Annotated in this window: 213 protein-coding genes, 2 tRNA genes and 3 rRNA genes (2 of these 218 cut by a window edge); 117 read left to right on the top strand and 101 right to left on the bottom strand. The window is 71.0% G+C overall.

Annotation, left to right across the window (positions count from 1 at the left end; genetic code table 11):
* The 9 genes from OHB01_RS04675 to OHB01_RS04635 form a co-directional block, all read right to left on the bottom strand.
* Positions 1–31 carry the 5' end (the start) of a DUF262 domain-containing protein gene (locus tag OHB01_RS04675; RefSeq protein WP_328709183.1) on the bottom strand. It extends 653 nt beyond the left edge of the window, so only the first 31 of its 684 coding nucleotides appear in the window; it begins with the start codon at positions 29–31; the stop codon falls past the left edge of the window.
* 65 nt (positions 32–96) lie between these two features.
* Complete coding sequence (locus tag OHB01_RS04670) at positions 97–648, bottom strand: AAA family ATPase (protein ID WP_405396542.1); 552 nt, start codon at positions 646–648, stop codon at positions 97–99.
* Between the two features lie 98 nt (positions 649–746).
* On the bottom strand, positions 747–1499 hold the full coding sequence (locus OHB01_RS04665; RefSeq protein WP_142652439.1) for a succinate dehydrogenase/fumarate reductase iron-sulfur subunit: 753 nt from the start codon (positions 1497–1499) through the stop codon (positions 747–749).
* On the bottom strand, positions 1499–3385 hold the full coding sequence (locus OHB01_RS04660; RefSeq protein WP_142652438.1) for a fumarate reductase/succinate dehydrogenase flavoprotein subunit: 1887 nt from the start codon (positions 3383–3385) through the stop codon (positions 1499–1501). The genes OHB01_RS04665 and OHB01_RS04660 overlap by 1 nt, the downstream gene beginning before the upstream one ends.
* Positions 3386–3394: 9 nt before the next feature.
* A complete protein-coding gene (locus OHB01_RS04655) occupies positions 3395–4198 on the bottom strand; it encodes a hypothetical protein (RefSeq protein ID WP_328709184.1) in 804 nt (267 codons plus the stop codon).
* Positions 4199–4345: 147 nt separating this feature from the next.
* Positions 4346–4783, bottom strand: coding sequence for a response regulator (locus OHB01_RS04650; protein WP_328854972.1), 438 nt, complete (start codon positions 4781–4783; stop codon positions 4346–4348).
* Positions 4776–6347: a sensor histidine kinase gene (locus OHB01_RS04645; protein WP_205831225.1), complete on the bottom strand. Its 1572-nt coding sequence runs from the start codon at positions 6345–6347 to the stop codon at positions 4776–4778. Before OHB01_RS04645 ends, OHB01_RS04650 begins: the two co-directional genes overlap by 8 nt.
* A complete protein-coding gene (locus OHB01_RS04640; RefSeq protein ID WP_142652435.1) occupies positions 6344–7510 on the bottom strand; it encodes a PP2C family protein-serine/threonine phosphatase in 1167 nt (388 codons plus the stop codon). Before OHB01_RS04640 ends, OHB01_RS04645 begins: the two co-directional genes overlap by 4 nt.
* A 103-nt stretch (positions 7511–7613) precedes the next feature.
* Positions 7614–8540, bottom strand: a complete 927-nt coding sequence (locus OHB01_RS04635; RefSeq protein WP_142652434.1) for a LysR family transcriptional regulator — start codon at positions 8538–8540, stop codon at positions 7614–7616.
* 339 nt (positions 8541–8879) lie between these two features.
* Here OHB01_RS04635 and OHB01_RS04630 point away from each other — a divergent pair, with 339 nt between their 5' ends.
* The 5 genes from OHB01_RS04630 to OHB01_RS04610 all read left to right on the top strand — a co-directional run bounded on the left by OHB01_RS04630 (position 8880) and on the right by OHB01_RS04610 (position 13244).
* Positions 8880–9518 (top strand): succinate dehydrogenase cytochrome b subunit, encoded by a 639-nt coding sequence (locus tag OHB01_RS04630; protein ID WP_240972214.1) that lies wholly within the window; start codon positions 8880–8882, stop codon positions 9516–9518.
* A 53-nt stretch (positions 9519–9571) separates the two neighbouring features.
* Complete coding sequence (locus tag OHB01_RS04625; RefSeq protein WP_142652442.1) at positions 9572–11494, top strand: fumarate reductase/succinate dehydrogenase flavoprotein subunit; 1923 nt, start codon at positions 9572–9574, stop codon at positions 11492–11494.
* Complete coding sequence (locus OHB01_RS04620) at positions 11491–12231, top strand: succinate dehydrogenase/fumarate reductase iron-sulfur subunit (RefSeq protein ID WP_142652433.1); 741 nt, start codon at positions 11491–11493, stop codon at positions 12229–12231. The genes OHB01_RS04625 and OHB01_RS04620 overlap by 4 nt, the downstream gene beginning before the upstream one ends.
* Positions 12232–12344: 113 nt before the next feature.
* The gene (locus OHB01_RS04615) at positions 12345–12764 is read left to right on the top strand and encodes an STAS domain-containing protein (protein ID WP_147942563.1); all 420 of its coding nucleotides are present in this window, start codon (positions 12345–12347) and stop codon (positions 12762–12764) included.
* Positions 12765–12869: 105 nt separating this feature from the next.
* Positions 12870–13244, top strand: a complete 375-nt coding sequence (locus OHB01_RS04610) for an STAS domain-containing protein (protein ID WP_142652431.1) — start codon at positions 12870–12872, stop codon at positions 13242–13244.
* Positions 13245–13286: 42 nt separating this feature from the next.
* Here the strand turns inward: OHB01_RS04610 and OHB01_RS04605 are convergent, their stop codons facing one another.
* Both OHB01_RS04605 and OHB01_RS04600 read right to left on the bottom strand, forming a co-directional pair.
* Positions 13287–13844 carry a Clp protease N-terminal domain-containing protein gene (locus OHB01_RS04605; protein WP_147942562.1) on the bottom strand — a complete coding sequence of 186 codons (558 nt, stop codon included), beginning with the start codon at positions 13842–13844 and terminating at the stop codon, positions 13287–13289.
* Positions 13845–14078: a hypothetical protein gene (locus OHB01_RS04600; protein ID WP_030507490.1), complete on the bottom strand. Its 234-nt coding sequence runs from the start codon at positions 14076–14078 to the stop codon at positions 13845–13847. It lies immediately after the preceding gene.
* A 112-nt stretch (positions 14079–14190) separates the two neighbouring features.
* Between OHB01_RS04600 and OHB01_RS04595 the strand changes: the two genes are divergently transcribed.
* Positions 14191–15885 (top strand): ABC transporter ATP-binding protein, encoded by a 1695-nt coding sequence (locus OHB01_RS04595; protein WP_328854971.1) that lies wholly within the window; start codon positions 14191–14193, stop codon positions 15883–15885.
* A 2-nt stretch (positions 15886–15887) separates the two neighbouring features.
* Positions 15888–17636, top strand: coding sequence for an ABC transporter ATP-binding protein (locus OHB01_RS04590; RefSeq protein ID WP_142652428.1), 1749 nt, complete (start codon positions 15888–15890; stop codon positions 17634–17636).
* A gap of 5 nt (positions 17637–17641) precedes the next feature.
* Here the strand turns inward: OHB01_RS04590 and OHB01_RS04585 are convergent, their stop codons facing one another.
* Complete coding sequence (locus OHB01_RS04585) at positions 17642–19690, bottom strand: DPP IV N-terminal domain-containing protein (protein WP_142652427.1); 2049 nt, start codon at positions 19688–19690, stop codon at positions 17642–17644.
* Positions 19691–19732: 42 nt separating this feature from the next.
* On the opposite strand from OHB01_RS04585, the gene mshB reads away from it, so the two are divergent.
* The 5 genes from mshB (at position 19733) to rraA (ending at position 23194) form a co-directional block, all read left to right on the top strand.
* Entirely contained in the window at positions 19733–20638 is a 906-nt protein-coding gene (gene mshB, locus OHB01_RS04580) for an N-acetyl-1-D-myo-inositol-2-amino-2-deoxy-alpha-D-glucopyranoside deacetylase (protein WP_142652426.1), read from the top strand.
* 22 nt (positions 20639–20660) lie between these two features.
* Positions 20661–21095: a DUF6113 family protein gene (locus tag OHB01_RS04575; RefSeq protein WP_142652425.1), complete on the top strand. Its 435-nt coding sequence runs from the start codon at positions 20661–20663 to the stop codon at positions 21093–21095.
* Positions 21096–21143: 48 nt separating this feature from the next.
* Positions 21144–21578 (top strand): hypothetical protein, encoded by a 435-nt coding sequence (locus tag OHB01_RS04570; protein WP_142652424.1) that lies wholly within the window; start codon positions 21144–21146, stop codon positions 21576–21578.
* Between the two features lie 155 nt (positions 21579–21733).
* A complete protein-coding gene (locus OHB01_RS04565) occupies positions 21734–22681 on the top strand; it encodes an MBL fold metallo-hydrolase (RefSeq protein ID WP_328854970.1) in 948 nt (315 codons plus the stop codon).
* A 30-nt stretch (positions 22682–22711) separates the two neighbouring features.
* Positions 22712–23194 carry a ribonuclease E activity regulator RraA gene (gene rraA / locus OHB01_RS04560; protein ID WP_142652422.1) on the top strand — a complete coding sequence of 161 codons (483 nt, stop codon included), beginning with the start codon at positions 22712–22714 and terminating at the stop codon, positions 23192–23194.
* 714 nt (positions 23195–23908) lie between these two features.
* Here rraA and OHB01_RS04555 read toward each other — a convergent pair.
* The 9 genes from OHB01_RS04555 to OHB01_RS04515 all read right to left on the bottom strand — a co-directional run bounded on the left by OHB01_RS04555 (position 23909) and on the right by OHB01_RS04515 (position 37490).
* Positions 23909–26581 (bottom strand): DUF222 domain-containing protein, encoded by a 2673-nt coding sequence (locus tag OHB01_RS04555; protein WP_328854969.1) that lies wholly within the window; start codon positions 26579–26581, stop codon positions 23909–23911.
* Entirely contained in the window at positions 26560–26952 is a 393-nt protein-coding gene (locus OHB01_RS04550; RefSeq protein ID WP_328854968.1) for a hypothetical protein, read from the bottom strand. Before OHB01_RS04550 ends, OHB01_RS04555 begins: the two co-directional genes overlap by 22 nt.
* Positions 26953–28150: 1198 nt before the next feature.
* Positions 28151–29290, bottom strand: coding sequence for a cysteine--tRNA ligase (locus OHB01_RS04545; protein ID WP_142651743.1), 1140 nt, complete (start codon positions 29288–29290; stop codon positions 28151–28153).
* A 172-nt stretch (positions 29291–29462) separates the two neighbouring features.
* Positions 29463–31328 (bottom strand): sigma factor-like helix-turn-helix DNA-binding protein, encoded by a 1866-nt coding sequence (locus OHB01_RS04540; RefSeq protein ID WP_142651744.1) that lies wholly within the window; start codon positions 31326–31328, stop codon positions 29463–29465.
* Positions 31329–31383: 55 nt separating this feature from the next.
* Positions 31384–33444 carry a UvrD-helicase domain-containing protein gene (locus OHB01_RS04535; RefSeq protein WP_142651745.1) on the bottom strand — a complete coding sequence of 687 codons (2061 nt, stop codon included), beginning with the start codon at positions 33442–33444 and terminating at the stop codon, positions 31384–31386.
* Positions 33445–33447: 3 nt separating this feature from the next.
* Complete coding sequence (locus OHB01_RS04530) at positions 33448–35118, bottom strand: hypothetical protein (RefSeq protein ID WP_328854967.1); 1671 nt, start codon at positions 35116–35118, stop codon at positions 33448–33450.
* Between the two features lie 47 nt (positions 35119–35165).
* The gene (locus OHB01_RS04525) at positions 35166–35942 is read right to left on the bottom strand and encodes a class I SAM-dependent methyltransferase (protein WP_142651747.1); all 777 of its coding nucleotides are present in this window, start codon (positions 35940–35942) and stop codon (positions 35166–35168) included.
* Positions 35943–36078: 136 nt separating this feature from the next.
* Positions 36079–37176, bottom strand: coding sequence for an ABC transporter substrate-binding protein (locus OHB01_RS04520; protein WP_260617526.1), 1098 nt, complete (start codon positions 37174–37176; stop codon positions 36079–36081).
* An 86-nt stretch (positions 37177–37262) separates the two neighbouring features.
* Positions 37263–37490, bottom strand: a complete 228-nt coding sequence (locus tag OHB01_RS04515; protein WP_142651749.1) for a hypothetical protein — start codon at positions 37488–37490, stop codon at positions 37263–37265.
* 97 nt (positions 37491–37587) lie between these two features.
* Between OHB01_RS04515 and fdxA the strand changes: the two genes are divergently transcribed.
* The 7 genes from fdxA to OHB01_RS04480 all read left to right on the top strand — a co-directional run bounded on the left by fdxA (position 37588) and on the right by OHB01_RS04480 (position 43202).
* Positions 37588–37914 carry a ferredoxin gene (gene fdxA, locus OHB01_RS04510; protein ID WP_030507471.1) on the top strand — a complete coding sequence of 109 codons (327 nt, stop codon included), beginning with the start codon at positions 37588–37590 and terminating at the stop codon, positions 37912–37914.
* A 71-nt stretch (positions 37915–37985) separates the two neighbouring features.
* Positions 37986–39065 carry a succinyldiaminopimelate transaminase gene (dapC, locus tag OHB01_RS04505; RefSeq protein WP_142651750.1) on the top strand — a complete coding sequence of 360 codons (1080 nt, stop codon included), beginning with the start codon at positions 37986–37988 and terminating at the stop codon, positions 39063–39065.
* Between the two features lie 11 nt (positions 39066–39076).
* A complete protein-coding gene (locus tag OHB01_RS04500; protein ID WP_147943503.1) occupies positions 39077–39724 on the top strand; it encodes a DUF4178 domain-containing protein in 648 nt (215 codons plus the stop codon).
* 48 nt (positions 39725–39772) lie between these two features.
* Positions 39773–40546 (top strand): hypothetical protein, encoded by a 774-nt coding sequence (locus OHB01_RS04495; RefSeq protein WP_142651752.1) that lies wholly within the window; start codon positions 39773–39775, stop codon positions 40544–40546.
* 24 nt (positions 40547–40570) lie between these two features.
* A complete protein-coding gene (gene dapE / locus OHB01_RS04490; RefSeq protein ID WP_142651753.1) occupies positions 40571–41626 on the top strand; it encodes a succinyl-diaminopimelate desuccinylase in 1056 nt (351 codons plus the stop codon).
* 241 nt (positions 41627–41867) lie between these two features.
* Positions 41868–42614, top strand: coding sequence for a TIGR00730 family Rossman fold protein (locus OHB01_RS04485; protein WP_142651754.1), 747 nt, complete (start codon positions 41868–41870; stop codon positions 42612–42614).
* Between the two features lie 9 nt (positions 42615–42623).
* Positions 42624–43202: a TIGR00730 family Rossman fold protein gene (locus OHB01_RS04480; protein ID WP_328854966.1), complete on the top strand. Its 579-nt coding sequence runs from the start codon at positions 42624–42626 to the stop codon at positions 43200–43202.
* 10 nt (positions 43203–43212) lie between these two features.
* Here OHB01_RS04480 and OHB01_RS04475 read toward each other — a convergent pair whose 3' ends face one another.
* The gene (locus OHB01_RS04475) at positions 43213–43485 is read right to left on the bottom strand and encodes a hypothetical protein (RefSeq protein ID WP_328709193.1); all 273 of its coding nucleotides are present in this window, start codon (positions 43483–43485) and stop codon (positions 43213–43215) included.
* Between the two features lie 43 nt (positions 43486–43528).
* Here OHB01_RS04475 and OHB01_RS04470 point away from each other — a divergent pair, with 43 nt between their 5' ends.
* Together OHB01_RS04470 and OHB01_RS04465 are read left to right on the top strand one after the other, a co-directional pair.
* A complete protein-coding gene (locus tag OHB01_RS04470; RefSeq protein ID WP_142651757.1) occupies positions 43529–43966 on the top strand; it encodes a hypothetical protein in 438 nt (145 codons plus the stop codon).
* Complete coding sequence (locus OHB01_RS04465) at positions 43960–44544, top strand: DNA-3-methyladenine glycosylase I (RefSeq protein WP_142651758.1); 585 nt, start codon at positions 43960–43962, stop codon at positions 44542–44544. Before OHB01_RS04470 ends, OHB01_RS04465 begins: the two co-directional genes overlap by 7 nt.
* A gap of 50 nt (positions 44545–44594) precedes the next feature.
* On the opposite strand, the gene OHB01_RS04460 is transcribed toward OHB01_RS04465, so the two are convergent.
* Positions 44595–45389, bottom strand: coding sequence for an enoyl-CoA hydratase-related protein (locus OHB01_RS04460; RefSeq protein ID WP_147943499.1), 795 nt, complete (start codon positions 45387–45389; stop codon positions 44595–44597).
* A complete protein-coding gene (locus OHB01_RS04455) occupies positions 45376–46149 on the bottom strand; it encodes a PaaX family transcriptional regulator C-terminal domain-containing protein (RefSeq protein ID WP_142651760.1) in 774 nt (257 codons plus the stop codon). The genes OHB01_RS04460 and OHB01_RS04455 overlap by 14 nt, the downstream gene beginning before the upstream one ends.
* A 180-nt stretch (positions 46150–46329) precedes the next feature.
* On the opposite strand from OHB01_RS04455, the gene OHB01_RS04450 reads away from it, so the two are divergent.
* Positions 46330–46497 carry a DUF3117 domain-containing protein gene (locus OHB01_RS04450; RefSeq protein ID WP_076433904.1) on the top strand — a complete coding sequence of 56 codons (168 nt, stop codon included), beginning with the start codon at positions 46330–46332 and terminating at the stop codon, positions 46495–46497.
* A gap of 79 nt (positions 46498–46576) precedes the next feature.
* Positions 46577–48013 carry a leucyl aminopeptidase gene (locus tag OHB01_RS04445; protein ID WP_142651761.1) on the top strand — a complete coding sequence of 479 codons (1437 nt, stop codon included), beginning with the start codon at positions 46577–46579 and terminating at the stop codon, positions 48011–48013.
* Positions 48014–48052: 39 nt separating this feature from the next.
* On the opposite strand, the gene OHB01_RS04440 is transcribed toward OHB01_RS04445, so the two are convergent.
* Positions 48053–48682: an O-methyltransferase gene (locus OHB01_RS04440; RefSeq protein WP_142651762.1), complete on the bottom strand. Its 630-nt coding sequence runs from the start codon at positions 48680–48682 to the stop codon at positions 48053–48055.
* A 185-nt stretch (positions 48683–48867) separates the two neighbouring features.
* On the opposite strand from OHB01_RS04440, the gene sigE reads away from it, so the two are divergent.
* The 4 genes from sigE to OHB01_RS04420 all read left to right on the top strand — a co-directional run bounded on the left by sigE (position 48868) and on the right by OHB01_RS04420 (position 51872).
* Positions 48868–49476, top strand: coding sequence for an RNA polymerase sigma factor SigE (gene sigE / locus OHB01_RS04435; protein WP_142651787.1), 609 nt, complete (start codon positions 48868–48870; stop codon positions 49474–49476).
* Positions 49473–50036, top strand: coding sequence for an anti-sigma factor family protein (locus OHB01_RS04430; protein WP_142651763.1), 564 nt, complete (start codon positions 49473–49475; stop codon positions 50034–50036). The genes sigE and OHB01_RS04430 overlap by 4 nt, the downstream gene beginning before the upstream one ends.
* A gap of 106 nt (positions 50037–50142) precedes the next feature.
* Positions 50143–51432 (top strand): S1C family serine protease, encoded by a 1290-nt coding sequence (locus OHB01_RS04425; protein ID WP_147943498.1) that lies wholly within the window; start codon positions 50143–50145, stop codon positions 51430–51432.
* Between the two features lie 89 nt (positions 51433–51521).
* Positions 51522–51872 carry a sec-independent translocase gene (locus OHB01_RS04420; protein WP_142651765.1) on the top strand — a complete coding sequence of 117 codons (351 nt, stop codon included), beginning with the start codon at positions 51522–51524 and terminating at the stop codon, positions 51870–51872.
* Between the two features lie 21 nt (positions 51873–51893).
* Here the strand turns inward: OHB01_RS04420 and OHB01_RS04415 are convergent, their stop codons facing one another.
* The 3 genes from OHB01_RS04415 to OHB01_RS04405 are packed head-to-tail and all read right to left on the bottom strand — an operon-like array spanning position 51894 to position 54747.
* Positions 51894–53033, bottom strand: coding sequence for an Mrp/NBP35 family ATP-binding protein (locus OHB01_RS04415; protein ID WP_030507453.1), 1140 nt, complete (start codon positions 53031–53033; stop codon positions 51894–51896).
* Positions 53034–53050: 17 nt separating this feature from the next.
* Positions 53051–53545 (bottom strand): DUF1003 domain-containing protein, encoded by a 495-nt coding sequence (locus OHB01_RS04410; RefSeq protein ID WP_142651766.1) that lies wholly within the window; start codon positions 53543–53545, stop codon positions 53051–53053.
* Positions 53542–54747 carry a magnesium transporter MgtE N-terminal domain-containing protein gene (locus OHB01_RS04405; protein WP_142651767.1) on the bottom strand — a complete coding sequence of 402 codons (1206 nt, stop codon included), beginning with the start codon at positions 54745–54747 and terminating at the stop codon, positions 53542–53544. Before OHB01_RS04405 ends, OHB01_RS04410 begins: the two co-directional genes overlap by 4 nt.
* Positions 54748–54832: 85 nt before the next feature.
* On the opposite strand from OHB01_RS04405, the gene OHB01_RS04400 reads away from it, so the two are divergent.
* A complete protein-coding gene (locus OHB01_RS04400; protein ID WP_142651768.1) occupies positions 54833–55777 on the top strand; it encodes an EamA family transporter in 945 nt (314 codons plus the stop codon).
* Here OHB01_RS04400 and OHB01_RS04395 read toward each other — a convergent pair whose 3' ends face one another.
* Positions 55778–56167, bottom strand: a complete 390-nt coding sequence (locus OHB01_RS04395; protein WP_240972136.1) for a hypothetical protein — start codon at positions 56165–56167, stop codon at positions 55778–55780.
* A gap of 49 nt (positions 56168–56216) precedes the next feature.
* Between OHB01_RS04395 and OHB01_RS04390 the strand changes: the two genes are divergently transcribed.
* The 3 genes from OHB01_RS04390 (at position 56217) to OHB01_RS04380 (ending at position 61848) form a co-directional block, all read left to right on the top strand.
* Positions 56217–57155, top strand: a complete 939-nt coding sequence (locus tag OHB01_RS04390) for an HpcH/HpaI aldolase/citrate lyase family protein (RefSeq protein WP_142651769.1) — start codon at positions 56217–56219, stop codon at positions 57153–57155.
* Between the two features lie 28 nt (positions 57156–57183).
* Positions 57184–58281, top strand: coding sequence for a type II CAAX endopeptidase family protein (locus OHB01_RS04385; RefSeq protein ID WP_328854965.1), 1098 nt, complete (start codon positions 57184–57186; stop codon positions 58279–58281).
* 135 nt (positions 58282–58416) lie between these two features.
* On the top strand, positions 58417–61848 hold the full coding sequence (locus tag OHB01_RS04380; RefSeq protein ID WP_328854964.1) for a hypothetical protein: 3432 nt from the start codon (positions 58417–58419) through the stop codon (positions 61846–61848).
* Between the two features lie 14 nt (positions 61849–61862).
* On the opposite strand, the gene OHB01_RS04375 is transcribed toward OHB01_RS04380, so the two are convergent.
* Complete coding sequence (locus tag OHB01_RS04375; protein WP_142651772.1) at positions 61863–62270, bottom strand: NUDIX hydrolase; 408 nt, start codon at positions 62268–62270, stop codon at positions 61863–61865.
* Between the two features lie 72 nt (positions 62271–62342).
* On the opposite strand from OHB01_RS04375, the gene OHB01_RS04370 reads away from it, so the two are divergent.
* From OHB01_RS04370 to OHB01_RS04360, 3 genes are read left to right on the top strand one after another with little or no spacing between them, the layout of a single operon-like run.
* On the top strand, positions 62343–62987 hold the full coding sequence (locus OHB01_RS04370) for a DUF6758 family protein (RefSeq protein WP_147943493.1): 645 nt from the start codon (positions 62343–62345) through the stop codon (positions 62985–62987).
* Between the two features lie 41 nt (positions 62988–63028).
* A complete protein-coding gene (locus tag OHB01_RS04365) occupies positions 63029–63742 on the top strand; it encodes an MBL fold metallo-hydrolase (RefSeq protein ID WP_142651774.1) in 714 nt (237 codons plus the stop codon).
* A gap of 4 nt (positions 63743–63746) precedes the next feature.
* Positions 63747–64727: a PD-(D/E)XK nuclease family protein gene (locus tag OHB01_RS04360; RefSeq protein WP_328854963.1), complete on the top strand. Its 981-nt coding sequence runs from the start codon at positions 63747–63749 to the stop codon at positions 64725–64727.
* Here the strand turns inward: OHB01_RS04360 and OHB01_RS04355 are convergent.
* The 3 genes from OHB01_RS04355 to OHB01_RS04345 form a co-directional block, all read right to left on the bottom strand.
* Positions 64675–65589, bottom strand: coding sequence for an oxygenase MpaB family protein (locus tag OHB01_RS04355; RefSeq protein ID WP_328854962.1), 915 nt, complete (start codon positions 65587–65589; stop codon positions 64675–64677). The genes OHB01_RS04360 and OHB01_RS04355 overlap by 53 nt on opposite strands.
* Positions 65590–65599: 10 nt before the next feature.
* Positions 65600–66484 (bottom strand): alpha/beta hydrolase, encoded by an 885-nt coding sequence (locus OHB01_RS04350; RefSeq protein WP_328854961.1) that lies wholly within the window; start codon positions 66482–66484, stop codon positions 65600–65602.
* A gap of 303 nt (positions 66485–66787) precedes the next feature.
* Positions 66788–68797 (bottom strand): DEAD/DEAH box helicase, encoded by a 2010-nt coding sequence (locus OHB01_RS04345; RefSeq protein WP_328854960.1) that lies wholly within the window; start codon positions 68795–68797, stop codon positions 66788–66790.
* A gap of 434 nt (positions 68798–69231) precedes the next feature.
* Here OHB01_RS04345 and OHB01_RS04340 point away from each other — a divergent pair, with 434 nt between their 5' ends.
* Complete coding sequence (locus OHB01_RS04340) at positions 69232–69891, top strand: ferritin-like fold-containing protein (protein ID WP_142651779.1); 660 nt, start codon at positions 69232–69234, stop codon at positions 69889–69891.
* A gap of 458 nt (positions 69892–70349) precedes the next feature.
* Here the strand turns inward: OHB01_RS04340 and OHB01_RS04335 are convergent, their stop codons facing one another.
* From OHB01_RS04335 to ligD (OHB01_RS04315), 5 genes are all read right to left on the bottom strand, one after another.
* Positions 70350–70580, bottom strand: coding sequence for a DUF3107 domain-containing protein (locus OHB01_RS04335; protein ID WP_142651780.1), 231 nt, complete (start codon positions 70578–70580; stop codon positions 70350–70352).
* A gap of 94 nt (positions 70581–70674) precedes the next feature.
* Positions 70675–71295 carry a TetR/AcrR family transcriptional regulator gene (locus OHB01_RS04330; RefSeq protein WP_328854959.1) on the bottom strand — a complete coding sequence of 207 codons (621 nt, stop codon included), beginning with the start codon at positions 71293–71295 and terminating at the stop codon, positions 70675–70677.
* Between the two features lie 72 nt (positions 71296–71367).
* On the bottom strand, positions 71368–71568 hold the full coding sequence (locus OHB01_RS04325; protein WP_142651781.1) for a hypothetical protein: 201 nt from the start codon (positions 71566–71568) through the stop codon (positions 71368–71370).
* A gap of 66 nt (positions 71569–71634) precedes the next feature.
* Entirely contained in the window at positions 71635–72516 is an 882-nt protein-coding gene (ligD, locus tag OHB01_RS04320) for a non-homologous end-joining DNA ligase (RefSeq protein ID WP_328854958.1), read from the bottom strand.
* Positions 72513–73442, bottom strand: coding sequence for a non-homologous end-joining DNA ligase (gene ligD, locus OHB01_RS04315; RefSeq protein ID WP_328854957.1), 930 nt, complete (start codon positions 73440–73442; stop codon positions 72513–72515). Before ligD (OHB01_RS04315) ends, ligD (OHB01_RS04320) begins: the two co-directional genes overlap by 4 nt.
* A gap of 104 nt (positions 73443–73546) precedes the next feature.
* Here ligD (OHB01_RS04315) and OHB01_RS04310 point away from each other — a divergent pair, with 104 nt between their 5' ends.
* Positions 73547–74437: a Ku protein gene (locus OHB01_RS04310; protein WP_142651784.1), complete on the top strand. Its 891-nt coding sequence runs from the start codon at positions 73547–73549 to the stop codon at positions 74435–74437.
* A 259-nt stretch (positions 74438–74696) separates the two neighbouring features.
* On the opposite strand, the gene OHB01_RS04305 is transcribed toward OHB01_RS04310, so the two are convergent.
* The 7 genes from OHB01_RS04305 to OHB01_RS04275 all read right to left on the bottom strand — a co-directional run bounded on the left by OHB01_RS04305 (position 74697) and on the right by OHB01_RS04275 (position 82802).
* Positions 74697–74993: a hypothetical protein gene (locus tag OHB01_RS04305; RefSeq protein WP_142651785.1), complete on the bottom strand. Its 297-nt coding sequence runs from the start codon at positions 74991–74993 to the stop codon at positions 74697–74699.
* Positions 74994–75671: 678 nt separating this feature from the next.
* Positions 75672–76214: a hypothetical protein gene (locus OHB01_RS04300; RefSeq protein ID WP_142651786.1), complete on the bottom strand. Its 543-nt coding sequence runs from the start codon at positions 76212–76214 to the stop codon at positions 75672–75674.
* An 863-nt stretch (positions 76215–77077) separates the two neighbouring features.
* A complete protein-coding gene (locus tag OHB01_RS04295; RefSeq protein ID WP_168066376.1) occupies positions 77078–77605 on the bottom strand; it encodes a hypothetical protein in 528 nt (175 codons plus the stop codon).
* A gap of 688 nt (positions 77606–78293) precedes the next feature.
* Entirely contained in the window at positions 78294–79619 is a 1326-nt protein-coding gene (locus tag OHB01_RS04290; protein WP_328709300.1) for an ISL3 family transposase, read from the bottom strand.
* A gap of 386 nt (positions 79620–80005) precedes the next feature.
* The gene (locus tag OHB01_RS04285) at positions 80006–80455 is read right to left on the bottom strand and encodes a hypothetical protein (protein WP_328854956.1); all 450 of its coding nucleotides are present in this window, start codon (positions 80453–80455) and stop codon (positions 80006–80008) included.
* 775 nt (positions 80456–81230) lie between these two features.
* Positions 81231–81821 carry a hypothetical protein gene (locus OHB01_RS04280; protein WP_147943489.1) on the bottom strand — a complete coding sequence of 197 codons (591 nt, stop codon included), beginning with the start codon at positions 81819–81821 and terminating at the stop codon, positions 81231–81233.
* A 399-nt stretch (positions 81822–82220) separates the two neighbouring features.
* Entirely contained in the window at positions 82221–82802 is a 582-nt protein-coding gene (locus tag OHB01_RS04275; protein WP_142650725.1) for a hypothetical protein, read from the bottom strand.
* Positions 82803–83193: 391 nt separating this feature from the next.
* Here OHB01_RS04275 and OHB01_RS04270 point away from each other — a divergent pair, with 391 nt between their 5' ends.
* Positions 83194–84108, top strand: a complete 915-nt coding sequence (locus tag OHB01_RS04270; RefSeq protein ID WP_142650724.1) for an alpha/beta fold hydrolase — start codon at positions 83194–83196, stop codon at positions 84106–84108.
* Positions 84109–84221: 113 nt separating this feature from the next.
* Positions 84222–85400: an adenylyltransferase/sulfurtransferase MoeZ gene (moeZ, locus tag OHB01_RS04265; RefSeq protein ID WP_142650723.1), complete on the top strand. Its 1179-nt coding sequence runs from the start codon at positions 84222–84224 to the stop codon at positions 85398–85400.
* Positions 85401–85460: 60 nt separating this feature from the next.
* Here the strand turns inward: moeZ and OHB01_RS04260 are convergent, their stop codons facing one another.
* Positions 85461–85772, bottom strand: a complete 312-nt coding sequence (locus tag OHB01_RS04260; RefSeq protein ID WP_142650722.1) for a winged helix-turn-helix domain-containing protein — start codon at positions 85770–85772, stop codon at positions 85461–85463.
* Entirely contained in the window at positions 85772–86239 is a 468-nt protein-coding gene (locus tag OHB01_RS04255; protein ID WP_142650721.1) for a hypothetical protein, read from the bottom strand. The genes OHB01_RS04260 and OHB01_RS04255 overlap by 1 nt, the downstream gene beginning before the upstream one ends.
* A gap of 151 nt (positions 86240–86390) precedes the next feature.
* Here OHB01_RS04255 and OHB01_RS04250 point away from each other — a divergent pair, with 151 nt between their 5' ends.
* From OHB01_RS04250 to OHB01_RS04210, 9 genes are all read left to right on the top strand, one after another.
* Entirely contained in the window at positions 86391–87110 is a 720-nt protein-coding gene (locus OHB01_RS04250; RefSeq protein ID WP_142650720.1) for a hypothetical protein, read from the top strand.
* Positions 87104–88369 carry a S8 family peptidase gene (locus OHB01_RS04245; RefSeq protein WP_142650719.1) on the top strand — a complete coding sequence of 422 codons (1266 nt, stop codon included), beginning with the start codon at positions 87104–87106 and terminating at the stop codon, positions 88367–88369. The genes OHB01_RS04250 and OHB01_RS04245 overlap by 7 nt, the downstream gene beginning before the upstream one ends.
* Before the next feature lie 9 nt (positions 88370–88378).
* Positions 88379–89284 (top strand): hypothetical protein, encoded by a 906-nt coding sequence (locus OHB01_RS04240; protein WP_240971931.1) that lies wholly within the window; start codon positions 88379–88381, stop codon positions 89282–89284.
* Positions 89278–90441 (top strand): S8 family serine peptidase, encoded by a 1164-nt coding sequence (locus OHB01_RS04235; RefSeq protein WP_168066374.1) that lies wholly within the window; start codon positions 89278–89280, stop codon positions 90439–90441. The genes OHB01_RS04240 and OHB01_RS04235 overlap by 7 nt, the downstream gene beginning before the upstream one ends.
* A 136-nt stretch (positions 90442–90577) precedes the next feature.
* Positions 90578–90946, top strand: coding sequence for a hypothetical protein (locus OHB01_RS04230; RefSeq protein ID WP_142650717.1), 369 nt, complete (start codon positions 90578–90580; stop codon positions 90944–90946).
* A complete protein-coding gene (locus OHB01_RS04225) occupies positions 90943–91260 on the top strand; it encodes an MGMT family protein (protein ID WP_142650716.1) in 318 nt (105 codons plus the stop codon). Before OHB01_RS04230 ends, OHB01_RS04225 begins: the two co-directional genes overlap by 4 nt.
* 246 nt (positions 91261–91506) lie before the next feature.
* The gene (locus tag OHB01_RS04220; protein ID WP_142650715.1) at positions 91507–94404 is read left to right on the top strand and encodes a CDP-glycerol glycerophosphotransferase family protein; all 2898 of its coding nucleotides are present in this window, start codon (positions 91507–91509) and stop codon (positions 94402–94404) included.
* A gap of 149 nt (positions 94405–94553) precedes the next feature.
* Positions 94554–95048: a DUF6010 family protein gene (locus OHB01_RS04215; RefSeq protein ID WP_205830872.1), complete on the top strand. Its 495-nt coding sequence runs from the start codon at positions 94554–94556 to the stop codon at positions 95046–95048.
* Positions 95049–95107: 59 nt separating this feature from the next.
* The gene (locus OHB01_RS04210; protein WP_142650714.1) at positions 95108–95650 is read left to right on the top strand and encodes an RDD family protein; all 543 of its coding nucleotides are present in this window, start codon (positions 95108–95110) and stop codon (positions 95648–95650) included.
* Here the strand turns inward: OHB01_RS04210 and OHB01_RS39830 are convergent.
* Complete coding sequence (locus OHB01_RS39830; RefSeq protein ID WP_405394589.1) at positions 95602–95964, bottom strand: SDR family oxidoreductase; 363 nt, start codon at positions 95962–95964, stop codon at positions 95602–95604. The genes OHB01_RS04210 and OHB01_RS39830 overlap by 49 nt on opposite strands.
* A gap of 105 nt (positions 95965–96069) precedes the next feature.
* Here OHB01_RS39830 and OHB01_RS04200 point away from each other — a divergent pair, with 105 nt between their 5' ends.
* The 3 genes from OHB01_RS04200 to OHB01_RS04190 all read left to right on the top strand — a co-directional run bounded on the left by OHB01_RS04200 (position 96070) and on the right by OHB01_RS04190 (position 103483).
* Positions 96070–96921: a helix-turn-helix transcriptional regulator gene (locus OHB01_RS04200; RefSeq protein ID WP_328854955.1), complete on the top strand. Its 852-nt coding sequence runs from the start codon at positions 96070–96072 to the stop codon at positions 96919–96921.
* A 71-nt stretch (positions 96922–96992) separates the two neighbouring features.
* Positions 96993–100232 carry an ATP-dependent helicase gene (locus OHB01_RS04195; RefSeq protein ID WP_142650713.1) on the top strand — a complete coding sequence of 1080 codons (3240 nt, stop codon included), beginning with the start codon at positions 96993–96995 and terminating at the stop codon, positions 100230–100232.
* Positions 100226–103483, top strand: coding sequence for an ATP-dependent helicase (locus OHB01_RS04190; protein ID WP_142650712.1), 3258 nt, complete (start codon positions 100226–100228; stop codon positions 103481–103483). Before OHB01_RS04195 ends, OHB01_RS04190 begins: the two co-directional genes overlap by 7 nt.
* Here the strand turns inward: OHB01_RS04190 and OHB01_RS04185 are convergent.
* Positions 103458–104183: a Uma2 family endonuclease gene (locus OHB01_RS04185; RefSeq protein ID WP_142650711.1), complete on the bottom strand. Its 726-nt coding sequence runs from the start codon at positions 104181–104183 to the stop codon at positions 103458–103460. The genes OHB01_RS04190 and OHB01_RS04185 overlap by 26 nt on opposite strands.
* A 399-nt stretch (positions 104184–104582) precedes the next feature.
* Between OHB01_RS04185 and OHB01_RS04180 the strand changes: the two genes are divergently transcribed.
* Entirely contained in the window at positions 104583–105350 is a 768-nt protein-coding gene (locus OHB01_RS04180; protein ID WP_328709209.1) for a hypothetical protein, read from the top strand.
* Here the strand turns inward: OHB01_RS04180 and OHB01_RS04175 are convergent, their stop codons facing one another.
* Positions 105351–105986 (bottom strand): TetR/AcrR family transcriptional regulator, encoded by a 636-nt coding sequence (locus OHB01_RS04175; RefSeq protein ID WP_142650709.1) that lies wholly within the window; start codon positions 105984–105986, stop codon positions 105351–105353. It abuts the gene before it with no gap.
* Between the two features lie 54 nt (positions 105987–106040).
* Between OHB01_RS04175 and OHB01_RS04170 the strand changes: the two genes are divergently transcribed.
* From OHB01_RS04170 to OHB01_RS04145, 6 genes are all read left to right on the top strand, one after another.
* Positions 106041–106925: an ABC transporter ATP-binding protein gene (locus OHB01_RS04170; protein WP_328854954.1), complete on the top strand. Its 885-nt coding sequence runs from the start codon at positions 106041–106043 to the stop codon at positions 106923–106925.
* Positions 106912–107673, top strand: a complete 762-nt coding sequence (locus OHB01_RS04165; protein WP_328854953.1) for an ABC transporter permease — start codon at positions 106912–106914, stop codon at positions 107671–107673. The genes OHB01_RS04170 and OHB01_RS04165 overlap by 14 nt, the downstream gene beginning before the upstream one ends.
* A gap of 1136 nt (positions 107674–108809) precedes the next feature.
* Entirely contained in the window at positions 108810–110885 is a 2076-nt protein-coding gene (locus tag OHB01_RS04160) for a hypothetical protein (protein WP_328854952.1), read from the top strand.
* Positions 110886–111031: 146 nt separating this feature from the next.
* Positions 111032–112411: a multicopper oxidase domain-containing protein gene (locus tag OHB01_RS04155; RefSeq protein WP_328709213.1), complete on the top strand. Its 1380-nt coding sequence runs from the start codon at positions 111032–111034 to the stop codon at positions 112409–112411.
* A 97-nt stretch (positions 112412–112508) separates the two neighbouring features.
* Positions 112509–113240: a YcnI family protein gene (locus tag OHB01_RS04150; RefSeq protein ID WP_142650705.1), complete on the top strand. Its 732-nt coding sequence runs from the start codon at positions 112509–112511 to the stop codon at positions 113238–113240.
* Positions 113237–114994 (top strand): copper resistance CopC/CopD family protein, encoded by a 1758-nt coding sequence (locus OHB01_RS04145; RefSeq protein WP_142650704.1) that lies wholly within the window; start codon positions 113237–113239, stop codon positions 114992–114994. The genes OHB01_RS04150 and OHB01_RS04145 overlap by 4 nt, the downstream gene beginning before the upstream one ends.
* A 2-nt stretch (positions 114995–114996) precedes the next feature.
* On the opposite strand, the gene OHB01_RS04140 is transcribed toward OHB01_RS04145, so the two are convergent.
* Genes OHB01_RS04140 through OHB01_RS04125 form a run of 4 tightly spaced genes read right to left on the bottom strand, consistent with a single transcriptional unit; the run spans position 114997 to position 120511 of the window.
* Positions 114997–116091, bottom strand: a complete 1095-nt coding sequence (locus OHB01_RS04140) for a type III PLP-dependent enzyme (protein WP_328709216.1) — start codon at positions 116089–116091, stop codon at positions 114997–114999.
* Positions 116088–117731 (bottom strand): IucA/IucC family protein, encoded by a 1644-nt coding sequence (locus OHB01_RS04135; RefSeq protein ID WP_328854951.1) that lies wholly within the window; start codon positions 117729–117731, stop codon positions 116088–116090. Before OHB01_RS04135 ends, OHB01_RS04140 begins: the two co-directional genes overlap by 4 nt.
* 3 nt (positions 117732–117734) lie before the next feature.
* Complete coding sequence (locus tag OHB01_RS04130) at positions 117735–119345, bottom strand: IucA/IucC family protein (RefSeq protein WP_328854950.1); 1611 nt, start codon at positions 119343–119345, stop codon at positions 117735–117737.
* The gene (locus OHB01_RS04125) at positions 119330–120511 is read right to left on the bottom strand and encodes a siderophore biosynthesis protein (RefSeq protein WP_328854949.1); all 1182 of its coding nucleotides are present in this window, start codon (positions 120509–120511) and stop codon (positions 119330–119332) included. The genes OHB01_RS04130 and OHB01_RS04125 overlap by 16 nt, the downstream gene beginning before the upstream one ends.
* A gap of 128 nt (positions 120512–120639) precedes the next feature.
* Between OHB01_RS04125 and nudC the strand changes: the two genes are divergently transcribed.
* Complete coding sequence (gene nudC, locus OHB01_RS04120) at positions 120640–121539, top strand: NAD(+) diphosphatase (RefSeq protein WP_419197583.1); 900 nt, start codon at positions 120640–120642, stop codon at positions 121537–121539.
* Position 121540: 1 nt separating this feature from the next.
* On the opposite strand, the gene OHB01_RS04115 is transcribed toward nudC, so the two are convergent.
* The gene (locus tag OHB01_RS04115) at positions 121541–121780 is read right to left on the bottom strand and encodes a mycoredoxin (protein ID WP_142620262.1); all 240 of its coding nucleotides are present in this window, start codon (positions 121778–121780) and stop codon (positions 121541–121543) included.
* A 332-nt stretch (positions 121781–122112) separates the two neighbouring features.
* Between OHB01_RS04115 and OHB01_RS04110 the strand changes: the two genes are divergently transcribed.
* Genes OHB01_RS04110 through OHB01_RS04095 form a run of 4 tightly spaced genes read left to right on the top strand, consistent with a single transcriptional unit; the run spans position 122113 to position 124393 of the window.
* Positions 122113–123057, top strand: coding sequence for an NAD(P)-dependent oxidoreductase (locus OHB01_RS04110; protein WP_328854947.1), 945 nt, complete (start codon positions 122113–122115; stop codon positions 123055–123057).
* 47 nt (positions 123058–123104) lie between these two features.
* Positions 123105–123326, top strand: a complete 222-nt coding sequence (locus OHB01_RS04105) for a hypothetical protein (protein WP_142650698.1) — start codon at positions 123105–123107, stop codon at positions 123324–123326.
* Positions 123323–123505, top strand: a complete 183-nt coding sequence (locus tag OHB01_RS04100; RefSeq protein WP_142650697.1) for a hypothetical protein — start codon at positions 123323–123325, stop codon at positions 123503–123505. The genes OHB01_RS04105 and OHB01_RS04100 overlap by 4 nt, the downstream gene beginning before the upstream one ends.
* A 42-nt stretch (positions 123506–123547) precedes the next feature.
* Positions 123548–124393: an RNA polymerase sigma-70 factor gene (locus tag OHB01_RS04095; protein WP_142650696.1), complete on the top strand. Its 846-nt coding sequence runs from the start codon at positions 123548–123550 to the stop codon at positions 124391–124393.
* A 157-nt stretch (positions 124394–124550) separates the two neighbouring features.
* Here OHB01_RS04095 and OHB01_RS04090 read toward each other — a convergent pair whose 3' ends face one another.
* Positions 124551–125549, bottom strand: coding sequence for an alpha/beta hydrolase (locus OHB01_RS04090; RefSeq protein ID WP_261985797.1), 999 nt, complete (start codon positions 125547–125549; stop codon positions 124551–124553).
* Positions 125550–125696: 147 nt separating this feature from the next.
* Between OHB01_RS04090 and OHB01_RS04085 the strand changes: the two genes are divergently transcribed.
* The 6 genes from OHB01_RS04085 (at position 125697) to OHB01_RS04060 (ending at position 130331) form a co-directional block, all read left to right on the top strand.
* The gene (locus OHB01_RS04085; protein ID WP_328854946.1) at positions 125697–127751 is read left to right on the top strand and encodes an ATP-dependent DNA helicase UvrD2; all 2055 of its coding nucleotides are present in this window, start codon (positions 125697–125699) and stop codon (positions 127749–127751) included.
* A 24-nt stretch (positions 127752–127775) separates the two neighbouring features.
* The gene (locus OHB01_RS04080; protein WP_142650694.1) at positions 127776–128672 is read left to right on the top strand and encodes an acyl-CoA thioesterase; all 897 of its coding nucleotides are present in this window, start codon (positions 127776–127778) and stop codon (positions 128670–128672) included.
* Between the two features lie 112 nt (positions 128673–128784).
* The gene (locus tag OHB01_RS04075) at positions 128785–129075 is read left to right on the top strand and encodes a hypothetical protein (protein WP_142650693.1); all 291 of its coding nucleotides are present in this window, start codon (positions 128785–128787) and stop codon (positions 129073–129075) included.
* A gap of 123 nt (positions 129076–129198) precedes the next feature.
* Positions 129199–129462, top strand: a complete 264-nt coding sequence (locus OHB01_RS04070; protein ID WP_079315495.1) for a WhiB family transcriptional regulator — start codon at positions 129199–129201, stop codon at positions 129460–129462.
* A gap of 38 nt (positions 129463–129500) precedes the next feature.
* Positions 129501–129683 (top strand): hypothetical protein, encoded by a 183-nt coding sequence (locus OHB01_RS04065; RefSeq protein WP_142650692.1) that lies wholly within the window; start codon positions 129501–129503, stop codon positions 129681–129683.
* A 255-nt stretch (positions 129684–129938) separates the two neighbouring features.
* A complete protein-coding gene (locus tag OHB01_RS04060; protein ID WP_328854945.1) occupies positions 129939–130331 on the top strand; it encodes a hypothetical protein in 393 nt (130 codons plus the stop codon).
* Positions 130332–130341: 10 nt separating this feature from the next.
* Here the strand turns inward: OHB01_RS04060 and OHB01_RS04055 are convergent, their stop codons facing one another.
* A complete protein-coding gene (locus OHB01_RS04055; protein WP_328854944.1) occupies positions 130342–131685 on the bottom strand; it encodes an AarF/ABC1/UbiB kinase family protein in 1344 nt (447 codons plus the stop codon).
* Positions 131686–131856: 171 nt separating this feature from the next.
* A complete protein-coding gene (locus OHB01_RS04050) occupies positions 131857–132936 on the bottom strand; it encodes a ThiF family adenylyltransferase (protein ID WP_142650689.1) in 1080 nt (359 codons plus the stop codon).
* Between the two features lie 201 nt (positions 132937–133137).
* Between OHB01_RS04050 and OHB01_RS04045 the strand changes: the two genes are divergently transcribed.
* Positions 133138–133653 (top strand): M48 family metallopeptidase, encoded by a 516-nt coding sequence (locus OHB01_RS04045; RefSeq protein ID WP_142650688.1) that lies wholly within the window; start codon positions 133138–133140, stop codon positions 133651–133653.
* On the top strand, positions 133650–134237 hold the full coding sequence (locus OHB01_RS04040; RefSeq protein WP_142650687.1) for a hypothetical protein: 588 nt from the start codon (positions 133650–133652) through the stop codon (positions 134235–134237). The genes OHB01_RS04045 and OHB01_RS04040 overlap by 4 nt, the downstream gene beginning before the upstream one ends.
* Before the next feature lie 3 nt (positions 134238–134240).
* On the opposite strand, the gene OHB01_RS04035 is transcribed toward OHB01_RS04040, so the two are convergent.
* From OHB01_RS04035 to OHB01_RS04020, 4 genes are all read right to left on the bottom strand, one after another.
* Positions 134241–135248, bottom strand: coding sequence for an endonuclease/exonuclease/phosphatase family protein (locus OHB01_RS04035; RefSeq protein WP_142650686.1), 1008 nt, complete (start codon positions 135246–135248; stop codon positions 134241–134243).
* A gap of 48 nt (positions 135249–135296) precedes the next feature.
* Complete coding sequence (locus OHB01_RS04030; protein WP_328854943.1) at positions 135297–135953, bottom strand: hypothetical protein; 657 nt, start codon at positions 135951–135953, stop codon at positions 135297–135299.
* Between the two features lie 199 nt (positions 135954–136152).
* On the bottom strand, positions 136153–136698 hold the full coding sequence (locus tag OHB01_RS04025) for an NUDIX hydrolase (protein WP_147943469.1): 546 nt from the start codon (positions 136696–136698) through the stop codon (positions 136153–136155).
* Between the two features lie 29 nt (positions 136699–136727).
* On the bottom strand, positions 136728–138023 hold the full coding sequence (locus OHB01_RS04020) for a zinc-dependent metalloprotease (RefSeq protein ID WP_260617453.1): 1296 nt from the start codon (positions 138021–138023) through the stop codon (positions 136728–136730).
* A gap of 82 nt (positions 138024–138105) precedes the next feature.
* Here OHB01_RS04020 and OHB01_RS04015 point away from each other — a divergent pair, with 82 nt between their 5' ends.
* The 5 genes from OHB01_RS04015 to OHB01_RS03995 all read left to right on the top strand — a co-directional run bounded on the left by OHB01_RS04015 (position 138106) and on the right by OHB01_RS03995 (position 144027).
* The gene (locus OHB01_RS04015; RefSeq protein WP_260617452.1) at positions 138106–139176 is read left to right on the top strand and encodes an NAD-dependent epimerase/dehydratase family protein; all 1071 of its coding nucleotides are present in this window, start codon (positions 138106–138108) and stop codon (positions 139174–139176) included.
* Between the two features lie 27 nt (positions 139177–139203).
* Positions 139204–139629, top strand: coding sequence for a molybdenum cofactor biosynthesis protein MoaE (locus OHB01_RS04010; protein WP_142650682.1), 426 nt, complete (start codon positions 139204–139206; stop codon positions 139627–139629).
* 43 nt (positions 139630–139672) lie between these two features.
* Positions 139673–140719, top strand: a complete 1047-nt coding sequence (locus OHB01_RS04005; protein WP_142650681.1) for a PDZ domain-containing protein — start codon at positions 139673–139675, stop codon at positions 140717–140719.
* Between the two features lie 204 nt (positions 140720–140923).
* Positions 140924–143866, top strand: coding sequence for a UPF0182 family protein (locus OHB01_RS04000; protein ID WP_315985194.1), 2943 nt, complete (start codon positions 140924–140926; stop codon positions 143864–143866).
* Between the two features lie 84 nt (positions 143867–143950).
* Positions 143951–144027 (top strand) — tRNA-Met (locus OHB01_RS03995).
* Between the two features lie 89 nt (positions 144028–144116).
* On the opposite strand, the gene OHB01_RS03990 is transcribed toward OHB01_RS03995, so the two are convergent.
* From OHB01_RS03990 to OHB01_RS03975, 4 genes are all read right to left on the bottom strand, one after another.
* Positions 144117–145043 carry a S8 family serine peptidase gene (locus OHB01_RS03990; protein ID WP_328855826.1) on the bottom strand — a complete coding sequence of 309 codons (927 nt, stop codon included), beginning with the start codon at positions 145041–145043 and terminating at the stop codon, positions 144117–144119.
* Positions 145024–145347: a hypothetical protein gene (locus OHB01_RS03985; RefSeq protein WP_221889992.1), complete on the bottom strand. Its 324-nt coding sequence runs from the start codon at positions 145345–145347 to the stop codon at positions 145024–145026. The genes OHB01_RS03990 and OHB01_RS03985 overlap by 20 nt, the downstream gene beginning before the upstream one ends.
* 193 nt (positions 145348–145540) lie before the next feature.
* Positions 145541–146254, bottom strand: a complete 714-nt coding sequence (locus OHB01_RS03980) for an ATP-binding protein (RefSeq protein WP_328854942.1) — start codon at positions 146252–146254, stop codon at positions 145541–145543.
* Positions 146255–146412: 158 nt separating this feature from the next.
* Positions 146413–146619, bottom strand: coding sequence for a DUF397 domain-containing protein (locus OHB01_RS03975; protein ID WP_142650677.1), 207 nt, complete (start codon positions 146617–146619; stop codon positions 146413–146415).
* A gap of 303 nt (positions 146620–146922) precedes the next feature.
* Here OHB01_RS03975 and OHB01_RS39825 point away from each other — a divergent pair, with 303 nt between their 5' ends.
* The 14 genes from OHB01_RS39825 to OHB01_RS03905 all read left to right on the top strand — a co-directional run bounded on the left by OHB01_RS39825 (position 146923) and on the right by OHB01_RS03905 (position 164039).
* The gene (locus OHB01_RS39825; RefSeq protein WP_419197565.1) at positions 146923–147540 is read left to right on the top strand and encodes an ATP-binding protein; all 618 of its coding nucleotides are present in this window, start codon (positions 146923–146925) and stop codon (positions 147538–147540) included.
* 65 nt (positions 147541–147605) lie between these two features.
* Positions 147606–147682 (top strand) — tRNA-Met (locus tag OHB01_RS03965).
* Positions 147683–147763: 81 nt separating this feature from the next.
* Positions 147764–149293 carry a PucR family transcriptional regulator gene (locus OHB01_RS03960; protein ID WP_142650675.1) on the top strand — a complete coding sequence of 510 codons (1530 nt, stop codon included), beginning with the start codon at positions 147764–147766 and terminating at the stop codon, positions 149291–149293.
* A gap of 116 nt (positions 149294–149409) precedes the next feature.
* Entirely contained in the window at positions 149410–150663 is a 1254-nt protein-coding gene (locus OHB01_RS03955) for an FAD-dependent oxidoreductase (protein WP_328854940.1), read from the top strand.
* Positions 150664–150764: 101 nt separating this feature from the next.
* The gene (locus OHB01_RS03950) at positions 150765–151832 is read left to right on the top strand and encodes a DUF917 domain-containing protein (protein ID WP_142620277.1); all 1068 of its coding nucleotides are present in this window, start codon (positions 150765–150767) and stop codon (positions 151830–151832) included.
* Entirely contained in the window at positions 151829–153397 is a 1569-nt protein-coding gene (locus tag OHB01_RS03945) for a hydantoinase/oxoprolinase family protein (protein WP_147945316.1), read from the top strand. The genes OHB01_RS03950 and OHB01_RS03945 overlap by 4 nt, the downstream gene beginning before the upstream one ends.
* Positions 153398–153414: 17 nt before the next feature.
* Positions 153415–155049, top strand: coding sequence for an ABC transporter substrate-binding protein (locus tag OHB01_RS03940; RefSeq protein WP_142650672.1), 1635 nt, complete (start codon positions 153415–153417; stop codon positions 155047–155049).
* Positions 155050–155051: 2 nt separating this feature from the next.
* Positions 155052–156068: an ABC transporter permease gene (locus OHB01_RS03935; protein ID WP_142650671.1), complete on the top strand. Its 1017-nt coding sequence runs from the start codon at positions 155052–155054 to the stop codon at positions 156066–156068.
* A complete protein-coding gene (locus tag OHB01_RS03930; RefSeq protein ID WP_142650670.1) occupies positions 156065–156922 on the top strand; it encodes an ABC transporter permease in 858 nt (285 codons plus the stop codon). Before OHB01_RS03935 ends, OHB01_RS03930 begins: the two co-directional genes overlap by 4 nt.
* 73 nt (positions 156923–156995) lie before the next feature.
* Positions 156996–157814 carry an ATP-binding cassette domain-containing protein gene (locus tag OHB01_RS03925; protein ID WP_147945315.1) on the top strand — a complete coding sequence of 273 codons (819 nt, stop codon included), beginning with the start codon at positions 156996–156998 and terminating at the stop codon, positions 157812–157814.
* Positions 157811–158794, top strand: coding sequence for an ABC transporter ATP-binding protein (locus OHB01_RS03920; RefSeq protein WP_142650668.1), 984 nt, complete (start codon positions 157811–157813; stop codon positions 158792–158794). Before OHB01_RS03925 ends, OHB01_RS03920 begins: the two co-directional genes overlap by 4 nt.
* A complete protein-coding gene (locus OHB01_RS03915) occupies positions 158778–160235 on the top strand; it encodes a PucR family transcriptional regulator (protein ID WP_142650667.1) in 1458 nt (485 codons plus the stop codon). Before OHB01_RS03920 ends, OHB01_RS03915 begins: the two co-directional genes overlap by 17 nt.
* A gap of 97 nt (positions 160236–160332) precedes the next feature.
* Entirely contained in the window at positions 160333–162330 is a 1998-nt protein-coding gene (locus OHB01_RS03910) for a hydantoinase/oxoprolinase family protein (protein ID WP_142650666.1), read from the top strand.
* On the top strand, positions 162330–164039 hold the full coding sequence (locus OHB01_RS03905; RefSeq protein WP_147945314.1) for a hydantoinase B/oxoprolinase family protein: 1710 nt from the start codon (positions 162330–162332) through the stop codon (positions 164037–164039). Before OHB01_RS03910 ends, OHB01_RS03905 begins: the two co-directional genes overlap by 1 nt.
* 9 nt (positions 164040–164048) lie before the next feature.
* Here the strand turns inward: OHB01_RS03905 and OHB01_RS03900 are convergent, their stop codons facing one another.
* The gene (locus OHB01_RS03900) at positions 164049–164420 is read right to left on the bottom strand and encodes a DUF742 domain-containing protein (protein WP_244312750.1); all 372 of its coding nucleotides are present in this window, start codon (positions 164418–164420) and stop codon (positions 164049–164051) included.
* Entirely contained in the window at positions 164417–166429 is a 2013-nt protein-coding gene (locus OHB01_RS03895) for a nitrate- and nitrite sensing domain-containing protein (protein WP_328854939.1), read from the bottom strand. The genes OHB01_RS03900 and OHB01_RS03895 overlap by 4 nt, the downstream gene beginning before the upstream one ends.
* Positions 166430–166604: 175 nt before the next feature.
* Between OHB01_RS03895 and OHB01_RS03890 the strand changes: the two genes are divergently transcribed.
* Entirely contained in the window at positions 166605–168200 is a 1596-nt protein-coding gene (locus tag OHB01_RS03890; protein ID WP_328854938.1) for an ABC transporter substrate-binding protein, read from the top strand.
* A 5-nt stretch (positions 168201–168205) separates the two neighbouring features.
* Here OHB01_RS03890 and OHB01_RS03885 read toward each other — a convergent pair whose 3' ends face one another.
* On the bottom strand, positions 168206–168613 hold the full coding sequence (locus OHB01_RS03885) for a hypothetical protein (protein ID WP_328854937.1): 408 nt from the start codon (positions 168611–168613) through the stop codon (positions 168206–168208).
* 920 nt (positions 168614–169533) lie between these two features.
* Here OHB01_RS03885 and OHB01_RS03880 point away from each other — a divergent pair.
* The 5 genes from OHB01_RS03880 to OHB01_RS03860 all read left to right on the top strand — a co-directional run bounded on the left by OHB01_RS03880 (position 169534) and on the right by OHB01_RS03860 (position 177090).
* A 16S ribosomal RNA gene (locus OHB01_RS03880) occupies positions 169534–171054 on the top strand.
* Between the two features lie 453 nt (positions 171055–171507).
* A 23S ribosomal RNA gene (locus OHB01_RS03875) occupies positions 171508–174612 on the top strand.
* Positions 174613–174676: 64 nt separating this feature from the next.
* Positions 174677–174793: ribosomal RNA gene (rrf, locus tag OHB01_RS03870) — 5S ribosomal RNA — on the top strand.
* The 16S, 23S and 5S rRNA genes sit together here, the layout of an rRNA operon.
* Positions 174794–175392: 599 nt before the next feature.
* Entirely contained in the window at positions 175393–176256 is an 864-nt protein-coding gene (locus OHB01_RS03865; RefSeq protein WP_328709233.1) for a phosphotransferase family protein, read from the top strand.
* Positions 176257–176331: 75 nt separating this feature from the next.
* Entirely contained in the window at positions 176332–177090 is a 759-nt protein-coding gene (locus OHB01_RS03860; RefSeq protein WP_328854936.1) for an aminoglycoside phosphotransferase family protein, read from the top strand.
* A gap of 103 nt (positions 177091–177193) precedes the next feature.
* Here the strand turns inward: OHB01_RS03860 and OHB01_RS03855 are convergent, their stop codons facing one another.
* From OHB01_RS03855 to pstS, 5 genes are read right to left on the bottom strand one after another with little or no spacing between them, the layout of a single operon-like run.
* The gene (locus OHB01_RS03855; RefSeq protein ID WP_260617496.1) at positions 177194–177898 is read right to left on the bottom strand and encodes a response regulator transcription factor; all 705 of its coding nucleotides are present in this window, start codon (positions 177896–177898) and stop codon (positions 177194–177196) included.
* Between the two features lie 36 nt (positions 177899–177934).
* Positions 177935–178711 carry a phosphate ABC transporter ATP-binding protein PstB gene (gene pstB, locus OHB01_RS03850; protein WP_142651231.1) on the bottom strand — a complete coding sequence of 259 codons (777 nt, stop codon included), beginning with the start codon at positions 178709–178711 and terminating at the stop codon, positions 177935–177937.
* A 3-nt stretch (positions 178712–178714) separates the two neighbouring features.
* Positions 178715–179602: a phosphate ABC transporter permease PstA gene (pstA, locus tag OHB01_RS03845; protein WP_142651232.1), complete on the bottom strand. Its 888-nt coding sequence runs from the start codon at positions 179600–179602 to the stop codon at positions 178715–178717.
* The gene (pstC, locus tag OHB01_RS03840) at positions 179599–180579 is read right to left on the bottom strand and encodes a phosphate ABC transporter permease subunit PstC (protein ID WP_328709234.1); all 981 of its coding nucleotides are present in this window, start codon (positions 180577–180579) and stop codon (positions 179599–179601) included. Before pstC ends, pstA begins: the two co-directional genes overlap by 4 nt.
* A 3-nt stretch (positions 180580–180582) precedes the next feature.
* On the bottom strand, positions 180583–181695 hold the full coding sequence (pstS, locus tag OHB01_RS03835) for a phosphate ABC transporter substrate-binding protein PstS (RefSeq protein ID WP_221890007.1): 1113 nt from the start codon (positions 181693–181695) through the stop codon (positions 180583–180585).
* A 163-nt stretch (positions 181696–181858) separates the two neighbouring features.
* On the opposite strand from pstS, the gene OHB01_RS03830 reads away from it, so the two are divergent.
* Together OHB01_RS03830 and OHB01_RS03825 are read left to right on the top strand one after the other, a co-directional pair.
* Positions 181859–182317 carry a low molecular weight protein-tyrosine-phosphatase gene (locus OHB01_RS03830; protein ID WP_142651235.1) on the top strand — a complete coding sequence of 153 codons (459 nt, stop codon included), beginning with the start codon at positions 181859–181861 and terminating at the stop codon, positions 182315–182317.
* Complete coding sequence (locus OHB01_RS03825) at positions 182304–183110, top strand: fructosamine kinase family protein (RefSeq protein WP_328854934.1); 807 nt, start codon at positions 182304–182306, stop codon at positions 183108–183110. The genes OHB01_RS03830 and OHB01_RS03825 overlap by 14 nt, the downstream gene beginning before the upstream one ends.
* An 18-nt stretch (positions 183111–183128) precedes the next feature.
* On the opposite strand, the gene OHB01_RS03820 is transcribed toward OHB01_RS03825, so the two are convergent.
* Together OHB01_RS03820 and hisN are read right to left on the bottom strand one after the other, a co-directional pair.
* Entirely contained in the window at positions 183129–183872 is a 744-nt protein-coding gene (locus OHB01_RS03820; protein WP_187280777.1) for an NPCBM/NEW2 domain-containing protein, read from the bottom strand.
* Between the two features lie 268 nt (positions 183873–184140).
* Positions 184141–184926, bottom strand: coding sequence for a histidinol-phosphatase (hisN, locus tag OHB01_RS03815; protein WP_142651238.1), 786 nt, complete (start codon positions 184924–184926; stop codon positions 184141–184143).
* Positions 184927–185007: 81 nt separating this feature from the next.
* Between hisN and OHB01_RS03810 the strand changes: the two genes are divergently transcribed.
* Positions 185008–185451: a DUF4442 domain-containing protein gene (locus tag OHB01_RS03810; protein ID WP_142651239.1), complete on the top strand. Its 444-nt coding sequence runs from the start codon at positions 185008–185010 to the stop codon at positions 185449–185451.
* 4 nt (positions 185452–185455) lie between these two features.
* Here the strand turns inward: OHB01_RS03810 and OHB01_RS03805 are convergent, their stop codons facing one another.
* A complete protein-coding gene (locus OHB01_RS03805; RefSeq protein ID WP_328854933.1) occupies positions 185456–186814 on the bottom strand; it encodes a PLP-dependent aminotransferase family protein in 1359 nt (452 codons plus the stop codon).
* 153 nt (positions 186815–186967) lie between these two features.
* Here OHB01_RS03805 and OHB01_RS03800 point away from each other — a divergent pair, with 153 nt between their 5' ends.
* Positions 186968–187594 carry a LysE family translocator gene (locus tag OHB01_RS03800; protein ID WP_142651240.1) on the top strand — a complete coding sequence of 209 codons (627 nt, stop codon included), beginning with the start codon at positions 186968–186970 and terminating at the stop codon, positions 187592–187594.
* A gap of 6 nt (positions 187595–187600) precedes the next feature.
* Here OHB01_RS03800 and rsgA read toward each other — a convergent pair whose 3' ends face one another.
* Both rsgA and aroA read right to left on the bottom strand, forming a co-directional pair.
* Positions 187601–188632: a ribosome small subunit-dependent GTPase A gene (gene rsgA, locus OHB01_RS03795; protein ID WP_142651241.1), complete on the bottom strand. Its 1032-nt coding sequence runs from the start codon at positions 188630–188632 to the stop codon at positions 187601–187603.
* A complete protein-coding gene (gene aroA / locus OHB01_RS03790) occupies positions 188629–190023 on the bottom strand; it encodes a 3-phosphoshikimate 1-carboxyvinyltransferase (RefSeq protein WP_328854932.1) in 1395 nt (464 codons plus the stop codon). The genes rsgA and aroA overlap by 4 nt, the downstream gene beginning before the upstream one ends.
* A gap of 79 nt (positions 190024–190102) precedes the next feature.
* Here aroA and OHB01_RS03785 point away from each other — a divergent pair, with 79 nt between their 5' ends.
* Together OHB01_RS03785 and OHB01_RS03780 are read left to right on the top strand one after the other, a co-directional pair.
* A complete protein-coding gene (locus OHB01_RS03785; RefSeq protein ID WP_328854931.1) occupies positions 190103–190864 on the top strand; it encodes an SOS response-associated peptidase in 762 nt (253 codons plus the stop codon).
* Between the two features lie 173 nt (positions 190865–191037).
* A complete protein-coding gene (locus OHB01_RS03780; RefSeq protein ID WP_142651244.1) occupies positions 191038–191370 on the top strand; it encodes a TraR/DksA family transcriptional regulator in 333 nt (110 codons plus the stop codon).
* 85 nt (positions 191371–191455) lie between these two features.
* Here the strand turns inward: OHB01_RS03780 and OHB01_RS03775 are convergent, their stop codons facing one another.
* On the bottom strand, positions 191456–192196 hold the full coding sequence (locus OHB01_RS03775) for a class I SAM-dependent methyltransferase (RefSeq protein ID WP_142651245.1): 741 nt from the start codon (positions 192194–192196) through the stop codon (positions 191456–191458).
* A 249-nt stretch (positions 192197–192445) separates the two neighbouring features.
* Between OHB01_RS03775 and OHB01_RS03770 the strand changes: the two genes are divergently transcribed.
* From OHB01_RS03770 to OHB01_RS03735, 8 genes are all read left to right on the top strand, one after another.
* The gene (locus tag OHB01_RS03770; protein ID WP_079316278.1) at positions 192446–193087 is read left to right on the top strand and encodes a sigma-70 family RNA polymerase sigma factor; all 642 of its coding nucleotides are present in this window, start codon (positions 192446–192448) and stop codon (positions 193085–193087) included.
* Positions 193084–193350, top strand: a complete 267-nt coding sequence (rsrA, locus tag OHB01_RS03765) for a mycothiol system anti-sigma-R factor (RefSeq protein WP_142651246.1) — start codon at positions 193084–193086, stop codon at positions 193348–193350. The genes OHB01_RS03770 and rsrA overlap by 4 nt, the downstream gene beginning before the upstream one ends.
* A 169-nt stretch (positions 193351–193519) precedes the next feature.
* Positions 193520–194437, top strand: coding sequence for an NAD-dependent epimerase/dehydratase family protein (locus OHB01_RS03760; protein WP_142651247.1), 918 nt, complete (start codon positions 193520–193522; stop codon positions 194435–194437).
* Between the two features lie 58 nt (positions 194438–194495).
* Positions 194496–195035, top strand: a complete 540-nt coding sequence (locus OHB01_RS03755; protein WP_328854930.1) for a hypothetical protein — start codon at positions 194496–194498, stop codon at positions 195033–195035.
* A 335-nt stretch (positions 195036–195370) separates the two neighbouring features.
* Complete coding sequence (locus tag OHB01_RS03750; protein WP_142651248.1) at positions 195371–196726, top strand: HD-GYP domain-containing protein; 1356 nt, start codon at positions 195371–195373, stop codon at positions 196724–196726.
* A complete protein-coding gene (locus OHB01_RS03745; protein ID WP_260617498.1) occupies positions 196723–198009 on the top strand; it encodes an HD-GYP domain-containing protein in 1287 nt (428 codons plus the stop codon). Before OHB01_RS03750 ends, OHB01_RS03745 begins: the two co-directional genes overlap by 4 nt.
* Before the next feature lie 133 nt (positions 198010–198142).
* A complete protein-coding gene (locus OHB01_RS03740; RefSeq protein WP_142651249.1) occupies positions 198143–199477 on the top strand; it encodes an acetyl-CoA carboxylase biotin carboxylase subunit in 1335 nt (444 codons plus the stop codon).
* Between the two features lie 31 nt (positions 199478–199508).
* Entirely contained in the window at positions 199509–199721 is a 213-nt protein-coding gene (locus OHB01_RS03735; RefSeq protein WP_142651250.1) for a biotin/lipoyl-binding carrier protein, read from the top strand.
* 118 nt (positions 199722–199839) lie between these two features.
* Here OHB01_RS03735 and OHB01_RS03730 read toward each other — a convergent pair whose 3' ends face one another.
* Positions 199840–200217 (bottom strand): thioesterase family protein, encoded by a 378-nt coding sequence (locus OHB01_RS03730; protein WP_147944699.1) that lies wholly within the window; start codon positions 200215–200217, stop codon positions 199840–199842.
* 486 nt (positions 200218–200703) lie between these two features.
* Between OHB01_RS03730 and OHB01_RS03725 the strand changes: the two genes are divergently transcribed.
* The gene (locus OHB01_RS03725; protein ID WP_240972037.1) at positions 200704–202413 is read left to right on the top strand and encodes a serine/threonine-protein kinase; all 1710 of its coding nucleotides are present in this window, start codon (positions 200704–200706) and stop codon (positions 202411–202413) included.
* A 138-nt stretch (positions 202414–202551) separates the two neighbouring features.
* Here OHB01_RS03725 and OHB01_RS03720 read toward each other — a convergent pair whose 3' ends face one another.
* The 5 genes from OHB01_RS03720 to OHB01_RS03700 all read right to left on the bottom strand — a co-directional run bounded on the left by OHB01_RS03720 (position 202552) and on the right by OHB01_RS03700 (position 208025).
* Complete coding sequence (locus OHB01_RS03720) at positions 202552–204198, bottom strand: acetolactate synthase (protein ID WP_328854929.1); 1647 nt, start codon at positions 204196–204198, stop codon at positions 202552–202554.
* 113 nt (positions 204199–204311) lie between these two features.
* Positions 204312–205310: a biotin synthase BioB gene (gene bioB / locus OHB01_RS03715; RefSeq protein WP_142651255.1), complete on the bottom strand. Its 999-nt coding sequence runs from the start codon at positions 205308–205310 to the stop codon at positions 204312–204314.
* A gap of 34 nt (positions 205311–205344) precedes the next feature.
* The gene (bioD, locus tag OHB01_RS03710) at positions 205345–206067 is read right to left on the bottom strand and encodes a dethiobiotin synthase (protein WP_142651256.1); all 723 of its coding nucleotides are present in this window, start codon (positions 206065–206067) and stop codon (positions 205345–205347) included.
* 45 nt (positions 206068–206112) lie between these two features.
* Positions 206113–206841, bottom strand: coding sequence for a GntR family transcriptional regulator (locus OHB01_RS03705; RefSeq protein ID WP_030511441.1), 729 nt, complete (start codon positions 206839–206841; stop codon positions 206113–206115).
* Positions 206838–208025 carry an 8-amino-7-oxononanoate synthase gene (locus OHB01_RS03700; RefSeq protein WP_328854928.1) on the bottom strand — a complete coding sequence of 396 codons (1188 nt, stop codon included), beginning with the start codon at positions 208023–208025 and terminating at the stop codon, positions 206838–206840. The genes OHB01_RS03705 and OHB01_RS03700 overlap by 4 nt, the downstream gene beginning before the upstream one ends.
* 68 nt (positions 208026–208093) lie before the next feature.
* Between OHB01_RS03700 and OHB01_RS03695 the strand changes: the two genes are divergently transcribed.
* Positions 208094–209569 (top strand): sensor histidine kinase, encoded by a 1476-nt coding sequence (locus OHB01_RS03695; protein ID WP_142651258.1) that lies wholly within the window; start codon positions 208094–208096, stop codon positions 209567–209569.
* Between the two features lie 234 nt (positions 209570–209803).
* On the opposite strand, the gene OHB01_RS03690 is transcribed toward OHB01_RS03695, so the two are convergent.
* Together OHB01_RS03690 and OHB01_RS03685 are read right to left on the bottom strand one after the other, a co-directional pair.
* Positions 209804–210058, bottom strand: a complete 255-nt coding sequence (locus OHB01_RS03690) for a WhiB family transcriptional regulator (RefSeq protein WP_030511444.1) — start codon at positions 210056–210058, stop codon at positions 209804–209806.
* A gap of 286 nt (positions 210059–210344) precedes the next feature.
* Positions 210345–211337: a diacylglycerol/lipid kinase family protein gene (locus OHB01_RS03685; protein ID WP_142651259.1), complete on the bottom strand. Its 993-nt coding sequence runs from the start codon at positions 211335–211337 to the stop codon at positions 210345–210347.
* A gap of 99 nt (positions 211338–211436) precedes the next feature.
* Between OHB01_RS03685 and OHB01_RS03680 the strand changes: the two genes are divergently transcribed.
* Positions 211437–211838, top strand: coding sequence for a hypothetical protein (locus OHB01_RS03680; RefSeq protein ID WP_260617499.1), 402 nt, complete (start codon positions 211437–211439; stop codon positions 211836–211838).
* A 98-nt stretch (positions 211839–211936) separates the two neighbouring features.
* On the opposite strand, the gene OHB01_RS03675 is transcribed toward OHB01_RS03680, so the two are convergent.
* The 3 genes from OHB01_RS03675 to sodN all read right to left on the bottom strand — a co-directional run bounded on the left by OHB01_RS03675 (position 211937) and on the right by sodN (position 213776).
* Positions 211937–212737: an RNA polymerase sigma factor SigF gene (locus OHB01_RS03675; RefSeq protein WP_030511447.1), complete on the bottom strand. Its 801-nt coding sequence runs from the start codon at positions 212735–212737 to the stop codon at positions 211937–211939.
* Positions 212737–213162 carry an ATP-binding protein gene (locus OHB01_RS03670; protein ID WP_079316287.1) on the bottom strand — a complete coding sequence of 142 codons (426 nt, stop codon included), beginning with the start codon at positions 213160–213162 and terminating at the stop codon, positions 212737–212739. The genes OHB01_RS03675 and OHB01_RS03670 overlap by 1 nt, the downstream gene beginning before the upstream one ends.
* A gap of 212 nt (positions 213163–213374) precedes the next feature.
* Positions 213375–213776 carry a superoxide dismutase, Ni gene (gene sodN, locus OHB01_RS03665; protein ID WP_142651260.1) on the bottom strand — a complete coding sequence of 134 codons (402 nt, stop codon included), beginning with the start codon at positions 213774–213776 and terminating at the stop codon, positions 213375–213377.
* Positions 213777–213860: 84 nt separating this feature from the next.
* Between sodN and OHB01_RS03660 the strand changes: the two genes are divergently transcribed.
* Positions 213861–214178, top strand: coding sequence for a S24 family peptidase (locus OHB01_RS03660; protein WP_260617500.1), 318 nt, complete (start codon positions 213861–213863; stop codon positions 214176–214178).
* A gap of 30 nt (positions 214179–214208) precedes the next feature.
* Here OHB01_RS03660 and OHB01_RS03655 read toward each other — a convergent pair whose 3' ends face one another.
* The gene (locus OHB01_RS03655) at positions 214209–214736 is read right to left on the bottom strand and encodes a CGNR zinc finger domain-containing protein (RefSeq protein WP_142623090.1); all 528 of its coding nucleotides are present in this window, start codon (positions 214734–214736) and stop codon (positions 214209–214211) included.
* A gap of 295 nt (positions 214737–215031) precedes the next feature.
* Between OHB01_RS03655 and OHB01_RS03650 the strand changes: the two genes are divergently transcribed.
* Complete coding sequence (locus tag OHB01_RS03650) at positions 215032–216195, top strand: NAD(P)-dependent malic enzyme (protein ID WP_205831001.1); 1164 nt, start codon at positions 215032–215034, stop codon at positions 216193–216195.
* A gap of 271 nt (positions 216196–216466) precedes the next feature.
* Positions 216467–217903: a hypothetical protein gene (locus tag OHB01_RS03645; protein ID WP_205831002.1), complete on the top strand. Its 1437-nt coding sequence runs from the start codon at positions 216467–216469 to the stop codon at positions 217901–217903.
* Between the two features lie 40 nt (positions 217904–217943).
* Here OHB01_RS03645 and OHB01_RS03640 read toward each other — a convergent pair whose 3' ends face one another.
* From OHB01_RS03640 to OHB01_RS03625, 4 genes are all read right to left on the bottom strand, one after another.
* Positions 217944–219122 carry a hypothetical protein gene (locus OHB01_RS03640; RefSeq protein ID WP_328854927.1) on the bottom strand — a complete coding sequence of 393 codons (1179 nt, stop codon included), beginning with the start codon at positions 219120–219122 and terminating at the stop codon, positions 217944–217946.
* 184 nt (positions 219123–219306) lie between these two features.
* Entirely contained in the window at positions 219307–219627 is a 321-nt protein-coding gene (locus tag OHB01_RS03635; RefSeq protein ID WP_328709238.1) for a hypothetical protein, read from the bottom strand.
* Positions 219628–219695: 68 nt separating this feature from the next.
* The gene (locus tag OHB01_RS03630) at positions 219696–220877 is read right to left on the bottom strand and encodes a trypsin-like serine peptidase (RefSeq protein ID WP_142651263.1); all 1182 of its coding nucleotides are present in this window, start codon (positions 220875–220877) and stop codon (positions 219696–219698) included.
* Positions 220878–221147: 270 nt separating this feature from the next.
* Positions 221148–222311, bottom strand: coding sequence for a trypsin-like serine peptidase (locus OHB01_RS03625; RefSeq protein ID WP_147944693.1), 1164 nt, complete (start codon positions 222309–222311; stop codon positions 221148–221150).
* Positions 222312–222522: 211 nt separating this feature from the next.
* Between OHB01_RS03625 and OHB01_RS03620 the strand changes: the two genes are divergently transcribed.
* On the top strand, positions 222523–223038 hold the full coding sequence (locus OHB01_RS03620; protein ID WP_147944692.1) for an SSI family serine proteinase inhibitor: 516 nt from the start codon (positions 222523–222525) through the stop codon (positions 223036–223038).
* A gap of 307 nt (positions 223039–223345) precedes the next feature.
* Entirely contained in the window at positions 223346–224308 is a 963-nt protein-coding gene (locus OHB01_RS03615; RefSeq protein WP_328854926.1) for a zinc-binding dehydrogenase, read from the top strand.
* Positions 224309–224372: 64 nt separating this feature from the next.
* Here the strand turns inward: OHB01_RS03615 and OHB01_RS03610 are convergent, their stop codons facing one another.
* The 5 genes from OHB01_RS03610 to OHB01_RS03590 all read right to left on the bottom strand — a co-directional run.
* A complete protein-coding gene (locus OHB01_RS03610) occupies positions 224373–225092 on the bottom strand; it encodes a PadR family transcriptional regulator (protein WP_147944691.1) in 720 nt (239 codons plus the stop codon).
* A gap of 64 nt (positions 225093–225156) precedes the next feature.
* On the bottom strand, positions 225157–225978 hold the full coding sequence (locus OHB01_RS03605; protein WP_328709242.1) for a DUF4097 family beta strand repeat-containing protein: 822 nt from the start codon (positions 225976–225978) through the stop codon (positions 225157–225159).
* Between the two features lie 144 nt (positions 225979–226122).
* On the bottom strand, positions 226123–226296 hold the full coding sequence (locus tag OHB01_RS03600; protein ID WP_167530605.1) for a DUF6104 family protein: 174 nt from the start codon (positions 226294–226296) through the stop codon (positions 226123–226125).
* Positions 226297–226389: 93 nt separating this feature from the next.
* On the bottom strand, positions 226390–230085 hold the full coding sequence (locus OHB01_RS03595) for a multifunctional oxoglutarate decarboxylase/oxoglutarate dehydrogenase thiamine pyrophosphate-binding subunit/dihydrolipoyllysine-residue succinyltransferase subunit (protein WP_142651269.1): 3696 nt from the start codon (positions 230083–230085) through the stop codon (positions 226390–226392).
* Positions 230086–230281: 196 nt separating this feature from the next.
* Positions 230282–230686: the 3' portion of a B3/4 domain-containing protein gene (locus OHB01_RS03590; RefSeq protein WP_142651270.1), read on the bottom strand. The gene runs 237 nt beyond the window's last position; the window shows 405 of its 642 coding nt (coding positions 238–642); its start codon lies off the right edge, out of view; it ends in the stop codon at positions 230282–230284.

The raw sequence follows: 230686 nt of genomic DNA, 5'->3' as shown, positions 1-230686 counted from the left end.
GGATAGCACCGCTCGCGACTTTCTCGATCAACGCCTCCAGTTCCCATCTCTGCGGGACGGATCTGAGCTTCCCGTCACGGTCTGGCACGGCATCCCCTAGATGATTCGTTGAAGCATGGTGAGAAGCTGGCGTAGTTCAGTGGCGATGCCCTCGCCGAGCTTCTCGAAGTCGGACTGCGTCAGCCGGCCGTCTGCCGCAGCGCGTTCCATCAGCTCTCCGGTGCCCGCGTCGGCGAGGTTGACTTCGAGCTCGTACTCGTCCAACCAGGTCAATGTCGTTGTGGCGGAACCCGATGTGACGGTCAATTGCCTGACGACCTGGTCCTGCCACTCGTCGATGTTCTGCACGGTGACGTCGACGCTCCGTGCGTCGTCGGCTGGCCCGCTGGCGCACTCCAGTCCGAGCCGGATGCTGCCGTGAGGCCGACTGCCGTACACCAAGTGGCGGAAGTCAGGTGCCTCGTCGCCCAGCTGATCGAGGTCGAAGGGCGAGCGGGACGTCGTACGGATGCCCGCCTGCAAGAGGAGCGGTGTCCGGACAAGTGCACTCTTTCCGGAATTGTTTCTTCCGAGCACCACGGTGATCGGTCGCAGCTCCACTTTCTGTGGCTTCGCAAAACATCGGTAGTTTTCGACGGTAAAGCTGATCAGCGGTATGAGCCAACGCTAGTCCGCATCTCGATGACCTGTAAGTAAAACGAAAGGCGCCGATCGGAGGGACCGATCGGCGCCTTTCCTGCAGGATCTCAGCGCTGCCGCTTGAAGATCTTCGAGCCCAGCCAGACCAGCGGGTCGTACTTCCGGTCGACCACGCGCTCCTTCATCGGGATCAGCGCGTTGTCGGTGATTTTGATGTGCTCGGGGCAGACCTCGGTGCAGCACTTGGTGATGTTGCAGTAGCCCAGGCCGTGCTCATCCTGCGCCGACTCCTTGCGGTCCGCCACGTCGTACGGGTGCATGTCGAGCTCGGCGATCCGCATGAGGTAGCGCGGACCGGCGAAGTTCGCCTTGTTCTCCTCATGGTCGCGGATCACGTGGCAGACGTTCTGGCACATGAAGCACTCGATGCACTTGCGGAACTCCTGCGAGCGCTCGACGTCGATCTGCTGCATGCGATACTCGCCCGGCTTCACGTCGGCGGGCGGCGTGAACGACGGGATCTCGCGGGCCTTCTGGTAGTTGAACGACACGTCCGTCACCAGGTCCTTGATGACGGGGAACGTCCGCAGTGGCGTGACCGTGATGGTCTCGTTCTCCTCGAAGGTGGACATCCGGGTCATGCATCCCAGGCGCGGCTTGCCGTTGATCTCCATCGAGCACGAGCCGCACTTGCCGGCCTTGCAGTTCCAGCGGACCGCGAGGTCGGGGGCCTGCGTGGCCTGGAGCCGGTGGATGATGTCGAGGACGACCTCGCCCTCGTTCACCTCGACCGTGAAGTCCTCCAGACGGCCCTCGCCGCCCTCACCGCGCCAGATGCGGAACTTCGCCTTGTATCCCATCACGACTCCTTGACCGCGGCGTCGTATTCCGCCAGCTCTTCCTCGGTGAGGTACTTCTCCAGCTCGGAGCGCTCGAACAGGCTGATGAGGTCGCCCCGCATGGACGGCTGGATCTTCTCCTCGACCGTGATGGACGTGCCGTCCGGATTCGCGGAGCAGACCAGCAGCTTGCGCCGCCACTCGGCCGACATGCCGGGGTAGTCGTCGCGGGTGTGACCGCCGCGGCTCTCCTCCCGCAGCAGCGCGGCCTTCGCCACGCACTCGCTGACCAGCAGCATGTTGCGCAGGTCGATCGCGAGGTGCCAGCCGGGGTTGTAGATGCGGCTGCCCGAGGAGGCGGTGTTCTTGGCCCGCTCCTTGAGCTTCTCGATGACCTGGAGGGCCTCGCTGATCTCCTCGGACTTGCGGATGATGCCGACCAGGTCGTTCATCGTGCGCTGCAGTTCGTGGTGGACCTCGTACGGGTTCTCCCCGCCGGTCCGCTCCAGGGGTGCCAGGGCCTCGGCCTTGGCCTCGTCGATCCCGGTCACGGCCGGCCGCCTGGCCAGCCCGTCCACGTACGCCGCGGCTCCCGCGCCGGCGCGGCGGCCGAACACCAGCAGGTCGGACAGCGAGTTGCCGCCGAGCCGGTTGGAGCCGTGCATGCCGCCGGAGACCTCGCCGGCCGCGAACAGGCCGGGAACCGACGCCGCGCCGGTGTCGGCGTCCACCTCGACGCCGCCCATGATGTAGTGGCAGGTCGGGCCGACCTGCATGGGCTCCTTGGTGATGTCGACGTCCGCCAGCTCCTTGAACTGGTGGTGCATCGACGGCAGCCGCCTGATGATCTCGGCGGCGGGCAGGCGGGTGGACACGTCGAGGAACACGCCGCCCTGCGGTGAGCCGCGCCCGGCCTTCACCTCGGCGTTAATCGCCCTGGCCACCTCGTCACGGGGCAGCAGCTCCGGCGGACGCCGGTTGTTGGCCTGGTCGTTGTACCAGCGGTCCGCCTCCTCCTCGGTCGTGGCGTACTTGTCCTTGAACACGTCCGGGATGTAGTCGAACATGAAGCGGCGGCCCTCGGAGTTGCGCAGGACGCCGCCGTCGCCGCGCACCGACTCGGTCACCAGGATGCCGCGCACCGACGGGGGCCAGACCATGCCCGTCGGGTGGAACTGGATGAACTCCATGTTGATGAGCTTCGCGCCGGCGAGCAGGGCCAGCGCGTGACCGTCACCGGTGTACTCCCAGGAGTTCGACGTGACGACGTACGACTTGCCGATGCCGCCGGTGGCCAGCACCACGGCGGGGGCGTCGAAGACGATGAAGTCGCCCGTCTCGCGCCAGTAGCCGAAGGCCCCCGAGATGGCGTCTCCGTCCTTCAGCAGCCGGGTGATCGTGCACTCGGCGAAGACCTTGATGTACGCCTCGGGGTCGCCGTGCAGCTTCTCGTCCTCCTGCTGCAGGGCGACGACGCGCTGCTGGAGGGTGCGGATCAGCTCCAGGCCGGTGCGGTCGCCGACGTGGGCGAGGCGCGGGTATTCGTGGCCGCCGAAGTTGCGCTGGCTGATCTTCCCGTCCTTGGTGCGGTCGAACAGCGCGCCCCAGGCCTCCAGCTCCCAGACGCGGTCCGGGGCCTCCTTGGCGTGCAGCTCCGCCATGCGCCAGTTGTTGAGGAACTTGCCTCCGCGCATGGTGTCGCGGAAGTGCACCATCCAGTTGTCGCTCGGGTTGACGTTGCCCATCGCGGCCGCGGCGCCGCCCTCGGCCATGACCGTGTGGGCCTTGCCGAACAACGACTTGCAGACGATCGCCGTCCGCTTGCCCTGCTGCCGCGCCTCGATCGCCGCGCGGAGGCCCGCTCCACCGGCTCCGATGACGACGACGTCGTATTCGTGACGCTCCACTTGAAATCCTTATGCGAACGGGAAGTTGATGACGCCCTTGGCCACGAGCCGGACGTACAGGTCGGCGATCACGATCGAGGCCATGGACGCCCAGGCGAACTGCTGGTGCCTGGCGTTGAGCTTGGAGATCAGGGTCCACATCTTGTAGCGCAGCGGGTGCTTCGAGAAGTGGTTCAGGCGCCCGGCGGTGATGTGCCGGCACGAGTGGCAGCCGAACGTGTAGCAAAGGACCAGCACGGCGTTCACGACGAGGATGATCGAGCCGAGACCGACGTGTCCCCAGTTGCCGTTCTCGTCGCGGAACGACAGCACCGCGTCGTACGTCAGGATCAGACCGATGACCACGGCCACGTAGAAGAAGTAGCGGTGGACGTTCTGCAGGATCAGCGGCAGGCGCGTCTCGCCGGTGTACTTGCTGTGCGGCTCGGCCACGGCGCAGGCCGGCGGCGACAGCCACCACGAGCGGTAGTACGACTTGCGGTAGTAGTAGCACGTGAACCGGAACCCGCCGGGGAAGGCGAGGATCAGCAGTCCCGGCGGCAGGGTGTACCAGTCGCCGAACGGAGCGAACCCGAACAACCGGGCCCCCTCCGGGCAGGTCGCCGCCGCCAGACAGGGCGACGAGAAGGGGGCGATGTACGATCCGGCCAGCACGCTCAGGTCGAACATCGCCCAGAAGCCATAAATCAAGAACAAGAAGAGTCCGGCGAACGTGAGCGCCGGAGCCAGCCACCATCGGTCGGTGCGAAGAGTGCGCACCCTGATCTGCGCGCGTTGTTTCCTTGTCGCGCTCTCGGCCGTTGTCTGGGTCATCGGAGACCTTCCACCCTCACTGACTCCGCGCACGCCGGAGCGACCGCGCCGTACTGCTCAGGCCGTGCGCGTATTTGGTGGGGCACACATTACGACGAGCACATCATGAAGTGTGAGGAGCGTCACTCCTCCTCCATGTGATCTCGGTCACTTCCCCGGCAGTTTGACCACGGTCACGAAGAATTCATCGATCTGCCGTACTACCCGGGTGAACTGGTCGAAATCCACTGGTTTGGTGATGTACGCGTTTGCGTGCAAGTTGTATCCCCGCAGGATATCCTGCTCGGCCTCCGATGTGGTGAGGATCACAACGGGGATGGTGTGCAACGCGGGGTCCCTCTTGACCTCCTCCAGCACCTCGAAGCCGTTCACGCGAGGCAGGTTGAGGTCGAGCAGCACGAGATCGGGCCGGGGCGCCGAGCCGTACGTCCCCTCGCCGCGCAGGAAGGCCAGCGCCTGCTCGCCGTCGTTGACCACGTGGAGGGTGTTGCCGACCTTGTTGTAGGAGAACGCCTCCTGGCAGAGCAGGACGTCGCCCGGGTCGTCCTCGACCAGGAGAACCTCGATCGGGCGGAATTCAGTCATCGGGATCTCCTATGGCCGGCAGGGTCCAGCGGAACGTGGCTCCGGCGCCTTCGCTCGTGTCCAGCCAGATCCGGCCGCCATGATATTCGACGATTTTTCGGCACAGGGCCAGTCCGATGCCCGTCCCGGGATAGACGTCCCTCGGGTGCAGCCGCTGGAAGATCAGGAAGATGCGGTCGGCGTATTTCGCCTCGACGCCGATCCCGTTGTCCGAGCAGGCGAACTCCCACATGTCGCCGTCCCGCCGTACGCCGATGTGGACGCGGGGAGGCTCCTCGGAGCGGAACTTGAGCGCGTTGCTGACGAGGTTCTGGAAGAGCTGGGTCAGCAGCGTGCGGTTGCCGACGACCGTCGGCAGGTCGTCGTGGGTGACCGTCGCGCCGGTCTCCGAGAGCCGGGCGTCGAGGTTGCGCAGGGCGGCGGCCAGGGCGTCGCCCGTGTCCATCTCCGCGCGTTCGCCGCCGACCCGGCCCACCCGCGAGAAGTCGAGCAGGTCGTTGATCAGCAACTGCATGCGGCGGGCGCCGTCCACGGCGAAGGCGATGTACTGCCGGGCACGGTCGTCGAGCCGGTCGGCGTAACGCTGCTCAAGCATCTGGGTGAAGCTCGCCACCTTGCGCAGCGGCTCCTGGAGGTCGTGGCTGGCCACGTAGGCGAACTGCTCCAGCTCGCGGTTGGAGCGCCTGAGCTCCTCGGCCTGCTCGGCGAGCTGCTGGCGGGCCTCGGCTGCCGACCGCCACTCGGTCATGATCCGGCGGCGCATGCCGTCGACGTGACCCGACAGCTCCCACAGCTCGGCCGGGCGCTCGACCCCGAGCTCGTGGTCGAAGTCGCCCGCCGCCACCGCCCGGACCTGCCGGGTCAGCCGCGCGATCGGGCCCGTGACCGTGCGGCGCACGATCAGCGCGCAGAACACGATCGCCAGCACCATCGCGCCGGCCAGCGCCGCGACCGCTGTATAGATGGTGTTCCAGCCGGAGTAGAGCCGGTCTCTGGCGACGTCGTGCAGCCGCCCGAGCAGGGCCTGCTGCGTGTCGAGCGCGCTCCTGACCGCGGAGAAGCGCTGGAGGTTGTTCCTGGCCAGGTCGGTGAGCGAGCCGGGGCCGCTCTTGAGGGTCCGCGTGACCACGGGCTCGGCGTAGTCGCGCCGCCAGGCGGTCGTGGCGTCGTCGATCGCGCGGATCTGGCGGCGCACGCCGTACCCCTCGGGCAGCCGGGGGGCGAGCCTGGCGATCTCGCCGGTCGCGGCGCGCTCCTCGGCGACCCCCTGGCGGTAGGCGTCGAGATACTGCTGCTCGCCGGTGAGCCCGTATCCGCGGATCGCGCCCTCCTGCGCCTGCACCGCACGGGCGATGCGCAGCGTCTGCAGGGCGGCGGGGTCCACCGCGTCGACGAGGGTCTCCCGGGCCTCGTGCGTCGTGGATAGCGCGAGCAGGATGGCGGCGACCGCGATCATGAATATGGTCAGGACGCCGGCTCCGGCGAGCACGAACCATCGGCCGACCGGCAGGCGCGAGCCCCGGGCGGACGGCGTGAGCGGAGGCAGGGGGGCCGGCGAGCTCACGCGCCGTCACCCCGCGAGCCGTCACCCCGGGACACGAGGACGGCCGCGACGTCGTCGTGCATGGCGCCGTCGAGGCTGGCGATGATGCGGTCGAGGTCGATTCCGTCCGCGGCGCGGATCAGGTTGGCGAGCCCCTCGGTGCCGAGCAGGTCGCGGTTCTCCCCGACCGTGGCCTCGATCAGGCCGTCGGTGTAGAGCAGCAGAGACCACCGGTCGCCCAGGGTGACGTCGATGGACGTCCACTCGATGCCCGGGAAGATCCCGAGCGGCGGGCCCGACGGCGTCTCGGTGACCACGCCGAGCTCGCCGTCGCGCAGCAGCAGCGGCGGCGGGTGTCCGATCACGTGCAGGCGGGCGGTGGTCAGGTCGGGGGCGATGGCCGCGGTGCACATCGTGGTGAAGATCTCCGGCGACTTGCGCTCGTGCCGCAGCAGCGTGTCGAGCGTGCGCAGCACGTCGTTGCCGGTCTGCCCGGCCAGGACCAGCGTGCGCCAGGCGATGCGCAGCGCCGTGCCGAGGGCGGCCTCGTCGGGACCGTGCCCGCACACGTCGCCGATCAGCACGTGCACCGCGCCGTCGGGTGTCTGCACCGTGTCCCAGAAGTCGCCCGCGAGCAGCCCGCCCGCACGCCCGGGAAGATAGCGGGCCTGGTGGTGCAGGAGCGCGGGGTCGAGCAGCGGGACGGGCAGCAGGCCGCGTTCGAGCCGGGAGTTCTCCTTGCTGACGATGCGTTCCTGCAGAAGCTCACGCATGGCGAGGTCGGCGCGCTTGCGCTCGATGGCGTAGCGGATGGCGCGGATCAGCAGCCGGGCGTCCACGTCCTGCTTGACGAGGAAGTCCTGCGCTCCGGCGGCGACCGCCTCGATGCCGACGTGCGCGTCCCCGAGCCCGGTGAGGACGAGCACCGCCGTGTCCGTGGCCATGGCGAGGACCTGCTGCAATGCCTCCAGCCCCGACGCGTCGGGAAGGGAGAGATCGACGAGCACGCACTGCACGTCGTCGGTGAGCCGCGCCCGCCCCTCGGCGAGGGTCCGCGCCCAGGTGATCTTCGGCGGCCTGTCGGCGCTCGCCAGCAGCTCCTCGACGAGAAACGCGTCGCCGGCGTCGTCCTCGATGAGCAGGAGGGTGAGCGGATCGGGCAGATCAGGGGAGAGGGGGGTCACGAACGCCTCTCGTCAGCATCGGCAGCAGCGTCGTGCAGCATCGTTCGCACAAACCTATCGTCTGGAAACCGCTCGGGCAGGGCTCACACGTCAACGTCAGGGCTCAAACGTCAACGAGCGCCTCTATTCCCTGAGGAAGCGTTCCATCACGTGCGGCCTCGCGGAGGAACGACAACAGCGCGGCGCGGAAGGCCTGCGCGGCCCGGGTCGGCTCCACATCCTTGCGGTGCGCGAGGGCGACCGTACGGCGCAGCCCGGGCAGCAGCGGGGTGCCCGTCAGCCTCGGCCGGTTCTCCAGCACCATCGAGGGCACCACCGCGATGCCCAGCCCCGCCTCGACGAACCGCAGCACCGCGTCCATCTCCCCGCCCTCGACCGCGAAGCGCGGCTCGAACCCCGCCTGCCGGCAGGCCGCCAGCGTCGCCTCGCGCACGTCGTAGCCCCGGCGGAACATGACCATGGGCCGTCCGCGCAGGTCCTCGATCCGCATGTACGGCCTGCGCCCCCGGGGCGAGGCGGAGGCCACGACGAGGTTCTCGCTCAGGATCTCCTGGGTCACCAGGGAGGGGTCGCTGCTCTGCAGCGGCAGGATGATCAGCGCCAGGTCGAGCTGGCCGCGGGCGAGGTCGCGGACGAGGTCGCGCGACCCGCCCTCCTCGACTTTCAGCTCCACGCCGGGATAGTCGCGGTGGAAGCGGGCCAGCACGTCGGCCAGCAGCCCGGCGCACAGCGACGGGGTCGCGCCGAGACGCACCCGTCCACGTCGCAGCCCGGCCAGCTCGGCGACCTCGCGCCGCGCGGTCTCGGCGTCGGCGAGCATGCGGCGCGCGAGCGGGAGCAGCGCCTCACCCGCCGCGGTGAGCGTGACGTTGCCCCGGGCCCGGCTGAACAGAGGCGCGCCCAGCTCGGTCTCAAGGCTCTTGATCTGTTTGCTCAGCGACGGCTGGGCGACCCGCATCCGCTCCGCGGCCTGGGTGAAGTGCCGCGTCTCGGCCACGGCCGTGAAGTAGGCCAGTTGCTGGAGCTGCACACCTCAATAGCCTAGGGCTATCGCCGAAGACGACTTCATGCGCCCCCACCTGTGGCCGTCGGGTGTGAATTTCGTCGCACATCCTCGGGACCTTCGCCTCTGGGATGGCGGTGGGGCAGAGCGCATAGCCGGGGGCTATCGAAACCAGACCTCTCATGACTTGGACGTCTAAACAGTGCAAACCTAGCGTGTGGAGCCGTGACTGCCACTGTTGACCACTCTGTGGACTCCGGTTCCGCGGATCGCGGTTCGGCGACCGCGCCGGTCCCAACGCATAGTTCCCCCCGCACACCCGCCCGTCGTGGCCTGCTCGGCACCTCGGCCGGCAGGAAGGCCGTCATGGCCGTCACGGGCGCCGTTCTCGTGCTCTTCCTGATCGCCCACATGCTGGGCAACCTCAAGATCTTCTTGGGCGCCGACTCCTTCAACCACTATGCCGAATGGTTGCGCACCGTGGGCTCGCCCGCGCTGCCGAACCGGACGCTGCTGACGATCACCGAGATCGTGCTCGTGGTCTGCGTCGTGCTGCACATGTGGGCGGCGGTGTCGCTCGCCCGCCGGGCGGCCAAGGCACGGCCCGTGAAGTACGCGGCCAAGCGGAAGTCGCAGGCCAACGGGTATGCCACGCACACCATGCGGTGGGGCGGCGTGATCATCGTGCTGTTCGTGATCTGGCACCTGCTGGACATGACCTTCGGCACGGTGAACCCCGAGGGCGGCGACGCCACGCCGTACGCCCGCATGATCGCCGGCTTCCAGCCCGACCGCTGGTGGGTGGCGGTGTTCTACCTCGTCGCCATGGTGATGGTCGGCTTCCATCTGCGCCACGGCCTGTGGAGCGCGTTCCAGACGCTCGGCCTGACCCGCCGTCCCCGCGTCCGCAGCATGCTGCAGAAGACCGCCGTCGCGGTCTCCGCCGTGCTGGTGATCGGGTTCATCTCGGCGCCCGTCTGCATTCTGATCGGAGTGGTCAAGTGAAGTTCCGTCGCCGCGCGCAGCAGCAGGAGGAGGAGAACGTGAGCCTCCCCGGGATGTATCGGGTGGGGGAGCCCATCCAGGACACCAAGGCGCCGGATGGTCCCATCGAGGACCGCTGGGACAAGCGCCGCTTCCAGGCCAAGCTGGTCAACCCGGTCAACAAGCGCAAGCTGACCGTCATCGTCGTCGGCACCGGCCTGGCCGGCGGCTCCGCCGCGGCCACGCTCGGCGAGCTGGGCTACAAGGTCAAGTCGTTCTGCTACCAGGACTCGCCCCGGCGTGCCCACTCCATCGCCGCGCAGGGCGGCATCAACGCCGCCAAGAACTACCGCGGCGACGGCGACAGCGTCTACCGGCTGTTCTACGACACCGTGAAGGGCGGCGACTACCGCGCCCGCGAGTCCAACGTCTACCGCCTCGCCCAGGTCAGCGTGAACATCATCGACCAGGCCGTGGCGCAGGGCGTGCCGTTCGCCCGCGAGTACGGCGGCCTGCTCGACACCCGGTCGTTCGGCGGCACCCAGGTGTCGCGCACCTTCTACGCCCGCGGCCAGACGGGCCAGCAGCTCCTGCTCGGCGCCTACCAGGCGCTGGAGCGGCAGGTCGCGGCGGGGAACGTCGAGGTCTTCACCCGCCACGAGATGCTGGAGCTCATCGTCAGCGGCGGCCGGGCCCGGGGCATCGTGGTCCGCGACATGGTCACCGGTGAGATCGAGACCCACCTCGCCGACGCGGTCGTGCTCGCCAGCGGCGGCTACGGCAACGTGTTCTACCTGTCCACCAACGCCAAGGGCTGCAACACCACGGCGATCTGGCGGGCGCACAAGAAGGGCGCGTACTTCGGCAACCCCTGCTACACGCAGATTCATCCGACCTGCATCCCGCAGAGCGGCGACCACCAGTCGAAGCTGACGCTGATGTCGGAGTCGCTGCGCAACGACGGCCGCGTCTGGGTGCCCAAGCGCAAGGGCGACAACCGCGCGCCGGGCGACATCCCCGAGGACGAGCGCGACTACTACCTGGAGCGCATCTACCCGGCGTTCGGCAACCTCGTGCCGCGTGACATCGCCAGCCGCGCCGCCAAGAACGTCTGCGACGAGGGCCGCGGCGTCGGCCCCGGCGGGCTCGGCGTCTACCTCGACTTCGCCGACGCCATCAAGCGGATGGGCCGCGAGGCCGTCGAGAAGAAGTACGGCAACCTCTTCGAGATGTACGAGCGCATCACGGGCGAGAACCCGTACGAGGTGCCGATGCGCATCTACCCGGCCGTCCACTACACGATGGGCGGGCTGTGGGTGGACTACGACCTGCAGTCCACCATCCCCGGGCTGTTCGTGATCGGCGAGGCCAACTTCTCCGACCACGGCGCGAACCGCCTGGGCGCCTCGGCCCTCATGCAGGGCCTGGCGGACGGCTACTTCGTGCTGCCGACGACGATCGGCGACTACCTCGCCGGGGCCGGCTCGTTCGGTCCGGTCGAGGAGGACGACATCACGGAGGCCAGGAAGGCCGTCCAGGACAAGATCGACAAGCTGCTGTCCGTCAACGGCAACCGCACCGCCGACTCCTTCCACCGCGAGCTCGGCCGCATCATGTGGGACTACTGCGGCATGGAGCGCACCGAGGAGTCGCTGCGCAAGGCGCTGGAGCGCATTCCCGAGCTGCGCGAGGAGTTCTGGAACAACGTCAAGGTGCCGGGCGACGCCGAGGGGCTCAACCAGGCGCTCGAACGCGCCGGCCGGGTGGCCGACTTCTTCGAGCTCGCCGAGCTGATGTGCATCGACGCGCTGCACCGCACGGAGTCGTGCGGCGGTCACTTCCGGGCCGAGTCGCAGGACGCGGACGGCGAGGCGCTGCGCGACGACGAGAACTTCGCCTACGTCGCGGCGTGGGAGTGGACGCCCGAGGGTCCGGTCCTGCACAAGGAAGAGCTGAACTACGAGTACGTCAAGATGACCCAGCGGAGCTACAAGTGAACCTGACCCTGAAGATCTGGCGGCAGAACGGCGCGTCGGACAAGGGACGGATGGTGACCTACCGGGTCGACGACGTCTCGCCTGACATGTCGTTCCTGGAGATGCTCGACGTCCTCAACGAGCGGCTGATCCTGGAGGGCGACGACCCGGTCGCCTTCGACCACGACTGCCGCGAGGGCATCTGCGGCATGTGCGGCATGGTCATCAACGGCGTCGCGCACGGCGAGCAGAAGCTCACCACGACCTGCCAGCTGCACATGCGGCACTTCAAGGACGGCGACACCATCACGATCGAGCCGTGGCGGGCCGCGGCGTTCCCGGTGGTCAAGGACCTCGTCGTGGACAGGTCGGCGTTCGACCGGATCATCCAGGCGGGCGGCTTCGTCTCCGTGCCCACCGGGTCCGCCCCGGAGGCGCACTCCGTGCCGGTGCCCAAGGCCGACGCCGACGCCGCCTTCGACGCCGCGACCTGCATCGGCTGCGGCGCCTGCGTCGCGGCCTGCCCGAACGGCTCGGCGTCGCTGTTCACCGCGGCGAAGATCACGCACCTGAGCCTGCTGCCGCAGGGCCAGCCGGAGCGCGAGTCGCGTGCCCGGGCGATGGTCGAGCAGATGGACGCCGAGGGCTTCGGCGGCTGCACCAACACCGGCGAGTGCACGGCGGTGTGCCCGAAGGGCATCCCGTTCGACACCATCGCCCGGATGAACGCCGACTACCTCAAGGCGGCTTCCAAGTAGCGGAAGGGGATGTGGGCCGGTCGGCCGGAACATAATGACCTCACCTCCTGGGTAACGTGTGCTTTGTGTTGGCGTAACACGCCTGCCGTGTCTGCGCAGGCGAGGGAGTGAGCATGTCCGTGACCGGTCCACGTTCCACCTTGAAGGTCGCGTCCACAGTCCACGGCGCGGCCGTCGTCGTGCGGGTGGAAGGCGACCTCGACGCCGGCACGGTTCACCTGCTCCATGACGAGCTGGACGGGCTCTGGAAGTCGCCTGGGACGTCCGTCATCGTGCTCGACGTCGCCGAGCTGGGGTTCTGCGACTCGCGCGGGCTCAGCGAGCTGATCTCCGCGTTGCAGCGCGGCCAGGCCCTGAACGTCCGGTTCATGCTGAGCGGCGTGCAGGGCGTGCTGCGCCGGGTGCTGACGATCACCGGCCTGCGCAACGTGTTCGAGCAGCACCCGACGGTCGCGGAGGCGCTCGTCCAAGCCACGGACGGAGGTTCGGACTCCGATTCCGGCGGGTTGTTCGAGACCGCCGGCGGCCGTTGAGCGCCTGCCTCCCTCTGCCTGCGAGGGGGGCCGGAGGTGTAACTTCTGTGTAGATCTTCTGTGCAGATCTTCCGGGCGGAGGATCTTCCGGGACGAAGGCAGGCGATGACGACGAGACTTGGCGTCACGGTGAGCCACGAGGCGACGCACACGCTCGTCACCCTGACCGGCGAGCTCGACGTGATCTCCGGCGAGCGGCTGCGCACCGTCTTCGGCAAGGTGTTCGGTGAGTTGCCCGGCGCGCTGCCGGACGAGGGCGCCGCCCGGCTGGTCGTGGACGCCTCCGGGCTGACCTTCTGCGACTCCATGGGCCTGCGGCTGTTGCTGGAGACGCACGACCACGCCGTGGAGGCGGGCGGGTTCCTGAAGCTCGCCGGGGTCCGGGGCGTTCTCCTGCGGATCCTCACGGTGACCGGGCTGCACGCCGCGTTCCCCGTCCACGAGACCGTCGAGGACGCCCTGGCGTCGCTGGACGACTGACAATGCTCTCGGGCACGGGCCGACGGGCGCGGCTGAAGCGGGTCAGAGCGCGCTCCTGACCTCCGTCCGCAGCTCGGACAGGTCGATCCCGGCGCCGGCCAGGATCCGTACGCCCAGGCCCTCGCCCTCCCGGATGATGCCGAGGAGGACGTGGCCGTCGCGGATGTCCTTGCTCTTGAGCGCGATGGCCTCGCGCAGCGCGAGTTCGAGCGTCTTCTTGGCCCGTGGGCTGAACGGGGCCCGGCGCCCGCTGAGGAGAGCCCCCCGGCGGTCGCGGCGCGGCTCCCGGTCGAGGGCCCCGACGCCGAACACCTCCTCGATCTTCTCCCGGACGGCCGACAGGTCGATTCCGATCGACTCCAGGGCCTCGGCGTCGATGTCCCCGCCCGTGGCGTCGCCGAGGATCCGCACGATCTCCGCTCTCGCCCGTTCGTAGGTGATCCCGCGGGCCGTGAGGAGCCGGGCCGACAGCGTCTCGGGGCGGCTCAGCAGGCCGAGCAGCAGGTGTTCTGTGCCCACCTGTCCGTGCCGGAGCTCCCTGGCCTGCTCCTCGGCGTGTACGACGATCTGCCGGGCGTCGTTGGTGAACCTTTCCAGCATCTACTTCTCCCGTCTCAGCAGTCCTCGCCCGCCGGCGTACTTCTTGTGCACCGCCTGCCGGGACACCCCGAGCAGGAGTGCGATGTCCTGCCAGGACCACCCGGCGTTGCGGGCGTTCTCCACCTGCAGCGCTTCGAGCCGTTCCACCAGGAGCCGCAGGGCCCGTACGGCCCGCAGACCGACGGCCGGATCGCGGCTGCCGGCGTCGCTCGCCAGTTGTGCCGTATCGCTCATGCCGTCAACATAGGTTGACAGCCGCCGATCTGTCAACCTTGGTTGACGCACTGGTTCGTGCAGGTAAAACGGTTTGCCCCGCGACCTGCGTGTTTGCGAGCCTGGAACGACCATGCGCACTCTTCCTGTGGCCGATCCCGGCACTCCCGACGCCCGCGGGCCGCTGCGCTACCTGTGGTGGGTGGCACGCGGCCAGGGCTCTACGATGCTGGCCGGAGTCGGCCTGGCGGTGCTGTGGTGGCTGGGGCAGGCACTCGTGCCTGCGGCCCTGGGCAAGGCGATCGACGCGATGGCCCAGCGGGACGCGGACACGCTGATCAGGTGGTCGGCGGTGGTCCTCGGTCTCGGCGTGCTCCAGGCGGTCACCGGGGTCCTGCGTCACCGCTTCGCCGTCGTCACCTGGCTGTCGGCGGCCTACCGCACCGTGCAGGTGACCGTACGGCAGGCGACCCGGCTCGGGGCGACGCTGCCGAAACGCCTCTCGACGGGCGAGGTCGTCAGCGTGGGCAACTCCGACATCGCGCATATCGGCAACGCCATGGACATCCTCCTGCGGGGCATCGGCGCGGCCGTCGCCGTCGTCGCGGTGACCGTGATCCTCATCGCCACCTCGGCGCCGCTCGGCCTGGTCGTGCTGATCGGGGTGCCGCTGATGGCGGCCGCGGTGGGTCCCCTGCTCAAGCCGCTGCACCGGCGCCAGCACGCCCAGCGCGACCTGCAGGGCGACCTGGCCACCCGGGCCGCCGACATCGTGGCCGGCCTGCGGGTGCTGCGCGGCATCGGCGGCGAGCAGGTCTTCGCCGCCCGCTACCGCGAGGAGTCGCAGCGCGTACGGCAGGCGGGCGTGCGGGTGGCCTCGGTGGAGTCCCTGCTGGAGGGCGCCCAGGTCCTGCTGCCCGGCGTGCTGATCGCGTGCGTGACCTGGCTCGGCGCGCACTTCGCGCTGGAGGGCCGCATCACCCCCGGTCAGCTCGTCGCGTTCTACGGCTACGCGGTCTTCCTGATCGCGCCGCTGCGCACGCTGACCGAGGCCGCCGACAAGCTGACCAAGGGGCACGTGGCGGCGCGCCGCGTCTGCCGCATCCTGTCGCTGGAGCCCGACGTCACCGGTGGCGACGGCCGCTTCCGTGTGGGCGACGGGGTGCTCCGCGACGGCGAGTCGGGCGTCGAGGTCCGCCCCGGCCGGCTCACCGCGCTCGCGGCGGCCGCGCCGGAGGACGCCATCGCCATCGCCGACCGCCTGGGCAGGTTCGCCCCCGGCGACGTCACGCTCGGCGGCACGCCGCTGGCGGAGCTGCCGCTCACCGAGGTCAGGCGGCACATCCTGGTGGCCGACAACGGCGCGCGGGTGTTCACCGGACGGTTGCGCGACGAGCTCGACGTGCGGGGCACGGCCACCGACGAGGACGTCCGCCAGGCGCTGTACGCCTCGTGCGCCGAGGACATCGTGGCGGCGCTGCCCGAGGGCCTGGACGCGCACGTGGCCGAGTCGGGCCGCGAGTTCTCCGGTGGCCAGCAGCAGCGGCTGCGGCTGACCCGGGCGCTGCTCGCCGACGCGGAGATCCTGATCCTGGTCGAGCCCACCAGCGCCGTCGACGCGCACACGGAGGCGCGCGTCGCCGGACGGCTGGGCAAGGCGCGGGCGGGCCGGACGACCCTGGTCTGCACGACCAGCCCGCTCGTGCTCGACCGGGCCGACCACGTGCTGTACGTCGAGGGCGGCGTGGTGCGGGCCGAGGGCACCCACCGGGAGCTGCTCGACGGCGCGCCCGGCTATCGCGCGACCGTCACCAGAGGGGAAGGCTGAGCATGGCCCGCGAGATCCTGCCGGTCGCCGACCGGGCGCAGGTGCGCGCCTACGCGCGGCGGCTGACGCTGAAATACCCGCGCGAGCTCGGTCTCGCGCTCGCCCTGCACGCGCTCGCGGCGATCGCCGGGCTCGTCGCGCCCCGCATGCTCGGCGACCTGGTGGACGGCCTGGCCAAGGGCCGCGCCGACCTGCACGTGGACACCGTCGCCCTGGCCATCGCCGCCTTCGTGGCCGCGCAGGCCGTGCTGACCAGGTTCGCGGTGTACGCCTCGTCGCGGCTGGGCGAGAAGGTGCTGGCCGAGCTGAGGGAGGACTTCGTCGGCCGGGTGCTCGCGCTGCCGCTGTCGACCGTCGAGCGGGCCGGGTCCGGCGACCTCATCACCCGTACGTCCAGGGACGTGGACGCGCTGTCGCGCAGCGTGCGGCAGGCCGTGCCCGAGACCCTGATCGCGGTCGTGACCGGCGCCTTCGTCGTCGGCGCGGTGATCCTCGTCGGGCCCGTGATGGCGGTGCCGTCGCTGGTCGCCGTGCCGCTGCTGTGGGGCGCCACCCGGTGGTACCTCAACCGCGCCAGGGACGGCTACCTGCGGGAGAACGCGGCGTACGCCGACATGACCGAGGGCCTGGCCGAGACCGTCGAGGGCGCGCGCACGATCGAGGCGCTCGGGCTGGAGGCCCGCCGCCGGGCCCGTACGGACCGGGACATCGCCCGGTCGTTCGCCGCCGAGCGCTACACCCTGGGCCTGCGCATGGTGTGGTTCCCCGCGGTCGAGTTCGGCTATGTCATCCCGGTCGTGGCGACCCTGCTCGTCGGCGGGCTGCTGTCCATCGAGGGCTGGGTGACGGTGGCCCAGGTGACCACCGCCACGCTCTACGTGCAGCAGCTCATCGACCCGCTCGACCGGCTGCTGTCGTGGGTGGACGAGCTCCAGGTCGGCGGGGCCTCGATGGCCCGGCTGCTGGGCGTGGCCAACGTGCCCGACGACCGCGTCGCGGGCGACGCCCGGCCGGTGGGGGAGGAGCTGAAGGTCAGCGGCGTGCGGTACGCCTACCGCGAGGGCCACGACGTGCTGCACGGCATCGACCTCGACGTACGCCCGGGGGAGCGCCTGGCCATGGTCGGGCCCTCGGGGGCGGGCAAGTCGACGCTGGGCCGCCTCATCGCCGGGGTGCACGCGCCGGGGAGCGGGTCGGTCACGGTCGGCGGGGTGCCGCTGGTCGAGCTGCCGCTCGACGAGCTGCGCGGGCACGTCGCCCTGGTCACCCAGGAGCACCACGTGTTCCGGGGGACGCTCCGCGACAACCTCCTGATCGCCAGGCCCGGCGCCTCGGACGCCGAGATGCGCCGAGCGCTGGAGGCCGTGGACGCCTGGGATTGGGTGGCCGCGCTGCCGGAGGGCCTGGACTCGGCCGTCGGCTCCGGCGGCACGGCGATCTCCCCGGCGCAGGCGCAGCAGCTCGCGCTCGCCCGGCTGGTGCTGGCCGACCCGCACACGCTCGTGCTGGACGAGGCCACCTCGCTGATCGACCCGCGGGCCGCCCGCCACCTGGAGCGGTCGCTCGCGGCCGTGCTCGACGGCCGTACGGTGATCGCCATCGCGCACCGGCTCTACACGGCGCACGACGCCGACCGGGTGGCCGTGGTGGAGGACGGCCGGGTCAGCGAGCTGGGCTCCCATGACGAGCTGGTGGCGGCGGGCGGCGCCTATGCCGCGCTGTGGGACAGCTGGCACGGCACCGCCCGGTAGACCCGTCAGCCGGTGATGTTCAGCGACTTCTTCAGGAAGTCGAGCTGCAGGAGCAGCAGGTTCTCCGCGACGACCTCCTGCGGCGTCATGTGGGTGACGCCCGACAGCGGGAGCACGGTGTGCGGGCGGCCTGCCGCGAGCAGAGCCGACGACAGCCGCAGCGTGTGCGCGGCGACCACGTTGTCGTCGGCCAGGCCGTGGATCAGCAGCAGCGGGCGCTCCAGCTTCTCGGCATCGCCGAGGAGGGACGACCTCTCGTAGTGCCCCTCGTCAGGGTGGCCCAGGTAGCGCTCGGTGTAGCAGGTGTCGTACAGCCGCCAGTCGGTGACCGGCGCCCCCGCGACGGCGGCGTGGAACACGTCGGGGCGGCGCAGCACGGCCAGGGCGGAGAGATAGCCGCCGAACGACCAGCCCCGGATCGCCACCCGCGACAGGTCGAGGTCGCCCGGGTGCAGGGCCGCCACGCCCTGGAGGGCGTCCACCTGGTCCTGCAGCGACATCGTGAAGTCGTGCAGCATCTCCCGCTCGAAGGCAGGGCCGCGTCCCGGCGTGCCCCGCCCGTCGGCCACGATCACCGCGAAGCCCTGCTCGGCCCACCACTGGGACTCCAGGAACATCCGCCGGGCCGACAGCACCCGCTGGGCGTGCGGGCCGCCGTACGGGTCCATGAGGACGGGCAGCGGGCCCGAGCCGGGCACGTGCCACGAGGGCAGCAGGACCGCCGTGGACAGCTCGCGCTCGCCCGCCCGTACGAGCGACACACGCGGCTCCAGGCCGGGGCGCTCGGCCAAAGATCTGACAGCACTCGCGCCCACGGTCACCGTCATGCCCTCGGTGTCGAGGCTCTGCCGCGCGACGAGCGTCACGCCGCCCGCCCGGCGGCCGGAGTGGACGCCCGGCTCGGTGGTCACCGGGCTGAGCGTGCCCGCCGTGTAGGTCCACAGGTGGATCTCGGTGGGCTCGCCGCTCGCGGAGAAGAGCACGGTGTCGCCGTCCACGTCCAGCACCGCGCGGACCTGCAGGGACGGCGGCGTGACCGGCTTGTCGCCGACCACCAGGCGGTGGCCGCCGTCCGAGTCGGCCACCCAGACGAGCGTGCCGTCCGACAGGCGGGCCGGGACGCCGGGGACGATGTCCACCCAGGCCGGATCGGTGTCCTCGCGCAGGAGCGTCGTCTCGCCCGTGTCCGGGTCGGCCGACAGCAGGCGCATGGTCCGCTGGTCCCGCGAGAGCGTGACGATCGCGAGGCCGTGCCCGTCCCAGGCCGCCGTCACCAGATACTCCTGCTCGAACGGCACCGCCGTACGCGCGCCGTCCAGGCCGATGACGTGCAGCGTGACCTCGGCGTTGGCCGTGCCGGCGGCGGGGTAGCGCTGCTGGACGGGCTGCCGGTCGGGGTTGGCCGGGTCGGCGATGTGCCACAGGGCCACCGGCGACTCGTCCACGCGGGCCACGAGCAGGCGGTCGCCGGAGGGCGACCACCAGTAGCCGCGCATCCGGTCCATCTCCTCGGCCGCGATGAACTCCGCCAGGCCGTAGGTGATCAGGTCGTTCTCCGGCTCGGCGAGCGAGGTGTCGGCGCCGGTGCCGACGTCCAGCACGTGCAGGGCGCCGCCCGTGACGTAGGCCACCCGCGCGCCGGTGGGGTCGATGCGGGGGTCGATGACCGGCCCGGCCGCCGGGAGCCGCCGCGCCTCGCCCGAGGCGAGGTCGGCGAGGTAGAGGTCGCCAGACAGCGCGAAGACGGCCCGCCGGACCTCCCGGTCCGTGGCGTACGCCACCACGCCGCCCGCCGACTCCCGCGACCGCTCGCGGCGGGCGCGCTCCTCCGGCGGGAGGTCCTCGTCGGCCGCGCCGAGGGCGAGGGGATCGACGACGAGCCGCTCGGCTCCGGACGCGACGTCCAGCTCCCACAGGCAGGTCACCGGATCGGTGCCCGACCTCGTCCTGAGGAAGATCACCCGACCTCCGTCGGGAGAGATCGTGAAGTTGCGCGGCACCCCGAGGGTGAAACGCCTGGTCCTGGCATGCAGGCGTGGGAAGCTCTCCGTCATAGCTCCTCATACTGCCAGTACGAGGGCACTACCCTCGGAGGCATGACTGACCGTCGCTTGCTGCTCGTGCACGCCCACCCCGACGACGAGACGATCGGCACCGGCGCGACCATGGCCAAGTACGTCGCCGAGGGCGCGCACGTGACGCTCGTGACCTGCACGCTGGGCGAGGAAGGCGAGGTCATCCCCCCGGAGCTCGCGCACCTCGCGGCGGACAGGGACGACACCCTCGGTCAGCACCGCATCGGCGAGCTGGCCGCCGCGTGCAAGGCGCTCGGCGTAACCGATCACCGGTTCCTCGGCGGTGCCGGCCGCTGGCGCGACTCGGGCATGATGGGCGCGGCGACCAACGACCGCCCCGGCTGCTTCTGGCGGGCCGACATCGACGAGGCCGCGGGCGAGCTGGTCAAGGTGATCCGCGAGGTCAGGCCCCAGGTCCTCGTCACCTACGACGAGAACGGCTTCTACGGCCATCCCGACCACATCCAGGCGCACCGTGTCTCCTGGCGGGCCTTCGAACTGGCCGCCGACCCCGAGTTCCCCGGCGGGGAGCCGTGGCGGATCGCCAAGTTCTACCTCACCGCCATGCCGAGATCGGTGCTGCGGCGGACCATCGAGACCATGCGCGAGGCCGACGTCGACTTCTGGGTGCCGGAGTCGATCGACGACATGCCGGGGTGCGCCGACGACCTCGTGACGACGGAGATCGACGCCCGGCCCTACGTGGAGGCCAAGATCGACGCGATGCGGGCGCACGCGACGCAGATCGCCGTGGACGCGCCGTGGTTCGCGCTGTCGAACAACGTCGGCCAGGAGGTCCTCGGGGTCGAGCACTACATCCTGCGGGCCGGGGTCCCCGGCAAGCCCGGCATCGGCGCGCCGCCCGAGGTCGGCGGCCTCGGCGAGCCGTACAACCGCGAGACCGACCTGTTCGCCGGCATCGGTTGAGATATCGGATAAGTTGGGCGGTATGACCCAGGAGACGCACATCGGCGTCGAACCCGCCGAGAACGTCCCCGGCCCGCTGGCCGGGGTCGTGACGGGTGCGGCCTACGGCGTGCTCTTCCTGCTGGGTGTGGTGCTCGGTGTCATCGGGGGCTTCCAGCACGCGTGGTACGCCGGGGAGGTGCCCGTCGCCGCGATCGGCTGGCTGGCCGCCCTGTTCGCCGTGCCGTACGCGATGGGCAGGCTGATGGGCGGCAAGCTGGGCGCGCTCGTCCCCGCCGTCGGCTGGCTCCTCGCGTCGTTCCTGCTGGCCACGCCGCAGCGGGCCGGCGACCTCGCCATCGCCGGCAACTCGGCCGGCTACTGGTACCTCTACGGCGGCGCCGTCGCCGTCGCGGCGGCCGTGGTCGTCACCCGCTCCACCGGCTCGTGGCTGCTCAAGGCGTACGGCCGCCCGTAGCTTGCCGAGTAGCTTGTCCGGGCGGGACCGGTCGCGGATGCTGAGGACATGCGGCGGTCGCACCGGTTCCGGCAGGTCATCAACTACGTCAACCTCTCCACGCCCCTCGGGCTGCTGATCGCGCGGATCGGCGGAGCCCGCACCCGCAGGGGACAGCGGGGCCTCGTCTACGCGCACGGCTACCGCATCCCGTTCCCCGTCGCCGGGGCGTTCACGGTGGGAAACGTCGTCCTGACGAAGCACGGCGAGGGCTATCTCACCGGCTGCCTGCTCGACCACGAGTCCCGCCATGCCACCCAGTACGCGTTCTGCGTCGGCCTGCCCATGCTCGTGCTGTACGTGCTCGCCTCGGCCGTCTCGTACGCCGTCTGCGGTCATCCGGCCTCGTGGAACCTCTTCGAGCGGATGGCAGGCCTGGACGACGGCGGCTATCCCCGGGTGCGTCCCTGGTGGACGAGGCGGCGGAGGTCCCGTTCCTCCTGAGGACGGAGCGAAGCCGGCCGTTATCGACCGGTCGTAGGAGGAATACTTTCGGCCCTGCGGGGATCATGGAGAACGGAAGGGAGTTCCCCATGTCGCAGACGATTCACTCGGAAAGTGCTGAGGCCCCAGAAATCCCCGTTTCTCCCGTTCCAAAGGTGCCGGTCGTCCGGCCGGCCGGGCCCCGCCGGTGGCCGTCCGGTTTCGCCGACAGGCTGACCGCCCCTCTTCCGGACTTCCGCGAGGTCACCAGTGTCATGTGGCACGGCCAGCTCCGGCCCGACATCGGTGACAGCGACCAGATTCCCGTCCACCGCGTCGGCCTGCCCCGCGCCGCCGCCACCGAGACCGTGGCGACCTGGGTCGGCCATGCGACGTTCGTTCTCCAGATCGGCGGGCTCACCGTGCTGACCGACCCGGTGTGGTCCCGCAAGATCCCCGGCGTACGCCAGCGGCTCACCCCTCCCGGCGTCGCCTGGTCCGACCTGCCCACGATCGACGCGGTCGTGATCAGCCACAACCACTACGACCACCTGGACGCGCCGACGATCCGCCGCCTCCCACGGGACACGGCCGTCTTCGCGCCCGCCAGACTCGGCGGCTGGTTCCGGCGGCGCGGCTTCCGCAACGTGACCGAACTGGACTGGTGGGAGTCGGCCCGCATCGGCGATGTGACCTTCGACTTCGTCCCGGCGCACCACTGGAGCCGCCGTACGCTCTGGGACACCTGCCGCACACTGTGGGGCGGATGGGTGCTCACCTCCCCCGAGCATCGGGTCTACTTCGCCGGTGACACGGCCTACGGGGAGCGGTTCGCCCAGATCGGCGAGCGTTACCCGGGCATCGACCTCGCCCTGATGCCGGTCGGCGCCTACGAGCCGCGGTGGTTCATGAAGGTCTCCCACGTCGATCCCGCCGAGGCCGTGCAGGGCTGCCTCGACGTCGGCGCGCGGCGGATGGCCACCATGCACTGGGGCACGTTCGTCCTGTCGGGCGAGCCGCTGCTGGAGCCCCTGCGCGAGGCCCGCGCCGTATGGGAGTCACGCGGCCTCGATCCCGCCGACCTGTGGGACCTCGCCGTAGGCGAGAGCCGTACGCTGCCCTGACGCGACGGTTGCCTGGGGAACAATGCGGCCATGAGCTTCGCGACCGCCGATCTCTACGACGCCCATGGTGACGCGCTGCGCAGTTGTGTCACCCAGTTCCGTTCGTACGGCTCACGCGCGCGGTTCTCCGGCCGGATCTCCACCATCCGCTGCCTGGAGGACAACGCGCTCGTCAAACAGGTGCTCGCGACACCGGCTGAGGGCCGGGTGCTGGTGGTCGACGGCGGCGGATCGCTGCGTACGGCGCTGCTCGGTGACGTGATCGCGACTTCGGCGGTGGCGAACGGCTGGGCGGGCGTGGTGATCAACGGTGCGGTGCGGGACACGGTTGCCCTGGCCGGGCTCGATCTCGGTATCAAGGCGCTCGGGGCCAACCCGCGCAAGAGCGCCAAGGCCGGCCAGGGGCAGATCGACGTCCCCGTCAGCTTCGGTGATGTGACCTTCGCCCCGGGCGCATGGCTCTACAGCGACGAGGACGGCATCCTGGTCAGCGACCACCGCCTCGACGTCTGACTCCCCGGCGGCTGCCCATGCCGCCGCGCCGCGTTGTGCCGCAAGGCCGCACTGTGCCGCCGGGCCGCACTGTGCCGCCGGGCTGTGCCGCACCGCACCGCCGGGCTGTGCCGCACTGTGCCGCCGGGTCGCACTGTGAAACCTTGCGAGCACCGTGAAGCCCCTGTGAGAACCGCAGAGCCCAGTGCGCGGAGGACTATGACGTGAGCACAGCGCACCGGCGGCCCTCGCCTCGTGCCTCCCGTCGATCCTCATGTCGGTCCTCGGTCCTCGGTCCTCGGTCCTCGGCTCGGGTGGTCACGCACGCAGCCGCCCGGCCTGTCCGCGCGTTGCCTGGGCTTGCCTGTGCGTTGCCCACTGTGCCTCCGCGCCTCCGCCCTCACGCCCTCAGCCTCCCGGGCCTGCCCGCGCGTCCGCCCGGACCTGCCTGGGCGGCGCCCTGGCCTGCCCGCGCGTTGCCTGGGCCTGCCTGCCGCGCCCGGTTCCTCTGTGCCTGCCGTCTCCTTCCCGCAGCCGCGCGGCCCTGCACTGTGCGTCGTCCGCTGTGCCTCTCGCCTCACGCCCGCAGCCTCCGGTGCCTGTCCGTGCGTCGCCCGGGCCGGCCTGTGCGTCGCCCACCCTCCTGTCTCCCGCCTCACTCCGGCAGCCGTGCGGGCCTGTCCGCGCGTCAGCCCGGGCCTGCCCTGCGCATCGCTCACCCCCGTGCCTTCGGCCTTACTCGTGTAGTCGTGGGGTTCTTCCGAGGCGGTGGTAGGTGAAGGCCCAGCGGTCTTCGCCTACTTGGCGGCGGGTGTAGCGGTCGGGGTGCTGGTAGCGGTCGCGGTTGTGGAACTGGCAGGCCGGACCGAGGAGTTTCAGGTCCGTGAGGCCGCCGGTGCTCCAGTTGTCGGCGTGGTCGATCTGGCACATGGTCGCGGGCAGGGGGCAGCCGTCGACCCAGCACGTGGCATACCGGGCGAAGATGGCCCGCCGCTGGGCAGGAGTCGCCAGACGGACCTTGCGCCCCATGTCGAGCACCTGCCCGTCGGCGTTCATGACGATCCGCACCAGAGTCGAGGTGCGGGCGAGCCGGTGCACGCTGGAGACGGGCAGCACCTGCCCCGTCGCCAGCAACAACCCCGGCGGCACCATCCCCAGCGGCCCTCCCAGCGAGGCACCCAGTGCCGTCCCCAGCAGCGACCCGGGCAGCGTGCCTGCCGACGCTCCCAACGCCGCACCCAGCGACGCCCCGGGCATCGTGCCCGCCGACGCCCCGGGCGTCGTGCCCGCCGACGCACCTGGCGCTGCTCCGGGTGACGCCCCGGGAGCTGCTCCCGGTGATGCACCCCGCGATGCCCCCTGTGCCGCTCCTTGCGATGCTGCTTGCGCCGTCCCCGGCGTCCCACGCCCGGCTCCCGGTGCCCATCCGGGTGGTGTCTCCCGCTCCGGTCCGGGCCCGCCGGGCGTCGCTCCCGACGGTCCCGATGTCCCCGACGCCTGCGTCGCACGCGAGCAGCGCACCTCGCCACTGCACCGCCACGCGCCCTGGCCGTCGCACCGGCACGTGCTCTGGCCACGCCGGCAGTCCCCCGCAGGCCCAGGCCCGGCGTGGGTGTGACGTGCGGAGACATCCTCGGGAGGAGGATCCGTCCACACCGCCTCCGAAGGCGCTGCCTCCGAAGGCGTTGTGTGCGATGGAGCAGCCTCCGAGCACGCTGCCTGTGATAGCGGCGCGTCCGAAGCCGTCGCGCCCGAAACCGTCGCACCCGAAGCCGTCGCGCCCGAAGGGGCTGTGTCCGAAGGGGCTGTGTGCGCATGCCCGTCACCGTCGGCAGGGCATGCTGACGCGCGCCGCGCGGTGTGCGGTGTTCCAGACTTGGCCGCAACGCGGTCGCCGTCTCCGACCTTGGCGGGCACGGTCTCGCCGCCCTCGGCGGCGGCGGCGTTCACGGTGTGGTCGCCCTCAGCAGAGGCGGTGCTTGCGGTGTCGCGCAGCTCGCACTCACCTGCATCACTCCCCGCACCGGCATCCGCCTCAGCCTCGCCGGTGTCGAACTCCTCCGGGATGTCGGGGTCGTCAGCGCCGCCCGCAGCGCCGGGGTCGCCCAACGCGCCGGAAACGGTGTCATCGGCCCGGCTCAGGTCGTCGGCGCTTCCGGTGGCGTCGGGGGCGTAGGCGTTGGTGTCGTCGGCGCTCTCCGCACCGGCATCTGCCTCAGCCTCGGCATTGTCGAAGTCGTCGGCCTGGCCGGGTGCAGGGTCGCCCGTGTCGTCCCGGCCTTCCTCGAAGCCCCCGGCATCCCGCGTGTCTTCGGCGTGGTCGGTGGTGTCGTCGGCCTGGCCCGGCTCGTCAGTGGTCCCGGCGATGTCGAGGGCGTAGTCGCTGGGGGCGCTGTCGCCGAGGTCCGCGAAGTGGTCGCTGACGTCGTCGTCGGCGGCAGGGTCAGCAGGGTCTTCGGTGGCCGGGTCGGCCTGGCTTGGCTCGTCAGTGCATCCGGCAGGGTCGGGGACGTAGTCGCTGGGGGCGCTGTCGCCGAGGTCCACGAAGTGGTCGCTGACGTCGTCGTCGGCGGTGTCTTGGGTGGCCGGGTCGGTGTCTTGGGTGGCCGGGGCAGCGGGGTCTTGGGTGGCCGGGTCGCTGGTGTCGTCGGCGGGGTGTGGGTTGTCGTCGGTGGGGTCGGTGGTTTCGGGGTCGGTGGGGAGGGATTCGGCGCTGACCACGACGAGGAGCTCGGCGGCGATCTTCTGCTCCAGCAGGGCGATCAGCGCGTCCGCCTGGCGTACCGTCAGCGGGCGGTCATCACCCTGTGCCCTCAGCTTGGCGTACGCCTGCAACAAGGCCATCAACCGGGCGCCGGCCTCACGCGGCAGGTAGAACTCCCCTTCCACGCCGCCGCCCTTGCCCGGGCGGACCCGCAGGAACCGCCGCCCGTAATCGGCCCGCTCATCCCGCTCTTCCCCATCGGGGTCCAGCACCGCCCGCAGGTGGCGGCCGGCCTTGGCGACCTCCGCCGCCCCGGCCTTGCCGGCCAGGTCCACCAGGATCGGCTCCGCCAGGGTGGCCTGCTCGTCGGTCAGTCCGGCCACGGCGGCGCAGATGGCCTCCACCACCCCCGCCGCCAGCTCACCCGTGGCGAACTTCTCCCGCACGACGGGGAGGCGGGGCAGTTCCGCGCCGAGGGTGAGCAGGCGGCCCGCACCGCCCACGGTCATCCCCCCACTGGTGCGCAACCAGCAGCGGGTGGAGGCATGCCCGTGCTGCCTGGCCTGACCTGCTCGGTGGACCCGGCCGACGCGGTCGGCCAGGGCGCTGGTGATCCGGTCGCGGGCGAACAGCAACTCCTCCGCCTCGGCCAGGCACATGTCCACGTCGTCGGGAAGCGGCGTCAGCGCCAGCTCTTGGGCCACCTCACGAACCGACCCCACCACCACCCACGACGACCGCACACCACCCCGACCACGACCCCGACCACGATCACGCCCACCCACACCATCGGAAGCACCCCCACCCGCACCCGCACCAGCACTCGGGCCGGCCGCGCCAGGGTCATTCGCGCCAGTGCCGTTTGTGCCAGCAGCGTCCGCGCCGTCGGCAGCCCCCTGCGCGCCATTCGCGCCAGAGCCATTCGCACCGGCGGCAGCCGCGCCATCGGCAGCCTCACGGGCGGCACCCGCGTCAGATCCCGCGCTGTCGGCGGCGCAACGCGCGGCATTCGTGCCAGCGGCATCCGCTCCAGCGCCGTCCACGCCAGCAGCAGCCGCACGATCGGCAGCTCCACTCGCGGCATTTGCGCCAGCGCCGTTCGTGCCGGCGGCATTCGCATCGACGGCAGCTCCACGCGTGGCATCCGCGCCGTCGCTATCTGCCCTGTCGGTATGCGTGCCTGGGGCGTCCGCGCCCGGGGCGTCCACGCTCTCGACAACGGGTGCGTCGGCGCGCTGCCGGGGCCCGAAGTTGATGATCGGGAAGGGCTCGCGGGCGGACGAGCCGTCGGACGACCACAGCGGCGAATTGGCGATCAGACGATCCCACCAGCCGTCGTCAGGGCCATTCGAGTGGTGAGGGCGCTCAGGATCGAAGTCGAACAGATCCATCACACCCTCCTCACTTGATTCGAACTGATGTATGGATTCTCTCACACTCTGTGAGCGAGTGACAACTGTGCGAAGCGAGTGGTTGGAGCCTCAGGTAAACCCCAGAAGGGCGTGCCAGTCGCTGGAGGGGTTGCCCAGAAGGCAGCGAAGGGGGCCGTTCGGAAAGCGCGAAAGGCGCTGCCGGGAAAGTGGCGATGGGGCTGCTCGGAAAGCGGCGACAGGGCTGCTCCACAAGGCGGCATCGGCGCGCAGGACGCGGCCGAGCTGGACGGCATGGTCGGCGATCACGCCCTGAATGGGATCACCGGCGCGGATCCTGTCGGTGCCGGCGACGTACGCGGCGCAGGAACCGAGGCGCAGGAGCCGAGGTGTGGCGGCGGGGGCGGCGGGGTGTGGCAGCGCAGTGTGTTGGTGCGGAGCACGGTGGCGCAATGGCCGGTGGCGTGGCGGGCGAACTCGCGGGCAAGCAGCCGACGGCCTGAGGCTCAACCGATGCGGCCCAGCCGGATGTGGACTGGCCTGTAACGCGCGAAATCTGTGCCAGAACAAGGCTTCAGGACCCGCCGACAGCCTGACGCGCGCTGGCTGTCAGTCGGCCGTCAGTTTTCCGGAACGGGGCCCGTTCACGTGGGGAGGCGCTGGTCATGGCGGGCGTTGGGGTGGTGCTGGAAGGGGGCCCGTTCACGAGGAGAAACGCCGTCCATGGCGAACGTCAGGGCGGTGCCGGTGGAAGGGGGGCTGTTCGTGTGGGGAGGCGCTGGTCCTGGCGGGTGTTGGGGTGGTGCTGGTGGAAGGGGGCCCGTTCACGAGGAGAAACGCCGTCCATGGCGAACGCCAGGGCGCGACCGCGGAACAGGGCCCGTTCGCACAGGAGAACGCTCGTCAGATGCGGCCGATGTCGGCGGGCAGGTCGAGGGCGAGCACGTGGTCGAAATGGAGGAAGGTCTCGAACTTGGACCCGGGCTCGATCGACTCGTCGGCCTCCAGTTCGCGCAGGAGGCGTAGCGCCGCAGGAGTGTCGAGGTCGTCGTCCAATGCCTGCTGGACGCGCTCGGCGTGGGCGCCGTTGATCGGGCGGCTCGGTGACTCCGCCCATTCGGCCACCCGACGCCGAAGCCGCCGCAGCTCCTCGTCGGCGGCGCGCAGGGCGTCCCAGGTGAGGTCGACCGGCCGCCGATAGTGGTGCTCCAGCAGGGCCAGCCGTACGGCGAGGGGATCGAGACCTGCGGCGATGACCCCGGAGAGCGGCACGACGTCGCCGGTGCCGGCTGGGCGGCCCTCGAACAGCAGGTGTCCGGAGTGCGCCCAGTGGACGGCGGCCTCCTGGCCTGTGGCGGCGTTCGACTGGGCCCGTGCCCTCTCGTGGTGGGGGAAGCACAGGTCGGCGCGGCCCACGTACAGGTCGAAGCGAGGGCCGAGGAACCGCAGGGGCGTGGCCGAGCACTCCAGGTCGTGGCCGGGGAGCCCACGGCCCCAGGGCCCGTTCCAGACCGGTCCGGCGTCGTCGCCGGCCGAACCCTGCGGCGGTTCCTGCGCCGGCTCCCAGAGAGGCCAGTCGGACGCCGAGCCCGGCTTTCCGGAGATCTCGCCGTACGTGGGGAAGGACGCCGCGTCGAAGAACACGGCCCCCTCCGGGGTGGCGTACGCGTGGCCGCGCTCGATGAGCCGCCCGATGAGCTCGATCACCAGGCCCATGGTCTCGCTGGTCCTGGGGGAGTGCTCGGGAGCGCGCATGTTGAGCGCGAGCGCGTCGGCGTCGAAGGACGCGCTCTCGCTGTCACGGTCGCCGTTGACACCGCGACCGCCGTTCCTGCGGGCGAGGTCGGAGACGCTGCGGCAGGCGAGCACCCGCAACCCGGCGCGTTCGGCGACGCGGCGGACGAGGTCGGCGAGCAGGGCGGGGCGCAGGTCGGCGAGGCCGGAGGGCTCGTGTGCGGTGCAGGTGTACATCCGCAGGATTCGCGAACCGGCCGGGGCGACGGGCACGACCTGCCGGGTCAGGGTGTCGTGGAGCCGCAACATGCTCCGAGCCTACGTGCTGCCACCGACATCCCCGCCCGGCCCCTGAACCGGCCGCCTGCCCTTGAACCGCCCCGGCCCTTGAACCGGCCCGGCCCTTGAACCGCTGAACCGCCCCTGAACCGGTCCGGCCCTGAGCACCCGCTCCGGTCTCGGACCCCGACGGGAGCCGGAATCAGGTGAGGAAGGTCAGGATGTCGCGGTCGCCGCGGTCGCGCAGGCGGTCGAGGACCTCCTCGCGACCTGCCCCCTCGGGCAGGCCGATGCGGGCGCCGATGAGCCGCAGGCCCTCGGCTTCCGACGCCACCGGGGCGGTGTAGCCGATCAGGTGCAGCGCATGGTTGATGGCGGGCAGCCCGGCCACCGCCGCGGGCAGGAAGCGCGTCAGCAGCTCGCCGCCGTCGGAGACGGTGAGGAAGACGTGGTCGCCCTCGGAGGCGTTGTATTCGGCGAGAACGTTCCTGATCGAGCCGATGGTCGGCTGGTTGTGCCAGCTGATCACCACCTCGCCGGACGCGGTGGAGGCGGTGAGCTGCCCCCCGGGCGCCATGCCGAGGTGGGCGGCGAAGCCGGTCGGCAGCGGGGAGCCCGAGCCGCGCAGGTGCTCGGCGTTCACGTCGACGCGGTGCCACCAGCGGCCGTCCCTGCTGCGGAAGCAGCGGCGGGTCATCGACACGTCCCGGCGCGGCTGGTAGGCCTCGGCCTGCTCGGGGACGGCCACCCTGATGTAGCCGCGCTGGGTCCGCTCGAACCCGGGCCCTCCGGCGTACGCCCTGATGGAGCTCTCGCTGACGTCGTAGCGGGAGGTCAGGTTGTCCACGACCGTGCTCACGGACGCCTCGCCGCCCGCGCGCTCGATCTCCCGGATGATCATCTCCCGGATGCCGAGGTATTCGTCGCCGCCCCAGCGCCGCAGGCCGTACTTGCTGCGGTCGAGCCGGATGAACCGCTCGTCGGAGGCGAGCTGGTTGCGGATGCCGACGAGGCTGTAGTCCTCGCCGATGCGCGACTGGATGTCCTCGGGGGTGAGCGGGGCGTGGGCGACGGCCAGCACGGCCTCCGCCTTGTCGCCCATGCTGCGCGGCCAGAGGACGACGTGGCCGTCCATGACCCGAAGCTGCGGCACCGACGCCAGCCAGCGCTCGGCGACGTCCTCCCGGATGCCGAGCTGGGCGACGAGGGTGACCGCCTCCTCCAGCGGCCGGGGGCCGTCGGCGAACAGCTGCCGGGTCTTCTCCCTGAGCTCGTCGGCGCCGCCCGCGATCATCCAGCCGTCCACCTGCTCATAGCCGGTCAGGAGCGTACGGACGAACCGCCAGGCGGGGATGGCGAGCGTGATCAGCTCGGTGCGGTGCCACGGCACGGCGGCGGCGAGGTCGTCGGCGGGTACGGCCGAGCCCAGCCGGGTCCGCAGCCAGGCGAGGTGGGCGTTCAGCGGCGCGGCGGACGGGCCGTTCAGCCACTCCATCACGTGGTCGCGCAGGTCGCGCTCGATCTGCCGGATGCGCTCGCGGGTGACCGAGAAGCGCTGGGCCAGCTCGTCCAGCGTGGCCCGCTGGGCCTGGCCCGGGTGCTGCGAGGCGTCGAAGTAGAGCCGGTCGCGGGCGATGGCCCGCTGGCGGTCGTCCAGCCGGGCGAAGATCCCGTCGATGATCTCGGGCATCGGCCGCTCGGGGAGGGCCGGCGGAACGGCCGCCCCGGCCGGTTCGCTCGCGGGCTCCGTGGCGAGCAGCTTGTCGATCACGTCGACGTACAGCTCGTGGACGTTCTCCCGGGGGCCGGGCGTCTGCAGGCTCTCCTCGGGGTGCGTGAACCTGAGCAGCGGGAGGATGTCGCCGAGAACCAGGTGCGCCCAGCACGCGGTGGTGAGGTCGGCGAGCCGGGAGGCGACCTGGCCGGTTCCCACCGCCGCGCAGGCCCGGTCGAGAGGGAGCGCCTGCCACCACGCGTCGGGAAGACCGGGGTCGCTCGCGATCGGCTCTACCTGGCTGGGCGCGGTCCAGCGCAGCGGAGGCACGATGTCGCTAAGGCTGAGGTTCATGCAGGTCCAACCGGCAAGGGGAATATATCCGCAGTTCAGACTAGGGGATCGGACGTCAGGCCGGGATGAATGGACTGGCGCGCCCCGAATAGGACACGTAGAGGACTTCCCCCGCCCGCGTACATGCCACGTAGAGCAGCCCCCGTTCGCGTTGCAGATCGTGCGCCCGGGCCGTCGGGTCCTCGTCGGCCGGGGTCAGCGCGTCCGGCGCCGGCACGATTCCGTCAGCCACGCCTATCACGGCCACCCGACGGAATTCCAGCCCTTTCATTCCATGGAGAGAGGTGACCTTGACCGTGATGCCCGCTTCGCGTAGTGCGGTGCGCGCGGTACGCACGAGGTCCGAGGTACGCGCGGCCACCGCTATCTGGGCGGTCGGCACACCCTCTTCCAGCCATTCGGCCACGGTGGAGACGAGCCCGGCGATCTCCGCCTCCGCGTCCACGTATCCGCGCACCATCGGGCGCAGGCCGTTGTCCAGCGCGCGATAGCCGTACATCGCGGCATTGCCCGCGACGAGCCCGTCGGCGGGGCCACCGCCGCGCAGGCGCACTCCCCACGACAGGATCTCGGCCGGCAGCCGGTGGGAGATCTTCAGACGGAAGTGGCGGGCGGGGATGCCGAGGTCCGTCAGCGCCACCCGCGTGTCGAACATGCGCTGGTGCGGATCTCCCACGATGAACAGGTCGTTCGGGGCGACGGGGACCGCCGCCCGCAGCAGCCGCCACTGGGCCGGGTGCAGGTCCTGCGCCTCGTCCACCACGATGTGCCGGTACGGCTCCCGCCCCGGCGCCTCGTCGCCGAGCAGGTCGCCCACGGCCCGCCCGAGCAGGCCCGCCGCCTCCGAGGCGAGCTGGAGAAGGGTCCGCCGCCCGGACTCGCGCAGGCGCCGTACGACGTGCTGGACGGCCTCCCACACCAGCGTCCTGGCCTCGGGGTCGAGCCGCACGCCACGGCCCGGCCTGCGCGCGGCCTGATACTCCTCCAGCGTCCGCAGGTCCTGCGCGAGGATCACCTGCTCCCACTCGCGCAGCAGGAACGCGCTGCCGAAGCGTCCGGCGGCCGCCTCCTGCCACAGCTCGGACAGATCGTCGGAGGAGACGAGGGCGGGGGCGCGGCCCTCCGCCTCGGCGACGATGCGGTGCGCGAGCCTGTCGACGTTGCCCACCTCGACGCGCTTGCGGACCACCTCGTCGTCGATGATCATGTCGAGCCGCGCGGACAGCTCGGTCGCGAGGCTCTGGGAGAACGTCACCAGCAGCACCGGGCCGGTGGCCGCCCGGGCGAGCAGGGCCGCCCGGTGCAGCGCGATGACCGTCTTCCCGGTGCCCGCGCCTCCGGTGATCAGCACCGGCTGCTCGTACGCCGGCCAGTTGGCGTACGTGTGCTGCGGCGGATAAAGGAACGTGCACCAGCCGGGCAGCGTGAGGACGCGTTCGAGCTCGGCCGCGTCGGCGACGAACACGGCCCGGTCGGGGCTGCGCCGCAGCGCCGCGAGGAGATCCTCGGGGTCGATCTCGTCGGCGGCGCGGGAACGGCAGGCGTCCAGCTCGCGCCAGGCCGCCGCGAGCGAGTCGCCGCGGGCGAGCGCCGCGAGCGGCGCGTACTGGCTGTACGGAAGCAGGGGCTCCACGGCCGCGAGATGCGACTCCGACGTCATCAGCCGCAGCAGCGGCAGCAGGTGGGCGTCGACGCCGATGTTGAGCAGGTCGGCGTCGCACCAGTTCTCGAACAGCGGCCGGCCGCCGCTCGCCGACGCGCGGCGCAGGGCCGGCTCGATCCGCTCCAGGGCCTCGGCGTCCCAGGTCTCCACGATCCCGATGGCCGTGTTGACCCCGAACCTGTAGCGCTGCGCGTACGACCACGCCTCGGCGTCCGGCAGCACGGTGAGCAGCCAGTAGACGTCGTCCTGCCGCACCACCACCCCCCGGTGGCGGTCGGCGAGCCGCAGCGTGGCGACGCGGGGATCACGGCTGTTGCGCACCTTCTCGGGGTGCGGCGCGGCGGACGCGTTCAGCAGGAACCGGCGCATCGCGACGGCGACGTCCTGGCGGACCGGCCGGGTGAGCGCGCCGAGCCCGCGCAGGAACTCCGGGGAGATGGCGAGCCGGGGCATCGGCTATCCCAGCAGGGACAGCAGGTCGCGGTCCCCGCGTTCGCGCAGCCGCGCGAGGAGCTCGGGCCGCCCGACGGGCGCGGAGAGGCCGACGCGGGTGGCGATCACCCGCGCCGCCTGGTCGGGCGTGCCGCTCGGCGCGGTGTAGCCCACCAGGCGCAGCGCGCGGCTCGTCTCGTCGCCGCCCTCGGCCGCCGGCAGGTGCCGTACGCGCAGCATGCCCTCCTCGGACAGGGTCAGGAAGATGTGGCTGCCCTCCTCGGCCGCGACCTCGCCGAGAATCCGCCGGAGGGAGCCCAGGACCGGCCGGGCGTGCCAGGAGAGGCCGACCTCCCCGGCCGCGCTGCGCACCATGCGGTCCTCGCCCGGCGCGAGACCGACGTACGCCGCGAACCCGCTCGGCAGCGGCACCTCGGCGCCCTGGAGGTGGTCGGCGGTGACGTCGACCCTGAGCCACCACCTGCCGTCCGGCTGCCGGAAGCACCGCCGGGTCAGCGCGACGTCCTTCAGCCCGCCCTGCTGACCGCCCTGCTGACCACCCTGTTGACCACCGTGCTGCCCGCCCGGCTGCCGGTCGGGGTCGATCTGGGACGCCTTCTGGGCGCGCAGTTGCGGCACGCTCTCCAGCCACTGCCTGGCGACGTCGGGACGGATGCCGAGAGAGCCGATCATCTCCAGCGCCCGGGGGACGGTCGGGGGGCGCTCGGCCGAGGCGATCAGGCTGCGCGTCCGCTCCCGCAGGTCCTCGATGTCGCCGTCCACGAGCCAGTCGCCGGAGAGGCGATATCCGGGGAGCGTGGCGAGCACGAACCGCCAGGCGGGCACCTCCAGCGAGCGCAGTTCGCGTTCGTGCCACTCGGCCGCCGCGACGAAGCGGTCCTTCGGGACCGCGGTGCCGAAGGTCTCGGTGAGCCGGGTCAGATGCTCGTTGTACGGCTTCGCCTCCGGCAGCGCGAGCCAGCGGGACAGCCGGTCGCGCAGGGCCGCTTCGAGGTCGTGGATGACGGTGGGATGGACGGCGAGCAGCCTGGCCAGTTGGTCGGGGTCGGACGGCTCGTCGGCGAAGACCCGGTTCTGCGCCACCATCCAGGTCTGGTCGTCCAGGTCGCCGAACGCCGCGTCGATCAGTTCGGGGATCTCCGAGACCGGCTCTTCCGGTGGAACCTCCACCAGTTCCGGAACAGACTCGGGGACAGGCGCGGCGGCCGGCTCGAAGACCGGCTCGGGGACCGGCTCGGGGACCGGCGCCTCTTCCGGGGACATCCGTAAGAACACGGCGGTGAACAGCGCGGTCAGCACGGGGCGGGCCTTGACGAACGGCTGGTCGGCCAGCTCCCTGCCGGACAGCGCGAGCAGGCCGTGCCACGACCCTGCCCGGTCGAGCGCGATCGCGACCTGGGGGTCGTCGGCCTCGTCGGGGTCGAGCACGTGCAGCGCGGGCAGCACGTCGCCGACGGCCGCCGCCGGCCAGTGGTCGAGCGCGAGCCCGGTGAGCAGGTCGCCCAGCGCCTCGGCGTCCAGGACGGCGAGCACCCGGTGCAGGGGAAGCGTGCGCCACCAGGCGTCCGGCAGGCCGGGCCGGTCGGCAAGGGCCGTGATGCGGGCAGCGTCACTCCAGCGCAGCGGTGGCACAAGGTCACTCAGGCAGAAGTTCATCCGTTCCCCATCACTCACGAAGACCAGTCCATAGTCTGGCAAACCGCTCCGTCGCGGAGGAGAGGTCAGTGGCGTTCTGCGGCGAAACGGAGGCGGACGTAGTCGGCCATCCAGCCGGTCTCCCGGCGGAGCGCGGGGGCGGCCAGCTCGTTGACCCGGTGCAGCAGCGGCTCCACGGCCGCCGGGGGGACCCGGTCGAGCAGCGAGCCGGCGAACATCCTGACCCAGTCGGCCGCGCCGTTCGGGCACTCGTCGAGCGGGGTGGGGCGGTCGAAATACTCCAGCAGCCGGACGGTGAACCCGCCCTTCTCCAGCCGGAGGGCATACTCGGCGGGGCTGGGGAAATACCACGGCAGCTCGGGCTCGGGCAGGCCGTACTCCCGCCAGGCGGTGAGCACGGCGGAGGTGAGGGTCGCGCAGTTGCCCGCGCCGCCCATCTCGGCGACGAACCGGCCGCCCGGCCGCAGCGCCTCCCGCACGCAGCCGATCACCGCATCGGGGTCGCGGCTCATCCAGTGGAGCGCGGCGTTCGAGAAGACCGCGTCGTACGGCTGGGCGACGGTGAAGTCGTATCCCTCGCCCACCGTGAAGTCGAGTCCGGGATGGTGCGCGATGGCCTGCTCGATCATCGAGTGGGAGCCGTCGATGCCCAGCACGTGGGCGCCGCGCCTGGCGATGTCGGCGGTGAGCACGCCGGTGCCGCACCCGAGGTCCAGCACGCGCTCACCGGGGCGCGGGTCGAGCAGTTCCACCAGTGGCGCGCCCTGAGCCGAGACGTAGCCGAAGGAGCTGTCGTAGGCGCGAGCGTTCCACCGGCTGAGACTGGGGGTTTCGTACCTCAAGATCGGCTCGCATTCTGACACGTGGTGCCCTGTGTCGGGATTGCCGCAATCTCATGCCGACTTGTGAGACTGCTGAGATAACGACACACTTTACGGCTTCCGTCGCGTCTGCGAGATCGGGAGGCGATCGGCGGGCTCAGCCGACCATCTTGGCCCAGTGCTCGGCCACGTACGACTTGGCCTTGTCCTGCTCGGGGATGCTCAGGATCACCGGCTCGCCGGACGCCTTCGGCAGCCTGGCGGCGGCGTCTCCGTCCAGCGCGTCGCGCATCTCCATGGCCTCCATTCGGGCGGGCCGCGCGTACGCCTTGAGGAACAGGTTCTGGCCCTCGTCGGACAGCAGGAACTCCTCCCACAGCCGGGCGGCGGCGGGGTGCGGCGCGTCGGCGCTGATCGCCTGCATGTAGTAGGAGGCGAGCACCTCGTTCTTCGGGATCGTCACCCGCCAGGCCGACTCGCCGCGGCCGGAGGCGGTCCGCGCCGCGTTCATGAAGTCCCAGTCGACCACCGCCGACGCCTGGTCGGGCCGGCCGAGCAGGCCGCCCTTCTTCAGCCGCGCGAACAGGTCCACGCCCCGTGCGGCGTCCGGCAGCCCGTGGCCGAGCGAGGCGGCCATCACGGCGCTGAACGCCGAGGCCATCGTGCGCGGGTCGCCCGGCAGCGCCACGATCGTCCCCGGCCTGACCAGCGCGCCGTACGACGCGGGGGCGGGGACCTTCTTCGAGTCGTAGCCGATCGACATGTATCCGCCGTAGGCGGCGAACCAGCGGCCCCGCTGCTCCTTGGCCTCGTCGGGGATGTCCGCCCAGCCGGTCACGCGGTAGGGGGCGAAGAGCTTGGCGTTGGCGACCGCGACCTCCAGGCTGAGGTCGAAGACGTCCGGCGCCTGCGTGGTGCCCTTCAGCCGGGCCGCGGTGTCGATCTCCTGCTTGCTGCTCGCCTCCGGCACGATCGAGGTCACCTTGATGCCGTACTTGTCGGAGAAGCGGGCGATGATCTCCTTGTAGCCGACCCAGCCGCCCGGCAGGCCCACGACCGTGAGCGCGCCCTCCTTCTTGGCCGCGTCGACGAGCCTGTCCATGGTGCCGAACCCGGACTCGAGGCTGTCGGCGCGGGGGTTCAGGGGAGGCAGCGGCTTGTCCGAGGAGGACGACGTCGGCTTCGAGCACGCGGAGACCGCGAACAGGAGGAGGGCGGCCGAGGAGATCGTCACGGCGCAGGCACGTATCGTCACGTCGCGTATGCTCCCCACGCGGCGGCGGCCGTTCGCCACGGCACGCTGGGGCATTACCGAGTCGGCCCCCGGATCAGGCCAGGGGATTACCGGGCGGGCGGCGGCACGACCTTGGCCGCGGCCAGGGTGTCCTCGGCGATCTCCACGAGGCTTCCGTCCCGTTTGCGTATGGTGAGCACCCCGTCGCGCCAGGATTCCAACACGCCGACGGCGTCCCGGTGCCCACCGGGCACCCTGCGCCGTGTCGTCACCCTTTTGCCCACGTCGGCGGGGCTGATGGCGACCACGAGACGGGCTCCGAGCCGAGGGGCCACGACGTTTGCCCCCCTCCTGTTCCGGCTAGTCGGCAGGCACCGCAATACTAGGGCTAGCAACCCGCGGTCGAGCCGTGCAACCCAGAAGGAGCCCGAGGTGACGTACGTCATCGCGCAGCCTTGCGTGGACGTCCTGGACAAGGCGTGCATCGAGGAGTGCCCCGTCGATTGCATCTACGAGGGCGAACGCATGCTCTACATCCACCCCGACGAGTGCGTGGACTGCGGTGCGTGCGAGCCGGTGTGCCCCGTAGAGGCGATCTTCTACGAGGACGACCTTCCCGAGCAGTGGAAGGACTTCTACAAGGCCAACGTCGATTTCTTCGAGGAGCTGGGCTCGCCCGGCGGCGCCTCGAAGGTCGGCAAGATCAACAAGGACCACCCGCTCGTCGCGGCGCTCCCGCCGCAGGGCGAGGACCACTGAGCGACCACCGACCGGCACGGCGCCCGACCGGCGCCTGACCGGCACGGACCGTGACGACTGGGGGATTCTCTTTGCTTGCCTTGCCGGACTTCCCATGGGATCGGCTCGTGCCCTATCAGGACCTGGCGCGGGCGCATCCCGGCGGGATCGTCGACCTGTCGGTCGGCACGCCCGTCGACCCGGTTCCCCCGGTCGCCCGTGAGGCGCTCGCCGCCGCCGCCGACAGCCCCGGCTATCCCCTGACGTACGGCACGCCGCGGCTGCGTGAGGCGGCCGCGGGCTGGCTGCGGCGGCGGCACGGCGTCACGATCGATCCCGCCGACGTGCTGCCGACCATCGGCTCCAAGGAACTGGTGGCCTGGCTGCCGACGCTGCTCGGCGTGCGGCCCGGCGAGCGCGTGGTCTTCCCCGAGCTCGCCTATCCCACGTACGACGTGGGCGCGCGGCTGGCCGGGGCCGAGCCGTACGCGACCGACGGGCTCCTCTCGCTGGGCCCCGAGCGGGTGCCCCTCGTCTGGGTGAACTCGCCGTCCAACCCCACCGGGCGCGTCCTGCCCGCCGAGCACCTGCGCAAGGTCGTCGCGTGGGCGCGCGAGCGCGGCGCGATCGTCGCGTCCGACGAGTGCTACATCGAGCTGGGCTGGGAGGCGCACCCGGTCTCCGTCCTCCACCCGGACGTGTGCGAGGGCTCTCACGAGAACCTGCTCGCGGTCCACTCCCTGTCGAAGCGGTCGAACTTCGCCGGATACCGCGCGGGCTTCGTCGCCGGCGACCCCCGGCTCGTACGGCGGCTGCTGGAGGTGCGCAAGCACGCCGGCATGATGATGCCCGCCCCGGTCCAGGCCGCGACGGCGGCCGTGCTCGACGACGACGCGCACGCCGACGAGCAGCGGGAGCGGTACGCCCGGCGCAGGGCGGTGCTGCGGCCCGCGCTGGAGCGGGCAGGCTGGCGGATCGAGCACTCGACCGCCGGGCTCTACCTGTGGGCCACCAACGGCACCGGCTGCTGGGACCAGGTGCGCGCGCTGGCCGAGCTGGGCATCCTCGTCGCGCCGGGCGAGTTCTACGGCGAGGCCGGGCGTGAACACGTCCGCATCGCCATCACCGCCACCGACGAGCGCGTCGATGCGGCGGTGAGCCGCCTCCAGTAGGATCGCGCGCCATGACGACAGCGATCGTGATCGTGCTTGGCCTCGCCACGGTCGTCGTCGTGCTGGGCGCGGTCGTGGGCGCGGTCGCCGCGACCCGGCGCGCACGCACGCGCGAGCCGGTGCGCACGCCGGCCGCCGATCCGAGAGAGGCGCAGGCGCACGACCCCGCGGCCGAACCGGACTTCTTCGACCCTCGCACGATCCGGGTGGGCGACACCGTCTATGTGGAGGCCGCCCGTTATCGGGCCGCCGGGGCCCTGCACTGCACGATGCAGGGCGAGAAGTGGACGGAGTATCTGCTCGACGAGGGCGCCCGGCGCTACAACTGGCTGTCGGTCGAGGAACGGCCGGGCACGGAGGGCGAGTCCCTCCACCTGGAGGTCCTGTTATGGACCGACGTGCCGACCCAGGGGATGGTGCCGGCCAGGCACATGCTCATCGTGGACGGCCTGGAGTTCTATCCCGTCGAGCGCGGCACGGCCGCCTTCCGCTCCGAGGGCAACACGGGGCTGCCCGAGCGCGGCCTGCTCGACTTCGCCGACTATCGGACGGGCGACGGCCGCCTGCTGTCGTTCCAGCGTGTGCAGGGCGGCCAGTGGGAGGCGTCCTACGCCCGGCCGCTGACCCCGGGATCGATTCGCGTGGATCGGCTTCCCTGATCATCCGGGTAGGTTCTGCTTGTGGAACGGCGCCTTACCAAACCTGTCGTGACCGTCGTGGTCATCGTGGCCCTGCTGGGTGCGGCCATCTTCTATGGCGCCTATCACCTGCTGAAGCGGACAAAGCCGTTCGCTCTGGGCGAACACTGCATGGTCAAGACCCCTGACGGCACGCTCGACCTCGACATCGAGCAGGCCCAGGTGGCCGCGACCATCGCCGCCGTCGCGGTGCGGCGCAGGCTGCCCGAGCGCGCCCTCCAGATCGCCTACGTCACGGCGATCCAGGAGTCCAAGCTGGCCAACCTGCCGTACGGCGACCGCGACTCGGTGGGCGTCTTCCAGCAGCGGCCCTCGATGGGCTGGGGGACGCGCGAGCAGCTGCAGGACCCGGTCTACGCCGCGCGCAAGTTCTTCGCCGCCCTGGAGAAGGTGCGGCACTACACGACCCTGCCGCTGCACGAGGCGGCACAGGCCGTGCAGCGCTCCGCCGACGGCTCGGCCTACGCCGAGCACGAGTACAACGCCAGGATCCTCTCGGCGGCGTTCAGCGGGCGCGTGCCCCAGGCCGTGCACTGCTGGTATCCGCCGTCCGACAAGCCGGTCACGCCGCAGCCCGAGGCCGCGCGCAAGCAGCTCGTGCGCGCCCTCGGCACGGACTCCTCGACCAAGCGCGGCTGGCTGATCGCCGCCTGGTATGTCACCTACGCCCAGAAGTACGGCCTGCGCCAGGTGCGCTACGAGGGCGTCACCTGGACGGCCGAGAGCGGGCACGACGGCTGGCGCAAGGCCACCAAGCCCGTCGCCACGGTCCAGATCGCGTGAACCGGTGGATTAGGGTCGGGTGACATGCGGCTTGACCTTTCCCAGGATGTGGGCGCGCTGACGGCGCGACTGGTGGACATCGAATCGGTGAGCGGCGCGGAGAAGGCGCTGGCCGACGCCATCGAGGAGGCGCTCGCTCCGCTGCCCCACCTGACCGTGCTGCGTGACGGCGACGCGGTGGTGGCGCGGACCGATCTCGGCCGGGCCGAGCGCGTGGTGATCGCCGGGCACATCGACACGGTGCCGGTGGCCGGCAACCTGCCCAGCAGGGTCGAAGACGGCGTGCTGTACGGCTGCGGGACGTCCGACATGAAGAGCGGCGTGGCAGTCCAGCTCAAGCTCTGCCTGCTGGCCGAGCCGAACCGCGACCTGACCTTCGTCTTCTACGACTGCGAGGAGGTCGAGGCCGAGCGCAGCGGCCTGCTGCGGCTCACCCGCACCCATCCCGAGTGGATCACGGGTGACTTCGCGGTCGTGATGGAGCCGACCGACGGGCTGATCGAGGGCGGCTGCCAGGGCACGCTGCGGGCCGAGATCACGGTGAAGGGCGTGCGCGCGCACAGCGCCCGGTCGTGGGAGGGCGTCAACGCCATCCACGACGTCGCGCCGGTGCTGGACATCCTCCGCCGATACGAGGCGCGGCAGCCGGTGGTGGACGGCCTGCGGTTCCACGAGGGCCTCAACGCGGTGGGCATACGCGGTGGGGTGGCCGGCAACGTCATCCCGGACGAGTGCGTGGTGACCGTGAACTACCGCTTCGCCCCCGACCGCACGCTGGAGGAGGCGTTCGCCCACGTCCAGGAGGTCTTCGACGGCTTCGACGTGCGGCTCACCGACGGAGCGCCGGGCGCACGGCCGGGGCTGACCCACCCCGTCGCCGCGGCGTTCGCCGCCGCGATCGGCGGCACGCCCCGGGCCAAGCTCGGCTGGACCGACGTCGCGCGTTTTTCCGCCCTCGGGATGCCCGCCGTCAACTGCGGCCCCGGCAACCCCGATATCGCCCACACGGCGGGGGAGAACGTGAGCCTCGCCAAGATCGTCGAGAGCGAGCGCCGCATGACATCCTGGCTGACCGAATAGGTAAGCCGCAGGTAGAGCCCGCAGATAGAAGAAAGTGGCTTTCCTCGCCGGCCATTTGGCGGGGAAAGCCACTTTCGTCCCGAGCAGCACCCTCGTTTCTTAGACGGGGCCTCGGCGACGACCGGTTCCATCCTTCCGAGGATCTTTTTCAAGATTCTTCCGGTGCGATTTGGAACGCGGGGCGCCGGGGCAGCCCGTGCGTCCAGCACCATGTCCGACCCCGACCGTTAGCGTGACCGTCATGAAGCACACCCGTCCCGAACGCCGGCAGGGCCCGTCGCTGGTCCGCGGCGGACTCGTCCCCGATTCGACCCACGACCAGCGCCTGCTCGACCGACGCGGCCCGACCGGCTGGCTGCACGAGGACCCCTGGCGCGTGCTGCGCATCCAGTCCGAGTTCGTCGAGGGTTTCGGCGCCCTCGCCGACCTTCCCCCGGCGGTGACCGTCTTCGGATCGGCCCGCACCGGTCCCGACAGCCCCGAGTACGAACTCGGCGTGAAGGTCGGCTCGGCGCTCGCCAAGGCGGGCTACGCGGTGATCACCGGTGGCGGCCCCGGGGTGATGGAGGCGGCGAACAAGGGCGCGCTCGAAGCCGGCGGCATCTCGGTCGGCCTCGGCATCGAGCTGCCGCACGAGCAGCGTCTCAACGACTACGTGGATCTCGGCATCGAGTTCCGCTACTTCTTCGTGCGCAAGACGATGTTCGTCAAGTACGCCAGCGGGTTCGTGGCCCTGCCCGGCGGGTTCGGCACGCTCGACGAGCTGTTCGAGGCGCTGACCCTGGTGCAGACGCGGAAGGTCACGTCGTTCCCGGTGATCATGATGGGCGTCTCGTTCTGGTCGCCGCTGATCGACTGGATCCGCGACTCGCTGCTGGCCACCGGCAAGATCTCGCCGCAGGACGTGGAGCTGGTCTCGGTCACCGACGACCCCGACGAGGCCGTGCGCATCATCGTGGAGTCGGACCGGCGCGCCGGCACTCAGTAGGGTTGCGACGTGTTCGTCTGCGTTTACTGCTCGTCCAGCCAGAAGATCGACCGCAAATACCTCGACCTCGCCCGGGAGGTGGGCACCGAACTGGCCCGCCGCGGCCACGGTCTCGTGAGCGGCGGCGCCATCGTCTCCTGCATGGGCGAGGTCGCCCGGGCCGTCCGCGACGGCGGCGGCCACACGGTCGGGGTGATCCCCCAGGCCCTCGTCGACATCGAGATCGCCGACACCGACTCGGGCGAGCTGATCGTCACCGCCGACATGCGCGAGCGCAAGGGGATCATGGACGCCAGGTCCGACGCGTTCCTCGTGCTCCCGGGCGGCATCGGCACCCTGGAGGAGCTCTTCGAGATCTGGACCTCCCGGGTGCTCGGCATGCACGAGCGGCCGCTGGTCGTCCTCGACCCGTGGGGTCTGTACGGCCCGCTGCGCGACCTGATCGACCGCATGTACGAGCAGGGCTTCACCCGGCCGAACGTGTTCGACGCGATCTCGTGGGCGACCACGGTCGAGGAGGCGTTCGACCTGCTGGAGCGGCCCGCCCTCCACCTCAGCCCCACCGGCGAGGAGCTCGGCGAGAGCTAGAAGCGCTCCGTCAGGCCAGGCCGCGGCGGGTCAGGGCGGGGGGCCGGCGGCCCAGCAGGGCCTCGGTCATGTCGAGGGCCCGCCGCACGTCGTGGGACGTCCGGAAGACGGCCGCCCCCGCCCAGGCGTACGCGGCGGCGGCCGCGATGGCCTCGGTCTCGTCGCCGGGGAGCGTCACCACGACGGTGTGCCCCGCCCGGGCCAGCGCGGACACCTCCGGCAGCGAGGCGGCCTCGACCCAGGCGGGCTCGATCTCGTCGTCGGGCCCGATCACGCGCGTCATGCTTCCATGCTCGCACGCAAAAGAGTTGTGGCACGATTCGTATGTGCTGGTCGTACTCGTCATCGCCGGACTCGCCGTGATCGCCTGCGTGGTCATGGTCTCGCTGGGACACGGCGGCGAGATGGCGGAGTTCCCCCCGGACGTGCCGCCTCTCGAACTGCCGGCGGCCGGCCAGGTGACTCCCGCCGATCTGATCGCGCTCCGGCTCCCGATCGGTCTCGTGGGCTACAGCACCCAGGCGGTGGACGAGACGCTGCACCGCGTCTCGGTCGCCCTCGGGGAGCGCGACACCCGCATCGCGGTGCTGGAGCAGCGCGTGGCCGAGTTATCGTACGCACGGCCGCAGACCCGCGAGGAGACGACGCGGCTCGAAACGACGCGGCCCGAGACGACGCAGCCAGAGACACAGCGGTTCGAGACGCAGGAGCCCGAGGCGGCCGACGTCCGGGCCGAGCGCGTCGACGCGGAAGAGGCATGGTGACGGCACACGACGACGGGCTGGTCCGCTGCGGGTGGGCGGGCACCACACCCGACTACGTCGCCTACCACGACGACGAGTGGGGCCGTCCCGTCCATGGAGACGACCGCGTCTTCGAGCGGATCACCCTGGAGGCGTTCCAGTCCGGCCTGTCGTGGCTGACGATCCTGCGCAAGCGCGACAACTTCCGCAAGGCGTTCGCCGGGTTCTCGATCCCGGCGGTGGCGGCCTTCGGCGAGGACGACATGGCGCGCCTGCTCGCCGACGCGGGCATCGTGCGCAACCGCGCCAAGATCGAGGCGGCCGTGGCCAACGCCCGCGCCGCGCTTGAGGTGCCGGGCGGGCTGTCGGCGCTGGTGTGGAAGTACGCCGAGGAGCCCGGCAGGGTCCCCACCACCCTCGCCGACGTCCCCGCCCGCACCCCCGGGTCCACGGCGCTGGCCAAGGACCTCAAGAAGCACGGCTTCCGCTTCGTCGGCCCCACCACGGCGTACGCCCTGATGCAGGCCATCGGCCTGGTCAACGACCACGTCGCCGACTGCCACGTCCGCGAGGCCGTCACCGCCCTGCGCCGTGTTTGATTGCTTCGAAGCGCCTACCGGCCTTCGCTGTGCCGATTGCTTCGAAGCGCCTACCGGCCTTCGAAGGTAGGTCGTTCCTTGTCGAGGAACGCCTTGGTCGCCGCCGCGTGGTCGGCGGTGGCGACGCACTCGTCCTGAAGCTCCGCCTCCCGCTCCAGCGCCTCGGCGAGGGAGGACGACGCCGCGTGGTCCAGCGCCGCCTTGGTCGCGGCGTACGCCCGGGTGGGCCCCTGCGCCAGCCGTACGGCGAGGTCGCGGGCGGCGGACGCCAGCCGGTCGGCAGGCACCACCTGCCCGACCAGGCCGAGCTCCAGCGCCCTGGCCGCGTCGACGACGTCGCCGAGCAGCAGCATCTCCCGGGCGCGGGCGGGGCCGACGAGCCGCTGCAGGGTCCAGGACGCGCCCGAGTCGGGGGCGAGCCCGATCCCGGTGAACGCCATCGAGAACTTCGCGTTCTCGGCCGCCACCCGGAAGTCGCACGCGAACGCCAGCGAGGCGCCCGCCCCCGCGGCCACCCCGTTGACGGCGGCCACGACGGGCTTGCCCATCGTCGCGATGGCCAGCACGACCGGGTTGTAGTGCTCGCGCACGGTGTTCGCCAGACCGAGGCCACGGTCGAGGTTGGCGGCGTGTTCCCGCAGGTCCTGTCCCGCGCAGAAGGCCCGGCCCGCGCCGGTCAGGAGCACGGCCCGCACCGACGCGTCGTCGGCGGCGCGCCGCACGGCCGCGAGCAGGTCGGTCTTCGTCGCGAGGGTCAGCGAGTTCATCGCGTCGGGGCGGTTGAGCGTGATCGTGGCGACGGCTTCGTCGACGTCGTAGGTCACGGTCATGTCAGGCTGCTCCATTCAGTGTGCGGTCCACGAACGCGGCGGCGGCCGGCAGCAGCCGAGTGGCCTCCTGCTCGAAGAAGGTGCGGGCCTTCTCGCCCGGCCAGCCCGGCGGCAGCAGGTCGGCGGGCAGCCCGGGGTCGCGGAACAGGAAGTTGCGCCAGCCGTGCACCAGCCTGCTGCGGACCGCGAAGACCCGGTCGTCCGAGGCGTCCTCCGGCAGCGAGCCCACCAGCTCCGCCGCGCTGGCCAGCCAATCCTCGTACGCGCTGCCGATGCCGTCCAGGTCCCACGCGCGGGCGAGCAGGTCACGCGGGTCGCCCTCGTACACGGCGTCGAACCGGTGGCCGGGAATCCGCAGCGCGTCGAGCTCGGGCGAGGGCCTCGGACCGATCCAGGTCGTCTCCGACAGCGGGGCGTACCCGAGGAAGGCGAGGTCGGCACGCAGCCGCTCGCGCCGGGCCCGGTCCCTGACCGGTTCGAGCACCAGGACGTGCCAGCGGCCGGCCCACGGCGCGTCGCCCCGCCGGTAGACGCGGGCCGCCGTCTCGTCGAGCCGGCGTTCGCACTTCGGCGTGACCGCGTATCCCGGCCCCTGCGGCAGCCGTACGGGGTCGAGCCAGCCCTGTCTGACCATGCGGGATATCGCGGTCCTGACGGCCGGGGCCGCGATGTCGAGCGGCGAGAGCAGCCTCACGAGCGCGGCCACGGAGGCACGGCCGCCACGCGCGAGAAGGTGGTCCCCATAGAGATCGAAAAGCGCGGCTCGGGCGTTCACCCCACCCAGTGTGGGGTCACGTCCGGTCCGTCCACAACGAGTGTCTCACCGCATTGATCCACTGACCGGATCCAGGCCGTTACCTTTTTGAGCTCGGAGGCGGGATAATAGAACATCACAGAAACGTGAATACGCCGGTTACCCTCCGGGGCGGCCGACAACGCGGGAAGGGATACACGCATGGCGGCGATGAAGCCGCGGACCGGTGACGGTCCGCTGGAGGTCACCAAGGAAGGACGGGGCATCGTCATGCGGGTCCCTCTCGAAGGTGGCGGCCGACTCGTCGTGGAGCTGTCCGCGGACGAGGCCAGCGCCCTCGGTGACGCGCTCAAGAAGGTGGTCGGCTGACCTCGTCGGCCGACCCGTTCGATCTACGGCCCTGGCGGCGGGTTGTTCCCGCCCCGGGGCCGACCTATTGGAGGTGGACGTGCCCATCCAGACCACGCCGGTCCTCACCGGTCCTGACGGCGCCGGGCCCGCGCCGGACGCCGACCTGGTGGCCGTGCCGTTCGGACCCGGACCGGACCTCGCCCCGGCGCCCTGGCTGGAGTCTCCCGTGCCGGTCGACGCGCTGCTCGCGCACTACGAGGCCAAGGGAGAGCCGGGCGAGGTCGTGGAGGTGCCCACCCTCAGGGAGGGCGGCGTGCGGCGCGTCCTGCTGTACGGCACCGGCGACGGCTCGGCCGCCGCGCTGCGCAAGGCCGGGGCGGCCCTCGCGAGGCGGGCGAAGGGCCGGGCGTCGCTGTCGGTCGTCGTCCCGCCCAAGGGAGAGACGGCGGCACTGGCGGAGGGCGCGCTGCTCGCGGCGTACACGTTCACCATCGGCAACGGCGGCAAGAAGCCGGTCGGGGAGATCGTCTTCGTCGGCGGGGACGAGCGGGACCTGAAGCGCGGCGAGGCGGTCGCGCGGGCCACCGCGCTCGCCCGCGACCTCGTCAACACCCCGTCGTCGGTCAAGACGCCCGCCTGGCTCGCCGAGCAGGCCAAGGCGATCGCCGCCGAGTCGGGGCTCGGCGTACGCGTGCGGGAGGGGGCCGAGCTCGGCGAGTTCGGCGGCATCCGGGCCGTCGGGCAGGGGTCGGTCAGCCCGCCGTGCCTGGTCGAGCTGTCCTACACGCCGGAGAACCCGCGCGCCCACGTGGTGCTCGCCGGCAAGGGCATCACGTTCGACACCGGCGGCCTGTCCCTGAAGCCCAACGAGGGCATGAAGACGATGAAGACCGACATGGGCGGCGGCGCCGCCGTCATCGCCGCGATGAGCGCGCTCGCCGCCTTCGACGTGCCGGTGCGGGTCACCGGCCTCGTGGCGTGCGCGGAGAACTCCATCTCCGGCTCGGCGCAGCGGCCGGGAGACGTCATCACCCAGTACGGCGGGCGCACGGTAGAGGTGCTGAACACCGACGCGGAGGGTCGTCTCGTGCTGGCCGACGCGCTGGCGTACGCGCACGCTGAGCTCGACCCGGACATCGTGATCGACGTCGCCACGCTGACCGGCGCGGCCAAGGTCGCGCTCGGGACGAGCCTGGGCGCGCTCTACGCCACGGACGAGTCGCTGGCCGCCGACCTGATCGCCGCGGGCGAGGCCGGCGGGGAGCGGCTGTGGCGGATGCCGCTCGTCGAGGACTACCGCACGATGCTCGACTCCGACGTGGCCGACCTGGCCAACGTCGACAGGACGAAGTCGGGCGCGGCGGGGTCGATCGCCGCCGCGCTGTTCCTGCGGGAGTTCACCGGCGGGCGGCCGTGGGCACACCTCGACATCGCGGGGCCCGCGCGGGCCGCCTCCGACGACGGCGAGACCACCAAGGGCGGCACCGGCTTCGGCGTCCGCCTGCTGCTCCGCTACCTCACCGCCACGTCCTGAACGGCCCCTGAACGGCCCCTGAACCCGATGTGAACGGGCTCAGACGAGCTTGACGGCGGCCAGCAGCCCGGAGCCGAGCGGCAGCATCAGGGGCCGCAGCCGCTCGTCGTTCCTGACGAGCTTGCCCAGCTCCCGGAGCGCGACCGTGTCGGGGTCGCGCTGGGTGGGGTCGGCCACCTGGTCGTCGCAGAAGGCGTCGCCGAAGACGACGACCCCGCCCCGGCGCAGCAGCCGCACCGACTCGGTGAGGTAGTCGATGTACTCCTGCTTGGCCGCGTCGCAGAAGACCATGTCGTAGCCGCCGTCGGCGAGGCGGGGAAGGACGTCGAGCGCGCGCCCGCCGATCAGGCGGATGCGGCTGCCGGAGAACCCCGCCTCCGCGAACGTCTGCCGGGCCATGCGCTGATGCTCCGGCTCCACATCCACGCTCGTGAGCGTGCCGTCCGGGCGCATACCGCGCAGCAGCCACAGGCCGGAGACCCCGCACCCGGTGCCGACCTCCACCACCGAGCGTGCGTTCACCACGGTGGCGAGGAAGCAGAGCGCCGCTCCGCACCCGGGCAGGATCGGGCGCGCCCCGACCTCGATGCCACGCCGGCGCGCGGTTCGCAGGATGTCGTCCTCCGGGACGAACTCCTCCGCGTACTCCAGGCTGGCCGGTGTCGCCATCGGCCTCTCCCTCCCCTGCTTCATCTTGGACGCAGCCTAGGGGAGTCGGACCGGAACGGGAACTCACGCCACAACGGGGACGTTGCACGCTTTGAACGGTCTTTGTAAGAGACCGCTCAGCCCGCGGTGCGCAGGAAGGGGCGAAACCAGGCACTATGGCTGTAGCGACGATCCTGCAGAGAGGAATGCCGGTGGACGAGCACGACCACCAGGCGGAGACTTCGGTGTCCGGCTGGACGCCTCCCACCTGGGAGGAGGTCGTCCGAACTCATTCCACTCGGGTCTACCGGCTGGCCTATCGGCTGACGGGCAACGTCCACGATGCCGAGGACCTCACTCAGGAAGTCTTCGTCCGGGTCTTCCGGTCCCTGTCGAGCTACACCCCGGGCACGTTCGAGGGGTGGCTGCACCGGATCACGACGAACCTCTTCCTCGACATGGCGCGGCGCAGGCAGCGCATCCGCTTCGAGGGGCTGGCGGACGACGCCGCCGAGCGGCTGCACGGCCGCGAGCCGTCGCCCGCGCAGGCGTACGACGACGCGCATCTGGAGCCCGACATCCAGGCCGCGCTCGACGCCCTGGCGCCGGAGTTCCGGGCGGCCGTGGTGCTGTGCGACATCGAGGGACTGTCCTACGAGGAGATCGCCGCGACGCTCGGCGTGAAACTCGGCACGGTGCGCAGCCGCATCCATCGCGGCCGCGCCCAGCTGCGGGAGGCGCTCGACCACCGGGCGCCCTCCGCGAACCGGAACGGCGATCAAACCCCCCCTTCTATCAGCAGGGAGGGACTGTGAGTCATCTTGGCGAGCGCGTCTCCGCGCTCATCGACGGCGAACTCAGTCACAACGAGCGGGAACGCGCGCTCGCGCACCTGACGTTCTGCGCGGACTGCCGCGCGGAGGTCGACGCGATGCGCGCGCTGAAGACCCGCCTGCGGTCCATGGATCCGCCCGCCATGCCGGCGGACCTCACCATGTCGCTGCTGCGCATGGCGGAGCCCGGAGGGCCGTTGCCGCCGCGGATGCGGCCCTTTCCCGACCATCCGGCCTTCGGCGCCGGGCGGCTTCCCGGCATGCACGCCGCCGGACCCATGGACAACCGGCCCAGGGGCCGGGACGAGGGACGATCGGGACCGGGGCGGTCCGGAAGGGCCAGAAGGGCGGGATACGTCGCCGTGGGAATGGCCGGCGCCGCCGTCGCCCTCGGCACCATGCTCATGGCCGGAGGATCCACGGCCAACCCGAACCCGACACCCGGGCAGATGTTCGTACAGCATCCCGCGCAGAACAAGGCGCCCGTGGTGAGCGTGTCACCCACCCCGTCACCGAGCGTCACCAGGGGTCTTTCGCGCTGATCCGAGGGAACGGCATACGATCGGACACCGCAGCCGTCGTGTGCCGTCTTCCTCGTTACCGCGGCTGCCCAGCGGATGACGCCGTGTGCGAGGAGTGACTGCCGCGATGACCGACAATTCGCGTCCGTACGGCGCGTCGGACCGGCCCGAGTTCCTGCCCGCGGGCGAGGAGCCGCAGGGGCCTCCCGACGGCCCCGCGCCCGCCACCGGTCCGTACGGCATGGGCCCCGGCTGGGCCCCGCCGCCGCTCTGTCCTGTCGGGCCGCAGCGGGAGCCGCGCGGCCCCAACATCGCGCTCTTCGCCGCCCTGGCCGTGGTCATCGCGCTGGTGGCGGGCGGCGTGGCGAGCTGGGGCACGTTCCTGCTGACGCGCCCGTCCTCCGGCATCGACCCCTCCTACACGCTGAGCACGCCGTCGAAGCAGCCCACGGCCCGGCCGCCGGACTCCGTGGCCGGGGTGGCCGCCAAGGTCCTGCCCAGCGTGGTCTCACTGGAGGTCAAGGGCAACAGCGAGTCGGGCACCGGATCGGGCTTCGTCGTCAAGGGCGGCTACATCGTCACGAACAACCATGTGGTGGCCGTCGCGGGGCAGGCCGGGGAGATCCGCATCCGTTACAACGACCGCAGCTCCTCGGGGGCGCGCGTCGTCGGCCGCGACCCCAACTCCGACATCGCGGTCGTCAAGCCGGACGGGACCGTCCGGGCGCCGGAGCTGCCCCTCGGCAACTCCGACGGCGTGGTGGTCGGCGACCCGGTCATCGCGGTCGGCTCGCCCCTCGGGCTGAGCGGCACGGTCACCACGGGCATCGTGAGCTCGCTCAACCGGCCCGTCGAGGCGGGCGGCAGCACCGGGTCCGACTACGCGCTCATCAACGCGATCCAGACGGACGCCGCCATCAACCCCGGCAACTCAGGCGGCCCGCTGGTCAACGCCGCGGGCGAGGTGATCGGGGTGAACTCGGCGATCGCCACCGTCGGCGGTTCCCTGCTCGGCCAGCAGTCCGGCAGCATCGGCCTCGGCTTCGCGATCCCGGTCAACCAGGTGCGCCGGATCGCCCAGGAGCTCATCACCACCGGGACGGCCCGCACCTCCAGGATCGGCATCACGATCGACCAGAGCTACCAGGGCAAGGGGGTGCGGATCGCCACCCGGACGGAGAGCGGCGCCGTGCCGGTCACGCCGGGAGGCCCGGCCGCCAAGGCGGGCCTGCACGCGGGGGACGTCATCCTGGAGGTCGACGGCCAGCCCGTGAGCGACAGCCGGGAGCTGATCGTCACCATCCGCAGCAAGGCCCCCGGCGACCAGGTGCGGATCAAATTCCGGCACGACGGCGAGGTGCGGACGGCGACGGTCACGGTCGGCGCGGCCCCCGCCCCCACCGCGCGACCCTCATGAGCGCGTCCTGAGAGCCGGGCGTCCCCTGTCCACAGTGCGGGGAGCGGGCATTAGTCTGAATTCAGTCGCACGTGCAGGAGGAGATCGCCATGTTCGGACTCGGCTGGGGGGAGGCCCTGGCGTTGGTGGTGATCGCCCTGGTCGTCTTCGGGCCGGAGAAACTGCCCCAGGCCGCCTCACAGGCGGGCCGTACGCTGCGGCAGCTCCGGCAGATGGCCAACAACGCGAAGGCGGACCTGCAGGCCAACATGGGGCCTGAGTTCGCCAACTTCGACCCGGCCGACCTCAACCCCAAGAACTTCGTGCGCAAGCACCTGCTCGACGACCTCGAGAAGGACTGGAACGACACCTCGACGACGACCGTGGCCGAGCCGGTCTCCGCCCCCACGCCGGAACTGGGCGTGGGGGAGATCCCGCCGTACGACAACGAGGCGACCTGATCGGGCTGGTCAGCGCTCGAGTCAGTGCTTGACCGGTGAGATGTCGAGCTTCAGGCCCTTGAGGCTGGTCGACTTCTTGCCGAGCCCGGCCGCGATCCGGCGCAGCTCCGCGGCCGCCGGGGCGTCGGGGTCGGTCAGCACGAGCGGCTTGCCCTCGTCGCCGCCCTCACGCAGCCGCATGTCGATCGGCACCTGGCCGAGCAGCGGCACACGCGCGCCCAGTGTGCGGGTCAGCGCGTCGGCCACGGTCTGGCCGCCGCCCTCGCCGAACACCGAGATGCGCTCGTCGCAGTGCGGGCAGGGCAGCCACGCCATGTTCTCGATGACGCCGGCGATCTGCTGGTGGGTCTGGGCCGCGATCGACCCGGCGCGCTCGGCCACCTCTGCGGCGGCCTGCTGCGGGGTCGTCACGACGAGGATCTCGGCCGTGGGCATGCGCTGGGCGACCGAGATCGCGATGTCGCCGGTGCCCGGGGGCAGGTCCATGAGCAGGACGTCGAGGTCGCCCCAGTAGACGTCGGTGAGGAACTGGTAGAGCGCGCGGTCGAGCATCGGGCCGCGCCACACCACCGGGGTGTTGCCCTCGGGCTTGAACATGCCGACCGAGATGACCTTGATGTCGTGCGCGACCGGCGGCATGATCATGTCTTCGACCTTGGTGGGCCGCTCGCTCACGCCGAGCATGCGCGGCACCGAGTGGCCGTAGATGTCGGCGTCGACGACGCCGACCTTCAGGCCCTGGGAGGCCATCGCGGCGGCGAGGTTCACCGTGACCGACGACTTGCCGACGCCGCCCTTGCCGCTCGCCACCGCGAACACGCGGGTCAGCGAGCCGGGCTTGGCGAAGGGGATCTCCTTTTCGGGCCCGCGGTCGCCGCGGAGCTTCGTCTGCAGTTCCTTGCGCTGCTCGGCGCTCATGACGTCCATGTCGACGTGGACGCGGGACACGCCGTCGATCCGCGACACGGCGCCGGTGACGTCGCGCGTGATGGTGTCCTTCAGCGGGCAGCCGGCGACGGTCAGGTACACGCCAACGCGCACCACCCCGTCGGGGGAGATGTCGACGTTCTTGACCATGCCGAGCTCGGTGATCGGCCGGCGGATCTCCGGATCGTTCACCGTCGCCAGCGCGGCCATGACCAGTTCAGGGGATGGTGCCATGAATCCATGCTATGGACTCAGCGGGAATCCTCCGAACCCGCCCCACGCGATCTCGTCCCGATCTCGCTCAGCTCCTCCTGCAGGCGCTGGAGCTCCGAGCGGATGTAGTCGCGTGTGGCCACCTCGCCGAGCGCGATGCGCAGCCCGGCGATCTCGCGGGTGAGGTACTCGATCTCGGCCTGGTTGCGCTCGGCCGCCATCCTGTCCTGCTCGTACTGGACGCGGTCGCGGTCGGCCTGCCGGTTCTGCGCGAGCAGGATCAGCGGCGCGGCGTACGACGCCTGGAGCGAGAGCATCAGGGTCAGGAAGATGAACGGGTAGGGGTCGAACTTGTACGGCGCGAACACGTTCCACAGCAGCCAGAACCCCACGAACACCGTCATGTAGACGATGAACCGGGCGGTCCCCAGGAACCGCGCGATCCGTTCCGAGAGCTGGCCGAACGCCTCGGGGTCGTAGTAGAGCCGCAGGCGGGGCGTCAGCTCGCGCGGCTGGTCGAGGCGTTCGGTCATGGGCGCTCCCGCCAGTCCTCCGGCAGCATGTGGTCGAGCACGTCGTCGACGGTCACCGCGCCGAGCAGCCGGCCCAGCTCGTCCACGACGGGGACCGCGACCAGGTTGTACGTCGCGAGATACGACGCCACCTCGCGCACCGTGAGCTCGGGCCTGATCGGGTCCACCGTGATGTCTACCACGCTGCCGAGCAGTGTCGACGGAGGCTCCCGCAGCAGGCGCTGGAAGTGCGCCACCCCCAGGTAGCGCCCGGTCGGGGTCTCGGTCGGCGGGCGGGTCACGTACACCTGCGCGGCGATGGCGGGGGTCTGCTCCTGCTGGCGGATGTGCGCGAGGGCCTCGGCCACGGTCGAGGTCGGCGGGAGGATGACCGGCTCGGTCGTCATCATGCCGCCGGCGGTGAACTCGCCGTAGGTCAGCAGCCGCCGCACCGGCGCGGCCTCCTCCGGCACCATGAGCCGCAGCAGCCCCTCGGCCTGCTCCGCGGGCAGCTCCTGCAGGAGGTCGGCGGCGTCGTCCGGGCTCATCTCCTCCAGCACGTCGGCGGCCCGCTCGCGGTGCAGCCGGCTGAGCACGAGCACCTGGTCGCGCTCGGGCAGCTCCTCCAGGACGTCGGCGAGCCGGTCGTCGTCCAGGGCGGCGGCGACCTCGGCCATCCGCTTGGTGGGCAGCTCGTGCAGCATGTTCGCCAGGTCGGCCGGGCGCAGCGCCTCGAAGACGGCGAGCAGGTTGGCCGCGCCCTGGTCCTTCTGGATCCCGGTGAAGCCGGTGACCTCGTCCCAGTCCACGATCAGCGTCTCGCCCCTGCGCCGCGTGCCGCGGCGTATCGCGACCTTCGTGATGAGCCACTCGGACGGCCGCGGCTGCTCCATGGCGAGGTCCTGTACGGTCACCCGCTCGCCCTTGTATTCGACGGTGCGGTCGAGCATCTCCCCGATGGCCAGCGTCTCGGTGTCGCGGCGCTCGAACCTGCGCATGTTGAGCTTGCCGGTGAAGATGAGGGCGCGGGCCTCGATGCTGGTGATCCTGGTGATCGGCAGGAAGACCCGGCGGCGTGGCTGGACCTCCACGACGAAGCCGTGGACGCGAGGGAGCAGCGGCCCCCGCAGCGAGACGACGACGTCCCGGATCCGGCCGATCTGGTCGCCGGCCGGGTCGAAGACCGCCAGCCCCGCCAGGCGGGCCACGAAGATCCGATCCACTCTGTCAGGTTACGCAAGGATGCGGACCGCTCCCGGTTATGACAGGATCAAAGCCGTTTATTGGTAATTACATGGGCAGGTGACGATGAGGGCTGTCAGCCTGGCGATCGCGGGCGTCTCGGCCTTCTGCTTCGGGTTCTCCGGACCGATGGCGAAGATCCTCGGCGTGGCCGGGCTCGCGCCGCTGGAGGCCGTCTGGATCCGCATGGCGGGGGCCGGCGTGCTCCTGCTGGCGGTCCTGGCCGTCGTGAAGCCGCGCGCGCTGCGCATCCCCCGCGACCGCCTCCTGTTCTTCGCGGCGTACGCCGCGATCGCCGTGGCGGCCGTGCAGGCCCTGTATTTCGTGGCCATCACCCGGCTGCCGGTCGGCGTGACGCTGCTGATCGAGTACACCTCGCCGGTGCTGGTGGTCCTGTGGGTACGGTTCGTCCGGCGGCTGCGGCTGCCGCGCTCGGCCTACCTGGGGGCGCTGATCGCGGTCGTGGGGCTCGCGATCGTCGTGCAGGTCTGGGAGGGGCTGCGCCTCGACGCGCTCGGACTGCTGCTCGCCCTGCTCGCCGCCGCCTGCTGCGCCGGATATTTCCTGATGAGCGATTCGTTCGGCGACGACGTGGACACGCTGGGCCTGATCGGCTGGGGCATGCTCGGCTCGGCGGTGGTCCTGCTGCCCGTCTCCCGGCCCTGGAACATCGACTGGGCGGCGTTCACCCGCGCCGCCGAGGTCTCCGGCCGCACGATCCCCGTCGCCGTGGCCGTCGTGGTGCTGGTCGTGGTGGCCACAGTGGTCGCGTACGCCACCGGGGTCACGGCCGTGCGGCGGCTGTCGGCCGCGGTCGGCTCGACGGTCGCCTCGGTGGAGGTCATCGCGGGGGCGCTGGTCGCCTGGGTGCTGCTCGGCGAGCGCCTGGGAGCCGCCCAGATCGCCGGAGGCGTCATCGTGCTCGCCGGGGCCCTGCTGGCCCAGACCGCGACCGTACGGCTCGGCTCCGAGCGCCACGCGGCCGAGACGGTGGAGACCGTACGCGTCTGATCAGGTCTGAGGGTTGATCCGAGGGGTGAGCCGTACGACGGTGGACCCCTCGGCCCAGCGGGTGGTCAGACCGGCGGCGTCGCGGGCGTTGAGGCGCTCCTTGGCCAGCGCGGCCACGGCCTCCGGGGCGGCCGCCTGGTCCACCACCTCGGCGGCGGCAGGGAAACGGACGAGCTCGGCGCCGTTGTCCTTGCTGCGCAGGACCACCTCGATCTCGCCCCGGGCGGCGGCGAGCTCGGCCAGCCCGGGAAGCGACTGCTCCTGTCCGCCGGTCACCACGTAGATCGCACCGTCGTGCCAGGCGTGCCAGGCCAGCCGGACCCCGGACGGCAGGCCGAGCCACAGCACGTTGGACTTCTTCGCGCCCTCTTCGATCACCGGCAGGGTCATGCGCCCCAGCCTAATCAGCACCGCCTGACGACCACGCTACGGTGTGCCCATGCGCGCTCGACGATCGTGCCTGGCGGTGCCCGGCAGCAACCCGCGTTTCCTGGAGAAGGCCCAGAGCCTCGCCGCCGACGAGGTCTTCCTCGACCTGGAGGACTCGGTCGCCCCCGGGGCCAAGGACGAGGCGCGCCGCAACGTCGTCGCCGCGCTCAAGGAGGGCGACTGGGCGGGCAAGACGGTCGTCGTCCGGGTCAACGACCTCACCACCCACTGGACCTACCGCGACGTCATCGAGGTCGTCGAGGGCGCCGGAGACCGGCTCGACTGCCTCATGCTGCCGAAGGTCGCGGACGCCTCCCACGTGGCCTGGCTCGACACCCTCCTCGGCCAGGTCGAGCGGGCCACCGGCCTGCCCGAGGGCGGCATCGGCATCGAGGCGCAGATCGAGGACGCCCGGGGCCTCGTCAACGTGGACGACATCGCCGCGTCCTCGCCCCGGCTGGAGACGCTGGTCTTCGGCCCGGCCGACTTCATGGCCTCGATCGGCATGCGGACGCTGGTCGTCGGCGAGCAGCCCCCCGGCTACGGCGAGGGGGACGCCTATCACTACATCCTCATGCGCATCCTGATGGCCGCCCGCGCGCACGGTCTCCAGGCGATCGACGGGCCATACCTGCAGATCCGCGACCTGGACGGCTTCCGCCGGGTCGCCAGGCGGTCGGCCGCGCTGGGGTTCGACGGCAAGTGGGTGCTCCACCCGACGCAGGTGGAGGCGGCCAACGAGGTGTTCTCGCCTTCGCAGGAGGACTACGACCACGCCGAGCTCATCCTCGACGCGTACGAGTACTACACGACGGTCGAGAAGCGGGGCGCGGTCATGCTGGGGGACGAGATGATCGACGAGGCGTCACGGAAGATGGCCCTCGTGGTGGCGGCCAAGGGTCGCGCCGCGGGCCTGTCCAGGTCGAGCTCCTTCACCCCGCCCAGCTGATCACCCGCGGCACGCGAAGAATGGACATATGAACGAACCACAGCCGGGCCCGGACCAGGCCCGCGGCCCGGACCAGCTGCCCGGTCCCTACCTGGCGCCCGGGCCGTACGCGGGCGGGACCGCCTGGCCGGCCGGCCCGCCGCAGCCGCCGCCTTCCGTGGTGGGGCCGCCTCCCGTGGCGGGGCCGTATCCCGGGCCCTATCCGTGGGGGCCGCCGCCGCGTGCCCGCTGGGACGTTCCGCCTCCGCCCGGCACTCCTTACGACCGCCTGGCCCGTACGCCCTTGCACCGCTGGTGGCGGCCGATCGCCGGCACGGTGGCGATCATCGCGGCCTTCCTGGCGCTCTCGATCGTCGTCGGCCTGGTGGCCTTCGTGGTCTCGCTCGTCACGGGCGTGCCCATGGCGCGGACGGGGACCCGGCTGTTCGCCGACCCGGTCCTCGACCTCGGGTTCCAGCTGGGGGTCATCGCGCTGCTGCTGCCGCTGGTGCTCGGCGCCGCGTGGCTGTTCCAGCGGCGGCCGCCGGGATCGCTGTCGTCGGTGGCGCTGCGGCTGCGCTGGCGGTGGCTGGGGGCCTGCCTGCTGGTCGCGCTGGTGGCGGTCGTGCTCGGCCAGGCGGTCGAGGTGGGGACGCTGATGTTCGCCGGGGTCGATCCCGGCTTCAGATGGGCGGGCTGGGATGAGTTCCTCCCGGCCATCATCGTGATCCTGCTGCTGGTGCCGTTCCAGTCGGCGGCGGAGGAGTACGCCTATCGCGGCTGGATCATCCAGGGGTTCGGAGCGTACCTGCGCACTCCGTGGCCGGGGATCCTGGTCGGCGCGGCGGCCTTCGCGGCCTCACACGGCTACACGGGCTGGGGGATCCTTTACGTCTTCGCGTTCGGCATGCTCATGGGGTGGCTGGCGGTCCGTACGGGCGGTCTGGAGGCGCCGATCGCCCTGCACGCGACCAACAACGTCGTGGCGTTCGGAGTGGTCGCGGCCTCGGGGGACATGGGAAGCGCCCTCGAACAGGGCGAGGTGCCCTGGGAGTCGCTCATCGGATCGGCCGTCCAGTTCGCGGTTTTCGGCATTGGTGTGCTGATAATCGCCCGAAAGTGGGCAATTCAGACTCTCTCCCGATAAATCTCACTAGAGAGGTATGGTCCCCGCGCGCTTCCCGTGTTGCTCTGGATTCGTGTTGGGGTATCACTGTGATCGCTTTGCCGTACGACAGGTGGAACGGTCCGGATTGACCTCTCCGGGGAGGAGGTGCTGAGTGTGACCTCAGGCCCCCACGAGCACGAGCGCGACCACCGGCGCGACGCCGGCGAACCCTCCTCTCTGCCCCCGCCGGAGCTGCATCACCGGCCGCCCGTCCCGTCCCCGTGGGCGCTTCCGCCGTTCGCGGCCCCTATTCCCGAGGACGCGGTTCCCGAGGACGTGGTTCCCGAGGACGTGGTTCCCGAGGACGCGGCTCCCGACGACACAGGCCTCGACGACGCAGCCCCCGACGACCCGGCCTTCAACGACGCGGGCGAGCCGGCGGACGACGAGGACACCCGGCCCTACCGCAAGATCGCCGGATCGCACTCACGCGACCCGGACTTATCCGGCGGCATCTGGGCTCCGCGCCCAGGATCGGACGCGGCCCACGGGCCCAGGGCGGGCCGCAATCCGTACGCCGCGCCGTACGGGACGGGCGAACCGCGCCACAGCCGCTCCGGCGGCCGAAGACCCGGGGACCCCGGCGGGCCCGGTGATCCGGGCGCCCCCACGACCTGGCACGGCGAGGGTGCCAGGTCGGCGGGGGAGCCGGTTCAGGAACCGGTGCAGGAGCCGGTTCAGGAACCGGTGCAGGAACCGGTGCAGGGGCCGGTGCGGGAATCGGCGCAGGAGGACGGCCCGCGTCGCCGGATCGTGAACCGGCCGGACAAGCTGGTCGCCTCCGGCCCGCCCCGGCCGCGGCGGGCCCAGATCCCCCGCGAGAACCCCGACGGCCCCGGCGCCCCCGAGCTCGACACCCCACCGTCCGGACCGCTGCGCGAGCACGTTCCCCCGGAACAGGTCCACTCCCCGGAACAGGTCCACACAGAGCATGTGTGGACGCACATGCCGCCCGAGCCCGCCCCCCGCTACGGCCTGGGGGAGTCCGGCGGCATCCGCATGAGCCCCCAGATCCCGGTCGAGCCCGAGCACGACGGCCCGCCCGTCGAGCCGCCTGTCGAGCCGCCTGTCGAGCCTGGCGAGCCGGTCGGGCCCGCCGAGCCGGTCGAGCGCATCGGGCGTCCGCCGGGGGGCCGCCCGGCCCGGTCCGACGTGCTCGTGGCCTCGGGCCCGCCCCGGCCGGGCGGCGGACGCCGCCACAGGCGGGTGCTGCCCCGGCGGTTCCCTCCGCGCCTGCCCCCGATGGTGCGGCCGGCGGTGATCGCCGTGGTCCTCGTGGCGGCCGCCGTGCTGGGCGTGGTCGTCGTCAGGTGGGCGGGCGGGCCGTCCACGGCCGGGCTGCGCCTCGCCGCGGGCGACGGCCAGTCGGGCGACGCCGCGTTCTCGGCGCCCGGGCTGCCGGGCAACGGCTCCAGCCAGGTGCTCAACGCGTTCGCCGCGGCGGGCGCGACGGTGGTGGCGGCGGGCAGCGACACGACGAGCCCGCTCACCCGGCCGCTGTTCCTCGTGTCCGCAGACGGAGGCGCGCACTGGCAGACGGGCCGGGTCGCCGACGCCCCGGGCTACGAGTCCGCGCCCGGGGCGGTCGGCAGGGTCGCGGGCGGCGACGGCCGCTGGCTCGCCGTCGGCACCGACGCGCCCGGCTCGGCGGGCCCGGCCGCACGCGGCATGTGGGTCTCCTCCGACGGCCGGTCCTGGACCGCGGTGGACCCCGCCCGGCTGACCGCGTTCTGGAGCCAGGACCGGATCACCGACGTGGCGCGGACCGCGACCGGCTTCCTCGCCGTGGGCGCCACGACCCTGCGGGACGGGACGGCGGGCCCGGTCGCCTGGGTGTCGCCCGACGGCGTCGGCTGGACGAGGGTGGACAGCGACCAGATCGGCACCCCGGACAAGATCAGGGCGATGCGGGCGGTGGCCGCCAGGGGCGACCGGGTGGTGGCGCTCGCCGACCCGGGCTCGGGCGACTCCGTCTCTGTCGTCCTGCGCTCCGACGACGGCGGCCGCACCTGGCTGCGTACGGCCGCGGCCCTGGCGGACGTACGCGCCGAACCCGGCGCGCTGGCCGTCACGAAGAAGGGCTTCGTGCTCGTGCCCACCCGGCAGAAGTCGGACGCCGGCGAGGTGCGGGTCTACTGCTCGCCCGAGGGCGCCGACTGGACCCAGTGCGGCACGATCGGGCCGCTCGGCGCGGAGGGGACGGGCGTGCGCGGCCTGGCGGCGTCGGCGGCGGGCCTCGCGGCGGTGGCCGAGTCGGGCTGGGAGCGGTATGCCGTCTACACCAGCCAGGACGGGCGCAAGTGGACCAGGAGCGCCGATCTCGGCGCGATCCCCGGCACGCTGCGCGGGCTGGCCGTCACCGACGCCGGGATCCTCGTGGCGGGGGGTGACAAGCGCGGGCCCGGCGACGTGGAGAACCTCCCCGTGCTGATCACGGCGGGGAAGGGCGAGGCGGCGCGCGCCGTGCCGCTCAAGGAGATCGCCGGGCTCAACCGGCTCGCCAGGGACACCGCGGACGTCGCGGCCTCCGGCGGCACCTTCGTCGCCGTGGGCGCGGCCAACGGCGACGCCGCGATCTGGACGAGCGGCAACAACGGGGCCAACTGGAAGGACGCGGTGTTCCCCGACCTGCTGGGCGGGCCGGGACGCCAGGCGCTCAGTGGCGTGGCGCACGGCCCCAAGGGGTGGCTCGCCGTCGGCAGCACGACGACCGACCCGGCGGTGACCCGGCCGCTGCTGGTCACCTCGCCCGACGGGAAGAGCTGGCGGCCCGGTCCCGCGATCGAGGTGCCGGCGGGCCACTTCCTGCTCGCGCCCGCCGTGGTGGCCGCCGGGCCGAAGGGCTACGTCATGGCGGGGGAGGACAGGTCCGCCACGGGGACGCTGCCCGCCCTGTGGTTCAGCCCCGACCTCAAGCGGTTCACCCGTTCCGCGCCGGGCAGCATGCCCGCCGGAGGGGCGGGCGTGCGCCTCTACGACGTCACGGCGACGCCCGGCGGGTTCATGGCGGTCGGCGGGTCGGGCACGGCCGACCGCGAGACCGGGGTGGTCTGGGTCTCCTCCGACGGGGTCAACTGGAACGCCCGCGGCCGGGTGCTGCCGCCCGAGACCACCTCGGCCGGGCTGCGTCACGTGGTCGCGACCGAGGCGGGTGTGGTGGTCGTCGGCACCGCGATGACCGACGACGGCCCCCGCCCGTTCTCCGCGCTGTCCACCGACGACGGCGCGAGCTGGGAGTACGGCATGCTGCCCGCCGACGCCGCCGCCTCGGTGCTCGACCTGACCGCGACCGGGCGGGGGCTCGTCGCCGTCGGATCGCATCGGTCGCCTGAGGAGGGCGGCGAGACCGACAGCGCCGCGTGGGTGTCCGAAGACGGGGTGGACTGGGCGCGCCGGACGCTCACCCAGGACGGCCTCGGCGGCCAGGGGGCGCAATGGCTTGGGGCGGTGGCGGTCTCGGGTGACCGGGTGGTGGCCGTCGGCAGGTCGGCCGGCTACGCCGACGACCACCTGACGATCTGGCGCAGCACGGTCACGCAGCACTGATCACGGAGCCCCGATCACCGGGCGCCGATCCCGGAGACGATCCCCCATTCGGTGAGAGCGTCGATGAGGCCGTCGGTCAGCGGGAGCCGCGCGAGGTCGGCCGGCGCCCACCAGCGGGCGTCGGCGGCGTCGTCCCCGGCGACCGGCACGCCGGAGGCGGTCGCCACGTAGTCGTGGATCTCGAAGGTCGCGCCGCCGGGGGCGGGCCGCAGCACGGTCCCCGCGAGCCGTACGACGGCGACGTCGAGGCCGGTCTCCTCGCGCAGCTCGCGGCGCAGCGCCTGCTCGTCGGTCTCGCCGGGCTCGACCCGGCCGCCCGGCAGCGACCACAGCCCCTCGCCGGGAGGGCGTCCCCGCCGCACCAGCAGCAGCCGCCCTTCGGCGTCGGAGACGATCGCGCCCACACATCTGATGCACCGCACATCACCAAGATTACGACTAGATAACGGGCAGACTCTTGACGTACGGACATCACGGAAGCACCGTGAATATTTGTGAGAACCGCGCCAACATGTCCGCGGTGCTTCGGGCCGCTACACGAACCGAACGTCTGGTCGAGTTCCTGGCGATGCGCCGCTCACGGTGACGTCCTGCCCTACCAGCCGCCCCGGCGGCCCTCTGAGGCCGCTCTGGAAGCCCTGTGCGAGGCGGCGCGGGTGCCCGTCTGGCTCCCGTGGCCGCTGCCCTCCGGATGGCTGGTGACCGGCTTCGGGGAGGTGGGTGACGAGCGCACCGGCGTGAGGGCGAGCGTCGTCGCCCTCTCCGGTCCCTCGGTCACCCAGGGCCCCGCCGACATGCTGCTCATCGCCGAGGAGCCCGGCATCGGTCTCGGGGCCGCGTACGCCGGGCTGCCGGGCCCGGACCCCGGCGCGGGCTTCGACGCAGGCCCCCCGCACGCCAAGATCGACGCACGCGGCCATCCGACGGCGCTGTGGTGCGCGGGGCGGGGAGTGCCGGGAGACCGGGCCGTCTATGTGGGCGAGGCTCTCGGCAACTGGTTGTGGACGGTCGCCTGGCCGGTCGAGGCCGGTTGCTTCATCGCCCTGGCCAACCTGTCGCTGCGTGACCTGCGAGACCAGGACCAGGCGCTCGACCTGCCGTTCGGCGCCTTCTCGCCGCGTCTCGACGGGGATGTCTGAACGGCGGGCTGGATCCGCGAGAAATAGTAAGGTTCTGAGCCGTGACAGCGCGCATCGAACGAGTGGTGACCTCGGGCCTCGTGGACATCGAGGGCGACGAGCACAAGGTCGAGAACAACACCTGGATCGTGGGCGACGACGACGAGGTGATCGTCATCGACCCGGCGCGAGACGCCGACAAGATCCTGGAGAAGGTCGGCGACCGCGAGGTCCTCGCCGTCATCTGCACCCACGGCCTGCCCGACCACGTGGGCGCCGCGATCGAGGTGGCGGCCAGGGACGAGGCCGTGATCGCCGTCCACCCCAAGGACAAGCGCCTGTGGAGGCAGACCTGGGAGGAGACCTGGCCCGACATCGACATGGAGGACGAGGGGTTGTTCTCCGTGGCCGACGTCGAGCTGGAGGTGCTCGCGACGCCGGGCGTCACGCCGGGCGGCGTCTCGCTCTACTGCGAGGGCCTCGGCGCGGTCTTCACCGGCAAGACCCTGCTCATGGACGGCCCCGGCAAGCTCGGCGGGGAATACCCCGCGCTCGCCGACCAGCTCACCTCGATCGGCGAGCGGCTGTTCACGCTGCCCCACGAGACGAGGGTGCTGCCCGCGCACGGCGAGGAGGGCAGCATCGGCGACCTGGAGCCCGAGTTCGACCGCTGGCTGTCGGGGTCGCTGACCGGCGCCCAGGAGGCCGAGGCGGCGCCGCCGCCGCTCGTGGACGGCACCGCGGCGTCCGGCATCAAGCTGAACCTGGACGAGTAGGACCGTGGAGCAGCTCGGCCTCGACGGCATGCCGAGGCGGCTCTACACCTGCACGCCGTCGCGCCTGAACACCTGGCTCGACTGCCGGCGTCGCTATCGCTTCACCTATCTCGACCGGCCCGCCCCGCAGAAGGGGCCCCCGTGGGCGCACAACAGCGTGGGGGCCTCCGTTCACAACGCGCTGGCCGCGTGGTGGCGGGAGCCGTACGACCGGCGTACGCCGGTCATGGCGGCCGTGCTGCTCACCAACGGCTGGATCCGCGAGGGGTTCAGGGACGAGGAGCAGTCGGCCGCGTGGCGGGACCGTGCCCGCGCGATGGTCTCCTCCTACGTCGCCACGCTCGACCCCGGCGACGAGCCGGTGGGCGTCGAGCGCACGGTCGCCACGCGCACGTCCGTCATCGCCGTCTCGGGCCGGGTCGACCGGCTCGACCGGCGCGGGGACGAACTGGTCGTGGTCGACTACAAGACCGGCCGCCGCCCGCCGACCTCCGACGACGCCCGTTCGTCGATCGCGCTCGCCGTCTACGCGATCGCGTCGTCCCGCATGATGCGCCGCGCCTGCCACCGGGTGGAGTTACACCACCTGCCCACCGGGACGGTCGCCGAGTGGGAGCACACCGACGAGTCGCTCGCCCGTCACCTGCGCCGCGCCGAGGACATCGCGACAGAGGCGGCCGACGCCGACGACGCCTACCGTGAGTGGGCCGGACGCGGCAGCAAGGGCGTGCCGGCTCCACGGCGGGAGGCCGGCGCCGGGACGGTCACAGGGCCGGTCACAGGGCCGGTCACGGTGCCGCCTGAGATCGACCGGCTGTTCCCGCCGGAGCCGGGCCCCATCTGCTCGTGGTGCGACTTCCGCCGCCACTGCCCCGAGGGGCGGGCGGCCTCCCCGGACCGGCTGCCCTGGGACGGCCTGGCGGAGACGCCGGTCAGCCCGTCGCCGTACGCCCCGGACGCCGCCGAGGATCGACCAGCGCCCTGAGGCCGTTGCCGACGTCATATCCGGCGGCGCCCAGGCGTTCGCGTGAGGCCCGCAGCATCGCCCTGGTGCCCTCGTCGAGCACCTGCTGGTGCACGGCGTCGGGGATCGTGTTCATGGCCAGCCGGAAGGCCCGCAACGCCGCCGTCACGGCGATCTGCGGCACCTCGGGCAGCGCGCCGTACATGCGGCGGGCCCAGCCGGGCAGCGTGTAGTAGCACAGCGCGCCGAACGGGAAGTAGACCGGCTTGGCCGGGGACAGGAAGCGCATGCTCTCGGGCAGGCGCGGCCAGAGCAGGAACCGCACGGCGGCGGCCGACTCGGGGATGACCCGCAGGACCGGCCGCATCCGGGCGAAGTAGTCGTTCATCTCGGCGACCGTGCCGGGCACGTCGTCGGCGTGGAGCCCGACATACGTGGCGCTGCGCCGCTGCTCCGTGAGGTACTGGTCGGCCTGCCGGTCGTTGATCGGGACGCCCGCGCGGCGGACGACCTCCAGGTAGGACATCACCTCGGCGCAGTGGACCCACAGCAGCAGCTCGGGGTCGTCCACCCGGTGGGTCCTGCCCGTGTCGGGGTCGCGGATGCGCAGGGCCCGGTGGATCGCGCGCACCCGCCTGCCGATCTCGTCGGCCTCCTCGGGACTGCCGTACGTCACGCGGCCCACGAAGTCGGCCGTACGCCGCAGACGGCCGAAGGGGTCGTCGCGGAAGTTGGAGTTCTGCCACACGCCCCGCATCGCCAGCGGATGCAGGGCCTGCAGCATCAGGCCGCGCACGCCCGCCACCCACATGGTGCGGTCGACGTGGACGAGCCACGTCGCCGATTCCGGGGGCTGGGCGGTCAGGCCGCCGGTCGCGGGCATGGCGGCCGGGTCATCCGTGCTGGTGCTGGAGCAGCCGGCTCTCCGCCGCGTTCCAGAACCGGGTCAGGGCCGCCGCGGTGGTCTCGGGGGCCTCGACGGCCGGCGAGTGGAGGGCCCCGGGCACCACGACGCACTCCGCGTCGAGCCTGCGGGCCATCTCCGCCTGCAGCACCGGGGGCCAGCCGTCGTCGTGCTCGCCGTACAGGACCAGGAGATCGAGGTCGCACTCGGCCAGCTCCGCGCAGCGGTCGGGGGCGCCGAGCACCTCGTGCGCCATCGCCACGAGACCGGTGGGGTGGTTGGAGAGCAGCCGCTTGCGCAGGAACGCCACGATGTCGTCGGGGACGCCCGCCGCCAGGGCCTCGGGCTCCATCCGGTTCGACCACATGTATTCGAGGCCGTACTCCGGAAGCTCGGCCAGCAGGACCCGGCCCATGCGCTCGCGCGGCCCGACGATGCCCGCGGGGCCCGAGCTCATGAGCGTGAGCGAGGCGAGCTTGGTGGTGCCGTTCAGCGCCGTCTCGCGGGCGACCAGGCCGCCGAAGGAGTGGCCGAGCAGGTGGACGGGCTCGCCCTGGCCGACCACCGCGGCGAGCGCGTCGATGTCCGCGCCCAGGGCCGCGCACGAGTACGCCGCCGGATCGTCCGGGCCCGGCGTCTCGTACTGCCCGCGCATGTCGGCCGCGATCACCTTGCGACCGGCCTGCGCGAGCGTCTGCAGCACGGCGATGAAGTCCTCCTTCGACCCCGTGAAGCCGGGGACGAGAAGGGCGGGCCAGCGCTCGGGGACACCGCTGACCGGAAGCGCTTCGAGCACCGCGAACGAACCGAGCGGCGTCTCGATCTGCTCACTGCTGACACCTGGAGGAAGCGTCAGGAACCGTGGCGTGCTCACGAGGCCTCCTTCACCTCACCCCGGATCCCGGGAACCGATGGGCCGGACCGGCCCCACGTCCTGGACCGTCTGCTGAAGGCTCGCTCACTCACGTGGCATCACGATACCCAGGGAAGATCCCAGCGACACTACCGAAGCGACTATGAGGGTTTCGGACGGTCATTGCGCATGCCTCCTGTCCAGGTCATACCCACTGTGGGCAAAGCAGCCCTCAAAGAACTGGGGCAGGAAGAGCGCCGGTTGTCCGGTGCTCCTCCTGCCCCTGCGGTCGTGCTCATCGCCGGGCGGGCCTGTGCCGGCCCCTCACCCCGTACGGCGGGGCCGTGGCCGGGGCGGGCGGCGCCGCTGCTGGGCGCGCTCGGTCGCGGCGGACGGCGCAGGATCGTCGTCATCGGTCGCGAGGTCGGGAGACTTGAACACGATCATGAACGGGCTGGCCGGGATGATCCGTTCGGGCTCCGGCTTCGGAGCCGGCCGCTGCTCGGCGGGCTCGTCGGCGATCTCGCTGACAGGTGCCGCCACCGTCGGCTCCGCCTCCACCAGGAGCGCCTGGTCGGCGCTGTCGGCGGCGCGGCTCCTGCGGCGGCGGGCCGGGCGCTCCTCCACCTGCTCCTCGGCCGCGGCCGAGGCCACGGGCGCGGGCGCCGGGTCGGCGGCGCGGGCCCTGCGGCGGGTGGTCCTGCGCGGGGCCGCCTCCGGCTCCGTCTCCGGTCCGGCCTCGACCTCGGAGCGGGTCTCCGCGTCGATCACCGTGTCGATCACCGTGTCGCTCACCGTGCCGGGCGCCGTGCCGGGGGCCGTGTCGTCCGCAGGGGACGTCACGGCCGAGACGTCGGCCAGCGCGCCGGTCAGGGCCGCCGTGTTCGCGCCCCTGCGGCCACGACGCTTCGGCGCGGCCTCGGCGGTGGCCTCCACAGGTGCCTCCACCGTGACCTCGGCAGGGGTTTCCGCGAGAGCCTCCACGGGAGCCTCCACCGGCGCCTGGGGCTCCGGGGAAGCCGCGGCGTCCTTGAGCCGGCCGCCACGGGTCCGCCGCCGCTCGCGGGTGCGGGCGGGGCGCTCGCGCCGCTCCTCGGCAGTGTCACGGGCGTCGTCACGGGCGTCGTCACGGGCGTCGCCCCGGCGGGACTTGCCACGGGAGCGAGTGCGCCCGGTCTCCCCGAGGTCCTCGATCTCCTCGGCCTCCAGACCCGCCCGGGAGCGCTGGGCGCGCGGGAGCACGCCCTTGGTCCCCTCGGGGATGTCGAGGTCGGCGTACAGGTGCGGGGAGCTCGAATAGGTCTCGACGGGCTCGCTGAAGTCGAGCGAGAGGGCGCTGTTGATGACCTTCCAGCGGGCCAGCTCGGTCCATTCGACGAAGGTCACCGCGACGCCCGTGCGGCCCGCCCGGCCCGTACGGCCGATCCGGTGGACATAGGTCTTCTCGTCCTGCGGGCAGTCGTAGTTGACGACGTGGGTGACGTCGTCGATGTCGATGCCGCGCGCCGCGACGTCGGTCGCCACCAGCACGTTGATCTTGCCGTTGCGGAACGCCCGCAGCGCCTGCTCGCGCTGGCCCTGGCCGAGGTCGCCGTGGACGGCCGCCACCGCGAAGCCCTTGTCCTTGAGCTGCTCGGCGACCATGTCGCAGGCACGCTTGGTCTCGCAGAAGACCATCGTGAGCCCGGCGCCCCTGCTCTGCAGCAGGCGGGCCACGATCTCGATCTTGTCCATGCGGTGCGTGCGATAGACGTGCTGCGTCGTCAGCGTGGTCGTCTCGGCCTCGGCCGTGCCGCTCTCCGCCCTGACCCGGGTGGGCCGGGTGAGGTAGCGGCGGGACAGGTTCACGATCTCGCCGGGCATGGTGGCCGAGAACAGCATGGTCTGCCGGTTCTCCGGCACCAGCTTGATGATCCGCTCGATGTCCGGGAGGAAGCCGAGATCCAGCATGCGGTCGGCCTCGTCGAGGACGAGCATGGTGATCTGGCCGAGGTCGAGGTGCTTCTGCTTGACCAGGTCGAGCAGCCGCCCCGGCGTGCCGACGATCACGTCGACGCCGTTCTTGAGCGCCTCGATCTGCGGCTCGTACGCGCGCCCGCCATAGACGGTGAGGATGCGCGACCCCAGCTTCCCGGCGGCGAGGACCAGGTCCTCGGTCACCTGGAGGGCCAGCTCGCGGGTCGGGACGAGGACGAGACCGCGTGGCTTCTTGCGGTTCTTCCTCGGCTTGCCGACGAGCTGCAGCATGGCGACGCCGAAGGCATAGGTCTTGCCGGTGCCGGTGCGCGCCTGTCCGATGACGTCCTGGCCGGCCAGCGCCAGCGGGAGCGCCATCTCCTGAATTGGGAATGGTGAAGTGATGCCCTCGGTCTCGAGCGCATCGGCGATCTCCGGGATGACTCCCAGGTCTCGGAACGTCGTTGTCAGCGTGGCCTGCCTCAATCAGTGCGAAGGCGACCCTCCGGGACAGCCGGCCGGCAGAGCCTCCCCGGTCCGGGTCCTCGCGGACAGTCACGCCCTCGTCGTGAATCAGCGACCGCGGCATCCAGTGGTTCCTGGGGTCCGGGGGTTGGCCCCGGATCGACACAGGGATCGATACGGTGAGTGACACAGTCTCGATCCACACAGTGCGGTCGCACTTCCACGAAGCAGTCTACTCGATACCACAACACGGAACCGATTTCTGCGTCTTCTCGCTAAAAGCTCTTGCTGCGCCGGTCATGAGCGAGGGCTCCGGCGGGAAAGCCGGGGAGCCGTACGCTGCACCCATGAGTGATTCCTCTCCCGGGATTGTGGACCTGCTCGGCGTCCTCGCGTACGCCGAGCTCACCGCCTTCCTCCGGCTGGCCGAGGACGCCGCCCTGCTGGCTCCGACGCTGAACGACAGGGCCGCCCTCGGGGACGTGGCCGCGACCGAGTACGGGCACTTCCGGGTGCTGCGCGACCGGCTGGCCTCGCTCGGCGTCGATCCGGAGGAGGCCATGGCCCCCTTCGTGGAGGCGATCGACGCCTGGCACGCCCAGACCAGGCCGAAGGACTGGTACGAGGCGCTGATCAAGGCGTACGTCGGCGTGGGGATCGCGGGCGACTTCTACCGCGAGGCGGCCCGGCAGGCCGCTCCCTCGATCAGCGCCCTGGTCGAGGAGGTGCTGGCCGACGAGAGCCGCGGGGAGTTCGCGGTGGAGCGGGTGCGCGCCGCGCTGGAGGCCGACCCGCGGCTGCGCGGCCGCCTCGCGCTGTGGGCGCGCCGCATGGTCGGCGAGGCGCTCAGCCAGGGACAGCGGCTCGCCGCCGCCCGGCCGCAGCTCGCCGCGCTGCTGGTGGGCGAGGAGGGCGAGAACCTGGCGGAAATCGGGCGGATGTTCGCCAGGCTGACCGAGGAGCACGGCAAGCGGATGGCCGCGCTCGGCCTCACCCCCGGGCCGTGATCTTCACGGGTTCGCGCGGGGGTCGCCGGTGCGGCGCTTCGCATCCGCGATCCCCCTGACCTGGCCGGAATCCCCGGACGGCGAGGATCGGGAGGGCGGGGAACAGGTCGCGGGCACCGGCCGGTCCTGCGTTCATGGGTCGCGCACGTGCCAAACGGATGTACGGTGCGAGCATGAGGGCCTCGCGCCGCTACGGCACTTCCTTGACGAGATGTGGGCCGAACCCCTGGACTCCGCGTGCGGTGTTGCGGAGAGGAAGCGCGGGCTGTCCGACGATCAGCGGGAGGCGGGATCCCCATCACGCGGATCTGACCCGCCGTCCCCGCGGATGCGGTTACGGACGCTCCTGACCTCGCACGCACCCGATCCCGGGTGGAATGAATCATCGCCGGCCGCCGGGACGGCGCGCGTTGTGGGCGCGTGCCGTCCCGGCCGGCCGGCGGCGATGACGGAGGTGCTCAGAGCGTGCCGCCGAAGCCGACCGGACGCGTCACGTCCTCGCCGATCTCGACGAACCCGAGCGAGGCCACGGGGACGAGCACACGGCGGCCCTTGGTGTCGGTGAGGGAGAAGACGCCCTTCTCGGAGGCGAGCGCCTTGCGGAGTTCCTCCTCTATCTCCTCGGCCGACAGGTCGGTCTCCACCACGAGCTCACGGTGCACCGACTGCACGCCGATCTTTATTTCCATCGGGCTCCCCTTTCACGAGGGCTGGTCCCTACCCATCGTCGCCGCCGCAGGGAGCGACCGGCTCTGTGATCGCGTGAAGCGAACAAGATTCCGGTCAGCCGGTGCGCGGGAAACCGCTGATCCCCCGCCAGGCCAGGCGCGCCATCAGCTGGGTCGCCGCCTCCTTGGGGATCGAGCCGTGGCTGCTCAGCCAGTAGCGCGCGCTCACCTCGGCCATGCCCACCAGGCCGACGCCGAGCAGGTGCGCCTCGTCGCTGGAGCAGCCGGTGTCCTCCTGGATCACCCGGCTGATCGCCTCGGCGCTCTCGTACAGCGAACGCTCCATCCGCTGCCGTACGGGCGCGACGTTGCGCAGGTCGGATTCGAAGACGAGCCGGAACGCCTCGCCCTGGCTGGAGACGAAGTCGAAGAAGGCGCCGATGGCGGCCTGCACCCGCTGCTTGTTGTCGGTGGTGGACTCGAGCGCCTGCCGGCACCGGCTCACCATGTCGTCGACGTGCAGGTCGAGCAGCGCGAGGTAAAGCTCCAGCTTGCCCGGGAAGTGCTGGTAGAGCACCGGCTTGCTCACACCGGCCCGCTCGGCGATCTCGTCCATCGCCGCCGCGTGGTAGCCGTTCTCCACGAACACTTCCTGCGCCGCGCTCAGCAACTGGCGGCGGCGGGCCATCCGGGGTAGCCGGGTGCCCCGGGGCTTGGCGTCCGGGGTAGCGGTCACGGCAGTCTCCTTGCAAGATGCGCATCGGGGGCTCCCGCCCCGCGGCCTCATCCTACGTGTCGGTAAATCGGATCAGCGATAGTCGTCGTCATCGAGGTCGACCGTACGCTCCTGCTCGGCCACGTCGGCCGGGTCGGCGTCGAACGGGACGTGCTCGGGCCAGCGCCTGTCTTCGGCCACCTTGACGAGCTGGTGCTGCTCGACCGCGTCGGCCTCCGGCGCCTCGATCGAGATCTCCTCGGCCGTCTCGTCGAGGGGGTCCATCTCAGGCATCTGCTTGTCCTTCCGTTCGACGGTCGGCTGCGACAGGTCCACACTACGGCCAGGGCGGCGGCGCAACTACGCGGTGAGGGGTGCGAACAGGTCGCCGTGTTCCGCCACGCGCTCCAGCACGTCGGGCGCGGTGAACACCAGCCGGTCGGGGCTGTCGCACGCCTCGACCTCCTCCCACAGCAGGGGGGTGGACACGGCCGGCCGCCCGGCGGCGCGCAGTGAGTAGGGCGCGACCGTCGTCTTGGCCGGGTTGTTCTGGCTCCAGTCGATGAAGACCTTGCCAGGCCGCTCCTTCTTCGCCATCACGCTCGTCACGAACGGATGCTCGGCCTGCATCCGCTGAGCGAGCGCCTTGGCGTAGCCGGAGGTGTCCGGGCCACGGTCCCATGGGACGTAGAGCTGCATGCCCTTCTGGCCGCTGGTCTTGGGGAAGCTCTCCAGGCCGTCGTCGGCCAGGGCCCGCCGCAGCAGGACGGCGACCCGGCAGCAGTCGAGGATCGTGGCGGGGGCGCCGGGGTCGAGGTCGAAGACGAGCGTGTCGGGCGGCTGTGGCTCGCCGTCCTTGGCCACCCGCCACATCGGCACGTGGATCTCCAGGGCGGCCAGGTTGGCGTAGTAGACCAGGGTCGGCAGGTCGTCCACGACCGCGAAGTCGATCTCCTCGCGGTTCTTCGTGCTGCCCGGCGCGGGCAGGGTCACCGTACGGACCCAGTCGGGCGTGTGCTCGGGGGCGTTCTTCTCGTAGAAGAACTGGCCGTCGACGCCGTTCGGATAACGCTTGACCGTGAGCGGGCGCCCCTTGAGGTGCGGCAGCAGGGCCGGTGCGATCCGGGTGTAGTAGTCGATCACCTCGGCCTTGGTGAACGCGGCGTCGGGATAGAGCACCTTGTCCAGATTGGTCAGGACAAGCCGGCGGCCCTCCACCTCCACCCGCACCTTCTCCGTCATCGCAGCTCCTCCCGCCGCACCTCCGCCGGGATCTTGTCGGGGCGCAGGCCCCGCCAGACCGGGTTGCGCAGACGGCCGTCACGGGTCCACATGGTGAACGCCACCTCGCCGGCCAGCTCGGGCCTGACCCATCGGGCGTTCCGGGAGATCTCCCTCGGAAGCCCGTCAGAGAAGGGGCTCTGCCCGATCTCGAGCGGCTCAATCAGGCGGAGGACGTCGCCGAGCATCGCGTCGGTGAACCCGGTGCCCACGTGGCCGACGAAGAGGAACCCGGCAGGGGACGCCCCGGCGTACATGCCGAGCAGGAGCGAACCGACGCCGCCCGCCCGGCGGCCCTTGCCCGGGCGCCAGCCGCCGACGACCACCTCGGCGGTGCGCAGGTTCTTGATCTTGATCCACCACTCCGCCCTGCGCCCCGGCCGATAGGGGGAGTCGAGGCGCTTGGCGACCACGCCCTCCAGTCCCTGCAGCCGGGTCGCCTCCAGCACCGCGGGTTCGCAGGGGAGGTAGGGCGGCGCGCCCAGGCCGAGCGAGTCGAGCAGCGCCCGCCGGTCCAGGTAGGGGAGGTCGAGCAGTGTGCGCCCGTCGAGATGGAGCAGGTCGAAGGGCAGATAGGAGACCGGCAGCCGGCCGAGCAGGTGGGCCGCGGCGGGATCGGTGACGTGCATGCGTCTTTGCAGCCGGGCGAAGCTGGGCCGGCCCTCGGGGTCGAAGGCCACCACCTCGCCGTCGACCACCGCCCTGCGCCCGGCCAGCGGGGCCATGGCGGCGGAGATCTCGGGATAGCGGGAGGTGAAGTCGGCGCCGTGCCGCCCGGTGATCCGCACGCCGCCGTCGACGTACGCGAGTGCGCGGATGCCGTCCCACTTCACCTCCAGCGCGTACGCGCCGGGGTCGGAGGGGATTTCTCCTGGAATGGCAAGCATCGGCTCGATCGGATACGGCACCGCCATAGTGGGTACCTGCCCATGAGGTAACTCCCTTGAATCCCACCATAGCGTCGTTCGAACACAGAGACGAGAATGTGGCTATGCGCAGCATCTGGAAAGGCGCGATCTCGTTCGGTCTTGTCACCATCCCGGTGAAGCTCTACTCCGCGACCGAACAGAAGGACGTCACGTTCCACCAGGTGCACCGCAAGGACGGCGGCCGGATCAAATACAAGAGGATCTGCTCGATCGACGGCGAAGAGGTGCCCTACTCGGACATCGCCAAGGGCTACGAGCTCGCGACCGGCGAGATCGTCGTGCTGACCGACGAGGACTTCGCCGGTCTGCCGTTGACCACCTCCCGCAGGATCGACGTGCTGCAGTTCACCCCCGCGGACCAGATCGACCCCATCTACTTCGCCAAGTCCTACTACCTGGAGCCGGACGCGCAGGGCGCCAAGCCGTACGTGCTGTTGCGGGACGCCCTGGAGCGGTCGGGACAGGTGGCGGTGGTGAAGGTCGCCCTGCGGCAGCGCGAGTCGCTCGCCGCCCTGCGCGTCCGCGACGGCGTCTTCGTGCTGGAGACCATGCTCTGGCCGGACGAGATCCGCGAGGCCGACTTCCCGTTCCTTGAAGAGGACATCGACGTACGGCCCCAGGAACTGAAGATGGCCGAGTCCCTGATCGAGACGATGGTGGCGGACTTCGACCCCACCCAATACACGGACGCCTACCGGGAGGCGCTGCAGGAGGTCATCGAGGCCAAGGTGGCGGGCAAGGAGGTCGTCGCCCCGGAGACCCCGGCCGAGGAAGGGCCGGCCGTCGACCTCATGGCCGCGCTGCGGGCCAGCGTGGAGGCGGCCAAGCGGGAGCGCCAGGGCGCCGCGCCCGCCAAGTCGACCGGCAGAACCGCCAAGGCCAAGGCCGCGCAGGACGGCGCGGACGAGGAGGAGAAGGCGTCCAAGAAGCGGAAGACCCGCCGCTCCGCCTGACCGGTCCGATTCTGGGCTGTGGCTCTGCGCTGTGGTTGGTTTTGCACTGTGGTCTTACATGGAGGGCCCCGGCGGGCGGTTTCCGCCGGGGCATTCTTCACGGTACGGAAGTGGGCGATCCGTACAGGGCCGCGAGCTCTCGGCCGCCCGTTCACCGCCGCCCGATCGCCACGAGGGTGGCGGAGGCGTGATCAGGGCGGGTCCGGACACCGCGGCCTCGCGCCGACGGCCCCGTACGAGTGGGTGTCACCCGTCAGTGTCAGTCGTCGCCGTCGATGTCGATGACGGCGTCACCGGATGCGAAGGCCACGTTCTTCCGGTTGACCTTCTTCTCCTTTTCGTACTTGAAGAAGCGGAAGTCGTTGCGGTTGACGGCCGTGTTACGGCAGCCGCGTCCGTGACGCCCGCAGTGGCCCTTGCCGTGACCCCAGTGGGAGCTGATCGTCGGGGTGCCGGAGGTCGAGGCCTGAGCGGTGGTGGCGCTCAGGGCGAGCGCGCCGCCGGCCATTACGGTGCTGACGGCCAGACCGGTGATGACGTTCCGGAATTTGGGCATTGAGGTCCTCCTCGAAGGATGGAGTGCCCGAGTGCGACATTCCCGGTAGCTGCCGGAAATGTCGAGCGATGTCCTGTATGTCCGGTCATCGCCCTGGCGTCTTAATTGCCGATGCGGCCTGGCGGCAAACGGGGCCGGTGGGAATTTGGGCCCGCGTTGTGGCACGCCGTCCCAGGTTAGGGGAGCGCTGACCCGATCGACGTTCATGTCTGACGTGCCCGTGCGGCATCGGGGGTAGGGCGGACGGCGGTTCCCCGCCGTGGTGTTCCTCAATCCCCGGTTCTCGTTCGCTTCGGCCCGTGGATCCCGGTCGCCGGGGGCGGCACATGAGGCTGGTGCCGGACCGGGATCGGACCGGGATCGAGCGGGATCGAAGGGGACGAGCGAGGTTCGGTGTTGAGGGGATGGGTGAGTCTGTCGGGAAGCTGCGGGGGATCCGCTGGGGAAAGGGCCAGGGCTCCGGCGAGGATCTCGCCGGAGCCCTTTTCATGCCATCTGGTGGAAGGCGCTTCCAGGCTCCCCGTCGCTCGGCGTGGAGACGCACTGGACGCACCCGGCTGCACTTACCCGCGCCGTCGCCCCCGGCAGGTGGTGGAGAGACACGTGTGGGCGGTTGTGCCCACCGGATTCCGTCACCCGACCGGATAGCGCGGTGTCGCGCGAGGCGTCACGCCTCGCTTAGTCGACGTTCTTGTTCTTGTTCTCGTTGATGTGCTCGCGGTCGTTGCGGTTCCACCAGTCGTTGTTGTTGTGGTCCCACCAGTTCTGGTCGGCGTACCAGTTGTTGTTGAGCCAGTTGAATGCGCGGTCGTCCTTCTCCTGGAAGCCGAACGCGACATCCTTGGCGACGAGGCCGAAGGCGTCGTGCCCCGACTTGTCGTCCTTGTAGAAGTTCTGGCCCCACCAGTTGTTGGTGTCCCACCAGTTGTTCTGGTTGCGGTCGTTGATGTTGTGGTTGCGGTCGTTGCGGTCCCGGGTGATGTCCGGGGTGAACGTCTGCGGGAAGAAGTCGTCACCCTTCTTGTTGTCCTGGGCGATGCCGCCCTTGCTGTCGTCGACGCCGTTGGCCGCGCCCTCCTTGGCGATGGGGCGCGAGTCGCTCTTCTTGAAGAAGAAGGGGTTGTCGTCGGCGCTGGCGGCCGTGGCGCCCATGGCGACGGCTCCGCCGACGACCGCGGTGCTGAGCGCGAGCCCTGCGAAGATCTTGTTGAGCTTGGGCATTATTGTTCCTCCCTGACAGGATTCGATTTCGAATTGCCCTGCGTCTATCGGCTTTTCCCGTCCGCCTGCAGTGGGCGGGAATTCCTTCGTGGCTCCTATTGAGCCTTGCTTCCGACGCTAGTGGTGATTTCCTGCCGGGCGGTCCGACAAACTGACGCCTGCTGCTTTTAGTTAATGATTAGCTGCGTATAGGATTGATTCGATGGATAATGCGCCTTATGTAGGGATAGGTACGATTTGCCCCCCCTGGTGTGGCGCTCGCCGGCGAGGGTTCGGGGAGCGGCTGCGAGTCGTAGGCCGGAAAAGCCCGCCGCTGAGGGAGAGCACTGACCAAAGCGCTGAGGGGAGAGCGCTGAGGGGAGAGCACTGAGAAAGGGCGCGGAGGAAAAGCGCGGAGGAAGGGTGGCCCGTAGGGCGCGGGGGTGAGGACGGACGGGGAGCGCGCTCGGGGTGAGCGCGGGCGAGAACACCGGCGGGGCGCCGGCGGGGCACGGGGCCCACCGAGCTCCGCCGTCGCGGATCAGACCGATCGCGCCCGATAAGAGCGCGGTGGTGATGCCCGCGGCACCCGATCGCGGCCGAGAGAGTGCGGTGGTGATGCCCGCGGCAGGGGAAAAGAGCAGGGCTCCGGCGGAAACCTTCCCGCCGGAGCCCTTGGTTGTAACTGTAGGAGGATTGACGGCCGTTCCCGTTCAGGCCGCCGTCGCCCGGTGAGCGAGCGGCCGGCCCTTCGGAGAACGTGTCTCTGCACTCAACGGCGCCAGTCCGCGTGCCGGAGTCGGATGCCTCGTGAGAGGTTCTCCGGATCCGTCACCTGGTCGGAACGGCGCGATCGTCTCGCAGGAGCCGCTGGACCTGCCTTCTCAGTTCACCCGGTCGTCGTTGTTGTGGTTCCACCAGTTGTTGTCGTTGTTGTTCCACCAGTTGTTGTTGTTCCACCAGTTGTTGTTGAACCAGGTGTTGTCCTTGTTCGTCTTGTCCTGGAAGCCGATCGCAACGTCCTTCGCCACGAGCCCGAAGCCGGAGGAGTCGTCGCGCCGGTCGGCGAACGCCCCCTGGTTCCAGAAGCCCTGGTTGTCCCACCAGTTGCTGTTGTCGCCCTGGTTGAAGTTCTGGTTGCGGTTGTTCCGTTCGAAGTTGTCGTTGTTGTTCGGACCGAAGAAGACAGGGAAGCCGGTCCCCCGATCACCGCTGTCACCGATGCCCCGGTTGCCCTGGGCGATGCCGCCCGTGCTGTCGTCGACACCGTTGGCCAGGCCGCCCCGGGCGATGGGACGGTCGACGTCGCCGGTCCTGGTCGCGGCGCCGGCGGCACCGGCCAGAGCGAGCGCACCGCCGACAGCGGTGGTGCTGAGGGCGAGACCAGCGATGATCTTGTGGAGCTTGGACATGCGTTGTCCCCCTTGACAGGATTCAGTATTCCTGAATTTGTTTAGGGCATTTCTCTTCATTATGAGAAATGTCCTTCGGGCTCGTAATTGAGCCCTAACTTCCTGTGCTGTCATGATTTCCAGCGCGCTGGTCCGACAAACGGCTATCTAAGCCTTTTGATCACTAGTTAGAATCTTATGAACCGACTTAGATGAATTAAGAGAGAAATGTCTCGATTGACCGATTTGTGGGGGCGTTCGACGTCGCCGGAGTTCGGCTCGGAGAGGGAATGGTGATGGGTCCGAGCGCCGGCGCCGGGTCCGAGCGCCTGTGGTGTTGTGGGCCTCGTCCGCGGACATGCCGCCGCCCGGTATGGCGGTGGCCGTACGGCCTGCCCGGGAGTGGCGACGGGAGCCTGTCCGGGAGTGGCGACGGGAGAGCGTCGCACTGTGCGGACCTGGCAGCGCCGGAGGAAGCGGGGCGCGCCAGGCGGTGTCCGCCTCGGCCCGGCCGGCCGGATGGAGCCGGGAGGAAGCGGCCGTCACGAGGTGGCTGTCCGGGAGATGGCCGCCGGGAGGTGACTGTCGGGAGATGGCCGCCGGGAGATGGCCGTCGGGAATCCGCGGGCGAGTCCGTGGCCTCGCGCTCCTGAGCCCGTGGTGCGGGTAACTCCTGAGCCCGTGGTGCGGGAAAAGGGGCTCTTCGAAGTTAAGCGGGGTTGAGGAATCCGCGGCTTCGTCGGGTGGTGGCGCAGCGGGTGCGTAACCGCTGGTTTTCGGGGTTGCGGAAGCCGTACGCGTCGCGGGCGACGGTCTTGATCACGCGGTTGGTGCCCTCGGAGCCGGCGTTGGTGATGCCGGTGTGGATGAACGCGAGGATCTCGGGCCACCAGGTCTCGACCGTGCTCGCCAGGCGTTCCAGTTCAGGCAGGCCGGAGGCGGCGCAGCGGTCATAGAAGCGGAACAGCCGGCCGGCGACGACGGAGCGATCGGGGTGGGTGCGCGCCAAGGCGAGCAGGTCGAGCAGGTCTTCCTTGGCGTTCCACGCGGCCAGGATCGGCACTCCGATCCGCCTCGGTAGCGCCATCAGGTCATCGACCATCGGGTCGAGTTGCGAGCCGTGCATCCGGGCGGCCGAGCGGGTCAGCCGGTTACGTAGTTCCCATTCGCGGTTGCCCTTGCGCCCGCGCCTGCCCCGCACCTGGACGGTGACGCGGCGGCGGACCTCGGTGACGGCGGCGTTGGCCAGCTGCACGATGTGGAAGTGGTCGACCACCAGCCTGGCCTGCGGTAACGCCACCCGGACGGCGGATTTGAAGATGGTGCACATGTCGATCGCGACGAAGGTCACGCCATCACGCCAGGCCTGAGTACGCTGGCCGAGCCAGCCGGTGACAGCAGTGCTGGTACGGCCTTCGACCTGGCCGAGCAGGCCTTGCCCGCCGGACAGGTCGACGAAGCCGACATGCCATCGGTCCACGACGGTCTGCCAGGTGCCGGTGGTCTCATCCCAGGTCCAGCGGGGCCGGCCTCGGCGGATCTCATCGATCCCCAGCACCGTGACGGGGGCGGGCTGACCGGGCAGCACCCGCTGGGCGTGCGCGGTGAACGCCGCACAGGCCACCGGCCAGGACACGCCGTGGTCGCGAGCCGACTGCACGATCGTCCTCCCACGGTCGGCGACGGCTTCCCCGGCGGCCTGGCGTAATCGCACCGTCAGCCGGGCCCGGGCCGGGACCTGTGCGACGTGCTCGGTGAACGTCCCTCTCGGGCAGGCCGGCTCGTCGCAGTACCACCGGCGTTTACGCCAGCGCAGGTCACAGCGGCGGCCCGCGACCGGTAGGTCACGCGGGCGGGTGGTCACCCACTCCTTGACCCGGGCCGCGAACACCCCGCACTCGGGGCAGGCCCGAGCGCTCTCGTCGGCGGTGACCAGATGCACGATCGGCCCCTGCCTGCTGTCTTCACCTGCTGCGACGACGTCGACGACGGCCAGGCCCTCCAGGCCCAGCAGCCGGGTCGTATCGTTGACCATGCTCGCGGCTCTTCTGTTGATCTTCTGCGTAGATAACAGAAATGATCAACGGGAGCCGCGAGCTCCCTCAAGAGGCAATCCATCCCGCAGCCGCGCGAGCAGGCGCAGCCTCGCCTCAACCCCGATCAAGTTCGATGAGCCGGAAAAGGTCAGGGCTCCGGCGAGAGTCTCGCCGGAGCCCTTGTCTCTGCTCCATCGAACGGCCGTTCCCGGAGCGGGGAGTGCTCACGGAGCTTTCGACGCCACGGGAACGTGACTGCGCCTAGGGCGCCGTTCTCCTGTCAAGGCTGTGGAGGACGGTGCGGCCGGCCGTTCACGTCATCCCTTCACCTGCCGGGATTGCGAGCGGCGCGGTCGTCTCGCGGACCGTTGCCGGTCCCGCCTTGTCAGTTGATGAAGTTGTCGTTGTTCCGCCAGAAGTTGTTGTTCTGGTTGTTGTTGAACCAGGAGTTGTTGTTGAACCAGGAGTTGTTGTTGAACCAGCTGTTGTTCCAGAAGTTGCTGTCACGGTTGGTGCTGTCGCTGAACGCGATCGTGGCGCAGGGGCCGACGATCGCGAAGTGGGAGTCGCTGTCGAGGTTGTCGCTGAACGCGGTCTGGTTGAAGAAGTTCTGGTTGTTCCAGAAGTTGTTGTTCTGGTTGTTGTTGAACCACTGGTTCTGGTTGTCGAAGAACGGACCGCTGTTGTTGTTGCAGTCGAAGGGACCGAAAGAGCCGCCGCACGGCGCGCCGCCGAAGGTGCCGGCGCTCGCTGCTGTGGCGCTCAGGGCGATCGCGCCACCGGCGATCGCGGTGCCCAGAGCGAGTCCGGCGATAACGTTCTTGAACGTAGGCATTGCTGTCCCCCTTGAAAGAATTGGAAATCCCCGCATCCTTCGATATTTCTCGCCGATGATTCGAGAGAAATATCTCTTTGGCCCCCGTGGGCCGGGTTCCTGCGATACGTTGATGTCCGGCAGCGTCGCCCGACAAACACGCCTTTGTGGCTTTTGATCAGCTATTAGCAGCATATGGAACGAATTGGAGACAAAAAGGGCGAGTTGTCCCTTAATGTCCGATTTCAATGCCGGGGCGCCGGGCGTACGGAAGCGGCGGCGGGAGCACGATCGCAGGACGGCGGGAGCGGCCGGGAGGCACGCGGTCTCGCACGGCGCGTTCGAGGGGGCGGCATTCCGGCAGGCGCTTCAAGGGGCGCTTCGACGAGAGCCGCGGGGAGCGTTCCGAGAGGGCGAGGAGCGAGCCGCCGCAGGAGAGGCGGCTCCAGCGGTCGTGTTCCACGGACGTACGGATCCGGCCGAGAACGCGCTTGCGGGCGGCCGGGGAGGCCGACCCCTACGGACCGTGAAAGCGGGGGAGACGACGAGTGCCCGTGCTCGCGAGAGGGCGCGACTGCACTCCCTCGGCGAGCACGGGCACAATCATCCGGCACTAGGTCGTGTCCGGCAGAGCTGCTGCGCGTGGCCCAGGCGGAGCCTCGTCATCGGCTCCTCCTCCGCCTTGCGATGCCTCCACCTGCCGCTCGCGACGGGCGGCATCTGCCGGACACTCCCGCCCCTCAGCGTGACCGTTCAGCGTGGCCGGTCGGAGCGGCCACGTGATGGACGCTGCGAATCAGGGGATGGGCGTGAACGTCGGCGTAGGCGTGACGTGCTTGCGCTTGCCCTCGTTGATGTCGGCGTCGATGTCGACATCCTTGTTGGTGGCCTCCGGGTTGACCGCGGTGGCCGTGTTGGTGCGCGGGTCGGCCTGCGAGTCCTGGTCCTGCCACGGCCGGTTGTGCAGCTGGTTGTAGTCGCTCGTGTTCGTGTACGGGAGCGTGGAGTTCTGCGAGTACTGCGAGTTCCACGGAACCGCGGCCGAGCCGGTGGACGACTTCTGGAACGGCGTCAGAACGAGCGTGAAGTCACGCAGCAGGAACTGGCTCTGGTTCTCCGACTGGCGAACGTGCTGCCACTCGTGGTTCTTGTTCTTGTTCTTATTCTTGTTCTTGTTCTTGCCCTTCTGGCCCTGGCGCTGCTTGTTGGTGTTGTAGTTGTAGCTCGGCCGGACGTAGCGGACACCGGCGGACGGAGCCGGGATGTACCCGCCCATGACAGTGGTAGCGCCGGCCGTGCCGACGGCGGCGCCGCCGAGCACGATGGCCGCGCCGCTCAGCGCGGTGCCGAGGGCGAGGGCCCCGGCGATGTTCTTCAACACGGACATCTGGGTGTTTCTCCTCTGAATATCGCAACCCCGGCCCGGTCCCATACGGAACCGGAGCGGGGGATAGTGAGTTCGGCGCCGTCGTGTGTGACGCGGCGCGATGCGTTCGCCTGGCACCGGCTGTCCTCTCCTCGAAAGCGCCGCCGGTGCTCGCTCTCTCGACTGCTCGTTCACCCGCCGACGAAGCGGCGGACGGGTGGCGCCGGCGCCGTGTCCCACGGTCATCCGGGCGCCGTCCGTCCTGCCGGGCGGCGTCCGCCGCTCCGTCGTTCGCGTGTGTCTCCCGTCGTTCGCGGGTTCCGGCTCAGGTGAGGCCGCCGGTCACGAACGAGGGTGGCCGTCGGCTGCCGCGTCGCCCGCCGTGCGGGACGCTCACCGAGGCCGCTCGTGCTAACCGCGTCAGGGCACGATCACCGGCGTGGGCTCGAGGTCGTGGACCCGCCTCTTGTTGTTGCGGTCCACGTCGACGTCCGCGTCGATGTCCTTCTGCTTCACGCTCGGGTTGACCTCGGTGGCCGTGTTGGTCTTCGGCTGGGCCAGCGAGTCCTGGTCCTGGCGCGGGTTGTTGAACTGGTCGCTGTAGCTGTTCGTCCGCGTGTACGGGTACGACTGCGTGCTGCCGTACTGCCAGTTGTACGGAAGCGCACGCGCGTCGGTGTCCGTCTTCTGGAACGGCGTGAGGACGAGCGTGAAGTCACGCAGCAGGAACTGGTTCTGCGCCTGGTTCTGCCGCTCGTGCTGCCACTGCTTCGTCTTGTTCTTGTTCTTGTTCTTGTTGGCGTTCGCGCCCTTGTTCTTCTGGCGCTGCTTGTTGCTGTTGCGGTTGTAGTTCGCGTAGGGGTAGCCACCGCCCACGTAGCCGCCCATGACGGTCGCGGCGTTCGCGCTGGTGGCGGCAACGGTGGTACCCAGAGCGACGGCGCCGCCGGTAAGCGCGGCGCTGATCGCGAGGATCCCGACCAGGTTGTTGAACTTGGGCATTTCATGTCCTCCTTGAAGGATTGTTGCCCCGACACTCCGGCGTTTTCCAAGTCGTTCGGAAAATGCCCTTACTGATGACCCTTGGTGGATCATCCCTGCATTGTCTTGTTTTCCTCACCGTCAGAGCGACAAACTGCGGTCGGCGGCTTTTGCCATTCACTTATCGCTTTATTGGCATCGTTGACACCGATAGGGCGGCTTTGGTCCGAATTGCGATTTGTATCCGCATTTCGAAATGTCCGAATGAGGGTGATATTGGCCCTATGTCGCTCTCGCTGGCCGGGGTGAACCCGGGTGACCGATCCCGCGTCCCGGATAGCGGGAGTGCCGCCCGGGTCGGCGTACGGGCAGGGTTATGGTCGAGAAGCGAGAGGTGAACAGGGGAGGACGCGTGGGTGTCGAGCCGATTCCAGCGTGGCCCGGCCGGCTCATCGAGACAGGGGACACGCGCATCCATGTGCGGACGACCCCGGAGGGGCCGCCCGAGACCGCTGTATATGTGCACGGCCTGGCGGGTTCGGCGAGGGACTGGACCGACCTGATGGGCGAGCTCGCCGGTGAGGCGCGGGGGATCGCCGTGGACCTGCCCGGAGCCGGGCACTCCCCGGAGCCCGCGGACGGCGACTATTCGGTCGCCGCCCACGCCAGGGCGGTGGTGCGGCTGGTGGAGTCCCTGGCGGACGGGCCGGTCCACCTTTTCGGCAATTCCATGGGCGGCGCGGTCTCGGTGCGGGTCGCGGCGACGCGGCCCGACCTCGTCAGGTCGCTGACGCTGGTGTCGCCGGCGCTGCCCGACCTGCTGCCGAGGTACGGCCCGGCCAGGATCGCCATGTCGGCCACCCCGCGCCTGGGCGAGCTGGCCGTCCGATGGCTCGCCGCGCTGCCGCCGGAGCGGCGCGTCCAGGCGACGCTCGGCATGTGTTACGGCGACGCCGCGCGGGTCCACCCGGAGCGGCTGCGCGAGGCGATAGAGGAAGTGCGCCGCCGCGACGGCCTGCCGCACGCGCGTGCGGCCATGGTCGGCTGCGCCCGCGCGATCGTCCGCGAGTATTTCCGCCTGGGCCCCGACAACCTGTGGCGGCAGGCCGGGCGGGTCATCGCGCCCACCCTCGTCGTGTACGGCCTGCGCGACCGGCTGGTGCACGCCCGCATGGCGCACCGGGCCGGACGGGTGTTCCGCGACGTGCGCCTGGTCACGCTCCCGCACGCCGGTCACGTGGCCCAGATGGAGTATCCCGAGCTCGTGGCTCGCGAATCGCGCCGCCTTATGGCCTACGCGAGAACGCCCCTGCGCCGAACAGCGTGATTGGGGAATGCGGGGCCACCCCGGTTAAGTTGTGAGAAGAGCTTGTGTTGGGCCCATGGAGCCGAGCGCGACCATTGGCACGAAAACGGGACACGGAGAGCAGGAGTGGGACTGTGTCGTTGCCACCGCTGGTAGAACCGGCAGCAGAGCTGACGGTTGACGAGGTGCGCCGCTACTCGCGCCATCTGATCATCCCTGACGTGGGCATGGCGGGTCAGAAGCGCCTCAAGAACGCCAAGGTGCTGTGTGTGGGCGCGGGCGGCCTGGGCTCTCCCGCGCTGCTCTACCTGGCCGCGGCCGGGGTCGGGACGCTCGGCATCGTCGACTTCGACGTCGTCGACGAGTCGAACCTGCAGCGCCAGGTGATCCACGGGCAGTCCGACGTGGGCCGCCTGAAGGCCGAGTCCGCCGCCGCCAGCGTGCGTGAGATCAACCCGCTGGTCAACGTCGTCATCCACAACGTCGCTCTCACGACCGACAACGTGATGGACATCTTCTCCGGCTACGACCTGATCGTGGACGGCACGGACAACTTCGCCACCCGCTACATGGTCAACGACGCGGCCGTGCTGCTGGGCAAGCCGTACGTGTGGGGGTCCATCTACCGGTTCGACGGTCAGGCGAGCGTCTTCTGGGCCGAGCACGGGCCGTGCTACCGCTGCCTCTACCCCGAGCCCCCGCCGCCGGGCATGGTCCCGAGCTGCGCCGAGGGCGGCGTGCTGGGCGTGCTGTGCGCGTCGATCGGCTCCGTCCAGGTGAACGAGGCCATCAAGGTCATCACCGGCATCGGCGAGCCGCTCGTCGGCCGTCTGATGATCTACGACGCGCTCGAGATGAAGTATCGCGACGTGAAGGTCCGCAAGGACCCCGAGTGCCCGCTGTGCGGCAAGAACCCCTCGATCACCGAGCTCATCGACTACGAGGCGTTCTGCGGCACGCTCTCCGACGAGGCGCAGCAGGCCGCCGCGGGCAGCACGATCACCGCCGCCGAGCTGGAGGCGATGCGCGAGCGTGGCGATGACATCATGATCATCGATGTCCGCGAGCCGAACGAGTACGAGATCGTCAACATCCCGGGCGCCGTGCTGATCCCCAAGGGCGAGTTCCTGAACGGCTCCGCCCTGGAGCGGCTGCCGCAGGACAAGAAGATCGTGCTGCACTGCAAGTCGGGCGCCCGCTCGGCCGAGGTGCTCGCGGTGCTCAAGAACGCCGGCTTCTCCGACGCCGTCCACGTGGGCGGCGGCGTGCTGAGCTGGATCAAGACGGTCGACCCCAGCCTGCCGACCTACTGACACGCGAACGACCGACGGCCGCCGCCTCACGCCGAGGCGGCGGCCGTCGCCGTACGCGCCCTACGCGTGGTCGTCCGGCACCACGCTGAGGCCGCTGGGCGCGACGATGCGCTGCAGGGTCTCGACGTAGGCGGCGAACGCCGCCCGGCCCTTGCCGGTGAGCTTGAACCACGTCTTGGGCCGCTTGCCCACATATCCCTTGCGTACGGCGACGTATCCGGCGGCCTCCAGCGCGCTGCCGTGCTTGGACAGGACCGAGTCGCTGACGCCCAGGGTGTCGCGGACGAAGGCGAACTCTGCCTCCTCGGCCGCCGCGAGCAACGAGACGATCTGCAGCCGGGCGGGGGCGTGGATGACGGGATCGAGTTCCATCAGTGGGTCTCTTCGAATCGGCGGGCCACCCGGCGGGCGATGCGGCGGGAGATCGCCCGGCTGCCGAGGGCGAAGTACACGGTCATCACGACGCCGCCGCCGGCCATGCCGTACGGCACGTCCGCGGCCTGGAGCGCGAACGACGCCACCCAGCACAGCACGATGCCGGCGAAGAGCCAGGGCAGATAGACGGCCGAGAAGGCACGTCTCATCGCGGGGTCGCTGACGGTCATCGGCCGTGTCTTGGCGAAGACGGCGGTCAGGGCGCCCAGCGCCGCCATGAGCAGGATCCCGCCGCAGATGGTCACCGGGATCGGCGTGCCGGGCTCGCTGACGACGAGGACGCCGGTCACCAGGACCCCTACGCCCGTGATGAACCAGGTGGGCAGCCAGGTCTGGGTCCTGATCGCCTTCGCCTGGGTCTGCCGGATCAGCGCCAGGCTCTGCGCCGCTTCCTCGGGGTTCACGGGGGCTCCTCTCGTATCTCTTTCCATCTCGGAAAGTACTTTCCACTTTCCGGAGCGTCAAGTACTTTCCGGTGGCATTTGTGGGGATGGCTGGCGGTAGGTCGCGTTAAGGTCACTGGAGGAGGGAGGCCGCGACGGGAACGGAGGCGCAGTGGGCGAGACGCGCACCTGGCCGGTCGTGGCCGTGGCCTCCGCGTTCACCCTCGTCTGCGCGATCGTCGGCGGGATCGCGGCCAGCGCCGCAGTCGCCGAGCTGACGAGAGGGCCGAGCACGGCGGAGCTGCGCGAGGCGCAGGCGGCCGAGACGGCGCTGCGATGGGAGCGCTGGCCCGCCGGCCGGATCTTCCCCGCGACCCTGGCCTACACGAGCGAGCAGGGCGGGCGTGAGTCGGCGCGGCGGGTGGGCATCTCCTCGCGCACCGACTGCCGCGGCGCCGTCGACACGGCCATCGCCGGTCAGATCACGGCGGCCGGCTGCCGGGCGATCCTGCGGGCCACCTACCTCGACGCCCTGCAGGGCATCGTGGTGACGATCGGCGTGGCCGCCTTCCCCGACGCGCTCAAGGCGCGCTCGGCCGTCCCGATCTTCCCCGGCGACGGCTCGGCCGCCCCCGGCCTGCGCGCCCTCGCGTTTCCCGGAACCGTGACCGACCGCTTCTCGGCGGGCGGCCGCCAGTCGCTGGTCCTGCACACGGCCGGGCCGTACCTCGTGATGGCGACGGCGGGCCAGGTCGACGGGCGTCCGGCCCGCGCGCTCGGGGAGCAGCGGGAGACCATGTTCTCGTTCACCGGGGACCTGGCCGAGGAGGTCGGCGCGATCCTCACCGCGCCGGCGTCCCCGGACTGCACCGCCAAGGAGTGGCAGTGCTGACCGCGCCGCTCCGCAGGGCCCTCGCGGCGTGCGCCGCCGCGTTCGCCGTGGCGAGTGGCACGTTCCTCGTTCCCGGCCCGGCCAGGGCCGACGACGTACGGCTCAGCCAGCAGGACGTGCTGCGCACGCTCGACGTCGACGACGCCTGGCGGCTGACGAAGGGCAAGGGCGTGACCGTCGCGGTCCTCGACTCGGGTGTCGATCCCGACCACCGCGACCTCGCCGGATCGGTCGTCACCGGGAGGGACTACACGGCCGGGGCCAACCCGCGCGGGGTGCAGCCGGTGCGCCTGCACGGCACGTACATGGCCTCGCTCATCGCCGGGCACGGGCACGGCCCCGGCGGCGCGGACGGCATCATCGGCATCGCGCCGGAGGCCAGGGTGCTGTCGGTGCGGGTGATCCTCGAAGACGAGGAGCCCGGGTTCCGCACGTTCAACTCCGACGCGCGCTACGAGGCCGTGGTCGCCAAGGGCATCCGCTACGCCGTGGACCACGGCGCCCAGGTCATCAACCTGTCGCTGTCGAAGGACATGCCGACGAGGGACGAGCGTACGGCGATCAGATACGCGATCTCCAAGGGCGTGGTCCTCGTCGCCGCGGCGGGCAACGAGGGCGCGGGCAAGCGGACCGCGCCGTACTCCTACCCGGCGGCGATCCCCGGCGTGATCTCGGTGGCCGCCGTCACGTCCACGCTGAGGCGGGCCTCGTTCTCCAACCGGAACTCCTCGGTGATGGTCGCCGCGCCGGGCGTCGACGTCCTCGGGGCCGGTCCCGGCGACGAATACTGGGTCGGCCGGGGGACCTCCCAGGCGACCGCGCTCGTCTCCGGCGTCGCCGCGCTGATCAAGTCGCGGTATCCCCGCATGTCGCCCGCCCTCGTCGCGCAGGCGCTCGCGTCGTCGCCCGCCAGGAAGGGGCCGTACAACACCGGCACCGGGTTCGGGGTGGTCAACGCCTACCGGGCGCTGAGCGTGGCGGCGACCCTGGCCAGGCATCGCGCCACGGCGTCGGGGACGGGCGTGCAGAACCCCTTGCGCGCCGTCCGCGCGGCGGCGGCAGACCCGGACCCCATCGTGGTCGTACGGCGCGACACGGGGTCGATCCTGCTCTGCGGAGCCATCGCGCTCGGCGGCTTCACCGGCTCGGGCGCGGGCGTGGCCGTCCTGCTCGTCCTCACCCGGCGGGCGCGCAGACGGCAGCGGGAGGAGGACGACGCGCTGCCGCCTGCTCCTTGGCCGACGGGCCTGCCGACGTAGCATCGAGGTATGCCGCCCGAGCAGCCCCGCATCCCGCAGACGGCGCGGACGCCGTCCGGTCTCCGGCGGCCGGGTCCGCGGGCGCTGCCGCTCGGCGCGTCCGCGCGCCGCGCCCGCGCGCGGCCCTGGACGGCGTCGAGGGGACGGGCCGCCGCCGCCCAGGCGGCCAAGGAGCGCGCCGAACTCGCGCGCGGCATCCGCTTCCGCTCGCTCTATCTCACGATCATGGGCGTCGTCCTCGCCGTCGCCGCGGTGAACGTGCTGCTGGGATCGGTCGGGCTGATCCAGGAGAACCAGGCCAGGCCGCTCACCGACGCCGAACGCGCCCGATATGTGGCCGAGGACGTGGCCCGCCGGTGGCGCGCCTGGCCCGCCGGCATGGTCTTCCCCGAGGAGCTTCCGTACCTCGGGCTCGGCCGCGCCCAGCAGTACGCGCGCCGGGTGGGCATCGCCCCCGAGGCGGCGTGCGCCGCGGCGGTCGACTCGCCGGTGGCGGCGGTGCTGCGCAAGCACGGCTGCCAGGCCATGCTGCGCGCCACCTACGTCGACCAGACCTCGACGTTCGCCGTCACCGTGGGCGTCGCCGTGCTGCCGAGCGAGCAGGCCCGCGCCGACGCGGCGGGCGAGCTGCCCGTGGACGACCGGGTCGGCGTACGGCCGGTGGCCTTCCCCGGCACGGTCACCGACACGTTCGGAGCGGCCCAGCGCCAGCGCACGGGATGGGTGGGCGCCGGGCCGTACATCGTCTTCTCCACAGTGGGGTACACAGACGGAAGGACGCGCGCCTCCGTCCCCCTGGAGGAACAGGTGAACAGCGAGATGTGGCCCGTGGCCGAGACCGTGGCCGGGCGCATCGCGCGCGCCCTCGGCGAGCCTCCCGACGTCCCACGCTGCACCCAGGGGAACGTGTGCTGAGGCCGGCCCTCCTCTGCGCGGCGATCACGGCCGTCCTCCTCGGGACGGGACCGGCGGCCGCGGCCGCGCCGGGCGACGAGGACGCGCGGTGGGCGCTCGACGCCGTCAACGCCGCCGCCGCCTGGAAGGTCAGCAAGGGCGCGGGCGTGACCGTCGCCCTGCTCGGCGGCGGGCAGCCCGACGCGAGCCTGCCCGGGCTGAGCGGCCGGATCGAGCTCGGGCCCGACCTGACGGGCGCGGCGATCGGCGACGACACCGTGCCGCCGGGCGACGACGCGACCGCCCTGGCCTCGGCGATCGCCGGGAGCGGACGCGGCGGGGGGACGCCGGGGATCGCGCCGGAGGCGCGGGTGCTGTCCGTCCCCGTGGCCCGCAGCCCTTCCGGGGGTCCGGGACCCGCCGAGCCACAGGACAGCCCGATCGCGCGGGGCATCCGCTACGCCACCGGCCGGGGCGTCAAGGTCATCTGCCTGCCCGTCCCCGCGTACGCCGTGGACCGTGTGGAGCGGGACGCCATCTCCTTCGCGCTGTCGAGGGGCGTGGTGGTCGTCGCGGCCGTGGGGGACGCCGGCCGGTCGCCGTACGCCAGGGAGAACGGCACGTCCTATTGGGCGTTCCCCGCGGGCTACCCCGGGGTGGTGGGCGTCGCCGCCGCCGACCGCAAGGGCGCCAAGACCGCGGGCAGCAGCGACAACCTCTCGGTCCTGGTCGCCGCGCCCGGAGACCGCGTGCCCGTCACGCTCGCGGGGGGCCGCCGGGGAGCCGTGTCGGGGACCGGTGTGGCCAGCGCGCTCGTCGCGGGCGCTATCGCACTAATAAAGGCGAAATATCCGAATTTGCCGCCGGAGTTGGTGTCGCGTGCTTTGACGGCGACCTCGCGGCCTCGTCCGTCCGCGGGTTATGACGACAAAGTCGGATTCGGCGTCATCGACGCGGCGGCGGCCCTGCGGAAAGCCGCGGAACTGACCGAATATGGCCGCACGTCCTCGATGCGGGACGACTCTGTGCAGGACGACGCGCATTTCGGCAGGGGACCGGTCGCGGAAGGGCCGGCACGTCCGGGGCCCGATCCGGTTAGGCTCTGGATCTACGGCATCGCCGTCGCTCTCGGAATCGGTGGTTTCTGCACCGCGGCCGTCGCGTTGCGCCGCCGCTGACCCGGAAGCCGCCGTCCGCCGAATGCCGCCGGTGATCACATGTTGGCCGCCGTTCTGCAGCATTTCGGACGCGGTCTTCCCGATGTTCGTGTTTCCGGTGACAGAGCCCGGTCAAATTTCGCTAAGGTCGCGGCTCATGGGGTACGAGCTGCGCGTAGAGCGGGATGCACCGCTCGCCTACGCCGAACTCGCGAGCGTCTCGGCACGGGCCGGATTCGAGCTGCGCGGGTCGCAGGAGGCGGGCGAGGTCGTCGCGCGCCACGGCGACTCGGTGCATCAGATCGCGACCTGGTCGGGGCGGCTCTCCGGCCAGCCCGGGTCCGACTGGCAGGTCGCCCAGCTGGCACTTCTCACCGATCTCATGGGGGCCCGGCTCGTGGGTGAGGACGGCGAGGCGTACGGCATCAGGAACGGCGTCGTCGAGCAGATCAACGGATCGTCCACGTACGAGTTCGGCAAGCTCGAAGAGATCCTCGCGGCCGGGCCGACCGAGTGGAGCGCTTGAGGGACGGCCGCGGCCAGCCGCCGCCGTACGCGGAGCGGGTGCTCGACGTGGTCGAGCGGATCCCGCGCGGCAAGGTGATGTCGTACGGGGACGTCGCCGAGTATCTCGGCGAGGGCGGTCCCCGGCAGGTCGGCCGCGTGATGTCGCTGTGGGGCGGAGCCGTGCCCTGGTGGCGCGTGATCCACGCCGACGGCACCCCGGCGGCCGGCCTCGAAGCCGAATGCCTCGCCCGGTGGCGGGAGGAGGGCACGCCGCACCGCGGCACGCGTGCGGACATGCGTGCGGCCCGCTGGGACGGCCGGGAGCGACCGTGACGGTGATCATCGTAACGCCCCTCCGGCGCCGGCTCCAGAGCTGACTTCGGGCCTGACGATCCGCGCCCCGGGCGGTCGGATCGGTGTCACTCCCCTCCCCGTAGTGCCACTCGTCACCCGGTGCCACAGGGGTGTCACCCGCTGATTCACAGGAAATCCACAGGCTTTCGCGAGTCAGGTCTGGCAGTGTTCTGAGGGCATTACCATTTTCTGAAACCAGGTCTGGCGAAGGGTGGTGCCTCCCGAATGACACCCGCACCCACGAGCGACGCCGTCGCTGAACGACTGCGGGCTGTCCAGGAGCTATACGACCGGGGCGAGCCGATAGACGCGCTGGTCGCGCTCGTGCGCGCGGAGGGGCTCAGCCCCGCGCAGCGCCGGGAGGTCGACCGCGAGGCGATCGTCGGTCCCCTGGGTCTGCGCCTCGACGCCGCCGCCAAACGCGGGCCCGCCCGCCGCCGTCAGACCATCGACGCGCTGCGCCCCTACCTCGCGGAGGTCGACCCGAAGGTCAAGCGGGACCTGCCGGTCGGGCGCCGGGTCGCCTGCCACCTGATCGAGACGCAGGACCCGGGCGAGCTCGCCGAGGGCGACGCGCTGGCCAAGCTCGCCGCCGCCGCGGCCGAGCCCTCCCGCCGGGTGCGGCGGGGCCTGCGGTGGTACGCCGACCTGCCGGTGGAGGTCGCCGACCCCTCGCTGCTGCGCCTGCGGGCGGCCGACCTCGTGCCGGTCACCCAGATCGACGACATCACCTGGGTGGGCAACCGCCTGAGGGTGACCGGGCACGCCTACATCGCGGGCCTGTCGGTCCGCAGCGGGCGGTTCAACCGCGCCACCGTCGTGCTGCGCGGCCCCCGCTGGCTGCCCCGGATCACGATGAAGACCCGCAGGACCTACCGCCCCGAGGCGACCCACGCGGCCCGCGAGCCCGGATGCAACTACGACTGGGCGGGCTTCACCGCCGAGGTGCATCCGTTCGCGCTGCGCTGGCGTGCCGGGGTGCGGGCCCTGGTGCGCGGCGCCAAGCGGGTGCTGCGCCGCCGCCACATCGTGCAGGACACCACCACCTGGCGGGCCGAGATCGTGATCTGGAGCCGCGCCGCCCGTGCCAAGGGCGTGCTGCGCGGCCCGGTGATCGGCCGCACCGAGCGCCCGGCCGGGCTCCAGGTGCGCCCGCGCTGGTGGGTGCGGCCCGTGTGGACCTCCGACAAGGCGCTGCAGGTGGTCTACCAGCCGACCCGCGCCCAGCTCACCGGCGTGCGGCTGAACGGCGACAACATCGAGCTCACCGGCTTCCTGCCGGGCCGGCCCGTCACCAAGGGCAAGGCCCGCGTCGGCGGTCACCGCATGTCTGCCGACTTCACCCCGGTCGAGGGCGGCAGCCGGTTCTCGCTGTCGCTCGCGGTCGGCACCCTGCTCAACGCCGAGTCCCGTCGGCTGTGGGTCGAGCCCAAGGGAGACCCGGCCGCCGCCGTCATGCTGGAGGGCGCGGAGGAGACCCGCCTGCTGCTCGGCGAGCGCGAGATCACGGTGCAGGGCGACCGGCGCGACCGGGTCGTCATCTCGGGTCACAAGATCCTGCCCGTGATCACCTCGGCCGAGTGGCACGACGAGTCGATCACGCTCACCGGCCGCTACCCCGACCCCGACCAGGGCCCGCGCGACCTCGTGCTGCGACACCGGGGCGGGCTCACGATCCGCGTGCCTCTGGAGCGCGACGGCGAGCGCTTCACCGTACGGCTGTCGCCCGGCGCGATGCCGCGCTTCGGGTCGGCCGTGCCGCTGGCCGAGGGCACCTGGAACATCTCGGTGGCCCCGCCCGGCCGGTACGGCCCCGCGATGGTGCCCGTCCGGTTCGACCACGCCGGTCTCGACGCGCTGGACGAGAGCCCCCGGCTCATCGGCGGCCGGGTCTACCGGTTCGTCGCCACCCGTTATGACGTGCCGGTGCTGGTGGCGGCCGAGGACCGGCCCGGCGACGAGCGGAGCGCGGCGGGTGTGTGGGCGCTGAGCCGCACGTTCTACCCCGCCGAGCGCGCCCGGCCGCTGCGTGAGGCCACCGTCTACGTCTCCTTCGATGGCCGTGCCTACTCCGACAATCCGCGCGCCATCTACGAGGAGCGGGTGCGGCGCGGCGACGAGGGCGAGCACATCTGGGTCGTCAGGGACGGCGCGTTCGTGCCGCCGGGCTCGCGCGAGCTGGGGCTCGGCGACGGCGTGACGCCCACGGTCGTCCGCGAGGGCAGCCGGGAGCACTACGAGGCGCTGGCCCGCGCCCGCTACATCGTGTCCAACGGCTTCATGCCGCAGTGGTTCCGCACCCGCGACGACCAGGTGTGCGTGCAGACCTGGCACGGCACGCCGGTCAAGCACATCGGCCGCGACCAGGCCCACATGAAGCGCGAGCCCCGGCCCCCGGTCTGGCACCGCCAGGCGGTGGAGGTCCGCGGCTGGGACCTGCTGCTGTCGCAGAGCCCGTGGGCGTCGTCCGTCCTGCGCAAGGCGTTCGGCTACGAGGGCGAGATCCTCGAGTCGGGCTACCCGCGCAACGACGTGCTCGTCTCCGGCGACCGCGACGCGATGGCGGCCGAGATCCGGCGGCGGATCGGCATCCCCGAGGGCAAGCGGGTCGTCCTGTACGCGCCGACCTACCGCGACTACGACCGCAGGAACGCCACGGTCAAGCTCGACCTGGCGGACGCGAAGCGGGCGCTCGGCGCCGATCACGTCGTGCTGGTCCGCGGCCACATGATGCAGGCCTTCCCGCACGTGAACGCGCACGACGGCTTCGCGATCGACGTGACGACCTATCCCGACACGGCCGACCTGCTGCTGATCGCCGACGTGCTCGTCACCGACTACTCCTCGGTGATGTTCGACTTCGTGGCGACCGGGCGGCCGGTCGTGCTGTTCACGCCGGACCTGGCCAAGTATCGCTCGTCCCGCGGGCTGTACCTCGACCTGGAGTCCCAGCGTCCGGGGCTGCGGCTGGAGACCTCGCCCGAGGTCGTGGAGGCCCTGCGCAACATCGACGCGGTGACCGCCAAGCTGGCCGACCGCTACGCGGCCTTCGCGCGGACCTATGCGCCGCACGACAACGGCAAGGCCACCGCCCGGGTCATCGACCACGTGTTCTCCTCCTGACCGGCACCGGGAACGCCGAGGATCGCGAGGCACCGGTGCCGGACGGAGGAGATCCCCAGGGGACAGGCGTGGCCGGCGAGGGACGGCCGTCCGCGTAGGCGGCCTGGCGGGATCCCGTCGGCATGTGACGCCAATGCCCCTGGGCGGGCATGCGGCCGGCTGGTTGGCTGTCCGGCGCGGGCACGCCGCTCGCGCTCACGACAGCCATCCGAGAGAGCCGCACGACCATGAATCTCGTCCTGCCGATCCTGATCGGCCTCGCCTACGCCGTGCTGATGTCGCTGATCCCCGAACCGGCCCGCCGCCGCTTCAACGCGATCATGGTGGGTGGGGCGGGGGCCGCCTACCTCAGCGGCGGGGGCCTCGGCGGCTGGGAGTTCCCCTTCACCGCCCTCGTCGCCTACTGCGCCTACCGCGGCCTGGAGTCGTGGACGTTCATCGGGATCGCCTGGCTGCTGCACACCGCCTGGGACGTCCTCCACCACCTCAAGGGCAGCCCGATCATCCCCTTCGCCCACGACTCGTCCTTCGGCTGCGCCGTCTGCGACCCCGTCATCGCCCTGTGGTGCTTCTGGGGCGGTCCCTCGCTCATCGGCCTCGTACGGGCCCGGATCACCCGGCCGCGCATGCCGGTTTCTCCGTGATGAGTGGTGCCTCCTCCGCTCCACCCCGGTAGCGTCCTGAACGTTCATGAAAGGACGCCATGTCGACTTCGTCATCATTCATCGGGGGGACCCGCGCACCGGCCTGGCGCCGCATCACCGCCTGGCTGATCGACTGGTTGTTCATCCTCATCCTTCCGCTGCTCCTGGTCCCCGTCGGCGTGGTCGTCTACTCGGCGGGACTGCGGCTGCCCGTCGGCCTGTGGAACCTCGTCTCGTTCCTCCTCCTGATCGCGCCGGTGACCCTGTGGTGCGCCCGGCGCGAGTCCGGCCGCTTCCAGGCCACGCCGGGGAAGCGGGTCAGGGGCCTGATCGTCGTGGACGCCCGCTCGGGGGGACCGATCGGTTTCGGGCGCGCGCTGCTGCGCAACACCGCCAAGATCGCTCTGCCGTGGGAACTGGGGCACACCGTCGCGTACGGCTTCGCCACCGCGGCCCCGAACCCGCCCGGGTCTCTGCTGGTGCTGACGATCATCGTCTACGTCATCATGTTCGCCTGGCTGGGCGCCCTTTTCCTGCCCTCGGGCAGGACGCCCTATGACCTGCTCTCCGGCACCCGGGTCGTCCGGCCGCAGGCGCCGTGATCGGTCTGCCCGCTCAGACCTGGTTCGCCGGAAGCGCGACGACCTGACGGAGGTCGACGTGCCGTGCCCGGCTGACCGTGTAGGCGATCCGGGAGCTCGGGGCGCAGCTCGCCGGGATGTACGAAGTCATCACCTCCCTGACCGCCGAGGACGTCGCCGACCGCGGCGGCGACTTCCTCCAGCCGGTCGGCGCGGCGGGCGAGCAACGCGACCTTCGCGCCGGAGGCGGCCAGCAGCCGTGCCGTCGCCTCTCCGATGCCGCTGGCGGCCCCCGTGACGACGGCGACGCGTCCGGCCAGGTTCTCGTAGCTCACGGTGACTCCTTCGTTCGAGGTTGACGAGAGCCACCCTGCCGGGGCGGGCCGGGCATACCCAGCACACGCTTTTTCCTGGTAAAGCCGGTACTAGGCTTGGACGTCATGGATGGCGATCTGGGACGGTTCCTGCGCTCTCGCCGGGCCCGGATCCGGCCCGAGGACGTCGGCCTCCCGGCGCACGGGCGGCGGCGGGTCAGCGGGCTGCGGCGCGAGGAGGTCGCGCTGCTCGCGGGCATGAGCGCGGAGTACTACATCCGCCTGGAGCAGCAGCGCGTCCGCAACGTCTCCGACGAGGTGCTCGACGCGGTCGCGCGGGTGCTGCGCCTGGACGGCACCGAGCGGGCACACCTGCGCCGCCTCCTCCGCCCGCCGGACGACCGGCGCGCTCCTCTCGGCCACGTCCGGCCCGGGGTGCGGATGCTCCTCGACGCGGCAGACTCCGTGCCGGCGTTCGTCCTCGGGCCCCGGATGGACGTGCTCGCCTGGAACGCACTCGCCGACGCGGTCACCGGTTTCTCGGACATGCCCGAGGGCGAGCGCAACATGGCCCGCCAGACGTTCCTGACGCCGCGTGCGCGCACCCTCTATCGCGAATGGCCGGCCGTGGCCGCCGAGGCCATCTCCTATCTGCGGCTGTACGCCGGGATGCACCCCGACGACCCGCTGCTGGGCCCGCTTGTCGCCGATCTGTCCGCCGATCCGGACTTCGCCCGCCTGTGGGAGGAGCACCGGGTCGCCGAGAAGACCTTCGGCGTCAAGCTGCTGCGCCACCCGGAGCTGGGCGATCTCGACTTCGCGTACGAGACCCTGGCCCTGCCGGGGGACCCCGACCTGCTGGTCGTCATGTACACCGCCGATCCGGCCTCTCCGACCGGCCGCGTGCTGGCCCGGCTCTGGCGGGCCCAGCGCGGCGATCTGGATAAACCGGACGTACGGGTGCCGACGGCCGGCTGATCCGCCCTACTGGGACACCGAGTGGGCATTCGGGCACGATCTGTCTCAGTGATCTGGTGGAATGCTGTGTTGTGAGTGGTCAGAACTACCGGCTGGTGCGTCGCGGGGGAGTGGGACGCCGCGCCGCTCCCGTGCTGGACGAACATCAGCGCGCCGTCGTCGAGCACGAGAGCGGTCCCCTGCTCGTGCTCGCCGGGCCGGGCACCGGCAAGACCACCACGATCGTGGAGACCGTCGTCGACCGGGTCGAGCGCCGCGGCGTGGACCCCGAGCGGGTGCTCGTCCTCACCTTCAGCCGCAAGGCGGCCGGCGAGCTGCGCGAGCGGATCACCGCCCGGATGCGCAGGACCACCAGGACCCCGCTGGCCCTCACCTTCCACAGCTACGCGTACGCGCTGCTGCGCCGCGAGGCGGTGCTGGCCGGTGAGCCGCCACCGCGCCTGCTCACCGGCCCCGAGCAGCTGCTGGAGATCCGCCGGCTGCTGCACGGCGAGCTGGAGGACGGCGCGCGGCACTGGCCCCCGGACATGCGGGAGCTGCTCAAGACCCGGGGGTTCGCCGAGGAGCTGCGCGACTTCCTGTCCCGCGCGGCCGAGCGCGGCCTGTACGGCGACGCGCTGGTGCGGTTAGGCCGCGAGCACGGCAGGCCCGACTGGGAGGCCGCCGGGCTGTTCTCCTACCGCTATCAGGACCGGTTCGACCTCGATCCGGTGCCCGCGCTGGACTACTCCGAGCTGATCCGCGAGGCGGCCGGTCTGCTGGCCGACGGCGAGGTGCGGCGGCGCGAGCGGGACGCGTACGACCTGGTGCTCGTCGACGAATACCAGGACACCGACCCGGCGCAGGAGTTCCTGCTCAGGCAGCTCGCGGGAGACGGCCGCGACCTGATCGCCGTGGGCGACCCCGACCAGTCGATCTACGGCTTCCGCGGCGCCGACGTGCAGGGCATCCTCCGGTTCCCCGAGCGGTTCCCGACGCGCGACGGGCGGGACGCCCCGGTGGTCGCGCTGCGGGTGTGCCGCCGCAGCGGCCCCGCCCTGCTGGAGGCCTCCCGCCGCGTCGCCGGCCGCCTCCCGGCCGTGCCGGGCCATGAGAACAGGACCGGCGGCCACCGCGACCTGATCCCGCTGGAGGACGCCGAGCCGGGCGAGGTGAAGGTCCTGCTGGCCGACAGCGCCAGCCAGGAGGCCGCGGTGGTGGCCGACACGCTGCGCCGGGCGCACCTGCTCGACGGGGTGCCGTGGTCGCGCATGGCGGTGCTGGTGCGCAGCGCCGTGCGCCACGTGCCGCTGCTGCGGCGGGCGCTGGTCACCGCGGGGGTGCCCGTCGTGGTCGCGGGCGACGAGCTCCCGCTGGTGCAGGAGCCCGGCGTCCGGCCGCTGATCACACTGCTGCGGATCGCCGCCGCGCCGTCCACGCTGGACGTGGCGACCGCCGAGGAACTGCTGACCGGTCCGCTCGGCGGCACCGACATGATCGGCGTGCGCCGGCTGCGCCGCGCCCTGCGGATCGCCGAGCACGAGGCGGTCGCCGCGGAGGCCGCCGCCGCGGAGGAGGCGGGTCAGCCGCCGCTGCCCTTCACCCCGCGCTCGTCGGACGAGCTGCTGGTCGCGGCGCTGCGCGACGCCCGGGAGCTGGGCGGCGTCGAGCCCCACGTCGCGGCGCCGGCGGAACGGCTCGCGCGGCTCATCGCGACCGCCCGCGAGGCCGTACGGCACGGCCAGGGCGCCGAGGAGACGCTGTGGGAGATCTGGCAGGCCAGCGGGCTCGCGGAGCGCTGGACCGAGGCCAGCCTCGCGGGCGGGGCCCGGGGCGCCCAGGCCGACCGCGATCTCGACGCCGTCGTGGCCCTGTTCGACCACGTGGCCCGCTTCACCGACCGGCTGCCCAAGGCCGGGGTCGCGGTGTTCCTCGACGACCTGACGTCCCAGGAGATCGCCGGCGACTCGCTGGCCGAGTCGGCCCCCGAGGGCGACGCCGTACGGATTCTGACCGCGCACCGGTCGAAGGGTCTCGAATGGGACGTGGTGGTGGTCGCCGGCGTCCAGGAGGGCCTGTGGCCCGACCTGCGCCTGCGCGGCTCGCTCCTCGGCACCGAGGCCCTGGTGGATCTGGCGGGCGGGGTGGAGTTCGCGGGCGGCTCGGCGCTGGACACCACGCAGGCGGCGACGGCCGCGCTGGCGTCCAAGCTCCTCGCCGAGGAACGGCGGCTGTTCTACGTCGCGGCCACCCGCGCCCGCAGGAAGCTCGTCGTCACGGCCGTCGGCGGCGAGGACACCGACGAACGGCCCTCCCGGTTCCTCACCGAGCTGCTGCCCGGCGGCGTGGAGGCGGCGACCGTGGACGACCGGGCGCGGTGGCTCAGCATGCCGGCGCTGGTCGCGGACCTGCGCGCGGCAGTGTGCGACACGAGCAAGTCCGAGGCGATGCGCCGCGAGGCCGCCGCGCACCTCGCCAGGCTGGCCCAGGCGGGGGTGCCCGGGGCCAATCCCGGCGAGTGGTACGCGCTGACCCCGATCTCCGACGACCGGCCGCTCGGCTGGCCCGACGACGTCGTGCAGATCTCACCGTCGTCGGTGGAGAGCTTCACCAAGTGCGGCCTGCGCTGGATGCTGGAGACCGCGGTCGGGGCCGGGTCGTCGAACGTCACCCAGAACCTCGGCACTGTCGTCCACGCGATCGCCGCCATGGCCACCGAGGACGGCACCGACTACGTCAAGCGGCTCGACGACATCTGGGACCAGTTCGACTTCGGCGGGCTGTGGTTCAACCGCAAGCAGCGCCGCGTCGCCGAGCAGATGGTCGACAGGTTCGTCCGGTGGCAGAAGGACAAACAGCGCGATCTGGTCGCCGTCGAGGAGGCGTTCACCGTACGGGTGCCGGGCCACGACATCCAGATCACCGGCCGGGTGGACCGGGTCGAGCGGGACGAGGCCGGCCGAGCCTTGATCATCGACATCAAGACCGGCAGCGGCAAGCCCAAGGACACCGAGATCGACCGGCACCCGCAGCTCGGGGTGTATCAGCTCGCCACGACGCTCGGCGCGTTCGAACGGCACGGCCTCACCCAGCCGGGCGGCGCGTCGCTGCTGCATCTGGGCAAGGCGGCGGGCCAGTCGGCCGACGCCAAGGAGCAGGCCCAGCGGGCGCTCGCCGACGACCCCGAGCCCGACTGGGCGAAGGAGCTGGTCAAGACGGTGGCGACCGGCATGTCCGCCAACGTGTTCGTCGCCACGGTCAACGACGGCTGCCGCACCTGTGCCGCTAAAATCGCCTGCCCTGTGAACGACAACGGAGGACAGGTGTGCTGACGCCCGGTGAGCTGGCCGGCCGGCTCGGGATCCTCCCGCCCACCCCCGAGCAGGCGGCCGTCATCGAGGCGCCGCCGGAGCCGATGGTGGTCGTGGCGGGGGCGGGGTCCGGCAAGAGCGAGACCATGGCCGGGCGGGTGGTCTGGCTGGTCGCCAACGGCCTGGCCAGGCCCGAGCAGATCCTCGGCCTCACCTTCACCCGCAAGGCCGCCGCCGAGCTGGCCGAGCGGGTGCGCCAGCGGCTGGCGGGGCTGGCGGCGGCCGGGCTGGTCGAGCCCGAGCTGCTCGACTCCGAGCCGACGGTCTCCACCTATCACGCGTACGCCGCCCGGCTGGTGACCGACCACGCGCTGCGCGAGGGGCTGGAGCCCACGATGCGGCTCGTCACGCCCGCCGTGGCCTGGCAGATGGCGGCCCGGGTGGTGGGCCAGTATGACGGGCCGATGGACCGGGTGGACCTGTCCCCGTCCAGCGTCACCGCCGCCGTGCTGGAGCTGGCCGGAGAGCTCGCCGAGCACCTGCGCGAACCGTCGGACGTACGCGAGGTCGGCGACTGGCTGCGCGAGCGCCTGGCCTCGCTCACCGGGCGCATCGTCAAGGACCAGCGCAAGCCCGTCGAGACCCAGGCCGTCCGCGAGCAACTGCTGCCGATGGTCGAGGCGTACGAACGGCTCAAGCGGTCCAGGGAGGTCATCGACTACGGCGACCAGATGGCGCTGGCCGCGCGGATCGCCTCGCGGCATCCCGAGGTCGGCGCGTCGGAGCGGTCCCGGTTCTCCGTCGTGCTGCTCGACGAGTATCAGGACACCAGCCACGCCCAGCTCGTGCTGCTGCGTTCGCTGTACGGCGGGGGCCACCCGGTCACGGCGGTCGGCGACCCCTGCCAGTCGATCTACGGCTGGCGCGGCGCGTCGGCGGGCAACCTGTCCCGGTTCCCCCGGGACTTCCCGGCGGCGTCCGGAGAGCCCGCACAGGTGCGGCGGCTGTCGGTCAGCTTCCGCAACGGCGAGCACGTGCTCGGCGTCGCGGCCCGGATCCAGGCGCCCCTGCGCGAGGAGGCCCGTGAGGTGCCGGTGCTGGTGCCCGGCGGCAACCGGGTGGGCCGGGGGCGGGTGCTGTGCGCCTTCCACGAGACGGCCGAGGACGAGGCGGAGTGGATCGCCGAGGGCCTGGCCGGCATGCTGCACGGCGAGGGCGCCCCGGACGGCCTGCCCTGGGGCGAGGGCGAGCGGGCCAAGCGCGGCCCCGCCCTGCAGCCGCAGGACGTCGCGATCCTCGCCCGCAAGCGGTCGCAGTTCCCGGCCCTGCGCCGGGCGCTGGAGGCCCGGAGAATCCCCGTGGAGGTCGTGGGCCTCGGCGGGCTGCTCACCGTGCCCGAGGTGGCCGACATCGTCGCGACCCTGCGGGCCCTGTACGACCCGACAGCCGGGGACGCGCTGGTGCGGCTGCTCGCAGGCCCGCGCTGGCGGATCGGCCCGGCCGACCTCAAGGTGCTCGGCGACCTGGCCCGCGAGCTCAACAAGGAGATCAGGCAGGCCAGGGGAGGACCACGGCCGGAGGACCCGCTCGACCAGGTCGTCGCCGACCTCGCCGAGGAGCGCGGCAGCCTGATCGACGCGCTCGACGAGCTGCCCGACCGGCCCGACTGGCTGGAGCGGTTCTCCCCGCCGGCGCGGATGCGGCTGCCCGCCGTCGCCCGTGAGCTGCGCTGGTTGCGGGGCCACGCGGGGCAGCCGCTGCCCGACCTGATCAGCGAGATCGAGCGCAGGCTCGGTCTCGACGTGGAGGTCGCCGCCAGGGGCGGTAGCCCGCTCGCCGCCCGCGCCGACCTCGACGCCTTCCTCGACGCCGCCTCCCGGTTCGCCGGCGACTCGGAGGACCCGACGCTCGGCGCGTTCCTGGCGTACCTCAAGGCGGCGGAGAGCGAGGAGTTCGGGCTGGAGGCCGGGCGGGTCGGCGACAGCAACACGGTCAAGCTGATGACCGTCCACGCGTCCAAGGGACTGGAGTGGCCGGTCGTGGTGGTGCCGGGCCTGTCGCAGCTCACCTCGCAGAAGGGCGGGCTGATCAGGGGCAGCATGTTCCCCGCGACCCCGGTCACCAACTCGCGGTGGACGGAGAACCCGCGCAAGCTGCCGTACCCGCTGCGGGGGGACAGCGCGGACCTGCCCGAGCTGGCCGGGCTGGACCGGGAGGCGCTGGGTGCCTTCGACGAGCGCTGCCGCGACCGCGACCTGATGGAGGAGCGGCGGCTGGCGTACGTCGCCGTCACCCGGGCGCACTACCTGCTGATCGCCTCCGGCTACCGCTGGGGCTCCTCGTCGCGGCCGCTGGAGCCGTCGGACTTCCTGCGGGAGATCCGCGAGGCGGGCGCCCGGGTCGTCCGGTGGGCCGAGGACACGGAGAGCACGGACAATCCGCTGCTCGCCGAGCCGCCGGTGGCCGAGTGGCCGTCCGTCACGGTGCACGACGCGATCCTTGACGGCGCCCGCCTCGTGGAGGAGGCGATGATGGGCGACGCCCCGCCCCCGGCGGCGGATGGTCACGCCCTGCTCAGGGACCGGGATCGGGAGCGGCTGCGGGCCTGGGCGCGCGACACCGACCTGCTGCTGCGCGAGCGGGAGACGAACCGGCAGCGGGCCGGGGCGGTCGTGGAGCTGCCGTCGCGACTGTCGGTGTCGTCGCTGGTCACGCTGGCCCAGGACCCGGCGGCGTTCGCCCGGCAGGTGCGCCGGCCTGTGCCGCGTAAACCCGCTCCGCTGGCGCGCCGGGGCACCACGTTCCACCGGTGGCTGGAGTCGCGCTGGGGCCAGCAGCGCCTGATCGACGACCTGGAGCTGCCCGGCGCCGCCGACGAGCTGTCGGAGACCGAGATCCAGCTCGCCGAGCTGCAGGAGCGGTTCGAGGAGAGCGAGTGGGCCGCGCGTGAGCCGGTCGACCTGGAGGTCCCGTTCGAGACCATGATCGGCGACCGTCTGGTGCGCGGGCGGATGGACGCGGTCTTCCGCGAGGGCGACGGCTACGTGGTGGTCGACTGGAAGACCGGCGAACGGCCGCAGGGCAGGGCCGCCGAGACCGCGTCGGTGCAGCTCGCGGCCTACCGGGTGGCCTGGGCGGCGCTGGCGGGGGTGCCGCTGGAGAAGGTCGGGGCGGCCTTCCACTACGTGCGCTCGAACGAGACCGTCCGGCCCGTGGATCTCCTCGACGCGGACGGTCTCACCACGCTCATTCAGCGGGTTCCGGAGGACTGACCACCTCATCGAAGAGCGCGCTCGTCTCGATCTTCATCCCGAACGGTTCGGGCAGCTCCAGCACCTCGCCCTCCTCGGCGGTGACGATCCGTTGGTACGGCTGCCGGTCGTCGCGGGGGCCGAGGTCGGGGAGCGGGTCGCTCATCAGGGTCACCGTGCGTGGAGTCGCCAGGGGGTCCACGATCAGGTAGAGCGGCACGCCCGCCCGCGCGTAGTCGAGTGGCTTCTCCTGCCAGTCGACCTTGCGCGTGCTGAACGAGCACACCTCCACGGCCAGCAGGAGGCTGCGCCCGTGAGCGCGCATCTCGTCGAACGCTTCGGCCCTTTCCGGCACGACCATGAGGTCCGGCAGTCGCAGGTCGGGCTGCGGTGGGATGTGAACCCCCCAGCTCTGGTGGAAGCGCCAGCGGTTGGCCAGCTTCAACGGGTACAGAAGATCGGAGAGCCTGTCGATGATGTCGACGTGCTCCCTGTTCGCTGCAGGGCTCACGACGACCTGCCAGTTGTGGATCTCCGCCCGATAATCGGCTTCCTGGAACGCCAGGCACATCTGCAGCAGTTGGTCCTCGAGACGTTCGGGCAGCCTGTCCTCCGAGGGCTTGGGCTCGTCCGCGACGAGATCGTCGGGGACGGGGCTGACCTGCTTCTGCGGGACGCGGTGGTCGCGCCTGCCGCGCTTGGTCGGCTTGGTGAGGGCCATAGCGCCATCCTCTCCTGCTCCTCCATTGATGGTACGGAAGGTTTCCAGAGCGCCACGGAAAGTAACAGGAGAGTGATGGGCGGGAGATCGCTCGGAAGGGGCGACGCGGTGAAGGAATGCCCTACCGGGGGAAGGAAAACCGGCTCCACAAATCAGTCATAGGCGACGTACCCGCCACAAAGGTCCCGTGCCGGGATGGGGATTATCCGCGAGAGCGATTCTCTATTCCGGTGACGCCAACCGATCATGATCGGCTATCAATGACCTATGTCGGTTGTGCGGACAGCGATGGCGGTGGTCTGTGTCGCGGTGGTGACCGGGTGTTCGGCGTCGGCGGCGGCTCCGGATCTCACGCTTCCCCTGGACGCCTACAGTCTCGGCGCGAAGGATCGCGCCCAGGTGACTCGGGCCCGGTTCATGCTGATGGAGGAATGCCTGCGTCATGTGGGGATCGATTTCCGCTTTCCCGCCGTCCAGCCGGTGACCGACCTGCGCAATGTCGATCTCCTTGGGTGGCTCGATCCCCGCCGGGCCGCCGAATCGGGATATCTGGAGCCTGGGCGGAGTTCGGATGAGATGACCGGCGTGCCGTCGTACTCCATCACCGACGAGGCGTCCTATGTGCTTTACGGCAAAATCCGGCGATACCACGGAAAGGCGGTGCCGCCCGGAGGCTGCATGGCCAAGGCCGACGCCCTGCTGAACCGTGGAGCGCACGGCGTGAGCCCGGCCGACGCGGGAAAGAGGTTCGACGACGACGAGGTCCCGCGTTTCGTCGACGCCGCGGCCGACATCGCATTGAAAGACCAGCGGATCGCGGCAGCCGAACGCGAGTGGAGCGACTGCATGCGTTCGGAGGGCTTCGACTATCGGAGCACCGTCGAGGCCGGTGGCGACCGGCGCTGGGCGGCGACCGTCAACGACGACTCGGCCGGCCACACCCCCAAGTCACGCGGCACGAAGGCCGAGATCGACACAGCGGTCGCGGACGCGCGATGCCGGGCCGAGACCGGCTACACCGACGTTCGCCGCGAGGTCTTCGTCGAGGCCGAGCGCCGTGTCATCGGCCAGAACCGGGCCCGGCTCGACGTCATCGGATCGCTCGACCAGGCCCGCCTCGCCAACTCCGCCAAGGTCCTCGACGGCACGCTCACTCTGTCCTGGTGATCAGCGTCGGCCTGCGGCCGCCTCGATCAGCCGCAGGACGTCGTCCAGGTCGGCCTCGAACTCGGTGGCGAGGTCGTCGGGCAGGCGGAGCCAGGGCTTGAGCCTGGCGTGCGCGGGAAAGTCGCCCTCGGGGAGACTGCCGCGGTGCCCGCGCGGATCGGGGTCGCCGCTCGTGAAGCGGCCCGAGACCTCGGACGCGGCGAAGCCGATCACGAAGGTGCTGAGCAGGCGCTCCAGCCGGGGAACTTCCCGATCCGGCACCCCGGCCTCGATGAGCGCGTCGTAGATCACGTCCACCGTACGGACGGCGTCCGGCGTGACGGCGGGCCGGGAGAACAGCAGGGGCGCCGCCCAGGGATGCCGCCGGACCATCGTCCGGACGGCGCGTGCGAGGGCGGCGAGCCGCTCGTCCCACCGCTGAGTCTCCTGCCGATCCCGGTCCGGCGGCAGGAGCGCCGCGAGCAGGTGCCCGACCATGGCGTCGAGCAGTTCGGCCTTGCCGCCGACATGCCGATAGAGCGCCATCGGCGTCACCCCGACGCGCTCGGCCACCGCGCGCATCGAGACCCCGTCGAGCCCGCGCTCGTCGGCGATGGCCAGTGCCACTTCGAGGATCTCTTCCCGCCTACCGCCCACAGGTATACAGTGTAGACGTATACGCCGTATACCTCGTATGCTCCGGAGGGATGGATGCTCGCCGCGGAGAAGCTGGTGAAGCGCTACGGCGCGCGCAACGTGCTCGACGGCTTCGACCTCACGGTCGCGCCCGGCGAGATCACCGGCCTGATCGGCCACAACGGCGCGGGCAAGACCACCTTCGTCGAGGTCGTCACCGGCCTGGTGCGCCCCGACGCCGGCCGCCTGTGGGTGGCCGGACATGACGCGCTCCGCTCCGGCAGTGCCGTACGGCGTCTGCTCGGCGTGGCTCCGCAGGAGCTCGCCCTGTACAACCGGGTGAGCGTCCGGGAGCACCTGCGGTTGTTCGCGGGGCTCGCCGGGCTGCGCGGGCGGCGCAGGGACGCGGAGACCACCCGCGTCCTGGACGAGCTCCACCTCGCCCCGGTCGCGGACCGGCCCGCCGGGGTCCTGTCCGGTGGTCAGCGCCGCCGCGTCCAGGCGGCCACGGCCATGGTGGGGTCGCCGCCGCTGCTCCTGCTGGACGAGCCGACCGCGGGCGCCGACCCGGAGACGCGGGCGGCACTGCTGGCCGCGGTCCGGGCCCGCGCCGAGGCGGGGGCCGCCGTCCTCTACACGACCCACTATCTGCCGGAGCTCGTCGATCTGGACGCCACGGTGGCGCTCGCCCGTGCCGGACGCGTCATCGCGCGTGGCTCCCAGCAGGAGCTCACCCGAGACCTGCCGGGCGAGCTGCGGGTCGCCTTCGACGACCCGGCCGAGCCCGAGCTGCGCCTGCCGACCACGGACCCCGGCGCCGATCTCGCCGCGCTGCTCGCGTCGGGACGTACGCCCGTCTCCGTCGATGTGCGGCGGCCCGGCCTGGACGACCTCTACCGCTCGCTGGAAGCCGCGTTCTCGGAGCGGGACGGCGGGGAGGTGCGCGATGTGGTCCGGTGAGTCCGTACGCCGCGTCGGCGTGCTGATACGCCACAACCTGCTGCTGATGCGGGGCGAGCCCGGCCCCCTGGTGAGCCGGATGATCCTGCCGCTCGCCTTCCTCGCGCTGCTGCGCCCGCTTTACGCGGCGGCGCAGGGCGAGGCGGCGGGCACGGAGCAGGCGGTCGTGGGCACGCTGGTGACCTTCTCGCTGCTCGCGCTCGGCATCTCCGGCAGCGCGATCCTCACCGAACGGCTCGGCCGCACCTGGGACCGCCTGCGCGGCACGGCGCTGCGTCCCGCGGAGATCCTGGTGGGCAAGGCCGTGCCGGTCTTCGCCGCCATGCTCGCCCAGCAACTGCTCGTCATCGGCTTCGGCGTGTGGGTGCTGGGCCTGCGGGTGCCGCATCCGCCGCTCCTGCTGGGCGTCCTGCTCTGCTGGAGCTGCACCCTGCTCGCCCTCGGCGCGCTGCTCGGCGTGCTCGTACGCGGAATGGGCGAGCTGTCGGCCGCGTACGACATCGGCGGCATGCTGCTCAGCAGCCTCGGCGGCGCGCTCGTTCCGCTCGGAGCGCTGCCGCACTGGGTCGCGGCCGTGGCCCCGGTCTCTCCCGGCTACTGGGCCGTGCACGGGCTGCGTGCCGCGCTCGCCGGCGACGCGGCGACCGTGGCGGAGGTGTGCGGGGTGCTCCTCGTCGTCGCGCTGGCCTGCGGCGCCCTGGCCGTTGGCCGCCTGAAGGGGCGCAGCGGACGGCTGGTGGCGCTCTGACCGCCCGGCGGCAGGCCGCTTGTCTCCTCGTCACCGCAGGCGACAACCCTGAGCGGCACCGCAGGCGACAACTCTGATCGGCTGAACAGCGGGGCCGCCTTTGCCGCGCTGTGCGGCGTCAGCCCCATAGGACGTCTTTCGGCTCGGCGTGGCCCTTCTTCCATGCGGCCTCTGGCGTCTCATGAGTCGTGAAGGGTGCCGGTGTGCGTCTCGCCGTGCGTCCCGTCGGCCGCAATGGAGTAATCGGTTGACTCTGCCCGTTCGGCCACGTAACGCGGCTTGTTCGTCGCGTCCGCCGTCGGCCGTTTGTATTTGTCCATCAGCCGCCTGAGGGGCGCAAATCCGGCTTTGGTCAATTCGATCTGATCTTGATACTGAACCAACCTGATTCACAGGCGCCGCCGCGCCATGTTGAGGAGTTCGTAACCGTGTTGCGCGTGATCATCCGTTTACGGAGAGTTAACTGCGCCGATCTGCGCGTGAAACATCATCACGCTCGCCTTCCGGCTCGGCGTGGTCATTCTTTTACACGGCCTTTCGCGTCTCATGAGTCGTTAAGAATGCCGGTATGTGTCTCGCCGTGCCCCCCGTCGCCGGCGATGGGGTAATCGGTGGACTCTGGACGTTTGGCCATGTTATGCGGCTTGTTCCGGGGTGGTAGCGTCCGCCGTCGGCCGTTTGTATTTGTCCATCGGCCGCCTGGGGGCCGCAAATCCGCGCCGGTCGGCTCGACCTGATTTTGGTCCTGAAACCAGCCCGATTCACAGGCCCCGCCGCACCATGTTGAGGAGTTCGTAACCGTGTTGCGCGTGAGCGCCGGTTCACTGCGAGTTAACTGCGCCTAGTCGCGCGTGAAACATCCGGCTGGCGTCATCGATCTCACCCCACTTCAGGAGGAGTGCATGAATTCTCCCCCACGCGGCATTCTCGCCGCCCGACGCCGGGCCATCAGACGACGATTGGCTTGGCTGCTGACCCCCATCCTGGTTCTGGTAACAATCGGGGTCAGCCCTTCCCCATCCCAGGCGCTTCCGATCGGTGTAGGAACGCCGGTGCAATTCACGCTCACCGATAACTAGGGTGCGTGGTTCGACACCGGTGCGACGCTGTTCGGCACGCGGTCGCTCGGCCTCGCCGTGACGCCGCGGACCAAGCTCGCGTCGCTGCCGCTGAGCGTCGACACGCTGCTCAACGGCGATCTCGGCGGCGGCCTGCTCAACCTGCCGTTGCTCAACGGCGACGCACCGCTGATCGGCAGCCTCGGTGTGAACGTTAACAGCCTGCTCAACCTCGACCAGCTCAACTCGGCGGTCGACGCGGCGGGCGGCCTGCTCGGATTCCTGAACCCAACGATCCAGCGCGCCAAGACGCAGATCAACCAGCTCGGCCAGCAGCTGTTGACGGCGTCGGACAGCAGCGCCGTCCCGCTCAGCAGCCTGCCCGTGGGGCTCGACCTGATGCGCACGCTCAACGAGGTCGCCGCGCTGGCGCCCGCGGACCTGAGCCTCGCGCCGAAGGCGAAGTTCACGGTGGCGGCACCGGCGGCCGCCTCGGCCCACTCGGTGACCAGCCTGATCTGGCCGGTCGGCGCGCAGCCGATCGACCAGAACAGCGCGTTCATCGGCAACGCCGAGGCCGGCCTGACCGAACCGGGCCTGTACGCGTGGGTCTGCAAGATCCACCCGTACATGCTCGGCGCTGTGGTCGTGGACGACCCGCTCACGCCCGGCCTGGACTTCGGCAAGAAGCTCAACGTCAACGTCAAGGGCGGAATCGTCGTGCCCAGCTCGGCCGACGTGGTGCAGGAGCTCGTGCAGAAGTTCTTCCGGATCACCACACCCGACAACTGGCAGGTCTACAGCAACACGCAGACCAAGAACTGGAACCCCTACTACCCGCCCGCGCCGATCCTGCAGTATGACGCGAACGAGCAGCCGGTGCTCATTCCGAGCCTCGACGCGTACTACAACAGCAAGTTCAACGAGGGCGTAACGCTGCCCGCGCTGACCCAGCGGCCGAGCGTGCCCGGCGTCGGCGAGCTCTGGGTCGACACCCAGATGGAGAAATACGCCGGCAAGGCCAAGTCCGGCGCGGCGACCAGGGTCGACGTGCAGAACTGGACCGTGACCCGGAAGGTGGCGCTACCACAGATCAACCTCAACAATCCGCACAACATGTGGTCGGACCGCGACGGAAAGTACATCTATCAGACGGAATGGTTCTCCGACCGTCTGACCGTGTTCGACCGGACCACGGGTAAGCTCGTGCGAACTATCCAGGTCGGCCCGGACCCATCCCATGTGATGACCCGGCCCGACACCGACCAGCTCCACGTCGCCATCAACGCCGGCAACGCGGTGGTCGAACTGAGTCCGGGTGCCACGCAGATCGACAGGCGCATCCTGGTGCAGGGTCCCGGCCAGACACCGGCTCACCCGCACGCGCACTGGATGAGCGCCGACGGGCACACCATGGTCACGCCGAACGTCAACCACAACAACTCGACGATCGTCGACGTGCCGTCGGGCTCGATCCAGGAGGCGCAGACCGAGCAGCTGCCCATCGCGACCGGCATGATGCCGGACGCCTCGAAGTACTACGTGGCCAACTTCCTCGGCCAGAGCGTCTCCTGCGTCTCGTTGGACGGGCCGGCGTGCCACAGCGACAGCGGCACCAACGTCGGCTACAAGGCCATCGACCTGTGGGCGAACTACGACATGGTGACCGGGGCGACGAACGGGAGCTTCGGCGGCCTGCCGATCCAGATCCCGGTCAGCCCTGACGGCAACGTGGTGCTCGTGGCTAACACGCTCACGAGCAACATCGCCGTCATCGACACCAAGACCGACAAGGTGGTCAAGTACCTGCCGTGCGACTCCGGCTGTCACGGCATCAACTTCGGCGCCAAGCGCGGCGGCGGCTACTACGCCTACGCGTCGAGCAAGTTCGCCAACACTCTCGCCGTGATCGACACCGACCCCAACGGCGACGGCGACCCCGCCGACGCCACGATCGTCGGCAGGATGGTTCTCGACTCGGCCGCGGGCACCGCCACGGATGACGTCGTGACCGCCTACAACGGCATGGGCGGGCAGGGCGTCCTCCCCTACCCGATCGTCTACAACGGCTGGGTGCAGAACGCCACGCCGGAGATGGCGAACCAGCTCACGTGTAACCAGCTCAACCCCATCAACCCGGGGGTCTGTGAGTAACCGCGGGCCCGCACTGCGGGGGAGGGACCGTGAAGCGGACGGTCCCTCCCCCTGACCAGGGCCCCCATCGCGCACCACCCACGCCGGTCCATTCGGCCCTCGACGCGTGCGCGCGTGCATTCCACAGTAGACGAGGAAGTACACCCATGTCTGATACGACCGCACCGGAGCCCTTCGCGGCCCTCCGGCGCGCACTCTCCAACGCCTCGCCACCGTTACGCCGGCTGATGCTGATCGGCGTGATCGCGCTCTCGATCCTGGTCTCCGGCACGACACTGTTCGCGCCGAAGGCCGCGCAAGCGGCGAACCACACGATCGCGATCAAGAACTTCGCGTTCACGCCGGACGTGCTCACGCTGGCACCCGGCGACACGGTCACGTTCGTCAACCAGGAGACGGACGGTACCGTCCACGCCATCCGCGGCGACTTCACGTCCCCGGACCTGCCGCCCGGGGCGACCTTCACGGTCACCATCGTCGCCGCAGGCTCGTACAACTACTACTGCAGTTTCCACCCGTACATGACCGGCATCATCAACGCCGGAACGGCATCGCCGTCGCCGTCCCGCTCGCCGAGCGCGAGCCCGTCGCCGAGCCCGAGCCGTTCGCCCAGCGGCAGCCCGTCGCCGGGTGTCAGCCCGGGCGTGAGCCCGAGCCCGAGCGTCACCCCGACGACGCCGACGCCCGGCTCCGCGCCCTGCGACGACCCGGTCCTCGGCGCCGACCAGGGTGACGGCACCCGGCTGGCCGCCTACGAGGTGGTCGGCTCCGTCAAGGTGTTCAAGCTGTGCATGTCGCAGACCGACTGGGAGGTCTCGCCCGGGGTGGTGAAGCTGGCGTACACGTTCAACGGCATAGTGCCCGGCCCCACCATCAAGGTCAACGAGGGCGACAAGGTGCGGGTCATCGTGCAGAACGACCTGCCGGAGCACACGGCGGTGCACTGGCACGGCATGGTGCTGCCGAACGCGCAGGACGGCGTGCCGGACATCACCCAGCCGCACATCCTGCCCGGCGAGACCTACACGTACGAGTGGACCGCCAAGTCGACCGGCACGCACTGGTACCACTCGCACATGGGCGGCGGCCAGGTCGGCCGGGGCCTCTACGGCGCGCTCCTGGTGACCCCGACGCTGGGCGACATCGCCGCCGACAAGCACTACACCATCCAGATCGGCGACGGTTCCAACGGGTTCACCTTCAACGGCAAGTCGTACCCGGCGACCGCGCCGCTGGCGGCGGCGGTCAACCAGAAGGTCCACATCCGGCTGATCGGCGCGGGCCCCGAGATGATCCACCCGATCCACCTGCACGGCGCGGCGTTCCAGGTCGTGGCCCAAGACGGCAACAAGCTCGCGTCACCGTACACCGTGGACACGCTCAACGTCGGCGTCGGACAGACGTACGACATCGTGTTCCAGCCCAAAGAGCCCGGTAAGTGGTTGCTGCACTGCCACATCTTCTCCCACTCCGAGGGACCCAACGGCATGATCGGCCTCGTGACGATCGTCAATGTAACGGCGTAGTCACCGGCTGAACCTGCCTCCGAACCCGTGCCGGTCAGTCGTGACAGCACCTGGCCGGCACGGGCTCCACATACCGATACGCGCAAGGAGCCCGCGCATGAAGCCCATCCGCGCCGTCGCCGCGACGCTCGTCGCCGGCGTCGCCGTCCTGCTCGCCCCCACCTTGCCGGCGTTCGCCCACGTCACCGTTTCCCCCTCGGTCGCCACCACCGGCGGCCGCGGCACGTTCGCGTTCAAGGTGCCCGACGAGCGCGCGGACGCGAACACGACCCGCGTCGAGGTCGTCTTCCCGGAGAACGCCCAGCTCTCCAGCGTCTCCGTGCGCCCCGTCCCCGGCTGGAAGGCCACTGTCGCCACCCGGCAACTGCCGAACGCCGCGTCCGCCGGGTCCGAGGACGAGGCCGCCGACAAGGCCGTCACGGGCATCGTGTGGGAGGGCGGCGCCATCAAGCCCGGCGAGTACCAGGTCTTCGAGGTGTCCCTCGGCCCGCTGCCCACCACGCCCGGCGAGCTCGTGTTCAAGGCGCTGCAGACCTACAGCAACGGTGAGGTCGTCCGCTGGATCGACATCCCGGAGGCCGGCGCTCCACAGCCCGAACACCCGGCGCCGGTGATCTACGTCAAGCCGCCGGACGCGCCGCAGGCCACCGCGCCCGCCGCGGCCACCCCCACCGACGACGGCGTCGCTCGCCTGCTCGGCTGGGCCGGCCTCGCGCTCGGCGCGCTCGCGCTGCTGACGGCGGCCGCGACCGGGCTGCGCCGGCGCGCCCCGGCGCCGGCCTCCGCGCCGCTCGCGGAGGCGGACACCGCCGCGCGGCTCTCGCCATGACCCGCACCAGGACGCGCGGCGCGGTGCTCGCCGTCCTCCTCGCAGGGTTAGCCACCGCCGTGTCCCTCATGGTGGCGAGCCCTGCCTGGGCGCACGCGGAACTGATCGACGCCGCGCCGGCCAACGGCCAGATCTACCAGGACTCCCCTCGGACGCTGCTGCTGCAGTTCACCGACCCGGTGACCGTGCCGCCGGACGGCGTGCGGCTGTTCGGCCCGGACGGCGCCCGCATCGGCATCGGCGCACCGGCCCACCGCGCGGGCGACGCCACGTCGGTGGAGGCCCCGCTGAACGGGAAACTCGCCGACGGCGTCTACACCGTCTCGTGGCGGGTGGTGTCCTCCGACAGCCACCCGGTGCAGGGCGCCTACACGTTCACCGTCGGTACGCCGGGCAGCCGGCCGGCCGGCGTCACGCCCCCGGACGATCGTCACGGCGATGTCGCGACCGCGTACGGCGCCGCCCGGTGGGCCGCGTTCGCAGGGTTCGCCGTGCTGGTCGGCACCGCCTTCTACCTGGCGTGGTGCTGGCCGGCCGGTGCGCGGCGACGGCCGGCCCGGCGGGCGTTGTGGGCCGGCTGGGGCGCCGGCCTGGCCGCCGCGATCGCCTCCGGCCTGTTGTACGGGCCGTACGTGGCCGACGGCGACCTGGCGGGCGTCTTCGACCCGCGGCTGCTGTCCACGACGTGGGCCACCGGCCTGGGCCGTGCCCTCGGGATTCGCGTCGCTCTGCTGCTCGCCGCGGCGCCCGCGCTCGTCTGGCTGCTGAACCGCTACCCGGACGCGCCGGACCGCCGCACGCGGTGGACGGCCGCGGCGGCGGTGCTCGCGGCCGCCGCGGCGCTCGCCACGACCTGGAGCCTCGCGAACCACAGCGTGACGGGCCAGGCCCGCGGGTTCGCCGTGCCGGTCGACGTCGTGCACCTCGTCGCCGGCTCGGTCTGGCTCGGGGGTCTCGTCGCGCTCGCCATGACGCACGTGCCGGCCCGCGACGCCGTGACCCTGCGCGTGGCGGTGCCCCGGTTCTCGCACACGGCGCTGGTGTGCGTGGCGGTCATGGCCGCCACCGGTCTGTTCCAGGCATGGCGGCAGGTCGGGTCGCTGCCGACGCTGTTCGCCACCGCGTACGGCCGGGTTCTGCTGGCGAAGGTCGCCCTCGTGGTCGTGCTGGTCGCGTTCGGCGCCGCCGCCCGCGGATGGGTCGCCCGCCACTACGGCACGGGCGGCAACCGGCGTCGTGGCGGCCCCGACCCCTACCAGCTCTACGCGTTCTACCGGCGGTTGCTGGCCGAGACGGCGGTGGGCGCCGTCGTGCTCGGCCTGTCCGCCGCGCTGGTCGCCATGGAGCCGGCCCGCTCGGCGTACGCCGGGCGCCGCTCGACGGCGGCGCCCGCGAATACGGCGGCGCCGGTGCCGGTCGTGCCCGAACCCGTGCCGTTCTCGGCCGGCTCCGGCCCCGCCGCGCGTGGTGCGGTGCTGCTCGAGGTGTTTCCACCGAAGGTGGGGCCGGCGCAGCTACACCTGTCGGTGCTCGGCCCGAACGGCGCGCCGCTCAACGTGCCGGAGGTGCACGCGGCCATGACCCTCACAGGCCGGGACCTCGGGCCGATCCCGGTGGAGCTCCAGGGCGCCGGCGGGCACTACATCGGCCAGATGAACCTGCCGTTCCCGGGTCGCTGGCAGGCCGTTCTCACGGTCCGCACCACGGAGACGGACCAGGCCACGGTTCGCGTCGTGGTCGACGTGAGCGCGTGAAGTCAGCTCAGGTAGTGGAACGCCGGCTTCGGGTGCATGAGGAAGTCGTGGTGGGAGATGTTCCAGGCGTACGCGCCGGCCATGGCGAAGGCGACGACGTCGCCGGCGGCGAGCGAGGCGGTGACGCGGCGGGCGAAGACGTCCTTGGGGGTGCAGAGCCGCCCCACCAGGGTCACCGGGCCGTCCTCGCCGTCCTCACCCCTCGGCAGCACCACGAAAGGCTGGTCGTGGCCCTTCGTGACCGGCGTCCGCAGGTGGTGGGTGCCGCCGGACAGGACGGCGAAGCGCTCCCCGTGCACGCGCTTCACGTCGAGCACGGTCGTGAGATACCAACCGCAGTAGGCCGTCAGGGCGCGTCCCGGCTCCACGCGCAGCGTCTCGCCCGGCCGGGCCAGCGCCCGCAGGCCCGCGCCGTACGCCGCCCAGTCGAACAGCTCCTCCGGGCGGGTGTAGGAGACGGCCATGCCGCCGCCCAGGTTGAACTCGCGCAGCCCGAGGCTCCTGCCGTACGCCAGGACGGCCTCGGCGAGCGCGAGCAGGTCAGGGGCGGCCAGGCCGCTCGCGAGGTGGGCGTGGATGCCGCGCAGCCGCACCGGTGAGGACCCGAGCAGGGTCAGGCACTCGGCGATCCCGCCGGGGTCCATGCCGAACGGCGTGGCGCCGCCGCCCATGGCGAGCGCCGCGCCGGTGACGGGCACGTCGAGGTTGACCCGCAGCAGCACGTCGGCCGGTTCGCGTAGCCGCCGCAGCTCGGCCGGGCTCTCGACGTGCCAGCGGTGGGCCGAGGGGGCGAGGGCCAGCTCCGCGCCGGTCTTGCCCGGCCCGCCGAAGCTCAGCGGCACCTCCGGCAGCACCGCTCTGACGTGCGCGAACTCGCCCCCGGATGAGACCTCGAAGCCGTCCATGTGCGGCGCGAGCACCCGCAGCACCTCGGGGTCGGGATTGGCCTTGACGGCGTAGCAGATCTCCGTGTCCGCCAGTGCGGCCCGTACGGCGGCCGCGTGACGGTCGAGCCCGGCCAGGTCGTAGACGTAGGCGGGGACGTCGTCCAGCGACTCGGCGACCTTCCGCACGCCCGCCGGCACCTCGATGCTCATCGGCGCTCTCCTTCCGCGTCCACGCGGAGCGGGTTCGGGACGGGGACATATCCGGCGGCCCGGTCGGCCGCCCTCGCCCAGCGCACGCCCAGGTTGGCCTTGGCCGGCAGCGGCGCCCCGGCCAGCACCCGGGTCAGCGGCGCGAGCGCGTCGAGACCCGCCGCGTGGTCCGCGACGTAGCGCTCCAGGGACTCCCGGGCGACCGCCCACAACGCGCGCAGGACGCCGTCGGCCGTGCCCGCCGTCGTCGCGGCGACTTCCGCCAGGTGGTTGACGAACAGGCAGTAGGCGACCCGGTTCCAGCCCCGCGCGGCGTCGTACGACAAAGGGGCGGCCACCCCGCCCGGCACGCCGGTCAGGTCGTGCCGTCCGGTGACCAGCTTGGTGCCCTCCAGGTCGCGGAAGACCGCCTCGACGGGCCATCCAGCGGCGTCGAACCCGACGAGCACGTTCTGCACGTGCGCTTCGAGCACGACCCCGTGCCGGAAGAAGGCGTCGAGCACCGGGAACGCCACGCGCTCGACGTACGCCCCCCACCACGCCACAGGATCGGCCGTACGGCGGGTCAGGACGGCCTCGGGCACCCCGTCCGCACCGGCGGCCAGGGCGCCCGCGAGCACCGGCGTGGTGCCCGGCCCGCAGACCGCCCACGGACCGGTGCGGACGATCACCCCGAGCCCTTCCAGCAGCCGGGTGCCGAGCGTGGCCGATCGATAGCCGGGCTCGGGCAGCCACCGCGTGCCGGGGAAGCGCCGGGCCAGCCGCTCGAAGACGGGAGCGAGCCGCCGGGTCAGCTCGACCGCGCCGCGCAGCTCATACCAGGCGTTCTTCCGCACGCAGTTGGTGATCCGCACGTCGAGGCTGAACTTCAGGCACATGCCCGTGCCGGGGTCGTACACGGTCCGGACCGACGACGTGGGCACGACCGCGCGGGGGCCGGGCCCGAGGTCGACCAGCCGCCCGTCCGCGAACGGCCCGCGCAGCTCGGCGGCCAGCAGGCCGAGCTGCCAGGGATGGGCGGGCAGCGGGACATATCCGTCCGGCGCGTTCCCGAATGTGTCGAGCGCCGCCGTGTCGCCCTCCTGGGCCACCAGGTCGGCGCGCACCCCGAGCAGCCGCGGCGCGAACCGCGCGTGCGTCTCGGGCGCGTAGTCCGGCCAGTCGTCGCCCGAGCGCGCCTTGGGCGCGGGATGGAACGGGTGCCCGGCCACGAGGGCCTGCTCGGAGGCGAGCCACGGGTCGGCGGGCGGTACGGCCCGCGCGCGGGCGGCCAGGATCGCGGCGACCGCCTCCCGCCCGGCCCGCACCTGGGCGGCGAACTCCTCGTTGCCCCCGTCCAGGCCCCCGTCCAGTTCCTGCTCCACCAGCGCGACGAGCGGCGACAGGCCGAGGGGCCGCCAGCGCCCCTCCGCGAGGTGCTCGGGCGGGCCGTCGAAGCGCAGCGCGATGCCGCCGTGGACGCGGACGCGCACCGGCGTCCCCGCCACGCGGAGCGTGAGGTGGGGCCCCGCGGCGCGCACGTGCCCACCGGGGATGGCGACCTCGCGTAGCCAGCAGCGCAGCAGCGCCCCGAGCGCCGCCTCCTCGGCCAGGGCGGCGTGCGGATCGCGGGTGTGATTGTCGAGGAGCAGGCCGTCCACGGGTCAGGCACCCCTCAGGTAGTTGGGACCGGTCGTGCCGTAGAACTTGTTGACGTCCCTGGCCCCGGTGCGGTCCTTGGCCACGAGCGTCCCGGCGACGACCATCGACTTGCCGGTGAGGCGGGCGGCCTCCAGCGTGCGCGCCCGCAGCAGCCGGGCCATCGGGTCGTCCCCGTACGGCTCCAGCGCCGCCGTCAGCGCCCGCGCGACGAGCGTGGCGGCGGACCCGGGCAGCGCGCCGTGGGCCACGGCCATGGCGGCCAGGTGCAGGGTGATCGTCACGAAGACGTCGGCGAGCGCGTACGGGTCGTCGGCCAGCATGCGCTCGTCGCCGAAGCCGGGCGGCTCGATCCCCGCCGCGTGCAGCCGCCGGGGCGAGGCGAGCAGCCCGTCGTTGTCCTTGACCAGCAGCCGCATGGGCCCGTCGCCGAACACCAGCGCGAGGTTCTGCTGGTGGGCCTCCAGCGCGACGCCATATCGGACGAACAGCGTGACGTTCCACTCCAGCAGTGCCGTGAGGTAGTCGCGCAGCAACGCCTCCGTGTCGCCGCCGTAGTGACGCCCGGCCACCTCGTGCAGGACGAGCCGCCCGTCGTCAGGCAGGGGCGCGAGCAGGGCGGCGACCGGCACGATCTCCCCTTCGGGCAGGTAGCGGACGAGCCAGCCCAGGTATTCGTGCCCGGCGTGCCCGTAGGTCTGCTCGTCCGCGAGCGTGACGCGCAGGCCGGGTTCGCGGGCGAGGATCGCGCGCAGCAGCGTCTCGGCCAGCGCGCCGTCGCGCAGGGTGCCGGGTTTGATCGACCGGCGGTTGCGCAGGCCCAGCGTGCTGGCCGGGAGCGGCACCTTGAGATGCACGCGCTCGGCCACCTCGACCGTACGGGTCGACAGGGTCGGCCGTACGACCAGGTGAGCCTCGCGCGCGGTCACGAGCCCGGCAAGCCCGGCCACCAGCGGCTCTGTCAGCGGATGGACGGGGAGGAGCACGTGCGTGCGGGCCAGATCGGGCGCCAGCCCCACGTCACGTGGCGCGGGCCACCAGCGGGGGAGATCGGGCCGCGAGAGGGTCACCCCCTCGCGCGGCACGGCCGCCCACCGCATCGCGAACTCCGGGGCGAACTCGGGCGCGTACGCCGCCAGGCCGGCGGGGGAGATCCCGAGGCGGGCGCGGGCCGTCGGATAGAGCGGGTGGTCCACGGTCGCGGCCAGCGACTCGTAGCGGATGAGGCCGCGACGCCCGCGCAGCCGCCGGGCCACCTCGCCGCGCGTCCGGTGGTGGGCCTCCAGGGCCGCGAGCGCGTCGTGGCACTCCCGCTCGAAGGCGGCGACCCCCTCGGCGTCGGCGGGGTGGGCGACGGCCTCCAGCGTCTCCAGCACCTCCGCCAGGCGCAGGCGCTCGTGCGGGGCCGTGGCGAAGTCCTGGAACGGACTGCCCGGGGCGAGCCCCACCCGCCGTCCCGAGGCGAGGACGATCGCGACCCCGTCCTTGTCGTGGGTGACCCTGGCGGAGATCCCGGCGTAGTCCTCCCGCAGCAGGGCGTTCAGCACCCGCGCGGCCAGGTAGCGCTCGCGCTCGGTGGCCTGGTCGCGTGCCGCCGGGATCATGCGAGCACCCAAGGGTGCTCCTTCCTGAACGCGCCGATCGCGGCGTCGACGCTCGCGTGGTCCGGGCCGACGGCGCGGAGCAGGCCGAGGTAGTCGCGGTTCGTCCCCGTCACCTCGACGTGATCGCCGATCTCGCGCAGCGCCCGGTGCCGGAGCCGCACACCGTCCTTCTCCATGGACAGGTCCGGCGGCGCGCCGGTGACCGTGCCGGAGTGCTCGGCCACGAGGCTCACCACGGACCCGTACGCCGCTCTGTACGCCGCGCGCAGGCAGTCGAGGTCGAAGGAGGACACCGGTTCGCCCGCGTGGACGCGCAGGATCCACTCGTGCAGCGGCACGCCGAGCAGGTCCGCGAGCAGGAAGTCGCAGTTGTCGCCGATCAGCCGATAGTTGATCTCGATGACGCGGGGGCCGTCGCGGGTGACGGCATATTCGGTGTGGCACACGCCGAAGCCGATCCCGGCCGCGTCGAGCGCCGCGCCGAGATGGGCGAGGTGGCCGGTGTCGGGGGGCCGCCAGTCGAGGCGCTCCTCCACGAAGTGCGGCAGCGGGCCCAGCGTGGTGGCGAACCCGCCCAGCACGCGCCGGGTCTCGTCGTCGCCGAGCGTCTCCAGTGTGCGCACCGGCCCGTCGAGGAACTCCTCCGCGACCACGACCTCCCCCGGCCGCCGCTCCCGCGCCGCCGCGACGGCCGCGGCCAGCGCGTCGGGCCCGTCCACCAGCACGACGTCCTCGCTGGCCACGCCCTGCGCGGGCTTGACCACCACCGGGTACGGCAGGCCGTCCGGCAGGCCCTCCGCCGGGTCCGCGCTGGGAGGGATCCGTACGGACCTGACCGGTTCGACGGCGGCGAGGGCGCGGCGGGTGAGCGCCTTGTTCTTGGCGGTGACGCAGGCCCGCCAGTCCTTGCCGGGCAGGCCGAAATACTCGGCGGCGAGCGCGGTCGCGGCCTGGAGATGGTCGGAGTTGGAGAAGATCACGTCGGGCCGGTGGTGGGCGGCCACCGCGTCGATCACGGCCCGGAAGTCGCGGACGTCCGCCGCCACGACGTCGTGGCCCGGATACCGATCAGGCTGGTCGGTGAGTATCGTCACGTCCCAGCCCAGCGCGGCCGCGGCGGGGAGGAACCCGCCGGTCACCGAATCGGTCGGGTTGAGCGTGGTGAGGTACAGCCGCACCGGCCCTCCATAGGTAAGGCTAACCTAAGTGACCGCATCCTAGCCGGGAGCACGATCATTTGACCGGCGAACGGGAAAGGGCGGGGAGATTGCCGGAGCGGCGGCAGTGGAAGGATGACGGCGTGGAAATCGCGGACGGACTGCTCGGACCCCTGCTCCTGGCGCGCAGCGCCATCGACCGATCGGCGGCCCTGCGGGGCGACGAGGAATGGCTGCGGCGGGCGTGGGAGGCCGAGAAGACGCGGGTTCTCCTCGTCCACGACGGCCGCACCCTGCTCCGCCGCTTCACCGACGGCGCGGCCCTGGTGCTCACCTCGCCGGCCGAGGCGCCGGAGGGCACCCGCTATCTGCTGGGCGTGGACGAGGACGGCGTGCCCTACTTCGCCGTCAACGCGCCGCTGCCGGAGGGCGACGCGGCGGGCCTGCGAGAGGCCGCGGTGCTGCTGGACGACCGCGACGCCGGGCTGCTCGTCTACGCGGTGGCGCTGGAGGCGTGGCACGCGAGCCACGAATACTGCCCGCGGTGCGGCAGCCGTACGGACGTCACCGCGTCGGGCCACATGCGGGTGTGCTCGCGGGACGGCAGCCAGCACTTCCCGCGCGTCGACCCCGCGGTGATCATGCTGGTGCACGACGACGAGGACCGCATCCTGCTCGCGCGCGGCCCGCAGTGGCCGCAGGGCCGGATGTCGGTGCTCGCCGGGTTCGTGGAGCCGGGGGAGTCGCTGGAGCACGCGGTGGTCCGCGAGGTCCTGGAGGAGGTGGGCGTCGCCGTCACCGCGCCGCGTTATCTCGGCAGCCAGCCCTGGCCGTTCCCGCGCAGCCTGATGCTGGGCTTCTTCGCCCGCGCCGTCACCACCGAGCTGCGTCCCGATCTGGAGGAGATCGCCGAGGCGCGCTGGCTGTCCCGGGAGGAGCTGGAGGCACAGGTGCGCTCGGGCGACCTGGTGCTGCCCGGCCAGGTCTCGATCGCCCGGCGGCTGATCGAGACCTGGTATGGGGAGCCGATCCCCGACACCGAGTGGTGAGTCAGCAGGCGCCTTCGAGGTGCCGCTTCACCTCGGCGACCGAGGGGTTGGTCATGGTGTGGCAGTCCGCGACCACGGTGGGGACGACCTGGTTGCCGTTGTTCACGCTCGCGACGAAGTCCGCGGCGTCCGGGTGCTGCTCGATGTCCACCTCGCTGAAGACGATGCCCTCCCGGGTGAGCTGGCTCTTCAGCCGCTTGCAGGGGCCGCACCAGCTCGTGGTGTAAACCGTCAGCGCCATCTGTCGTCCCTTCCGTGCGCATCACTGTTGCCGAGAGCAGTCATGGCAACATCGCGAGTGCGCCGCATGTTCCCGCCGCGTCCACCCCCTTTTGATCTCGGCTCCGCGCGGCCTCTGAGGGCCGGATGGCAGAGGCGCCCGGCGGTCGGGGCGCAGGCGGCATAGGTGAGCGAGCCGCACTGGAAGCGTCCGCGGACGGCCGGGATCGTCCATCGGTGCCGGATTGTGACGTGGATCACTGCCGTGATTGTCACGCGGGGGCGGGCCGGCTCGTCTGGTTGCCGTGAACGGCGGATCCCGGCCAGAACGCCGGGGCGGACCAAGGAGTGATCATGCGAGTTCTCGTCGCGGGGGCCACTGGGGTGATCGGTGAGCGGATGGTTCCGCTGTTGACCGCGGTGGGGCACGAAGTGCTGGGGCTGGCCCGGCCGGGGAGCGGCACGGCCAAGCTGGAGGCGGCGGGTGCCCGGGTGGTGGTCGCCGACGCGCTGGACCGGGACGGGGTGCGCCGCGCGGTCGGGAAGGCGGCGCCCGACGCGGTGGTGAACATGCTCACCGCGATTCCGGCCGAGATCGATCCCCGGCATCTGGCGCGCGATTTCGCGGTGACCAACCGGCTGCGCACCGAGGGCACCCGGAACCTCATCGAGGCCGCCCGCGGAGCGCGGATCATCAGTCAGGGCCTGGCCTACGCCTATCAGCCGGGCGAGGGCATGGCCGACGAGGACGCCCCGCTGTGGCGGACCGGCACGCCCGGACAGTTCGTGCCCGTGCTGGACGCGCTGGCCGAGCTGGAGCGCCTGACCACGCAGGCGGGCGGGCTGGTGCTGCGGCTGGGCCACCTGTACGGGCCCGGCTCGATCTACGCCCCCGGCGGATCCTTCGTCCGGCAGGCACGGGCGGGGAAGGTGCCGCTGGTCGGTGGCGGGAACGCGGTCTTCTCCTTCACGCACGCCGACGACGTCGCGACCGCCGTCGCGGCCGCGCTGGACAAGCCCGACGTCAACGGCGTGCTGAACATCGTCGACGACCGGCCGGAGCCGCTGCGCCGATGGCTGCCGGAGCTGGCCGCCCTCCTTCGCGCCCCGGCGCCGAAGAGGGCGCCTGCCGCGCTGGCCCGGCTGGCGGTCGGGAGCTGGGGGGTGGCGTTCATGAACCTGCTGCGCGGCGCCGCCAACACCTGGGCCCGGCTGCACCTGGACTGGCGTCCCCGTTACTCCTCGGTGTCCGAGGGATTCGCGGCCGAGCTGCGCGACGCGCCGGCTCAGGCCGCATGAGCCGCGAACCGGTTCTCGCGTAGCCATCGATTCTGAGGACAGATCTGATGAAGGCTCTGCTGAAAGCGATGCTCGTCGTCGTGACCGCCGGTGCGTCGTTGACCCCGGCCACGGCCCCCGTACGGGCCGATGTGATCTGCGACGACTGGTGCGAGGCCGCCTGGGCGCAGCAGCGCGCCGACGCCCTGCCCCGCACCGCCTTCTACGACCCGCCGAACCCGCTGCCCTGCTGCAGGGCCAGGCTGACACCGTCATCCCCGCGTGGATGACGGACGAGGTCGCCCGGGCGCTTCGCCGAACCGGGTGCGCGGTGGACTACCGCACCTACCCCGGCCTGGAGCACGATACCTACCCCGGACAGACCGTCGGCATCGACGACGGCGCCATGCCGGACATCCTCGACTGGGTCGCCGGCCGGTTCGCCGCCGGAAGGGACACGGCGAAGTGAACGTCGATCGGCGGGCCGCCGCCGGCGGGCAGGGAGCGCACAGTGGACGAGACCTTTGAGGAGCACCGGCAGCTCCTCCTCGGCCTGGGGTACCGGTTGCTGGGCAGCATGTGGGACGCCGAGGACGTGGTGCAGGAGACCTACCTGCGCTGGACGAACACCGATCGGTCGCAGGTCCGTGAGCCGCGCTCGTTCCTGGTGACGGTGGTGACCCGTCTGGCGCTCGACCAGTTGCGCTCGGCGCGAGTGGCGCGCGAGGCATACATCGGGCCGTGGCTGCCCGAGCCGGTCGACGGCCGGGCGTTCGGCCCGCTGGAGACCGCCGAGCTGCGCGACACCCTCTCGTACGCGACGCTCCACATGATGGAGCGGCTGTCACCGCCGGAACGGGCGGTCTTCGTGCTGCGCGAGGCATTCGACGTGCCCTATGACCGGATCGCCGAGATTCTCGACGCCTCCGTGCCGACCTGCCGGCAGTGGCACCACCGGGCGGTGCGGTATCTGAGCCGGGATTCCGGGCGGTTCGCCGCCCCCGCGCGGTCCGAGCACGCCGAACTGCTCACGCGGTTCCTGGCCGCGGCGCAGGACGGCGACCTGGCCGCCCTGGCCGAGCTGCTGGCCAAGGACGCGGTCGCCTACAACGACGGCGGGGGCAAGGTCCGTGCCGCCCTGCGCCCGGTCCTCGGACGGGACAACGTCGTGGCGTTCGTGGCCGGCCTGATGTCCCGGTACCCGATCGAGGAGGCCCGCCTGACCCAGGCCAACGGCGAACCGGCCGTCTGGACCGTGATCGGCGGGCAGCGGCAGCTCGTCGCCTTCGACGTCCGCGACGGACGCATCCACGCCATCTACGGCGTCCTCAACCCCGACAAGCTCATCCACATCTGACAGGACGAGCATCCAGGGGGCTCTGCGGCCGCTCGCGAGGACCCGCCACTCAGGGCGGGTCCTCCGCGCGGTACGTGGGGAGGGCGAGGTCGTGCCGACCGGCGGTGATCAACCAGCCGCGCCAGACCTCAACCACCCCCATGCGCGGATAACGGGGCTAGTGCCCCAGCCGGGCGACGATCCAGTTCTGGACGGTCTCGGCGACCCCCGGCTCCCGGTAGAGCGGGGAGCTGTGCTGGGTGCCGGCCATGGTCTTGACGGTCATCCGCACACCCACACTGGCCAGCGCCTCCTTGAGCATCTCGCTCTGGTAGGGCGGGACGAACTCCTCGGCGGAGTGGAAGGCGAGCATCGGCGGGTCGCCGGGCGAGGCGTGGAACGGCACCTCCATGCTCGACCACACGCTCGGGCACTTGGCGGGCGTGCAGCCGCCGGCCAGCTTGATCGCCGCCTTGCGCAGCTTCTGCTGCTCCTTGGTGCCGAACGCGCTGCCGTCCGCGAACGCCGACAGCGGCGAGACGGGCGGGGAGATCCCGACGACGCCGCGCAGGCCCGGCCGGCCGTCGCCGTACGCGCCGACGGCGGCGGCCAGATGGCCGCCCGCGGAGAACCCGACCAGGACATAGCGGCCGGGGTCGGTGTTGAACATCGCCGCGTGCCTGCGCACGGCGTTGACGGCGGTCAGCACGTCGGTGCGCTGCGCCGGCCAGGCCGCGTCGCCCGACAGCCGATAGTCGAGGTTCACGACCGTGTAGCCGAGCTGGGAGTAGCTGCGGCTGATCGATTTCATGTACTTCTTGTCGCCACCGGACCACCAGCCGCCGTGGATGACGAAAACCGCCGGGCGCCGCGGCCCGGCGGTGTGCCACCACACGTCCATGGTCTGGCGCGCGTGCGAGCCGTACGCGTAGGTGCGGATCCGCACGTCCGGCGGCGTGGGCGCCGACGAGGGCGAGGCCGACGGGGACGGCGAGGGCGACGGGCTCGCGGAGGGCGAGGCGGAAGGCCCGGCGGTGGGCCGGGTGGTGGACCCGGCGGAATGCGTCGCGGAGGGGTTGGGGGAAGCGGAGGGGCGATGGGCGGGGGAGCCCGCCGGGGTGGCCGCCTGGGCGTCCGGCGAGGCCAGGGCGAGGGTGGCGAGGGCTGCGGCGCCCACGCCTAAAGCAGTTCGGACCGCGGTGGCCACGGTGTGTTCCTCCCCGATGTAGCGGCGTGCGCCGACCGGTCCCCGGGACATGCTCGGCCGGCTGCTGGAAGGATGATGCCAGTAACAACGTCCGCAACGCATGTTGGGAGCTCCTCCTTGGACGTCCTCGACGGTCTGGATCCCGAGCAGCGCGAGGTCGCCCAGGCGGTGCGCGGACCGGTGTGCGTGCTCGCCGGCGCGGGGACCGGCAAGACCCGCGCCATCACGCACCGCATCGCGTACGCCGTGCACACCGGGGTCGTCGAGCCGCAGGGCGTGCTCGCCGTGACCTTCACGACCCGCGCGGCGGCCGAGCTCAAGCAGCGGCTGCGCGGCCTCGGTGCGGCCGGCGTGCAGGCCCGCACGTTCCACGCGGCGGCCCTGCGCCAGCTCAGCTACTTCTGGCCGCGCGTGATCGGCGGCGACCCGCCGCAGGTGGTCGAGTCGAAGCTGCCGCTGCTCGTGGAGGCGGCCAGGCGCCTGCGCAGGAACCCCGACCGCGGCGAGCTGCGCGACGTGGCGAGCGAGATCGAGTGGGCGAAGGTCACCCAGGTCGGCCCGGAGGACTACCCCGCCGCCGCGGCCAAGGCCCGGCGCACGCCGCCGATCGCGCCCGAGGAGGTGGCCCGGCTGTACGAGGGGTACGAGAGCCTGCGCCGCCAGCGCAACCTGATCGACTTCGAGACGATCCTGGAGCTCACGGCGGCCGTGATGACCGAGCACCGCGAGGTCGCCGCGCAGATCCGCCAGCAGTACCGCTATTTCGTGGTCGACGAGTTCCAGGACGTCAACCCGCTGCAGAAGCTGCTGCTCGACACCTGGCTCGGTGGGCGCGACGACGTGTGCGTGGTGGGCGACCCCAACCAGACGATCTACTCGTTCACCGGCGCGACGCCCCACTATCTGACCAACTTCGCCGTCGAGCACCCCTCGGCGGCCGTGATCAGGCTGGTGCGCGACTACCGCTCGAGCCCGCAGGTGGTGACGCTGGCCAACCGCGTCATGGCGCGCTCGCCCCACCGGCTGGAACTGGTCGCCCAGCGGCCCGACGGTCCCGAGCCGGTCTTCACCGAATATGACGACGAGCAGGCCGAGGCGCTCGGCGTCGCGCTCACGGTCAAGAAGCTGATGGCCGACGGCGTGCCCACCCGCGAGATCGCGGTGCTGTTCCGGGTCAACGCCCAGTCGGAGGCGTACGAGCAGGCGTTCACCGACGCAGGGGTGCCCTACCTGCTGCGCGGGGCGGAGCGGTTCTTCGAGCGCCCCGAGGTGCGCCAGGCCGTGGTGCTGCTGCGCGGCGCGGCCCGGTCGTCGGCCGACGAGCCGCTCGCGCCCGCCGTGCACGCGATCCTGTCGGGCATCGGGCTGACCGCCGAGCCGCCCGGCGGCGGCAAGGCCAGGGAGAAGTGGGAGTCGCTCAAGGCGCTCGCCGACCTCGCCGAGGACATGGCGGCCGAGGGCACCGACCTGCCCAGGTTCGTCGGCGAGCTGGAGCGCAGGGCCATGGAGCAGCACGCGCCGCCGGTCGAGGGCGTGACGCTCGCCTCCCTGCACGCCGCCAAGGGCCTGGAGTGGGACGCGGTCTTCCTCGTCGGCCTCACCGACGGCATGGTCCCGATCGTCTACGCGGAGACGCCGGACCAGATCGAGGAGGAGCGGCGGCTGCTGTACGTCGGGATCACCCGGGCCCGCGAGCACCTGCACATGTCGTGGGCGCTCGCCCGCTCGCCGGGAGGCCGCCGCTCCCGCAGGCCGTCGCGCTTCCTCGACGGGCTGTCCCCGCGTACGGCGAGCGTGGCCAGGGCCGAGCGGCCGGGAGGCTCCGGCGGCCGGGCGAAGCGCTCGGCGGCGCCGCTGCACTGCCGGATCTGCGGCAAGACGCTCTCGGCGGCGGCCGAGCAGAAGCTGGGCCGCTGCGCGACCTGCCCCGCGGACTACGACGAGGCCCTGCTCGAACGGCTGAAGGCGTGGCGCTCGGCCGAGGCGAAGGAGCAGAAGGTCCCCGCGTACGTCGTCTTCACGGACGTCACCCTCCAGGCCATCGCCGAGCGGGCGCCCGCCTCCGAGCAGGACCTGCTCGCGATCGCCGGAATCGGACGCGTCAAACTTGAGCGGTACGGCGACGCGGTCCTGGAGCTCTGCCGCGGCGCCGGTACTGTTACCGACGAGTAATACCCGCGTGTGCTGGAGGCTGCCGTGAACTCGGCCCTGAAGGAGCTGCTGGACCTGCTCGACCTCGAACCGATCGAGCTCGACATCTTCCGGGGACGCAGCCCGGAGGAGCGCATCCAGCGGGTCTTCGGCGGCCAGGTGGCGGCGCAGGCGCTCGTCGCGGCCGGCCGTACGGTGCCGTCCGACCGGATGGTCCACTCGCTGCACGCCTACTTCATCCGGCCGGGGGACCCGGCCGTCCCGATCGTCTACAACGTCGAGCGGGTCCGCGACGGGCGGTCGTTCACCACCCGGCGCATCACGGCGATCCAGCACGGCAAGGCGATCTTCTCGATGTCGGCGTCGTTCCACATCGAGGAGCCGGGCGTGAGCCACCAGGCCGTGCGCATGCCGCAGGTGCCGGACCCCGAGACGCTGCCGACCTTCCAGGAGCGGATGCTGAAGGTCGTGGGCGACGAGCCGGGCTGGCGCGAGCTGCTGGCCAAGCCGCGCCCGGTGGACGCGCGCTATGTGAACGCGCTGACGTGGGAGGCCGCCCACGACCCCACCCTGGTCACCCCGGAGAACAACGTCTGGTTCCGGTATGACGCCGACCTGCCCGACGACCCGCTGCTGCACGTCGTGCTCGCGGCGTACGCCAGCGACTTCACGCTCGTCGACACCGTGCTGCTGGCCCACGGCCTGGCCTGGGGGTCCTCGGCGGTGTCCGGCGCGTCGCTGGACCACGCGATGTGGTTCCACCGGCCCTTCCGGGCCGACGAATGGCTGCTGTACGCCCAGGAGTCGCCGTGGTCGGGAGCGGCGCGCGGGCTCGCCCGCGGGCAGATGTTCACCGCGGCCGGGGAACTGGCCGTGTCCGTGGTCCAGGAGTGCCTCATCCGGGTGTCGCCGGCGTTGCACTCCGATGTCACGAAGTCGTGAAAATCGCAGGTAGAAAATAGGTTGCCCACCCTGCCGCGGCGGTTTAGGGTCTTGGACAAGTCAGCCGGACGCTTCGGTCCGGTGAGATCGCACTGAAATGGAGGTGAGTCCAGTGAGGAACATCACGACGTCCCGCACGCTGTGGCTCGCCTCCGCATGCCCGGCCGCCATTGTCATGCCGAAACTGCGGCGTGGCGAGGCCGCCGCTGCCCTGGCTCCGGTGACCGGAGCCGCGGGCTCGGCCGCCTTCGGCGCGTTCGCCGGCCTGGCCAGCCACCACCGCAACCCCGTCCAGCGACCGGTCTATGTGAACCGGCCGATGGGCGATGAGCAGATCCGCACCGCCGCTCGCGGAGGTGCGCAGGGTCCGCACGATGCCTGGAGAGGACCAGTCATACCCTGACTAGGTCTCCATCTCCGGGCCGCGGATCCCACCCAGGATCCGCGGCCTTCTTGTTTTGTCGGCCACGAATCCACACCCCCAACGAGGACAAACCAGACCAAACCATTCAAAGAGGTGACGCAGATGGCGGCCCCGGTCATGGACCTGATCGAAGCCGAAATCCCCTGTCGTACCGACCCCGACCTGTGGTTCGCCGAGTCTCCCGAGGACGTGGAGTTCGCCAAGGCGCTCTGCGGCGGCTGCCCGATCCAGAAGGCCTGCCTGGCCCGCGCGCTGGAGCGCGAGGAGCCGTGGGGCGTCTGGGGCGGGGAGCTCATCCTGCGGGGGGTCGTCGTGCCCCGCAAGCGTCCCCGTGGGCGCCCGCGTAAGTCCCCTGTCGCCGCCTGACCAGCAACCACAGCAATTTCCGGAAGGAACCGATCCAGATGAGCATCTCCCCGATCACCTCCCTGTATCTGCACCAAGAACTGGCGCACGAGCGAATACGAACCCTCCACCGCGAAGCTGCGGAGGAGCGGCTGGCCGGCCGGATCAGGAGCGTGCAGAGGGCACGCCGGCAGGCCGAGCGCGCGTCCCGGCGGCTGAGCTCCGCGCTGGCGCGCATGTGACGCGAGCCTGACGCGACCGAACAAGTGAATCGATGACGAAGGCCCGGGCCCGGCGAACGGCCCGGGCCTTCGTCGCTCGTAAAGATGCGATCACCGAACGCACAGAAGATCGTCTGCCGTGGGAGCGGGCGAGGACCACGGGGTATGAGGCGGATCGCCGCCCCAGGCCGGATGGTCACGGGCGGCGGGCGAAGTGGTGCATGAGCGGTGGGTGGGACTCGGATGGGCGACCGTACGTCAGGCGCGCTTGATCTCGTGGCGGTTGCGCGACGGCTCGCCGTCACCGCGCTCGTCGCCGGACTGTGGGGTTCGGTCATGCCGGAGGCCGAGGCCGCGCCGGTCGCGGCGACGGCGCGGGTGGCGCGCCACGGTCACGGCAACGGCCACGGCGACGGAGCGACTCAGGCCACCACGGGCACCAACACCGCGAACGCGCCCGCCATCAACAGCCCGCCCAAGCAGATATCCGGTGGCCGCCGCAACGTGAACGCCCCCGCGGCCAACAGCGCCGTCACGTTCGCGGGCGTCCAGCAGGTGTCGAGCGTCAGCGTGTTCACCAACACCCTCAACGGCAACTGCAGGAGAGGGATCAAGCGCTGCGTCATCAACCAGAACCTGCAGACGAGCGAGAGCCGCGGCGGCCGATGACGCCGCCCGCTCAGGTCAGGGCGAGCGCGCTGTCCTCGGACTCGCCCGTCTCGTCGGCGAAGCCGGGCACCCAGCGCACCACCTCGTCGCGGAAGCGGGCGGTGGCGCCGAGCTGGCACAGCACGCCGACGCCGGCCGCGTGCACGCGGTGGATCAGCACGTACGACGGGGGCAGGTTGAGCTGGCGGACCACGTTGTTCGGCCGCAGGTTGGCCACGGTCGCCGCCTGCTCCCGCAGCCACTCCCTGCTGAAGGCGAACTCCTCGACCCGGGTCGGCTCGACGTACGGCGCGAGGAAGGCCCGCAGGGCGTCGACGTCGACCTCGATGTGCGGGCGGATGAACCCCTCCGCGCGCAGCCCGCGCACGACCGTCTCCATGTCGCCCTGGTTGAAGATGCGGGTGAGCCTGCCGAAGGCGACGGGGTAGCCGTCGGGCATGCGGTTGACCGCCCCGAAGTCCAGCACGCCGAGCCGCCCGTCCTCCAGCAGCCAGAAGTTGCCGGGGTGCGGGTCGGCGTGCAGCATCCCGACCCGGGCCGGGGAGCAGAACAGGAAGCGGACGAACAGCAGGCCGGCGTGGTTGCGCTCCTCCTGAGTGCCGTCGGCGATGATCCGGGAGAGCGGGGTGCCCGTCATCCATTCGGAGACGAGGATCTGCTCGTTGGCCGCGATCACGGCGGGCACGTGGAAGTCGGGGTCGTCGCGGAACTCCTCGGCGAACGCCTGCTGGGCCTCGGCCTCCTTCAGGTAGTCGAGCTCCTCGGCCACCCGCTCCTTCAGCTCGGCCAGCACGGGCTTGATGTCGAGACCGGGCAGCAGCGCGCCGAAGAGCTTGCCGAGCCGCGCGAGCTGGTTGAAGTCGGAGATCAGGGCCTTGCCCGCCCCCGGATACTGGATCTTCACGGCCACCGGGCGGCCGTCGTGCCACACGGCGCGGTGCACCTGCCCGATCGACGCCGCGGCGCTCGGCCGGTCGTCGAACTCCAGGAAGTTCTCCCGCCAGTCGTCGCCGAGCTGCTCGGTCAGCACCCGGTGGACGGTGGCGGCAGGAAGCGGCGGCGCCGCGTCCTGCAGCCGGGTGAGCGTCGCCCGGTACGGCCCGGCGATCTCGGGCGGCAGCGCCGCCTCGAAGATCGAAAGTGCCTGGCCGAGCTTCATCGCCCCGCCCTTGAGCTCGCCGAGCACCTTGAAGACCTGGTCGGCCGTACGCTTCTGGATCTCCTGGGCGACGATCTCCGCGGAGGCGCCACCGAGCCGCCTGCCCAGTCCGAGCGCGGTGCGGCCGGCGAACCCGAGAGGGAGTGTCGCGAGCTTTGCCGAGCGTGTCACGGCGCGGTGGGGAAGGTCACTCACACGACCATTGTCGGCGATGAAGAGTGCTTTCGACCACGATTTCCGATCGAGCGGGCACCGGGGCTCCGGCCGGCGCGAGCCTCCCGGAGGAATACGCCGTCTATGAGATTGGTCACACCGCGACTGCCGTGACGGGAGTATCCGCCGGTGAGAGGCGTGGCCTGTGGCCGTTCACGCGGCGGGAGCGCGGGGCACGGCCGCCGCGCCGGTCGCGTCGCCCGGGACGCAGCCGCAGTCGGGGTGCGGCTCGCAGGCGCGGTGCCGCCAGCGCCACCCGGGCGACACCTCCAGCAGGCCGCCGGGCACGCGTCCCTCGTCGAGATAGGCCAGAGCCTGACCGGCCGCCTGCGCGGCGACCAGGCACGACAGCACCACGTCGCAGGCGATCTCGCCCGCCGGATAGCCCCCGAGCCGGGCGCCCACGAGCGGCCAGGACGGATCCCGGTCGCGGCGGCCGAGATCGAGGCAGCGCAGGCAGGCGGTGAGTCCGGGGACGACGAAGGGCCCCACCGAGCCGTGTCCCTCGAAGGCGCAGACCAGCAGGTGAGGCACCCCCTCGGCGACGATCTCGTGGACCAGCGTGGCGTCGAGCGGGTCGGCGGGTGCGAGGATCACCAGGTCGGGGCGCACCCCGCCGTCGGACAGCCGGGAGGCGGCCCGTCCGGGCCAGGCGTTGACGGCGGGGGAGATCCGCCGGGCCGCGAGCACGGCGGCCTCCTCGCGGGTCGTCCCCGTCTCCGCGCGGCCGAGCCCGCCGGGAACCACGTCGCCCCAGGTCGCGGTGCCCGGATCGACCACGCAGATGTGGCCCACTCCCGCCGCGGCGAGCAGCGTGACGACCCGCGCGCCGACCCGGCCCGCGCCGTACACGCGGATCCGCGCCGCCCTGCGCGCCGACATCGCGCTCATGCCGCCGTCGGTGGAGGTCAGCGCCAGCCTGTCCAGATCGGGGCGGAGGCGGTCGCGCTCGGCGAGCGGCAGGTCGGCGAGGGGCTCCGGCCGGGCCGCGGCGTCCTCGATCAGGCCGTGCGCGGCGAGCCGGGCGACCACCTCCAGGGCGGACGCCTCGTCGAGACCGCTGCTCGCCACCGCCTGCCGCAGGGTGCGGGCGCCGTCGAGGCCGTCGATCAGGCGGCGCACGGGCGGCTCGACGCCGGTCAGCACGACGGCCCGGAGCGGATGGACGCCGAACTGCAGCGTGCGGCCGTCCCGTTCGACCCGGCGCAAAACCGGCTTGAGTCGAGGTCTCATAGTCGTCAGACCTTGCCATATGCAGGGTGGGCGCGGGCGCCGGTACCAGCGTGGCTGTGGATAATTACCGGGGTGATCGTGGTCGGTGAATATCCGCAACCCCGTAGTTTTCACGCCCGCAAGGTCACGTTCGCCCGATTGACCAGGGAGAACGTGTACCACCCCCTGTGGAATTCGGCGCGTGTCGGCTACCTTTCATATGTGCCCCCCGAGACAGTCGAGGTTCGTCGGAGCGCACGACGGCGGCGAACCGTTTCCGCGTACCGCGATGGCGACAAGACCATCGTGCTGCTTCCGGCTGGTCTGAGCACGACCGACGAGGAGCAGTGGGTACGCCGCATGCTCGACCGCCTTGCGGCCAAGGAGCAGCGAAGACGCCCGAGCGACGACGACCTGCTCGAGCGGGCGACGGAGCTTTCGGCGCGCTATCTGGACGGCAAGGCCGTGCCGGCGAGTGTCCGCTGGGTGGAGAACCAGCTGCACAGGTGGGGGTCGTGCACCCCCGACCACGGCACGATCAGGTTGTCGGCCCGGCTGCGGGGCATGCCTGCCTGGGTGGTCGACTACGTCATCATGCACGAGCTGGTCCACCTGCTCGTGCCCAGCCACGGCCCGCGCTTCTGGGCCCTCGTGGAGCGCTATCCGCGGGCGGAACGTGCCAGGGGTTTCCTCGAAGGATTCTCCATGGCCGCCAACGGCGCGCCGGAGGAGTGTTGACCCGGGTCGTCGCGGTGCTGGTCACTCCGGGCATGGCGGACGCGGCTCCACCCGGCGTGGACCCGGCCGAGTTCCTGACGGCGATGGCCGAGGACACCTACGAGATGGTCGCCGGGCTCGAACTCGTGCGGCCGGTGATCCTGTCGGCCGGCGTGCCGGGGCTTGAGAACATCGCCTGGCCGGGCACGCCCGTCCTGCGGATCGCCTCGCCCGCCGACGCCTTCGCCGCGCTGTCCGCCGGCGACGAGACCGCGGAGGAGGGCGTCGTCGTCAGCGCCGACGCCCCCGACCTGCCGCCGCTGCTGATCGGAAAGCTCTTCCGGGAGCTCGGGCGGGCCCACCTCGCGGTCTGCCCGGCCGAGGGCGGCGGCGCCGTCGCCGTGGCGGCGCGCCTGCCGGTCGCCGAGTGGGCCGCGCCCGACCTCGACGAACCCGACGCCGTCGCGGCGATGCGCCGCCGGGCGCCCGGTCCCCGCATGGTCGCCACCGGTCCCGGCTGGCACCGGCTCAGGAAGCCGCAGGACGTGGCCCGCCTCGACCCCGGGCTCGAAGGCTGGGACAACACCCGCGCTCTGCTGACCTGAGACTCATATCCGTCCGGGCAGGCGAAGCTCGGCGTAGAACGCCAGGTGGTCGCTGCCCGCGACCCTGTGGACGCCGGTGCGCACGGCCGACGCCCGCTGGTCGTACAGCACGTGGTCGATCGTGATCAACGGCGGGAACCACCGGTTCGCGGGCCAGGTGGCGGTCAGGCCGTCGCCGGTCGCGTCGGCCGCGTCCGCGTAGCCCCGCCCGAGCACCGCGCGCAGCGCGGCGTGATCGAGGCTCGCGTTGAAGTCGCCCGCCAGGACCCGTACGACGCCGGGGGACGCGGCCGGGAGCGCCGCGAGATCGGCCTCCCACTGAGCCGTGTAGGGAGCGTTCAAGGGCGCGAGCGTGTGCACGTCGACGATCTCCACGGGCGGGCCGGACGGCAGGGCGAGCCGGGCCCTCGGCATGTGGTGGCCGCCCTCGCGCACGAAGTCGGGCGCCGCGCTGAGGGGATGACGCGCGTAGATCCCGCTGCCCGAGGGCCCGGGCCCGTCCTCCAGGTGCCGGTAGGGCAGCAGGCGCGCCACGCCCGCCGCGTCCAGCGCCTCGACGGCCTCGTGAGTGAGCTCCTGGGTGGTGAGCACGTCCGGCCGGAGCCGGCGTACGAGATCCACCACGGTCGCGGCATCGCCCGCGCCGAAAAAGAGGTTGACCGTGAGGATCCGCAGCGGCGGTCCCGTGACGGTGGGGGCCGAGCCGGCCGCGCGGGGCAGGACCACGGCCGCCAGCAGGACCGATGCCGCCACCGCCACCACGATCACGGCCGTACGGCGGGCGGCCCGCGCGATCGCCACCGCCAGGAGCGATGTGGCCGCGACGTAGGGCGTGCCCGTCATCAGCGCCACGCCCACTCCGCCAAGGGGGACGGCGCCGTCGGCCCCGGCGAGCCGGGCCGCCGCCCAGACCGCGAACGGCGCCACCACGATCCACGCCGTCCGGGGGGAGACCCGGAGCCTCCGGCGCGGGGGAGAGACGATCTCGCCGCCCACGTCCAGCTTGGTCATGAGCCCGACCGTAGCCGAGCCGTCCCCGGGACCGAACGCGCCGCGCGTTCAGGCCGGAAGAGCCGGAGACCCGGGGTGCGGCGGCGACGAACCCAATCCGGCGTCGCGCGCCCGCGCCACGGCCGCCGCTCGGTCGGCGACGTGCAGGCGGTCGGGGAAGAGCAGGATGCCGAAGGTCGCCGTCAGGGGCACGCCGAGAAGGCTGAACGGAGTCTGCGCCAGGTAGATCCACGACGCGATGTCGATCCTGCCTATGTGCGCCGCGGCGTCGGCGGCGGCATTGAGCCCGGAGCCGATCGGCGCCGCCGTGCCGGAGATGAGGAAGATCCAGCCGGTCCGGCTGCGCGGCTGCGTTCGCAGTATCGCCGCGCCGACGAAAGCGACCGCCAGATAGACCACCGCGGTCGCCGAAATCAGGATGGACAGCCGGCTCAGGTGGCCGGTGGCGATCAATGCCATGCCCAGGGCGGCGAAGAGCACGGCCAGCGTCACCGTGGCCGACACGACGATTCCGGGCTTCGACGCCATCACCGTCGATTGTGCGCCGAAGACGGGTCGCCCGACAGTGTTCCTGAGTGTAGCCACACTGTTCCTGGGCGTCGCCGCACCGCTGAGCGACGCGGTGACACGACCCGCGATCAGGCCGAGGCCGGCCTGATCGCGAGTGTGCTGCGCCTCGGTGAAGGCGGCTTCATCGGAGATCATCACGCCACCGCGGGGACTCAGAGCGTGACCGTGTCGTTGTCGCTCTCACAGTCGGTCGCCCCGGATCCCGGGCGGCAGAGTCAGGGGTCCCGGTGCATGCGGGATTCGTCTCGTCGGATTCCCGGCTGTGCCGGGCCGTACGGGGCCGGGCCGTACGGCGAGGGTTCAGGCGGTACGGGGTTTCAGGCGGTACGGGGTTTCAGGCGGTACGGCACAGCGACCGGGCGCGGCGGGCCAGCCGCCGCGTCGCCTCGTCGCTCAGCTCCGGGATCTCCTCCACGGGGAACCAGCGCAGGTCGAGGGACTCGTCGCTGATCACCGCCTCGGCGCCGGGAGGCGCGACCGCGCCGTACTCGACGTCGAGATGCCAGCTGTGCGGCGGGTGGCACCACACCTTGTGCCGGTCGAGCGCGAGCGGCCCGCCCAGCAGGGTCAGCCCGGAGATGCCCGACTCCTCGGTGGCCTCGCGCAGGGCGACCTGTGCGAGCGTGGTGTCGGACGTCTCGCAGTGCCCGCCCATCGGCAGCCACATCCCGGCCTTGGGGTGCAGGGTCAGCAGCACGCGTTCGCCGTCGTGTGACAGGACGGCGGTCGTCGCCGTGAGGTGGCCGGGAGCGCACTCGCGCCACATCGCGTCCTCGTGGGCGCGCAGGTGCGTCAGGAACTCCTCGCGGAGCCGCTCCTCCTCGGGGGTGGGCGCGACCCATCCGGCCAGTACGGCTTGCGCGTCACGATGCAGGCTCACCGGCGCAGCCTACCGACAGCCGGTGACCCTTACTTGCCGGACTCCTCGCCTGTCTCGTCACCCGAGCCGGGCTCCTTGTGCTCCCCAGGCTCCTTGGGCTCCTCCAGCGCGGACAGGTCCCACTCGGCCTCGCCCTTCACGAACGACTCGGGGTTGTCCAGGTCGTCCGCGGTGGGCATGAGGTCGGGGTGACCCCAGACGGCGTCCCTGCCCTCGATCCCGCGCGCGGCCTCCAGTGCCCTCCACAGGGCGGCCGCCTCACGCAGCCGTCGCGGGCGCAGCTCCAGGCCCACCAGGGTGGCGAAGGTGCGCTCGGCCGGGCCGCCCGTGGCGCGGCGGCGCCGTACGGTCTCGGCCAGCGCCGCGGCGGACGGGAGCTTGCCCTCGGCGGCGGTGTCGACCACCGTGGCCACCCAGCCCTCGACCAGCGCGAGCGCGGTCTCCAGCCGGGTGAGCGCGGCCTTCTGCCGCTCGGTCTCCTCGGGCTTGAGCAGCTCGCCGCCGCCCAGGACCTCCTGGATCCGCTCGGGGTCGCTGAGGTCGAGCCCTTCGAGCTTCTCCTGGAGGGCGGACACGTCCACCGTGATGCCCTGGGCGTACTCCTCGACCGCGCCGAGCAGGTGCGCCCGCAGCCACGGCACGTGCTGGAAGAGCCGGTGGTGCGCCGCCTCGCGCAGCGCCAGGTAGAGGCGGATCTCGTCGGAGGGCGTCTCAAGGCCGCTGCTGAAGGCGGCCACGCCTCCGGGCAGCAGGGCGGCGGTGTCCGACAGCGGCAGGCCGATGTCGGAGGAGCCGACCACCTCGCGGGCGAGCGAGCCGAGGGCCTGGCCGATCTGCTGGCCGACCATCATGCTGCCCATCTGCCGGAGCATGCCCATGAGCGGCCCGGCCACGGCCTGCGCCTCGGGCGGCAGGCCCGCCCCGCCGAGCGTGCCGCCCATCGTCTCGACCATCTGGGCGGCGACGGGATCGCACAGCTGCTTCCAGACCGGGATCGTCTTCTCGATCCACTCCGACCGGCTCCAGGCCTGCGGGGTGGTCACGCCGCTCGGCAGCGTGGTCACCTCGTTGAGCCACAGGTCGGCCAGGTTGAGGGCCTCGACGATCTGCCGTCGCTCGCCCTCCATGACGCTCGGATCGCCCTCGGCGACCACGGCGTGCCGTGCGATGTTCTTCGCCATGTCCCAGTTGACGGGACCGGCCTCCGGTGAGGCCGACAGCATGTCGGCGAACTGCCGCATGGCCGCGGCGATCTGCTCCGGGCTGCCGAACATGGCGAACGGGTTGTCGTTGGGGTCGTTTTCGCGACCTGGCAGGTCAGTCACCGCGCCACCTCGTGCAGGATGGAGGAGTCCACATCCGCCACGTTATCCGCCGTGGGGCGGATCAGTGCAAAGTGAGGACCTCGTGCCTACCTCGAAACGCCTGCGTCCCCCCGTCGTCGCCGTCACCGGCGCCGCCTCCGGTCTCGGCCGGGCGTTCCTCGCGAAAGTGGCCTCGTCTGCGGATTTCCGCCGCGTGGTGGCCATCGACGAGCAGCGCGGCGACACCCCGGACGTCACCTGGCGGGTCCTCGACATTCGCGATCCGCTCTTGGCGAACCGGATCTCCGATGTGGACGTCCTGGTGCATCTCGGCACGGACGAGTCGCTCGACACCGACCCCGCCGAGCGCCGCCGCTACAACCTGCGGGCCGCCCAGACCGTGCTCACGGCCTGCGCCGCGGCCCGGGTGCGGCGGGTCGTGCTGGTGACGAGCGCGATGGTGTACGGCGCCGCCGCCGACAACCCGGTGCCCCTGCCCGAGGACGCCCCGGTCGCGGCCGAGCCCGACACCGGCCTGGTGGGCGACCACCTGGAGATCGAGGCCCTGGTGCGGCGGTCGCTGCGGGCGCATCCCGGCCTGGAGGTGACCGTGCTGCGGCCCGCCGCCCTGGTCGGGCCGGGCGTCGACACGGTCATCACCCGCCACTTCGAGGCGCCGCGGCTGCTCGTGGTGAAGGGCTGCCTGCCGCGCTGGCAGTTCTGCCACGTCGACGACCTGGTGTCCGCGCTGGAGGCCGCCGCCCTGGGCCGGGTCGGCGGGGTCGTGGCGGTCGGCTCCGAGGGGTGGCTGGAGATGGAGCAGGTGGAGGAGATCTCCGGCCTGAAGCGGTTCGAGCTGCCGGCGGGGCTGACGTTCGGCACCGCGCAGCGGCTGCACCGGCTCGGCATCACGCCGACGGCCGCGACCGACCTGCACTACGTGGTCTATCCCTGGGTGGTCGACGGCGTGGCGCTGCGGGAGGCGGGCTGGAAGCCGGCCTGGACCAACGAGGCCGCGCTGCGGGAGCTGCTCGAACTGTGCGAGGGCAGGCACGCGGTCGTCGGCCGCCGCCTGTCGGGCAAGGAGGCCACGATCACCGCGGCGGGTGCGACCGTCGCGGTCATCGGCACGGCCGCGATCGTCCGGGCCGCACGCCGCAAGCGCCGCACCTGACGGGCCGCAGGCACTACCCTCGGTGACGTGGACGTCATCCGATTGCTGGGCATTCGCGACACCCCGTTGTCCGTGGACGAGGTGCTGGGCGCGGTGGAGGACAACGCCGCCGGGGGCACCGCGGTCTTCGTCGGCACCGTGCGCGAGCAGGACGGCGGCAGGCCGGTGACGCTCCTGTCCTACTCGGCGCACCCGTCCGCGGAGGAGCATCTGCGCAGGGTCGCGGAGAAGGTCGCGGCGGACTTCCCGGTGACCGCCCTGGCGGCCGTCCACCGGGTGGGCGACCTGCGCCTGGGGGAGATCGCCGTCGTCGTGGCGGCCGCCTGTCCCCACCGGGGCGAGGCGTTCGAGGCCTGCCGCAGGCTGATCGACGACCTCAAGCACGAGGTGCCCATCTGGAAGCACCAGGTGTTCGCCGACGGGGACGCCGAGTGGGTCGGCGCCTGCGACTGATGCACCCGGAATGCCCGGAGCCCGGAACGCATAGAGTTCGTTCATGTCCCGACGCGCTCTGACCCTGCTGGTCGCGGGATTCCTCGCGCTCGCACTGGCCGTGATCGGCGCCATGCTGCCGGTGCCGTACGTCGTGCTGAGCCCCGGCCCCACCGAGAACACGATCGGGGACGTCAAGGGGAAACCGGTCATCACGATCTCGGGCCATGAGACCTATCCGACGCAGGGCAGGCTGAGCCTGGTCACCGTCGCCTACCAGGGCGGGCCCGACAACCGTCTCGACCTGCTCACCGCGCTGCGCGGCTGGCTCGACCCGACGGTCGCCGTGGTGCCGGAGGAGACGCTGTTCCCGAAGTCCACCTCGGCCGAGCAGGTCCAGGAGCAGAACACACAGGAGATGACCGACTCGCAGCAGTCGGCCACCGCCGCCGCGCTGAACGCCCTCAAGATCCCCATCGAGAAGGTGATCACGGTCGCCGGGACCGACAAGGGCACGCCGGCCGACGGCAAGCTCAAGCCGGGCGACGAGATCACGGCGGTGGACGGCAAGACGGTGGGCGAGCTCTCGTCCGTCGCCTCGTCCGTGCAGAGCCGCAAGCCCGGCGAGCAGGTGACGTTCACGGTCAAGCGCGCCGGAGCCTCGACGCAGGTGCAGGTCGGCACCGTGGCGGGCACGGACGGCAAGGCCAAGGTCGGCGTGCAGATGCGTTCGGGCTACCGGTTCCCGTTCAAGGTCGACATCAGCGTCGGCGAGGTCGGCGGGCCGAGCGCGGGCCTGATGTTCTCGCTGGGCATCTACGACAAGCTGACGCCGGGGGCGCTCACCGGAGGCATGTCGATCGCGGGCACCGGGACGATCGACCCGGCAGGCCAGGTCGGCCCGATCGGCGGGATCGAGCAGAAGATGGTCGGCGCGCGCCGGGCCGGGGCGACCGTCTTCCTCACGCCCGCGGGCAACTGCGCCGACGCCGTCAAGGCCGTGCCCGCGGGGCTGCGCCTGGTGCGGGTCGAGACGCTGGACGGCGCGATCAAGGCGATCGACGCCCTGCGCGATCACAAGGGCGAGGTCCCCGCCTGCCCGGCAGGCTGACCGTACGACCCGGGCGCGGGGCGGTGACCTGCTCGTCCTGTCCGCACGCGGCGTCGTGATAACGATCAGATCTGTTACCACGACCACGCCAATCGCGGTGTAGGTTTCCAAGCACGGACCGTTGCCCTCTGACAATCATGGCCCTGCCAATCTGAGACAAGGGGTTGAGCGTTGAGCTTCCGGAGCCCCGGAGCCGGACGGGCGGTGCGCTTGCCCCGACGGCCGCGCCTTCTGATACCCGTGCTGCTCGCCGTCGTGGCGATCGTCGTGTTACTGCTGGTCTTCTCGGGGATCTACACCGACTACCTCTGGTATGACTCGGTGAGTTTCTCCTCGGTGTTCTCCACGATGCTGGTCACCCAGGTGGTGCTGTTCATCGTGGGCGCCGCCCTGATGATCGCCATCGTGGGCGGCAACATGGTGCTCGCGCACCGCACCCGCCCGATGTTCGGGCCGGGGATGTTCGGGGCGCCGCAGGGCGCCGACCGCTACCGGGTCGCGCTCGACCCGCACCGGCGGCTGGTCTTCCTGGTCGGCATGGGCGTCCTCGCCCTGTTCACGGGCTCGTCCACGGCGGGGCTGTGGAAGACCTGGCTGCAGTTCGTGAACCGCACGCCCTTCAACGAGAAGGACGCGCAGTTCGGCCTCGACCTGTCGTTCTTCGTGTTCACGATGCCGTTCCTGCGGATGCTGCTGAACTTCCTGTTCACGGCCGTGATCCTGTCGATCATCGCGGCGACGATCGTGCACTACCTGTACGGCGGGTTCCGGATCTCCTCGCCCGGCGGGGTGCACGCCACCCGGGCCGCCAGGGCTCACCTGTCGGTGCTGCTCGGCGTGTTCGTCCTGCTCAAGGCCGCGGCCTACTGGCTCGACAGGTACAGCCTGGTCTTCTCCGACCGCGGCAAGACCTTCGGCGCGTCGTACACCGACGTGCACGCGGTGCTCCCGGCCAAGGGGATCCTCGCGGTCATCTCGCTCATCTGCGCGCTGATCTTCTTCGCCGGCGTCATCAGGCCGGGCGGGATGTTCCCCGGCGTGGCGTTCGGGCTGCTCGTGCTGTCGGCCGTCCTGATCGGCACGGTCTATCCCTCGCTGGTCGAGCAGTTCCAGGTCAGGCCGAACCAGCAGAGCAAGGAGCAGGCGTACATCCAGCGCAACATCGACGCGACACGAAAAGCCTACGGAGTCGATACGGCGAAGGTCACGGAGTACAGCGCCAAGACCGACACCGACGCCTCCGTGCTGCAGACCGAGGCGTCGGCCATCCCCGGCATGCGCCTGCTCGACCCGAGCCTGCTGTCGCCGACGTTCCAGCAGAAGCAGCAGATCCGCGGCTACTACCAGTTCCCCGAGCAGCTCGACATCGACAGGTATCCCGTCGACGGCAAGCCGCGCGACACGGTGGTGGCGGTCCGCGAGATCGGCCGCCCGCCGGAGGGGCAGCGCAACTGGATCAACGACCACCTCGTCTACACGCACGGCTTCGGCTTCGTCGCCGCGCCCGGCAACAAGGTGGACAGCAGCGGCCTGCCGGTGTTCAGCGAGCGCGACATCCCGCCGGTGGGCGACCTCGGCGACTACGAGCCCCGTATCTACTTCGGTGAGAACTCGCCCGACTACTCGATCGTCGGCGGGCCCAAGTCGGCAAGGCCGATCGAGCTGGACTACCCGCAGCAGGGACAGGCGGGCGCCGACCAGAACAACACCGGCCAGGTGAACAACACCTACGAGGGCAAGGGCGGCGTCTCGATCGGCAACTTCTTCCGCCGCCTGCTCTACGCGGTGAAGTACGGCGAGACCAACCTGCTGCTCAACTCGAACATCAACGACGAGTCCCGCATCCTCTACAACCGCGAGCCGGTGCAGCGCATCCAGCAGGTCGCGCCGTTCCTCACGCTCGACCGCGACCCGTACCCGGCCGTGGTGGACGGGCGCATCGTGTGGATCGTGGACGCGTACACGACGTCCGACTCCTACCCCTACTCCGAGCGCAAGAGCCTGGAGTCGCTCACCACCGACGTGCAGTCGAGCCGCCTCGGCGTGCCGCAGGTGCCCAGGGACGAGATCAACTACATCCGCAACTCGGTGAAGGCGACCGTGGACGCCTACGACGGCACGGTCACCCTGTACGCCTGGGACGAGTCCGACCCGGTGCTCAAGACGTGGGAGAAGGCCTTCGGCGGGGTCGTCAAGCCGGCCTCGCAGATCACCCCGGGGCTGCGCGCGCACCTGCGCTACCCGGCCGACCTGTTCAAGGCGCAGCGGGAGATCCTCACCTCCTACCACGTCACCGACGCCAACGCGTTCTTCAGCGGCCAGGACTTCTGGAAGGTCCCCGAGGACCCGGCGACCGGCAAGAGCAAGCAGCCGCCCTACTACGTGACGATGAAGATGCCCGGCAGCGAGACCGAGCGCTTCTCGCTGACGACCACGTTCGTGCCCAACCAGCGGCAGAACATGGCGGCGTTCATGGCGGTCGACGCGACGGCCTCCGGACCGAACCCGCCGCTGGAGATCCTCCAGTTGCCGAGCACGACCGCGATCCAGGGTCCGCCACAGGCGCAGAACCTGTTCGAGTCGAACACCACGGTGTCGACCGAGCTCAACCTGCTGCGCGGCGGCGGCACCGACGTGCTGTACGGCAACCTGCTCACGCTGCCCTTCGGCGGCGGCCTCCTGTACGTCGAACCGGTCTACATCCAGCCGCGTGCGGAGACCTCGGGCAAGTATCCGACCCTCCGCCGGGTGCTGGTGCTGTACGGCGAGAAGGTCGGCTTCGGGCCGACGCTCAGCAACGCGCTCGAGCAGGTGTTCGGCGGCACGGTGGCGACGCCGCCGGACCAGACGCCCGACCAGACGGCGAACCAGCCTCCCGGTCAGGTGACCCCGCCGGAGAGCACGTCCGCGCTGACGTCGGCGCTCGACCGGGCCCAGCAGGCGTACGACGACTCGCAGAAGGCGCTGTCGGCGAACCCGCCCGACTGGAAGGCGTACGGCGACGCCCAGGCGTCGCTGAAGAAGGCGCTGGACGACCTGGCCAAGCTCAAGACCGGGACCTCCCAGACCCCGGCCCCGAGCGCCAGTCCGAGCGCGAGCGGGAGTCCGCCGGCCGGTGCGACTCCCAGCCCGGCACCGAGCGGCTGAACTATCCCGGAGCCCCGCGTCCCCACGGGCGCGGGGCTCCGGTTTGCCTCCCGCGCGATGCCGGGATAGTGTTCGTAGAGCCGACGCGGGGTGGAGCAGCTCGGTAGCTCGCTGGGCTCATAACCCAGAGGTCGCAGGTTCAAATCCTGTCCCCGCTACCAAGTGAGACCCCCGGACCCTCAGGGTCCGGGGGTTTTCCTTTTCGCCCGACCACCGTTAGCCGGTTGAGGGGCGGAACGGAAGGGAGCACCTAGGTGTCGATCTGGACAGGCACCTGGATCTTGCTGGCGATCGGGGTGTGAATATCCGCCTGAACCTCGGTGAACAAGGAGACCAGCAGGGCATACCGCACGGGAACGCTCACACGATCACGGCGATTGTTCTGCTTCCACCAGCCGCCGACGGGATAGACGGCGATCACCCCGCAGCGGGCGAGGTCGACCGCGTGGCCGCTCCAGATGTCGGCATGCAGGGAACCGGAGTTGCGCGCCTGCCCCAGAAACCAGCGGTCGTCCGTGGCCGATGTGGTGCGGACGCCGCGCTCCTCGCCCTCGGCCGCATTGCTGAGCCGCTTGTGGAAGTCAGCAAGGCTCTCGGTCGGCCGGATGACGTCGAAGCGCAGGCCGTGCGAGGCGTACGCGTAACGACCCTGCCAACCGCGGTTGGAGGGGTTGGGCTCGATGAAGTACGACAGCGTTACCCGCATCCGCACCGGGGCGTTTTCGAGGTCCTGTAGCAGATCGGACGGCCACGGCAGGGTGTGCAGGCGCATGGCCCGCATCGAGATCGAGGACTTCGACCGCGCGAAGGGACGGAACTCGTCCTCGACGATCATCGTCACGTCGCCGGCGGCGCTCGCCAGCACACGTGCCTCGGTGGGGGCGCCCCAGCCGTAACGCTTCAACAGGGCGTACCGCTTGCTCTTCAGAGAGCCCTCCCGAGGCGTCGGGAAGTGGGCGGCCATGGCGGGAGTCCACTCGGCTGCGTGTACGAGCAGGCCGCGGACCGCCTCGGGCGTGAGACTCGGATACCGGCTGAGCACTAGGGCGCCTAACCTGGCCGCCTGGGAGGTGGCCGCGCTCGTCGCGTTCGCCGTGGTGAGCAGACTGTACGCGCCGCCCGTGGTGAGGACTTCCACGCCCTGGTGGCTGTCGAGCTCACCCCAGGAAGAGGCCAGCAGGTTGCCGCAGTTCGTGGAGCAGGGAAAGGCGCAGCTCGGAGATGTTGGCCACCAGCGCCGCGTTTTTCGGGCTGCCGCTCGGAGTGACCTCGGTGGCGAACTGGTCGAACAGGCTGATGAACTTCGATACGGCCGAGAACGGCAGCCAGATGAGTGCGCGCTCGGGCAGGTCCTCGCCCGCTGGGACGACCGAGAGGAGTTTGGCGCCGTGGGCATCGAGGCGTTCCAGAGCCAGGCTGTACTCGGCGGACCAGCCGACGACGGTCAGCACGAAACCGTCGCCGCGTACGCTCTCGTCCACAGCGACATGAGCCGAACGAGCCGAGGTCTCCGCCAGGCGGAGCTCGCCCTTGAGTTTGGTGGCATGTGCTCGGCGATCGCTGATATCCCTACGTCCACCGCTGATCGGTGCGCTTCGTCCCCTGTACGCGGCGTCGGTCCCGGTGCCCGGGACGATCAGGTGGGGAAGGCGGCGGAACGTGGGCCTATTGGGCTCACCCATGCCGGGCAGCGCGGCGCGCGTCGAGCGCCGACCTCAGTGCGAGGGTGGAGAGTGCATCATCACCAGCGAGGATCGCGTCCTTGGCGGCGATCTCCCCCGCTCGCACGAGTTCGGCGTGACTGAGGTCGCCGACATGACCCATCAGATCGTCCCAGTCCACTTCTGCCGTGTTCATCGACGTCAGCCTCCGGCGCAGCACCTCGATAGCTTGTTCTGCACTCGGCACATCATAGGTAATGACCGCGTCGAATCTACGGAATAGTGCGCCATCCAAGATCGCCGCATGATTTGTGGCCGCCACCACTAGGCTTTCCGGTCGCGCTTCGTCCAGAAATAGCAGGAAACTGTTGAGTATGCGCCGGGCTTCGCCGACATCTCCTTCAATGCGGCGTTCCGCGCCGATTGCGTCGAATTCGTCAAACAGGTAGACGGCTCGATTGCGGGCTGCGGCATCGAAGACCAGCCGCAGTTTGGAGGCGGTCTGTCCCATGAACCTGCTGATCAGTCCGTCCAAGCGGACGGTGAACAGCGGAAGGCTCAGCTCACGGGCGAGCATCGCGGCGCTCATGCTCTTGCCGGTCCCGGGCGGCCCGACGAGCAGCAGCCTGGAGATGGGGGCGAAACCGTGGCTCTCCAGGCGTTCGCGCTGCCGTTGCTCATGTAGAACACGTTCTAGCTGTGTTCGCACGGCCTCGGCGAGCGTCATGTCGGCGAGGTGGACGTCCGGATAGCCGGCCGTGACGAAAAGAATGCCCAGCCTATCTATGCCCTGTGGGCCGATCCACTTCCGTCAGGGTGCCTGTCTCGTTCGGGCCGCCTACGATCGGCGGTGGCAGCGTGAGGGAGTCGCCTGGGGAGCGGAGATCAGGCCGGGAAGTCGAACTCGCGGGCCTTGACACCGGCGATGAAGGCTTGCCACTCAGTGGGAGTAAAGAGCAGTTTCGGGCCGCCGGGGTCCTTGCTGTCGCGTACGGCCACCGTGCCGGGCAGGTTGGTCGCCACCTCGACACACTGACCACCGTTGTCACCGGAGATCGATGACTTTCGCCAGAGCGCAGCGCCCAGGTCCATGCCTGTCTCGCTTCCTCGATCATCCTGACGGATACGGGCTCAGGATAGGCCCAATCCGGGATCGAGGGACGGCACAACCTCCATCGAATTCTCTCCTGACTTGGATGAAAATTCCACCTTTTTTCCGCCTCGTTATTCCATGCTCAGCTCGGAACAGACCGCGTTATGTCATGACCCTTGATTTTTCGGGCTGTTCAACCGATCGTCCGCCCGATATTGCAGAGGCAGTCTAGATGCGGGTGGCCGGATCCGTTTCTTCGCCGTCCGGCGCCGTCGCGGCTGGGTCTTCACCTGGCGGCCCTGGTGGGCTCGGCTGTGGCGGCGCAGCGGTTGGGTCGTCGCCCGCGCCCGCAACGTCGCCGACGTCATCCTGGCGGAGGTGTCCCCGTGAGAACTGGCGGGCACAGCGCCGGGACCAGGAGCGATGCGTCGTACGGCACGTGGCGGGAGTTCCACGAAGTAAACAGGTCCGTCTCGGCGGCCCGCGAGTGGGCGCGGGGGCTGCTGGCCGGGCAGGTCGCGGCCTCGGTCCTCGATGATGTGCTGCTCCTGTTGAGCGAGGTGGTCACCAACGCGGTCGCGCACACCGACTCGGGCCGTGCCGCGGACGGGCGGGTGGTGGTCTGGATGGTGCGCACCCCCGCGGCCGTGCATGTGGAGGTGGTCGACGGCGGCTCGGTCACCAGCACACCTGTGATGCGTGTGCCTGACGCCGGCGACGACGGAGCACGAGGTTCTGTGGCTCGTGGATCTGCTCGCCGTCGCCTGGGGCGCCCATCAGGACGACGCCGGGGGATCGGTATGGTTCCGGGTGGCTGCGCACCCATGACACAGGCCCGGATGTCCGTGACGTGCTGTGGTAGGTCAGGTGAGCATGTGGCCGCTGTTCCGCTGATGCACGATGTTTCGGCGTCGGCGTGAGCGTCGAAGGGCGGGAAACGATTTGGCACCCGCTCCCGACAGGGGGTAAGATTCAAACACAACGACGCGGGGTGGAGCAGTTCGGTAGCTCGCTGGGCTCATAACCCAGAGGTCGCAGGTTCAAATCCTGTCCCCGCTACCAAGAGACGAAGGCCCGGCCTCCGGAAAACGGAGACCGGGCCTTCGGCGTTCCACGGGGTCCGGTCCGGTGCGGGAGTAACGCATGATCACGTTGGATCGCCTGGTCAACGTGCTGGGCGCGTACGGCGTGCGGCTGTGCGGGCGGCCCGAGAGGCGCTCGGCGCGGTTGCGCAGCGTGGCGATGCCGGACGCCACCGACGGCCGGGTCACCGGTGACGTGCTCGTGGCCGTGGGCGCCGGGTCGGTGACCGAGGCGGTGCGGTGGGCGGTCGCGGCGCAGGCCGCGGTGGTCCTGGTGCGAGCGGGCGCCGAGACCGCCCGCGAGGCCGCCGTGGCCGGCGAGAGCAACGACGTGGCGGTGCTGCTCGTCGATCCCGCGGTCTCCTGGAGCCACCTCGTCGGCGTGGTCTACGGGCTGGTGCTCGAAGGGCGGGAGACCGAGTCGGGGCGGGGGCCCACGGACCTGTTCGCGCTGGCCGACAGCCTGGCGGACGCCGTCGGCGGGGCCGTGACCATCGAGGATCCGCTCTCGCGGGTGCTCGCGTACTCCCGGTCGCAGCAGGCGGGCGACCCGGCCCGGCTGGAGACGATCCTGGTGCGGCAGGTCCCGGAGCGGCTGCGCGAGGCATTCCGGGAGCGCGGGGTGTTCGCCCGCCTGACCGCGACGGACGAGCCGATCTTCGTTGAGCCGGACCCGTCGCACGGCATGACCGGGCGGATGGCGGTGGCGGTGCGGGCAGGCCGCGAGCTGCTCGGGTCGGTGTGGGTGACGTGCGGCAGCCCCCTGACCGGCGCGCGGCACACCGCGCTGGCGAACGGCGCGCGCACCGTGGCGCTGCACCTGCTGCGCTCCCGGGCGAGCGCGGACCTGGAACGGCAGGTGGAGTCCGACCTGGTCGTACGGCTGCTGGAGGGCACCGCCGACGCGGCGACCGTGGTCAGCCGGCTGGGGCTGCCCACGCGGGAGATGCGGGTCGTCGCGGTGCGCACTCACACTTCCGAGGAGCCGCACGCCATGCTCCTGCTGGCCTTCGAGAAGGCCACCACCGGGTTCGGCTGGTCCAGGCCCGGGAGGAGCGCGCTGCTCGGCGACACGCTCTACACGCTCCTGCCCGGCGCGGGAGCGGAGGCGGCACGGGAGTGGGTGGCCGCGCTGGCGGCCGGGCTGCCGCCGAGGGTGCGCGTCGCGGCCGGGATCGGGGCGGCGGCCCAGGCGGCGGAGCTGCCGGCGAGCCGCCGGGAGGCGGAGGAGTGCCTGGCGCTGCACGAGAGGGACGCCTACCGCGCCGAGCCGCCTGCCTACGACGAGTCGTGGGACGACATCCTGCTCCAGCGGTTGCGCGCCGCGGCCCGGGCGGGCCGCGTCCCCGCGCGCGGGCCGGTGAGCGCGCTGCGCCGGCACGACGCCCTCCACGACACCCACTACGTGGCGACGCTGCGGGCGTGGCTGGAGGCCCAGGGCGATCTCGTGGCCGCCGCCGAACGGCTCGGCGTGCACGCCAACACCGTCCGCAACCGCCTGCGCCGGATGAGCGAGGTGACCCCGCTGCACCTGGACGACCCGCGCAAGCGCCTCGCCATGGTCATCACGCTGGCTGCCGAGGACGAGTAGCGGGCTGTCCGGAATCCACAACAGGAGCGCCTCGATTGTGCGTCCGCTACAACGGCGCGCGGCGCCGTACGGGTGATGCTGGCCGGGCAAGCAGTCGTCCTGTGTGGAGGTGGGGCATGTCCGAGCGCGTCGACGCGTGGCCGCGGTCGGTCGTCGTGGTGGGCGCGGGGATCGTGGGGCTGTCCACCGCGTGGTTCCTGCAGGAACGCGGTGTGGAGGTCACCGTGGTCGACCGCCGGGGCGTGGCGGCCGGCGCGTCCTGGGGCAACGCGGGCTGGATCGCGCCCGGCCTGGCCATCCCCCTGAACGAGCCCTCGGTGCTGCGCTACGGCCTGCGCTCGCTGCTCAACCCGGCCGCGCCGCTGCACGTCCCGGCGACCGTCGATCCGGGGCTGTGGGCGTTCCTGACCCGTTTCGCCGCCAACTGCCGTTGGTCGTCGTGGACCCGGGCCGTGCGTGCCAACCTGCCGCTCAACGAGGAGTCCATCGAGGCCTACGAGGTGCTCGCCGCCAACGGCGTGGCCGCCCCTGTGGAGGACGCGCCGATCACGGCCGGGTTCCGTACGCCCCGCCAGGCCGTCGGCCTGCTCCACGAGCTGCGCAGGATGGCCGAGGCCGGGCAGCCGGTCGACCACACCGCGCTTGACGCGCGGCGGCTGGCCGAGGCCGTGCCGCTCGCCTCGGAGGCGCTGACCGCGGGCGTGCGGATCGACGGGCAGCGCTACGTCGATCCCGGCCGCTTCGTGCACGCGCTGGGCGAGGCCGTCGTCGCCCGGGGCGCGGCCGTGGAGACCTTCGAGGTCACGGACGTGCGTGGCGACGCAGGGAAGGCCGTCGTGGCGGGCCGGGACGGCGCCGCCCTGTCCGCCGACGCGGTGGTGCTGGCCACCGGCGCGTGGCTGTCGCGGCTCGCGGGCCGGTGGGGCGTACGCGTCCCCGTGCGGGCCGGCCGCGGCTACTCGTTCACCGTGCCGGTGGACCACCCCGTCCCCGGCCCCATCTACCTGCCGGACGTGCGGGTGGCGTGCACGCCCTACCAGGGCGGGCTGCGCGTCGCGGGCACGATGGAGTTCCGCGACCCGGACGCTCCGGCCGTCGAGGCCCGGCTGCGGGCGATCATCGCCTCGGCCCGGCCCCTGCTGCGGGGCGTGCGCTGGGAGGAGCGCACCGACGTGTGGGTCGGACCCCGGCCGGTCACGCCGGACGGGCGGCCCCTGATCGGCGCGACCGGCGCCCCGGGGATCTACGTGGCCGGCGGGCACGGCATGTGGGGCATGGCCCAGGGCCCGGCCACCGGACGGCTCCTCGCCGAGCAGATCACCACCGGCAAGCAGCCCGCCGTCCTGCGGGAGTTCGACCCGCTGCGCTGATTCCGGCAAGCGTGCTGTTGTCGTGATACGACAACAAATGTCCGACTGATGGTCGCCGGTGACATTGATGCAGGACCGCCCGGTGGTGAAGGCTCCCCCGCATGCAGGCCCGCATCACACTGGAGGACGTCGCCGCGCTCGCTCGCGGCTGCGCGGTGCTCGGCACCGGCGGCGGCGGAGACGTCCGCCCGGGCGCCATCGCCGCCCGGCGCGCGATACGCGAGCACGGCGAGGTGCCGCTGATCACCCTGGACGAGCTGCCCGACGACGCCCTCGTGCTGCCGTTGTCCGGAATCGGCGCACCGACCGTCAGCAACGAGATGGTCCACGGCTCGGACGAGCCGGTGAGGATCGCCGAGGAGATCGAGCGCATCTTCGGCCGGCCGCCCGCCGCGGTCATGTCCTCGGAGATCGGCGGCGGCAACGGCGTCGCCCCGGTCGCCTGGGCGGCCAGGCTGGGGCTGCCGCTGCTCGACGCCGACGCGATGGGCCGGGCGTTCCCCGAGGTCCAGATGGTCTCGATGTACGTGGCCGGGATCCCGGCCAACCTCGTGGTCATGACCGACGTCGTCGGCAACGTCGTGACGATCCGGCCGGTCGACGGCCTGTGGTCGGAGCGGATCGCCCGTGCGGTCTGCGTGGCGGCGGGATCGAGCGCCCTGATGGCCGACTACGTGCTGACCGCGCGCGAGTGCGAGGGCGCGGTGATCGAGGGCACGGTGAGCCGGGCCATCGCCGTCGGCCGGGCGACCGAGGGCGCCGCCGACCCGCTGGCCACCCTGACCGCGGAGCTCGGCGCCGTACGGCTCATCTCCGGCAAGCTGGCCGACCTGGAGCGCAGGACCACCGGCGGGTTCGCCCGGGGCACGGCGACGATCGAGGGCACCGGCGACGACCGGGGCAGGACGCTGACGCTGGAGATCCAGAACGAGAACCTCGTCGCCGTCGAGGACGGCCGGGTCAGGGCCATGGTGCCCGACCTGATCACGGTGGTCGACAGCCAGACGGCGACGGCGATCCAGACCGAGGGGCTCCGGTACGGCCAGCGGGTGACCGTGCTGGCCTGGCCCTGCGACCCCCTGTGGCGTACGCCGAAGGGCCTGGAGACGGCGGGCCCGCGGGCGTTCGGCTACGACATGGACTACCTGCCGGTGGAGAAGATCGCATGAGCGAGCGGACCGGAGAACACCGTACGACGCTGCGGGTCGGCATCGACGTGGGCGGCACCAACACCGACGCCGTGGTGCTGGACGACGACGACCGCGTCATCGCGACCGCCAAGCGGCCCACCAGCCCCGACGTGACCGAGGGCCTGCGTGCCGCGCTCGACGCGGTGCTCGCCGAGCTGCCCGACCCCGCGATGGAACAGCGGGTGAAGCGGGTGATGCTCGGCACCACCCACGCGACCAACGCCATCCTGGAGCGGCGCGCGCTCGGCCGGGTGGCCGTGCTGCGGCTCGGCGCCCCGGCGACCACGTCCGTGCCGCCGCTCAGCGAGTGGCCCGGCGACCTGCGCGACACGGTCGCGGCCGGAACCGCGATCGTGCGCGGCGGCTACTTCGTCGACGGCCGTGAGATCGCGCCTCTCGACGTGGACGCGGTGAGGAAGTTCGTGGCCACGACGCCCGCCGACGCGATCGCCGTCGCCGGCGTCTTCAGCCCGGCGAGCGCCGACCAGGAGAACACGGTCGCCGAGATCATCCGGGCCGAGGTCGGCGACGTGCCGGTGAGCCTCAGCCACGAGATCGGCTCGCTCGGCCTGCTGGAGCGCGAGAACGCGACCGTGCTCAACGCCGCCCTGTACGGCGTGGCCCGCGATGTCACCGCCGCGCTGCGCGAGGCCCTCACGGCGCGGGGCCTGGAGGTCGAGACGTTCTTCGCGCAGAACGACGGCACGCTGATGGCCGTCGACTACGCGGCCCGCTATCCGGTGCTGACCATCGGCTCGGGGCCGGCCAACTCGCTGCGCGGCGCGGCGTACCTGTCGGGCGTGACGGACGCGATCGTCGCCGACGTCGGCGGCACCTCGACCGACCTCGGCGTGCTCGTGGGCGGCTTCCCGCGGGAGTCGGCCGCGGCGGTGGAGATCGGCGGCGTCACGACGAACTTCCGGATGCCCGACATCCTGTCCATCGCGCTCGGCGGCGGCACGATCATCGGGGAGGAGCCGCGGTCGGTGGGCTACCGCATCGGCACGGAGGCGCTCGTCTTCGGCGGCTCGACCCCGACCATGACCGACGCCGCGGTGGCGGCCGGGCGGGGCACGGTCGGCACCCGTCCCGTCCCCGAGGAGTGGCGCGAGCGGCTGGCCCAGGCCGTACGGGCGGCCGATGAGGCCGTCGCGGACGCGGTGGACCGGGTGGCGCTCGGCCGGGCCGACCGGCCGCTCGTGGCGGTCGGCGGCGGCGCGTTCCTGCTGGCCGACGAGGTGCCGGGGGCCCGCGAGGTGATCCGCCCGGCGCACGCGGAGGTGGCCAACGCGGTGGGCGCGGCCATCGCTCTCGCCAGCGGAAGGATCGAAACGATCGTTCCGGCTACTGGAGGTGGGAGCTCCAGGGCTAGATTGATCGACAACGCCAAGGAGGAGGCGGCCGCACGGGCCGTCGCCGCCGGGGCCGACCCTGCAACCGTTCAGATCGTCGAGCTCAGTGAGATCCCTCTCAGCTACCTTCCTGAGCCCGCGGTGCGCCTGCACGTCAAGGCCGCCGGCCCCCTCGCCCGGCAGGCCGGATAGGAAAGGAACTCCCTCACATGCGCTGGCACAAGCGACTTCTCGCCGCGGGGGCCGTGGCCGCCGTGACCGTCACCGCCGCGGCCTGCTCGGGCGGGCAGGTCCGCGGCGCCGCCGACTCCGCTCCGCAGTCCGGCTCCTCGGCGGGCGCGGCCGGAGGCACGGCCGACGACACGTTCACGTACGTCCCCAACCTCGATGTCGTCACAGACTGGGACCCCGCGAGCTCGTATTCCAACGAGAACATCGCGATGGAGAACATCTACGAGTCGCTGACCCGCTACAACCCGCAGACGAAGAAGGCCGAGCCCCGGCTGGCCTCCTCGTGGACCTCCTCGCCCGACGGCAAGAAGTGGACCTTCACGCTGCGTGAGGGCGCGAAGTTCCACACCGGCAAGCCGGTGGACGCCGCCGCCGCCAAGGCCTCGATCGAGCGCACGATCAAGGAGGGCCAGGGCGCCGCCTACATCTGGGGCGCGGTCAAGAAGATCGAGGCCAAGGACGCCACGACCCTCGAGTTCACGCTCAAGTACCCCGCGCCGCTCGACCTGATCGCCTCGGCCGGCTACGCGTCGTACATCTACGACACCACGGCCGCCTCCGGTGACCTGAAGAAGTGGTTCGGCGAGGGCCACGACGCGGGCTCCGGGCCGTACACGATCGACACCTGGCAGAAGGGCAAGGAGACCGAGCTCACGCTCAAGGCGTTCGACGACTACTGGGGCGGCTGGGACGGCGCCCACTACAAGAAGATCGCCTACCGGGTCACGCCCGAGCTGACCACCGCCTGGCAGCTGCTCCAGCGCGGCGAGGTGTCGTTCGTCCAGCGGCTCAACGCGCAGCTGTTCGCCCAGGCGGGCAGCACCGACACGGTGCAGACCTCGCAGACGCCGTCGTTCCAGAACCTGCTCGTGCTGTTCAACACGGCCGACGGCCCGCTCAAGGACGTGAAGCTGCGCCAGGCCCTGCAGAAGGCGATCGACTACGACGGCCTCGTGGCGGCGCTGAAGGGCGCGGGCGTGGCCGCGAGCGGACTGGTCCCCGAGGGCCTGCTCGGCAACATCCCCGGGATGACGCCCAAGCAGGACCTGGCGGGCGCCGAGGCGCTGCTCAAGGAGGCCGGCTACGGTCCCGGCGGCAAGCCGCTCGACCTCACGCTGACCTACGCCCAGGGCGACGCCGACCAGGAGCTGCTGGTCACGCTGCTCTCGTCGGCGCTCGACAAGCTGAACGTGAAGCTGTCGGCCAAGCCGCTGCAGTGGACCACGCAGTGGGACCAGGGCAAGGCGAAGGACCCGTCGAAGCGCCAGGACATCTTCGTCATGTACTGGTTCCCCGACTACGCCGACGCCTACTCGTGGTTCATCAACGTGTTCCACAGCGAGAAGGACGTGCAGTTCAACCTCTCCTACCTGAAGGACCCGGCGATCGACAAGGAGATCGACGAGCTGCCCGCGCTCACGGCGACCGACCAGGCCGCCGCCGAGAAGGCGTACACCGACCTCCAGAACAAGATCATCAATGAGCAGGCCGCGGTGGCCGTGCCGTACGTGCAGAACTACCAGCGGGCCTACTCCAAGTCGGTCCAGGGATACGTGGACAACCCGGCCTATCCCAACGTGGTGTTCGTCTACGACCTGAAGCCCGGCGCCTGATCATGCCGAGGTATCTGATCCGCCGGCTCGGCCAGGCCGTCCTGGTCGTGGCCGGCGTGATCGTCCTCACGTTCGCCATCATGCGCCTGGTGCCCGGCGACCCGGCCGTGGCGTACGCCGGGCCGAAGGCGACGGCGGCCGAGCTCGCCGATGCCCGGCGGCGGTTCGGCCTGGACGACCCGCTGCCGGTGCAGTTGTGGAAATACGTGCGCGACCTGCTGGGCGGCGACTGGGGGACCAGCCTGCACACCCGGCAGCCCGTGCGCGACGACCTCCTCCAGGCCTTCCCCGCCTCGCTGGAGCTCGTGGGCGCGGCCCTGATCATCGCGCTGGTCGTGGGGATCCCGCTGGGGATCGCCGCGGCCCGCTACAAGGGCCGGCTGCCCGACCTGTCGGTTCGGCTGTCGTCGATGCTGGCCGTGTCGGTGCCGGTGTTCTGGCTGGCGCTGGCACTGCAGACGGTCTTCGCCAGCGGGCTCGGCTGGTTCCCCGTCGCCGGGGAGTACGACGCGTCGCTCGACCGCACCAGCCCGCTGCACCTCTACACCAACATCACGGCCGTGGACGCGCTGATCACCGGCAACTGGCCGATCCTCACGAGCACGCTGGCCCACATGGTGCTGCCCGCCCTGGTGATCGCGGCCTACCCGGCCGGGGTGGTGGCCCAGATGACCAGGGCAGCACTCATCGAGGAGTCGTCGCGCGACCACGCCCGGCTGGAGCGCGCGCTCGGCTTCGGCGAGACCGCGGTGCTCACCCGGTTCGCCCTGCGGCCCGCGCTGAACCCGGTGCTGTCGCTGATCGCGCTCGTCTTCGCCTACTCGATCGTCAACGGCTTCCTCGTGGAGGCCGTGTTCAACTGGCCGGGTCTCGGACGCTATGCCGCCGACTCGATCCGCTCGCTCGACACGCCCGCCATCGCCGGGGTGACGCTGCTGGTCGCCGTGCTGTACGTCGTCGCCAACCTCGTCGTGGACCTCCTCCAGGGCGTGGTCGACCCGAGGGTGAGGGCGCGATGACCGCCCCGGCCGTGACCACGTTCCGTCGTACGCCGCTGCGGCACCTGGCGGGGGTGGACCGCCTCGCGGTGGCGGGAGGCGTGCTGCTGGGGATCATCGTGCTGGCGGCGCTGCTCGCACCGTGGATCGCCCCCTATCCGGACGACGGCGGCTCGGCCACGCATCCCCTGGAGGCGCTGCTCCCGCCGAGCGGCGCCCACTGGTTCGGCACCGACCAGGTCGGCCGCGACGTGCTCAGCCGGGTGCTGTTCGGCGCCCGCACCTCGCTGCTGATCGCCGTCGCGGTGCTGGCGATCTCCGGCGTGGTCGGCGTCGGCCTGGGCGTGGTCGCCGGGTACGCCGGCGGCTGGGCCCGCGACGCGATCATGCGGGTGACCGACGTCTTCCTCGCCTTCCCCGCGCTGCTGCTGTCGCTGGCGCTCGCCGTGGTGCTCCAGCCGAGCGTGACCACCGTGATCGTGGCGATCGCGGTCACCTGGTGGCCGTGGTACGCCCGGCTCACGGCGTCGGTCGCCGCGTCCGTGGCGACCCGGGGCTTCGTGGACTCGGCGCGCTGCCTGGGCGTGCCCGCACCGCTCATCGTGCTGCGGCACGTGCTGCCGAACTCGCTCACGCCGGTGCTGGTCCAGTTGTCGCTGGACGGCGGCGGGGTCATCCTCACCGCCGCCGCGCTGTCGTACCTCGGGCTGGGCGCCCACGAGCCGACCTCGGAGTGGGGGCTGATGGTCCAGCAGGGCCAGTCGCTGTTCACCACCGACTGGTGGGTGGTGACCTTCCCCGGCCTCGCCATCCTGGTCACCGCGTTCTCGTTCAACGTGCTCGGCGAGGGGCTGAGGGCGAGGCTGTCGCGATGAGCGAGCGTAGCGAGCGAATCAATAGGCACAGCGTCTGGCGCATGCCACTCCGAGCCGAAGGCGAGGAGGGCGCATGAGTCTGATCAGCGTGAGAGATCTCGTCGTGCGGATCGGCGACCGGGTGATCGCCTCGGTGCCCGAGCTGGACGTCGCCGCCGGGGAGTGCGTGGCGCTCGTCGGCGAGAGCGGGTCGGGCAAGACGACCACTCTGCTCAGCACGCTCGGCCTCGTCCACGGCGCGGACGTCTCCGGGCGGATCACCGTCGGCGACGTGGACGTGCTCGCGGCGAGCCCGGCCCGGCTGCGGGAGATCCGCGGGTCGCGGGCCGCCCTGGTGATGCAGAGCCCGCAGGCCGCGCTCAACCCCACCATGCGCCTGGGCACGCTCATGCGCCGCGCGCTCGCCCGCCACGGCGTCAAGGGCGCGGACGCGCGGGAGCGGGCCGAGGAGGGGGTCCGCGCGGTGCTGCTCGACCCCGAGATCCTGCGCCGCTATCCCCACCAGGTCTCCGGCGGGCAGGCACAGCGGTTCGCCATCGCGCTGGCCCTCGCGCTCGGCGCGGAGGTCCTGCTGGCCGACGAGCCGACCAGCGCGCTGGACGTCACCGTGCAGGCCGAGGTGGTCGCGGTGCTGCGCCGGCTGCGGGACGAACGCGGCCTCGCCGTGCTGCTGGTCTCCCACGACCTCGCGCTGGTCTCCACGATCGCCGACCGGGTCGTGGTGATGCGCGACGGCGCCGTCGTGGAGAGCGGGCCGGCCGCCGAGGTGTTCGCCCGGCCGAGCGACCCCTACACCCGTGAACTGATCGCCGCTGTGCCCGAACTGCCAGAAGAGACCGTGCCTGCACTGCCTGACGAAGCACTGCCTGACGAAGCCGAGGAGGGGGCATGACGCTGCTCGCCGCCGAGGGGGTCACCCTCGCCTACGGCACGACGGCGGTGGTCCACGACGTGAGCCTCGCCGTGGACGAGGGCGGAGTGGGACTCATCGGAGAGAGCGGCTCGGGCAAGACCACGCTCGCCCGCGCCCTGCTCGGCCTCATGCGCCCCCGCTCCGGCACCATCCGGTACGGCACCGGCGACCTGGCCGGGCTCGGCAGGGCGGGCCGGGCCGAGTTCCGCCGGGCCGTGCAGCCGGTCTTCCAGGACGGCAGCGAGGCGCTCGACCCCCGCATGACGGCCGGGGCGTCGATCGCCGAGGCGCTCACCACCCACCACCGCATGTCCAGGGCCGAGCGGGCCGACCGGATCGCCGCGCTCCTCACCGACGTGGGACTCGACCCCGCGATCGCCGCCCGCAGGCCGCACGAGATGTCCGGCGGCCAGCGGCAGCGGGTGGCCATCGCCCGGGCACTGGCAGTGGAGCCCCGGCTGCTGGTGCTCGACGAGCCCACGAGCGCGCTCGACGTCACCGTGCAGGCCAGAATTCTCGACCTCCTGGAGCGGCTGGCCGCCGAGCACGGGCTCGGCTACCTGCTCATCACGCACAACCTCGGCGTCGTGGGGCGGCTGTGCCGTACGTCGTCGGTCATGTTCGCCGGACGGGTCGTCGAGTCGGGCCCGACCGGGGAGCTGCTCACCCGGCCGGCCCACCCGTACACCCGGGCGCTGCGCGACGCGGTGCCGCGCATGGGCGGCGAGCCGCCGCGCGCGGCGGGGCGGACCGAGGCGGCCGCGGCGGCGACGGGGTGCCCGTTCCGGCTGCGCTGCCCCCTCGCCGTGGACCGCTGCAGTGCGGAGGCACCGCAGGCGCGTGAGGTCGAAGGGCGTAAAGTGGCATGTCATCGCGCGGAGGAGGTGCTGCACACCCCGGCCTCCTCGGCTCCGCGCGTCCCCCACGGAGGTGAGGCCCCCGATGCGCCGCGTCAGTGACCTTCTCAGGACGCCCGCGGGCCGCAGGCTGACGCTCGTCGCCGGTCCCTGGGACGCCCGGGAGGTCGGCAGCGTCGTCCTCGTCGACGAGATGCGCGAACTGACCACGGCGGCCCCCGGCGCGCTGGCGATCCTGTCGCGGCACGCCATGCGGTCGTGCGACGTGCTCGACGCGCTGCGCCTGGCCGGGCGCGGCGGCCTCGCCGGCATTGTGCTGCCCGGCCCTTCGGGCACGACGCGGGAGATCGTGGAGCTGGCCAGGCGGGAGCGGGTCGCGCTGCTCGCCGGCGCCTCCGACCACTCGCTGTCGGACACCGTGCTCGGTCTCAGCGCGGCCGTACGCGCCGATCCCGGGCTGCTGCTGCGCCGTACGCGTGAGGCGATCGACGGCATCGGCGCGATGGAGGGCGCGGGGGAGGAGGACATCCTGCGCGCGGCGTCCGCCTCCGTCGGCGTCTCGTACGTCGTCGCCGGCCTGGCCGACCCGGGAGCCAACGCGACGGTGATCCGCGTCGGCGGCCGGCCGGACGGCTACGTGTGCTGGGACGGCGAGGACCCCGCGGCGGCGATCGTCGCCCAGGTCGTCGCGACCACGCTCGGCCGGGTGCGGGCGGCCGCGCGGGAGGCGGAGGCGGCCCGCGAGCGCGCGCTGCTGGCCCTGCTCGGCGCCAAGGACACCCGCACCGCCGCCCGCCGCGCCCGGCACGAGGGCGTCCCGGTGGACGGCTGGCACGTCGCGGTCTTCCTGCGCGACCCCGGCGGCGACATGAGCCCGGGTGCGGCGGATCCGGTGCTCCGCGAGGTGCGCGGCACCGTCGCCGCGTGGCCCGGCGCGCTCGGCGCCGGCGGGACGGCCGAGCTGTCCGCGCCGCCGCTGGTCACCCGGTGGCAGGACGGCGTGCTCGTGCTCCTCACCGCCGACGAGCGGACGACGCTCAACCTTCCGAACTCTCAGCGGCCGCCGAATCAGTGGCCGCCGGCGCTGCGCCGGTCCGGCGTGGGGGCGGGGCTCGGCACCTGCCAGGAGGGGCCCGACGGGCTGCGCCGTACGGCCGCGCAGGCACGGGCGGCCGCCGCTCGCGCCGCGGCCGGGGAGGTCGTGCGGTTCGACCGGCTCGGGGTGCACGCGCTCCTCGCGGAGCTGAGCGGCAGCGACAGCGCGCTGGTGGCCGCCAGGGACATGCTCGCCCCGCTGGAACGCCTCGGGGCGCTCAGCGCCCACGCGGTGCCCACGCTGAAGGCATACCTGGACAGCTGGGGCTCCCGCACCAGGGCGGCCGAGCTGCTCAACCTGCACCCCAACGCGGTGGCCCACCGGATCAGGCGCATCGCCGAGGCGCTCGACGCCGATCTGTCCGACCCGCAGACCCGCTTCGCGCTCCAGCTCGCCTGCCACGTGGTGCTCGACCACGACTGTCTCGCGGTGACTGTTTCGCGGTGACTGTTTCGGGGTGACTGTTTCGAGGGGACAACAACCGTGATCTCGTCGTCGTGAGGGCACATCGACGCGGCCCCCGGCCGCATCTACGTTGCCTGGCATGACAACGGTCATCGGAGTGGACGTCGGCGGCACCTTCACCGACCTCGTCCTCCACGACGCCGCGACCGGCGAGATCAGGGTCGCGAAACAGCCCACCACGCCGTCCGCGCCGGAACGCGGGGTCCTCGCCGCGGTCGACGCGGCGGTGCCCGCGGATCTGCTCGCCCGCTGCCGTCATTTCGTGCACGGCACCACCGTGGGCCTCAACGCGCTGCTCGAACGGCGGGGCGCGACCGTCGGCCTGATCACCACGGCCGGGTTCCGCGACGTGCTGGAGATCCGCAGGGGCGACCGCGACGACCCCTACGACCTGTTCTGGACCCCGCCGCCGCCGCTCGTGCCCCGGCGGCTGCGCCTGGAGGTGGCCGAGCGGGTGGCCGCCGACGGCTCGGTCGTACGCGACCTGGAGCCGGAGGACGTGCGGCGGGCCGCCGAGACGTTCGCCGCGGAGGGCGTGGACGCCGTGGCGATCGTGCTGGTCAACTCCTACGCCAACCCCGCGCACGAGGCGCGGGCGGCCGAGCTGCTCAGGCAGGCCGGGTTCGCCGGGCCGGTCTCGCTGTCGCACGAGGTTTCGGGCGAATACCGGGAGTACGAGCGCACCTGCACCACGGTCGTGGACGCCTTCGTCCGCCACCGCATGGGACCCTACCTGCATAATCTCGACCGCGAGCTGCGCGCGAGGGGGTTCGCGGGCGAGCTGCTCGTGACCCGGTCCGGCGGCGGCGCGCTGGCGCTGGCCGAGGCCGCGGCCCGGCCGTTCGAGACGATCCTGTCCGGCCCGGTGGCCGGGGCCGCCGCCACCGCCCGCCTGGCCGCTTCCCTCGGCATCGGCACGGCCGTCGCCGCCGACGTGGGCGGCACCAGCTTCGACACCGCGCTCATCGAGGACGGGCGGCTTCCGCTGCTCTACCAGGGCGAGGTCGTCGGCCTGCCGCTGCAGAGCCCCTGGGTGGACGTGCGGTCGGTGGGCGCGGGCGGCGGCTCGATCGCGTACGCCGACGCGGGCGGCCTGCTGCGCGTCGGCCCGCGCAGCGCGGGCGCCGACCCCGGGCCCGCCTGCTACCAGCGCGGCGGGACCGAGCCCACGGTGACCGACGCCGCGCTGCACCTCGGCATGATCCCCCGCGGGCACATCTCCGGTGGCATCGAGCTGTCCGAGGACGCGGCGGCCCGCGCGCTGGCGCCGCTCTCCGGCCCGACCGGCATCGACGGCGTGGACGCGGTCGCGGTTGGCGTGATCAAAATCGCCGCCGCGCACATGGCCCAGGCCGTACGCGGTGTGACCGTGGAGCGGGGCGTGGACCCGCGCGGCGGGGCGGTCGTCGCCTTCGGCGGCGCGGGGCCGGTGTTCGGCTGCCTGCTCGCCGACGAGCTCGACGTCGACACCGTGGTCGTGCCGCCCAACGCGGGCAACTTCTCCGCCGTCGGCCTGGTGCAGGCCGACATCGTGCGGACGGCCGCCCGCACGATGGTGCGCCCGCTGGACGACGAGGCGCTGCCGCTGGTCGAGCGGGTGACGGAGACGCTGTTCGAACGGCTCGCGCAGCCCGGGGCCGTACGCGAGGTGGACCTCGACCTGCGCCACCGGGGACAGGAGCACACGCTGACGATCCCGGTGCGGCTGGGCGAGGACGACGTGGCGGCCGTGTCGGCCCGGTTCTCCGAGGCGTACCACCGGGCCTTCGGCCACACCCTGCCCGACCCGCTGGAGATCGTCACCGTGCGGGCGACCGGCCGGGTGGTCCTCGACGCGGACCGCCCGATGGTGCCGGCCCCGCCGTCCGGCGAGAGCGGTCGGGGGACGACGCGGCTGTGGTCGTTCCGCCGGGGCGCCTGGACCGAGGCCCCGGTCGTACGGCGGGAGGACCTGGACGGCGTGGCCGAGGGCCCGCTGCTGGTGGTTGAGCCGACCGCGACGACCTATGTCGACGCCGGATTCGCGGCGGAGGCGCACGAGAGCGGCTGCCTCGTGATCACACGGAAGGACCGCTGATGACCATCGTCCGCACCCGATACGCGGAGGTCCACCCCGGCCTGGGCGACGGCGCCGACCCCGTCACCACGGAGATCATCCGGCAGGGCCTCAACGCGGCCGCCGACCAGATGAAGCAGTCGCTGATCCGCACCGCGTTCTCGCCGATCATCTACGAGGCGCTCGACTTCGCCGTCGCCTTCTACGACGCCGACATGTGCATGCTGGCGCAGGCCCCGACGCTGCCGGCGTTCATGGGCACGCTCGGCTTCTGCGTGCGGGAGGCCGTCGAGGGCGTCGGCGGCCCCGCCGCGCTCAGCCCCGGCGACGTGATCCTCTACAACGACCCGTACGGCACCGGCTCCCACCCCCAGGACGCGGCGATGGTGGTGCCGATCTTCCACGACGACACGCTGGTCGCCTACTCGGCCATCAAGGCCCACTGGCTCGACATCGGCGGCAAGGACCCCTACTGCACCGACACGGTCGACGTCCACCAGGAGGGCACGATCTTCCCCGGGGTCAAGCTGTACGACGCCGGGCGGCTGGTCAGCGACGTCTACCGGATGATCCTGGCGAACAGCCGGATGCCGGAGATGGTCATCGGGGACATCAACGCGATGGTGGCCGGGGCGCGCACCGGGGCGGAGGCCCTCGGCGCGCTGGTGCGCAGGCACGGCCTCGACACCTTCCGCCGCTGCGTCGCCCGCATGTACGCCCACGGCGAGGCGCTGGTGCGCGGCTGGTTCGAGCGTCTGCCCGACGGCGTCTACGAGGCGTCCAGCGTCATCGACTCCGACGGCGTGAACGGCACACCGATCCCGTTCGGCGTACGGGTCGTCGTGGAGGGCTCGTCGGTGACCGTCGACCTGACCGACTGCCCCGACCAGGTCGGCGGGCCGGTCAACTGCCCGCTGCCGTCCACGGTGGCGGCCGTGCGGATCGCGGTGGCCTTCCTCGCCGGGGCGGGCGAGCAGCCCAACGAGGGCCACTTCCGCCCGTTGGAGCTGGTCACCCGGCTCGGCTCGCTGTTCCACCCCGTGCGGCCCGCGCCCTGCTTCATGTACGGCATCCCCTCCGACCACGCCATCGAGCTGATCATCAAGGCGCTGGCGGAAGCCGTGCCGGAATCGGTGCCCGCCGCCAGCGGCGGTGACATCAACGCCCTGGTGTGGTGGGGCAACCGCGAGGCGACCGGCGAGCCGTGGGCCGACGGCGCGCCCCACCCGGTGGGCCAGGGCGCCTCGCCGTCGGGCGACGGCGCGAGCGCGCTCATGTACATCTCGGAGTCGGCCACCCGCTTCACCCCGGCCGAGGTGTGGGAGGCGCGCAACCCCTGGCGGATCGAGCGGCTCGCCCTGGCCGAGGACTCCGGCGGCCCCGGCCGGCACCGCGGCGGCCTGGGCCTCGACCTGTCCTTCCGCATCCTGGAAGACCAGTACCTCACGTCCGGGCTGGCCAGGACCGCGCTGGAGCCCTGGGGCCTGAAGGGCGGCCTGGCGGGGCGGCCCAACCGGCTCACGGTCGAATATCCCGACGGGCGCACCGAGGACTTCTCGCTGAAGACGCGGATCTTCCTGCCCAAGGGCGCGGTCGTGCACCTGCGCACCGGCTCCGGCGGCGGGTACGGCCCGCCCGAAGAGCGCGACCCCGAGGCCGTACGCGCCGACCTGCGGGAGGGCTACATCACGCCGGAGCACGCCGCACGGCACTACCCGCACGCGCTGTGACGCGGCGGGTCACAGCGCGCGCAGGCCGCTGATCACCTCGGACAGGATGCCGGGCGTGGGGAAGCGCGCGACGTTGGCGGGTGGGCGCACCTGCACGAGCCCCTGCTCGTGGAGGTCGCCCACCAGCACGCGTACGACGCCGAGCGGCAGGTCGATCGCCGCGGCGATGTCCGCCAGCGACGCAGGGCGGGCGCACAGGCTGAGGATCATCCACTGTTCGGGACCGAGGCTCACCGGCGTCGGCCCGCCGGTCGCGGTCACGATGGCGACGAGGTCGATCTCCTGGCTGGAGGGCCGCACGCGTCCGCGGGTCAGGGCGTAGGCCGGCACGATCGGCCCGGCCTCCTCGTCCAGCCACTGGTCCTGCATGCGTTCGGTCACTTTCGGTCCTCCTCGCCGGTGTTCTCGTTCTCCTGCGACCCCCGCTGCAGCGAGGCGAGGATGATGTCCTCCGGGGTGACCTCTCCCGCGGCGAGACGGGCGAGATCGGGGTCCTTGGGGCCCACCATGAGCCCGGATGGGATCAGCACGATGGCGGTCGTTCCTCCGTAGGGCGAGGGCCGCAGGGTCACGCGGATGTCCCGGCGTGCGGCCAGGCGCGCGACGACGAACAGCCCCATGCGGTCGGTGTCCGCGATGTCGAACTCCGGCGGGTCGGCCAGCCGTTCGTTCAGCTCGTCGAGCCGCTCCTTGGTCATACCGAGCCCGCGGTCCTCGATCTCGACCGCGAAGCCCATGCCGACGAGCTCCCCGCGCACCGACACGGAGGTGTGCGGCGGCGAGAAGATCGTGGCGTTCTCGATCAGCTCGGCGATGAGGTGGATGACGTCGGCCACCGCGGCGCCGTCGAGCCCGTGGTCCTCCATCGGCAGCACGTTCACCCGGGCGTAGTCCTCCACCTCGGCCGCGGCCCCGCGTACGACGTCGTACATCGGGACGGGCTTGCGCCAGGCGCGGCCGGGGGCGTTGCCCGACAGGATGATCAGGCCCTCGGCGTGGCGGCGCATGCGGGTCGTCAGGTGGTCGAGCCGGAAGAGCTCCTCCAGCATGTCCGGGTCGGTGATGTGCCGCTGCATACCGTGCAGCTGGGTCCGCTGCCGGTGCAGCAGCGTCTGGCTGCGCCGCGCCAGGTTGAGGAAGACCTGGCTGACACCCCGCTGCAGGCGGGCCTGCCCGATCGCGGCCTCAACCGCGGTCTCCTGCACCGTCGAGAAGGCCCGGCCCACGTCCTGGATCTCGGCGGTCCCGCCCACGGTCTGCAGCGGGGGCGCCTCGGTGGCCACGTCGACGTCCTCGCCCCGCTTGAGCTTGACCATCACGCCCGGCAGCCGCTTGTTCGCGAGGTCGAGCGCGGCCTGCCGCAGGTCGGCCAGCTCGCGGGCGATCCGCCCGCCGACCCGCAGCGAGATCAGGATCGAGGCGATGACCGCGAGAAGCCCGAAGCCTCCGGCCAGCACGGCCCGCCGCAGGATCGAGTCGGCGATCGGCGCGGCGCGCTGGGCGAGCAGGGCCGCCGCCTCGGTCTGCGCCTTCTGGAACGAGTCGGCCAGGTCGTCGGAGGTCGACTGCCACACCCGCTGCGTACGCGCCGAGAGCCTGGGCGCGGCGATGATCTGCTCTTCCTGCAGCCGCAGCCGCTGGTAGAGCGGAGTGGTGATCAGGTTGACGTGGAGCTGCCGCAGGCCGGTGTCCAGCTCGGGCAGCGCCTGGTCGATGAGGAACCGGCGGTTGCCCACGAGCTGGGTGAACAGCTTGCGTTCCTCGTCGGTGAGGCCGCCCGACGGGCCGGTCGCCGCCTCCAGCGCCTGCTCCCGGGTCAGCAGCTCCTTGGCGTAGCCGAGCGAGATAACCACGCGTGACTGCTGGTAGATCGGGATGTCGTCGATCAGCGCCAGGCTGTAGTGCATGCGGTAGATCGAGTCGCTGACCAGGTTGTAGGTCTCGATGGCACGCAGCCGTTCGGAGAGCCCCTCGTCGATCTCCGCCCGGATCTCGTCGATCCGGCTGAGCCCCGACAGCATCTCGTCGACCTGCGTGCGCATGGCCGGAGTGGTGGCCGAGCGGGAGGCGCTCGACAGGGCCAGCGTGCGGACCTGCGCCCTGGTCTTGTCCGTCCGCTGGCGCTGCAGAACCATGGCGTCGCGGTCGGTCGTCCGGTGCGAGCCGAGGTAGCGGGCCGTGGTCAGGCGCTCGGCCTGAAGGTCGACGATCAGGGAGTCGGCGGGCCGGCGGAGCGTGGACCACAGCGTGTTGTAGGTGCGCAGGCTCAGGCTGTCGCCGATCGTGACGCCGGCGGTCACAGCCCACAAAGCGACCAGTGAGAAGAGTGGTACGAGCAGCAGGCCGATGAGCCGGGACCTGATCGGCCGGTCACGCCTGCGCGGACTCATGGCACCTCGCCCAGTGAGGGACAAGCCTCACATAAAACCCTTTTGTGACAGGGATAGAGACTAGCAGCGAGGTGCGCCGGATGAGGGGCTTGTGATCGGTTAGCCGGAAATATCGTGTCCAATCGTGATCTTGCAGTAGCGTCGATCATGGTAGACACGGAAAGGACCCGCACGCATGCGCCGCTTACTCGTGCTGGGAGTGATGGCCGTGCTGGCCCTGGCGGGCTGCGGCGGAGGCGAGGTCCGGGAGATCTCGGCCGCGAACCTCCCCTCGACGAAGGACTCCACCTTCGTCTATCTGTCCAATCTGGACATCGTCACCGACTGGGATCCGGCGAGCTCGTACTCCAACGAGATCATGGCGATGCAGAACATCTATGACTCGCTGACGATGTACAACCCCCGGACGCGCCGGGCCGCGCCACGCCTGGCCGAGCGCTGGCAGGCGTCGTCCGACGGCAGGGTCTGGACCTTCAGCCTGCGATCCGGCATGGTCTTCCACACCGGGCGGCCGGTGGACGCCGCCGCGGTCAAGGCGTCCGTCGAGCGCACCAAGCGGATGGGCGCAGGCGCGGCCTACGTCTGGGACTCCGTCCAGCAGATCACGGTCAAGGATCCGCTCACCGTGGAGTTCCGGCTGAAGTACGCCGCCCCGCTCGACCTGATCGCCTCCGCCGACTACGCCGCGTACATCTACGACACCCAGGCGGCGGGCACGGGCGACCTCAAGAAGTGGTTCCAGGCCGGCCGCGACGCGGGCTCGGGGCCCTACACGGTGGCGAGCTGGAAGAAGGGCCGCGAGAAGGAACTGGTGCTGCGTGCCTTCGACCGCTATTGGGGCGGCTGGGAGGGCCCGCACTACCGGAACATCGAGTTCCGCGTGATGCCCGACCTCAACCGGGCCTACCAGCTGCTGCTGCGCGGCGAGGCGAGCTTCGTGGAGCGGCTGAACCCCGATCTCTTCCGCCGGGCCCGCGGCACCGCGGGCGTCCGCACCCTGCAGGTGCCGGCGTTCCAGAACATGCTCGTGCTGTTCAACACCGCCTCGGGCCCGCTGACGGACGTACGGCTGCGCAGGGCGGTGCAGAAGGCCATCGACTACGACGGCCTGATCACCGCGCTCAAGGGGGCGGGGGCGCCGGCCTCCGGCCTGGTCCCCGAGGGCCTGCTCGGGCACCTGCCCGACTACACCCAGAAGCAGGACCTGACCACGGCCGCCCAGCTGCTGAACGAGGCGGGGTACGGCCCCGGCGGCGCGCCCCTGCGCCTGACACTGACGTACGCGCAGGGAGACGACGACGAGGAACTGCTCGTACGCAAGCTCAGGAGCGCACTGGCCGGGCTGAACGTGGAACTCGACGCCAAGGCCATGCAGTGGAACGACCAGTGGAACCTGGGCAAGTCCGCCGACCCGGCCAAGCGCCAGGACATCCTCGTCATGTACTGGTGGCCCGACTACGCCGACGCCTATTCGTGGTTCCTGAACGTCTTCCACAGCGCGGAGCCGGTGTCCTTCAACCTCACCTACCTGAAGGATCCGAACGTCGACGCGAGGATCGACCGTCTGCCGTCACTGGTGGCGAACGACCGTTCCGCGGCGGAGAGGGCGTACACCGAGCTCCAGAGGACGCTCATCGGAGAGAAGGCCGTGGTGGCGGTGCCGTGGGTGGCCAACTATCAGCGGGCCTACCTGGGCAACGTTCAGGGGTACACCGACAACCCGGCCTACCCCAACGTCGTCTTCGTGCACGAGCTCATCCCGGGCGGCTGAGCCGCTCAGCCCCGCAGGCTGCGGCTGACTCCGCCGCACACGGCGCCGCGGGCGGCGCGGGACCGGCGGGGCGCCGCCGGCTCGTCGAGGTGGGCGAGCATGGCCTGCGCGGCGACGGCGTCCGACAGGATCCGCTGCGCCTGCTCGCCGTCGGGAAGCTGCCCGTGCTCGGCCAGCTCGTGCTGGAGGAAGGTGAGCGCGGCGGGGTGCCCGGCGGCGTCCGCGGCCACGGTGGCGCGGGCGGCGGTCAGCAGAGCGAGGTAGTGCGAGCGCAGGATCGCCTCACGGGTGCGCAACTGCTCCAGGTCGTCGAGCAGGGAGTGCGCGAGCTCGAGCAACTCGCTCGGCCGCGGCGGCTCGGCGGTGATGTGGGCGCGGATGTCGTCGAACTCCGACCGCATGATGATGGCCACCTCCAGCGACGGAAGTCCGGGCGGCCGGGTTGGCGCCGTACGGGGACTTCCGCATCGTCTTCGTAGCGCGCAGCGATTGCGAGCGGCTTGACGTTCGGTTGCGTGGGAAGGCGGCGGTCACATCGAGCCGCCGCGGGACGCGGGGAAGACGGCCGTGCGCGGCTGTCGTTCCTCACGTGGTTCCTCCCCGATCGTCCGTGCCGTCCCGGCTGATCGCCGCGGCGCTAAGTAGATGCCTGAGAGACGGATCTGGTTGTCCCCGCACGCTCGCCCGTTTTGCCGCGTATGGTGACCCGGGCGCGCCCCCGGCCCCGACCTGCGAGAACGTACGGGGGCCAAGCCGGCGCGGCCGGGAATAGCCCCCGCAGCGGGGGCGTTGTTCTCGAACCGGGTCATGGCGGTGCCGGATCCTGGTAATCTTGTGGTGTCGGCGCGGTTCGGCGCACTCCTCTTCGATCACTTCGGTGGTTGTCTTGCGTGTGCGCGGGTTGTCGCCGGCGCTCTCCTCTGCTTTTTGATCTTTCGGATCTGGTGGTTTTGCGCCGGGCTGGGAGTTCGGGTAAGTTAGAGGGGTTGCCCCGGAAACGGGGGGTCGGAATTCCTGTCGGTCGGCGGGTTTCGGGTCAAATGAAGTCCCGGTGGGGCGGATTTGACACGAAAGAGCCGGTCGGGAAGAATTAAGACCAGCAAGACAAAAGAAAAACAAACGGTGAAACGCCCCGGAGCGTGGGACCTTTCAGGGTTTCGGGTGATGGTGGTCGCGTCCGTTTCTTGAGAACTCAACAGTGTGCTAAAAGCCAGTGCATGAATCATGCATGACCCCGTCATAGCAACACGCGTTGTGTGTTGGTGACGGATTCCTTTGACGGCATCTTTCCTTAGCCGGGGGGTGCCGGCCAGAGTGATCTCTTTTCAAGCATTGTTTGGAGAGTTTGATCCTGGCTCAGGACGAACGCTGGCGGCGTGCTTAACACATGCAAGTCGAGCGGAAAGGCCCTTCGGGGTACTCGAGCGGCGAACGGGTGAGTAACACGTGAGTAACCTGCCCCTGACTCTGGGATAAGCCTGGGAAACCGGGTCTAATACCGGATACGACACTCCTCCGCATGGTGTGGGTGTGGAAAGTTTTTTCGGTTGGGGATGGGCTCGCGGCCTATCAGCTTGTTGGTGGGGTGATGGCCTACCAAGGCGACGACGGGTAGCCGGCCTGAGAGGGCGACCGGCCACACTGGGACTGAGACACGGCCCAGACTCCTACGGGAGGCAGCAGTGGGGAATATTGCGCAATGGGCGGAAGCCTGACGCAGCGACGCCGCGTGGGGGATGACGGCCTTCGGGTTGTAAACCTCTTTCAGCAGGGACGAAGTTGACGTGTACCTGTAGAAGAAGCGCCGGCTAACTACGTGCCAGCAGCCGCGGTAATACGTAGGGCGCGAGCGTTGTCCGGAATTATTGGGCGTAAAGAGCTCGTAGGTGGCTTGTTGCGTCTGCCGTGAAAGCCCGTGGCTTAACTACGGGTCTGCGGTGGATACGGGCAGGCTAGAGGCTGGTAGGGGCAAGCGGAATTCCTGGTGTAGCGGTGAAATGCGCAGATATCAGGAGGAACACCGGTGGCGAAGGCGGCTTGCTGGGCCAGTTCTGACGCTGAGGAGCGAAAGCGTGGGGAGCGAACAGGATTAGATACCCTGGTAGTCCACGCTGTAAACGTTGGGCGCTAGGTGTGGGGGTCTTCCACGATTCCTGTGCCGTAGCTAACGCATTAAGCGCCCCGCCTGGGGAGTACGGCCGCAAGGCTAAAACTCAAAGGAATTGACGGGGGCCCGCACAAGCGGCGGAGCATGTTGCTTAATTCGACGCAACGCGAAGAACCTTACCAAGGTTTGACATACACCGGAAACACTCAGAGATGGGTGCCTCCTTTGGACTGGTGTACAGGTGGTGCATGGCTGTCGTCAGCTCGTGTCGTGAGATGTTGGGTTAAGTCCCGCAACGAGCGCAACCCTTGTTCCATGTTGCCAGCACGCCCTTTGGGGTGGTGGGGACTCATGGGAGACTGCCGGGGTCAACTCGGAGGAAGGTGGGGATGACGTCAAGTCATCATGCCCCTTATGTCTTGGGCTGCAAACATGCTACAATGGTCGGTACAGAGGGTTGCGATACCGTGAGGTGGAGCGAATCCCTAAAAGCCGGTCTCAGTTCGGATTGGGGTCTGCAACTCGACCCCATGAAGTCGGAGTCGCTAGTAATCGCAGATCAGCAACGCTGCGGTGAATACGTTCCCGGGCCTTGTACACACCGCCCGTCACGTCACGAAAGTCGGCAACACCCGAAGCCCGTGGCCCAACCACTTGTGGGGGGAGCGGTCGAAGGTGGGGCTGGCGATTGGGACGAAGTCGTAACAAGGTAGCCGTACCGGAAGGTGCGGCTGGATCACCTCCTTTCTAAGGAGCACTCGGCCGGCCTGGTTGGTGCTGCCACACGTTGGTGTGGTGGTCTCGGGTCTGGTCCATGCCGGGTTCAGGGGCGAATGTTCCCTGCCTGGTGCGCTCATTAGTGGAGCACTGGTTATTCAGCCGGTCGTGGTTGCCGGGTCTGCTAGTACCGCCGTGAGTGATCACGGAGTGGGAGCGTGGGCTTTGGGGGTTGTGACTGGTTGGGCACACTGTTGGGTCCTGAGGAAACGGGCCCGTTCGCCTGGCCGCTGCTGGTTGTGGTGGTCGTGGTGGGGTTGGTTTTCTTCAGGGCTGGTCTCCTGCCATACCGGCCGGGGTCCTTGCTTGTGGGTTCGCCTGTTGTGGGTGGGCTTGCGGTGGGGGTTCGGGTGTTTGGTGGTGGGGTGGGCTGGTTGTCTGGTTGTTGTTTGTGAATTGCATAGTGGACGCGAGCATCTTTGTGGCCAAGTTAGTTAGGGCACACGGTGGATGCCTTGGCATCAGGAGCCGATGAAGGACGTGGGAGGCTGCGTTAAGCCTCGGGGAGTCGCCAACCAGACGTTGATCCGGGGATGTCCGAATGGGGAAACCTAGCACCAGTCATGTGGTGTTGCCGCCGTCTGAATGTATAGGGCGGTTGGTGGTAACGCGGGGAAGTGAAACATCTCAGTACCCGTAGGAGAAGAAAACAATAGTGATTCCGTGAGTAGTGGTGAGCGAAAGCGGAGGAGGCTAAACCGTGCGCGTGTGATAGCCGGCGGGCGTTGCGTGTGCGGGGTTGTGGGACCTTCCGGAGGAGACCGCCGTCTCTTCAGGCAGTGAGAAATCGGTGGGGTAGTCGAACGCTCTGGGAAGGGCGGCCGTAGACCGTGATAGCCGGGTAGGCGAAATCTTGCCGACTGCTGGGGGTGTTCCCGAGTAGCACGGGGCTCGAGGAATCCTGTGTGAATCTGCCAGGACCACCTGGTAAGCCTAAATACTTCCTGGTGACCGATAGTGGACGAGTACCGTGAGGGAAAGGTGAAAAGCGCCCCGGTGAGGGGTTGTGAAATAGTACCTGAAACCGTGTGCCTACAAGCCGTAGGAGCGTAGTCGCCTTCGGGTGGCTGTGATGTGACTGCGTGCCTTTTGAAGAATGAGCCTGCGAGTTATGGTGTGTGGCGAGGTTAACCCGTGTGGGGGAGCCGTAGCGAAAGCGAGTCTGAATAGGGCGTTTGAGTCGCATGCTGTAGACCCGAAGCGGGGTGATCTACGCATGGGCAGGTTGAAGCGTGGGTAAGACTGCGTGGAGGACCGAACCCACCAGGGTTGAAAACCTGGGGGATGACCTGTGTGTAGGGGTGAAAGGCCAATCAAACTCCGTGATAGCTGGTTCTCCCCGAAATGCATTTAGGTGCAGCGTTGCGTGTGCTTGCCGGAGGTAGGGCTCTGGATGGCTGATGGGCCCGACAAGGTTACTGACGTCAGCCAAACTTCGAATGCCGGTAAGTTGAGCGTGGCAGTGAGACTGCGGGGGATAAGCTCCGTGGTCGAGAGGGAAACAGCCCAGATCACCGACTAAGGCCCCTAAGCGTGTGCTAAGTGGGAAAGGATGTGGAGTCGCAGTGACAACCAGGAGGTTGGCTTAGAAGCAGCCATCCTTGAAAGAGTGCGTAATAGCTCACTGGTCAAGTGATTCTGCGCCGACAATGTAGCGGGGCTCAAGTACACCGCCGAAGTCGTGGCACCGCTGGCACTTGTGCTGGTGGTGGGTAGGGGAGCGTCGTGCGAGCCGGTGAAGCTGCCGAGTGATCGTGTGGTGGAGGTCGTGCGAGTGAGAATGCAGGCATGAGTAGCGAGTCAGAAGTGAGAATCTTCTGCGCCGGATGACCAAGGGTTCCTGGGGCAGGTTCGTCCGCCCAGGGTAAGTCGGGACCTAAGGCGAGGCCGACAGGCGTAGTCGATGGATAACGGGTTGATATTCCCGTACCCGCTGTGATGCGCCCATATCGAATCCAGTGATACTAAGGGTCCTTAGCCCGGTTGGCTCTTCGGAGTCGGCGTCAGGGTGAACGCCTGGCCTGATCTGGTAGTAGGTAAGCGATGGGGTGACGCAGGAAGGTAGCCCAGCCCGGGCGGTGGTTGTCCCGGGGTAAGCATGTAGGGCGTGCTGTAGGCAAATCCGCAGCACACAAGCCTGAGGTGTGATGCCGAGCCGATTGTGGCGAAGTGGGTGATCCTATGCTGCCGAGAAAAGCCTCTAGTGAGTGTCGCGGCGGCCCGTACCCTAAACCGACTCAGGTGGTCAGGTAGAGAATACCAAGGCGGTCGGGTGAACTGTGGTTAAGGAACTCGGCAAATTGCCCCCGTAACTTCGGGAGAAGGGGGACCTCTGCTGGTGTAGGACTTTGCGTTCGAAGCTGGTGGGGGTCGCAGTGGCCAGGGGGAAGCGACTGTTTACTAAAAACACAGGTCCGTGCGAAGTCGTAAGACGATGTATACGGACTGACGCCTGCCCGGTGCCGGAACGTTAAGGGGACCGCTTAGCGCCTTTCGGGGTGCGAAGGTGAGAACTTAAGCGCCGGTAAACGGCGGTGGTAACTATAACCATCCTAAGGTAGCGAAATTCCTTGTCGGGTAAGTTCCGACCTGCACGAATGGCGTAACGACTTCCCCGCTGTCTCAACCACAGGCCCGGTGAAATTGCAGTACGAGTAAAGATGCTCGTTTCGCGCAGCAGGACGGAAAGACCCCGGGACCTTCACTACAGCTTGACATTGGCGTTTGGAGCGTCTTGTGTAGGATAGGTGGGAGACTGGGAAGCGGTGACGCTAGTCATCGTGGAGTCATTGGTGAAATACCACTCTGGTCGTTTTGGACGTCTAACCCGCGCCCGTGGATCCGGGTGGGGGACAGTGTCTGGTGGGTAGTTTAACTGGGGCGGTTGCCTCCTAAAGGGTAACGGAGGCGCCCAAAGGTTCCCTCAGCCTGGTTGGCAATCAGGTGTCGAGTGTAAGTGCACAAGGGAGCTTGACTGTGAGACTGACGGGTCGAGCAGGAGCGAAAGCTGGGACTAGTGATCCGGCATCGGCGTGTGGAAGCGGTGTCGCTCAACGGCTAAAAGGTACCCCGGGGATAACAGGCTGATCTTCCCCAAGAGTCCATATCGACGGGATGGTTTGGCACCTCGATGTCGGCTCGTCGCATCCTGGGGCTGGAGTAGGTCCCAAGGGTTGGGCTGTTCGCCCATTAAAGCGGTACGCGAGCTGGGTTTAGAACGTCGCGAGACAGTTCGGTCCCTATCCGCTGCGCGCGCAGGAGACTTGCGAGGGGCTGTCCCTAGTACGAGAGGACCGGGACGGACGAACCTCTGGTGTGCCAGTTGTTCCGCCAGGAGCACGGCTGGTTGGCTACGTTCGGTAGGGATAACCGCTGAAAGCATCTAAGCGGGAAGCTCGCCTCAAGATGAGGTCTCCCACCACCGTGTGTGGGTAAGGCCCCCTAGAGATGATGGGGTTGATAGGCCGGAAGTGGAAGCGCAGTAATGTGTGGAGCTGACCGGTACTAATAGGCCGAGGACTTGACCATAGATGTTCGCGTTCACTATGTGATCTCAGAGACAGCAACCACTAGGTTGTGTGTTTCGTGGGGTTACGGCGGTCATAGCGGCAGGGAAACACCCGGTTACATTCCGAACCCGGAAGTTAAGCCTGTCAGCGCCGATGGTACTGCACCGGGGACGGTGTGGGAGAGTAGGACACCGCCGGACAATCTTTGATATGTGGTTGGGCCATCCCTTGTGGGGTGGCCCTTCCGCATTTTCGGGCACCTTTCTTTTTCGCGGGTTTGTTTCCGGGGTTGTTCCTGGGGTGTGTTCCCCGGCGGGTTGCTGGGTGTTGGTTTCCGCTGCCTGTTCCTGCGTGTGGGCGGTGGGTGTGGGTGTGGTGGGTGGTGTGGTGGCCCCGGCCGGGTATGGCCGGGGCTTTCGCATTTCGCATGTCCAGGGTGTGTTGGCCGGCCGGGGCGCGAGCGGGAGTGGGGGAGGAGCGGAGCGGGCGGGAGTGAGGACCGCAGCGAAGGCCCAGCGGAGCGGGCTTCGCGAGGACCGGAGCTTCCGGCCGGCGCAGTGACGTCCCAAGTGACCGGTCCGGCACCCGTCCCAAGTCCACGTGGCGTCCCAAGTCCACGTGGCGTCCCAAGTCCATGTGGCCTCCCAAGTCCACGTGGCGTCCGAAGTCCACGTGGCCTCCCAAGCCCACGTGACGTCCGAAGTCCACGCGGCGTCCGATATCCACGTGATCTCTCGATTCCTCCCGTTCGCACCCCAACCGCCCTCGACCCAACGGCATCTCGGTTAGGGTCCCGGAGGTGACCGAGCACATCATCCGGCTGCTGAACCGCCATCTGTCCGGCTACGAGGTCAGAACCGTCGAACGACTGGGCGAGGGACAGGACAACGCGGTGTACGAGGTCAATGGTGAGCTGGTCATACGACAGAGCAAGGCCGAGGCTCCCGATGAACGCCGTGAGGCGGTCGAGCGGGAAGCGGCGTTGCTCATGGTCGTGAGCGACCTGTCGCCGCTGCCGGTGCCGCGGCCGATGTTCGTGGACGAGGAGGCAGGCGTATTCGCGTATCGCAAGTTGCCCGGCCGTCCGCTGAACTTTCACCCGGTCAAAGAGCCCGCGTGTCTTGCGGCTCCGCTGGGCGACTTCCTGAGCCGGCTCCACACGGCACCGGTGGAGCGGATGGAGGCGTTCGTGCCGCGGGACATCTATCCGCTGAGCGAGCTCCGGGAGGAGGCCGAAGGGCACTACCGGGACATCGTCGCCCAGGTGCCGCCGACCGCCCGGCGGCAGATCGAGAAGTTCCTCGCCGCCGAGTCGCCCCCGGACCCGGACCAGGAGACCTTGACGTTCTGCCACAACGACCTGGGCAGCGAGCACCTGCTGGTGGACGTGGAGGCGAGCGCCCTGACGGGCGTCATCGACTGGACGGACGCGGCCATCGCCGATCCCGCGTACGACCTGGCGCTGGTCTTCCGGGACCTCGGACCCGAGATCTACGAGCGGACGCTGGCGCACTACGAGGGCAGCCACGACGACACGGGCCACGAGCGGGCCGTCTTCTACGCCCGGTGCGCGCTGCTGGAGGACATCGCGTACGGCCTGCGCACGGGCATCAGACCGTATGCGGACGCCGGTCTGGCCCACCTCGGCCATACCTTCGCCTGAGGGCTCCTGACACCGCGCGATCGCACGGGATCGACCCGGTGACGTCGACGATCACCCCCGGGATACTGGTCGCTGATGGATGAGGTCAACGATGCGGTCAAAGTGGTCGTCGCCCATTCCGAGCGCGCGACGCTGCGCGTCGGTGACGTGTTCCTGAAGGTGGACGCCGATCGGGCGCGCATCGACGCCGAGGTCGAGGCGATGGCCCTGGTGCCGGTCCCGACCCCGGAGGTCCTGTGGCACAAGCCGCCGGTGCTCGCGCTCGCCGCGGTCCCGGGGACGGCGCTCGGCCGCCTCGGTGAGCCGTCGACCGCGTCCCCGGCGGCGTGGGCCGCGGCGGGCGCCGCCGTACGGAGGTTGCATGACGCGCCGTTGCCGCCCAGGGTCGGCCGGGCGGGCCGGGGCTCCGACGAGCTGGCGGCCGATCTCGACGTCGAGTGCGGGTGGCTCGTGATGAACGGCGTCCTGCCCGCCGACCTGGTCGCCCGCAACCGCGAGGTCGCCGAGGCCGCCTTCCGGCCGTGGACACCGGTTTTCACGCACGGCGACCTACAGGTGGATCACGTGTTCGTCGACGGCGACGGGATCGCGGGCATCATCGACTGGTCCGAGGCGGGCCAGGGTGATGCCCTGTACGACCTGGCCACCTTGACGCTCGGACACGAGGAGCATCTCGGCGAGGTCGTCGCCGGCTACGGCACTGACGTCGACCTGGACGTGATCCGCGCGTGGTGGTCGCTGCGAAGCCTGTCGAATATTCGCTGGCTGGTCGAGCACGGCTTCGACCCGTTCGCGCCGGGCTGTGAGGTCGACGCGCTGAGATCCCGGATGTGAGCGCCGACCGGACGGCTTTTGGCACGGCCCGGCGGACCCCTTTCCCGGCAGCCACCCCTCCCCCGCGATCGTCCCTTCCCGGCGGCCGCCTGCCCCGGTGAGGTCAGCCGCTGACCAGCCGGTATCCGACTCCTCGGACGGTCTGGATCATCGTGTCGTCCACGTCGCCCAGCCGCGCGCGCAGGCGTTTGACGTGGACGGCGATGGTGTTGGTGGAGGTCCCGTCGGACGAGTGCCAGACGTGGCGCATGATCTGCTCGCGGGTGACCGTCCTGTCGGCGTTGCGCATCAGATAGTGCAGCAGCTCGAACTCGCGCAGTGGCAAGTGCACGACGCGGCCGCCGACCTTCACCTGATAGGCCGTCACGTCGAGCTCCACGTCGCCGATCGTCAGCACGGTGCGGTGGCCGTCCTGCCGGCGGAAGGCCGCCTGGACGAGCGGGAGCAGCTCGGGCACGCGGTATGGCCGGGCCACGCAGGCCGTCGCGCCCGCCTCCAGGGCCTGCAGTGCCTGCTCGGCGTCGCTCCCGAAGTCGATGCCGAGCAGGACGGGCACGGCGCGCATGAGCCGTACGGCTCGGACGAACTCGACGGGGCCGACGATGGGAAGGGAGGCGGAGACCAGCACGGCGTCGGGCCGGAGCGCACCGGCCTGCAACAGCGCCTGGGCGCCGTCCGGCACGCCGGTGACGTCGACGCCCTCGGCCTGCATCGCCGCCGAGAGCTGCCGCACCAGACCCGCGTCCGGATCGGCCACCAGGAGCATGGGCGCCGTCCGAGTGTCCCCCTCCACTGCGGGTGCCGTCACCCAGGTCCCTCCAATGCTGTCAGCCTGAAGCGGTCGTCAGCCGAAGCGGCCCGTGATGTAGTCCTCGGTCGCCTTCTCGGCCGGGTTGGTGAAGATCTTCGAGGTCTCGTCCATCTCGACGAGCTTGCCGGGCTGCCCCTGCGCGGCCAGATTGAAGAACGCGGTCTTGTCGCTGACGCGGGCGGCCTGCTGCATGTTGTGCGTCACGATCACGATCGTGTAGTCCTGCTTGAGCTGGGAGATCAGGTCCTCGATCGCCAGCGTCGAGATGGGGTCGAGCGCGGAGCACGGCTCGTCCATGAGCAGCACCTGCGGGCGTACGGCGATCGCGCGGGCGATGCACAGCCGCTGCTGCTGGCCGCCGGACAGGCCCGCGCCCGGCTTGTTCAGCCGGTCCTTGACCTCGTTCCAGAGGTTGGCGCCCTTGAGCGACTCCTCGACGATGCCCTCCAGCTCGGACCGCGAATAGCGGCCGTTGAGCCGCAGGCCCGCCGCCACGTTGTCGAAGATGGACATCGTGGGGAAGGGGTTCGGCCGCTGGAACACCATGCCGATGGTGCGGCGGACCGACACCGGGTCGACGTCCGCGCCGTACAGGTCCTGCTCCTCCAGGCGCACCTTGCCCTCGACCCGGGCGCCGGGGATGACCTCGTGCATCCGGTTGAGGGTCCGCAGGAACGTCGACTTGCCGCAGCCGGAGGGGCCGATGAAGGCCGTCACCGACCGCGGCTCGATCGTCATCGAGATGCCTTCGATCGCCTTGTGCGAGCCGTAGTACGCGTCGAGTCCCGCGACTTCGATCTGCTTGGCCATTCCTTACCTCCTCCTCGCGGGCGAACGCCACCAGGTGATGAGGCGTGCGACCAGGTTGAGCAGCATGACGATCAGGATCAGCGTGAGCGCGCCGGTCCAGGCCCGGTTGATCGCGGTGTCCGTCGGACGGCCGGCCTGATCGAAGACGTACAGCGGAAGCCCCATCTGGGGACCGTCGAACGGGTCGACGTTGATGGAGTCGGTGATGAACACGGTCAGCAGCAGCGGCGCGGTCTCGCCGGCGACGCGGGCCACGGCCAGCATGACGCCGGTCACGATCCCGGTGAAGGCCGTGGGCAGCACGACCTTGACGATGGTGCGCCACTTGGGCACGCCCAGCGCGTACGACGCCTCGCGCAGCTCCCGGGGGACCAGGCGGAGCATCTCCTCGGCCGACCTGACCACGACCGGCATCATCAGGATCGACAGGGCGAGCGCGCCGGCGAAGCCGGAGAACGGCATGCCGAGCACGAGGATCCAGAAGGCCAGGACGAAGAGTCCGGAAACGACGGAAGGGACGCCGGTCATGACGTCCACGAAGAAGCTGATCGTGCGCGAGAGCCGTCCGCCTTCGCCGTACTCGACGAGGTAGACGGCGGTGAGCAGGCCGATCGGGACCGCGATGAGCGAGGCCAGCAGGACCTGTTCGAGGGTGCCGACGATGGCGTGGTAGGCGCCGCCGCCCGCGTCGCGCGCCCCGATGTTGCGCATGGAGTGGGTGAGGAACTCCAGGTCGAAGCGGCCGATGCCGTTCTTGACGACGAGCCACAGCACCGACAGCAGCGGGATGACCGCGAGCGCGAACGCCAGGTAGACGAGCACCTGGACGAGGCGGTCCTTGGCCCGCCGGGCCGCGGAGATGGGCTGGATTCCGGTCTGTACGGTTGTCACGCTGCGGCCCTCGCGTACTCCTTGCGGCGGGCGATGACGAATCGGGCGGCCATGTTCACCAGCAGGGTGATGAGGAACAGGACGAGACCCGAGGCGATCAGCGCGCCGCGACCCACTTCGGTCGCCTCGCCGAAGCCGTTGGCGATGTTGGCGGCGATGCTGTTGCCGGTCGGGCCGAGGATCTGGAACGAGATCTTGAACGTGGCGGGGAAGATGAGCGCGACCGCGATCGTCTCGCCCATCGCGCGGCCGAGGCCGAGCATGGCGGCGCTGATGACGCCGGGCCGGCCGAACGGCAGGACCGACATCCTGATCATCTCCCAGCGCGTCGCGCCGAGCGCGAGCGCCGCCTCTTCCTGCATCTTGGGGGCCTGCAGGAAGACCTCGCGGGAGATCGCGGCGATGATCGGCAGGATCATGATCGCGAGTACGAGCGACGCCGTGAGCATGCTCTTGCCGACCGCGGTGTCACCGCCGAAGAGCGGGAACCAGCCGAGGTAGTCGTTGAGGAACTTCGACGGGCCGAGCATGAACGGCACGAGGAAGGTGACGCCCCACAGGCCGTACACCACGCTGGGGACCGCCGCGAGGAGGTCCACCACGTAGCCCAGGACGGAGGCGAGCCGCCGCGGCGCGTAGTGCGAGATGAACAACGCGACGCCCACCGCCACCGGGGTGGCGATGAGCAGCGCGAGCAGCGAGCTCAGCACGGTGCCGAAGGCGAGCGCTCCGATGCCGAAGACGGGCTGGGTGGCGTTCGGCTGCCAGGTCAGCTCGGTGAGGAAGTGGGACGTGTTCGCCTGAAGGGCGGGGACGGCCTTGACGACCAGGAACACCCCGATCGCGGCCATGATCGCCAGAAGGACGATCCCGGCCCCGGTCGAGGCGAAGCGGAACGGACCGTCACCGCGGCTGCGCCGGAAGGCGGACCGGCGCATGGCCGGCCCGCTCTTCCTGCTTCTGGTTGATGTCGCCATCTGTTAGGAGATCGCCTCGACAGCGGTGCGGACCTTCGTGAGCAGGCTCGACGGCAGCGGGGCGTAGCCGAGGCCGGTCAGCGCCTGCTGGCCCTCGTCGCTGGAGGTGTAGGTGAGGAACGACTTGACCAGCGTCGCGTCCTCGGCCGACAGGCCCTTCTCGCAGGTGATCTCGTACGTCACGAGGACGATCGGGTAGGCGCCCGCGGCCTTGGTGGCGTAGTCGATCTTGAGTTTGAGGTCGTTGCCGGTGCCCGCGATCTCGGCGGCCTCGACGGTCTTGCCCGCGCTCTCCGGCGTGAGCTCGACGTACTCGCCGGCGCCGTTGGCGACCTTGGCCTTCTGCAGCTGCGAGTTCTCGGCGAAGGACAGCTCGACGTAGCTGATCGCGCCCTCGGTGCTCTTGATGCTGGACGCGATGCCGTCCGAGCCCTTGGCGCCCTGGCCCTGCGCCTCGGCCGGCCACGCCTTGGCCGGCTCGTACGGCCAGCCGGCGTCGGCGGTGGCCTTCAGGAACTTGGTGAAGTTGTCGCTGGTGCCGGACTCGTCCGAGCGGTGGAACGCCTGGATCGGGGTCGAGGGCAGCTGGGCGTCGGGGTTGTCGGCCTTGATGGCCGGGTCGTCCCACTTGGTGATCTTGCTGTTGAAGATGCCGGCGATGGTCTTCGGCGAGAGCTGGAGACCGTCCACGCCCGGCAGGTTGTAAACGACGGCCACCGGGCCGGTCACCATCGGCAGGTTGATCGCCTTGCCGGTCTTGCAGCGGGCGTCGGCCTGGGCGGGCTCGCCCTTCTCGTCGTTCAGGGCCGAGTCGGAGCCGGCGAAGGCCACCGTGCCCTGGATGAACGCCTGGACACCGGCGCCGGAGCCGCTCGGGTTGTAGTTGATGCTGACGCCGGGGTTCGACGACTGGAAGTTCTTCTTCCACTCCGCGATGGCGTTCGCCTGGGCCGAGGAACCGGCGGCGTTGATGGTGCCCTTCAGCGTGTCGTCGCCCTGCGCGGCGGCGGCGCTGGAGGTGCCCCCCGCGGTGCTCGTGTTGTCATCGGTCCCGCATGCGGCGAGCGAGAGCACGCCGACGATAGTGGCGGCGGCGAGCCGGCCTGCATACTTCACGGTCTTCCTCCCCATGTCTTCTCAACACGAGGGACGGTAGGGAGCCAAGGTGACTTAAACCCCTGGTAAAGGTGAACGGGCAGTGAACGCCCCCGGTCGCTCTTGTGCGGCCTCGGAAGAGATAACGAGCAGGTCACGGGCGTTATGGGAGAGGATGGAGTTCATGAAGCGTGTATGTCTGGTCTGCATGGGGAACATCTGCCGATCGCCGATGGCCGAGGTCGTGCTGCGCCGTACGCTGGCCGAACGCGGGCTCGACGCGGAGGTGGACAGCGCCGGCACCGGCGGCTGGCACGCCGGGGAGCCCATGGACGAGCGGGCTCTGGCCACGCTGGCCGACCACGGCTATGACGGCTCGTCCCACCGGGCCCGCCAGTTCGACCGGGCGTGGTTCGCCGAGCGTGACCTGATCCTCGTGATGGACCACGACAACCTGCGTGCCCTGCGGCGGATCGCCCCGCCGGATGCCGACATCCGGCTGCTGCGGTCGTTCGACCCGGCCGCCCCCGAGGGCGCCGAGGTGCCCGACCCCTACTACGGCGGACGCGAGGGCTTCGTCGAGGTGCTGCGGATGGTCGAGGCCGCCTGCGAGGGGGTGGCGAAGCACCTTGAGGATCACTAGGGATCTCGGCGGCGGCCACGCCTGGACGCTGCACGAGGGCGTGCTCGACGACGGCCGCAGGGTGTTCGTCAAAAGAAGCCCGGACGCGTCCGCCGTTCTCGGCAGCGAGGCGGCGGGGCTGCACTGGCTGGCCGAGCCGGGAGCGGTCGTCGTCCCCGAGGTGATCGCCGCGGACGGCGGCACGCTGGTGCTGGAGTGGATCGACACCGCTCCCGCGACGGCCGGGGCCGCCGAACGATTCGGGCGTGAGCTGGCCGCCCTGCACGCCGCCGGGGCGGACGGCTTCGGCGCCCCCTGGCCCGGCTACATCGCCGAGCTGCCGATGGGCAACGAGCCCGCGCCCGACTGGCCGTCGTTCTACGTCTCGCGCCGCGTGCTCCCGTTCGTACGGCTCGCGCGCGACCGGGGCGCGCTGTCGGCCGCGGACGTGGAGCTGGTCGAGGAGGCGTGCGAGCGAGTGGCGGAGATCGCCGGGCCGGCCGAGCCGCCGAGCCGGATCCACGGCGACCTGTGGAGCGGAAACCTGCTGTGGTCGGCGGACGGGGTCGTGCTGGTCGACCCGGCCGCCCATGGTGGCCACCGGGAGACCGACCTCGCGATGCTGGCGTTGTTCGGGGCGCCGCACCTAAACACGATCCTCGCCGCCTATCGCGAGGCGGCGCCGCTATCGGACGGGTGGCGTGAGCGGGTGCCCCTGCATCAGCTCCACCCGCTCGCCGTCCACGTCTGCCTGTTCGGAGAGGCGTACCGCGGCAGCCTCCTCACCGCCGCGGGTGACGTCCTCGCGCTGTGACAGCCATAGGGGATTTTTTCAGCCGAAGGCGGGATTTATCCATGCGGACCGGAAAAAGTTGGAGCCGGAGACGCCGCTGCTCTTGACGACCGTCATCTTGAGGCGGATTCGCGGCACTCCCGAGACCCGGGCGGTGATGCTCGCCGCGTTCGTATACGTCGCCACCTGTTGGGCGAGCAGGTTGTCGGAAAGGTCGACGACGGAGAACCGTACCCTCGCGGACGTGTTGGGCGACGCCCGGTCGATTCCTGCTTTCGCGGTGAACGTGGTCGCGTTCTGCGGCACCACGTAATCGATATATCCGGTCACGGCGCCTGATTTTTCGACGCGGCACGTTATGGCGTTGAACTGCTCGTCCGAGCCCGCGAGGGCGACCGAGCGGTCGAGCCAGTCGTTGGTGAACCCTCCGGGCGGGCCGCAGCCCTCGACGTCGACGGCGTCCGGCCGGGCCAGGGACGTCGCGGCGTTCGCTCCTGTGGCGACGTCCGTGGCGTTCACCTGCGAGGAAGGGGGCGGCGGGCTGACAGTGACCGTGGCGGTGACCGTCGCCGTGGCCGTGTGGGTCACCGCGATCCTGTCGCCGACGACGTCCCGCACTGTGTCGGGGGAGGTGATGACGGCGACCGCCACCGCCGACCCGGCGGTGATGAGCGTGCCGGCGAAGGTCAGGATGCCGCTGATCCACGCTATTTTCCGGGCGTTCGTCCGCTCCTTGTCGCCCTGGTCGTCCTGCGCTTTTCTGGGCTTGGCTGGTGCGCTCATCGTCGGTGTTCCGGCTCTATCCATTCGTGGGCTGGGAAAGGCCGCTTACGCGTCCGGTATTTCGACGCCATCCACGAGAAGCCGGTTGGCCGTACGGGTGTCACAAGAGGAACACGAATTCGCGCCGAGCCGGCCGGAATTCACCACCGTTTACATTGAAATATCCTGTTATAAAGGCATTTTTTTTGGGCAGTCCCGCCGGAACTGACATGGCGACGGCGGAACTGCCCAAAGAGGTGCGAAAGGATCCGGCAGGCCGGGAAACGGCTCAGCGGGGGGACAGGCGCTTGAGGACCTCGCCGTGGAGCAGGCCGTTGGTGCAGACGAGGTTGCCGCCGTCGAGGGGCGGGGAGCCGTCGAGCGAGGTGCAGGAGCCGCCGGCCTCCTCGACGATGATCGTGAGAGCGGCCATGTCCCAGGGGGACAGCTCGGGCTCGGCGGAGATGTCCACCGAGCCCTCGGCGACCATCATGTGCGACCAGAAGTCGCCGTAGCCACGTGTGCGCCAGCACTCCCTCGTGAGGTCGAGGAACGGGTCGAGCCGCCCGGCCTTCTCCCATTCCTCCAGGTCGGAGAAGGAGAAGGAGGCGTCGTCGAGGCGGCCGACCGAGGACACCTCGCAGCGGGTGGCCTTGCTCAGGCTCCGTCCGGTCCACGCGCCGCTCTCCTTGGCGGCCCACCAGCGGCGGCCGAGCGCCGGGGCCGAGACCACGCCCACGACGACCTTGCCATGCTCCATCAGCGCGATCAGCGTGGCCCACACGGGCACTCCGCGTACGTAGTTCTTCGTGCCGTCGATCGGATCGATGATCCAGGAGCGCATGCCATATCCGGTCATCCCGAACTCCTCGCCCACGACGGCGTCGCGGGGCCTGGCACGGCGCAGCGTGCCGCGGATCGCCTCTTCCACGGCCCGGTCGGCGTCGCTGACCGGGGTGAGGTCGGGCTTGGTGTCGACCTTGAGGTCCACGGCCTTGAAACGGCGCATCGTGATGTCGTCGGCGGCGTCCGCCAGCAGATGCGCGAGGTGCAGGTCGTCGCGGTACTCCGTCACAGGGCCAACGTATCGTGCCGCGACCTGCTGACATCAGAGGAAGAATCACTCCGAACCGTACCAACGAGTAACATCCCGGCCATGGACATCGGCGCCTTCATGCTCGACAGCGTTCCGTTCGCGCGGCTGCTCGGCATCACGTTCGACTCGATCGGCTCCGGCACGGCGGTCGCCCGCCTGGCCGACCGGGGAGACCTGCACAACCACGTGGGCGGCCCGCACGCAGGCGCCCTGTTCACGCTGGCCGAGTCCGCCTCGGGCGCGGCCATGCTGTCGGTCTTCGGCGACCAGCTCTCCCGGGCCGTGCCGCTGGCGACCGAGGCGAGGATCGGCTATCGCAAGCTCGCGATGGGCGAGGTCACCGCCGCCGCCACCCTCCGGGCCGAGCGGGAGGCGGTCGTCGCCCGGCTGGACGCGGGGGAGCGGCCCGAGTTCGAGGTGGCCGTCGAGATCCGCAACGCCGACGACGTCGTCGTGGCGGAGACGACCGTCTCCTGGACCCTGCGCCCCAACCGCACGGCCTGATCCCTCACTCGGCCAGCAGGTCGTCCGGCGCGGACCGGGCGATCCCGGCGAGCGTGCCCAGGGCGCGTGCCAGCGTCTCGGCCGGGGGCGAGGCCAGGCCGAGCCGTACGGCGTTGGGGGTGCGGTTGTCGCCGACGGCGAAGGCCGCCGCCGGTGTGACGGCGATGCCGTGCCGGGCGGCGGCGGCCACGAACGTGTCGGCCCGCCACGGCGGCGGAAGCTCCCACCAGCAGAAGTAGGACCGCGGATCCCCCCGGACGGCGAACTCGCCCAGGTGGCGCATCGCGATCTCCTGGCGGGCCTCGGCGTCCCGCCGTTTGCCCCGGCTCAGCGATTCCAGGATGCCGTCACCGGCGAGCCGCACCGCCGCCTCCAGCGCGAACCGCGGCGGCGCGGAGCCTCCCGAATGCAGCGCCGCGGTCATGGCGGGCATGACGGTCTCGGGCACGACGGCGAATCCGATGGTCAGCCCGGGCGCGAGTCGTTTGGAGAGGCTGTCGACGAGGATCGTGCGCTCGGGCGCGACTGCGGCCAGCGGGAGCGGCTCGTCCCGGAGGAACGACCAGATGCCGTCCTCGATCGCGGGCACGTCCAGCCGCGCGAGCACGCCCGCGAGCTCGGCGCGGCGCCCGACCGGCATGGTGAACGACAAGGGGTTGTGCAGCGTGGGCTGGAGGTAGACCGCGCGGAGCGGGGCCTTGCGGGCGGCGGCCTCCACCGCCTCGGGCACCAGGCCCGCCTCGTCGACCGGCAGGGGCGCGAGGGTGACCCCGAGCCGGGCGGCGATCGTCTTCACGACCGGGTAGGTGAGCTCCTCGACGCCCAGCCGCGCACCCGGCGGGACCAGCGCGGCGATGACGGCCGCGATCGCCTGGCGGCCGTTGCCGGCGAAGAGCACCCGCGCCGGGTCGGGTCGCCAGCCGGCCCGGGCGAGCAGGCCGGCGACGGCCTCGCGGGCGTGGGGAGTGCCCGCCGCGCCCACCGGCCGCATGGACTCCTCCAGCACGTCGGGGCGCAGGAGTGGCCTGATGCCGTCAGCGAGCAGGCGGGCCTGCTCGGGGATGACGGAATGGTTGAGTTCGAGGTCGATCCTGGTGCCGCTCGGCTCGGCCAGGGCGGTGCCGGGCCGCCGGGCGGAGGCGCGTACGAAGGTGCCGCGGCCGATCTCGCCGACCGTGAGGCCGCGGCGGGTCAGCTCCGCGTAGACGCGTGCCGCCGTGGAGCCGGCGATGCCGCGCCGCCGGGCGTAGTCCCGCTGCGGAGGCAGCCGGTCTCCCGGCCTGAGCCGTCCGGCCGCGATGTCCGCGGCGATCTCGTCGGCCAGCGCACGATAGTCCTCCACCACCGCGTAGTCCTCCACCACCGCCCCCTCTCCTTGCCACGGGATCCAAACACAATATTGCTCCGAGAGCAATATTGAATATTGCACTGACTATTCGGCATGAATTAGCCTGATGAGGCCGTCCGGACCGGCACGAAGAGGAGCTGAGAGGACCTGAAAGGAAAGGGCGGCGTCGTGGTCGAATCGCACGCGGTGCTGGGCGTCGTGTCCGTGGCGCTCGGAATGGTGCTTTCTCCGGGCCCGAACATGATGTATCTCGTGTCGCGGAGCATCAGCCAGGGGCGCCGCGCCGGGGTGATTTCACTGAGCGGAGTGGTCGCGGGATTCCTCGTCTATCTGACGGCGACGAATCTCGGCCTGGCCGCGCTGTTCGTCGCGGCCCCGCAGCTTCTCACGGCGATACGGCTGGCCGGAGCGGCCTACCTGATGTGGCTGGCGTGGAAGACGATCAGGCCCGGCGGCGCCTCGGTGTTCACCGTGCGCGACGTGCCGCACGACCCGCCGCCGCGGCTTTTCGCCATGGGACTGATGACGAACCTGCTCAATCCGAAGATCGCCATTCTGTACATCTCCGTGATTCCGCAGTTCGTCGATATCCGGGCGGGGAACGTGCTGGCTCAGGGCGTCGTTCTCGGCCTTTTCCAGATCGCGGTGGCCGCGACGGTGAACCTTTCGATCGTGCTGGCCGCCGGAAGCGTCGCGGGATTCCTGGGGCACCGGCCTGCGTGGCTGCGCGCCCAGCGGATCGCCATGGGCAGCATGCTCGGAGCACTCGCCGTGATGCTCGCCTTCAGCGCTTAGTCGTCGCTAGTCGTCGTCGGCGGAGCCCTCGCGGCTGGCGAGCAGCCGCCGCAGGGACTCCAGGCGTGCGGGATCCGCGTGCCCCTCCGCGACGTAGCGGTCGAGAGCGCAGTCGTCGTCGCCGAGGTGGGTGCAGCCCTTGGGGCATTCGGTCGTGGCGTCCACCAGGTCGGGGAAGGCGGCGAGCACGGTCTCCACCGAGATGTGGGCGAGCCCGAAGCTGCGCACCCCGGGGGTGTCGATGATCCAGCCGCCTCCCGGCAGCTCCAGGGCGACCGCCGAGGTGGAGGTGTGCCTGCCGCGGCCGGTCACGGCGTTCACGTGGGACACGGCCCGGCGGGCGTGCGGCACCAGCTCGTTGACCAGGGTCGACTTGCCGACCCCGGAGTGGCCGACCAGCACGCTGATCCGGTCGGCGAGCGCCTCGGCCAGGTCGTCGACCGGGCCGCCCTTGCGCACGACCACGTACGGCACGCCGAGGGGCTCGTACATCGCGACGAGGTCGTCGGCGGGGGCCAGATCGGCCTTGGTGAGACAGAGCAGCGGCTCGATGTCGGCGTCGTAGGCCGCGACGAGCATCCGGTCGATCATCCGGGGGCGCGGCGGGGGATCGGCGAGCGCGGTGACGATGACCAGCTGGTCGGCGTTGGCGACGATGGGGCGCTCGATGTCGTCCACGTCGTCGGCGCTGCGGCGCAGCATCGAGGTGCGCTCCTCCACGCGGACGATGCGCGCCAGCGTGTCGGGCTGCCCGGTCACGTCGCCCACCAGCGCCACGCGGTCGCCCACCACGATGCCCTTGCGGCCGAGTTCACGTGCCTTCATGGCCACGACGAGGGTGCGCTCGCCCCGCCGCTTCTTCGGCGTCGTGGCGCGGGGGACGCCCTCGCCGACCAGGCAGGTGTAACGCCCGCGGTCGACGGCCACCACGAAGCCCTCGACGGCCTCGCTGTGGGCAGGCCGGATCCGGGTCCGCGGCCGTGAGCCCTTGCCCGGCCGGACCCTGACGTCGTCCTCGTCGTATTGCCGCTTTCTCAGTGCCCGCGCCCCGATCGCCCGGCAGGCATCGGCCCGCGGTTCATTGCCGTCTCCTCGCCCGGTGCGCCGCCCAGCATCGTGGCCCACATGCGGGGGAACTCGGGCAGTGTCTTGGCCGTCGTCGCGATGTCCTCGACCTCGACGCCCGGCACGACCAGGCCGATGACCGCGCCCGCCGTGGCCATGCGGTGGTCGGCGTAGGAGTGGAAGACGCCGCCGCTCAGCGGCCGGGGGTGGATCTCCAGGCCGTCGTCGGTCTCCCGGGCGTCGCCGCCCAGCCGGTTGATCTCCGTGGCGAGGGCGGTGATCCGGTCGGTCTCGTGCCCCCGGATGTGCGCCACACCGCGGATGCGGGACGGGCCGTCGGCCAGCGCGGCGAGCGCGGCGATCGTGGGGGTGAGCTCGCTGACGTCGTGCAGGTCGGCGTCGATGCCGTGCACCCCGCCCTCGCCGGTGACCCGCAGGCCCTCCGGCACCCGCTCGACCCGTGCGCCCATCTCGGCGAGCAGCCCGCGAAGCGCGTCGCCGCCCTGCGTCGTCTCCTCCGGCCAGTCGGGCACGATGACCGAGCCGCCGGTGACCAGGGCCGCCGCGAGGAAGGGAGCGGCGTTCGACAGGTCGGGCTCGACCGTGACGTCCCTGGCCCGGATCGGGCCGGGCTGCACCCGCCACACGTCGCGCTCGGAGTCGTCCACCTCGACCCCGGCCTGACGCAGCATCTGCACGGTCATCTCGATGTGCGGCATCGACGGGACGGGCGGGCCGTCGTGCCGCACCGTCACGCCCTTCTCGAAGCGCGCGGCGGCCAGCAGCAGGCCGCTGACCATCTGCGAGGAGGACGACGCGTCGAGGGTGACCTCGCCGCCGGGGATCGGCCCGCGGATCGTGAACGGCAGCGCGTCGTTGTCCACCGACGCGCCGAGCGCGCGCAGCGCGCCCAGGATCGGGCCCATCGGCCGCTTGCGCGCGTGCTCGTCGCCGTCGAAGAAGACCGGCCCGTCGGCCAGCGCGGCGACCGGGGGCACGAACCGCATCACGGTCCCGGCCAGCCCGACGTCCACCGATGCCCCGCCGCGTACGGGATGTGGGGTCACCGACCAGTCCACGCTGTCGGCGCTCTCGTTGGACGGCGTCATCTCGGCGCCGAGCGAGCGCAGCGCGGCCGCCATCAGGTCGGCGTCGCGGCTGCGCAGCGCGAGCCGTACGGTGCCGGGGGCGTCGGCCAGCGCGGCGAGCAGCAGCGCCCGGTTTGTCACCGACTTCGAGCCGGGCAGGCGGACCGTCGCACGGACCGGCTCGGCGGCCACCGGAGCGGGCCAGAGCGGCGCGGCGGCGTTCTGGTGGACGGCGTGCGGCTCGGCGCCGCCGGACGCGGACTGCGGAGAGGCCATGCCGCAAGCTTAGTCGCGCACGCTCCTCCGCACTGTCGCGAGAGCGCGGGCGGCCCGCCCGAGTGGCAGTCTTGGGAGCATGTGCGGGAGGTACGCGTCTGCGCGCAAGAAGCAGGAGTTGCTGGAGGAGTTCCAGGTCGAGCTGGACGGGGTGCCCGACCAGGTGCCCGGCGGCGAGCTGCGGCCCGACTACAACGTCGCGCCCACGAAGAACGTGTACGCGGTCATGAGCCGGGTGCCGAAGGACGACGGCGGCAAGCGCCCGGGCGACGAGCCGGTCAGGCAGCTCCGGGTGGTCCGGTGGGGGCTCGTGCCGAGCTGGGCCAAGGACCCGTCCGTGGGCGCGCGGATGATCAACGCCAGGGTGGAGACCGTGGCGGAGAAGCCGTCCTACCGCAGGGCGCTGAAGTCGCGGCGCTGCCTGATCCCGGCGGACGGCTACTACGAGTGGATGCCGCTGGAAGGGAAGAAGAAGCAGCCGTTCTTCATCCACCCCGCCGACGGCGGCGTGCTCGCGATGGCGGGCCTGTACGAGTTCTGGAAGGACCCCACCCGGCCGGACGACGACCCGCTGAAGTGGCTGTGCACCTGCACGGTGATCACCACCACGGCGACGGACAAGCTGGGCCGCATCCACGACCGGATGCCGATGATGGTCGAGCGCGACCGCTGGACGGAGTGGCTCGACCCGCGCGTGACCGACCCCACCGGCCTGCTCGTCCCGGCCGGCCCGGACCGGCTGGAGGCGTACGCCGTCTCCGACGCCGTGAACAGCGTCCGCCACAACGGTCCCGAGCTGATCGAGCCCCTCGAAGGCGACGACGTCCCGCGCCTGTTCTGACGTACGACCCCTACCCGCGCCGGCGGACGGTGGGCAGGTCAGGGGTGTAAGCGGCGCGCGAAGTGGGCATCCGTTCGAGAAAGCGGCCGCACGGAAGGTGATCGGCCGCGGACCTTCCAGGAGACCGGGGGCTCCTGGACGGGTGACTCCCCCACTCCCGGAGGTGCGGATTCGTGGACGTCGCGACCGCGCGTATGCGCCTGGAAAGCATGCTCGCCGAGCTCGACCGGTCGATCAGCGTGCTGCGTGGGGATCCGGCCGCCGGACACGACAGATCGCTCGCCGACGCGGGAGCCGACCTCACCGACGCCGACCGGACCCGGGCCATGCTCGACGCCGCCTCCCGGCAGCGTACGGCCGTGCTGGCCGCGCTGCGCAGGCTGGACGACGGCGGCTACGGCCGCTGCGTCGACTGCGGCACGCTCGTGCCCGAGGGCAGGCTGGAGGCCCGCCCCGAGGCGGCCCGCTGCGTGCAGTGCCAGTCGCGGGCCGAGCGCCGCCGGTGACCGGCCGGCGCCTGCCCGAACACGGCCAGGACAACGCCCGGACGCTCTCCCGGACACCCGCCCGGGCGGGCGTCCGGGCGGGCGTTCACAGGGGCTTGCGGGCGCTGGCCACCAGGTGGATGCCGACGGTGTCGTCGCCGTCGGCCTGGGTCTCCAGCTCGGTGCGGACCAGCCAGGACAGCGACTTGCTCTCGCCGCTCAGCACGTGGTCGACGGTGGAGGGGGACAGCACGGTGCGCGGGCGCACCCACTCCACCTCCAGGCCGGCGCCGGTGATCAGCTCGCGGATCTGCTGGCTGGTGAAGCATCGGGTGATGCTGCCGTCGGGCCAGGGGATGAGCATGACCTCGCCCGTCTGGCACAGGTGCGCCCAGTAGTTCTGCTCGGCCAGGATCGCCATGCCGAGGACCAGTGAGTCGACGCACAGCAGCGCGCGCCCGCCGGGCCGCAGCACCCGGGCCACGTCCTCGATGACGGACTCGGCCATGATCTCGACCGACAGCGCGCGCTCCTCGGCGATCACGCCGTCCACGCTGCCGTCGGGCAGGAAGCCCAGGTTGTCGGCGCGCACCTTCTGTATTCGCTCGGAGGCGTCACGCAACCACGGTTCCGCCGGCCTGCGGAAGTCCATGACCTCGATCACCCGGTGTCCGCCGCGCGCGGCCTGGGCCGGCCACCGCCCCCGTCCGCCGGACAGATCCAGCAGCAGAGACGGACGGCCGGGCAACCACTGGCGCAGCTGTTCGGCGACCACCGCATGATAAAAGGTCCAGTACGGTCCGAGCGTGCCCGAGCCGTTGAGTTCGTTGGCCGGTATAGGCAGCACGAGCGACTCCTGGACTCTGGCTGCCCCGCGCATGGGCGTGCGGCAGCGAAACTCGGTTTCCGGGCTACCAAGCCGGTGCTTACTTTTTTCCCCGCACCGGGTCGTTCGTCACCTCAATCTGCACCGGGAACAGACTCTACGCCCGCCCTGTTGCAGTTGTGCATGAAGACGTTGGTGCTGCCAGAAGGCCTCGACGGGCTCGACGTTGCCGGGCCGGTATCCTCGGCTGGGTACGGTGTCCTGAAGGGGGTGGGTCCGGTCTCCAAGACAGCCGAGGAGACTCTGGAGCAGCGCAGTGAGCGGTTCGAGCGCGACGTCATGCCGTTTCTCGATCAGCTCTACTCGGCCGCGCTCCGGATGACCCGAAACGCAGCGGATGCGGAGGATCTTCTCCAGGAGACCTTCGCCAAGGCGTTCGCCTCCTTCCACCAGTTCCAGGAGGGGACGAACCTCAAGGCCTGGCTCTACCGCATCCTCACCAACACGTTCATCAACAGCTACCGGAAGAAGCAGCGGGAGCCCAAGCAGGCGGGCACCGAGGAGATCGAGGACTGGCAGCTCGCGCGGGCGGAGTCGCACACGTCGAGCGGGCTGAAGTCGGCCGAGATCGAGGCGCTGGAGCACCTTCCCGACAGTGACGTGAAGGACGCTCTCGCCGCGCTCCCCGAGGAGTTCCGCATCGCCGTCTATTTGGCGGACGTCGAGGGCTTCCCGTACAAGGAGATCGCCGACATCATGGGCACGCCCATCGGGACCGTGATGTCGCGCCTTCACCGTGGCCGCCGGCAGCTGCGCAACCAGCTTGAGGACTACGCGCGCGAGCGCGGCCTCGTGCGGTCGGACTCCCGCGGCGCGGGTCTCGGCGGGACGCTTGGCGAGGAGGAGCGATGAGCTGCGGGAAACACCACGACACCCCGTGTAGCGAGGTGCTCGACCGGGTGTACACCTACCTGGACGGTGAGCTGGACAGCGACCGCATCGCCAAGATCAGGCAGCATCTCGACGAGTGCTCTCCCTGCCTGGAGGAGTACGGGCTCGAGGAGGCCGTCAAGCGGCTCGTCGCCAAGCACTGCGGGTGCGACCCCGTCCCGCACGACCTGCGCAGCAAGGTGCTCACCCGGATCGAGCAGGTACGCGCCCAGATGGCGGAGTAGTCCAGGACCGGTCCGGGGCTCGTCCGCCGATTGTGGGAGGCTGAGGCCGCGCGTCTTCGCGCCGTGCCCTGCCGCCGCCGGGCGTGCCTCCACCGTGGGGGCGTGACCGGGCCGTGCCGGGGCAATGCTCGTTAGGATCTTCCGTTACAGCCGGGGGAAGGACGGGGACATGCGGGCACTGGTCACGGGCGGGGCGGGGTTCATCGGTTCCACCCTCGTCGATCGGCTGTTGGCGGACGGCCACGAGGTCGCGGTGGTGGACGACCTGTCGTCCGGCAACGTGCGCAACCCCGACGCCCCCCTGCACGTCATGGACGTGCGCGACCCCGCGCTCGCCGAGCTCGCGGAGCGCTGGCGGCCGGAGGTCGTCTGTCACCTCGCCGCGCAGATCAGCGTGCGCAGGAGCGTGGCCGACCCGGTGACCGACGCCAGGGTCAACATCGAGGGCACGGTGAACGTCCTGGAGGCCGCCCGCCGCGCCGGCGCTCGCAAGATCGTCTACGCCTCCTCCGTCGCCGTCTACGGCAGGCCGGCCGTGATCCCGGTGCCCGGCGACGCCCACACCGATCCCCGCTCGCCGTACGCCGCCTCCAAGCTCGGCGGTGAGCTGTACCTCGCCACCTATCGGGCGCTGTACGGGCTCGAATACACCACGCTCGTGCTGTCGAACGTCTACGGGCCGCGCCAGTCGCCCGAGGGCGAGGCCGGGGTGGTCGCCATCTTCACCGACGCCCTGCTCGCGGGAAAGCCGACGGTCGTGTTCGGCGACGGCTCCCAGACGCGCGACTACGTCTTCGTGGAGGACGTGGTGGACGGCTTCGCCCGCGCCTGCGGGCCCCGGGGCGACGGGCGCCGGGTCAACCTCGGCACCGGCGTCCAGACCACCGACCGCGAGTTGCACCGCCTGATCGCCGCGGCGGCCGGTGCGCCCGACGAGCCGGGCTTCGAGCCGCCTCGCCTGGGCGACCTGCCCGCGATGGCCGTCGATCCCGCTCCGGCGTACGAGGCCCTCGGCTGGCGTCCCCGGCACGACCTGCCCACGGGCCTCAAGGCCACCGTCGAATGGGCCCGCCAGGCGCTCGTCTGACCGGCTTCGGCCACCACCGGCGGTGAACCGGCCGGGCATGACGGGACGTCTGATCCGTATGCGTGTGCGTTCGATCTTCATGGCCGCCGCCCTGTGCGCGGGAGCCGTACTGGCCGGGTGCGCTCCGGAGCCGAAGGCGGTGCCCGACGCGTGCCCGCAGCGCTGGGGCGGGGAGGGCATCGGCGCCTGGGTGCCGGACGCCGTGGACGTGGACGGCGCGGACGAGTCGCTGGTGCCCGGCGCGCCGGTTCGCGCGCTGATCTGCGCCTATCCCGGCGTCAACACCGACCCGGGCGGCGAACGGCTCGGCGGGTCGCGGACGCTGACGGACCAGGCGGCGGTGATGGCCCGCGACCTCGCGTACCTGCCGGTGACCACCGGCAGGGCCGATGGTGTGTGCACGCAGATGGGCGGGCCGATGACGAACTACCTGGTCCGGTTCGCGTACGCCGACGGCTCGGCGCTGTGGGTGGGCAGCGCCGAGGAGGCGAACTCCTGCGTCACGACGACGAACGGCACGGTCCGGACCCGCTCGTACGTCGGGAAGGCCCTGACCACCGCCTACCGGGAGGGCACGTGGCGGATGCGGCGTCCATAGGCTGATGGCCCGGTTGACCCCCTGAAACGGCACCGACATACCGGTGCAATTGCACGCGGTGTGATGGCTTGGTTACGGTTTGGCTGCGATGGTCGCGACATCCCGGAGTGGCGGTCGGCCCTTCTGTAGCCTGAGTGCGACATCGACGTGGAGGCGGCGCAATGCTTGGGAAGACCGTCGTCAGGCTGATAGTGGCGCTGGCGCTGCTCACTCCGGTGGTGGCTCTGGCCGGTCTCGCGGCCGGCACCCCGGGGATCTCCTGGACGTAGTCACTGCCCGTGGGCCGGTCCGGCAGGACCGGCCCACGGGTCCGAACCGCAGTCAAGGTGGCCGCCATGCGGGAACTGCCGTGGCCCGCCAGGGTCTACTTCGTCGCACTCGTCGGAACCGCGGGTCTGGTGATCACGCGCGGTCTCCTCTCGCATCACGGGCTCGTGGCGGAGGACTGGTCGGCGCTTCTCGTTCTGGCGCTGCTCTTCCTGCTCTGCGAGTCGGTGCCGACGCTGCTCAACGTGCCGAACGTCGCGATGTCGGTGAGCTTCTCCGCCGCGCTGGCCGCCGTGGTGCTGGTCGGCCCGGTGGGCGCGGCGCTGGTGGGGCTGGCCGCCGTCGTGAGCGTGCGCCCCGGCCTGCCGATGGTGAAACGGCTGTTCAACGGCGCGCAGTACGCCCTGTGCGGGTACGCCGCCGGGTGGGCTTACGAGAGCGCGGGGGGACGGGCCGCGCTGCCCGAGCCTTCCGACTTCCCGGGCATCCTCGTGCCGTACGCCGCGGCGGCGATGGTCTTCGTGGCCGTCAACTTCGCACTGACCGCGGTCATTTTGCGGCTGGCGTCGGGGGTGCACAGAGACCAGGTGTCGTTCCGCGCGACGGTGCAGTTCCTTGGCTCCTACGTCGGCTTCGCCACCTTCGGCCTGCTGATCGCGGCCCTGTGGTCGACGGTGCAGTCGATCTCGGCCGTGCTCGTGCTGCTGCCGCTGTTCGTGGCCCGGTGGGCGCTGGGGCACTACCACGCCGAGCAGCGGGCATACGACGCGACCATCGCGGCGCTGTGCCAGGCGGTGGAGACCAAGGACTACTACACGCGCGGGCACTGCACGCGGGTCTCCGCGGCGTCGTCCATGATCGCCGAGGAGATCGGGATGGGCACCGAGCGGCTGCGCGCGATCCGATACGCGGGCATGCTCCACGACGTGGGCAAACTCGGCGTGCCGACCAAGGTGCTGCAGAAGGACGGCCGCCTGACCGAGGAGGAGTACGCCGCGATCCAGCTTCACCCGATGCGCGGGCTGGAGATCGTGCGGGGCATCGACTTCCTCGACGAGGCGTTCGCCGGGATCATGCACCACCATGAACGACATGACGGCAAGGGCTATCCGATGGGCCTGGCCGGCTCGGAGATCCCCGAGTTCGCCCGGATCATCGCGGTGGCCGACGCGTTCGACTCCATGACCTCCGACCGCTCCTATCGCAAGGCCAAGTCGATCGAGTTCGCGGTGGCGGAGCTGCGCAAGAACGCCGGGACCCAGTTCGACCCCGACATGGTGTGCGCGTTCGTCAAGGCGCTCGACCGGCACGGCTGGGACCTGGCGCAGCCGGTGCCCGCACCCATGGACGACACCGCCGTGGAGACCACCGTGAAGGACCACGACGACCCGACGACGCCCATCCAGGTGGTGTCGGAGCGGTGAGAGAGCGTCGGCTGACGGCCAGGCCGGTGGGGCTCGACTCCGGCCAGCTCCTGCTCATCTGCGCCGCCGGGATGCTGACCGTGGCCGGGATCGCCCACACCGCCGCGGTGGGCCTGACCGACGCGCGGGTCGCCATCGGCTTCGGCGCGCTCATCGCGGCCGGAGAGCTGGCCCGGCTCACGATGCCGGGCAACCGCGAGGTCGCCCCGATCTCCACCGCCGCCTCCCTCGGATACGCCCTGCTGCTCGACGTCGGCGGCCGGCCGGCGAACCACTCGGCCCTGCAGGTCGTGGCGGTGATGGCGGTCGGCATGATCGCGGGCGGGCTGCCGCATCTGGCGGTCGGCAGGCCGCCGCGTCTCGACGCGATGGCCCGGCGGCTGCTCGCCGGGTCGTTGCTCGCCTTCGCCTACCGGCCGCTCAGCGGCCCGCTGGGGGAGCTCGCGCGGGACACCGACCGGCACGGCAACTGGTGGCCTGCGCTCGGCGTGATGGCCGTGCTCGTCACGGTCATGCTCGCGGCCGACGTGGTGATCGCGGCCATGCTCCGTGCCGACCAGGTCAGGACCGCGTTCGGCGTGGCCGTACGGGACGAGATCAGGATGGGCGCGCCGCTCGGCGCCGCCGTCGCGGCCTCGGGCATCCTGCTCGCGCTCGCCTCGCACAGCATGGACATGACCGCGCTGCCCGCGTTCGCCGCGCCGCTCCTCGTCACGCAGGTGGCGTTCCGCAAGTACGCCGGCATCCGGGCGACCTACCTGCAGACCGTGCGCGCGCTGAGCCGGGTCACCGAGGTCGGCGGCTATGTCGAGCCGGGCCACTCGCGCCGCGTCAGCCAGCTTTCCGTGGCCATCGGCCGGGAGCTGGGCATGGCCGAGCCGCAGTTGCTGGAGCTGGAATACGCCGCGCTCATGCACGACATCGGCCAGTTGTCGCTGCGCGACCCCATCCCCGGAGGCGCGACCGTGCTGGCCGACCCCGCGCAGGCGCGGCAGATCGCCGAGCTGGGCGCCGAGGTGATCAGGAAGACCGGCGTCCTCCACAGCGTCGCGGAGATCGTCAGGCGGCAGTGCGAGACCCTCGGCGAGTCGCCGCCCATCGCCAGCCGCATCATCAAGGCCGCCAACGCGTACGACGACCTCGTGGGCGGATCGACCGACAGGGACCGCGCGGCGGCGGCGCTGGAGCGGCTGCGCCTCGACGGGGGAACGGCCTACGACCCCGGCGTGGTGGAGGCGATGGCGCGCGTCGTCGACCGGCTCGTGCTCGTCACACGCTTGTAGCAGACGTAGCATCGGAACGTCTCCAACGGCACGCCGGGCCCGTCGTTGTTGTGGCGACCCTACAGATTCGGCCCCCGCGTTCAGTCGGAAGGGGCGGGGGGACGGAGCGGGGGATCACCCTAGAGTTGGGTGCGTGTTCGACTCAGTTCTCGTCGCCAATCGTGGTGAAATCGCCCGCCGGATCATCCGTACGGTGCGGGGTATGGGGCTGCGCGCCATCGCGGTCCACTCCGAGGCGGACGCCGACCTGCCGTTCGTGCGTGAGGCCGACGACGCCGTGCTGCTCGGCCCCGCGAACCCGGCCCAGAGCTACCTCGACGTCGACAAGGTCCTCCAGGCCGCCCGTACGACGGGAGCGCAGGCGATTCACCCCGGATACGGGTTCCTCGCGGAGAACGCCGCGTTCGCCCGTGCGGTGATCGACGCCGGTCTCGCCTGGATCGGCCCGGACCCGAAGGCCATCGAGCGGATGGGCGACAAGATCAACGCCCGCAACCTGATGGAGTCCGCGGGCGTGCCGGTCGCCGCCGGCACCAGGGAGCCGGTCTCCGACCTCGCGCAGGCCGAGCGGGCCGCCGAGGAGATCGGGTTCCCCGTGATGGTGAAGGCGGCCGGCGGGGGCGGCGGGATCGGCATGGGCGTGGCGCGCGACGCCGAGTCGCTGGCCAAGGCGTTCGAGCAGGCCACCCGGGCGGCGGCCCGTTTCGGCGGTGAGCCGGCCATCCTGCTCGAGCGCTACATCGAGCGGGCCAGGCACGTCGAGGTGCAGATCCTCGGTCTCGCCGACGGCACCGTGGTCGCCCTGGGCGAGCGTGACTGCTCCGTCCAGCGGCGTCACCAGAAGGTCGTGGAGGAGAGCCCGTCCCCCGGCGTGTCCCCCGAGCTGCGCGAGCGGATGCTCGCGGCGGCCGTACGGGCGGGAGAGGCCGTGGCCTACCGCGGCGCGGGCACGGTGGAGTGCCTGGTGGACGCGGACGCCCAGGACTTCGTCTTCCTGGAGATGAACACCCGGCTCCAGGTGGAGCACCCCGTCACCGAACTGGTCACCGGTCTCGACCTCGTGGAGCACCAGATCCGGATCGCGGCCGGCGAGACCTACTCCCTGGAACCTCGCGTTAACGGCCACGCGATAGAGTTCCGCGTCTACGCCGAGGACCCCCGCAGGTTCCTGCCGGGTCCTGGCAAGATCGGCGTTTGGGAGGAGCCGGCAGGTGAGGGAGTGCGCATCGACTCGGGATACGCGGCGGGCAACACCGTCACGCCGTTCTACGATCCGCTGATGGCCAAGCTCTGTGTCGTCGGCGCCACCCGCGAGGAGGCGCTGGAGCGGGGCCGGGAGGCCGTCGCCGCGTTCCGTGTCGAGGGCCCGAAGAACAACCTGCCGTTCTGCGCCGAGTTGCTCGACCATCCCGAGTTCGTGAGCGGGAACTATGACACCGGGCTGGTCTCCCGGATGAGAAAAGCCTGATCTGCTGAATTACGTTGAGGGGAGTGCCCGGGTGGCCGAGGTGCGCGCCGAGATGGTGGCGAACGTCTGGAAGATCCTCGTGAGCGAGGGTGGGGTCGTCGAAGAGGGCGACACCCTGGTGATTCTGGAGTCGATGAAGATGGAGATCCCCGTCGTCGCCGAGGACGCCGGGACCGTCTCGAAGCTCCACGTGAAGGAGGGTGACGTCGTCCAGGAGGGAGACCTCATCGCCGTCATCGAGTAGCGCGGGCCGGCCGGACCGCCGGTGCCGGGAGTCCGGAGACGGGACGTTCGGAGACGGGCGCTCAGAGACGGGTGCTCGGAGGCGGGTGCTCGGAGGCGGGTGCTCGGAGGCGGGACGTTCAGAGGCGGGAGAGGAACCGTTCCCGGTCGACGACGACCCGCTCGATCGTGCCCGTGGCGACCAGGGCGCCGGTCTTGTCGACGGCCCTGACGGCGAAGACGAGGCGCCTGCCGTCCACCTCCGTGAGCTCGACGCTGATCTCGACGTGCATCCCGACCGGGCTGGGCAGCCGATGCTCGATCAGCACCCTGGTCCCCACCGTGGTCTGCCCCGGCTCCAGGTGATGCTGGACGGCCTTGACCGTGGCTCCCTCGGCGAACGACAGCAGCCGCGGCGTGCCCAGCACCGGCACGTCGCCGCTGCCGACCCGGATCGCCGTGTCCGAGCGCTCCACCATGATGAGGACCTCGGCGCGCAGGCCTGGAGCAACACTCATGCGGGTCAGCCTATTGGGTGGTCGTTCCCCGGTGCCCGCGGAGGCCGCAGGCAACTAATCGGGACCGCGGAGCGTCTTAGAAGGCGGCGGGGACTCCATGTGCTTTCCGGACGTCGGAGGCGGTAGCGGTTAAGGTGGTGCACTGTGGACCTCTACTGCGATCACTGCGGCCGTCCGGCAGGCAACGGTGATCACGCGGCCTGTCTGGCCGCCAGGGTGATGGAGCCACCGCGTTACTGCCCGCACTGCCGCCGCCGCATGGTCGTCCAGGTCACGCCCAGGAACTGGACGGCACGGTGCTCGGTGCACGGTAGTACGGGCGGGTAACAGGTAGGCTCGACCTTCGATCCCCCGAGCCTGGATCCCTTACGCGTACAGGGTTCCGTGAAGTTGTCGTTATCAACCCGCGACACGAACCTGCTTTGTTGGACACCTTCGGGGGTCGATTGACTTAGGGGGTACGGGGCGCAAATGGTGGCCCAAGGCATGACCCTGGCTGGGCGTTACCGGTTGGACGCCCGGCTCGGCGCCGGGGGCATGGGCGAGGTATGGCGTGGTGAGGACACCGTCCTCGCGCGCACCGTCGCCGTCAAGGTGCTTCTCCCCGGTCGTCTCGACGACCCCGGATTCGCCGTCCGCTTCCAGGGCGAGGCCCGCGCGATGGCGACCATCAACCACCCCGGTGTCGTCGACGTCTACGACTACGGGGTCACCGAGGTCCCCGGCGACGGCTCCACCGCGTACCTCGTCATGCGGTTCGTCGACGGCGAGCCGCTCGACCGACTGCTGATGCGCCTCGGCCGCATCGGCGCCGAGCCCGCGATGGAGCTCATCGCGCAGGCCGCCTCCGCCCTCCAGGCCGTGCACGAGCGGGGGATCGTGCACCGTGACATCAAACCGGGCAACCTGCTGGTGCGGTCCGACGGCACGCTGGTGCTGACCGACTTCGGCATCGCCCGCGCCGACCAGGGCAGCCGCCTCACCGACGCCGGAATGGTGCTCGGCACCGCGGCCTACTGCGCGCCCGAGCAGGCCGAGGGCGCCCCGGTCACACCCGCCGTGGACATCTACGCGCTGGGCGTGGTGGCGTACGAGTGCCTGGCCGGGCAGCGTCCCTTCGACGGCGAATCGCCTGTGGCGATCGCGCTCAAGCACATCCGCGAGGAGCCGCCGCCGCTGCCGCCGGACGTGCCGCCCGCCGTCCGGGCCATCGTCGAACGGGCCATGTCGAAGGATCCGGCGCGCCGCTGGCCGTCCGCCGCCGCGATGAGCCAGGCCGCCCGGCAGTCGGTGCTGCCTCCGGGCGCCGCGCTCCCGGACGCCGCGCCCGGCTATGGCCCGCAGGGTCTCGCCGGAGGGGGATACGGCCCGCAGAGCGTCACGGGGGCCCCGGCCTCCACGGGCATGGGGGCCGTGCCTCCGCCCACGGGCGCGGCCACCCAGGCACATCCCTACCAGGGCGGGCCGGAGGCCGTGCCGGCCGCCGGCGCCACCTATCGCGTCACCCGGGAGTCGTGGAACGACGCCCCGGCCGTGCCGCCGACGACCGTCTCCTCTCCGCAGCAGCAGGGTTCCCGTACGGCGCGGCGCGCGGCGCAGCGGTCCAAGGGCGGCAAGGGGCTGCCCGTCGCGGCCGGGGTGGCCGCGTTCGCCGTCGTCGGCGGTCTGGCCGTCCTCGGCATCAACATGGCCTCGGCCGGGTCGGGCGTCACCGAGTCGCCCGCGCCGTCCCTGACGGTGGCCACCACCGACCCGTCCCCGACTCCGTCACGGACCCGCGGCACGCGGCCCTCCGCGAGGCCGTCCCGCGAGGTGCCGGTGACGCAGCCGAGCCCGTCCCCCAGGACGAGGAGGCCGAGCCCCACGCCGAGCCCGACTCCCAGCCCGACGCCGAGCCCCACCGCCTCCCCGACGCCCTCGCCGAGCCCGACGACGGGTCTGGTCAAGGTGCCCGATCTCAAGGGCCTGGCCGAGAGCTCCGCGCTGGCGCGGCTCAACATGCTGGGCCTCAGCCCGAAGCCCGCCTATGACGGCGAGGGGGACTGCAAGGGAACGGTCGTCAGCCAGAAGCCGGCCGCGAACACGATGGTCAAGGAGGGCACGGCGGTCACGTTCACCGTGAAGAAGGACTGCCCGTCTCCCTCGCCCAGCCCGTCGCCCACCGCGGCCGGGAGCCGCTCTCCCGCGGCGTCCTGAGACAGGCCGGACGGGAGCCCCGCGCGACGGACGTACGCGGGGCTCCGCCGGTGGTCACACCCTGCTCGTCACACTCTGCTCGTCACGCACCGGTCGTCACGCACCGGTCGTCACGCACCGGTCGTCACACCCTGCTCGTCACACCCCGGTCGTGTTGCGCGGGTAGGCGATCTCCGGGTCGGTGGCGATGTTCACCAGATAGGGCACACCGGAGTCGAAGGCGCGGCGCAGCGCCGGGCCGATCTCGTCCGGCGACGTGACGAGCTCCCCGCCGCCGCCGAGCGCGGTGACGACCTGGTCGTAACGGCACTGCGGCTGGAGCTCGGCCGCCACGTCGTAGCCGTACAGCATCTGCATGGGGTGCTTCTCCAGGCCCCACATGCCGTTGTTGCCGCAGATCATGACGACCGGCAGGCGATGGCGGACCAGTGTGTCGACGTCCATCAGCGAAAAGCCCGCCGCGCCGTCGCCGAGAAGCAGCACGACCTGCGACGACGGCCGCGCGAGACGCGCCGCGATGGAATAGCCGAGCCCGGTGCCGAGACAGCCGTACGGGCCGGGGTCGAGCCAGTTGCCGGGCCTGCGCGGCTCGACGTACTTGCCGGCGTAGGAGACGAAGTCGCCGCCGTCGCCGATGACGACCGCGTCGTCGGCGAGCACCTTGTTCAGCTCGCCATAGATGCGCATCGGGTGGATCGGGTCGGCGTCCGACTCCAGCAGGGGGGCGTCCCCGGCGATCGCCGCCGCCGTGGCCTCGCTCAGCCTGCTCACCCACGGCTCGTACGCCTTGGGGTTCACCCCGGCGGCCCCGCAGGCGGCCGACAGGCCCCAGAAGATGACCGACAGGTCGCCGGCGGCCGAGCCGGACAGGCCGGTGTGCGTCGCGAGCTGGGAGGGCGCGTCGGCGATGTGGACGACCCTGGCGAGCGGCGCGCCCTCCTTGCCGCCGAACCAGCCGTACGCGAGCCGGAAGTCGAGCGGGGTGCCGACCACGATGACGAGGTCGGCCTGGCCGAAGGCGACGCCCCGGGCGCGGGTGACCAGCAGCTCGTGCCCCGAGGGCAGGATGCCCCGGCCCTGGCCGTTCGGGACGACGGGCAGCCGCCACTCCTCGGCGAAGTCGCGCGCGGCCTCCTCGGCGCGGTCCATCCAGACGTCCGAGCCGAGCACGAGCACCGGGCGCTCGGCCTCGGCGAGCAGCCGCGCGATGCCGGCGAGTGCCTCGGAGTCGGGCTCAAGGGGCGACGGGGTCAGCGTCTCCGAGACGTACTCGGGCGACGGGGAGAACAGGTCGTCCATGTAGACGTCCAGGAACACCGGGCCGCGGTGCGGGGCCAGGGCGGTCCTGAAGGCCATCTCGACGTCCTGCCCGATGGAGTCCGCACCCGACGCGGTGAAGGCGAGCTTGGTGATGGGCTCGAACAGCGGCGGGTGGTCCATCTCCTGCAGCGCCCCGGAGCCCCAGCGGGAGCGCGGGGCGCGTCCGCCGAGCACGACGACCGGGGAGCCGTTGAAGTGGGCGGTGGCGACCCCCGAGACGCCGTTGGTGACGCCGGGGCCGGCCGTGAGCACCGCGAAGCCGGGCTTGCGGGTCAGCCGGGCCGTCGCCTCGGCCGCGAACACCGCGCTCTGCTCGTGGCGCACGTCCAGGATGCGCATGTCCTGATGGACGGCCCCGTCGTACAGGGGGAAGACGTGCCCACCGGACAGCGTGAACATCGTGTCCACGCCGTAGGCCTGGGAGACGGCGACGGCGATGTCGCCTGCGTGTTTGGGGGACTCCATACGGTGAAACCTACCAGTCGGTCACTTTGGGGTGTTCCAGAAGTGATGCCCGGTGTCGCCGCGGCTACTCCGCCATCGCAGGCTGGGATTCCAGCCGATCACCACCGGCGGCGTCAGAGGGTCTGGGACAGCGCCTTGATGGGCATCCTGAGGTCGGCGAGCAGCTCCAGATCGCGCTCGGGCGCGCGGCCCAGAGTGGTCAGGTAGTTGCCGACGATGATGGCGTTGACGCCGCCCAGCATGCCGTCCCTCGTGCCGAGGTCGCCCAGGGTCAGCTCGCGGCCCCCGGCGTAGCGCAGGATCGTACGCGGCAGGGCGAGGCGGAACGTGCCGATCGTCTTCAGCGCCTCGGTGCCCGAGAGAAGGGGCAGGCCGGCGAACGGCGTGCCCGGCCGGGGGTTGAGGAAGTTGAGCGGCACCTCGTCGGGCGCCAGCTCGCCCAGCTGTGCGGCGAACTCGGCCCGCTGCTCCAGCGTCTCGCCCATGCCGACGATGCCGCCGCAGCACAGCTCCATGCCCGCCTCACGGACCATGAGGCAGGTGTCCCAGCGCTCCTCCCAGGTGTGCGTGGTGACCACGCGCGGGAAGTGCGACCGGGCGGTCTCCAGGTTGTGGTTGTAGCGGTGGACCCCCATCTCGGCCAGTTCGTTCACCTGTGTCTGCGTGAGCATGCCGAGGGAGCAGGCGACGTTGATGTCGACCGCCTCGCGGATCGCCTTGACGCCCTCGCGCACCTGGTCCATCAGCCGCCGGTCGGGCCCGCGTACGGCCGCGACGATGCAGAACTCCGTCGCCCCGGTCGCCGCCGTCTCGACGGCCGCCCGGACGAGCGAGGGGATGTCGAGCCAGGCCGCGCGCACCGGGGAGGAGAACTGGCCGGACTGCGAGCAGAAGTGGCAGTCCTCCGGGCAGCCGCCGGTCTTGAGCGAGACGATGCCCTCCACCTCGACCTCGGGGCCGCACCACTTCATCCGCACCTCGTGCGCCAGCGCGAGCAGGTCGGGCAGGCGCTCGTCCGGCAGCGTCAGGCACTCGAGCGCCTGGGCCGCGTCGAGACCCCTGCCCTCGTCCAGAACTCGAACCCGGGCGGTCTCCAGGATGTCGGTCGTCACGCGGCGCTCCCGTCGGTCCTCGGCGGCACTCCTGTCACAGGGGCAGCTTAAAGGTCGAGCGGAATCCGGCAGGGTCGAACATGCCGCCGAAGGTGGGCGCCAGCCCGGCGCGGGCGGCGCGGGCGAACGCCTCCCGGCCGAGCGCGCCCGCGCCCTCCGGAAGCGCGCCCGACAGCGGCCGGGCGGCGAGCATCTCCAGGTCGGAGACGTTCGACCGCTCGGCGAGCCCCGGATCGGCCGGCCACGACCCGATCACCACGCCCGCCAGGTCGAGGCCCCGGCCCGCCATGGCTTCGAGCGTCAGCGCCGTGTGGTTGAGCGTGCCCAGGGCGGCGCGCGCCACCACGAGGACGGGGGCGCGCAGCCGCCGCGCCAGATCCGCGAGCGTGCCGCCCTCCTCGTCGTAGCGGACCAGCAGGCCCCCGGCGCCCTCGACGAGCACCAGCCGGTGCGACTCGGCCAGCTCCTCGATCCGCGCCGCCGCCGGCGTGAGCGACAGCGGCGGCATGCCGGAGACGCGGGCCGCGGCGGCGGGAGACAGCGGATCGGGGTAGCGCGCCATCTCGAAGGTCGTCGTCACCCCTGACATGCGGATCACCTCGTCGAGGTCTCCCGGCTCCGTGGCCGTCACCCCGGTCTGCGCCGGCTTCACCACCGCGACCGTCGCGCCCCGCTCAAGGGCCAGGACGGCCAGCGCGGCCGTCACCACCGTCTTCCCCACCCCGGTGTCCGTCCCGGTCACCACGAGAACACTCATGCCCGCGAGGGTAGAGCCTGCCCGCCCGCGAGGCGGGAGGCATGATCAGGGACGGCGGAGGCGGGTGACGAACTTGTAGCGGTCGCCGCGGTAGAGCGACTGGGCGTACTCGACGGGGTTGCCGTCGGCGTCGAAGGCGTGCCGGGTCAGCAGCAGCATGGGCAGGCCGACGTCCACGCCCAGCACCTGGGCGTCGTACGGCGTGGCGAGCACGGTCTCTATGACCTCCTCGGCGTCGGTCAGCCGCACGTTGTAGGCGTTGTGCAGCGTCTCGTACAGCGAGGAGTGCACCTCCAGTTCGCGCCGCAGGCGGGGGAACCTGCGTGCGGACAGGTGCGTGGTGTCGATGGACATCGGCTCGCCGTTCGCCAGGCGCAGGCGGTGGATCCGCAGGACCCGGCTGCCGGGGTTGATGGCCAGCCGCCGCCCGAGCGCCTCGTCGGCCGTGATGTAGCTGATGTCGAGGATCTTGGTGTCCGGCTCCAGGCCGACCGTGCGCAGGTCGCCGGTGTAGGAGGTGAGCTGCAGGACCTGGGCGACCTTGGGCTGGGCGACGAACGTGCCCTTGCCCTGGATGCGCAGCAGCCTCCCCTCGACCACGAGCTCCGACAGCGCCTGCCGGACCGTCGTCCGGGATGTCTCGAAGCGCACCGCGAGGGCGCGCTCGGGCGGGAGCGCGCTGCCCGCGGGCAGGCTCTTGGTGAGCTCCAGAAGACTGCGCTTCACGTCGTAGTACTTCGGAACCCGGGGAGAGTCCTCGCTGTGCTCCGTCACCTGTCCATCCTCAACTCGGCCACATCGCCCAACTCAGGCAACATCGTCAAATCGGCCACAGCGGTGAGCGCACCCCGGACCACCGCGAGATCATCGGACCCCAAATCGGCCCTCGCGGTCAACCGCAAACAGGACCGGCCCCGAGGCACCGATGGTGGGCGGAAGCATCCCACGCGGACCCCGAGTTCCGCACACAGGGCCGCCGCCGACAGGGCGAGCCTGGGCGAGCCGAGCACGACCGGCACGACGGCGGCCGCCGGATCGGTCGTCTCCAGTCCGAGCTCGCGGGCCAGCGCGGCCAGTTCCCCGGCTCTCATCCGAGCCCGTTCGGGCAGGTCAGCGGTGCTTTCCAGGATGTCGAGAGCGGCCAGGGCGGCACCGGCGCAGGCCGGTGCGAGGCCGGTGTCGAAGATGAACGACCGGCCGGTGTCCACGAGCGTGCCGATCACCTCGGGTGCGCCCAGGACGGCGCCGCCCTGGGATCCCAGGGACTTCGACAACGTGACGGTTCTCACAATGTCCGCGCGGCCGGCGAGGCCCGCCGCGTGCACGGCGCCCCTGCCGTGGTCGCCCACCACGCCGAGCGCGTGGGCCTCGTCCACCACCAGCAGCGCGCCGTGCCGTACGGCGGCCTCGTGCAGGGCGCGCAGCGGCGCGAGGTCGCCGTCGACGGAGAAGACGGCGTCGGTGACGACCAGGGCGTGTTCTTCGGCACGCTCGGCCAGGGCCTTGTCCACCGCCTCCGCGTCCCCGTGCGGCGTCACCACGACCCGCGACCGCGACAGCCGGCAGGCGTCCACGATCGAGGCGTGGTTGCCGGCGTCCGAGACGATCAGGCCGCCCTGCCCGAGGGCGGCGACCGCGGCGAGGTTGGCGAGGTAGCCCGAGGAGAACACCAGGGCCCCGGCCGCGCCGGTGAACGCGGCGAGCCGGTCCTCCAGCTCGGCGTGGAGCCGGGTGGAGCCGGTGACCAGACGTGAGCCGGTCGAGCCCACTCCCCACTCCCTGGTGGCCCGTACGGCCGCCTCGACGAGCCGCTCGTCCCGCGAGAGCCCCAGATAGTCGTTGGAAGCCAGGTCGAGCAGGCCGTCGTGGCCGGGCGTGCGGGGGCGGAGAACGCGGCGCAGGCCCGCCGCCTCCCGCTCGGCGGCGGCCGCGCGCAGTCTGTCCAACGGCCCTGTCATGAGGTGCATCTTGCCAGGTGGCGATGGTCGATTCGCTTTCGACCCGGGCGGCGGCGCATCATGCAGTCGTGCCGACTCTCAGCGACCTGGTGTCGCGCCACACCGCACTCGATCCCGCCGGCGTCGACTGGATCCACTCGCTGGTCTCGGACTGGCAGTTGCTGGCCGATCTGTCGTTCGCCGACCTCATCCTGTGGGTGCCCGACCAGGGCGGCACGAGGTGGGTGGCGGTGGCCCAGATGCGGCCCACGACGGGCCCCACGGTCTATCACGACGACGTCGTGGGCATGTCCATCGCGGTCGGGGATCGGCCGCTGATCGACGTGGCCTGGTCCGAGAACCGCATCTGCAGGGAGGGCGACCCCGACTGGTCCAGCGGCGTGCCGGTGCGCGAGGAGACGATCCCGGTGCGGCGCGACAAGGACGGCCCGATCATCGGGGTCATCCAGCGCTCGACCAACCTGTCGTCGGCGCGCACGCCGTCCCGCCTGGAGCTGACCTATCTGCAGAGCGCGTCCGACCTGGCGCAGATGGTGGCCGAGGGCAGGTTCCCCTTCGCGGAGGAGGAGCCGATCCTGGTCAGGTCGCCCCGGGTGGGCGACGGCCTGCTCCGCCTCGACAAGGCCGGGCGGGTCACCTACGCCTCGCCCAACGCGCTGTCGGCCTACCGCAGGCTCGGCCTGCACGCCGATCTCGTGGGGGCCGACCTGGGCAAGACGACCGCCGCCCTGTGCTACTCCGACGAGCCGATCAACGAGGACCTGATGCTCGTCGCCAGCGGGCGGGCACCCCGGGAGACCGAGGTGGAGAACGGCGGCACGGTCGTGCAGCTACGGGCGATCCCGCTGATCGTCGGCGGGGGCCGCATCGGCGCGCTGGTGCTGATCCGCGACGTGACCGAGCTGCGGCGGCGCGAGCGGGAGCTGCTCACCAAGGACGCGACGATCCGCGAGATCCACCACCGGGTCAAGAACAACCTGCAGACCGTGGCCGCGCTGCTGCGGCTCCAGGCGCGCCGGCTCAACAACCCGGAGGGCCAGGAGGCGCTGAACGAGGCCGTACGGCGGGTCGGCTCGATCGCGATCGTGCACGAGATCCTCGCCCAGATGCCGGAGGAGATGGTCGAGTTCGACGACATCGCCGACCGGGTCATCGCGATGACGGCGGAGGTGGCGCTCGCGCAGGTGGCCATCAAGCGGGTCGGCAGCTTCGGCGTGCTGCCCGCCGCGGTCGCGACCCCCATCGCGATGGTGCTGACCGAGCTGCTGCAGAACGCGGTCGAGCACGGGTTCGCCCACTCCTCCGGGAACGTCCAGGTCGTCGTCTCCCGGGACGCCGACCGGCTGGAGTTCACGGTGGCCGACGACGGCAAGGGCCTGCCCGAGGACTTCGACCTGGAGGCCACGGGGAGCCTCGGTCTTCAGATCGTCCGTACGCTGGTCGTCGGCGAGCTGTCGGGCCGCCTGGGTGTGGCCAGGAGAGACGGCGGGGGCACCGAGGTCAGGCTCAGCATCCCGGTGCAGCCGGGCTCATCCCCCTGCTGATATCCGGTCCTCCTGCTGATATCCGGGGGGCTATCGCGTACGCGGGCGGCTCCACGGGGGGTCCCGCTGCACGGCACCCGTGTGAGGGATGCCATAGTGGACGCGATGCGTTGGTGGACAGAAGGCCCTGTGGGCGGGAGGCTACGCGGCAGTCCCGGCCGGGCTCCGAGGCCCCGCGATCCGGTGAATGCCCCGACTGGCATTCACCGAAGGCGTTCGCGTGCGGCGGGGGAGTCAGACTGCGGCGCGGGCGCGGGCGCGAGCCGTCCGGCGCTTGAGGGCGCGACGCTCATCCTCGCTGAGCCCGCCCCAGACTCCGGCGTCCTGACCCGACTCGAGGGCCCACTTGAGACAGGACTCGGCGACCGTGCATCGCCGGCATACCTGCTTGGCCTCTTCGATCTGCATGAGCGCCGGACCAGTGTTCCCGATCGGGAAGAACAGCTCGGGGTCCACGTCACGGCAGGCAGCGCGGTGGCGCCAGTCCATGCGTTCCACTCCTTCGTAAGGCGGAGCCTCGGTGGCTCCTCTGGCCGTCAACTTTGTGAACTCTTTCACTAGCTGATGCGAACGTTTACCCGGATCCAGGGTGGGGGCCGGGCTTGTCCGCGTGATCGTCGGGGCACCTTCCGGAGGCTGTGGTCTCCGTAAAGGTCCTACGTTCCGACGTCGTAGTTCAGCTTTTCAGCCGTTCCAACACCACACAAGAGGTTTGGGACAAGGTTTTGCCCGTCGTGGCTGTCGGATGCGTCACACTATGACTACATGTAACAAGCTAGACGAGGACTTGTAATGCGTCAGGGATAGCGCGGAAGATCACCCACTCGTGTTCTCCCAGGTAGTCGCCGTCGAGCTGGAAGGCGACCGGGCGGGAGGCGTGGAGCGTGAACTCGGCCTCGTCATGAAGCTGAACGAGGTGTTTACCGCGCGGCAATCCCCGGTGCTCGCCGATGATCTGCCGGACGAGCGAGAGCATGGTCGGCAGGCTCATCCTCCGGAGCCCGAGCATGTCGAGCCCCGTCTCGAAACCGGCCCACGGCGTCGGGTTGATCGGACGTGTGCCGGCGTACGTCCACGGCGACGTGTTGGACACGATCGCCATGAAGATCCCGTTCTCCGCCGGCCGGCCGGGACGCGTCAGCCGGATCGCCGGCTGCCGCCGGTCGGTCACGAAGAAGTGGCGGACCGTCGTGTTCACGTAGAGAGCGGGCAGCGCGCGACGCCCCGCGCTCCGCAGGCCCTCCACGGCTCGGACGACCTCCGCGTCGTATCCCAGCCCAGCACAAAATGTGAAATATCTAGACCTCTGCTGGTCAGGTGGCGCTCCTGCCCCCGGATCCGGGCCTGAAACCTCGTCGTGCCAGATCGCCTGTCCCAGACCGATGGTCCGGCGGCGTCCCTCGCGTAGCGCCTCCAGGGCGGCGCCGGTCGCCTCGACCGGGTTGTTGGGCAGCCCGAGCGCGCGGGCGAAGACGTTGGCGCTGCCCCCGGGGATCACGATGAGCGCGGGCCGCTCGTTCGCGCCGCCGTCGGGGCGGGCGTCCAGCAGGCCGTTGACCGTCTCGTTGATCGTGCCGTCGCCGCCGAGGACCGCCACCGCGTCGAAGCCCTTGGCGTGCGCGGTGGCCGCGAGCGCGGTCGCGTGGCCGCGGTAGGCGGTCTCCTCGACCGACAGGTCGACGGCGGCGCCGAGCGCCCGGATCAGCACGTCGCGCGTGCGCCGGTGCGTCGAGGTCGCCTTGGGATTGACGAGGAGGAGTGCCCGCATGCCTGAAGGTTAACGAACGGTTTACCGCTCGTGCGGGGTGACGCCTCCCCGGTGCCTCACCCACGGAGGCGCGGGTGCCTGCGGGTAGGGTTGTGCGGTGTGATCAGCAGTTCCGCCGGCCGCCCCGTGACCCTGACCGTGGCCGCCGTCGTCCTGGCCGCGGAGGGCCTGCTCGCCCTGGCTTTGGGGGGTTATGTCGGCATTGAGACCGTGATCGGCAAACCCACCGACCTGGTCACCAGCATCGCGGTGGCCGGATTCGGCGTGCTCGGCGGCGCCCTGCTGCTCTGGGTGGCCTGGGGCGTGTGGCAGGTGCTGCGCTGGAGCCGGGGCCCGGCCGTGGTGACGCAGATATTCGCGCTTCCGGTGGCGATCAGCCTCATCCAGTCGGCGCAGTACGGGTTCGGCGTTCCGCTCATCACCGCGGCGGTGGTCGCCCTGGTCGCGCTGCTCGCGCCGGCCTCCACCCACGCCCTCATGGGCGAGGACGGCGCACGCTGAACAGGCTCCGAGCGGGCGGCGATCCACCACTGACCGGGCGCCGCCGGGGGGAGCGCGGCGTCGCGGTCGTCCGTCTCTGATCTTTGCGGGCCGGGCGGTCAGTCCTCGGCGGTGAGGCCCTCGCGGAGCTGGGCCAGGGTCCGGGCGAGCAGCCGGGACACGTGCATCTGCGAGATCCCCAGCTCGGTCGCGATCTGCGACTGCGTCATGTTGCCGAAGAAACGCAGCAGCAGGATCCGCTTCTCGCGCGGCGGCAGGCGCTCCAGCAGCGGCTTGAGCGACTCCCGATATTCCACGCCCTCCAGCGACTCGTCCACGATGCCGAGCGAGTCGGACACGGCGGGCGCGTCGTCGTCGCCGGAGTCGGGCGCGTCGAGCGACACGGTGGAGTAGGCGTTGGCCGACTCCAGGCCCTCCAGGACCTCTTCCTCGCTCATGCCCAGGTGGACGGCGAGCTCGGCGACCGTGGGCGCCCGGCTCTCCCGCTGCGAGAGCTCGCTTATCGCCTTGGTGAGCGACAGCTTCAGCTCCTGCAGCCGGCGCGGCACGCGGACCGCCCAGCCCTTGTCGCGGAAGTGCCGCTTGATCTCGCCGACGATGGTCGGGGTGGCGTACGTGGAGAACTCCACGCCGCGTGCGAGGTCGAAGCGGTCGATCGACTTGATCAGCCCGATCGTGGCGACCTGCGTGAGGTCGTCGAGCCACTCGCCCCGGTTGCGAAAGCGACGGGCCAGGTATTCCACCAGTGGCAGGTGGAGCTCGACCAGCTCGTCGCGGATGCGCTGGCGCCTCGGGTCGTCCGGCGGGAGCTCCGACAGCTCGGCGAAGAGTGTGCGCGCGCGTACGCGGTCCGGCACCGCCGAGTCGCCGGAGGTCATCGCACTCGTCCTTTCCGTCATCACGACGGCCTCGCCGTGCTCCGGCGCTTACGCAGCACGATCGCCAGGTGGTCGGCGTGATCGGAGATGGCGTCCACGTCGTCCGCCAGCGCCGTCAGCACCATCCAGGCGAAGTCCTCCCGGTTGGGCGAGCTGACGCCGAGCGTGTTGACCTCGACGCGGACCGTCATCTCCTGGCCCGTGAGCTCGAACTCCGCGAGGAGATCCGTTCCGGGCACAGCATGCCGCAGCAACATGGCGCACGCCTCGTCGACGGCGATGCGCAGATCCTCGATCTGATCGAGGGTGAAGTCCAGCCGCGCGGCGAGCCCGGCGGTTGCCGTGCGCAGCACGGACAGGTAGGCGCTCACGGCGGGCAGCCGGACACTCACAGCATCGCGAATCCCGGTCAGATCCACCGCAGGCGTCTCGGTTTCCTCGGTCACGTTCCTCCTCGCCCCTTCAGCCGGCTGAGTGCCGCTGACTGCAACCTACCGCCACTCGCGCGGTGCTGCCCCGGCTGGACGCGCTGATTGTGGCGATCCTTGGAGGTAACTGCACGTAAATTCCGTACTACCGAATATGGAGTTTGTATGGGCCTTGAGATGATCTGGCCCCGCGCGGCCGTGGAGACCGTGCGGGGCCGAGATTCCGCGGCTCAGGCGGCCTTGGTCTCCCAGAAGATCTTGGCGATCTCGTCGATCTTCGCGAGGAGGTCGTCGGCCAGCGAGGGGTCGACGGTGCCCTTGGCCCCGGCGGCGCCGGCGAGCTTCGTCGCGTCCCAGAAGAGCTGGTGAAGCTGGGGGTACTGCTCCAGGTGCGGGGGCTTGAAGTAGTCGGTCCACAGCACCCACAGGTGATGCTTGACCAGCTCGGCCCGCTGTTCCTTGATGATCAGCGCGCGGGTCCTGAAGACCGGGTCGTCGTTCTCGGCGTACTTCTTAATGATCGCCTTCACCGACTCGGCCTCGATGCGGGCCTGCGCCGGGTCGTAGACCCCGCACGGCAGGTCGCAATGGGCGGATGCCTCGTGCCTGGGTCGCAGCAGTCGTGCGAGCATCGGAATCCTTCCTTAGGAATGCTGGTGACAGCACTGTTCCAGGACCGACCTTACTCGTCTCGAAATGACTGTGCGGAGGGGGATGTGCTCACAGCGGTGTGTGTCTCCGGCGACTCGATGCTGCCCGTGTTGCGCCCGGGAGACTGGCTGCTGGTACGGCTGGGCGCCCCCGTACGCCCGGGTGACGTCGTGGTCGCCAGGCGGCCGCACGGGCTGATCGTCAAGCGGGCCTTCCGGCACACCGGGGACGGCTGGTGGCTGGAGAGCGACAACCAGTCGGCCCCCGGGCGCCGCGACAGCTGGGACTTCGGCGCGGTGCCCGAGGAGGACGTCGTCGGCAGGGTCGTGCTGCGTTACTGGCCGAGGCCCGCGCTGCGCTTCCCGGCGCCGCCCGCCTCCTGATCTCGCCTCCTGACCTTGCCTCCGGACCTGTCAGGCGCCCCGCTTGCGCGCCCGGTAGGCGGCCACGTTGGCCCGGCTGGCGCACCGCTCGGAGCAGTAGCGGCGCGACCGGTTCGAGGAGGTGTCGAGGTAGGCGTTGCGGCACGGCGTCGCCTGGCAGATGCCGAGGCGATCCACGCCGAGCCGGGTCACCACGCTGGCCAGGCCCATGACCGACCCGACCGCGAGGGCGTCGGCGACCCGGCCGCCCTCGGTCAGGTGCAGGTGCCAGGGCTGCCCGTCGTGCCCGGAGATCTGCGGATGCACCGGATGGCGGACCAGCAGCCCGTTGAGCCGCTCGACCACGTCCGCGTCGTCGCCCTCGGCGGCGGAGGCGAAGACCCCCGCGAGCTCGTCGCGCAGCTCGCACAGCGCGTCGATGTCACGGCGAGTAAGGCGGGCGGCCGCCTCCGTGCGGCCCGTCTCCTCCAGCAGGGCACGAAGGGAGAAGGGGTTTTTGAGCTCGTCGCCCATGTTGACCAGTTGAACGGCCAGCTCGGCGTAAGACGTCAAGTCCACTGGGGCGCCCAAATGAGTAAGAGATCACTGGCAAAGCCGAGTATTACACGCCCGATGGCCTGGGGGAACACCTCGGCGTACAACGTTATGCGACCCGATCCGGCAGAGGCGGTTGTCACTTCGTGTGGCACAATCAGGGAACGGGTGACCCCCGTACCCCCCTCAAGAGACGACCGTCAACGACGACGGCCCCCGGCGGCTACCGAAGCCAGGGCTCTCGTTCTCTTGACGGCGCGCTACCGAAGGAACTCGTCCTTTCGACACTGGGGTCGCTGTGACCGTTACACCTGTTTCCTTGGAATCTCTCGACCTGGATCCCGCTTTCGCGCTACACCGTGGCGGCAAGCTGGAGGTCCGCTCCACTGTTCCGGTTCGCGACGCCGACGACCTGTCGCTCGCGTACACGCCGGGGGTCGCCCGCGTCTGCACCGCCATCGCCGACAACCCGGACCTGGTCAACGACTACACCTGGGTCTCCAACGTCGTGGCCGTGGTCTCCGACGGCACCGCCGTCCTGGGGCTCGGGGACATCGGTCCGGCCGCGGCCATGCCCGTGATGGAGGGCAAGGCCCTGCTCTTCAAGGAGTTCGCCGGCGTCGACGCCGTGCCGATCTGCATCGACTGCACCGACCCGGACGCGATCGTCGAGACCGTGGTCAGGCTCGCGCCGTCGTTCGGCGGCATCAACCTGGAGGACATCAGCGCCCCCCGCTGCTTCGAGGTCGAGGAGCGCCTGCGGGAGCTTCTCGACATCCCCGTCTTCCACGACGACCAGCACGGGACCGCGATCGTGGTCCTCGCCGCGCTGCGCAACGCCGCCCGCCTCACCGGGCGGTCCCTCGGCGAGCTGCGCGCGGTGGTGGCCGGCGCCGGCGCCTCCGGCGTCGCCGTGTCGCGGATGCTGCTGAACGCCGGGATCGGCGACATCGCGGTCTCCGACTCCAAGGGCGTCATCCACGCCGGCCGCGAGGACCTGAACCCGGTCAAGCGGGCGCTGGCCCGCGACACCAACAAGGCGGGCCTGTCCGGGTCGACCGAGCAGGCGCTCGCCGGGGCCGACGTCTTCGTCGGGCTGTCCGGATCGACGGTCTCGGAGCAGGCCATCGCCGGGATGTCGCAGGACTCGATCGTGTTCGCGTTGTCCAACCCCACCCCCGAGGTGGATCCCGCGGTGGCGGCGCGGCACGCCCGCGTGGTCGCCACGGGCCGGTCCGACTATCCCAACCAGATCAACAACGTGCTGGCCTTCCCCGGGGTCTTCCGCGGCGCGCTCGACGTCCGCGCCACGACGATCACGGAGAACATGAAGGTGGCGGCGGCCGACGCGCTGGCGGCCGTGGTCGGGGACGACCTCTCCGAGAGCTACGTCATCCCCTCGCCGTTCGACGCCCGGGTCGCGCCCGCGGTGATCGCCGCGGTGGCGCAGCAGGCCCGCGAGGACGGCGTCGCCCGCAAGTAGCCGCCCTTGAGGCAGGCGGCCGCATGGGCACGGAACGTGGCCGCCGCCGTAGACACGACCGTAGACACGGACCCCGGGGGCCGCGCACCGCGTGACGGACGCGGGGCGCGGCCCTTCGTCGTGCTCTGGCATCGTGCCCTGTCGTCGGCCTCGTCAGCGCCCCTTGCCAGGGCGCCGAACATTTGGGAATCCCTTTAGGTCCTCACGGTTAGTGCTATAAAGAAAGCTCTCCGTAACCAACTCGGTTATTGCCTGTCCCGGTTGGAGAGCGATGCGACGTGACCCCAACCGCCTCCTCCAGCAGCACCTCACCGAAGCCGGACTGTCCCGCAAGGGCCTGGCCCGGCGGCTCAACGGCCTCGGCTCGGCCCGGGGATTGCTGGGAATGCGGTACGACCACGGCTCCGTGCTGCGCTGGATCGGCGGACGCCGCCCGCGCGAACCGGTGCCCGGCCTGCTGGCCGAGATCTTCTCGCTGCGGCTGGGGCGGCAGGTGTCCAGGGAGGACATCGGCATGCCGCGCGGAACGGTGCCCGCCGATCTTGGACAAAAGTTCCCCCATTCGTGGGAGGAGGGTGTGGCAAGCGTGACAGCACTGTGGAGGGCCGACGTCGAGCGGCGCAGGTTCCTGCTCGACTCCACCTTCGCCCTGGGAGCGGGCTCGGCGGGCATGTTCCGCTGGCTGGCGGCGCCCGACGGGGAGCGGCTTTCCGCGAACGGGCCGCGCCGGGTCGGGCCCTCTGACGTGGCCGCGATCCGTGAGGTCACCCGGTCGTTCAGCGAGCTGGACAACCGGTTCGGCGGCGGCAGCATCCGCGGCCCGGTCGTGCGCTACCTGCACACCGCCGTGACGCCGCTGCTGCGCGACGGCGCGTACGGCGAGGCCACCGGGCGCTCGCTCGCGACGGCGGCGGCGGAGCTGACCCGGCTGGCCGGATGGATGGCCTACGACCTGGAGCAGCACGGGCTGGCCCAGCGCTACCTGATCCAGGCGCTCGGCCTGGCGCGCGGCGCGGGCGACCACGCCCTGTGCGGCGAGATCCTGGCCGGGATGAGCCACCAGGCCGTCTACATCGGGCATTCCCGGCACGCGCTGGAGCTGGCGGGGGCGGCCGTCGCGGCGGCCCGGCGCTCTGGGGTCGGCACGCTGCTGGCCGAGGCCCGGGTGCTGGAGGCGCACGCCCTGGCCCTGCTCGGGGAGCACAAGGCGTGCGGCGGCGCGCTGCACGAGGCGGAGGTCGCCTTCGACCGGCGCAGACCCCAGGACGAGCCCGGCTGGATCGGCTACTTCGACGAGGCCTACCTCGCCGCGAAGTCGGCGCACTGCCTGCGCGACCTCGGCGACGGGACGCGGGCCGTACAGCAGGCCCGGCGCTCGCTGCTGATGGACGGGCGCTACGTGCGCGGCAAGATGTTCAACCTCTCGCTGCTCGCCACCTCGCTCATCCAGGAGGGCGAGCTGGAGGAGGCGTGCCAGGCGGCGTCGTCGGCCCTCGACCTGGCCGAGGGCATCCAGTCGGCGCGGACCCGGACGTACGTGGCGGACATGTGCCGCCGGTTCGCGCCGTACGCCGCGGAGCCGCGCGTGGCGGAGGTGCTGGAGCGCGGCCGGGGCCGCGCGAAGGACACGGCTGATGCGGGGAGGCAGGGCGCGGCCCGGCAGGGCACGGGCAGGCAGAGCGTGAGCAGGGAGGCGGTCGGCGTCTGATCCGACGCCGCCGCCAGCCCCCGCTCTCAGCCGGTGCTCCTCAGCCGGCGCGCCGCGCCGCGCTGTAGACCTGGAACAGCTCCCCGTCGAAGTACGGCGACAGGCCGGTCCCCGGGCCGGAGAGGCCGATCGTCAGGCCGTTCAGATATCCGAGGCCGCGTACGCCGTGGTAGGCGGCCAGCCACGGCGACCCCGAGGCGGCGGTGAAGGCCGAGCGCACGGCGATCAGCTCGTTCGCCCTCCTGGACAGGTCCTGGGCCAGGAAGGGCCTGCCGTACGCGCGGGTGAGCCGGGTGCTCCCGGTCGCGTGGCCCTCGGCGGTCTGCGTCGGGTAGCCGAAGATGGCGAGCGGCCGGTCGACCGGCAGGTTGTAGGCGAGGCCCTGCCCGCCGACCTTGTCGCCGAGACGCCCCGCGGGCAGCAGCCTGACGCCGGTGTAGCCGGTGGCGGTGCGATATTTCGGCCCGGCGGAGAACGCGGCGTACTGCGCCGCGTCCCGCAGCGTGACGCGCTTGGGCAGCAGTCCGGCGTGGACGCTGACGAACGCGTAGTCGCGGTCGAGGTCGCCATATCGAGTGAAGTCGCTGTGGGCGAAGACCCGGGCGCCGACGTAGACGCCCCACGGCGTGCCGCCGCCGGCGTACCCCGGAATGAAGATCCAGTAGCGGTAGGGCGCCGGGGTGGAGTCCTCCGCGCCCTGCGCCGTGCCCGCTGCCGTGCCCGCTGCCGTGCCCGCTGCCGTGCCTTCTGACGTGCTCCCTGCCGCGGGCCTCGGGGCGTACACGCAGTGTCCGGCCGTCGCCACGAGATTGCGGTGATCGGACTGCACGGAGGTGCCCGCGCACCAGTGGGGGCGGCCGTCCGAGCCGACGAAGAAGACCTTGCCCGTCGTCCTCGGCAGGTTGACGTTCCTCGACGGACCGGAGGCCCGCTTGACCCCGGCGGAGGCCGGCACCACGCCCCGCACGCCGCCGGGGGTGCTGCCCTCGGCCTTGACGGGAGTGGCCTGGATCCCGGCCGGTGCGGAAAAGGGAGTGGCCGCCGTGAGCGGGCGTCCGCCGTCGCCGAGCCAGTAGGCGATCACGTCCGCCGCCTTCTCACCGGAGACGAGGGGTGTCGTCACCGTGATCTCGTAGGCGTGAGCGGGCACCGCCGTCCCGCTGACGAGCAACGCGGCCGTCGCCGCCGCACCCCACAGCGGGGGGAGGATGCGCTTCAACCGGATCTCCTTGCTGTGGAACGTCTCCCTCGCCCGTGGCGCCCTCGGGAGTGCGGTGTGAAGGGGCTGCGAAGGAAGATACAGCGACGGGGATCAAGTCGGGAAAACAACGCGGGTGGAGAGCTGTTCTCCCGGAACGCAGAAGTGCCCCACCGCGGTGCGGCGGGGCACTTCCGGGGGGTGCTCAGGCCTGTGCCGTGAGACCCGGAGCCTGCGTGGGCTGCGCGGCCTGCGTGGGCTGCGCGGCCTCCTGGGCGAAGGTGATGACGATGTCGCGGCCGTTGGCGTAGCTGACCACCGGCCGCTGGAGCGTCTCACCCACCCTGCGGGCGACCGTCTGCCACAGGTCCACCATTTCCGGGGTGTCCGCGGTGATCCGGAACCGTCCCTGGGTGGTGAGGTGGTGGGTGACGAGCTGCGAGAAGGTGATCTCGCCGCGCGCCCTTTCCTCCGCGTTCAGGGGGGTGCGCCGGAAGGCGGGCCGCGTGCTGGAAGGGTGGGTCATCCTGATCTCCTCGTGATCGCCGTCCACCCAGCATGTCACTCGCGGACCGGCACCGGGGTGTTCGCGACTCAGGCGATCGAGCCGGACCAGTTGCTGGCGGCGGCCTTGTAGACGCCGTAGGTCTCGCCGTCGAAGTAGGGGGAGACGCTGGTGTCGATCCGCCGGTTGCCGTCGGTGTCCGAGACGCCGCTGGTGACGCCGTTGAGGTAGCCGAGCCGCTTGGAGCTGCTGTACCTCAGCAGCCACGACGAGCCCAGGGAGCCCTCGCCGGTGAAGGACGACTTGACGCCCACGAGCTCCTCGCCCTTGACCGAGGGGGCCTTGGCGGCGAAGGTCTTGCCGTACGACCACTTGAGGGTCTGGCCGGTGAAGGCGTGGTTGCCGTCCGGGTGCGACCCGCTCGGGTAGCCGAACACGTAGACCGAGCTGCCGACCTTCTGGTTGTAGGCCAGGCCCTGCGCGCCGACGTTGCTCTCGAGCCGGCCGGCGTCGGTGAACTTGACGACGTAGTACTTGCCGCCCTTGCTCTTGCGGAGGAAGCGGTCGTGGCCGGCGTAGGTCTTCCTGTCGACCTGCTTCCAGCTCCACTCGGCGACGTTGCGCAGGTCGCCGCCGCGCCCCGCCTTGATGCCGTTGTAGACGGTCACGAAGGCGTAGTCGCGGTCGCCGTCCTCGTAGACGTCGTAGTCGTAGTGGGTGTAGGCCGTCTTGCCGACGTAGATGCCCCACGGCGCCTTGCCCTGGTAGTAGCCGGGGATGAACACCCAGCGGTCCATGGTGGCCCGGTTGGTCTTGGTGTCGTAGACGCAGTGCCCGGCCGTGGCGACCAGGTTGCCGTACTTCGAGTGGACGGAGGTCGCGCTGCACCAGTGCGGCCTGCCGTCGCCGCCGCGGAAGAAGACCTTGCCGGTGGTGCGCGGCAGGTTCACGTTCTTCAGCGAGCCGCCGGACGACCCGCCGCCGATGGGGGAGACGATGCCGGGCTTGCTGTCGGCGGACGGGCCGCCGCTCGAGATGTGCTTGGCGCTGACCTGGCTCTCATACCCGTACGGGGTGGCGTGGAGCAGGTTGGAGGCCTTCTGGTTGAGCCAGTAGGCGATGACGTTCTTCGCGGCGAGGCCGCTTCCGGCCAGGGTGTCGTGGGCCGTGTCGCCGGCGGCCTGAGCCGGCGCCGCCATCGAGGCCCCGACGAGGCCGGCGACGGCCACGCCCCCGATGGGCAGGATCAGGCGCTTGACTCGCGTGTTCATGAATCTCCAGGTGCTGTCGGGGCAGGTCACATGCGTCCCACACGTCAGTAAAGGGACAGTAAAGACAGTACCCCGCGCCTTATCCGTGTTTCGGGAGCTTTTCGGACCGATGTGCGCGTGATCTTTTCGTGACATTCGACAGCGCTTGTCAGGAACGTGCGATCAGTGCAGGTCTCCTCGGCTTCCGTCCGTGTCAAGCCGAGCACGCGGCGCAGTCGAAGGGAGTGTCCTTGTGTGACGCAGATCACATGGTGACGCGCCTGGAGGGGGTCAGCCCGTGCCCTGCTTGCTCGCCTGGGTGTACACCCGCTGGGTGAGCTGGTTGAAGTAGGGCGTGGAGACGGCGTCGAGGCGTCCGCCGCCGTTGAGGTTCCAGGTCAGGCTGGTGATCCCGGCGAGGTAGCCGGTCCGCGTGGTGGCGTTGTAGCCGATCACCCACGGGCCGCCGCTCGCGCCGGCCGTGAACGGGCAGCCCGCCAGCCGCACCCCGTGCTCAAGCTGCCAGGTCGGGGCGCTGACGAACTTCTTCTCGGTGATGCCGTCGCAGGACTTCACCGTCTGCCCGGTGTACGGGCGGGTGCCGTCGGGATTGGCGCCCGCCGGGTAGCCGAAGACGTACGTCTGCCGTCCGAGCGGCTTGCCGGAGGCGAACCGGAACGCCCCGACCTTGTCCTCCAGCCGGCCCACGTCGACCGAGCGATACTTGAGCCTGCCGCCCTCCACGTACGGCTGCCAGGAGAAGCCCCGGTGCACGGTCACGAAGGCGTAGTCGCGGTCGAAGTCGCCCTGGCCGGCGAAGTCCTCGTGCATGTAGAGCGTGTGGCCGACGAAGATGCCCGAAGGGGCGACGCCGTCGTGGTACCCGGGGATGAAGACCCAGTTCTGCACCGGCTTGTCCTGCGACAGCGCGTACGCGCAGTGCCCGGCCGTGGCGACGAGGTTGCGATGGGCGGAGTGCACCGCGGAGGCGGAGCACCAGAACTCCTTGTCGCCGACCTTGAAGAACACCTTGCCCACCATCGGCGGGGAGGCCACGGGCGGGGGCGCCGCGCCCCGTGGGGTCCTCGTGTGCGTCTTCGCGTCCCCCGGGCCCATCTCCACGGCGGAGGTCGTGCTCCTGGTCGAGGGGGACGGCTTGGTGCTGGGCACGTAGCTGCTGGCCTGCTTGAGCCGCTCGGGGCTCCAATAGGCCGCCACCCGCTGCTTGTCCGCCTGGCTGGGAGCGAGCGGGAAGGCGCTGACCCCGTTCTTGTTGACGCCGGCGTTCCTGTTGACACCGGCGCTCTCGTCGACGCCGGTCACCGCGGAGACCGGGGTCGTGGCCACGCGGGACGCGGCGGTCGCGGGAACGGCGGGCCCCTGGCTCCAGAAAACGGCGACCGCACTCGCGGCGGCGACGACGCCACCGATGGCGAGTGTGAGGTTCCTGGTCACCGTGAGCCTCTCGGGGCGGAGATATGGTCAGTAAGGGGTGATTTTTCCAGATCCATACGGTTGTGGCACAGCTTCTTGTCCACCTCGTTATGAATCGAGCGGAACCGATGTGGTCTGTGGTACGCCACGTTTCCGCTGAGGTCCGGAGTGGACGCTTGCCCTGGAGCTCTCCCGTGAACACGCTGGTCAGCAGCGGAAACGGGGGGATCGCATGAAACCGCTGCTTGTCCTACTGGCCGGTGCGGCGCTGGCCGCCGGCCCCGCTGCGCAGGCCTCTGCCGAGGCCGCCGCGCAGGTTCCTGCTCGGCCGGGTGTCTCCGGCGACGGGGCGACATCGCTCCCGGAGTGGGCGGACACCCTGCCCGCTCCACCGCCGCCCGAAGTCGCCCTGCGGGCGTCCCGGCCGTCGGCCGCCCGGGTGCGGGCGGTGATCCTGACCGTCGCCGAGGGCGAACAGGCGGAGCCGCCGGCGCGGTCGGTGTTCCTGAACTGCTCTCCGGTGGGCGGCTCGCACCCTTCCGCGGAGGAGGCGTGCGCGTGGCTGAACAGGGCGGGCGTCGACCCGAGCGCGTTGCGGGTGAACGCGGCCGCGCCCTGCACGATGATCTACGCACCTGTCACGGTCACCGCCAGCGGCATATGGGACGGGAAGTACTTCCAGTTCCGGCGCACCTTCGGCAACGACTGTGAGCTGAAGTCGGCCGCCGGGGCGCTGTTCGACTTCTGACGATCCCAGTCGACCGCACGCGGCGTACGGGGAACGTAAAAGGTGGGCCGGGGAACCGTGACACGAGAGGGCCCGGCGGGACGTCCCGCCGGGCCCCCTGTCCGACCTTGCCCTGATATGTCAGACGTGAGCCATCACCGGGTCCACCGGTTGGCGGCCGCCTTCTCGGGTGTCCGAGCCGCGGCCTTGACGGTCACGTCGCCCGGAGTGGCCTGTGCCGCCGCGACGGCCGGGGTGATCGTCGCGGTCGCGACGAGCCGTACGAGGGTGTCCGGGCGGGAGGCGGCGGCCGGAGTAATGTTCTGGCATGTTCGCCGTCACCGCCACACAGTTCGATCCGGACGACCCGATCAAGGGCCTGACGCTCGGGGAGCACCCCGAGCCCGTCGTGCCGGAGGGATGGACGACCGTCACGGTCCGGGCCGCCGCGCTCAATCACCACGATCTGTGGACCCTCAAGGGCGTGGGGATCAGCCAGGAGCGGCTGCCGATCGTGCTCGGCTGCGACGCGGCGGGGGTGGACGAGGACGGCAACGAGGTCATCGTCCACTCCGTGATCGGCACGCCGGTCGACGGGGACGAGACCCTCGACCCGGCGCGTTCGCTGCTGTCGGAGAAGTACGACGGGACGTTCGCGGAGAAGGTCGCGGTGCCCCGCCGCAACCTGGTGCCCAAGCCCGCGTCGATCTCCTTCGAGGAGGCCGCCTGCCTGCCCACGGCCTGGCTCACGGCCTTTCGCATGATCTTCGACAAGGCTGAGCTGGAGCCCGGCTCGACCATCCTGGTCCAGGGCGCAGGCGGCGGTGTGGCGACCGCGCTGATCGCGCTCGGCCGGGCCGGCGGCTTCCGCGTCTGGGCGACGAGCCGCTCGCAGGACAAGCGGGAACGGGCCCTCGCGCTCGGCGCCGACCGGGTCTTCGAGACCGGCGCGCGGCTGCCCGAGCGGGTGGACGCCGTCATGGAGACGGTCGGCGAGGCCACCTGGAAGCACTCGCTCAGCTCCCTGCGCCCGGGCGGCCGGATCGTCACCTGCGGCGCGACGAGCGGCATGGTCGCCGCGACGCAGCTCGCGCAGGTCTACTTCCTGCAGAAGTCGATCATCGGATCCACGATGGGGACGCGCGAGCAGCTCGCGCGGCTCGCGGTGTTCCTGGAGCAGACGGGTGTCCGGCCGGTGATCGACCGGGTGCTGCCACTGGCCCGGGCGGAGGAGGGCTTCACGGCCATGCACCGCGGCGAGGTCTTCGGCAAGGTGGTCTTCACGCTCTGACGCGCGTGGCCGGGGCGCGGAGGGCGCGTCCCGGCCCGGAAGGCTTCGGCCGGGTACGCGTCGCTCAGGGGTGCAGTGCCCGGCGGATGCGCTCGGCGGCCTCGTCGAGGGCGGCCCGGCACTCGGCGAGGGCCTGTTCGCCGGGCACGCCCCCGCCGGAGGAGCGGTGGACGTCGGCGACGAAGTCGGCCAGCATCCGGCTGAGCGCGGCGTCGTGGTCGCCCTGGCGGCCGCCGCCGAATCCCCAGGACTCCTCCCAGATCCGCCGCCACTCCTGCTGCCAGCGCTCGCTCTCCTCCTTCCACTGGCGCTTGTGGCGACGCCACTCCTCCTTGGCGTGGTCGCGCTGCCGCCGCCACTCCTCCTTCTGCTCACGCCGCAGGTCGCGGTTGTCGTGGCCGATGTCCCTGGCCATCTGGGTGAGCTCCTCGCGCAGGGACCGCACGGTCTGCCGCACGTCCTCCTTCACCTCGCGCGCGATGTCCTGGACCGAGGCGGTGATCTCCTGCTCCAGGTCGGCCAGCTCGTCCATCCGGTCGTTGATCTCGGCCCGCCCCTTGTCGGTGAGGGTGAAGACCTTCTTGCCGTCCACGACCTCGTGGGTGACCAGGCCCTCGTCCTCCAGCCTGGCCAGCCGGGGATAGATCGTGCCGGGGGAGGGGGAGTAGACGCCGAGGAAACGGTCCTGCAGCAGCCGGATGATCTCGTAACCGTGCCGCGGGCTCTCCTCCAGCAGCTTCAGCAGGTACAGCCGCAGCCGGCCGTGCCCGAACACGGGACTCATGACGTCTCCTCGCTCTCGGCCCCGAGCGGCAGCCGCCCGGTGCGGTGCCGCCTCGTTCGCTCGCTCACGCTCTCTCCTCTTCTCGCCTGCCGGCGGGCTGGCCGCTGAGCAGGGTGACGGCGCCGGACACCGTGATGGCCGAGAGGGACGCCATACCGCCGCCCAGCCGGCCGCTGAGCGAACGGGTGCCCGGGGCCGAGGCGACGTGCAACTCGGGGAAGGCCGACTCGATCCTGCCGGAGGTCGAGCGGACGGACACGTCGGCGTCCACGTCGTGCGGGAGCCGTACGACGATCGAGCCCGACATGCTGTTCGCGGTGACGTGACCGGTGGGCTCCAGTTCGAGGTCGGCGGTGACGCGGCCCGACACGGTGTTCGCGCGCAGCCGCCGCGGCCGGCCCGCGGCGACGGTGAGGTCGCCGGAGACGCTGGAGAAGGACAGGTCGCCGGTCAGGCCCCGGCTCTCCACCGAGCCCGAGACCGTCTCGGCGTGCACCTCGCCGCTGACGCCGTCGAGGACGATGTCGCCCGACACGGACTTCACCCCGGTGTTCCCCTCCATGCCCGTCACGACGGCGGAGGCGGAGACGACCCCGGCCCGCACGGGGCACGTCCTCGGCACGGTCAGCGTCAGCGTCGTGCTGCGCGGGCCCGGGCGTAACAACCCGAGGACGCCGTCCCACGTCAGGTCCTTGTACGCGACGGTCAGGCGGCCGTCATCGTCGTGCGTCACCACCAGGGGCGCGCCGTCCACCTCCGTCACGTCGAGGGCCGGCGGGCCGTCACTGGCCAGCACCGCCAGCCGACCGGCCATGATGCGCACGTTGAGCGCGGTGACCGCGCCGAACGTGAGCCGTCCGGGAGAGTCGATCGTCCATTGGGGCATCGCTCAGGCCCTTCCACGCGAAGTCCTGCGTCCGCACGGGTCGGCTTCCGCGCAGACGAACCATCCACAAACACGATATATCGCGTTTGTGCAAAGTCAAGATGTATCGCGTTTCCGTGGCCAGCCGGTCTTGGTGGCCTCCTGTCAGTCGTCCTCGTCCAGGCGTGCGAGCCAGGTGGCCAGGCGCTCCACGGGCACCTCGAACTCGGGGTTGAGGTCCACGAACTCGCGCAGCCGCTCCGCGAGCCAGCCGACGCTGACCTCCTCCTCGCCGCGACGCTCGACGAGCTCCTCGATCCCCCTGTCGGTGAAGTACATGCCTCGCTCCAGTGAGCTCCAGTGAATGGTCTGATCATGGAGAGAGGTCCCCCACGGGCGTGGGGGACCTCCTCAGTGGTACGGGATCCTCGCTCAGCCGAAGATCTCGTCCAGGATGCCGTGCAGTTCCTCGTCGTGCTTGGCGTGCGAGCCGACGGCCGGCGAGGAGTTCGGCGTACGCGAGACCCGGCGGAAGGTGCGGCCCCCGAGCAGGTCGGGCTTCTCCACGATCTTCAGGCTGAGGTAGGGCCACGGACCCATGTTGACGGGCTCGTCCTGCGCCCAGAGCAGCTCCGCGTCCGCGCTGTAGCGGGCCAGCTCGGCCTTGAGCGGGTTCTCCGGGAACGGGTAGAGGCGCTCCAGGCGGACCAGCGCCACGTCGTTCCTGCCCGACTTCTCGCGCCGCGCGAGCAGGTCGTAGTAGATCCTGCCCGAGCAGACCACGATCTTGCGGACCGCCGACGGGTCCACCGTCGAGTCGCCGATGACCGGTCGGAAGGCGCCGGAGGTGAACTCCGAGGTGGCCGAGGCCGCCGCCTTGAGCCGCAGCAGCGACTTGGGCGTGAACACGATCAGGGGCTTACGCCGCTCCGACAGCACCTGCCAGCGCAGCAGGTGGAAGTAGTTCGCCGGGGTGCTCGGCTGCGCCACCGTCATGTTGTCCTGCGCGCACAGCTGCAGGTAGCGCTCGATGCGGGCGGAGGAGTGGTCCGGGCCCTGACCCTCGTAGCCGTGCGGCAGCAGCAGCACGACCGAGGAGCGCTGACCCCACTTCTGCTCACCCGACGAGATGAACTCGTCGATGATCGACTGGGCGCCGTTGGCGAAGTCGCCGAACTGCGCCTCCCAGGCGACCAGGGCGTCCGGGCGGACCACGCTGTAGCCGTACTCGAAGCCCATCGCGGCGAACTCGCTGAGCAGCGAGTCGTACACGTAGAACTTCGTGGTGCCGTGGTTGAACGTCTTGAGCGGGGTGTGCTCCTCGCCGGTGACGCGGTCGACCAGCACGGCGTGACGCTGGCCGAAGGTGCCGCGGCGGGAGTCCTGACCGACCAGGCGGACCGGGTGGTCGTCGATGAGCAGCGAGCCGAACGCGAGCAGCTCACCGGTCGCCCAGTCGATCGCGTCCTCGGCGACCATCGTGCCGCGGCGCTGGATGACCGGGGCGAGACGCGGGTGGACGGTGAAGCCCTCGGGCAGGTTGAGCTGGGTGTCGATGACCCGCTTGACGACCTCCTCCGAGATCGCCGTCTTGGTGTCCTCGTGCGACCACGGGATCAGCTCGTCGGGCTCGGGGACCCGGACGGCACCGGGCGCCGGTGGATGCTTGACGGCCTCGCGGGTCTCGGTGAAGGCCCGCTCAAGCTGCTCCTGGTAGTCGCGCAGGGCCTGCTCGGCCTCCTCGACCGTGATGTCCCCGCGGCCGATGAGGGCCTCGGTGTACAGCTTGCGGGTCGAGCGCTTGGCGTCGATGAGGTCGTACATCAGCGGCTGCGTGAACGCCGGGTTGTCGCCCTCGTTGTGACCACGCCGCCGGTAGCAGACCATGTCGATGACGACGTCCTTGCGGAACGTCTGGCGGTACTCGTACGCGAGCCGGCCGACCCGCACGACCGCCTCGGGGTCGTCGCCGTTCACGTGGAAGATCGGCGCCTGGATCATGCGCGCGACGTCGGTGGCGTACACGCTCGACCGCGAGGACGCGGGGGAGGTGGTGAAGCCGACCTGGTTGTTGACCACGATGTGGACGGTGCCGCCGGTGCGGTAGCCGCGCAGCTGGGACAGGTGCAGGGTCTCGGCGACCACGCCCTGGCCGGCGAACGCCGCGTCGCCGTGGACGAGCACGGGCAGGACGGTGAAGCCCTCCTCGCCGCGCTCCAGCAGGTCCTGCTTGGCCCGGACCACGCCTTCGAGGACGGGGTCGACCGCCTCCAGGTGCGAGGGGTTCGCCACCACGGACGTGCTGATCGTGTTGCCCTCGGGCGTCGTGAAGTCGCCGCTCGCGCCGAGGTGGTACTTCACGTCGCCGGAGCCGTGCGCGCTGCGGGGGTCGATGTTGCCCTCGAACTCGCCGAAGATCTGGGCGTACGACTTGCCCACGATGTTGGCGAGCACGTTGAGCCGGCCGCGGTGGGCCATGCCGATGACGACCTCGTCAAGGTGCTCGGCCGCCGCGTAGCTGATCACCGAGTCGAGCAGCGGGATCAGCGACTCGCCGCCCTCGAGCGAGAACCGCTTCTGGCCGACGTACTTGGTCTGCAGGAAGGTCTCGAACGCCTCGGCGGTGTTGAGCCTGCGCAGGATGTTGAGCTGCTCCTCGCGGCTGGGCTTGGAATGCGGCCGCTCCACCCGCGCCTGGATCCAGGCCCGCTCCTCGGGGTTCTGGATGTGCATGTACTCGATGCCGATCGTGCGGCAGTACGAGTCGCGCAGCACGCCGAGGATGTCGCGCAGCTTCATCAGCGGCTTGCCGCCGAAGCCGCCCGTCGGGAACTCGCGCTCCAGGTCCCACAGCGTCAGGCCGTGCGACTGGATGTCGAGGTCCGGGTGCTTGCGCTGGCGATACTCCAGCGGGTCGGTGTCGGCCATGAGGTGGCCGCGGACCCGGTAGGCGTGGATGAGCTCCAGCACGCGCGCGGACTTGGCGACGTCGTCGTCGTGGGTGGCCGAGATGTCCTGGACCCAGCGCACCGGCTCGTAGGGGATGCGCAGCGACTGGAAGATCTCGTCGTAGAAGCCGTCGGCGCCGAGCAGGAGCTGGTGGATGCGGCGCAGGAAGTCGCCCGACTGGGCGCCCTGGATGATCCGGTGGTCGTAGGTGGACGTGAGCGTCATCACCTTGCTGATCGCGAGGCGGGACAGCGTCTCCGCCGAGGCGCCCTGGTATTCGGCGGGGTATTCCATCGCGCCGACGCCGATGATCGTGCCCTGGCCGGGCATCAGGCGCGGCACCGAGTGGACCGTGCCGATGGTGCCGGGGTTGGTCAGGGAGATCGTCGTGCCCTGGAAGTCCTCCACACCGAGCTTGCCCGCGCGGGCCTTGCGCACGATCTCCTCGTACGCCACCCAGAACTGGCGGAAGTCCATGGTCTCGGCCTGCTTGATCGAGGGCACCAGGAGCTGACGGGTGCCGTCGCTCTTCTGGACGTCGATCGCGAGGCCGAGCCCGACGTGCTCGGGCTTGACGAGGACCGGCTTGCCGTCCACCTCGGCGTACGAGTAGTTCATCTCAGGCATCGACTTGAGCGCCTGGACGATCGCGTAGCCGATGACGTGGGTGAAGGAGATCTTGCCGCCACGGCCGCGGGACAGGTGGTTGTTGATGACGATGCGGTTGTCGATCAGGAGCTTGGCGGGGACCGCGCGGACGCTCGTGGCCGTGGGGACGACCAGCGACGCCTCCATGTTGGCGGCGGTGCGCGCGGCGGCGCCGCGCAGCTTCTCCTCGACCGCGCCGGCGGGGGCCGGCTGCTTGGCGGGGGCCTGCTCCTTTGCGGGGGCCTTGGCCGCCGGCTTCGCCTGCGGCTTGGGCTGCGGAGGCGCCGTCTGCGGAGCCGGGCTCACCGGAGCGGGAGCCTCGGGCGCTGCCGTCGCCGTCGCGCCGTTCGCGACGGCGGCGGACTTGGACGGAGCGGGCTTGGCCGTCCCGTTGTAGTCAGCGAAGAAGTGCCACCAGGCCTGATCAACAGACTCTGGATCTTCGAGATACTTCTGGTACAACTCGTCGACAAGCCACTCATTTTGTCCAAAGCTTGCCAGCGGGTTTGACCGCGACGACTCAGACGACACGGCGGAAATCGCCCTCTTCCGCAGATCGGCGTTGATGTTTGGTGAACCTGTCCAAGGCTACTCGCCTCACACACCGACGTGCGCCCCGGCGGGTCGTAGGTCCCGGCCCATCCTCCCAGGATCGATAAAACAGGTCACGCGCGGATAGCCCGTCTGGGTGGTGAGGTGTCCCTTACCCCCTGGTCACAGCGGCTGGTCAGCCGATGAGCCGCGACTTGATCTGGATATCGGGAGCTATATCGGTCAGCATACCGGCAAGGTCGTCGGCCGCGGCGTGCAGCGCCTCGAGGGAGAGCGGTTCGAGGCGTTCCAGCAGGAAGAGCGCGTCCACCGTCTCCTCGGTGATCCTCGTCCTGACACACTGCCGCCAGTTCCAGCGCCGGCAGGTGACGCCCGCGTCGTCGCGCCACACCACCTCGCCGATCTCCGGGTCGCCCAGCACCTCTTCCGAGGGCTCGTCGCCCGCGGCCCGCACCAGCCGGGCCGTGCCCTGGTAGCGGCTCAGGTCCTCGCCGCCGATCGGGAGGCCGTGCCGTACGGACACGCTGTTGTAGGCGTCCACCACGAGGTTGATCTCGGGTAGCGGCATCCGGCGGACCAG

This window comes from Microbispora hainanensis (genome assembly GCF_036186745.1).
Classification (GTDB): Bacteria; Actinomycetota; Actinomycetes; order Streptosporangiales; family Streptosporangiaceae; genus Microbispora.
This window is presented reverse-complemented; position numbering and strand designations above follow the sequence as displayed.

Bases quoted from the DNA above. Each gene is read 5' to 3' on its own strand.
- OHB01_RS03685 (WP_142651259.1), bottom strand. From the start codon at position 211,337: ATGCGGGCACTCCTCCTCGTCAATCCCAAGGCGACCTCGACGCACCGG.
- OHB01_RS04535 (WP_142651745.1), bottom strand. From the start codon at position 33,444: ATGCCCCGGCTCGCCATCTCCCCGGAGTTCCTGCGCGGGCTCGGCGCG.
- OHB01_RS04275 (WP_142650725.1), bottom strand. From the start codon at position 82,802: ATGCCCAAGTTCAACAACCTGGTCGGGATCCTCGCGATCAGCGCCGCG.
- OHB01_RS03955 (WP_328854940.1), top strand. From the start codon at position 149,410: ATGTCCGAGCGCGTCGACGCGTGGCCGCGGTCGGTCGTCGTGGTGGGC.
- OHB01_RS04420 (WP_142651765.1), top strand. From the start codon at position 51,522: ATGTTCGGACTCGGCTGGGGGGAGGCCCTGGCGTTGGTGGTGATCGCC.
- OHB01_RS04005 (WP_142650681.1), top strand. From the start codon at position 139,673: ATGTCCCGACGCGCTCTGACCCTGCTGGTCGCGGGATTCCTCGCGCTC.
- OHB01_RS04170 (WP_328854954.1), top strand. From the start codon at position 106,041: ATGCTCGCCGCGGAGAAGCTGGTGAAGCGCTACGGCGCGCGCAACGTG.
- OHB01_RS04150 (WP_142650705.1), top strand. From the start codon at position 112,509: ATGAAGCCCATCCGCGCCGTCGCCGCGACGCTCGTCGCCGGCGTCGCC.
- OHB01_RS04300 (WP_142651786.1), bottom strand. From the start codon at position 76,214: ATGCCCAAGCTCAACAAGATCTTCGCAGGGCTCGCGCTCAGCACCGCG.
- OHB01_RS03945 (WP_147945316.1), top strand. From the start codon at position 151,829: ATGAGCGAGCGGACCGGAGAACACCGTACGACGCTGCGGGTCGGCATC.
- OHB01_RS04415 (WP_030507453.1), bottom strand. From the start codon at position 53,033: ATGGCACCATCCCCTGAACTGGTCATGGCCGCGCTGGCGACGGTGAAC.
- OHB01_RS04030 (WP_328854943.1), bottom strand. From the start codon at position 135,953: ATGATCTCCGATGAAGCCGCCTTCACCGAGGCGCAGCACACTCGCGAT.
- OHB01_RS03605 (WP_328709242.1), bottom strand. From the start codon at position 225,978: ATGCCCCAATGGACGATCGACTCTCCCGGACGGCTCACGTTCGGCGCG.
- OHB01_RS04440 (WP_142651762.1), bottom strand. From the start codon at position 48,682: ATGGCGACACCGGCCAGCCTGGAGTACGCGGAGGAGTTCGTCCCGGAG.
- OHB01_RS03630 (WP_142651263.1), bottom strand. From the start codon at position 220,877: ATGAACACGCGAGTCAAGCGCCTGATCCTGCCCATCGGGGGCGTGGCC.
- OHB01_RS04100 (WP_142650697.1), top strand. From the start codon at position 123,323: ATGACGGACGAGGTCGCCCGGGCGCTTCGCCGAACCGGGTGCGCGGTG.
- OHB01_RS04285 (WP_328854956.1), bottom strand. From the start codon at position 80,455: ATGCCTACGTTCAAGAACGTTATCGCCGGACTCGCTCTGGGCACCGCG.
- OHB01_RS03905 (WP_147945314.1), top strand. From the start codon at position 162,330: ATGACCATCGTCCGCACCCGATACGCGGAGGTCCACCCCGGCCTGGGC.
- OHB01_RS04475 (WP_328709193.1), bottom strand. From the start codon at position 43,485: ATGACGCGCGTGATCGGGCCCGACGACGAGATCGAGCCCGCCTGGGTC.
- OHB01_RS04115 (WP_142620262.1), bottom strand. From the start codon at position 121,780: ATGGCGCTGACGGTTTACACCACGAGCTGGTGCGGCCCCTGCAAGCGG.
- OHB01_RS03950 (WP_142620277.1), top strand. From the start codon at position 150,765: ATGCAGGCCCGCATCACACTGGAGGACGTCGCCGCGCTCGCTCGCGGC.
- OHB01_RS03675 (WP_030511447.1), bottom strand. From the start codon at position 212,737: ATGACGGAAAGGACGAGTGCGATGACCTCCGGCGACTCGGCGGTGCCG.
- OHB01_RS03935 (WP_142650671.1), top strand. From the start codon at position 155,052: ATGCCGAGGTATCTGATCCGCCGGCTCGGCCAGGCCGTCCTGGTCGTG.
- OHB01_RS03610 (WP_147944691.1), bottom strand. From the start codon at position 225,092: ATGAGTCCCGTGTTCGGGCACGGCCGGCTGCGGCTGTACCTGCTGAAG.
- OHB01_RS04110 (WP_328854947.1), top strand. From the start codon at position 122,113: ATGCGAGTTCTCGTCGCGGGGGCCACTGGGGTGATCGGTGAGCGGATG.
- OHB01_RS04605 (WP_147942562.1), bottom strand. From the start codon at position 13,844: ATGCTGGAAAGGTTCACCAACGACGCCCGGCAGATCGTCGTACACGCC.
- OHB01_RS03830 (WP_142651235.1), top strand. From the start codon at position 181,859: ATGAAGCGTGTATGTCTGGTCTGCATGGGGAACATCTGCCGATCGCCG.
- OHB01_RS04200 (WP_328854955.1), top strand. From the start codon at position 96,070: ATGGATGGCGATCTGGGACGGTTCCTGCGCTCTCGCCGGGCCCGGATC.
- OHB01_RS04290 (WP_328709300.1), bottom strand. From the start codon at position 79,619: ATGGTCAACGATACGACCCGGCTGCTGGGCCTGGAGGGCCTGGCCGTC.
- OHB01_RS04610 (WP_142652431.1), top strand. From the start codon at position 12,870: ATGACGACGAGACTTGGCGTCACGGTGAGCCACGAGGCGACGCACACG.
- OHB01_RS04335 (WP_142651780.1), bottom strand. From the start codon at position 70,580: ATGGAAATAAAGATCGGCGTGCAGTCGGTGCACCGTGAGCTCGTGGTG.
- OHB01_RS03700 (WP_328854928.1), bottom strand. From the start codon at position 208,025: ATGACAGGGCCGTTGGACAGACTGCGCGCGGCCGCCGCCGAGCGGGAG.
- OHB01_RS04050 (WP_142650689.1), bottom strand. From the start codon at position 132,936: ATGAGACCTCGACTCAAGCCGGTTTTGCGCCGGGTCGAACGGGACGGC.
- aroA (WP_328854932.1), bottom strand. From the start codon at position 190,023: ATGGCCTCTCCGCAGTCCGCGTCCGGCGGCGCCGAGCCGCACGCCGTC.
- OHB01_RS04325 (WP_142651781.1), bottom strand. From the start codon at position 71,568: ATGCCTGAGATGGACCCCCTCGACGAGACGGCCGAGGAGATCTCGATC.
- OHB01_RS04395 (WP_240972136.1), bottom strand. From the start codon at position 56,167: ATGACCCTGCCGGTGATCGAAGAGGGCGCGAAGAAGTCCAACGTGCTG.
- OHB01_RS04305 (WP_142651785.1), bottom strand. From the start codon at position 74,993: ATGCCCAAATTCCGGAACGTCATCACCGGTCTGGCCGTCAGCACCGTA.
- ligD (WP_328854958.1), bottom strand. From the start codon at position 72,516: ATGACGGAGAAGGTGCGGGTGGAGGTGGAGGGCCGCCGGCTTGTCCTG.
- OHB01_RS04590 (WP_142652428.1), top strand. From the start codon at position 15,888: ATGGCCCGCGAGATCCTGCCGGTCGCCGACCGGGCGCAGGTGCGCGCC.
- ligD (WP_328854957.1), bottom strand. From the start codon at position 73,442: ATGCTTGCCATTCCAGGAGAAATCCCCTCCGACCCCGGCGCGTACGCG.
- OHB01_RS04210 (WP_142650714.1), top strand. From the start codon at position 95,108: ATGTCGACTTCGTCATCATTCATCGGGGGGACCCGCGCACCGGCCTGG.
- OHB01_RS04665 (WP_142652439.1), bottom strand. From the start codon at position 1,499: ATGGGATACAAGGCGAAGTTCCGCATCTGGCGCGGTGAGGGCGGCGAG.
- OHB01_RS04105 (WP_142650698.1), top strand. From the start codon at position 123,105: ATGAAGGCTCTGCTGAAAGCGATGCTCGTCGTCGTGACCGCCGGTGCG.
- OHB01_RS03940 (WP_142650672.1), top strand. From the start codon at position 153,415: ATGCGCTGGCACAAGCGACTTCTCGCCGCGGGGGCCGTGGCCGCCGTG.
- OHB01_RS03915 (WP_142650667.1), top strand. From the start codon at position 158,778: ATGCGCCGCGTCAGTGACCTTCTCAGGACGCCCGCGGGCCGCAGGCTG.
- OHB01_RS04185 (WP_142650711.1), bottom strand. From the start codon at position 104,183: ATGGCCCTCACCAAGCCGACCAAGCGCGGCAGGCGCGACCACCGCGTC.
- OHB01_RS03615 (WP_328854926.1), top strand. From the start codon at position 223,346: ATGTTCGCCGTCACCGCCACACAGTTCGATCCGGACGACCCGATCAAG.
- OHB01_RS03960 (WP_142650675.1), top strand. From the start codon at position 147,764: ATGATCACGTTGGATCGCCTGGTCAACGTGCTGGGCGCGTACGGCGTG.
- OHB01_RS03895 (WP_328854939.1), bottom strand. From the start codon at position 166,429: ATGAGTCCGCGCAGGCGTGACCGGCCGATCAGGTCCCGGCTCATCGGC.
- OHB01_RS04280 (WP_147943489.1), bottom strand. From the start codon at position 81,821: ATGTCCGTGTTGAAGAACATCGCCGGGGCCCTCGCCCTCGGCACCGCG.
- bioD (WP_142651256.1), bottom strand. From the start codon at position 206,067: ATGAGTGTTCTCGTGGTGACCGGGACGGACACCGGGGTGGGGAAGACG.
- OHB01_RS04410 (WP_142651766.1), bottom strand. From the start codon at position 53,545: ATGACCGAACGCCTCGACCAGCCGCGCGAGCTGACGCCCCGCCTGCGG.
- OHB01_RS04390 (WP_142651769.1), top strand. From the start codon at position 56,217: ATGCGCGCTCGACGATCGTGCCTGGCGGTGCCCGGCAGCAACCCGCGT.
- OHB01_RS04035 (WP_142650686.1), bottom strand. From the start codon at position 135,248: ATGACCAAGCTGGACGTGGGCGGCGAGATCGTCTCTCCCCCGCGCCGG.
- OHB01_RS03910 (WP_142650666.1), top strand. From the start codon at position 160,333: ATGACAACGGTCATCGGAGTGGACGTCGGCGGCACCTTCACCGACCTC.
- OHB01_RS04340 (WP_142651779.1), top strand. From the start codon at position 69,232: ATGAGTGATTCCTCTCCCGGGATTGTGGACCTGCTCGGCGTCCTCGCG.
- OHB01_RS04425 (WP_147943498.1), top strand. From the start codon at position 50,143: ATGACCGACAATTCGCGTCCGTACGGCGCGTCGGACCGGCCCGAGTTC.
- OHB01_RS03980 (WP_328854942.1), bottom strand. From the start codon at position 146,254: ATGACGCTCGCCGAGGCCGTGCGAACACAGCTAGAACGTGTTCTACAT.
- OHB01_RS04625 (WP_142652442.1), top strand. From the start codon at position 9,572: ATGTATCGGGTGGGGGAGCCCATCCAGGACACCAAGGCGCCGGATGGT.
- OHB01_RS03645 (WP_205831002.1), top strand. From the start codon at position 216,467: ATGCGACGTGACCCCAACCGCCTCCTCCAGCAGCACCTCACCGAAGCC.
- OHB01_RS03925 (WP_147945315.1), top strand. From the start codon at position 156,996: ATGAGTCTGATCAGCGTGAGAGATCTCGTCGTGCGGATCGGCGACCGG.
- dapE (WP_142651753.1), top strand. From the start codon at position 40,571: ATGCGGCTTGACCTTTCCCAGGATGTGGGCGCGCTGACGGCGCGACTG.
- OHB01_RS04500 (WP_147943503.1), top strand. From the start codon at position 39,077: ATGACGACAGCGATCGTGATCGTGCTTGGCCTCGCCACGGTCGTCGTC.
- OHB01_RS03690 (WP_030511444.1), bottom strand. From the start codon at position 210,058: ATGGACTGGCGCCACCGCGCTGCCTGCCGTGACGTGGACCCCGAGCTG.
- OHB01_RS03785 (WP_328854931.1), top strand. From the start codon at position 190,103: ATGTGCGGGAGGTACGCGTCTGCGCGCAAGAAGCAGGAGTTGCTGGAG.
- OHB01_RS03975 (WP_142650677.1), bottom strand. From the start codon at position 146,619: ATGGACCTGGGCGCTGCGCTCTGGCGAAAGTCATCGATCTCCGGTGAC.
- OHB01_RS04145 (WP_142650704.1), top strand. From the start codon at position 113,237: ATGACCCGCACCAGGACGCGCGGCGCGGTGCTCGCCGTCCTCCTCGCA.
- OHB01_RS03600 (WP_167530605.1), bottom strand. From the start codon at position 226,296: ATGTACTTCACCGACAGGGGGATCGAGGAGCTCGTCGAGCGTCGCGGC.
- OHB01_RS04165 (WP_328854953.1), top strand. From the start codon at position 106,912: ATGTGGTCCGGTGAGTCCGTACGCCGCGTCGGCGTGCTGATACGCCAC.
- OHB01_RS04295 (WP_168066376.1), bottom strand. From the start codon at position 77,605: ATGTCCAAGCTCCACAAGATCATCGCTGGTCTCGCCCTCAGCACCACC.
- sigE (WP_142651787.1), top strand. From the start codon at position 48,868: ATGCCGGTGGACGAGCACGACCACCAGGCGGAGACTTCGGTGTCCGGC.
- OHB01_RS04630 (WP_240972214.1), top strand. From the start codon at position 8,880: ATGGCCGTCACGGGCGCCGTTCTCGTGCTCTTCCTGATCGCCCACATG.
- OHB01_RS04155 (WP_328709213.1), top strand. From the start codon at position 111,032: ATGTCTGATACGACCGCACCGGAGCCCTTCGCGGCCCTCCGGCGCGCA.
- OHB01_RS04345 (WP_328854960.1), bottom strand. From the start codon at position 68,797: ATGGCGCTCCCGCTGGCGCTGGCCGGCCAGGACGTCATCGGACAGGCG.
- OHB01_RS04450 (WP_076433904.1), top strand. From the start codon at position 46,330: ATGGCGGCGATGAAGCCGCGGACCGGTGACGGTCCGCTGGAGGTCACC.
- OHB01_RS03620 (WP_147944692.1), top strand. From the start codon at position 222,523: ATGAAACCGCTGCTTGTCCTACTGGCCGGTGCGGCGCTGGCCGCCGGC.
- pstC (WP_328709234.1), bottom strand. From the start codon at position 180,579: ATGGCGACATCAACCAGAAGCAGGAAGAGCGGGCCGGCCATGCGCCGG.
- OHB01_RS04545 (WP_142651743.1), bottom strand. From the start codon at position 29,290: ATGTTGCGGCTCCACGACACCCTGACCCGGCAGGTCGTGCCCGTCGCC.
- OHB01_RS03820 (WP_187280777.1), bottom strand. From the start codon at position 183,872: ATGAGCGCACCAGCCAAGCCCAGAAAAGCGCAGGACGACCAGGGCGAC.
- OHB01_RS04215 (WP_205830872.1), top strand. From the start codon at position 94,554: ATGCGGCCGGCTGGTTGGCTGTCCGGCGCGGGCACGCCGCTCGCGCTC.
- OHB01_RS04585 (WP_142652427.1), bottom strand. From the start codon at position 19,690: ATGACGGAGAGCTTCCCACGCCTGCATGCCAGGACCAGGCGTTTCACC.
- OHB01_RS04260 (WP_142650722.1), bottom strand. From the start codon at position 85,772: ATGGAACTCGATCCCGTCATCCACGCCCCCGCCCGGCTGCAGATCGTC.
- OHB01_RS04570 (WP_142652424.1), top strand. From the start codon at position 21,144: ATGCGGCGGTCGCACCGGTTCCGGCAGGTCATCAACTACGTCAACCTC.
- OHB01_RS03920 (WP_142650668.1), top strand. From the start codon at position 157,811: ATGACGCTGCTCGCCGCCGAGGGGGTCACCCTCGCCTACGGCACGACG.
- OHB01_RS04400 (WP_142651768.1), top strand. From the start codon at position 54,833: ATGAGGGCTGTCAGCCTGGCGATCGCGGGCGTCTCGGCCTTCTGCTTC.
- OHB01_RS03930 (WP_142650670.1), top strand. From the start codon at position 156,065: ATGACCGCCCCGGCCGTGACCACGTTCCGTCGTACGCCGCTGCGGCAC.
- OHB01_RS03750 (WP_142651248.1), top strand. From the start codon at position 195,371: ATGCGGGAACTGCCGTGGCCCGCCAGGGTCTACTTCGTCGCACTCGTC.
- OHB01_RS04070 (WP_079315495.1), top strand. From the start codon at position 129,199: ATGGCGGCCCCGGTCATGGACCTGATCGAAGCCGAAATCCCCTGTCGT.
- rsrA (WP_142651246.1), top strand. From the start codon at position 193,084: ATGAGCTGCGGGAAACACCACGACACCCCGTGTAGCGAGGTGCTCGAC.
- OHB01_RS04240 (WP_240971931.1), top strand. From the start codon at position 88,379: ATGCCGCCCGAGCAGCCCCGCATCCCGCAGACGGCGCGGACGCCGTCC.
- OHB01_RS04595 (WP_328854971.1), top strand. From the start codon at position 14,191: ATGCGCACTCTTCCTGTGGCCGATCCCGGCACTCCCGACGCCCGCGGG.
- OHB01_RS04650 (WP_328854972.1), bottom strand. From the start codon at position 4,783: ATGACTGAATTCCGCCCGATCGAGGTTCTCCTGGTCGAGGACGACCCG.
- OHB01_RS03730 (WP_147944699.1), bottom strand. From the start codon at position 200,217: ATGAGTGTTGCTCCAGGCCTGCGCGCCGAGGTCCTCATCATGGTGGAG.
- OHB01_RS04600 (WP_030507490.1), bottom strand. From the start codon at position 14,078: ATGAGCGATACGGCACAACTGGCGAGCGACGCCGGCAGCCGCGATCCG.
- rraA (WP_142652422.1), top strand. From the start codon at position 22,712: ATGAGCTTCGCGACCGCCGATCTCTACGACGCCCATGGTGACGCGCTG.
- OHB01_RS04220 (WP_142650715.1), top strand. From the start codon at position 91,507: ATGACACCCGCACCCACGAGCGACGCCGTCGCTGAACGACTGCGGGCT.
- OHB01_RS04460 (WP_147943499.1), bottom strand. From the start codon at position 45,389: ATGGAGCAGCCTGACATGACCGTGACCTACGACGTCGACGAAGCCGTC.
- mshB (WP_142652426.1), top strand. From the start codon at position 19,733: ATGACTGACCGTCGCTTGCTGCTCGTGCACGCCCACCCCGACGACGAG.
- OHB01_RS03860 (WP_328854936.1), top strand. From the start codon at position 176,332: ATGGATGAGGTCAACGATGCGGTCAAAGTGGTCGTCGCCCATTCCGAG.
- OHB01_RS03760 (WP_142651247.1), top strand. From the start codon at position 193,520: ATGCGGGCACTGGTCACGGGCGGGGCGGGGTTCATCGGTTCCACCCTC.
- sodN (WP_142651260.1), bottom strand. From the start codon at position 213,776: ATGCTCGCACGACTGCTGCGACCCAGGCACGAGGCATCCGCCCATTGC.
- OHB01_RS04385 (WP_328854965.1), top strand. From the start codon at position 57,184: ATGAACGAACCACAGCCGGGCCCGGACCAGGCCCGCGGCCCGGACCAG.
- OHB01_RS04615 (WP_147942563.1), top strand. From the start codon at position 12,345: ATGTCCGTGACCGGTCCACGTTCCACCTTGAAGGTCGCGTCCACAGTC.
- OHB01_RS04310 (WP_142651784.1), top strand. From the start codon at position 73,547: ATGCGCAGCATCTGGAAAGGCGCGATCTCGTTCGGTCTTGTCACCATC.
- OHB01_RS03635 (WP_328709238.1), bottom strand. From the start codon at position 219,627: ATGACCCACCCTTCCAGCACGCGGCCCGCCTTCCGGCGCACCCCCCTG.
- pstB (WP_142651231.1), bottom strand. From the start codon at position 178,711: ATGGCCAAGCAGATCGAAGTCGCGGGACTCGACGCGTACTACGGCTCG.
- OHB01_RS03810 (WP_142651239.1), top strand. From the start codon at position 185,008: ATGGACATCGGCGCCTTCATGCTCGACAGCGTTCCGTTCGCGCGGCTG.
- OHB01_RS04140 (WP_328709216.1), bottom strand. From the start codon at position 116,091: ATGAGCATCGAGGTGCCGGCGGGCGTGCGGAAGGTCGCCGAGTCGCTG.
- OHB01_RS04655 (WP_328709184.1), bottom strand. From the start codon at position 4,198: ATGACCCAGACAACGGCCGAGAGCGCGACAAGGAAACAACGCGCGCAG.
- OHB01_RS03755 (WP_328854930.1), top strand. From the start codon at position 194,496: ATGCGTGTGCGTTCGATCTTCATGGCCGCCGCCCTGTGCGCGGGAGCC.
- OHB01_RS04540 (WP_142651744.1), bottom strand. From the start codon at position 31,328: ATGAACCTCAGCCTTAGCGACATCGTGCCTCCGCTGCGCTGGACCGCG.
- OHB01_RS03725 (WP_240972037.1), top strand. From the start codon at position 200,704: ATGACCCTGGCTGGGCGTTACCGGTTGGACGCCCGGCTCGGCGCCGGG.
- OHB01_RS04355 (WP_328854962.1), bottom strand. From the start codon at position 65,589: ATGCCCGCGACCGGCGGCCTGACCGCCCAGCCCCCGGAATCGGCGACG.
- OHB01_RS03720 (WP_328854929.1), bottom strand. From the start codon at position 204,198: ATGGAGTCCCCCAAACACGCAGGCGACATCGCCGTCGCCGTCTCCCAG.
- OHB01_RS04575 (WP_142652425.1), top strand. From the start codon at position 20,661: ATGACCCAGGAGACGCACATCGGCGTCGAACCCGCCGAGAACGTCCCC.
- OHB01_RS04465 (WP_142651758.1), top strand. From the start codon at position 43,960: ATGGTGACGGCACACGACGACGGGCTGGTCCGCTGCGGGTGGGCGGGC.
- OHB01_RS04230 (WP_142650717.1), top strand. From the start codon at position 90,578: ATGGGGTACGAGCTGCGCGTAGAGCGGGATGCACCGCTCGCCTACGCC.
- OHB01_RS04065 (WP_142650692.1), top strand. From the start codon at position 129,501: ATGAGCATCTCCCCGATCACCTCCCTGTATCTGCACCAAGAACTGGCG.
- OHB01_RS03890 (WP_328854938.1), top strand. From the start codon at position 166,605: ATGCGCCGCTTACTCGTGCTGGGAGTGATGGCCGTGCTGGCCCTGGCG.
- OHB01_RS04485 (WP_142651754.1), top strand. From the start codon at position 41,868: ATGAAGCACACCCGTCCCGAACGCCGGCAGGGCCCGTCGCTGGTCCGC.